This window comes from Zongyangia acetica (genome assembly GCF_038739695.1).
GTDB lineage: Bacteria > Bacillota > Clostridia > Oscillospirales > Ruminococcaceae > Zongyangia > Zongyangia gallinarum.
The window spans coordinates 1-198,051 of the sequence record NZ_JBBEWN010000005.1; the positions used below are offsets into that span (position 1 = coordinate 1).

The 198,051-nt window shown below is 51.3% G+C and carries 187 protein-coding genes, 2 tRNA genes, 1 rRNA gene and 1 pseudogene; 47 read left to right on the forward strand and 144 right to left on the reverse strand.

The window, feature by feature from the left end; all coding sequences use genetic code 11:
* Window positions 1-350, reverse strand: a 16S ribosomal RNA gene (locus tag WGC32_RS05650); the annotation flags it as partial.
* A 539-nt stretch (window positions 351-889) separates the two neighbouring features.
* Here WGC32_RS05650 and metA point away from each other — a divergent pair.
* The 3 genes from metA to WGC32_RS05665 all read left to right on the forward strand — a co-directional run bounded on the left by metA (window position 890) and on the right by WGC32_RS05665 (window position 3,739).
* Complete coding sequence (gene metA / locus WGC32_RS05655; RefSeq protein ID WP_191510562.1) at window positions 890-1,816, forward strand: homoserine O-acetyltransferase MetA; 927 nt, start codon at window positions 890-892, stop codon at window positions 1,814-1,816.
* 73 nt (window positions 1,817-1,889) lie between these two features.
* Window positions 1,890-2,816, forward strand: coding sequence for a radical SAM protein (locus WGC32_RS05660; RefSeq protein ID WP_342680981.1), 927 nt, complete (start codon window positions 1,890-1,892; stop codon window positions 2,814-2,816).
* Between the two features lie 41 nt (window positions 2,817-2,857).
* Window positions 2,858-3,739: a pyridoxamine kinase gene (locus tag WGC32_RS05665; protein WP_462933622.1), complete on the forward strand. Its 882-nt coding sequence runs from the start codon at window positions 2,858-2,860 to the stop codon at window positions 3,737-3,739.
* Window positions 3,740-3,827: 88 nt separating this feature from the next.
* Here the strand turns inward: WGC32_RS05665 and WGC32_RS05670 are convergent, their stop codons facing one another.
* Entirely contained in the window at window positions 3,828-5,063 is a 1,236-nt protein-coding gene (locus tag WGC32_RS05670) for a DNA polymerase Y family protein (RefSeq protein ID WP_342680982.1), read from the reverse strand.
* Between the two features lie 200 nt (window positions 5,064-5,263).
* Here WGC32_RS05670 and WGC32_RS05675 point away from each other — a divergent pair, with 200 nt between their 5' ends.
* Complete coding sequence (locus WGC32_RS05675; protein WP_191483249.1) at window positions 5,264-5,671, forward strand: VOC family protein; 408 nt, start codon at window positions 5,264-5,266, stop codon at window positions 5,669-5,671.
* A 147-nt stretch (window positions 5,672-5,818) separates the two neighbouring features.
* Here WGC32_RS05675 and WGC32_RS05680 read toward each other — a convergent pair whose 3' ends face one another.
* The 17 genes from WGC32_RS05680 to WGC32_RS05760 form a co-directional block, all read right to left on the reverse strand.
* A complete protein-coding gene (locus WGC32_RS05680) occupies window positions 5,819-7,099 on the reverse strand; it encodes a S1C family serine protease (RefSeq protein ID WP_342680983.1) in 1,281 nt (426 codons plus the stop codon).
* 264 nt (window positions 7,100-7,363) lie between these two features.
* Window positions 7,364-7,621 carry a plasmid segregation centromere-binding protein ParR gene (locus WGC32_RS05685; RefSeq protein ID WP_342680984.1) on the reverse strand — a complete coding sequence of 86 codons (258 nt, stop codon included), beginning with the start codon at window positions 7,619-7,621 and terminating at the stop codon, window positions 7,364-7,366.
* 14 nt (window positions 7,622-7,635) lie between these two features.
* On the reverse strand, window positions 7,636-8,556 hold the full coding sequence (locus tag WGC32_RS05690; protein WP_462933623.1) for a ParM/StbA family protein: 921 nt from the start codon (window positions 8,554-8,556) through the stop codon (window positions 7,636-7,638).
* A gap of 622 nt (window positions 8,557-9,178) precedes the next feature.
* Window positions 9,179-9,901 carry a TatD family hydrolase gene (locus WGC32_RS05695; RefSeq protein WP_087255549.1) on the reverse strand — a complete coding sequence of 241 codons (723 nt, stop codon included), beginning with the start codon at window positions 9,899-9,901 and terminating at the stop codon, window positions 9,179-9,181.
* The gene (qatC, locus tag WGC32_RS05700; protein WP_158099359.1) at window positions 9,888-11,270 is read right to left on the reverse strand and encodes a Qat anti-phage system QueC-like protein QatC; all 1,383 of its coding nucleotides are present in this window, start codon (window positions 11,268-11,270) and stop codon (window positions 9,888-9,890) included. Before qatC ends, WGC32_RS05695 begins: the two co-directional genes overlap by 14 nt.
* Window positions 11,254-11,955: a hypothetical protein gene (locus WGC32_RS05705; protein ID WP_143482884.1), complete on the reverse strand. Its 702-nt coding sequence runs from the start codon at window positions 11,953-11,955 to the stop codon at window positions 11,254-11,256. The genes qatC and WGC32_RS05705 overlap by 17 nt, the downstream gene beginning before the upstream one ends.
* 2 nt (window positions 11,956-11,957) lie before the next feature.
* Complete coding sequence (locus tag WGC32_RS05710; RefSeq protein ID WP_087255542.1) at window positions 11,958-13,823, reverse strand: KAP family P-loop NTPase fold protein; 1,866 nt, start codon at window positions 13,821-13,823, stop codon at window positions 11,958-11,960.
* 220 nt (window positions 13,824-14,043) lie between these two features.
* Complete coding sequence (locus tag WGC32_RS05715) at window positions 14,044-15,651, reverse strand: recombinase family protein (protein ID WP_342680986.1); 1,608 nt, start codon at window positions 15,649-15,651, stop codon at window positions 14,044-14,046.
* A gap of 13 nt (window positions 15,652-15,664) precedes the next feature.
* Entirely contained in the window at window positions 15,665-16,495 is an 831-nt protein-coding gene (locus tag WGC32_RS05720) for a recombinase family protein (RefSeq protein ID WP_342680987.1), read from the reverse strand.
* A gap of 2 nt (window positions 16,496-16,497) precedes the next feature.
* Entirely contained in the window at window positions 16,498-18,039 is a 1,542-nt protein-coding gene (locus WGC32_RS05725; RefSeq protein WP_342680988.1) for a recombinase family protein, read from the reverse strand.
* Window positions 18,040-18,125: 86 nt separating this feature from the next.
* Window positions 18,126-18,305 (reverse strand): hypothetical protein, encoded by a 180-nt coding sequence (locus WGC32_RS05730; RefSeq protein WP_342680989.1) that lies wholly within the window; start codon window positions 18,303-18,305, stop codon window positions 18,126-18,128.
* Between the two features lie 7 nt (window positions 18,306-18,312).
* The gene (locus WGC32_RS05735; RefSeq protein ID WP_342680990.1) at window positions 18,313-18,726 is read right to left on the reverse strand and encodes a recombinase family protein; all 414 of its coding nucleotides are present in this window, start codon (window positions 18,724-18,726) and stop codon (window positions 18,313-18,315) included.
* The gene (locus tag WGC32_RS05740) at window positions 18,723-19,160 is read right to left on the reverse strand and encodes a recombinase family protein (protein WP_342680991.1); all 438 of its coding nucleotides are present in this window, start codon (window positions 19,158-19,160) and stop codon (window positions 18,723-18,725) included. Before WGC32_RS05740 ends, WGC32_RS05735 begins: the two co-directional genes overlap by 4 nt.
* 14 nt (window positions 19,161-19,174) lie before the next feature.
* Window positions 19,175-21,127, reverse strand: coding sequence for an ATP-dependent DNA helicase (locus tag WGC32_RS05745; protein WP_342680992.1), 1,953 nt, complete (start codon window positions 21,125-21,127; stop codon window positions 19,175-19,177).
* A gap of 526 nt (window positions 21,128-21,653) precedes the next feature.
* Window positions 21,654-22,085: an RNA polymerase subunit sigma-70 gene (locus tag WGC32_RS05750; protein ID WP_087255516.1), complete on the reverse strand. Its 432-nt coding sequence runs from the start codon at window positions 22,083-22,085 to the stop codon at window positions 21,654-21,656.
* 441 nt (window positions 22,086-22,526) lie between these two features.
* Window positions 22,527-22,961 carry a winged helix-turn-helix domain-containing protein gene (locus tag WGC32_RS05755; protein ID WP_342680993.1) on the reverse strand — a complete coding sequence of 145 codons (435 nt, stop codon included), beginning with the start codon at window positions 22,959-22,961 and terminating at the stop codon, window positions 22,527-22,529.
* Window positions 22,949-23,302, reverse strand: a complete 354-nt coding sequence (locus WGC32_RS05760) for a DUF1273 domain-containing protein (protein WP_342680994.1) — start codon at window positions 23,300-23,302, stop codon at window positions 22,949-22,951. Before WGC32_RS05760 ends, WGC32_RS05755 begins: the two co-directional genes overlap by 13 nt.
* A gap of 283 nt (window positions 23,303-23,585) precedes the next feature.
* On the opposite strand from WGC32_RS05760, the gene WGC32_RS05765 reads away from it, so the two are divergent.
* From WGC32_RS05765 to WGC32_RS05820, 12 genes are all read left to right on the forward strand, one after another.
* On the forward strand, window positions 23,586-23,945 hold the full coding sequence (locus tag WGC32_RS05765; protein ID WP_003531233.1) for a helix-turn-helix domain-containing protein: 360 nt from the start codon (window positions 23,586-23,588) through the stop codon (window positions 23,943-23,945).
* A 420-nt stretch (window positions 23,946-24,365) separates the two neighbouring features.
* Window positions 24,366-24,890, forward strand: a complete 525-nt coding sequence (locus WGC32_RS05770; RefSeq protein ID WP_342680995.1) for a PadR family transcriptional regulator — start codon at window positions 24,366-24,368, stop codon at window positions 24,888-24,890.
* Window positions 24,887-25,318 carry a YjdF family protein gene (locus WGC32_RS05775; protein WP_342680996.1) on the forward strand — a complete coding sequence of 144 codons (432 nt, stop codon included), beginning with the start codon at window positions 24,887-24,889 and terminating at the stop codon, window positions 25,316-25,318. Before WGC32_RS05770 ends, WGC32_RS05775 begins: the two co-directional genes overlap by 4 nt.
* A gap of 172 nt (window positions 25,319-25,490) precedes the next feature.
* The gene (locus WGC32_RS05780; RefSeq protein ID WP_342680997.1) at window positions 25,491-25,796 is read left to right on the forward strand and encodes a winged helix-turn-helix domain-containing protein; all 306 of its coding nucleotides are present in this window, start codon (window positions 25,491-25,493) and stop codon (window positions 25,794-25,796) included.
* Window positions 25,797-25,906: 110 nt separating this feature from the next.
* Window positions 25,907-26,581, forward strand: a complete 675-nt coding sequence (locus WGC32_RS05785; RefSeq protein ID WP_342680998.1) for a response regulator transcription factor — start codon at window positions 25,907-25,909, stop codon at window positions 26,579-26,581.
* On the forward strand, window positions 26,565-27,929 hold the full coding sequence (locus WGC32_RS05790) for a sensor histidine kinase (protein ID WP_342680999.1): 1,365 nt from the start codon (window positions 26,565-26,567) through the stop codon (window positions 27,927-27,929). The genes WGC32_RS05785 and WGC32_RS05790 overlap by 17 nt, the downstream gene beginning before the upstream one ends.
* Before the next feature lie 283 nt (window positions 27,930-28,212).
* Window positions 28,213-29,550 (forward strand): ABC transporter permease, encoded by a 1,338-nt coding sequence (locus WGC32_RS05795; RefSeq protein WP_342681000.1) that lies wholly within the window; start codon window positions 28,213-28,215, stop codon window positions 29,548-29,550.
* Window positions 29,551-29,565: 15 nt separating this feature from the next.
* Window positions 29,566-30,843, forward strand: coding sequence for an ABC transporter permease (locus tag WGC32_RS05800; RefSeq protein WP_342681001.1), 1,278 nt, complete (start codon window positions 29,566-29,568; stop codon window positions 30,841-30,843).
* Window positions 30,844-30,855: 12 nt separating this feature from the next.
* Window positions 30,856-32,121, forward strand: coding sequence for an ABC transporter permease (locus WGC32_RS05805; protein WP_342681002.1), 1,266 nt, complete (start codon window positions 30,856-30,858; stop codon window positions 32,119-32,121).
* 41 nt (window positions 32,122-32,162) lie between these two features.
* Window positions 32,163-32,867, forward strand: a complete 705-nt coding sequence (locus WGC32_RS05810; protein ID WP_342681003.1) for an ABC transporter ATP-binding protein — start codon at window positions 32,163-32,165, stop codon at window positions 32,865-32,867.
* Window positions 32,867-33,286, forward strand: a complete 420-nt coding sequence (locus WGC32_RS05815; protein ID WP_342681004.1) for a hypothetical protein — start codon at window positions 32,867-32,869, stop codon at window positions 33,284-33,286. Before WGC32_RS05810 ends, WGC32_RS05815 begins: the two co-directional genes overlap by 1 nt.
* 54 nt (window positions 33,287-33,340) lie before the next feature.
* Window positions 33,341-33,778: a winged helix-turn-helix domain-containing protein gene (locus tag WGC32_RS05820; RefSeq protein WP_342681005.1), complete on the forward strand. Its 438-nt coding sequence runs from the start codon at window positions 33,341-33,343 to the stop codon at window positions 33,776-33,778.
* Window positions 33,779-33,812: 34 nt separating this feature from the next.
* Here WGC32_RS05820 and WGC32_RS05825 read toward each other — a convergent pair whose 3' ends face one another.
* The 31 genes and pseudogenes from WGC32_RS05825 to WGC32_RS05975 form a co-directional block, all read right to left on the reverse strand.
* On the reverse strand, window positions 33,813-35,561 hold the full coding sequence (locus WGC32_RS05825; RefSeq protein ID WP_342681006.1) for a peptidoglycan DD-metalloendopeptidase family protein: 1,749 nt from the start codon (window positions 35,559-35,561) through the stop codon (window positions 33,813-33,815).
* A 72-nt stretch (window positions 35,562-35,633) separates the two neighbouring features.
* A complete protein-coding gene (locus WGC32_RS05830; protein ID WP_342681007.1) occupies window positions 35,634-37,982 on the reverse strand; it encodes a VirB4-like conjugal transfer ATPase, CD1110 family in 2,349 nt (782 codons plus the stop codon).
* Window positions 37,973-38,734: a hypothetical protein gene (locus tag WGC32_RS05835; RefSeq protein ID WP_342681008.1), complete on the reverse strand. Its 762-nt coding sequence runs from the start codon at window positions 38,732-38,734 to the stop codon at window positions 37,973-37,975. The genes WGC32_RS05830 and WGC32_RS05835 overlap by 10 nt, the downstream gene beginning before the upstream one ends.
* A gap of 3 nt (window positions 38,735-38,737) precedes the next feature.
* Window positions 38,738-39,142 carry a PrgI family protein gene (locus WGC32_RS05840; RefSeq protein WP_342681109.1) on the reverse strand — a complete coding sequence of 135 codons (405 nt, stop codon included), beginning with the start codon at window positions 39,140-39,142 and terminating at the stop codon, window positions 38,738-38,740.
* A 20-nt stretch (window positions 39,143-39,162) separates the two neighbouring features.
* Window positions 39,163-39,984 (reverse strand): hypothetical protein, encoded by an 822-nt coding sequence (locus WGC32_RS05845; protein WP_342681110.1) that lies wholly within the window; start codon window positions 39,982-39,984, stop codon window positions 39,163-39,165.
* A gap of 82 nt (window positions 39,985-40,066) precedes the next feature.
* Window positions 40,067-40,450, reverse strand: coding sequence for a glutamyl-tRNA amidotransferase (locus WGC32_RS05850; RefSeq protein WP_462933624.1), 384 nt, complete (start codon window positions 40,448-40,450; stop codon window positions 40,067-40,069).
* 21 nt (window positions 40,451-40,471) lie between these two features.
* Window positions 40,472-42,205, reverse strand: a complete 1,734-nt coding sequence (locus tag WGC32_RS05855; protein ID WP_342681009.1) for a VirD4-like conjugal transfer protein, CD1115 family — start codon at window positions 42,203-42,205, stop codon at window positions 40,472-40,474.
* Between the two features lie 23 nt (window positions 42,206-42,228).
* Window positions 42,229-43,071 carry a phosphoadenosine phosphosulfate reductase family protein gene (locus tag WGC32_RS05860; RefSeq protein ID WP_342681010.1) on the reverse strand — a complete coding sequence of 281 codons (843 nt, stop codon included), beginning with the start codon at window positions 43,069-43,071 and terminating at the stop codon, window positions 42,229-42,231.
* A 37-nt stretch (window positions 43,072-43,108) separates the two neighbouring features.
* Entirely contained in the window at window positions 43,109-43,411 is a 303-nt protein-coding gene (locus WGC32_RS05865; RefSeq protein ID WP_342681011.1) for a hypothetical protein, read from the reverse strand.
* A 105-nt stretch (window positions 43,412-43,516) separates the two neighbouring features.
* On the reverse strand, window positions 43,517-44,467 hold the full coding sequence (locus WGC32_RS05870; RefSeq protein ID WP_342681012.1) for an ArdC-like ssDNA-binding domain-containing protein: 951 nt from the start codon (window positions 44,465-44,467) through the stop codon (window positions 43,517-43,519).
* A gap of 21 nt (window positions 44,468-44,488) precedes the next feature.
* Complete coding sequence (locus WGC32_RS05875) at window positions 44,489-45,244, reverse strand: PcfB family protein (RefSeq protein ID WP_342681013.1); 756 nt, start codon at window positions 45,242-45,244, stop codon at window positions 44,489-44,491.
* A 76-nt stretch (window positions 45,245-45,320) separates the two neighbouring features.
* Complete coding sequence (locus WGC32_RS05880) at window positions 45,321-45,590, reverse strand: DUF4314 domain-containing protein (RefSeq protein ID WP_342681014.1); 270 nt, start codon at window positions 45,588-45,590, stop codon at window positions 45,321-45,323.
* 4 nt (window positions 45,591-45,594) lie between these two features.
* On the reverse strand, window positions 45,595-46,923 hold the full coding sequence (locus WGC32_RS05885) for a relaxase/mobilization nuclease domain-containing protein (RefSeq protein WP_342681015.1): 1,329 nt from the start codon (window positions 46,921-46,923) through the stop codon (window positions 45,595-45,597).
* Window positions 46,924-47,232 carry a plasmid mobilization protein gene (locus WGC32_RS05890; protein WP_342681016.1) on the reverse strand — a complete coding sequence of 103 codons (309 nt, stop codon included), beginning with the start codon at window positions 47,230-47,232 and terminating at the stop codon, window positions 46,924-46,926.
* A gap of 10 nt (window positions 47,233-47,242) precedes the next feature.
* A complete protein-coding gene (locus WGC32_RS05895; RefSeq protein WP_342681017.1) occupies window positions 47,243-48,043 on the reverse strand; it encodes a DUF6329 domain-containing protein in 801 nt (266 codons plus the stop codon).
* Between the two features lie 141 nt (window positions 48,044-48,184).
* The gene (locus tag WGC32_RS05900) at window positions 48,185-48,523 is read right to left on the reverse strand and encodes a DUF7768 domain-containing protein (RefSeq protein WP_342681018.1); all 339 of its coding nucleotides are present in this window, start codon (window positions 48,521-48,523) and stop codon (window positions 48,185-48,187) included.
* Window positions 48,524-48,627: 104 nt separating this feature from the next.
* On the reverse strand, window positions 48,628-49,437 hold the full coding sequence (locus WGC32_RS05905) for a DNA-methyltransferase (protein ID WP_342681019.1): 810 nt from the start codon (window positions 49,435-49,437) through the stop codon (window positions 48,628-48,630).
* 16 nt (window positions 49,438-49,453) lie between these two features.
* Window positions 49,454-50,089 carry a hypothetical protein gene (locus WGC32_RS05910; protein ID WP_342681020.1) on the reverse strand — a complete coding sequence of 212 codons (636 nt, stop codon included), beginning with the start codon at window positions 50,087-50,089 and terminating at the stop codon, window positions 49,454-49,456.
* Entirely contained in the window at window positions 50,086-50,751 is a 666-nt protein-coding gene (locus WGC32_RS05915) for a hypothetical protein (RefSeq protein WP_342681021.1), read from the reverse strand. The genes WGC32_RS05910 and WGC32_RS05915 overlap by 4 nt, the downstream gene beginning before the upstream one ends.
* Before the next feature lie 102 nt (window positions 50,752-50,853).
* Complete coding sequence (locus WGC32_RS05920) at window positions 50,854-51,819, reverse strand: DUF3991 domain-containing protein (protein WP_342681022.1); 966 nt, start codon at window positions 51,817-51,819, stop codon at window positions 50,854-50,856.
* A gap of 21 nt (window positions 51,820-51,840) precedes the next feature.
* On the reverse strand, window positions 51,841-53,001 hold the full coding sequence (metK, locus tag WGC32_RS05925; protein ID WP_342681023.1) for a methionine adenosyltransferase: 1,161 nt from the start codon (window positions 52,999-53,001) through the stop codon (window positions 51,841-51,843).
* 4 nt (window positions 53,002-53,005) lie between these two features.
* On the reverse strand, window positions 53,006-53,251 hold the full coding sequence (locus WGC32_RS05930) for a hypothetical protein (protein WP_342681024.1): 246 nt from the start codon (window positions 53,249-53,251) through the stop codon (window positions 53,006-53,008).
* 178 nt (window positions 53,252-53,429) lie between these two features.
* Window positions 53,430-54,197, reverse strand: a complete 768-nt coding sequence (locus WGC32_RS05935; protein WP_342681025.1) for a class B sortase — start codon at window positions 54,195-54,197, stop codon at window positions 53,430-53,432.
* The gene (locus WGC32_RS05940) at window positions 54,194-58,414 is read right to left on the reverse strand and encodes a SpaA isopeptide-forming pilin-related protein (RefSeq protein WP_342681026.1); all 4,221 of its coding nucleotides are present in this window, start codon (window positions 58,412-58,414) and stop codon (window positions 54,194-54,196) included. The genes WGC32_RS05935 and WGC32_RS05940 overlap by 4 nt, the downstream gene beginning before the upstream one ends.
* An 81-nt stretch (window positions 58,415-58,495) precedes the next feature.
* Window positions 58,496-58,978 (reverse strand): annotated as a pseudogene (locus tag WGC32_RS05945) (gamma-glutamylcyclotransferase family protein); the annotation flags it as partial.
* A gap of 40 nt (window positions 58,979-59,018) precedes the next feature.
* Window positions 59,019-59,978: an amidoligase family protein gene (locus WGC32_RS05950; RefSeq protein ID WP_462933625.1), complete on the reverse strand. Its 960-nt coding sequence runs from the start codon at window positions 59,976-59,978 to the stop codon at window positions 59,019-59,021.
* Entirely contained in the window at window positions 59,968-61,116 is a 1,149-nt protein-coding gene (gene dcm, locus WGC32_RS05955) for a DNA (cytosine-5-)-methyltransferase (protein ID WP_342681027.1), read from the reverse strand. The genes WGC32_RS05950 and dcm overlap by 11 nt, the downstream gene beginning before the upstream one ends.
* 141 nt (window positions 61,117-61,257) lie before the next feature.
* Window positions 61,258-61,779, reverse strand: coding sequence for a hypothetical protein (locus WGC32_RS05960; protein WP_342681028.1), 522 nt, complete (start codon window positions 61,777-61,779; stop codon window positions 61,258-61,260).
* Between the two features lie 161 nt (window positions 61,780-61,940).
* Window positions 61,941-62,198, reverse strand: coding sequence for a plasmid segregation centromere-binding protein ParR (locus WGC32_RS05965; protein WP_342681029.1), 258 nt, complete (start codon window positions 62,196-62,198; stop codon window positions 61,941-61,943).
* Between the two features lie 14 nt (window positions 62,199-62,212).
* Window positions 62,213-63,145 (reverse strand): ParM/StbA family protein, encoded by a 933-nt coding sequence (locus tag WGC32_RS05970; RefSeq protein WP_342681030.1) that lies wholly within the window; start codon window positions 63,143-63,145, stop codon window positions 62,213-62,215.
* Between the two features lie 458 nt (window positions 63,146-63,603).
* Window positions 63,604-63,690, reverse strand: a tRNA-Leu gene (locus WGC32_RS05975).
* A gap of 531 nt (window positions 63,691-64,221) precedes the next feature.
* Between WGC32_RS05975 and WGC32_RS05980 the strand changes: the two genes are divergently transcribed.
* On the forward strand, window positions 64,222-64,845 hold the full coding sequence (locus WGC32_RS05980; RefSeq protein ID WP_342681031.1) for a stage II sporulation protein M: 624 nt from the start codon (window positions 64,222-64,224) through the stop codon (window positions 64,843-64,845).
* A 54-nt stretch (window positions 64,846-64,899) separates the two neighbouring features.
* On the opposite strand, the gene WGC32_RS05985 is transcribed toward WGC32_RS05980, so the two are convergent.
* The 41 genes from WGC32_RS05985 to WGC32_RS06180 all read right to left on the reverse strand — a co-directional run bounded on the left by WGC32_RS05985 (window position 64,900) and on the right by WGC32_RS06180 (window position 105,209).
* Complete coding sequence (locus WGC32_RS05985; RefSeq protein ID WP_342681032.1) at window positions 64,900-65,976, reverse strand: 6-phosphofructokinase; 1,077 nt, start codon at window positions 65,974-65,976, stop codon at window positions 64,900-64,902.
* 201 nt (window positions 65,977-66,177) lie between these two features.
* Entirely contained in the window at window positions 66,178-66,846 is a 669-nt protein-coding gene (locus tag WGC32_RS05990) for a sigma-70 family RNA polymerase sigma factor (RefSeq protein WP_224771634.1), read from the reverse strand.
* A gap of 36 nt (window positions 66,847-66,882) precedes the next feature.
* The gene (gene spoIIAB / locus WGC32_RS05995) at window positions 66,883-67,320 is read right to left on the reverse strand and encodes an anti-sigma F factor (protein ID WP_342681033.1); all 438 of its coding nucleotides are present in this window, start codon (window positions 67,318-67,320) and stop codon (window positions 66,883-66,885) included.
* 16 nt (window positions 67,321-67,336) lie between these two features.
* On the reverse strand, window positions 67,337-67,648 hold the full coding sequence (locus tag WGC32_RS06000) for an STAS domain-containing protein (RefSeq protein WP_342681034.1): 312 nt from the start codon (window positions 67,646-67,648) through the stop codon (window positions 67,337-67,339).
* Between the two features lie 167 nt (window positions 67,649-67,815).
* Window positions 67,816-69,099 carry a bifunctional folylpolyglutamate synthase/dihydrofolate synthase gene (locus WGC32_RS06005; protein WP_342681035.1) on the reverse strand — a complete coding sequence of 428 codons (1,284 nt, stop codon included), beginning with the start codon at window positions 69,097-69,099 and terminating at the stop codon, window positions 67,816-67,818.
* 62 nt (window positions 69,100-69,161) lie between these two features.
* Window positions 69,162-71,780 (reverse strand): valine--tRNA ligase, encoded by a 2,619-nt coding sequence (locus tag WGC32_RS06010; RefSeq protein WP_342681036.1) that lies wholly within the window; start codon window positions 71,778-71,780, stop codon window positions 69,162-69,164.
* Window positions 71,781-72,079: 299 nt separating this feature from the next.
* Entirely contained in the window at window positions 72,080-72,472 is a 393-nt protein-coding gene (locus WGC32_RS06015; protein ID WP_342681037.1) for a desulfoferrodoxin family protein, read from the reverse strand.
* 19 nt (window positions 72,473-72,491) lie between these two features.
* Window positions 72,492-72,803, reverse strand: a complete 312-nt coding sequence (gene trxA / locus WGC32_RS06020) for a thioredoxin (protein ID WP_342681038.1) — start codon at window positions 72,801-72,803, stop codon at window positions 72,492-72,494.
* A gap of 72 nt (window positions 72,804-72,875) precedes the next feature.
* Window positions 72,876-75,596, reverse strand: a complete 2,721-nt coding sequence (locus tag WGC32_RS06025; RefSeq protein ID WP_342681039.1) for a YfhO family protein — start codon at window positions 75,594-75,596, stop codon at window positions 72,876-72,878.
* Between the two features lie 21 nt (window positions 75,597-75,617).
* On the reverse strand, window positions 75,618-76,583 hold the full coding sequence (locus WGC32_RS06030) for a glycosyltransferase family 2 protein (protein ID WP_342681040.1): 966 nt from the start codon (window positions 76,581-76,583) through the stop codon (window positions 75,618-75,620).
* 15 nt (window positions 76,584-76,598) lie between these two features.
* Complete coding sequence (locus WGC32_RS06035) at window positions 76,599-77,015, reverse strand: GtrA family protein (protein WP_191483054.1); 417 nt, start codon at window positions 77,013-77,015, stop codon at window positions 76,599-76,601.
* Between the two features lie 203 nt (window positions 77,016-77,218).
* A complete protein-coding gene (gene spoIVA / locus WGC32_RS06040; protein ID WP_342681041.1) occupies window positions 77,219-78,697 on the reverse strand; it encodes a stage IV sporulation protein A in 1,479 nt (492 codons plus the stop codon).
* A gap of 36 nt (window positions 78,698-78,733) precedes the next feature.
* Window positions 78,734-80,263, reverse strand: a complete 1,530-nt coding sequence (locus WGC32_RS06045; protein ID WP_342681042.1) for a DUF3794 and LysM peptidoglycan-binding domain-containing protein — start codon at window positions 80,261-80,263, stop codon at window positions 78,734-78,736.
* Window positions 80,264-80,434: 171 nt separating this feature from the next.
* Window positions 80,435-80,518 (reverse strand): stage V sporulation protein SpoVM, encoded by an 84-nt coding sequence (gene spoVM / locus WGC32_RS15110; RefSeq protein WP_224771641.1) that lies wholly within the window; start codon window positions 80,516-80,518, stop codon window positions 80,435-80,437.
* Between the two features lie 270 nt (window positions 80,519-80,788).
* Window positions 80,789-81,424, reverse strand: coding sequence for a thiamine diphosphokinase (locus tag WGC32_RS06050; RefSeq protein ID WP_191483124.1), 636 nt, complete (start codon window positions 81,422-81,424; stop codon window positions 80,789-80,791).
* 19 nt (window positions 81,425-81,443) lie between these two features.
* A complete protein-coding gene (gene rsgA, locus WGC32_RS06055; protein WP_342681043.1) occupies window positions 81,444-82,337 on the reverse strand; it encodes a ribosome small subunit-dependent GTPase A in 894 nt (297 codons plus the stop codon).
* A 20-nt stretch (window positions 82,338-82,357) separates the two neighbouring features.
* Complete coding sequence (pknB, locus tag WGC32_RS06060; RefSeq protein WP_191510043.1) at window positions 82,358-84,322, reverse strand: Stk1 family PASTA domain-containing Ser/Thr kinase; 1,965 nt, start codon at window positions 84,320-84,322, stop codon at window positions 82,358-82,360.
* A gap of 21 nt (window positions 84,323-84,343) precedes the next feature.
* Window positions 84,344-85,075, reverse strand: coding sequence for a Stp1/IreP family PP2C-type Ser/Thr phosphatase (locus WGC32_RS06065; protein WP_342681044.1), 732 nt, complete (start codon window positions 85,073-85,075; stop codon window positions 84,344-84,346).
* Window positions 85,076-85,077: 2 nt separating this feature from the next.
* Window positions 85,078-86,112 (reverse strand): dual-specificity RNA methyltransferase RlmN, encoded by a 1,035-nt coding sequence (gene rlmN / locus WGC32_RS06070; protein WP_342681113.1) that lies wholly within the window; start codon window positions 86,110-86,112, stop codon window positions 85,078-85,080.
* Between the two features lie 22 nt (window positions 86,113-86,134).
* Complete coding sequence (gene rsmB, locus WGC32_RS06075; RefSeq protein ID WP_342681045.1) at window positions 86,135-87,472, reverse strand: 16S rRNA (cytosine(967)-C(5))-methyltransferase RsmB; 1,338 nt, start codon at window positions 87,470-87,472, stop codon at window positions 86,135-86,137.
* Between the two features lie 48 nt (window positions 87,473-87,520).
* On the reverse strand, window positions 87,521-88,216 hold the full coding sequence (locus tag WGC32_RS06080) for a zinc metallopeptidase (RefSeq protein WP_342681046.1): 696 nt from the start codon (window positions 88,214-88,216) through the stop codon (window positions 87,521-87,523).
* Window positions 88,217-88,304: 88 nt separating this feature from the next.
* On the reverse strand, window positions 88,305-89,228 hold the full coding sequence (gene fmt, locus WGC32_RS06085) for a methionyl-tRNA formyltransferase (protein WP_342681047.1): 924 nt from the start codon (window positions 89,226-89,228) through the stop codon (window positions 88,305-88,307).
* A gap of 29 nt (window positions 89,229-89,257) precedes the next feature.
* On the reverse strand, window positions 89,258-89,713 hold the full coding sequence (def, locus tag WGC32_RS06090) for a peptide deformylase (RefSeq protein WP_191483117.1): 456 nt from the start codon (window positions 89,711-89,713) through the stop codon (window positions 89,258-89,260).
* 27 nt (window positions 89,714-89,740) lie between these two features.
* The gene (priA, locus tag WGC32_RS06095) at window positions 89,741-92,182 is read right to left on the reverse strand and encodes a replication restart helicase PriA (protein WP_342681048.1); all 2,442 of its coding nucleotides are present in this window, start codon (window positions 92,180-92,182) and stop codon (window positions 89,741-89,743) included.
* 69 nt (window positions 92,183-92,251) lie between these two features.
* Window positions 92,252-93,445: a bifunctional phosphopantothenoylcysteine decarboxylase/phosphopantothenate--cysteine ligase CoaBC gene (gene coaBC, locus WGC32_RS06100; RefSeq protein ID WP_191483116.1), complete on the reverse strand. Its 1,194-nt coding sequence runs from the start codon at window positions 93,443-93,445 to the stop codon at window positions 92,252-92,254.
* A 17-nt stretch (window positions 93,446-93,462) separates the two neighbouring features.
* The gene (locus tag WGC32_RS06105) at window positions 93,463-93,681 is read right to left on the reverse strand and encodes a DNA-directed RNA polymerase subunit omega (RefSeq protein WP_191483115.1); all 219 of its coding nucleotides are present in this window, start codon (window positions 93,679-93,681) and stop codon (window positions 93,463-93,465) included.
* Window positions 93,674-94,285: a guanylate kinase gene (gene gmk / locus WGC32_RS06110; RefSeq protein ID WP_342681049.1), complete on the reverse strand. Its 612-nt coding sequence runs from the start codon at window positions 94,283-94,285 to the stop codon at window positions 93,674-93,676. The genes WGC32_RS06105 and gmk overlap by 8 nt, the downstream gene beginning before the upstream one ends.
* Window positions 94,278-94,544 carry an extracellular matrix/biofilm regulator RemA gene (gene remA / locus WGC32_RS06115; protein ID WP_191483113.1) on the reverse strand — a complete coding sequence of 89 codons (267 nt, stop codon included), beginning with the start codon at window positions 94,542-94,544 and terminating at the stop codon, window positions 94,278-94,280. The genes gmk and remA overlap by 8 nt, the downstream gene beginning before the upstream one ends.
* A 56-nt stretch (window positions 94,545-94,600) precedes the next feature.
* Complete coding sequence (locus tag WGC32_RS06120) at window positions 94,601-95,479, reverse strand: YicC/YloC family endoribonuclease (RefSeq protein ID WP_191483112.1); 879 nt, start codon at window positions 95,477-95,479, stop codon at window positions 94,601-94,603.
* Window positions 95,480-95,597: 118 nt separating this feature from the next.
* On the reverse strand, window positions 95,598-96,035 hold the full coding sequence (locus WGC32_RS06125; RefSeq protein WP_342681050.1) for an N-acetyltransferase: 438 nt from the start codon (window positions 96,033-96,035) through the stop codon (window positions 95,598-95,600).
* A 77-nt stretch (window positions 96,036-96,112) separates the two neighbouring features.
* Window positions 96,113-97,513 (reverse strand): oxaloacetate decarboxylase subunit alpha, encoded by a 1,401-nt coding sequence (locus tag WGC32_RS06130; protein WP_342681051.1) that lies wholly within the window; start codon window positions 97,511-97,513, stop codon window positions 96,113-96,115.
* 159 nt (window positions 97,514-97,672) lie between these two features.
* On the reverse strand, window positions 97,673-98,110 hold the full coding sequence (locus tag WGC32_RS06135) for a biotin/lipoyl-containing protein (protein WP_191483110.1): 438 nt from the start codon (window positions 98,108-98,110) through the stop codon (window positions 97,673-97,675).
* Window positions 98,111-98,148: 38 nt separating this feature from the next.
* Window positions 98,149-99,561, reverse strand: a complete 1,413-nt coding sequence (locus tag WGC32_RS06140; protein WP_342681052.1) for a carboxyl transferase domain-containing protein — start codon at window positions 99,559-99,561, stop codon at window positions 98,149-98,151.
* A 177-nt stretch (window positions 99,562-99,738) separates the two neighbouring features.
* Window positions 99,739-100,122: a hypothetical protein gene (locus tag WGC32_RS06145; RefSeq protein WP_342681053.1), complete on the reverse strand. Its 384-nt coding sequence runs from the start codon at window positions 100,120-100,122 to the stop codon at window positions 99,739-99,741.
* Window positions 100,119-100,883, reverse strand: a complete 765-nt coding sequence (locus WGC32_RS06150) for a pseudouridine synthase (RefSeq protein WP_191483107.1) — start codon at window positions 100,881-100,883, stop codon at window positions 100,119-100,121. Before WGC32_RS06150 ends, WGC32_RS06145 begins: the two co-directional genes overlap by 4 nt.
* 51 nt (window positions 100,884-100,934) lie before the next feature.
* On the reverse strand, window positions 100,935-102,062 hold the full coding sequence (locus tag WGC32_RS06155; protein ID WP_342681054.1) for a D-alanyl-D-alanine carboxypeptidase family protein: 1,128 nt from the start codon (window positions 102,060-102,062) through the stop codon (window positions 100,935-100,937).
* Window positions 102,063-102,161: 99 nt separating this feature from the next.
* Complete coding sequence (ytfJ, locus tag WGC32_RS06160) at window positions 102,162-102,566, reverse strand: GerW family sporulation protein (protein ID WP_342681055.1); 405 nt, start codon at window positions 102,564-102,566, stop codon at window positions 102,162-102,164.
* Window positions 102,548-103,192, reverse strand: coding sequence for a DUF2953 domain-containing protein (locus WGC32_RS06165; RefSeq protein ID WP_342681056.1), 645 nt, complete (start codon window positions 103,190-103,192; stop codon window positions 102,548-102,550). The genes ytfJ and WGC32_RS06165 overlap by 19 nt, the downstream gene beginning before the upstream one ends.
* An 18-nt stretch (window positions 103,193-103,210) precedes the next feature.
* Window positions 103,211-103,792, reverse strand: coding sequence for an SMC-Scp complex subunit ScpB (scpB, locus tag WGC32_RS06170; RefSeq protein WP_342681057.1), 582 nt, complete (start codon window positions 103,790-103,792; stop codon window positions 103,211-103,213).
* Between the two features lie 8 nt (window positions 103,793-103,800).
* Window positions 103,801-104,514, reverse strand: coding sequence for a segregation and condensation protein A (locus tag WGC32_RS06175; protein WP_342681058.1), 714 nt, complete (start codon window positions 104,512-104,514; stop codon window positions 103,801-103,803).
* A 2-nt stretch (window positions 104,515-104,516) separates the two neighbouring features.
* On the reverse strand, window positions 104,517-105,209 hold the full coding sequence (locus WGC32_RS06180; RefSeq protein WP_224771868.1) for a site-2 protease family protein: 693 nt from the start codon (window positions 105,207-105,209) through the stop codon (window positions 104,517-104,519).
* A 243-nt stretch (window positions 105,210-105,452) separates the two neighbouring features.
* Between WGC32_RS06180 and rpmB the strand changes: the two genes are divergently transcribed.
* The 4 genes from rpmB (at window position 105,453) to WGC32_RS06200 (ending at window position 108,025) form a co-directional block, all read left to right on the forward strand.
* A complete protein-coding gene (gene rpmB / locus WGC32_RS06185; RefSeq protein ID WP_191483301.1) occupies window positions 105,453-105,641 on the forward strand; it encodes a 50S ribosomal protein L28 in 189 nt (62 codons plus the stop codon).
* 192 nt (window positions 105,642-105,833) lie between these two features.
* Entirely contained in the window at window positions 105,834-106,331 is a 498-nt protein-coding gene (locus WGC32_RS06190; RefSeq protein ID WP_342681059.1) for a zinc ribbon domain-containing protein, read from the forward strand.
* A 29-nt stretch (window positions 106,332-106,360) separates the two neighbouring features.
* Window positions 106,361-107,557, forward strand: a complete 1,197-nt coding sequence (locus WGC32_RS06195; RefSeq protein WP_342681060.1) for a zinc ribbon domain-containing protein — start codon at window positions 106,361-106,363, stop codon at window positions 107,555-107,557.
* 132 nt (window positions 107,558-107,689) lie between these two features.
* Window positions 107,690-108,025 (forward strand): lipoprotein, encoded by a 336-nt coding sequence (locus WGC32_RS06200; RefSeq protein ID WP_191510064.1) that lies wholly within the window; start codon window positions 107,690-107,692, stop codon window positions 108,023-108,025.
* A 166-nt stretch (window positions 108,026-108,191) separates the two neighbouring features.
* Here the strand turns inward: WGC32_RS06200 and WGC32_RS06205 are convergent, their stop codons facing one another.
* The gene (locus WGC32_RS06205; RefSeq protein WP_342681061.1) at window positions 108,192-112,601 is read right to left on the reverse strand and encodes a beta strand repeat-containing protein; all 4,410 of its coding nucleotides are present in this window, start codon (window positions 112,599-112,601) and stop codon (window positions 108,192-108,194) included.
* 416 nt (window positions 112,602-113,017) lie between these two features.
* Here WGC32_RS06205 and WGC32_RS06210 point away from each other — a divergent pair, with 416 nt between their 5' ends.
* The 3 genes from WGC32_RS06210 to WGC32_RS06220 are packed head-to-tail and all read left to right on the forward strand — an operon-like array spanning window position 113,018 to window position 116,276.
* A complete protein-coding gene (locus WGC32_RS06210; RefSeq protein WP_191482987.1) occupies window positions 113,018-114,616 on the forward strand; it encodes a substrate-binding domain-containing protein in 1,599 nt (532 codons plus the stop codon).
* Window positions 114,616-115,218, forward strand: coding sequence for a 5-bromo-4-chloroindolyl phosphate hydrolysis family protein (locus WGC32_RS06215; protein WP_191482986.1), 603 nt, complete (start codon window positions 114,616-114,618; stop codon window positions 115,216-115,218). The genes WGC32_RS06210 and WGC32_RS06215 overlap by 1 nt, the downstream gene beginning before the upstream one ends.
* A gap of 2 nt (window positions 115,219-115,220) precedes the next feature.
* Entirely contained in the window at window positions 115,221-116,276 is a 1,056-nt protein-coding gene (locus tag WGC32_RS06220; protein WP_342681062.1) for a hypothetical protein, read from the forward strand.
* A 146-nt stretch (window positions 116,277-116,422) separates the two neighbouring features.
* On the opposite strand, the gene WGC32_RS06225 is transcribed toward WGC32_RS06220, so the two are convergent.
* The 12 genes from WGC32_RS06225 to WGC32_RS06280 all read right to left on the reverse strand — a co-directional run bounded on the left by WGC32_RS06225 (window position 116,423) and on the right by WGC32_RS06280 (window position 127,150).
* Window positions 116,423-116,740, reverse strand: a complete 318-nt coding sequence (locus WGC32_RS06225; RefSeq protein WP_191482990.1) for a heavy metal-binding domain-containing protein — start codon at window positions 116,738-116,740, stop codon at window positions 116,423-116,425.
* 102 nt (window positions 116,741-116,842) lie between these two features.
* Window positions 116,843-117,481 carry a glycerol-3-phosphate 1-O-acyltransferase PlsY gene (gene plsY, locus WGC32_RS06230; RefSeq protein ID WP_342681063.1) on the reverse strand — a complete coding sequence of 213 codons (639 nt, stop codon included), beginning with the start codon at window positions 117,479-117,481 and terminating at the stop codon, window positions 116,843-116,845.
* A gap of 52 nt (window positions 117,482-117,533) precedes the next feature.
* Window positions 117,534-118,856: a ribosome biogenesis GTPase Der gene (gene der, locus WGC32_RS06235; RefSeq protein ID WP_342681064.1), complete on the reverse strand. Its 1,323-nt coding sequence runs from the start codon at window positions 118,854-118,856 to the stop codon at window positions 117,534-117,536.
* Between the two features lie 90 nt (window positions 118,857-118,946).
* Window positions 118,947-120,269: a DUF512 domain-containing protein gene (locus WGC32_RS06240; RefSeq protein ID WP_342681065.1), complete on the reverse strand. Its 1,323-nt coding sequence runs from the start codon at window positions 120,267-120,269 to the stop codon at window positions 118,947-118,949.
* A gap of 164 nt (window positions 120,270-120,433) precedes the next feature.
* On the reverse strand, window positions 120,434-120,616 hold the full coding sequence (gene rpmF / locus WGC32_RS06245) for a 50S ribosomal protein L32 (RefSeq protein WP_191509639.1): 183 nt from the start codon (window positions 120,614-120,616) through the stop codon (window positions 120,434-120,436).
* A gap of 61 nt (window positions 120,617-120,677) precedes the next feature.
* Window positions 120,678-121,172 (reverse strand): YceD family protein, encoded by a 495-nt coding sequence (locus WGC32_RS06250; RefSeq protein ID WP_191482980.1) that lies wholly within the window; start codon window positions 121,170-121,172, stop codon window positions 120,678-120,680.
* Window positions 121,173-121,297: 125 nt separating this feature from the next.
* A complete protein-coding gene (locus tag WGC32_RS06255; RefSeq protein ID WP_342681066.1) occupies window positions 121,298-122,194 on the reverse strand; it encodes a diaminopimelate dehydrogenase in 897 nt (298 codons plus the stop codon).
* Window positions 122,195-122,424: 230 nt separating this feature from the next.
* On the reverse strand, window positions 122,425-122,832 hold the full coding sequence (locus tag WGC32_RS06260; RefSeq protein WP_191482979.1) for a hypothetical protein: 408 nt from the start codon (window positions 122,830-122,832) through the stop codon (window positions 122,425-122,427).
* 144 nt (window positions 122,833-122,976) lie between these two features.
* Entirely contained in the window at window positions 122,977-124,314 is a 1,338-nt protein-coding gene (locus tag WGC32_RS06265; RefSeq protein WP_342681067.1) for a glucose-6-phosphate isomerase, read from the reverse strand.
* A gap of 151 nt (window positions 124,315-124,465) precedes the next feature.
* A complete protein-coding gene (locus tag WGC32_RS06270; protein WP_342681068.1) occupies window positions 124,466-125,743 on the reverse strand; it encodes a D-alanyl-D-alanine carboxypeptidase family protein in 1,278 nt (425 codons plus the stop codon).
* Between the two features lie 378 nt (window positions 125,744-126,121).
* The gene (locus tag WGC32_RS06275) at window positions 126,122-126,781 is read right to left on the reverse strand and encodes a hypothetical protein (protein ID WP_342681069.1); all 660 of its coding nucleotides are present in this window, start codon (window positions 126,779-126,781) and stop codon (window positions 126,122-126,124) included.
* Between the two features lie 141 nt (window positions 126,782-126,922).
* Window positions 126,923-127,150, reverse strand: coding sequence for an HPr family phosphocarrier protein (locus tag WGC32_RS06280; RefSeq protein WP_191482975.1), 228 nt, complete (start codon window positions 127,148-127,150; stop codon window positions 126,923-126,925).
* Between the two features lie 239 nt (window positions 127,151-127,389).
* Here WGC32_RS06280 and mtaB point away from each other — a divergent pair, with 239 nt between their 5' ends.
* The 3 genes from mtaB to WGC32_RS06295 all read left to right on the forward strand — a co-directional run bounded on the left by mtaB (window position 127,390) and on the right by WGC32_RS06295 (window position 133,715).
* A complete protein-coding gene (mtaB, locus tag WGC32_RS06285) occupies window positions 127,390-128,679 on the forward strand; it encodes a tRNA (N(6)-L-threonylcarbamoyladenosine(37)-C(2))-methylthiotransferase MtaB (RefSeq protein ID WP_342681070.1) in 1,290 nt (429 codons plus the stop codon).
* Window positions 128,680-128,783: 104 nt separating this feature from the next.
* Window positions 128,784-132,521 (forward strand): phosphoribosylformylglycinamidine synthase, encoded by a 3,738-nt coding sequence (locus WGC32_RS06290; protein WP_342681071.1) that lies wholly within the window; start codon window positions 128,784-128,786, stop codon window positions 132,519-132,521.
* A gap of 492 nt (window positions 132,522-133,013) precedes the next feature.
* Window positions 133,014-133,715, forward strand: a complete 702-nt coding sequence (locus tag WGC32_RS06295) for a TVP38/TMEM64 family protein (RefSeq protein WP_342681072.1) — start codon at window positions 133,014-133,016, stop codon at window positions 133,713-133,715.
* Between the two features lie 87 nt (window positions 133,716-133,802).
* On the opposite strand, the gene WGC32_RS06300 is transcribed toward WGC32_RS06295, so the two are convergent.
* The 9 genes from WGC32_RS06300 to WGC32_RS06340 form a co-directional block, all read right to left on the reverse strand.
* Window positions 133,803-134,276, reverse strand: a complete 474-nt coding sequence (locus WGC32_RS06300; RefSeq protein ID WP_191483206.1) for a hotdog domain-containing protein — start codon at window positions 134,274-134,276, stop codon at window positions 133,803-133,805.
* A gap of 15 nt (window positions 134,277-134,291) precedes the next feature.
* Complete coding sequence (locus tag WGC32_RS06305) at window positions 134,292-134,894, reverse strand: flavin reductase (protein WP_191483205.1); 603 nt, start codon at window positions 134,892-134,894, stop codon at window positions 134,292-134,294.
* Window positions 134,887-135,120 (reverse strand): DUF3006 family protein, encoded by a 234-nt coding sequence (locus tag WGC32_RS06310; RefSeq protein ID WP_191483204.1) that lies wholly within the window; start codon window positions 135,118-135,120, stop codon window positions 134,887-134,889. Before WGC32_RS06310 ends, WGC32_RS06305 begins: the two co-directional genes overlap by 8 nt.
* Window positions 135,121-135,133: 13 nt before the next feature.
* Window positions 135,134-136,090 (reverse strand): ComEC/Rec2 family competence protein, encoded by a 957-nt coding sequence (locus tag WGC32_RS06315; protein WP_342681073.1) that lies wholly within the window; start codon window positions 136,088-136,090, stop codon window positions 135,134-135,136.
* A 3-nt stretch (window positions 136,091-136,093) separates the two neighbouring features.
* Window positions 136,094-138,025, reverse strand: coding sequence for a YgiQ family radical SAM protein (locus WGC32_RS06320; protein WP_342681074.1), 1,932 nt, complete (start codon window positions 138,023-138,025; stop codon window positions 136,094-136,096).
* 77 nt (window positions 138,026-138,102) lie between these two features.
* Window positions 138,103-140,667: an FtsK/SpoIIIE family DNA translocase gene (locus WGC32_RS06325; RefSeq protein ID WP_342681075.1), complete on the reverse strand. Its 2,565-nt coding sequence runs from the start codon at window positions 140,665-140,667 to the stop codon at window positions 138,103-138,105.
* Between the two features lie 97 nt (window positions 140,668-140,764).
* Window positions 140,765-141,646, reverse strand: coding sequence for an undecaprenyl-diphosphate phosphatase (locus tag WGC32_RS06330; RefSeq protein WP_342681076.1), 882 nt, complete (start codon window positions 141,644-141,646; stop codon window positions 140,765-140,767).
* Between the two features lie 26 nt (window positions 141,647-141,672).
* Complete coding sequence (locus WGC32_RS06335) at window positions 141,673-141,906, reverse strand: YlzJ-like family protein (protein ID WP_342681077.1); 234 nt, start codon at window positions 141,904-141,906, stop codon at window positions 141,673-141,675.
* Window positions 141,903-142,616, reverse strand: a complete 714-nt coding sequence (locus tag WGC32_RS06340) for a ClpP family protease (protein ID WP_342681114.1) — start codon at window positions 142,614-142,616, stop codon at window positions 141,903-141,905. The genes WGC32_RS06335 and WGC32_RS06340 overlap by 4 nt, the downstream gene beginning before the upstream one ends.
* A 473-nt stretch (window positions 142,617-143,089) precedes the next feature.
* On the opposite strand from WGC32_RS06340, the gene WGC32_RS06345 reads away from it, so the two are divergent.
* The 3 genes from WGC32_RS06345 (at window position 143,090) to WGC32_RS06355 (ending at window position 146,992) form a co-directional block, all read left to right on the forward strand.
* On the forward strand, window positions 143,090-145,018 hold the full coding sequence (locus WGC32_RS06345; protein WP_342681115.1) for an aconitate hydratase: 1,929 nt from the start codon (window positions 143,090-143,092) through the stop codon (window positions 145,016-145,018).
* 139 nt (window positions 145,019-145,157) lie between these two features.
* Window positions 145,158-146,318: an isocitrate/isopropylmalate family dehydrogenase gene (locus tag WGC32_RS06350; RefSeq protein WP_342681078.1), complete on the forward strand. Its 1,161-nt coding sequence runs from the start codon at window positions 145,158-145,160 to the stop codon at window positions 146,316-146,318.
* Window positions 146,319-146,332: 14 nt separating this feature from the next.
* Window positions 146,333-146,992 (forward strand): redox-sensing transcriptional repressor Rex, encoded by a 660-nt coding sequence (locus tag WGC32_RS06355; protein ID WP_191482882.1) that lies wholly within the window; start codon window positions 146,333-146,335, stop codon window positions 146,990-146,992.
* A 44-nt stretch (window positions 146,993-147,036) separates the two neighbouring features.
* On the opposite strand, the gene WGC32_RS06360 is transcribed toward WGC32_RS06355, so the two are convergent.
* The 5 genes from WGC32_RS06360 to WGC32_RS06380 all read right to left on the reverse strand — a co-directional run bounded on the left by WGC32_RS06360 (window position 147,037) and on the right by WGC32_RS06380 (window position 151,107).
* A complete protein-coding gene (locus WGC32_RS06360; protein WP_342681079.1) occupies window positions 147,037-147,720 on the reverse strand; it encodes a Crp/Fnr family transcriptional regulator in 684 nt (227 codons plus the stop codon).
* A 126-nt stretch (window positions 147,721-147,846) separates the two neighbouring features.
* On the reverse strand, window positions 147,847-148,161 hold the full coding sequence (trxA, locus tag WGC32_RS06365; protein WP_191482883.1) for a thioredoxin: 315 nt from the start codon (window positions 148,159-148,161) through the stop codon (window positions 147,847-147,849).
* Window positions 148,162-148,265: 104 nt separating this feature from the next.
* Window positions 148,266-149,279, reverse strand: a complete 1,014-nt coding sequence (gene aroF / locus WGC32_RS06370) for a 3-deoxy-7-phosphoheptulonate synthase (RefSeq protein ID WP_342681080.1) — start codon at window positions 149,277-149,279, stop codon at window positions 148,266-148,268.
* Window positions 149,280-149,639: 360 nt separating this feature from the next.
* Window positions 149,640-150,263 (reverse strand): ECF transporter S component, encoded by a 624-nt coding sequence (locus WGC32_RS06375; protein WP_342681081.1) that lies wholly within the window; start codon window positions 150,261-150,263, stop codon window positions 149,640-149,642.
* A 61-nt stretch (window positions 150,264-150,324) separates the two neighbouring features.
* Complete coding sequence (locus WGC32_RS06380) at window positions 150,325-151,107, reverse strand: type III pantothenate kinase (RefSeq protein ID WP_342681082.1); 783 nt, start codon at window positions 151,105-151,107, stop codon at window positions 150,325-150,327.
* Between the two features lie 161 nt (window positions 151,108-151,268).
* Between WGC32_RS06380 and WGC32_RS06385 the strand changes: the two genes are divergently transcribed.
* Both WGC32_RS06385 and WGC32_RS06390 read left to right on the forward strand, forming a co-directional pair.
* Entirely contained in the window at window positions 151,269-151,934 is a 666-nt protein-coding gene (locus WGC32_RS06385; protein WP_191482887.1) for an HD domain-containing protein, read from the forward strand.
* A 54-nt stretch (window positions 151,935-151,988) separates the two neighbouring features.
* Complete coding sequence (locus tag WGC32_RS06390) at window positions 151,989-153,176, forward strand: hypothetical protein (RefSeq protein WP_342681083.1); 1,188 nt, start codon at window positions 151,989-151,991, stop codon at window positions 153,174-153,176.
* A gap of 339 nt (window positions 153,177-153,515) precedes the next feature.
* Here WGC32_RS06390 and WGC32_RS06395 read toward each other — a convergent pair whose 3' ends face one another.
* Together WGC32_RS06395 and rsmA are read right to left on the reverse strand one after the other, a co-directional pair.
* A complete protein-coding gene (locus WGC32_RS06395; RefSeq protein WP_342681084.1) occupies window positions 153,516-153,932 on the reverse strand; it encodes a nuclear transport factor 2 family protein in 417 nt (138 codons plus the stop codon).
* A 28-nt stretch (window positions 153,933-153,960) separates the two neighbouring features.
* Window positions 153,961-154,836: a 16S rRNA (adenine(1518)-N(6)/adenine(1519)-N(6))-dimethyltransferase RsmA gene (rsmA, locus tag WGC32_RS06400; protein WP_191482891.1), complete on the reverse strand. Its 876-nt coding sequence runs from the start codon at window positions 154,834-154,836 to the stop codon at window positions 153,961-153,963.
* 177 nt (window positions 154,837-155,013) lie between these two features.
* On the opposite strand from rsmA, the gene WGC32_RS06405 reads away from it, so the two are divergent.
* Complete coding sequence (locus WGC32_RS06405; protein ID WP_191509620.1) at window positions 155,014-155,505, forward strand: deaminase; 492 nt, start codon at window positions 155,014-155,016, stop codon at window positions 155,503-155,505.
* A 111-nt stretch (window positions 155,506-155,616) separates the two neighbouring features.
* Here WGC32_RS06405 and WGC32_RS06410 read toward each other — a convergent pair whose 3' ends face one another.
* Window positions 155,617-156,534, reverse strand: a complete 918-nt coding sequence (locus WGC32_RS06410) for a polysaccharide deacetylase family protein (protein ID WP_342681085.1) — start codon at window positions 156,532-156,534, stop codon at window positions 155,617-155,619.
* A 166-nt stretch (window positions 156,535-156,700) separates the two neighbouring features.
* A complete protein-coding gene (locus WGC32_RS06415) occupies window positions 156,701-156,913 on the reverse strand; it encodes a helix-turn-helix domain-containing protein (protein ID WP_342681086.1) in 213 nt (70 codons plus the stop codon).
* Window positions 156,914-157,146: 233 nt separating this feature from the next.
* Here WGC32_RS06415 and WGC32_RS06420 point away from each other — a divergent pair, with 233 nt between their 5' ends.
* The 4 genes from WGC32_RS06420 (at window position 157,147) to WGC32_RS06435 (ending at window position 159,768) form a co-directional block, all read left to right on the forward strand.
* Window positions 157,147-157,506 carry a hypothetical protein gene (locus WGC32_RS06420; protein WP_342681087.1) on the forward strand — a complete coding sequence of 120 codons (360 nt, stop codon included), beginning with the start codon at window positions 157,147-157,149 and terminating at the stop codon, window positions 157,504-157,506.
* Between the two features lie 34 nt (window positions 157,507-157,540).
* Entirely contained in the window at window positions 157,541-158,521 is a 981-nt protein-coding gene (locus WGC32_RS06425; RefSeq protein WP_342681088.1) for a lipid II:glycine glycyltransferase FemX, read from the forward strand.
* Between the two features lie 97 nt (window positions 158,522-158,618).
* Window positions 158,619-158,709, forward strand: a tRNA-Ser gene (locus WGC32_RS06430).
* Between the two features lie 423 nt (window positions 158,710-159,132).
* Window positions 159,133-159,768: a GNAT family N-acetyltransferase gene (locus WGC32_RS06435; protein WP_342681089.1), complete on the forward strand. Its 636-nt coding sequence runs from the start codon at window positions 159,133-159,135 to the stop codon at window positions 159,766-159,768.
* A gap of 84 nt (window positions 159,769-159,852) precedes the next feature.
* Here the strand turns inward: WGC32_RS06435 and WGC32_RS06440 are convergent, their stop codons facing one another.
* The 4 genes from WGC32_RS06440 to WGC32_RS06455 form a co-directional block, all read right to left on the reverse strand.
* Window positions 159,853-160,416, reverse strand: a complete 564-nt coding sequence (locus WGC32_RS06440) for a DUF1349 domain-containing protein (protein WP_342681090.1) — start codon at window positions 160,414-160,416, stop codon at window positions 159,853-159,855.
* Between the two features lie 109 nt (window positions 160,417-160,525).
* Window positions 160,526-160,981 carry an RpiB/LacA/LacB family sugar-phosphate isomerase gene (locus WGC32_RS06445; RefSeq protein WP_191482898.1) on the reverse strand — a complete coding sequence of 152 codons (456 nt, stop codon included), beginning with the start codon at window positions 160,979-160,981 and terminating at the stop codon, window positions 160,526-160,528.
* A gap of 12 nt (window positions 160,982-160,993) precedes the next feature.
* Window positions 160,994-161,638, reverse strand: a complete 645-nt coding sequence (dhaL, locus tag WGC32_RS06450; protein ID WP_191482899.1) for a dihydroxyacetone kinase subunit DhaL — start codon at window positions 161,636-161,638, stop codon at window positions 160,994-160,996.
* Between the two features lie 81 nt (window positions 161,639-161,719).
* Window positions 161,720-162,724: a dihydroxyacetone kinase subunit DhaK gene (locus WGC32_RS06455; protein WP_191482900.1), complete on the reverse strand. Its 1,005-nt coding sequence runs from the start codon at window positions 162,722-162,724 to the stop codon at window positions 161,720-161,722.
* A 365-nt stretch (window positions 162,725-163,089) separates the two neighbouring features.
* Here WGC32_RS06455 and WGC32_RS06460 point away from each other — a divergent pair, with 365 nt between their 5' ends.
* Window positions 163,090-164,502, forward strand: coding sequence for an L-fucose/L-arabinose isomerase family protein (locus tag WGC32_RS06460; RefSeq protein ID WP_342681091.1), 1,413 nt, complete (start codon window positions 163,090-163,092; stop codon window positions 164,500-164,502).
* Between the two features lie 52 nt (window positions 164,503-164,554).
* Here WGC32_RS06460 and WGC32_RS06465 read toward each other — a convergent pair whose 3' ends face one another.
* A complete protein-coding gene (locus WGC32_RS06465) occupies window positions 164,555-165,562 on the reverse strand; it encodes a Yip1 family protein (protein WP_191510541.1) in 1,008 nt (335 codons plus the stop codon).
* Window positions 165,563-165,840: 278 nt separating this feature from the next.
* Between WGC32_RS06465 and WGC32_RS06470 the strand changes: the two genes are divergently transcribed.
* Window positions 165,841-167,067, forward strand: coding sequence for an ROK family protein (locus WGC32_RS06470; RefSeq protein WP_342681092.1), 1,227 nt, complete (start codon window positions 165,841-165,843; stop codon window positions 167,065-167,067).
* Window positions 167,068-167,169: 102 nt separating this feature from the next.
* Window positions 167,170-168,600 carry a tetratricopeptide repeat protein gene (locus WGC32_RS06475; RefSeq protein WP_342681093.1) on the forward strand — a complete coding sequence of 477 codons (1,431 nt, stop codon included), beginning with the start codon at window positions 167,170-167,172 and terminating at the stop codon, window positions 168,598-168,600.
* 56 nt (window positions 168,601-168,656) lie between these two features.
* On the opposite strand, the gene WGC32_RS06480 is transcribed toward WGC32_RS06475, so the two are convergent.
* The 5 genes from WGC32_RS06480 to WGC32_RS06500 form a co-directional block, all read right to left on the reverse strand.
* Window positions 168,657-169,400 (reverse strand): putative ABC transporter permease, encoded by a 744-nt coding sequence (locus tag WGC32_RS06480; RefSeq protein WP_342681094.1) that lies wholly within the window; start codon window positions 169,398-169,400, stop codon window positions 168,657-168,659.
* A 236-nt stretch (window positions 169,401-169,636) separates the two neighbouring features.
* Window positions 169,637-171,709, reverse strand: coding sequence for an elongation factor G (locus WGC32_RS06485; RefSeq protein WP_191482830.1), 2,073 nt, complete (start codon window positions 171,707-171,709; stop codon window positions 169,637-169,639).
* Window positions 171,710-172,049: 340 nt separating this feature from the next.
* Entirely contained in the window at window positions 172,050-174,494 is a 2,445-nt protein-coding gene (locus WGC32_RS06490) for a hypothetical protein (protein WP_342681095.1), read from the reverse strand.
* A gap of 39 nt (window positions 174,495-174,533) precedes the next feature.
* Entirely contained in the window at window positions 174,534-175,307 is a 774-nt protein-coding gene (gene rlmB / locus WGC32_RS06495; RefSeq protein ID WP_191482832.1) for a 23S rRNA (guanosine(2251)-2'-O)-methyltransferase RlmB, read from the reverse strand.
* Between the two features lie 193 nt (window positions 175,308-175,500).
* Complete coding sequence (locus tag WGC32_RS06500; protein WP_342681096.1) at window positions 175,501-175,791, reverse strand: hypothetical protein; 291 nt, start codon at window positions 175,789-175,791, stop codon at window positions 175,501-175,503.
* 413 nt (window positions 175,792-176,204) lie between these two features.
* Between WGC32_RS06500 and WGC32_RS06505 the strand changes: the two genes are divergently transcribed.
* Window positions 176,205-177,038 (forward strand): DNA-3-methyladenine glycosylase 2 family protein, encoded by an 834-nt coding sequence (locus WGC32_RS06505; protein ID WP_191482834.1) that lies wholly within the window; start codon window positions 176,205-176,207, stop codon window positions 177,036-177,038.
* A gap of 134 nt (window positions 177,039-177,172) precedes the next feature.
* Window positions 177,173-178,111: a class II fructose-1,6-bisphosphate aldolase gene (gene fba, locus WGC32_RS06510; RefSeq protein WP_191482835.1), complete on the forward strand. Its 939-nt coding sequence runs from the start codon at window positions 177,173-177,175 to the stop codon at window positions 178,109-178,111.
* 185 nt (window positions 178,112-178,296) lie between these two features.
* Here fba and WGC32_RS06515 read toward each other — a convergent pair whose 3' ends face one another.
* On the reverse strand, window positions 178,297-180,624 hold the full coding sequence (locus WGC32_RS06515) for a SpoIIE family protein phosphatase (RefSeq protein ID WP_342681097.1): 2,328 nt from the start codon (window positions 180,622-180,624) through the stop codon (window positions 178,297-178,299).
* A gap of 297 nt (window positions 180,625-180,921) precedes the next feature.
* Here WGC32_RS06515 and WGC32_RS06520 point away from each other — a divergent pair, with 297 nt between their 5' ends.
* Both WGC32_RS06520 and trpS read left to right on the forward strand, forming a co-directional pair.
* Complete coding sequence (locus tag WGC32_RS06520) at window positions 180,922-182,109, forward strand: aminotransferase-like domain-containing protein (protein ID WP_342681098.1); 1,188 nt, start codon at window positions 180,922-180,924, stop codon at window positions 182,107-182,109.
* Between the two features lie 14 nt (window positions 182,110-182,123).
* Window positions 182,124-183,152 (forward strand): tryptophan--tRNA ligase, encoded by a 1,029-nt coding sequence (gene trpS / locus WGC32_RS06525; protein WP_342681099.1) that lies wholly within the window; start codon window positions 182,124-182,126, stop codon window positions 183,150-183,152.
* A 45-nt stretch (window positions 183,153-183,197) separates the two neighbouring features.
* On the opposite strand, the gene WGC32_RS06530 is transcribed toward trpS, so the two are convergent.
* Both WGC32_RS06530 and WGC32_RS06535 read right to left on the reverse strand, forming a co-directional pair.
* Window positions 183,198-183,710 carry a spore maturation protein gene (locus tag WGC32_RS06530; RefSeq protein WP_342681100.1) on the reverse strand — a complete coding sequence of 171 codons (513 nt, stop codon included), beginning with the start codon at window positions 183,708-183,710 and terminating at the stop codon, window positions 183,198-183,200.
* A gap of 11 nt (window positions 183,711-183,721) precedes the next feature.
* Window positions 183,722-184,351, reverse strand: a complete 630-nt coding sequence (locus WGC32_RS06535; protein ID WP_342681101.1) for a nucleoside recognition domain-containing protein — start codon at window positions 184,349-184,351, stop codon at window positions 183,722-183,724.
* Window positions 184,352-184,579: 228 nt separating this feature from the next.
* Between WGC32_RS06535 and WGC32_RS06540 the strand changes: the two genes are divergently transcribed.
* Window positions 184,580-184,819 (forward strand): AbrB/MazE/SpoVT family DNA-binding domain-containing protein, encoded by a 240-nt coding sequence (locus tag WGC32_RS06540; RefSeq protein WP_191482841.1) that lies wholly within the window; start codon window positions 184,580-184,582, stop codon window positions 184,817-184,819.
* Between the two features lie 97 nt (window positions 184,820-184,916).
* On the opposite strand, the gene WGC32_RS06545 is transcribed toward WGC32_RS06540, so the two are convergent.
* The 3 genes from WGC32_RS06545 to WGC32_RS06555 are packed head-to-tail and all read right to left on the reverse strand — an operon-like array spanning window position 184,917 to window position 187,096.
* Complete coding sequence (locus tag WGC32_RS06545) at window positions 184,917-185,816, reverse strand: DUF975 family protein (RefSeq protein WP_342681102.1); 900 nt, start codon at window positions 185,814-185,816, stop codon at window positions 184,917-184,919.
* A gap of 60 nt (window positions 185,817-185,876) precedes the next feature.
* Window positions 185,877-186,422, reverse strand: coding sequence for a cob(I)yrinic acid a,c-diamide adenosyltransferase (locus WGC32_RS06550; RefSeq protein ID WP_342681103.1), 546 nt, complete (start codon window positions 186,420-186,422; stop codon window positions 185,877-185,879).
* Window positions 186,423-186,424: 2 nt separating this feature from the next.
* Complete coding sequence (locus WGC32_RS06555; protein ID WP_342681104.1) at window positions 186,425-187,096, reverse strand: histidine phosphatase family protein; 672 nt, start codon at window positions 187,094-187,096, stop codon at window positions 186,425-186,427.
* Between the two features lie 126 nt (window positions 187,097-187,222).
* On the opposite strand from WGC32_RS06555, the gene WGC32_RS06560 reads away from it, so the two are divergent.
* Window positions 187,223-187,921: a helix-turn-helix domain-containing protein gene (locus WGC32_RS06560; protein WP_342681105.1), complete on the forward strand. Its 699-nt coding sequence runs from the start codon at window positions 187,223-187,225 to the stop codon at window positions 187,919-187,921.
* Window positions 187,922-188,072: 151 nt separating this feature from the next.
* On the opposite strand, the gene glgA is transcribed toward WGC32_RS06560, so the two are convergent.
* The 5 genes from glgA to gap form a co-directional block, all read right to left on the reverse strand.
* Window positions 188,073-189,500 (reverse strand): glycogen synthase GlgA, encoded by a 1,428-nt coding sequence (glgA, locus tag WGC32_RS06565; RefSeq protein WP_342681106.1) that lies wholly within the window; start codon window positions 189,498-189,500, stop codon window positions 188,073-188,075.
* Between the two features lie 73 nt (window positions 189,501-189,573).
* The gene (gene glgD / locus WGC32_RS06570; RefSeq protein ID WP_342681107.1) at window positions 189,574-190,695 is read right to left on the reverse strand and encodes a glucose-1-phosphate adenylyltransferase subunit GlgD; all 1,122 of its coding nucleotides are present in this window, start codon (window positions 190,693-190,695) and stop codon (window positions 189,574-189,576) included.
* Window positions 190,696-190,698: 3 nt separating this feature from the next.
* Complete coding sequence (locus WGC32_RS06575) at window positions 190,699-191,910, reverse strand: glucose-1-phosphate adenylyltransferase (RefSeq protein WP_342681108.1); 1,212 nt, start codon at window positions 191,908-191,910, stop codon at window positions 190,699-190,701.
* A 27-nt stretch (window positions 191,911-191,937) separates the two neighbouring features.
* On the reverse strand, window positions 191,938-193,941 hold the full coding sequence (gene glgB / locus WGC32_RS06580; protein WP_191482849.1) for a 1,4-alpha-glucan branching protein GlgB: 2,004 nt from the start codon (window positions 193,939-193,941) through the stop codon (window positions 191,938-191,940).
* A gap of 334 nt (window positions 193,942-194,275) precedes the next feature.
* Entirely contained in the window at window positions 194,276-195,295 is a 1,020-nt protein-coding gene (gap, locus tag WGC32_RS06585) for a type I glyceraldehyde-3-phosphate dehydrogenase (RefSeq protein ID WP_191482850.1), read from the reverse strand.
* Between the two features lie 481 nt (window positions 195,296-195,776).
* On the opposite strand from gap, the gene WGC32_RS06590 reads away from it, so the two are divergent.
* A complete protein-coding gene (locus WGC32_RS06590) occupies window positions 195,777-196,904 on the forward strand; it encodes an ATP-binding protein (RefSeq protein WP_191482004.1) in 1,128 nt (375 codons plus the stop codon).
* Between the two features lie 202 nt (window positions 196,905-197,106).
* Here the strand turns inward: WGC32_RS06590 and WGC32_RS06595 are convergent, their stop codons facing one another.
* Window positions 197,107-197,712 carry a helix-turn-helix domain-containing protein gene (locus WGC32_RS06595; RefSeq protein ID WP_191482005.1) on the reverse strand — a complete coding sequence of 202 codons (606 nt, stop codon included), beginning with the start codon at window positions 197,710-197,712 and terminating at the stop codon, window positions 197,107-197,109.
* Between the last annotated feature and the right edge of the window lie 339 nt (window positions 197,713-198,051).

Here is a 198,051-nt window from a genome sequence, read left to right on the forward strand (position 1 = left end):
GCCGTGTCTCAGTCCCAATGTGGCCGATCAACCTCTCAGTCCGGCTACCGATCGTCGACTTGGTGGGCTGTTATCCCGCCAACTATCTAATCGGACGCGAGCCCATCTCTCAGCGGATTGCTCCTTTGATCATCTCCCCATGCGGGAAAATGATGTCATGCGGTATTAGCGTTCGTTTCCAAACGTTATCCCCCTCTGAGAGGCAGGTTGCTCACGTGTTACTCACCCGTCCGCCACTAAGCTAAGCCAGAGTCCCCCCGAAGGGTTCTTCCAAAATAGCTCCGTTCGACTTGCATGTGTTAGGCGCGCCGCCAGCGTTCGTCCTGAGCCAGGATCAAACTCTTTATCAAAATGGTATCTAAAGCGCTCTCGCGCTTCAAATCACTTTAACAAAGCTCTTCCAAGCTTCTTTAACGCTACACTAGCTTGCTAATGTTCACGTCCGTAGAATTACTCTACTCAAATTCGTTTCCAAGGGTCTTTGTTCTTGGTTCAAATGTTGTTCAATTTTCAAGGTCCGCCGCTGAGGTTCCCCTCAGCCAGGACTTATATTGTACCACATTTCCTATGCGGTGTCAATATATTTCCCAAATCTTTTTTCGCTATCTCAGCTCTTTTCCGGCCTCCCGGCCCTCTCTCCGAGACAGCTTGTTTATTTTAGCATAGCTTGTTTCGGTAGTCAATACCTTTTTGGCCAAAAATTTGATCTTTTTTTCAAAATCTTATCTTTCTCTCGATTCTTCCTTATTTTTCTCCACTTTTTATCCCATGATTGCATATCTCTTGCTTCTCGTCAAGGATTTTCTCTCTTGTAATCAGGCAAGTGAATGGTTATAATTGAACTAATCCCTATATAATATTAGTAGATTGCCACAAGACGGAGGAAATTATGCCAATCAATATTCCTGACGGATTGCCCGCGCAGGCCGTACTAGAAAGTGAAAATATCTTTGTCATCAATGAGCATCGCGCTACTCATCAGGATATTCGGCCGCTGCGCATCGTGATCCTCAATCTGATGCCTAAAAAAATTGAAACAGAAACACAGCTTCTGCGGCTACTGAGCAATTCCCCGATCCAGGTGGATATTGAGCTCCTGCTCACTGCTTCCCATGTTTCTAAGAATACCCCCAGCGAGCATCTGCTCAAATTCTATAAAACCTTTGACGATATCAAGGACGAGCGTTTTGACGGTATGATTATCACCGGCGCGCCGGTAGAGCAGATGGATTTTGAAGAGGTAGATTATTGGCCGGAACTTTGCCAGATTATGGCTTGGAGTAAAACCAATGTTTATTCTACCTTCCATATCTGCTGGGGTGCCCAGGCTGGACTTTACTATCATTATGGTATTCCCAAGCATCCCCTTCCACATAAAATGTTTGGTATCTTTCCCCACACTACCTTGGTGCCTGACCACCCTCTGCTCCGAGGATTTGATGAGCGGTTTATGGCGCCTCATTCCCGCCACACCACCATTCTGCGGGAAGATATTGAAAAGCATTCTAAGCTGGAGATTCTAGCGGAGTCGGAAGAGGCTGGTATTTATATAGTAGGAAAGAAAAACGGACGTCAGTTTTTTGTCACCGGACATTCTGAATACGACCGGGATACCTTGGCCACCGAGTATTTCCGGGATGTGAATCTGGGGTTGCCGATCCAGGTACCGAAATATTATTTCCCTGGCGATGACCCCCAAAAAACGCCGTTACATATCTGGCGCGGACATGCCAATCTTCTTTTTTCCAACTGGCTCAACTATTTTGTCTATCAGAGCACTCCCTTTGACCTTTCAAAGATTGAAAAAGAGATATAATCCGCAGGAATTTCTATAGGCAGAGGGCAATTCCCCTCTGCTTTTTATATCTATTCTAAATGAGGTGATCATGATGGAGCCGTTGCAACACGCTTTTGGGCCTGTCCCCTCCCGGCGGCTGGGAAATTCTTTGGGACTGAGCCCCATTCCGCCTAAAACCTGCAACTATTCCTGTACCTACTGCCAGCTGGGCCGTACCAATCATATGACCGGCAGCCGCCAGGCGTTTTATCCGGTGGAAGAAATCATCGGAGAATTCGAACTGTATCTTAAGGATGCGGATAAATTTGACGTCGTTACCATTGTCGGGGAGGGAGAACCTACCCTTTACGCTGGGCTGGGGGAATTAATCGATCAGGTAAAACAGCGCACAGATAAGCCGGTGGCCGTCATCACCAACGGCGCTCTGCTCTGGGATCCCCAGGTGCGGAAAGAGCTGGCGCAATGTGATATTGTCCTCCCCTCTCTGGACGCTTGGGATGAAGAAACCTTCCGGGCCGTCGATCGTCCCTTGGGATCCCTGGACTTTCAGAAAATCCAGCAGGGCCTTGTGGATTTCTCCCATGAGTATACCGGACAACTCTGGGTGGAAATTATGCTCTGCGGAGGCGTTAACGACAGTCAGGATTCTATTGATCACTTTGCCCAGATCCTTCAAAAGATCCGCTATGACCGGGTGTATATCAACACCCCAGTCCGTCCCCCGGCTGAACCGGATGTTCGGGTCGCTTCCCCAGACTCTATTCAATACGCAGTGGAAAAGCTGGGTGCCATCTCCATTGATATGCTCAGCGCCGGGTCCTTCTTCAGCGAGATCCCAGATGATTATGAGGCCATCCTTTCTATTATTGCCCGGCACCCTATGAACCAGTTTGAGGTGGCAAGTTTTCTGGAAAGCCGCTGTGTCTCCAACAAGAACAGTATCCTCGACAAGCTGCGGCATGATTCTCGTGTAGAATGTGTCGATTATAAAGGAATTCTTTCTTTCCGACGCAAATAGACTTACTAATTGTATAAATTATATCAAATAATACTAAAAGGATGGTAAATGTGGAAGATTCTATCAAAAAAGTAGCGGCAATCCACGATTTATCGGGATTTGGAAGGGCGTCTCTCTGTTCGATCATCCCCACCCTATCCACAATGGGCGTACAGGTCTGTCCCCTGCCCACAGCGATCCTCTCCAATCATACCGGCGGCTTCGACCACTACAGCTTTGTGGATCTCACCGATTCTATGGAGGAATATATCGATCACTGGAAGCGGCTGGGACTTCATTTCGATTGTGTCTACTCCGGATTTCTGGGCTCCACCCGGCAGATCCATATTGTGGCCGATTTCATAGACTATTTTGGTACTCCGGATAATTTGGTGGTGGTAGATCCTGTCATGGGGGATAATGGCTCACTTTACAGCTCCATGACCGAAGAGATCATCCCTCAGATGAAAGGGCTGATTGCCAAGGCGGATATCATTACCCCTAACTTCACCGAAGCCGCCTTTTTATTGGGAGAATCCTGCAAAGACAGGATCAGCGATGAAGAAATCAAGCAGTGGTTGCTCCGTCTCAGCGAGATGGGGCCGGATGTTGTCATCATCACCAGTGCTCCGGAGGAACAGTCTTCCGGCAACACCAATGTAGTGGCCTATGACAGAAGAAATCACGCCTTTTGGAAGGTGGGATGCCGGTACATTCCCGCCTCCTATCCCGGCACTGGAGATACCTTCGCCAGTGTTGTTATCGGGAGCCTCCTGCAGGGAGACAGTCTGCCCGTCGCCATTGACCGGGCTGTTCAGTTTATCTCCCAGTGCATCAAAGCGAGCTATGGTTTTGATTATCCCAAACGCAACGGTGTTCTTCTGGAAAAGGAGCTAGGTATTCTAAAGATGCCGGTGCTCATCAGCGGGTATGAGATGCTGTAATCATCCATTCCACAATACAAATCTAAAAAGGGACAGGGAGTGCCTTCAGGCACTCCCTGTCCCTTTTATCCTGTATAGGTTTTCGTCTTTACATTATATTTCCCGGAAGTGTCCTGATCTTCCTGTCAAAATCGGCAATTTTGGTCCTTCCCAAGAGGGTGGCCCGCATCACTGATTTTTTCCCATATTTCTCCCGCACATGATCGATGCTTTTTTCCAGCCTTTCGATCTTTTCCTGTGCGTAAGGGTCCTGTCCCAAACAAGTTTGCCCGCAAAATATGTCATCCGTTAGCTTACAAGCCCGGACGCCCACGGCACGGATGTCCCGGTTCCAGCTGTAATGTTCCTCAATGAGCCGGGTGGCCGTCTTGGAAAATTCCGCCACTGTACGCTCTGGTGTAAAGAAGTGGCCGCTGTATTCCCATACCTGTAAACTAGTATCCTTTACATGGGCCGTTACCACAGAGGCCTTGCACTGATGCCTGCGCAACTCTCTGCATACCTCTTCACTAAGGGCCAATACTACCTTTTTTACTTCCTCCATATTTTCCAGATTGGCGGTGCAGGTAGTACTGCGTCCGATGCTTTTAATCGGCGGTTCATATCCTACAGGAGTGACAGGGCTTCGGTCCTCCCCCCTGGCGTATAGCCAAAGCAGCTCCCCATTTTTTCCCAAAAGTCGTTTCATATAACTGCAATCCGCCGCTGCTATATCCCCGATACAGGAAATCCCCACACTCTGTAGACGTTTGTCCGTATGATGGCCCACTCCCAGCAGATCGGCGGCCGGAAGGCCCCATATTTTTTGGCGGAAGTCCTCCCGGGAGATGACGGTAACCGCATCCGGCTTTTTTAAGTCACTTCCCAATTTGGCAAAAATTTTATTGAAGCTGACCCCCACCGAAATGCACAGTCCCGTTTCTTTCTTTACCGTATCTTTGATCTGATAAGCGATTTCCTCCCCGCCTCCAAAAAGCCGCTGGCTTCCTGTCACATCTAGCCAGCATTCGTCAATGCCAAAAGGCTGCACCAAATCGGTATAACGGCTGTAGATTTCCTGTACCATTTTGGAATAGCGCAGGTATTCCCTGGGATGGGGCGGTACAATCACCAATTCCGGACATTTGCGGCGGGCTTGCCATACCGGTTCTCCGGTGCGGATGTCAAACTGCTTGGCCAGTTCGTTTTTTGCTAACACAATACCATGGCGCTCGTCCTCCCTGCCGCAGACCGCCATAGGAATCTGCTTTAAAGATTCATTTTGTACGCATTCTACCGAGGCATAGAAATTGTTTAGATCACAGTGAAGAATGACCCGTTCCATAAGATCACCTCGAAAAAACATTCGTTTTCTTTATTATATATCTGAACGCATGTTCTTGTAAAGTCCCTTTCCTAAAAAATAAAATCTATTTCTAACAATAGATTCTTTAAAGCCTTCCGATGTCATATATCGGGAGGCCTTTTTTCATCAGAGCCAAAACAACTTTTTACTACATACTAAATTAATAACATGTCAATGACCTGGAAAAATCCTTAGATTTTTATTGCAACAAATTGGGAATGCGAAAAGCATTTAATTTTAAAAATGACGATGGTTCAATCTGGATTCAATACCTTGAGGCCGCCCACGAGCAGTTTATCGAGTTATTCCCATCCAAGAATATTTCGCAACAACCCGGCCAGAGTTTTTTCCATATTTCTCTTCAAGTGGATGATCTGGATGCGGTACTGGCTGAACTGAAAACCCGCGGTGTGCTGTGCTATAACGGTCCAGAAGGCGCTCTTGCCAAAGATAAGCCACTTGATACCGCTTTTGTCGCCTGTTGTAACTCAAAATGCGCTTGGCTCCAGGATCCCGATGGAAACTTTATTGAATTTATGGAACTAACCGATAGGAGTGTTCACCGTCATTTTAAGGACAACGATTAAAAAACTCTTCCTTTAAGGGTTTTCCCCAGATATTAAATTTTATCACCTACAGTAAAGGCCGTTGGCTATAGCCAACGGCCTTTACTGTTATTTACACCTTATAAATAATATTTTCACATAGTAACTTCTTCTATTTTTAAGACTGTTTTAATTGCTCTGAGAAGAAAGTGAGGGTTGCGCTTCAAATGTCAACGATAGCTGAAGTATTTGATTATTTCGAATAATTTCGACTTTTACAGTATCGCCTGCACTGTGATGCTTCTTAACAGCAGAGAGCTCTTGCATTGAGGTTATATTTGTCCCATCCATTTTGACAATCGCATCACCACTTTGTAATCCTGCTGTTTCAGCTGCACTACCTTTATCGACCGAATATACATATACCCCTCCATGCAGCCCATTTTGCTGAGCAAAGGCTTGCGGAAGGGTTGCTGCTGTGATGCCAATGCATGCCTTATTGGTCACACTTTTATTAGTCATAAGATCCTTGGCAACCGAAAAGGCATCATTGATGGGAATTGCAAATCCGAGTCCTTCCACAGGATTCGTGGCATAACTGGAATATTTAGCGGAAACCACCCCAATTATTTCGCCATACTCATTTAAAAGAGGGCCACCGGAATCTCCCGCATTAATAGAAGTATCCACTTGAATCATTTGGTAGGGAACTCCCGAAATATTGATCGTACGATTTGCACAGGAGATAATTCCGCTGCTCATTGAAAAGGTAAGTTCTCCCAATGGATTTCCAATGACAAGCGCAAAATCTCCTACGTTCACTCCAGAGGAATCACCTATTGTAACCGCAGATAAACCGTTCGCGTTGATCTTTAATACTGCAATATCGTAATCTGTATCACTGCCTACAACTGTAGCATCATAAGTAGAACCAGAATAAAGGGTGACCTTAATATTGTTTGCTCCATCAACTACATGTGCATTTGTCATGATGTAACCATCATTGGTGATAATAAAGCCAGAACCAGAGGAAGCATATGGAACCGACTGGCCGAAATAGTTTGTAGTAGCTCCGGAACAGTTGATAGATACCACACTGTTGACATTTGCCGCATAGACTTCAGCCGTTGACATCTTCATTGAGCTGTCAACTGCTTTTACGGATACCTGCTGCACGGTACGGCTACTCAGATTAACCTGCGCTGCGGTTCCTGGAATTTTTCCAGCTCCATATAATATTCCCGCACCTAGAATTGCTCCAGCCAAAATATAGCACATAGCGATTTTCATCTCTTTAAATCCAGGCTTCCTTTGGGCTACTTTACCATCTATCCCGCCTTCGGAGGATACCACAGGAATTTCGGGTATTTCTCTCCAATGGGTTAAAGAGGCGTTTTTTCCATCTTGTTCAGGTGCAGTACCCTTGAAATTTTTAAAACGTTCATTCCATTTGTAATCGTTGCCTAACATCTAAAAACACTTGCTCATGGTGCTTTCTGTTTCCCGGATCTCCTCGCTGATCCTGTTGTGCAGGTCCAGCGGGATTTTACAGGTCACGCCCTTGGTTTCCAACGTCCATCGCTCCTTTGCTTGGTTCTTTCCCTTTCGGGCAACACAAGCATATCCGAAGAGCGAAGAGAAAGCTATTACCAAGACCAACAACCTTTCAGCCAAAGCAGGGGCAACAAACGTCACAAGCAATAACGGCTATGTTGGGGGCTGCTTTGGGGGATTTTACTCATCATCCATGAGGGTGTTGAGGAAGCCCAGCATCTCCTGTGGGATGGTTTCCTCCGGCTGCCGTACCGGCTGGGAAGGGACAGCCTGAAGTTCTTCCCGCAGGATGCGGCGCAGGGTGGACTCCAAGGCGTCCTGCCTGGCGCTGTCCAGAATCGCTTTCACCAGAAAGGCGCTTTTCTGGCCTTCCGGCACAGCCTGCAGCAGAGCCCATGCCCGGCGGTGGTCCTCATTCTGGAGGTTTGGGCGGAACATAAAAAGGGGCCTGCTCATCCCTGGCCCACACCGCCCGACAAACGCCCCAAAATCCGCTCGAATCCTTCGGCGTTCACACGGTCGTCTAAAAGGGCAAAAACCCGACACAGGCCGTCCTGGGGGGCGACGTTGCGCTTGACCACCGCTGCGCCGCCGCCCAGCATCACCACCGGGATGGCCTTGAGGTCAAACCCCGCTTCCATAGCCGCTGAGAGAAGGCGCTCGGTGTAGAGGCGGCCCTGCTTTTGGATGATGCCGCGGGCGTCCTCGTCCATGCTGCAGGGCTTTCCCGCCAGCACCCGCTCCACCTGGGCGTCGGTAACGGACAGCCCCACATCCCGGCGAACCTGTTCTTTCACCTCGTCGATGCAGCGGATCATCCCCAGTTCCAGGCTCCGGCAGGTGGCGGCGTTGGGAACATTGTTGTCCAGCCGCATCAGGTCCACCGTCCAGCCGCCGATGTCCATGAGCAGGACGGAGGGTTCGTTCTGGAGGAGTTCCGGATGGATCATCAGGGCGGAATACCCCTGTGGGAACAGCTTCACATCCTCGATGGTCACTTTGTAGGGGATGCCCTCGAACTTGAAGTCTACCGGCTGGGAAGAAGGGCGAAGGTACTCCCGGAAAGACTTCTTCTCCCGGCCAAACCCGGCCAGAGGAAGGCCGGCTGCGATGGTGACGGAACACTCCGTCTTGGCGCCCCGCTGCTGGATTTCTTTGGCGATGGCCGCAAGGGTCAGCAGGTAGTAGTTCTCGTTCTCCATCTTGTTTCGCAGGATCGGCTGCCTGCCGGTCCCGCACACGAAGAACTTTCCACCGTACTCCAGCGTGTTCTGAAGAGTGTAGGGTTCATGGGAATAGGCGGTGATACCGGCTGGGAAAGAAAAATGCCGGGTCTTGATGGCGTAGTAGCCATGGTCGATGCCGATGTTCATGGTTTTGCTCATCCTTTCTTGGCTGTTGCCTAAAACTTGGTTTCCTGCTGGTTAAGAGCGAGGCATATCTTGTTCTTTCCCAGCTGGTAAAGTATTTAGGGGGGAGAGTGTGAGAGGGGGGGAGCGCAAAAAACTCCCCGGCCTGCCAGCCGGAGAGTTCCTGAAAAAGGGCGCACTACCCCCTTGTATTTTGAGGGCTTGATTTTGTGCCGTTTTGGGCTTTCGTCAATCTATCTATGAACCTGCCGGAAACTTCTACACATTTGACAACGGGGAAAAGATCCGCAGAACGCAAAAAAGCGGGGCCTCCGACCTGAAAAATCAGGCGGAAGCCCCGCTTGTGGGGTTTCGCTGCGGATTTTGCCTTGGACATCCACGGTAAAACCGTTTTGCGGATTTTCCGTCCAAAAGCCCGCAAACCCGCATGAATACTAAGAAAAAAGGGTTGACATCTTTTTTGTCAACCCTTCATGGGAAGCGTTGACAAAAAAGATACCAGCTGAAAATGAGACTTCTGGATTCAGAAGAGATTCATCTTCGTTTATATAGTATGATCTTCTGATTTTTTTGGAGGTCTCATTCTTGAGTTCCAAATTCCGAGTTATGTTATTAATTACAGAAATTAGTCCGCAAGTAGTCGTTTAAAATTATGATAAACAATATACGTAATATTTTGTACCCCAAGAGTATCGCTGATTAGGTCATACGTTGATTGTAAGTCTGTGGGAGTATACCTTTTGGTGCCGATTTTTGAAAATGGGCCATCACTTTCAACGAGTAATCTTTCCATTGGAATCTGTGATAATATTTTTTGGCCGTTAGTTGTTGTACACATACTAGAATTAACTGAAAAATAGTATCCTGCATTTAAAAAATGGTGCATTATTCCAACATTGCCGGAATACCAATGGATAATTGCCTTAGAAACTTTGTGTCTCAGCAAAATTCTGAGCGTATCATATTCAGCCATCCTCGAATGAACACTTAAAAGTTTATTTTGTTCTGCAGATTTACGACAAATAAAGTCGAAAATATTAAGCTGCTTTTGCTTTGTACCAATGAACCTCTTAGAAAAGTCAAGACCAACCTCTCCGATATATTGTGTAGTAGACAGCCCATGTAGAAAGGCGCTTTTAGAAAAATTGACTTCAGAGCTTTGTTGAGGATTATATCCCAATGCAAATTTAACAAATTTGGTTTCGGGATACAGTTTTCTGCAAGAATAGTATACTTCAGGAGAATTTGTTACGCATAAAGTGTATTGCTGCAATTTATTAATTTGATCATACCAATATTTATGATTTTTGTAGTAATCCAAATGAAAATGTGTATCAATTAGATGCATATTCTATCCCTATCATTCGCATAAGATCCTTGTCCCTTGAAAAAAGTTCCAAAAGATCGCTAATAGTCGCTTTGTATAGCCTTAGAAAGGCTAATGACTCTTCCTTCGACAACTGTCCTGTTTGTTTAATTCGTTTTAGTAGCGCTTGATCCGTAGATTTTACTGCCGCGCTGATAGAACTCAGAAGGTCGACCAAATCTGAACGTCTTGAATCCGTTGCAGACAAAATATAGTCATATGAAAGAGCATTAAATGTGTAGTGTTCGTTTGGGACTATCACGTCGAGAAGTGAAGATTGCCGAATTAGACATGGATAACAATATCCGCAATTTTCTGGTTGTGATTTTCCGTGCCAACGCGTATTACAAGGGTGTGAGCATGATATTGTTTTAGACACACAATCAAGAAAGCCTTTGGTATCTTTATGCTCTTGAATCATCTCACGTTTAGTCATAAAAGCATAGGGGTTAATTATTTTGTGACTAATCCCCAACTGTAAAAAAAGCTGATTCAGCATTTTCAAAAAATAGGGATGCGTTGTTCGGGTGCTACAGCTTCCTTTTCTCCCTGGAGTTAGAGGAAGATTAAGGCCAATAAATCCGTTTTCAGGTATGTAAACGGGTGTATTAGCTCCTATTGCTTCAGCGACACAAATCGCAGCGGCTAAGAATAAGAACGATCTACTTCTGCTCGTGTTTTCTGCCGGTAATTTCTCAATTCCTAGTGGCTTATATGCTTTTGCGGTAAACGTAAATAGCATTTTTGATGTTTCTGGAAAACTTTCATTAAAGTGATGTACTATTTCGTTTTGTATCTGTTCAAGTTTTCCGAATTCCTTAAACCCGACAAATATAACGTTTTTGCCCTGTGACAACAATTCATATGCGCCACAATATGAGTCCAACCCTCCTGAAAGAAGGGATACTGCGTCATATTCTTCAAGAGATACTAATTTTTGGGGAGGTCGTTTATGATTATCTTGGTAACGATTAGTAGGTTCACATTCTCTGAAATCAATTGTCCAAATATCTCCCGAAAGAAATGAGAGCATTTTTTCTAAGCTGGTACGCACTGAATTCCAATGAGAATATTCTATAACCGGAATAGAAAGATGTAACTTACGCGTCCATCCATCGGACGAAAAAGAACGAGATATTCTTTTATCTGCTGCAAACACAGATAATGCGAGAATATATAAATCTTCGCAGATTGGCGATACACTCTGAATGCCAAGTTTTCTGTACCATCCATCACGTATATTTGACGCAATAAGTCCGCCTTTTCCAGGAACATTTAAATTAAATGTAATTGCGTCATTGAAATAAGTACTTTTTTCTTTTTCGATACATTTGTTAATCCAGATTTTCATATGAATCACCATAATATAGTTCCATCAGTTCAAAACCCTTTTTTAATATATCTTGAACTATGGTTTCATTCGAAAGGTTATGTGGATTGATTGAGGCAAGAATCTCACTAGTTAAAGTAAGTTCCATGGTATAGTAAATATAGTCTTGCATTTCTGCAATACGCTGATTTGCTTGAACAATATTAGGGCATTTATTCCGAATTTGCTTATCAAATAATTGTGCAAATTTTAGCTTTGCAAATTGACATACCATTTCCTTAATAAATCCATTAATTTCTATATTATTTAAATCTTCAATCTTTTGAATATTAAGGACAGAAAGGGTTTCAGAAATGCAATCTAAAGCAATAGCATCGTCAATGGTTTCGCCATTGTTAGCAAAATGAAGAGTCAATTCGTTTATTGCATCCTCTGGATCCATGGCTAGTATATCTTCTCGTCCAATGTCTCGAAGAGCGGTGGCGTAACCATTGGAACTGCTATTTGATGCAAAACTTGCAAATCCAGCGAAGACGTGGGCAACCCGGCTATTGGCATATCCTTCGGTGTTTATAGCCTTGGCATATTTTGATGCAGCAGCGCTCTTTACGGCACTTGATGGATTGTTAATATACATAGATACTCCTCGTTTTGCCTGTGCCCAGTGAGGAGTAGACGGGGCAATATATCCTTTAGATGTTCCCATTTTTATCTCCGATCAACAGCCTTAGCAGCAAAATTTCCACTTGCAATTTGTGATTTAATTACTTGCGAAATCTTTTGGCTTTTTTCCAAATCATCAAGTAGACTACTAATTTGTGTAGCATTCGCACTATACATTCGGGTAATATGTGGTACCGATGACGGGCCAAAAAATGAGTTAGGCTTTGCTTTCAGCGCGTCAACTATATCTGATTGGTAATCTGGGTATTCTTTGTACACTCTGCTAATCATGCTTAGATTTATTGTATCAGACTTAAAATGAACCAACACAGCATCGCATATCTTGCGTTGAGATTCGGGTTCCATATCCTTAAGTTCTTCTAGGCGAGCATCTTCTTGACCTTGTAGACAGTTTTGAATTGCAGCCAACATTTTTCGTTCCGCTTCATTAAACGAAGCGGATATAGTTTCTGTACTAGATAGTGATTCTCTAGATAGATAGAAGTACTTGCTTAGGTCCATTTTATAAAGATTCTTAGGTTCACTTTTGACCCAACGAATAACTCTTGGATTTTTCCAGAGTTTATAATTTTCGTTGAGTTCTTTATCATTATTTATACATGTTTCCACTTCTTTCAGCTGCTTTATTTCACCGTCAAATTCACTATTCCATTCATAGAGTTTTCTAAATGCTTTTATATCAATTGTTTCCAATGCTAAGAGCTTTGCCATAACTGAAAGATCAATTTCTGCTCCGAAATAAAGAGAAGCAAGATTCTTTCGAACAAAAAATGTGTTAAGAAATCTTTTTGCCTGACGTGGGTTTCCTTTTAGACTGCTTGAAACAGCGAAGCTGATTTTTGATATAATGGAGGCATCTTCCTCTAAACTCGTTTGATTGGAATTTGCTTTAAATGATCCACCTGTTTCTTTAATTATTGATTCAATGACAGTGTATGTAAGAGATTTGTCTGCAAGCATAAGTTTTTTATCATATAGTGTCCGAATTAGCTTTTCAAAGCTTTCTGTTTCCAAGTGCAATTGACAGATTAAAAGCAGTAGATAATTCTCAATGTCTTTTGGAGATAGTTCTGGAATTTTAATAGGCAATTGAATTATCTTCTCAATATAATCTGTAGATACAGCATATCCATCGTTTTGTGGATATTTAATGTTTACTGCATATTCAATGATTCTCTGATCTACGGCAACAATAAAAGTGGTTTTCTTTACAGATAAGAATAGCTTTATTGCTTCGAGAGTATCAATTATTCGATCCGGTGTACACCTGTCTAAATCATCTACAATAACAACAAGTGTTTTAACGGAAGTAACCTCCGCTAACATTTTTTCAAATTCAATTCTGAATTTTCTAACATTTTCTGTTTGCGTTTCAGAATCGCCTGCAGCTTTTATATAATCATTTTTAAATGTCTCCAATTTAGAAATTATATCATCTGGATTAGATAACTCGGCAGAAAGATTGACTGCTATTGGAATAGGATTACCAGTCAATGCAGTGACCACATATGGGACTCCTTTAAACAATATGTTTTTGCCAAGTTTCAGAAAGTCAATGCGAGACAATAAACTTTTAATTTTCTCTCCAGCCTTTTCAAAAAATGTCTCATTGCTTTGCAATGATTTTAATAGAGATTCCATGATGGCAACCTTTGCATCTTCGTATCCTTCAAATTGCCATGCATTCAATGAGATACAAACAATATCTTTGGTGTCGTGATCTATATTTTGTTGGATTAGTTGTAGTAGAGAAGACTTTCCCGCACCCCAGCTGCCATATAAGCCTATTGTTAAGGGAGTTAGTTCTGGTTCTTTTATAAAATTAACAATTGTGTTTGCATATGGAGAGTAGAACAACATATCAATATTAGATGCATTATCTAACCACATTTTACGCCCTCCAATAACATTATTCTTTACAAGACCTCGCAGTTATGCCAATTCTTGATATCTTAAAGTTAGCGCGAATCTATCATTTCCCGCAAATGGAATGATTCTTTCAAATATTACTTTTATTATACCACAAATTTCCCCATTTCTCAACGAGAAAAGCAGGCACAGAGAGACACCGGCAACGCCCAAGCTGTCGGCATTTCTCTGTGCCTGCTTCTTAGTGAAGGGGCTGGGTAATTTCAAACCCACCAACGAAGCGGATGCAAATCTCTTCTTTGGAGAGTACGGTTACTCGTTCAATCACCCGGTACACCAGGGTGTCGGAATACTCCGTAAGGTCGAGATCTTCTGCGGAGATGAGTTCCATGATTTCCTTGACTTTGTTTTCTCGGCCCATATCCTGCTGGGCGTCCAGTTCCGCACGTTTTTTCATTTGCCTCAGCTGGAGCATCTCATCGCTGATTTGCTTGATCCGCAGATCCACGATTTCACTCCCATCCATCGCAAGCAGCCGGTCCAAGTCCTTGTCCAGTTCATGGAGCCTGTTTTCTATCACAAGGGGATTGGTTGCCTCGTTTTCTCCATCGATGCAGTGTGCAAGTGCTTCCTGCAGGGTGGCTGCCATTTCTTCCCGGTGGCCTTGAACCAGGGAACGAATGGCTTTCAGAATAGCGGAATAGAGTTCATCCTCCTTGAGGCTGGGGGAGTTCTTACAAACCTTTGGCCCGCATTCCAGCCGGTTGATGCATCGCCAGACGATTTGCTTCCGTCCGTGGATGCTCCATGTCACCCTTCGGAAGTAGCAGCCGCAGTTCCCGCAGACAAGTCTTTCCGAAAGGGCGTATTTGCTGGTAAACCGCCCACGGTTGGTTTTGGCTTTCTTGGCATTGGCGGGCTTTTTACTTTTCCTGCGGGCGATTTCCTCCTGGATTTGGTAAAACATTTCCCTCGGGATGATGGCCGGATGATTGTCCTTGATGTAGTACTGCGGGAGTTCTCCATTGTTCTTCTTGACCTTGCCTTCTATGAAATCTGCCGTGTAGGTTTTCTGCAGTAGGACATCACCCATGTACTTCTCATTCTGCAGGATGCGTTGGATGGCTTCCGTGCTCCAGTTTTGATTGCCAGTGGCGGTTGGAACGCCCATGCTCTCCAAGGTTTCCTTTATGGTACGCAGGCTATCGCCGTTTAAGTAATTCTGAGCGATCAGCCGGATGATCTTCGCTTCTTCAGGCACGATTTCCGGCTCACCATCCGGCCCTTTGCGATAGCCCAGGAAATTTTTATATCGGAAACTGAACCGGCCCTGCCGGTAGCCCATGCGGATGCCCTTGGTCACGTTGCCACTGATAGATTCACTTTCAGCTTGGGCGAAGGAACTCAGGCAGGTGAGGATCATTTCGCTGTTCATATTCGAGGTGTCAATGTTTTCTTTCTCAAAGATGACCGGAATGCCCCAGCTTTTGAGGATTCGCACGTGCTTAATGCAGTCCAGGGTGTTACGGGCAAAGCGGGAAATGGATTTCGTCAGGATGAGGTCAATTTTCTTCTTCCGGCACAGTTCAATCATTTTGTTAAATTGCTCTCTTTTCTTGGTGCTGACGCCTGAGATCCCATCGTCCGCAAAAATTCCGGCCAGCTGCCAGCCCTCATGATGGGTGATCTTATCCGTGTAATAGGCCACCTGCACTTCAAAGCTGTTCTGCTGTTCTTCTTCCTCGGTGCTGACCCGGCAGTAGGCAGCCACCCGTAGTTTCCGTTTTCGCTTTCGCAGGTCACCCAGCAGAGGGTCCGCCGGGATTTCTGTAACTGTTTTTTGTGCCATGGAGATTCTCCTTTCAAACCACGATATCGTTCAGCAGACGAAGCTGTACAGATGCGTCCGGCTGCAGAATCACCTGTTTCACAGCCCTTTCAAAAAGTTCCCGATCCAGGGTCGTGTCATTGCTGTGTGCCTGAAAGAGGGCTTTCAGGGTAATGGTCAGATGGTCTGCTTCCTTGATGGAGCAGGTTTTGTATTTTTCAGCGGCACACTCAAGAATGAGAGGGAGCAGTTCATTCGGATCCACCTCCCGCTGATTCATAGCCTGATTGATTTCGTTGGTTAACCTGGCTGCTTGTATTGATAAACTCTCCGCAGATTCCTTTGCTGGTTCCACCATATGAGGATTTAGGCAAACTGCAAGAAACCTTTCTGCAACGGCTTGAAGCAACGTATCATCAGGGATAGGGCCAAGACGTTGTTGGCAGCATTTGCAGTCCCAAAAAGTCCGATGAGGCTTTTTCCCATTTCGCTTCAGTCTACTTCCGCAGTATGGGCAGGTCATTCTTTTTTGGATAAACGGTGTTTGGGAGCGAGGAGAAGCTTTGCTCTGTTTCAAATCAGCTACCTTCATGGCAATCTCCCTTTCCACAATCGGCGGATACTGTTCTCCGTCCCAATACCTGCTGTTGTCCAAAATTCGGGATACCATATTTTTGTTCCAAGAGGATGCATTCTCTCGGAACTTCAAGCCTGTTTTTTCTGCCATGATTGACAGCTGTTGGAGAGAGGCTCCATCAAGGTAACGAGTAAATATCTGCTCAATAAGGCGCCTTTCTTCAGGCAGCACAGTATAAGTCCCGTTTTCCATCCGATATCCAAAGGGGCAACTCCGTATCTTTTTCATGTCTATCGCCTCATTTCGCAAAGAACCAGCCCATTGGAAAGGACAAAAGAGAACTTTTCAGAATAGACGGTAATCTCTTTTATCATGCTCTTAAATATAGAAGGTTCAAACTCCAGCATGGGTTGGGCATCATCAAGAAGATCCAGCAATAAATTCGTTTGATCGATTGTTTCACTGACACGGTCTGGCTCTTGAAGCTGGCGCAATTCAAACCGTAGTTCTTCAATCAGTTTATTATTGCGGTTGCTACGCTCTATAAAAATGGCAGGGTCAATGCACCCTTTGGCCTGTAACCTGGAGAGTGAATGATTCTGCCTGGCTAAGTCGGAAATTTTTTGATTTAGGTCTACGATTTCTGGCCTTGCAAATGTGGTCTTGCTTTGAAGTTCTATCAGCTGTGCCAGCATTACTCTTAAGATGAGATTTTTATTATCCAGCAGCTTGTTGTACATAAGCAGAAATGTTTGGTACACTTCGCTTTCTGCCACTACCTCCATGACGCAAAGGCTTTTGTCCTTTCGGTGCTGATAACAGCACCATCGAGCCCCCTCTTTTTTAAGATGACGCTGAAATGTGCTGCCGCAAAATCCGCATTTCATCATATGGCTCAAAGGGAAGCCACCGGGTTTAGGCTTTGCTGTATGTGTAGCGGCACGCCTTTTCATCAGGCGTTGAACAGCTTCGAACATTTCTAATGGTATAATCGCCGGATGGGAGTCTTTTACATAAAATTGCGAGAGCTGCCCTCGGTTGCGAATGTTGACCAAGGGCAGCTCATTGGGGGTAAATGTTTTTTGAAGCAACGAATCACCAATATATTTTTCATTCGATAAAATGTAACGAATCGATGTGCGATACCATCTTGTCATTTCCTTTCGGCTGTACTTTACTTCCTGATCATTTAAGAAGGTAGCAATCTCATCCATACTATGTCCGGCAAGATAGCTGGAAAAAATATACTGTACTATAGGAACCTCTTGGGGATCTGGAACCAAGACTCCATCTTTAAGGAAATATCCAAGTGGCGCATTGCAGGTAATAAAATCGCCGGATCTCATCCGGCGCCGGTAACTCCATTTCAAGTTCTTCGATATGGAGAGGGATTCTTCCTGGGCGGCAGAGCCCAAAATACTCAGCAGCATCTCGCTGCCCATATTCCCAGTGTCAATGCCCTCTTTTTCAAATTCCACCGCCACGCCAAGCTGCTTGAGTTCTCGCACGGTCTGAAGGCAGTCGAGGGTATTTCGTGCAAACCGGGAGATGGATTTAACAAGGATACGATCTATTTTCCCAGCACGGCAGTCGGCAAGCAGGCGTTGAAAATCGTCCCGCTTGTCGGCTGTGGTGCCGGAAACCGCTTCGTCAGCATAAAGGCCGGCAAACTCCCATTCGTCTTTGGATTGGATGAAGTCGGTGTAATAAGCTACCTGGGTGGCAAAGGAATTCAGCTGGTCGGCTGAATCGCTGCTGACACGGGCATAAGCGGCAACCCGCAGCTTTTTGGCTTGCTCTGAGATGGGTTGAATCACTCTGACCTGCGGCATCTCTGCCACCCCCTTTCCGGCTGGACATCTTTTTTGTCACACCCAACACTACCACAACCGGCATGGGATAGCTATTACGACAACCACTAAATACTGAGCTCAGAGACTCCGTACTTTTCGGCAATAGCAACATTGGCTTGCTGACAGTATTCTGCTGTGATTTTTCCCTGCTCCATCAACTTTTTCAGCGTGGAAAACAGCACAAAGTATTTAATTTCCTTGATCACCTTTTCGCACGGTAGCGCCGGAGTAAAAACAGGATCCATGGTAGGCTCACCATGGAAGCCGGAGCCCTTTTTGGGCGGCTCTCCTGAGAAAATGTTTTTCCAAGCCTTTGATGTAGAGTTCATACCGCAGGTCGCTTTCGGTGGTGATCAGCACCGCATTGTGGTCCTGCAGGAACTCCAATATCTTCATAAGGATAGCGGGGTCATGGCTTAGGCGGGTGAGGTCCTGCACAAGGACAGCTTGGGCAAGGCCGTCTTTCACGGCCCGCATCATCTGCTTCAGGCCCATTCTGGCCATGCTCTTGCCGGAACCCATATCCTGCGAAGTGCCTGCGACAGTGTATGCTCTGCGCTCCGCTTCATCCAGCAGGTTTTGCATCTGCTGGAACAGCACCTTCAGATGCTTGTCGCTGCTACGGCTGTACAGCCACATGGGGCGGTCTGCATATGGAAAACTCACCGTGCATCGCCCCCTTTCCTCTTTGAGGGCGGCTTTGGAGACAGCGGAAGGGAAAGCGCAGAGGCGTCTTTGGCGTGAACGTGTACCTTCTGTTTTAGAAATTCGGCCAACACAGGGAGGATCGCACCGAGCTCCCTGCTAAGATGACGGAGGCTGGGCATCATCACCGCACCCACCCGTCCTTCATGGACAGCCGCCAGCATTTCCTGAACGCCGGGCCGCTCCATGGGCGGAAGCTGTCTGCTGGAGTCAGTAGAAACCCCGGCAACGACAAGGCCATTTTGCTGGGCCGTATGTTTCATGGCCTCCACGCTCAAATCTCTCCACTCTGCTTGCTCGGAGCTCTTGGAGCTGGCGTAGAGCCAGACTTTTTGCTCTATTGGCACAGTGGCTGTTCGGAAATAAACTGCCACCTTCATATTTTTCTTGTCCATCTATGGCAACTCCTTTATGGCATAAAATAATCCGGGCCTTTCTTTGCCCGGATGAAGTCCTCCACATCTTCTATTTTGCTCGTGATGCGGATCGGTGGCAGGGTTTCCAGCACAGCTTTATGGTATCGCCCTCCGGGGGCGGCACGGTGGTCCAGGATGCTAACCACGCAGGTGTCGGTCTCCGTGCGGATGGCACGGCCAAACCCTTGTCGGAGTTTTACCTGCATATCGGGTATCACCACAGTTTTAATGTAATCCTGCAGGGTGGGGTACTGCTCCCGTTCCGCTTCGCTCAGTGGGTCCGGGACGGGGAAAGGCAGCCGCACAATGATCAGCGACGACACCATATCTCCGGGAAAATCCACCCCTTCCCAGCAGGAGCCCGCTGCGAACAGCACAGCGTTTTGAGCCTGCTTGAAGCGATAGATGATATCCTGGGAATGCCGCCAGACCTCCATCAGCGGGAAGGCCATCCGGCCCTTCACCTGGTTGTAGACAGCGCCCATGAGAGAATAGGAAGTAAACAGCACCAGTGTGTGGCCATGGGTAGCGTCCACCAACCTGCAGATCTGTTCTGCCAGACACTTGGCCTCCATTTCGCTGCCCATTGGCGTTTTCGGCAGGTTCCCCGGAATGTAGAGAATGCAGTTTTCCTGGTAGTTGAAGGGGGACTCCGCAATGAAATCCTCCAGCCGCTGGCTTGAAGGCAGCCCCATGCGCTGCTGGGTCCGGTGAAAGCTGCCCCCGGCCATGAGGGTGCCGGAGGTAAGAATGGCGGGAATGTTGTTATGCCAGAGCGCACGGTTCAGCTGCTCCGGCATCTGCCGGCTGGCGGCGCAGAGGCTGGGACTGCCGGTTCTGTCGTATTGGATGTAAAGGATATAGCGGCGATCTCCCGTGAAGAACAGGTTCAGCGCCTGCTCTGTTGTTCCCAGCCGGTGAAGAATCCACCGTGGCAGGTGGGGCGCCAGCTGTTTTTGGAGCAGCCTGAGAAGGGAGAGGCAATCCCGAAGGGCCGCTTCCCGTTCGGCGGTCAGCACGAAGGCAGTGCGCTGTGCTTCCTCCAGCAGCTCACCCCGGCACAGGGCGCCCATCAGCGCCCGGAACTTTTCCCGCAGGTTCTGCGCCGCAAGGATATATTTCTCCTTTGTGAGCAGAGCGCAGAGTTCATGAAAATCCTCCGCCGACAGGCTCTGCCCGTACATCTGGCGGGCGGCATCCGGCAGCTTGTGGGCCTCGTCGATGACCAAAGCCCGGTAATCGTTCAGAAGGGGCCGCAGTTCCTGAAGCCGATGGGCTGCATCGGCCAGCAAATAGTTGTGGTTGCAGATCTGGACGAAGATCTCTGCACTTCGGGACTCTTTCAAATATTGATGGTAGCGGCAGCTGTTCCGCAGCCGGCAGGTTTTCTCGCAGACCTTCGGAACGCACACCTGGCGGCGGTCAAAACCGCTCAGGCCGGTGACAGCGTCCAGGTCATAATTGCTTTTAAGGGAGAACAACGCTTTCCGCTGTTCCTCGTTTTTGTTCTTCCCCTTGACGGCCTCCAGCCGCTGGGCGAGACGGGCGTCGCAGACGAACCGCTCCTTCCCCTTGCGAACCATGGCCCGAATGGGCTTCGGGATGATATGGTTTTCTAAAAAGATGCGGGATAAGAATGGGATGTACTCTCCGATGATGGCGTCCTGCAGGGCCACACTGGAGGTGGAGACCACCACCGGCTGGGAACCGGCAGGCCCGGATGGATAAAACTTTTTCAAAAGGATGCAGGCGGTCAGGTAGGCGTATGTTTTCCCGATCCCTACCCCTGCATCGCACAAGGCAATTTTATTGTGGAGCAGGGTGTCCAGCATGGCATGGCACAGGGCGATCTGTTCTTCCCGCACCGCCAGCCCGTTTTGAGGCAGAAGGATGCGGAAAATCCGCTCGATTTCCCCATGGGCCTGCTCCTTCAGGTCTATGTTCATATCGGCACATTCTCCTTGGTGCGTTGGCGGCAAACTGATGCGGCGCAGCGAAAACTGCGCCGCACGGATTTACCGTCAACGACGACAATCTGAATTGATGGTTCATTGATGTGATGTGCCGTATTTGCAACTCGCCCCCCGGCAACCTTGGGAACCGTGCGGGCAGGCTTGCAGTTTACAAGCCGTTCACTGGCTCCCCGAGGGTCTTGCTGATTACAACCCAGGGTCGGCCAACCCATCTGACGTGTGGGCAAACGGTATTGCGTATCATAATACTCCGGCCAGGGTCGTGGCAAAAAGGGCAACTGCCCCCTCTTTCCGGTCAAAAGGGATCGCTCGAAGCAACGACACAAGCTGCCATTCCTTTGGGGAGTGGCAGCTGTGCCGCAGCTTGTCATGGCGCTTTTTCCATCGTCGCTCGCCTGGACGGGAACGTACCCGCATGGCTGGTATTGACTTTTCAAGCTACAGGCTGAACGTCTTTTTCCCCGTTCATCCCATAGCCCAGGAAAAAGGGCCGATAGCTTCACGCTTCAAAAAATTTTTTCAGTTTTTTTCTCAGGCGCACCATCCGAAGGTTGACCGCCTTTTGTGTCAGGCCGGTTTTCTCAGCGATTTCATACCCGTTGTAGCCGGACATCTTCAAAAAGGCGATTTGGATGGTGAGCTTGTCCTCCTTGGAGAGGATACGCAGCAGTTCCATATCCTCAATGCTGTCCATGAGGGATTCCACATCCTCGACGGGCAGTTCCAAGTCCTGCGCCGAAATCATATCCACATAGGGCGACCACTCCACCTGCCGCTGCAGGTACCGGCGCTCCCGGTTGAATTCGGCCCAGTCGTATGTATGCAGGCGCTGGATGGTTTCCTCGTCCACACCCAACTCCCGGAGTTTCTTTTCCTCTGCTTCCTTCCATTTGAGCCACTTCTTTTCGGCTCTGGCTTTGTTATAAGCCATGGCTGTTTTCCTCCGATCAATCTGAAATTTGAGAAAATTCAGATTGTCGGGGGCGGCGGCCTGCCGCTATGTGTTCTGAGCCATGACCTCCTTCTGCAAAAGTAAAAAAAGCGCACTCGTCCCTGGACGAATGCGCTTGATAGGGCTACCTCGTTGGAAAATCCACAATATGGATGTTTATGGGAAAGTGATAATACTCGAAAAAGGGCTGCAGCTTCGGGTGAAGCTGCAGCCCAAATCATATGATGCGGTTTCCAACGCCGCATTGCTGGCATCCCCTCTATGCGGGGGAAACCGGCAACCTCCTGTTATACCAGTTTTCCCCAGCCAAATTCAGATGGGGCCAGTATAAAAAGGGGAAACTATTTTCTTACTATCTTTCTCCTTCTAATTACATATTTCGTAATGGCTTATTCTACAAATTACGACAAAGGCCGTTTTCTACTTGGCTGAATAGGTCAATCGGTAGCCATTTCCCCGCTGGGTGGCCTCGTCGACGACTTGGCAGGCGGAGTCCGGCTGGTCCAATTTCAGCTTCTCCCGCAACCTATTGATATAGGCTGCCACTTCTTCTTCGCCGTGTTCCGAGTCGGGGTGGGTCCAGACGGCATTATGGAGGAAGGCGGCTGGCAAAGCACGGTTCGGATGCTCGGCAAGCAGTCCGAGAAGCTCGAACTCCCTGCGGGTCAGATTCACCGCTGTTCCGTCGAGGGTCACCTCCTGTTTGGGCTGGTCGATCCGCAGCGTACCGAATTCATAGAGTTTTCCCGGCCCATGGTATGGGTGGTACTCATATTCAGCAACCATGTTTTTGAGCTGCTCGACCATGCGGTCAGCTTCTTCGTCGCTGCACTCGATAATAATCATTTTAGGCATTGTGGCGCTCCTTTCGTAACATTGATGATTGGGATAGACTTTTTCATCGCATATCGGCAGGTCTGATAGGCCCCACCGTATTGGCGAATGATATAGGAAATCAGGCAATCTGCCTGGTCTACCATCCAGCGGTTCCGCTTTGGAATCGCTGCTTTGTAATGGGCATATTCTACCCCGTCCGGCATTAGAATTTCATCGTATAGAGATTGAAAAAAACTTCTATCTGCATTCAATTTACCTGAGAAATACGGGATAACTAAGCAAAGCTGGATATCCTTCTCCGGATGTTTTTTCTTCAGCCAACGAACGGCGCCGGCACAGAGCGCATCAAACTGGCCCATGCCCCCGCATAGGAACACGAGCCGGTGTCCTCTCCCTATCAGGCTTTCCAGCGTTTCTTTTACTCTTTCCTCGATCTTCGGCTCAAAAACCTGCCTGTGGCCGGCAAATGTGCAGACAAACTCCTGACATACGTCCTGTCCGCCCTCGCAAAACATGAAAATCACCGCCCGTCAACTTAGCAAATCGCTAAATACTTTCATTATATACTTAGCCATACACGAAGGTCAAGCGGGTAAAATATAGCTGTACGCTAAGTTCGAGGATAAAGCGAGGTGAGATGGGATGTTTGATTTTGGGAACCACTTGCGGATGCTGCGGGAACGGTATGGCATTTCTCAGGAGGAGCTTGGACGGAGAGTAGGCCGGGCCGGATCGGTCATCAGCAACTATGAGAACAATATCAAGATCCCTACGCTGGATGTCCTCACGACCATGGCTCGGATTTACAACGTATCGCTGGATTACCTGGTTGGCTTTGATAAGAAAGACCAGGTTGTGCTGGAGGGCATGACCGATGGGCAGCGGGAACTGATTCACCTCTTGGTGAAAGAATTGAAGGAGAGCACCAAGCCGAAAAACGGCGGCTTGTCTGCCGACCAGCAGGAAATCCTAAACCTCATCATGCAGGAGTTTTCGAAGTAAATTATTTCACAAAATGAAAAAAGGGCATCTCACCGGACGTGAGATGCCCTTTTTATCAACGCTTTACGTTTGACTATATTTTTGATGTGCTCCCGTTAAAAGGACGTCAATAGCTGCACATAACTCCCTTCTAACTTTGTCCGGTTCGGAAAATGCATATCGAAGCTGGAGCGTTGTATAGCCATGAAGGAATAGTAGCGTTGAGGATTTTTCCAGAAAGTTTCACTGTCAAATATCTGTTATGAAAGATGGTGAACACTGGTTCCACACAGAACCGCAAGTCATCTTTTTGGAGAAGTGGATTGCTGGTAGCATTCCATCTAAGCAAATTGAACCACAATCTCGATAAGCGATTTCACCTCTTGACTTTTGCTGTTATTGATAGTAATATTATTGATAGTAAAAAACGGAGGTGTAACTATGTCATCCATAGATTTGGTCATACTCGGCATCGTCCTGGAAAAGCCGCAAAGCGCCTATGATATTCAAAAGGATGTGGAATATCATCATCTACCCCGCTGGACAAAGATCAGCACTCCTTCTATCTACCGCAAGGTACTTCAACTGAGTGAAAAAGGGTATCTCCAAAGCGATGTTGTGAAGGGCAGCAAATTTGCAGATAAGGCGGTATATTCTATAACTGATGCCGGACGCACTTATTTTAAGGAACTGATGGCATTATATGCTGCCGGTCCAGTTCCACTCCTGTTTGATTTCAATGTAGTCATCACCAACCTGAACAAAATGGAAAAAGCTGAAGCAGTAAATCTAATTTCGACCCTGCGTCAGAGCATCCAATCCTCTTCTGATGCGAACGAGGATTACGCAAAGGAATTTGCAGACATTCCCCTTGTTGGGAGAACGATTTTTGAGCAGCAGAGACTTCTGTACAATGCGCTCTTGGAATGGCTGAATCAATTTGAAAGGCAATTCTCGCAGAAATGAGTACGGTAGATCCCCAATTTCAAAGCAGCTTAACCATTTTGTTTGAAGCACCTTTTTGGATTGGACTATATGAACGCATAGAAAATGGGAAATATGAAGTCTGCAAGATCACTTTTGGAGCCGAACCCAAGGATTATGAGATATATGAATTTCTGCTGAAAAATTGGGGACGGTTGAGGTTCAGCCCTCCAATCAAGGCCGAGGCAACATTGGAAAAGAAAATCAACCCTAAACGTATGCAGCGTGAAATCAACAGTCAATTGCAGGACAAAGGGATAGGTACGAAGGCACAACAGGCACTTAAACTTCAGCATGAGCAATATAAGCTGGAGCGGAAAACTAAAAGTCGGGAGCAACGAGAGGCAGAGAAAGAGCGTCAGTATGCTTTGCGTCAAGAGAAAAAGAAGGCTAAACATCGTGGCCGGTAGGTATTTATTTTACCTGTTTCCTTCAGACTGCGGCAAATAAGGAGGAGGTGATAGTATCGGACATATCATTATTTTAGATTTGCAAGAACAGGAAAGTAAGGCATTTGAAGAAATTTTATCCGTTCTGAAAACATATCCTGGAATTGAAAAACACGAGATAAAACAGACTTCGATGCTATCGCTTCCGAGCCTCAAAATTGATCCGCAACAGCGCAGGGTATATCGGGATGGAGAGGAAGTTTTCCTTACCAAGACGGAATACGAAATCCTTCTGTACTTATTCCAGAACTCCAACCATGTCTTAACGCACAGCCAAATCTATGAGAGGATCTGGCGGGAACCGGACTATGGGGAGGCCCGTAAGCTGGTCAGCCATCATGTGCAGGCCATCCGGCGCAAGCTGAATTTGAAGCAGGACTCCGGCGTTTACCTGCGGTGCATCCGTGATGTGGGGTACAGTTTTGAAAATAGACTTTAGTTGGCGGCCTGAGAAACCAGGCCGCCTTTTTGCGCTTTTTTTCAAAAGTAACACTTACTCCATCAAAACTCCATCTTCGTATGGTAAACTACTACTTGGAGGTGCAGACCATGGCGAAAACGATTTTAATTATAGAGGATGAAGAGGCCATTCAGAGCGTAGTGAAAGCGTTTCTGGAGGATGAAGGATATCACGTAGTGCTGGCCAGCGACGGATTAGAGGGGATGGAGAAATTCCATGAGCATCGTCCAGACCTCATCCTGCTGGATTTGATGCTTCCCAAAATGAACGGTTTTTCTGTGTGTGAGGCGATCCGGAAAGAGAGTCAAGTCCCTATCATTATGCTCACCGCTTTAGACGATGACGCCAGCCAGATGAAGGGCTTTGACGCTCTGGCAGACGATTACATCACCAAGCCCTTCTCCATGCCCCTTGTGGTAAAGCACATTGAGGCGGTGCTGCGTCGGGCGGAGCAGGGCGCCGGGGTGGAGACGAACATCCTCCGCTATAAGGATCTCACCCTGGATACGGACAGCTTCACGGTCCTTGTCAAAGACGAAAGCGTGTCCCTGACCATCCGGGAATTTGAGATATTGAAACTCCTGGTAGAGAACCAGGGGCGGGTGTTTACACGGGAGAGCCTGCTGGACAGTATTTGGGGCTATGACTACTTTGGCGATGAGAAAATCGTGAACACCCACATCAAGAATATCCGCAAAAAGCTGGGTGTGGATTATATCGAAACCATTCGAGGGGCGGGATATAAAATTGAGAAAGAGAATTAGTGAGAGCATCCAGGCAAAGACCTTCCTCAGTATGCTGGCGTTGCTGGTGGTCTGCTGCATTATCATTTACGGTATGGTGATGATCTTCCTGCCGAGGAATTACCACACACAGCTGGAAGGACAGGTCACGGCGGATTTCTACGACCTGGTGGAGATCTTAGAGCGGAACGGCTGGGAGGCCAGTTCGGACAGCCTGTTGGAATTCTCCATGACGAACAACGCTTCGGTGGAGATCAACGATGATAACGGAAACAACCTGTTCTCCGTGAATTTTGCAGATATGGAGAATCTGGACACCTCGGCTCCCTCTATGAGCTGCTCCGCTACCTTCCGGCAAAATGGGCAAACCTATCATTTGTTTGCCAACGCCGCCCTGGTGGCGGTGGCACAGTCCTACGATATCCTTCTGAAGCTCATCCCACTTATCGCCGCTGTGATTTTGCTGATTTCCATCATCGGAGCGGTGATTTGCTCCCGGTACTATTCCAAGCCGCTGGTGGGCATCAGCAATGTGGCGAAACGGATGACCACCCTTGACATGACCTGGAAGTGCGATGTGCGGCGGAACGATGAGATCGGCGTCCTGGCCTCCAGCCTGAACGAGATGTCCCAGCAGCTGAGTAATGCTCTGGACAGCCTGCAGGCGGCCAATGAGCAGCTGCAGCAGGACATCGAGCGGGAACGGGAGCAGGAAAAGCAGCGGGTGGACTTCTTCACCTCCGTATCCCATGAACTGAAAACCCCCATTGCCATCATCAAAGGGCAGCTGGAGGGGATGATCCATCAGGTGGGCCCCTATAAGGACAGGGACACCTATCTGCGCCGGTGCCTGAAGACCACCAATGACATGGAGGCACTGGTCAAGGAGATCCTATCGGCGGCCCGGATGGGCGGCAGTGACTTCCACCTGGAGCGCACCGACCTGGACATCAGCCAAATGCTGCAAAAGGTCTGCCAGCAGTTCCGTGGCCGGATGGAGGACAAGGAGATGGAACTGCACATGGACATCCAGCCGGCCTTCCACTATGCGGGCGATGGGCGGCTCATGGAGAAGGTGTTCACCAACGTGATCGGGAACGCCGTGGCCTATTCTCCTGTGGGGGCCACTGTTACGGTGTCGCTGCAGAACGGAATTTTCTTTGTGGAGAACTCCGGCATTCACATTGCCGAGGAGGATTTAAAGCAGATTTTCACGCCATTCTACCGGGTGGACAAATCCCGGAACCGGAACAGCGGCGGCAGCGGCCTGGGGCTGTATATCACCAAGACTATCTTGGATCACCATGGGGTCCCGCACAGCATGGTGAATACGGAGGCTGGAGTGCGGTTTACAGCGAAGTTCTCGTAAAATAAGAACGATACAAGCTGGCGTTTTCTCGCCTTAAAGAAAAGTGTTCAGCCGAGAGGTTTTCTTGCGAAAGCCCCTCGGCTTTTTTGCACTCTATCGCCAACTCCATCAAAACTACTCCTCAACTCCACCTCAACTCCACCTTTGTCGTGTACCATAAGGGTGTTCCCAGCAGGCGGGACACCACAGGGAACGCAGTTCTCCGTTCTCGCCGCAAAAATCAAAAAGGAGGTACACAAGTGAACCAACTGGTTTTACGAAAAGGAAATGAGGTGGCTCAGACATGAACCTGTGCAAACGGGCTTGCCTGTATTCCATCCGAAAAAAGGGCAAGACCCTCACACTGCTGGCGTTTCTGCTGGTCATGGCTACGCTGATGCTGACCTGCCTTTCCATCCAATCGGCCACGGAAACAGCCAATGCCAATATCAAAAAAGCCCTGCTGGGCTATTTCACCATCAACGCCAAGACGCTGGAAAACGGTATCCCGGAGGATACAGTGAACCAGATTCTTGATGTGGATGGTTTGAGCGGCAGATACACCCTGCGCTCCTACACCTACGCTGCTTATTTTGACGCAGACGGGAACCTTCTGGAGATCAACACCGAAGGCGCTGCCCAGGTGCCTGAGGGCTACGAGAACGCCGGACGGGTGGTGGCAAACTCCAATTCCCAGGAGGATAGCTATTTCACCGATGGCGGCTTTGAGATGGTGGAGGGAAATCCCATCACCACCGAGGCCGGCAGCCAGGTGCTGATCCATGAGAAATTCGCCCAGCGCAACGGCCTGTCTGTGGGCGACACCATGCTGCTGGGGAATGTGGAGGACAAAGATAAGACCATCCCTGTGACGGTGGCCGGGATCTTCACAAATACCGAGGAACAGGATTCCATCGGCATGGCCCCGTCCTATGACCTTTACGACAATATCGTGTTTACCGATCTCTCCACCGCCTCTTTCCTGCTCTACGGCACCGAGGGAACCACCAATGTCCAATACGGGGATTTTTATGTGAACGACCCGGACGAGCTGGAGCGCATTATGACCGATGTGCAGGAACTGGATGGCGTGGATTGGGAGAACTGCACCCTGACCCGCTACGACAACGACTATCAGAATGCCAAGGAATCCTTGGAGGGCTTACAGAACATCGTCTTTATCGCCATTGCGGTGGTATCGGTGATTTGTTTCCTGGTGCTGGCCCTGTTCCTGACGCTGCGGCTCCGTGGGCGAATCCATGAAACCGGCGTCTATCTGGCCATGGGCATTTCCAAAGGCTCGGTGCTGCTGCAATACCTGCTGGAAGTGATCCTCGTGGCGGCCATCGCCCTGTTCATTTCCTTCGGCACCAGCACAGCCATTTCCCATCAGATCGGGAGCAGTCTGCTCTCCCAGGTGACAAGCGAAACCTATGAGACGGTGGACTTGACCGGGGAAAACGAAGCTGCCCAAGAACCCACCGAGGATTTGGGTCTTGCCGAGATCGAGGTGGCTGTTTCCGCCGAGGATTACGCACTGGTGTGGGCTTTCGGCATGGTGCTGTGTGTGGCCTCTACCGCACTGGCGGCCTACCCGATTATGAAGATGAAGCCCAAGAGTATCTTGTCGCAGATGAGTTAAGGAGGTGCAGGCGATATGAATTTAGGAATACGGGCGATTTTATATAGCGCACGAAAGTGGAAAAAGACGCTGCTGGTGTTCTGTCTGCTCCTGGCCATTACCACCCTGGTGTTGTCCGGGCTGGCGATTGCCGATGCCCAGGAGGAACAGGCTGAGGAAGTCCGGGGAACCACCGGGGCCAGCTTTACCGTGGAGAGAAACTTATCTACTGGTGGTTGGACAAGTGGCGCTCATGGTTCTTATAGTACGCAGGAATTTGTATCTGAGGAAATGCTTCAGGAAATTGCGTCAGTAGACGGGATTGCCGGATATGATGCAGCGGTTGTCTCTATGCCGAGCTATTATAATGAAGCTGGTGAAGAACTTGTTAATGGAAATGTTATCAACAGTTATTATACCTATGGTTCAATAAATACTGAATACAACCAACTTTTTTCATCCGGAAGATTTGAACTGGTAGAAGGTTCGCATATTACAGAAAATGTAAAAAACGGCCTTATCATTAGCAAAGAAAACGCTGAACGGAATGGGATAAAAATTGGTGATAAAGTTACCGGAATCAATGATCCGAATAATGGCGATCCAGAAGTTGATATGGAGATAGTAGGTTTTTTTGATATCGTTGCCGATAAAAATGATGAGGCGACCATGTATGATGCTTCTACACTATGGGATTATGCCGATTATGCTTTTTGCAGCTACAATGCAATGAAAGAAATGGCTGTTAATTATGAAGATGGGAGTAAACTCCAAGAGGCCCACTTTTTCGTAGAGGATGCAGCACAGTTGGATAACGTGATAGCCGAGGTACAGAACATATCCTCGATTAACTGGGATAACTTTATCATCACCGCCAATGACGAGGTATATCAAAATATTTCCAGCGCTCTTTCCGACACCGGCACCCTGATTACCACCCTCATTGTTGTCATTACTGCTGTGAGCATGGTGCTGATTATCCTGATCCTCTCCATGTCTATCCGCAGCCGAAAAAGAGAAACTGGGATTTTGCTGGCCGTTGGAATCGCCAAGCCTGCGGTGATTCTCCAGTATGTGCTGGAAACCCTGCTGATCGCGGCGGTGGCCTTCCCACTGGCGTATCTGTCCAGCAAGCAAGTGGCTGGCACCCTGGGAACGCTGTTCGGCAAGGCAGCGGAGAATGTCATCGTCACGCCGGAGCACTTTATGCTGGTGGCTGTCGTGGGCGGCGTTCTGCTGGTGGCGGCGGTGCTGGTATCCAGTATCTCGACCATGCGGTTGAAGCCCAAGCAAATCTTAGCGCAGATGGAGTAAAGGAGGCGCAATATGAACCACAAAACGAATTTAGGAATACGAGCGGTTTTACATACCGCGAGAAAATGGAAAAAGACCTTGCTGGTGTTCTTCCTGCTCTTGGCTATTACCACCCTGGTAATGTCCGGGCTGGCGATTGCAGACGCACAAGAGGAGCAGTCGGAAGAACTGCGTGGCGTAACAGGGGCCAGTTTTACTGTCAATGCCAACAACGGCTATACCCTGCAGCCTGTCACAGACGAAATGATTGAGGAAATCGCCGCGATTGACGGAGTAGAATCCTATAACACTTCCCATTGGACAATCGTAAATCTCTATCATCAAGATACTTTGATGAAAGGGACAGATGAACGAGAATATGTAGCAGACCTTTTTTATGGAACAGGCTGCTTTGATTCGGAGTATTCTCCACTGTTTCTTAGTGGAGCCTTGCGTTTAACAGAAGGCTGCCATGTAACGGAGGGTAATAGTGGAATTATTTTGTACGAAGGCTTGGCTGAGAAATATGGATTGTCCCTTGGCGATACGCTCGAAATTAAAAACGGGAATCCAGACGACCCGTTGGTTGAGTGTGAGATTGCTGGTCTGTTTGAGGTCATCGCGGATGATGACGACGAGCAGGCAACTATGGCAAAGCCCTCAACCTTATACGATTACGAGAACTATATCTTTACAGATATGGATACCATGTCGGCTGTTTCTGCGCCCTATACGGCCAGCAATGGAAATGGAATTACTTCCGTTGACTTCTTCGTTTCGGACGCTGCTAAGCTGGAAAGCATTGTCCAGGAAGTGCAGAACAGCACCTCTATCGACTGGAACTCCTATTACATCACCGTGAGCAATGAAGTGTACGAGCGCATTTCCAGTTCTATTGCGGATACGACTACTTTGGTTACGACGCTGATCGTGGTGATTACTGTGGTGAGCATGGTGCTGATTGTTCTCATCCTTTCCATGTCCATCCGCAGCCGAAAGAGAGAAACCGGCATTCTTCTGGCGGTGGGAATCGCCAAGCCTGCGGTGATTCTCCAGTATGTGCTGGAAACCCTGCTGATTGCGGTGGTGGCCTTCCCGCTGGCGTATCTATCGAGCAAGCAGGTTGCCGGCGCCCTGGGGACGCTGTTCGGCAAGGCGGCGGAAAACGTCATCGTCACGCCGGAACATTTCATGCTGGTGGCTGTCGTGGGCGGCATTTTGCTGGTGGCGGCGGTGCTGGTTTCCAGCATTTCCACCTTGCGGTTGAAGCCCAAGCAGATTTTGTCGCAGATGGAGTAAGACCATCCACCCCCCTAAAATAACGAAATGAGGTAATCACTATGAGTATCATGGAAATCAAGCAAGTGGGATATTCCTACGATAATAAAAAGAAAGTCTTAAAAGGCGTCAACGCCGAAATGGAACAAGGCAAACTCTACGCCATCCTGGGGCCTTCCGGCTGTGGCAAAACCACCCTGCTTTCCCTGATCGGCGGCTTGGACAGCCCCGGCAGTGGCCAGATTTACTTCGATGGGCAGGACATTGCCAAGACGGGGCTTTCCGACCACCGGAAAAACCATGTGGCGTTTATCTTCCAAGCGTACAACCTCATCGACTACTTGACTCCTACGGAGAACGTGTCCCTGACTTCCAAGCTGCCGCCGCTGCCCATTCTGGAGCGCCTGGGGCTGACGAAAGAGGAATCGAAGCGCAATGTGCTGAAACTCTCCGGCGGCCAGCAGCAGCGGGTGGCCATCGCCCGCGCCCTGGCAAGCGAGGCCCCGGTGATCCTGGCCGATGAGCCTACCGGCAATCTGGACGAGGACACCGCCCAGGACATCACGGAAATTCTTAAAGAGAGCGCCCACAAGATGAACAAGTGTGTGGTAGTCGTTACCCACTCCAATGAGCTGGCGAAGCAGGCCGATGTGGTGTTCCGTCTAAAAAAGGGTGAGCTGCAGGTTCTGGAGCGCGTTCAAGATGGAGCCGCCCAGCCCCAATCTCGCAGAAACAACGCTCCCCGCAGTGAAAGGAGGGCGCATTGATGGAGATGGACAGCAATCCAATCACAAAGCCCTCGAAAAAAGGGACTATCCTTTCCGTCGCATTTTATGTTCTTGCGGTGGTGCTGCTGATTACAGCTTTTGTCTCCCTGGCAGCCTGCCATCAAAACATTTCCCGGCAACTTGAGCAGGGCGTCCCTGTGCAGGGCAATGAACTGGCCATTGTGAATCTCTACCTTACAAGCTGTGTGCAGTATTTCGCCTTTGCCGCCGCCATGGTGTTTTGCGGCAAGGCAGCCCCCAAGGTGCTGGCGCTCAAGAGCGAAGCGCCGGTACAGGTCACGCCCTATATGCTCAACGCCCCGGTAGAGGCCCCTGGCTCCACCTTTACGGAAGAGGTGGAGCCGGAGGAGGACGATGACGATTGGGAAGGCTGGGAATTTCGGGAGCAAGACAAGTAAATCAAGGGTCCTCATGCAGCAGCACGAAGGGCAAACAGAATCTCGTTCATAAGCATGGGGGGTGATAGAATTAGACGAGTCATTATTCTGGAACTGCAGGAAGAGGATGGGGAAGTTTTTGAGGACTTTCTTTCGTTTTTGCAGGATCATCCCGAAATCGAGAACTGCAAACAGAACAAGGACTCCATCATCTCTCTTCCAGGGCTTGAAATCTATCCACGACAACGCAGGGTGTATCGAAATGAGCAGGAGATCCCCCTTACTAAGACGGAATATGAAATCCTTCTGTACTTATTCCAAAACTCTAACCATGTCTTAACGCACAGCCAAATCTACGAGAGGATTTGGCAGGAGCCAGACTATGGGGAGGCCCGGAAGCTGGTCAGTCACCATGTGCAGGCCATCCGGCGCAAGCTGAATTTGAAGCCGGATTCCGGTGTTTACCTGCGGTGCATCCGTGATGTGGGATACAGTTTCGAGAGAAAGAAATGAGGGGCAGCAGCCTGGTTCAGGCTGCTGCTTCCTTTTACTCTTTGGCTCTGAAGAAGCTGAGAGCGTCGGTGCGCTGCCCGTTTTGCCACACCTCGAAGTGGAGATGGTTTCCGGTAGAGTTCCCGGTGGTGCCTACATAGCCAATCACCTCGCCCTGCTTGACCTCCTGGCCTGCCACCACACAGATGGAGGAACAGTGGGCATACAGGGTTTCGTAGGTGTCGTTGTGGCGCACTTTGATGTAGTACCCGTACCCGCCGCCCCAGGAGTCTATCCCGTTGGCGATGGTGACGGTGCCATCCGCAGCCGCAAGGATGGGGGTGCCGCCCGGAGCGCCGATGTCGGTGCCGCTGTGGTAGTCGATCTCCCCGGTAAAGGGATCCGCCCGGTAGCCGAACCAAGAGGTGATGGTGTAGCTCTGAGGCAGCGGCCATTGGAAGATGCCCGTTCCTTCCCAGTTGGTATTGGGGTCTATGATTTGCCCGCCGCTGACGTAACCGCCCAGCAATTCCGCCCACAGGTTTTCATTTTCCGGCTCTGTCATCAAGGCCAGGTATTCGTTCTGCCGGTCATTGAAGCTGTATTGCTGGGCCATTTCCTCCGGTGTTTTGTGGGTGATGGTAATTTCCAGAATGGTTTCCGTCACCGTCTCCGTGCTGGTAACCTCATTTCCGTTCTCATCTGTGGAAGTCACCTCCACAGAACTGCTCTCTGTGCGGGTGGTGTAGCTGATGGCGTTCATCTCCCACATGATACTCCGCAGTTCATCCACCTGGGCATCGTCCAGCGAGGCCACCTGGGAGCCATCTTCTGCGCCCGTCACTTTTGCGGAGAATACCGCAAGGACATCTTCCCAATTAACAGACAGTATCCCGTCGTTGGAGGTGACCTCTTGCCTGTCGTGGGGGTTGGCGGCTTCGATCTCCTGAATGTGCGCCTGGTATTCTCCGTTGAGGTCAGCCACCGCCTGGGTCACGCTGGTCCCGGTCCCAGTGGACTCTGAACCGAAGAACAGGCCGAAGCAGGAGCCGACAATCAAAGCAATCAGGCATATCAGCAGGATGATCACCACAGCGACCCAGCCACCGGCAGCGATGGCGGCAATCAACCCCTTCACCGCCGCGATGGTCGCTTTTATAGCTGTGGCAGTCACCTTAACAGCCGCCTTGACCCCAGTGACCGTCGCTTTCGCTGCGGCTCTGGCGGCATGGGCGGCTGCCTTTGCCGCCTTTGCGGTGGCCTGGGCTGTTCTCTGCGCTACCTTAGCGGATCTCTGTGCGGTCTTGATGCTTTTGGCGCCCTGCTTGACTCCCTTCAGGGTCCTGTTGGCTGTCTTTACCGCTTTTGCCGGCTTCCCCTTGACACCCTTCACCACAGCGTTCTTGGTCTTGATTTTGGAGGCCGCACTCTTGGCGGCGTTTCCCGTTTGGGATGCGGCTTTTGAGGCGGGACCCTCGGCCCGCTTGCGTATGCGGGCCACCTCACGTTTCTCCCGCACTTTTTTGGCGGTGGTCTGCGCCAGCTTTTTGCCGCCCCGATAGGTCAAATCCGCTCCCTTCTTGGCAGTGCTCTCCATGCCGGACAGCATCTGCTCCCCGGCAGTGTTGGCCGGGGCATTGGAGGACTCCCCCTGCTGGCTGGCGAAGGGCGTTTCCTTTATCTCGGAAACGGATTTCTCCTTGGACTTCAGCCACAAATCCTTCATAGCTGTTTTCGGGGCTTTGGCTGCGCTCTCCAGCAGTTTGGGGTTGCCGCCCTCCGGTTTGGTCTTTATTTCTTTCAAAGGCATACCTCCTGCAAAAAAGAATACAGGGGGCCGAAGGAGGCCCCCTGGGGAATGGCAGATTCATGGATGTTACACCCCTCTCAGGGCTTCATCCGGCTTGGTGGTCATCAGCTGGTACAGGCGGGTGTTGCGGGGGAAGCTGTTCTCGAAGGGGACGATGTTCCCGGCGCAGCGGATGAGGCCGCAGCCCGCCGACACATTGGTGATGTACCCCAGCTGGGTGTCGGAGATGTGCAGGAGGCCCGCCAACTCATCACGGTCTGTGGCGGATTGATTCAGCAGGATGAGGAATTCGCTGTTCGCCAGCATAAGGCGGGCGGTATCGGAACGGAGCAGTTCCTCCACATTCTGCGTGAGCCCTGTCACGAGGCCGTTGTACTTGCGGATGCGCTTCCACAGCTTGTAGAAAAAGTCGGCGCTGTACTGATAGCGAAACAGCAGATAGAACTCGTCCGCAAACACCCAGGTGGTCTTGCCCTTCTTCCAGTTCTGAATCACCCGGTTGAAGATGGCGTCCAGCGTGACCAGCATTCCAATGGGCATGAGTTGCTCCCCAAGTTCCCGGATATCGTAGGCGATAATCCTCGCCTTGGTATCCACATTGGTGGGCTGGGCAAAGGTGTTGAGGCTGCCGGTGATGAAGAGCTCGGAGGAAAGGGCAAGCCCCCTGGCCTCCGGCTCCGGCTGCTTCAGGAGGGAATGGTACAGATCCTTCAGGGTGGGTACCTCGCCCTGATAGTTGTTGGCCATGTACTCCCGGTACACGTCGTAGGTGCAGCGATCCAGGATGGATTTCTCCTTGGCGGAAACACCTCCGGCGCCCACCAGCTGTTCGAACAGGGAGAGGATAAACTCGGATTTCTCAATCAGCGGGTTGCGCTCATCCCCATAGGCTTTGTCCATGTCCAGCGCATTGATGTGGGTATCGGAAGAGGCCGACACCCGGATCACCTCGCCGCCCAACGCTTCCGTCAGGAAGCCGAATTCGGATTCGGGGTCCAGAATGAGGATATCGTCATCGGTGGACAGGGCGATGCTGACGATCTCCTCCTTGGCGGAGAAGGATTTGCCGGATCCGCTGACACCCAAACGAAAGCTGTTCCCGTTGAGAAGTCTGCGGCGATCCGCCACAATCATGTTCTTGGAAACAGCGTTCTGTCCGTAGTAGATGCCGCCGCCCTGGAGGATCTCCTGGGCACGGAAGGGAATCAGCACCGCAGTGCTCTCTGTGGTCAGGGTACGCAGGGCATGGATCTTCCGCAGGCCGTAAGGCAGAACGGTGTCCAGACCATCCTTCTGCTGCCAGCGCAGCGTGCTCATCTGGCACAGATGCTTTCTGGCCACGGTGAGGATGGTTTCGGTATCCGAGTCCAGCTGCTCCTTGGTGTCGGCCAGATGCACCAGCGTCACCAGGCCGAACATCATCCTTTGGTCTCTGTTGGTGAGGTCGTCCAGCATCTCCTTGGTTTCCTTCCTCTGCTGCTCCATGTCATAGGGCAGCACGGCGGAGAAGTTATTGGCGGCGTTCTGTTTCCGCTGCCAGTTGGCCGCATTGGTCTCCACACCCAGCAGCTTGTTCTGAATCTCCCTCACCGCCTCATCGGTGGGAACCGGCAGGACGTCGATGGACAGCATAAGGCTGCGGTCCATGTCGCAGAGTTCGGCAATCATGGAATCTTTGATATAGGTGGCGTAATCCTGCAGGTAGAGCACCCGGCCCCATCGCTCATCGATGCGGAAGTGGTCCTTCTGAAATTCCATGGAGTCAGGGCAGAGCCAATCTTTGAAGCTGTGGCCCTTTTTCATGTGCTCTCGCAGGTCGAAGGCAAAGACCGCAGGCTCCGAGCCCTTGAAGAAATCCCGGAACAGCTGCAGCCTGGCGGCGGCGTCCAGTTCCCGTCCCACCGAGGATAGCTGAGACAGGTGATTGATGAGGTCCGTACCCACACGGGAGAAATAGGTGCGGGCTTCGTCGATATTCCGCTTGGCTACCGTGATGGTAATGTAGCGGTCCTGCACGACGCTGTTGTTGGTGCCGGTAACCTTGGAGAGCAGCATTTCATTGTACTCCCTGCGGAAATGGTCCAGGCCATCCTCCCGCATGGGGAGCAGCAGGGATTTCTCGAACTGCGCCTTGTCGATTCGCCGGTTGTGGATGGTGATTTTGGCGCTGGCCCCGGAATCCAGAGCATTGAGGAGCTCTGAATAGTCCAGGAACATGGCGGTCTTATCATCCTTGCTGGCAATGCTGTAATTGATGTCGGTAAAGGAGAAGGTCTTGGAGAATCGGCTCCCCACCTGAAAAATCCCATCCGGCCAGATGCGCTGGATGGGGATGGCGTCCTGTACGGATTTGGGAATTTTGAACTTCTCTTTTTCCAACTTTGTTGCTTTGGTAAGCGTTTTGATTATAGGCATCCGTCCTTTTCTAAGAGATTTTTGTGTTGGGCATTATCGCTCCTGCCCTTTGCGGTGCGGCTTGTGGCTGGCCCGCATGGGCGGATCCAGCGGCAGCAGATGAAGTCTGTTTTTGCCGCCCACTCCGGCAGCTCCTGAACAGCGTGGATGGAGCTTTGGCGCAGTTCATCGAACAGCACCGCCTGCTCCGTGTCCAAATAGCGGATGGTCCAGAAGCTGGAACGCCCGCTGGGAGACACGGCTTTCAGTTTTCCTCCATTCGGCATCCGGAACCGCTCATGGCCCTGCAAATCCAAAATGGGGATGCCGTTTCTGGCCTCCCTCATGTAGTGATCCAGCGAAAGGAACGAAAAGGCGTTTATCCACAACCGGCAGTCTGTGGAGAGGAACGAGCAGACCATCCAGTAGGAGTACCTTCCGGTATTGATGCGAAACCCATGCCGTGTATCGGCGCTGGGGTTGTCTTGCAGAAGGCTGTCCGGGTGAGCGGCACAATAAGCACGCAGTTCTGCGGGGGTTTTCAGGATCCCTTGGCGCAGGGTATCCATCATGTCGTTGAAATCGTCGGTGAATTCCGGGGTGTTGAGCCGGGGCGTGCGGTCATGCCAGGAGCTTTCAAACTCCGGGGCGCTGGCATTGAGGTTGGCTGTCAGATAGCCGATGCAGCCGGTTTTTTCATTCAGCACACGGTTGCTATGCCCGCCCATGGCGGCGATTTCCTCCGGGAGGATGGAGTGGATGTTCATCTCCATGCCTTATTCCCCCTGTTCTTTCCCAGCTGGTGGCTGGGGCCTGCGGCTTTTGCGCTTGCGGGGAGGCTTCTCTCCCTCCGCAAAGGCTTCCTCCATTGCCTCATAGTAGAGGCTGTCGGATTGAAACACCAGCTTCTTCGGGTACAGGAATTCCGACTTAAACCAGGCCCAGGCCAGCTTTTCCGCAGTCATGCCATGGTACTTGAAAAAGCCGCAGGCGGCAAAGGGCGCAGCCCCAAGGATGCACATCCAGTCAACTTCCTCGCTCCCCACAAAGGGGCGCAGGCCGAAGTAGATGCCCACCGCTACGCCCACCGCCAGAAGGGAGCAGAGGAACTGCCTGGTGGAGAGGCCGAAAAAGATGGACTCCTGGTAATCCCGGATTTCCTTTGGCACTTTTACTTCTATAATGCTTCACTCCTTCCGGCTCACAGGCCCAAGATTTCTTTGACGATGCGGTCACTCATCCGCACGGCGCCTACGAGGACAAGCAGATTGAAAATGAGCTCGCCCACATAACTCCACACGGCGGTCACCGCCGAGACATTGGGATCCACCGCAGGCGGGGAGGTTGCCATGACGGAGAAAATGATGCAGGCCAATGCGATGATGGCCCCTTCCAAACACACTCCGGCGTAGGAGCGAAGGAAGTTTTTCCCCACATTGCTGGTGGGTTCCCCCGCAAAGCTGGAGAGCGGAACCGGGGCGATGGCGGTGTACATATAGAGTTTAAACATCCGGCTATACACCGTCAGAATCATGATGAACGACAAAACTGTGATGAACAGGCCACCTAAGAGGGTCACCGCCCACAAGGGGATGGAATCCCAAAAGCCAACATCGTTGATCTTGTCGATAATCTCCTGGGGCAGGGTCGTGCCGGTGCTCCCCGACAGGCCCGATTGGGTGATGATGGTGGAAACCATGCCCTGGACAATGCGGAACACCGCCAGCATCAGATCCAGGCCATAGGTCACCGCCGCCTTTGCCAGGGCAAAGCGGACAAACAGTTTGAGGGCGTGTTCCGGGCGCTTCAGATCGGCCACGCTCGAACAGGTCTTGACTACACCAACTGCAAAGAACAGTACCAGCAAGCCAAGGCCAATGGCTTTCAGCGCATCGTTGATGTTGAGCATGACGCCCCAAATCCCACCGCCTTTGAAGGTGGCGGGGTCCTGGGTGAGCAAGGTCCAGATTTCAGCCAGCTTGTCGTTCCATGTTTCCAGCGCCGAATTCAGGTTATCTATGATCCAGTTTCCGGCTGGTCACCTCCTTTAGAAAAAATAGGCGGGAGCGCCCCTGCGGACGCCCCCGCTGCCGGAACACAGAAACTCAGGCCGTAATGAGGTCGAGGATCTCCTTGGCAAAGGTCACGACCAGGCCGCCCGCCAGGGTGAGAAAGCCCTGGGAACGCTGGGAGGGGTCATGGCTCTGGAAGGAGAGGCCCACCTGCACCACGCCCCAGCCCAGCAGAATCAGGCCGATGGCGCGGATCAGGGAAAAGATGAAGGTGGAGAGATTGTTCACTACCGTCAGCGGATCGCTGGCGGCGAAAGCAGTGGTAGACAGGCAGCCAACACACAGCACGGTGGCTACGTAGGCGGAAAAACCATAGCGGCCCTTTCTGCCAAGGGGCAGGGCGCCCTGGGGCCTGTCGTTCTTCTTGCTGCGATTTTTCTTGGAAATCCAATGATGCAGAATATTCTTCAGAAGCATTCCTCCAATTCAATGTGTAGTTTAAGGCTTCAAAAAGTCCTCCGGATCCAGCAGTTCGAAATCCTCGTACTGCTCCGGAGAATAATCGAGATCGTTTGCGGCGTCTTTCGCCTGGGTATAGTCGTAGGGCGCAGCGCCCCCATCTTCGGTAAGCCGGATATTGGGGTGGCGCATCAGGTCGTACTTATCGTCCAGCATGGGGCGCTCCCCACGGACGAACAAAATCGCCTTGCGGTTGTCCAGCATCCGCACTTCATCGGGGGTGAGCAGTTCCCGGCCCGTCTGTTGGTCGTTGACGCTGAAGCTGCCGCTTCGCCCACGGCTGTGGCCGTAGGTGTTTGTATCCAGCGTTTCCTTGCCCATGAGCTCGGAGACGTACTTGTGGGTTTCCTTTTCGTTGCCGCCCAAGTAGAGGAATTCGTCGCACAACCCCACCAGGGACTCCCACTGCTCCTTGAACAGCGCCTTGATCTGCGCCATATTCTGAGCGATGTAGCTGCAGAATATGGCACGGCTTCTCATGGTGGACAGCCAAGGCAGGAAGTTGTCCGTAGGCAGGGCAATGTTGGGCGCTTCATCGATGAGGAGATGCACCGGAACCGGCAGGCGGCCCTTGTATTTCCGGTCTGCCACATAGTACAGCGTCTGGATGAGCTGCCCGTAGATCATGCCCACCAGGTAGTTGAGGCTTCGGTCAGAGTCCGGGATGCAGCAGAACAGGGCCACCTTCTTTTCACCCAGTTCCTCCAGATGGAGGTCGTCGGTATAGGTGAGCCGGGCGATCTGCGGCAGGTTGAAGGCGGACAGCCGGACGCCAACACTAATCAAAATGGATTTTAGAGTTTTTCCCGCCCCCATTTTGAACACATGGTATTGCTTCACGGCAATGCTCTCCGGGTCCCGCATCTCCAGACGGGCGAACAGGATGTCCAAGGGCGACTCGTATTCCTCATCTTCCTCCCGCACCTCGGCGGCGGCCAGCATCTCCATCACCATGGCGAAGTTCTGTTCTTCTTTTGGGGCTTCGTGCATGAGATAGAGGACGAGGGCTTGCAGCAGCGCCGTTTCCGACTTGGTCCAGAACGGGTCGCTGCTCTGTGCCCCAGGCGGGGTGGTGCTCTGGATGAGGGTTTCGATGAGGCGAAGCACGTCTTTGTCATCCCGCACATAGGCTAAAGGGTTGTAGCAGAAGGAGGTGTCGGGGCTGAGAAGGTCGAACACCCGCACCTCATAGCCATTGGCTTTCAGAGCTCCTCCGGTTTTCCGCAGGATCTCGGATTTCGGGTCGCAGATGACCATGGAGCAGTTCCCGCAGTTCAGGGCGTTGGGAATGGCATAGGAGCGGCTTTTGCCGGCGCCGCTGCCCCCAATCACCAGCACGTTGGTATTGCGCTTGTGCCGGTACGCATCCAGCCCCATCTGAAAGTGCTGGGTCAGGATGAGGTTTTCCTTCGGGTGTTTCTTATCCCGGTACCGCTTGGCGATTTGGAACACATCGCCCCACTGGGCGGAGCCGTGTTCCGCCCCACGGCGGCGGTTCTTCCGGCTGGAGGTCACCGTCAGCGCCACGATCCCATACCCCATGGTAAAGAACAGCAGGCACCGGGCGGAATACTCCGTCCAGTGGATGGCAAAAGGATTGTTCATGGCTGCGGAGAGCTTCCCCAGCAGGTCCACGAGGTTCATCCCGGCGCTCCAGCTTCCGGCCACCAAAAGGGCAGCCCACCAAACGATGGGCAGCGGCAGCAGCCACACCCACCATGGATTCTTCCGTGCAGCTATACCGTCGAAGGAACACCCACCCCTTCCTGCTTTTGAAGATGCTCTTTCAGCAGGCGGAAGAACTCACGGCTTGTGAGAGAGATGCCGGCTTGTTGGCACTGCTGTTCGAACTGAAAGCGTAGTTCCAGTTGCCGCACAGAGTAATCCGCCCGAAACTGCCGCCAGGTATGGTCGTCCATGGCTCGGAGTTTTTTCCACAGTTCTGGAAAAAGGGCGTAGAGTTTCCGCAGTCCACTGAGCGGCTGCAAGGGGCAGCACCAGCAGGACACACGCCGGAAAACATCATACAGGCCACCCCAATCGAACCCTCTCTCCCGGCAGTAGCGCAGGCAGTCGGCTTCGGTCATGCCCCAATCCACCAAGGGGTAGTGGTATTCCCGCACCCGATGGGCTTCGTCGGCGGCAATGCCTACATATTGGGCGATGTGGTATTCCTGCTTCAGTTCTTTCAAGTAAGCGCCAATGACCCGCTGCTTCAACCGTCCGGTACACCAGCGTTGCTTGGGGCCGGGCCAGCTGAAACCACGGTATTTAGACAGGGCCGGGTTTTTACGCTCCGGCGAATACTCATAGAAAAAGTATTCGAAGCTGTGGGGCGGTTTCAGCCGGGTGATGGCCCTGCCGGTGTACTGCTCCACCTTGTCCAGGTGCTCGTACATCTGAGGAAACTCCAATCCGGTGTCACAGAAAAGGATCACGTCCACCGGCATCTTTTCCTCCAGCATACGCAGCAGCAGAGCGGTGCTGTCTTTCCCGCCGGAGAATGAAATTACGTGTTTTGTGCTTTTCTTATAGATCCCTTCTTTCTGCAGAAAACAAAAAAGCCCCCCGAAGCCCATGGGGAGAACCCACAGGCTTCGGGGGGAGTGAATGGATTTATCTGACCGGCGTGTGCCGATACTTGCTGTTCAACAGCTTGAGGAGAATGCGGTCAAACCCCACGCTGCTCCGTCCTGCCGACAGATAGGCGTTGCGCTTCCGGTTTAGGGCCTGTACCGCCCGCCCGAATTCCTCATCGCTCAGGTACAGCCTGCGGCGGGGAGCACGGACGGTTTTCGCAGCAAGGGAACGCATTTCCTCGGCCTGTTCAGGCTGCACATCATTCTGTGTATCGCAAAGGGCCTTGACCAGCATATCCTGTTCCAGCTGGCTCATCTTGAGCATCCTTTGCTTTTCCATAGGTACCCCTGCCTTTCTGTAGCTTTTCATCATCACCATATCACAACGCCTTGTAGAAAGCTACCGCACAGAAGAAAACAAACGGAAAACTCTCGGCGGGAGCCGTTATCTGGCCGCTTCCTTTTCCTTGTCCTCTTTGGCCTTGGGCGTTTTGGCGGGCTTGGGAGACTCTACGGAGAATTCATCCGGCTGGATGGCCTGCTCCATCTCTCGAAAACTCCGCTGCATATCCCGGTTGATGGCATAGGCCGCCCGCTTGACGTCGCTGATGAATCCCTTCTTCTCCTGGACTTCCATCCCGGCGCAGGTCTGGCACACCTTATCAAAGTGGAAAGCGGAGGTGTCCAGCCCAAGTTTCTGCGCCACCACATAGGCCGCACAATAGGCCTGGGGCGCATACGCCTGCCGGTAGTAGCCGCTGCCTACGGTGTCAAAACCGGCATGAGCCTGCTCACGGGCAATGGCGCAGATCGTAGCGGTTTCATCCATCCCGTTTCTCACATAGATGGTGCGCTGCTTGGGGACATACTGCGCCTGCACCCCTTGGGGCAGCTGATCGGAAATGGCCAGCGGAACAGGGCTCTGCTCCACCAGGGCGGCGATGATCTCCTCCGGCAGCCGCTGCTGGGAGGGCAGGGGCTGCTGGCCCCTGGTCTGAGAGATGTCAAAGGCTTTGGTGATGGTGAAGCCGCTGCCCTTGGTGCCATCTTCCCGTTCATACTCCTGGTCGGCGTAGAACGCATACCCCGTCACACCGCTTCGCAGGGAACGCCCGGCTTCTTTCCACTTGTCGAAGGTACGGGGGTGGGTGATGGTGGGATCCTGTTCATAGAGGATGAGAAGGTTCCGGGTGCTCTGCGGGGTGCACTGTGCCATGAAATTGAGAAACCCTTTCATGGAGGCGTCATCCCGGAACACCTCCTGGGCCTGGGCGTCCACCCGTGCCTGAAGTTCTTCCCGTTCCGCCTTTCGCATGGCAGCGTATTCCTCTTTGGAAAGGCGGGGCGTCTCCTGCTGGGGCTGCTGGGGCTGCTGCTCCTGCTGCCTGCCAATCAATGTACTTAAATCGATACTGCATTACCTTCCTTTCTGCTTTTTCTTTTTCCTGCTGCGGCTGGGCGCAGCGTGCTCACGCTGGGGCTGCCTGGCCCGTTCCTCCTTCTTCTGGGCCTGCTCCTGCCGGATCTCCTGCAGCTGTTTTCTCACGGAGGGCTTTTGCTCAGGTGCCGGCTCACTGCCGGTTGGACCGGGCGAAGAACTTCTGTCGGGCGAGGAATTCTCTGACGGACTCTTTGCCGCCTCCCCCTGCACAGGGTCCTTCTCCCGGCCAGGAGTAAAATTTGCCCCTTCCTCCTGGTCCGGTACGGAGGAGAGTTCAATCTCATCCTCGAAGCCGCCCACCTCAAATTCCACTGCGCCATGCTCGGTCTGGACGGTTTCCGTTCTGCTGGGGGCAGCGGCGGCGGGAGGCTGTTTCTCCTGCACAGGCGCTTTCTCCACAGTGGCGTCACCAGCCTGGGCCGCAACGTAATCCAGGCCGAGGTTGTCATAGATGCGCTGGATCTTGGAGGCGTCATCGGCAAACACGACTACCTCGATGCGGTCAGACTTCTGCCGGTTCCGAATGGGGACGTACAGCAGCCCGTGCTCCTTGGCTTCCCTGGCAAATTCCTTCATATAACTTACCGGCACCTTAAAGAATTTGAAAGGGCGCTGTTCTTTGAGCATCCGTACCAGCCGCGTTTTACCACGGGTTTTCTTCTGATCCTTTAATACCGCATAGACGAACAGCGCAAAATTCTTTGCCGCCAACCCCGACAGCTTGAGGGCCACCTCGGTACCCTCAAGGGTAAATCGGACGATTTGGTCGGCGGGATCGCTTCCGTAGTTCAGTCAAATCACCTCGCTTTCACCGCTCCAAATCACGGGAGCGTTTCTGTTTTTCCTTTTCCGGTGCGAAGACCTTGGAGAAGGAATCTTCACCGGGGATAAGAGACAGGGCGGAACCGTTGTCCCATTCGACTCCGAGCTGCCCCATACCGTCTACATAGACAACCGTACCCATGGTGCCAGGCGGCGGGGCCTGGGCGTCATCCATGGAGTGCAGGACGATACGGGTTCCGGCAGGATATCGCTGCCGGAGGCGTTCCACCTGTTCTCTACTGGGGATCCTGTTCAATCGATCACCTCCTGGGTCCGTCTTTCGTTTTACGTTCTTGCTGTTTTTCTTCCCGTTCCTGACGCTGGCGATCTTCCTCTTGGGCCGCCAGCAGGCGCTGTTCCATCTCCACAGAGTGGGTTTCGATGTTCCGGCACAGCTTGGCGGTGTGGCGAAGCTGCCGGAGTTTCTCGGTGAGGGCGCTGATCTGGGGGGAGTCCGGCTCATAGCGGTAGAGTTTCTGGCGCTGCTTTAACAGCACGGCGATTTCATCCTCCGCTTGCTGCCGGAGGCTGGCCAGCTGGCCACGGTCCTCTACATGATGCTGAAAAATGAACTCAGCCTGCTCGATCCGCTGGTCCAACTTGCGGATATCCTCCCGCACGGCATAGTTGGGGTAAGGTGGTTTCTTGCGAAGCACTCCCACCCTATATAAATAGGAATAATAGAGCGCCCGCAGGCCGGTGAGCTTGCGGGGCTGCGCTTCCCCAAGGAGAAGAAGCAGCCCATGGGCGGGAGGTGTTCTTTTCCCAGCCGGTACGGAGCGCCTGGGATACAGGATGCGGCGCTGGATGGCTTCGGGCGTGTAGTTTTTGCCCAGGGTCTTAAACCGGACAGGCCGCTCCTTGCCCGGCGGCTTCAACGTCATGTACTTGCGGTCAAAGCGGAAGGTGTACCCCTGCTGTTCCAGCACCCGCAGAAACTGCTTCCACGTGAGAGAGGCGGCAATGGCGGCGTCTACATCCTGCTGGATGACGGTTTTCCAAGTGGGCTTTCCCTCTTGCTCGGCCAGCCATTGGGCATAGGGGCGGGCCACCCGTTCCGATTTCTCGGTGTCGATGACCGAGAGCTGGTATTTCCGGCACAATTCATCGGAGATCCGGCGCACCCCGGTGACGTAGCTTTTTTCATTGCTCCGGTACTTTTTCCCCGTTTGGATGGAAACGGAATTCCAAACCAAATGGTTGTGGATATGCCCGGTGTTCAAGTGGGTGCTGATGACCACTTGAAATCTGCCGTCCAGCAGACGGTCCGCAAGTTCCCGGCCAATCTGATGAGCCAATTCCGGCGTTACCTCCCCAGCGGCGAAACTCTGCACCAGGTGGAATCCCTGCACCCCTTTTTCCTTGTGCCACATCCTTTTAATCTGGCACATATCCTCAAAGGCGGAATCCAGCGTACAGACAATGGCGGAGCAGAACAGATCCTGCTCGGTTTTATCCTTGTTGAGGGCATAGTCCACCGCCGCCTGCAGGGAGTCTGCGTTTTGGGAACGGGAGGCTTTTTTCTCATCCAGAACGTAGTCCACGCTATTGTCCAGGCGGTGCACGGGGATAATGCTGGTGTACGCCATTTACCAGTTCTCCTTCACTTCCTTCCAGACCGCACGGGCGATGCTGGTCATTTCCTCCACGCTCTGCCGGCTGGCCTCGCCATAGGTGTTTGCGACCTTGGCAAGCTGGTTGGCGTTGTTGCAAAGGCCCGCCACCTTGTGAAGCAGGTCGGCATGGTGGGTGCAGGGCCTCGCCTGCAGCTGCGCCCCCATGATGAGGGAGCGCAGAAATTCTTCACGGGCGAGGCCGCTGAGTTTCACCTGGGCCTCCAGATGAGCCAGTTCCTTTTTGTTTAGATGGAGGGGAATGATATGGTTTCGTTTTCTCATGTGGACTCCTTTAGCGTTCCGGCTCATTCCTTTTTCGGGTTTTCACTTGCTCCGGCGCTTTTGCTGGGTATTCATAGTGGACGGGGGCATCCCGCAGCCGAAGCCTGCTGCAATCCGGGGCAAAGGCGGCGTACCGGGCATAGGAATACCCCTCCGCTTCCACCAGGATGCCATCCCTGCTGGTTTCACCTTTGACGAGCACACAGTGCCAGCACAGGTCGCCGGGGTCAAACCACATCTTGTCGTTGTACTCGAACAGGAAAATCTGATCTTCCACAAGGCCGATTTCCTGAAACTGACGGTACTGCTCGTCGGAGAGAACGACGATCTGCTCCACCCGAAACCCCGTTTTGCGCTCTGGAGTAGAGGTTCCGGGATGCTCTCCCATGATATCCTCCATGCAGCGGGGCCGATGATGGAACGCAGCCCGTTCCTGGTACACCTTCGGATCTTCTAAAACGATGCGTTCAACCGGAACACCTTTTAAGTCCACCTTGCGGTAGTCCTTCCCATAGCCCAGGTACAGGGTATTTCTTCGCTGTGAGATGAGCAGATGCTCTGCTTGCCCTTCTGCCCGTACCATCAGGCAGCGGAACAACCCGCCCGGGTCGGCGCTGAGGAGGTGCCGGTTGTCTTGCAGGAAAGGATAATCCGGGGAGATATCCTCCGAGAGTTTGTCAAAATCCGATTTGCTCAGAAGGATGACCTTCTCAACCCTGAGAACGCCCGGAACAAAGTTTGTTTTCTTCTGGCGCAGGGCATCCCATGATTTTATATTTGCCGCAAATGCGGCGTACTGCTTTTGGCTCATTTTTCACCTCGTATTTCACAAAATCAGCCGATGGCGGGCAGCCGGGGGTTTGGGGTGCTCCCCAAGAATGCCTTTGGATATCCAAAGGCTATGCTTGCAAAACCAGTCACCGGCTGGGAAAGAAGCGACCTGCGCCGCAGGTCAGATAGCATTGTCCTCGCCAGCTTCCTTGATCCTGGCCAGACCATCCAGTGTGGTGCAGATGATGTTCCTCTTTTCGGCCATTCCGATTTCTGCGGACATGGAGTTGCTGATCTCCTTGCCGCATACCACCAGCATCCGGCACCGGCCCAGCTTCTGGCGGGCAATATTGTGAAAATCCCTCTTTTCATCGGCGTTGTCCAGCGAAAGGTACTGTCCATCGTTCAATTTAGGGCAGATGGGGACGTATCCCAACTCGTAAACTTTCCGGCAGTACCGCTTCAGAAGACGGGGAGCCGTATCCGCAGCCGTGCAGATATAAGCAAAGGCTTTTTCCATAGCGATGTTTCCTTTCTATTTAGGTAATCAGGCAGGCTATCCATGTGGATAGCCTGCCTGGGTTTGGGTTCGTTGGTGGCTATCCACATGGATAGCCAGGGAGATCATTCAGCGGTTTCCGGCTGGGCTTCCAACGCAAAACGCACCCGGTCCGAGCCCAGTTTGTAGTAGGCGTCGGTCACCTCGATACCCACGGCCTCGTACCCCTCCAGCCTGGCTGCCAGCACGGTGGTTCCGGCCCCGCAGAAGGGGTCGAGAATTCTTCCTCCCGGTACACAGATTTTCGCAAGGTCCCGCATGAGCTGCAGGGGCTTCTCGGTGACATGGGTGCGGTTTTGCGGATTGGCGTAACGGAACACCCCCGGCAGGCACCCCACTGGGCGGCTCACCGGCATGGGGCCGTTGGAGCCCCACACCACATATTCGCTCTGCTGGCGGAAACGCCCTTTCTGCGGGCGGCTGGTCATCTTATCCCACACCACGCAGCCCCGCCAGATCCATCCTGCCCATTGCAAAGCGTCGGTGATGGAGGGGTACTGCCGCCAATCGATGAACAGGCAGACGGGCGCACCCGGCTTGCAGGCTTTGCGGGCATCGTACAACCACTCGGCCATCCAGCGGGTCCAGCTTCTCTGATCCCGATTGTCCCCGTCGAAGTCGGGCGGGGCGTTCTTGGGATCCATGCTGCTGTACTTCTGTGTGGTCGTGCGGTTTTTCTCTGCGGGTTTCCAGCCGCCCGAAGCATAGGGCGGGTCGGTGATGAGGGCGTCAAACACCTGGGGCTTGAACGCACGAATGATCTGCAGGGTGTCCCCATGCAGAATGGTCCATCCATCCCCGCCGTTGTGTTCGATGGGCAAAGTGGATTCTTCTACAACTTGAGCAAGTTCGTTCTTTTGGTTCAGAGGCATCATCCTTCCTGTTTTGTTTTTATCGTTCCTCACCCCGATGGCGCTTTTTGGCGGTGGTGTGCTGCTTGGGCAGGAAACCGGGCGGCGGGGTGAGAGTAGGCGATTCACGCTTGAATTTGCGCTCGATGGCGATATCGTCCGGCCCGATGTGGATCACGTCGCTGGTGGGATTGTCTATGGTGACCCCAGGCAAAATCACAGCGGTTTCACGCACTTCAATCTCCCCGCCAAGTTCACCATAGACAGTCGCTCCCTCCATGACCACGGGGATGCCGCCGGTCACGGAATTGGCAAAGAGCTTGGCGTTCCCGGAAATATGGACATTACCGTGAACGTACCCGGCAGTGATGATGGCGTAATCCTCTATGATGGCGTTTCCTCCGATCCTGCTTGGGCCGGAGATGGCCGCACAGCCACGGGCGCAGGCGTGATCCCACAGGATGGCGTCTCCGTACACATAGGCTTCTTCAGCCACGACAGCGTTTCCCGCAATCCAGCACTGGCCCTCCTGACTCAGATTTTCCTCCGATTGTACAAAGCCGCCCAGGTCACCGGCATGGACGTCCTCCCGCACATCCCGCAGAGCCCGGATGCGGTGCAGCCACGGATAATGGGGATGGGCGATGTTGGTGATTTCATACTTTTTCTCATTCATCTGGCGTCGCCCCATTCCTTCTTGGATCTCGCAGGCGGTTTTACCGACAGTTCGGTTTCCACATACTCGCTGATAATGGAGAGCGCCTGGTGGTAATCCCCCGATTGGTAGACCCGGTCCGCCATCTCCTTGGCCTGCTCCGGCTGCCCGTTTTCCCGCAGCAGGCGGGCAGCTTTGCCGAGGATGGAGAAGATGTTTCCGTCCATGCCGGCCAGCTTCATTTTGGGGCGCTTGGGAACAGGCGGCGCCTTTGCCGGTTCTGCGGGCTGCACCGGCACCACCTCGAAGGAGAAGGGTTCCGCTTCCCAAAAATGGACGTAGAGCGCACCATCCGCAGTCTGGATCTCCCGCTGCTCGAAGCCCTCGCCCCAGCCATCGGAAAACTGGCCCAGCAGATACTCCTGGAGGGCGCTCATTTCCGCCTTGTCCAGAGGCTCCTTCAGCCGAACCGTGGTGCAGCCCATCAGTTCCCCGTCCCGGAGTTCCACCGAGGGGATGGCGCTGAGCACCTTTGCTTTGACGCCGGGGTTGCGTTTCTCTGAAAAGTAGGGCATGAGATCCCCGTCCGTGCTCCTAAAAGAGTCTATTATGGCGGATTGGATGGATTCCTCATAATCCGCCAGGTCAAATCCAGAGAACTCGTCCGGCCCCACTCGATCCATCCAATCGATATCGTCGTAGACCTCCTGGGGAAAGAAATCCCCTTTCAGCGGGGAGTAAAGTTTCAGTGTGATTTCCTGCTTGTCGATTGCATGACCTTCTTTCTATCGGGAACCGTCCGAAAGGCTCCGGGCGGTTCGCCGTTCATAGTTTTCTTTTGCCAGGTCGCCATAGTCGCAGCCCTCTCGCCTGGGCAGGTTCTTCACCATGCGGTACCGGCCCTGATAGGCTCTCTCGATGTGGGCTGCGGCCCAGCGCCCGGCAAAATCGTTGTTGGTGCAGATCTCGATTTCCTCGATCTCCGGGTGGCGCTCCAGAAAAGTGTCCAGCGCAAGGGGGTTCTTGGCCTCCCGTTCCTGCCGCTGTCCTTCGTCCGGCGCGTAGATCCCGCCGAGGGACAGCCGCCATTTGTCTGTGGTCCCTTCCAGCGTCAGATGGGCCATGGGTTCAATGGCGGCTTCGTACACAGCCACCCGGTTGGTTTTTCCCTTCGGCGGCAGAAGGAAGCAGAACCGCTTATCGCTGCCCGGCACCTCTGCCTTGAAGGGTTCTCCCCGTGTGTAGGTGCCGCGCAGGAAGGCGTACCGGGCGGTGCCGGTTTCATCCCTGCCGACGAAAACAGCGTTGTGGTAGTCTGCGCTTTCATAGAGGATCCCTGCCCGGACGCAGGCTTCGATGACCCCACGGCTGATCCCCCGCTTCAGCAGATAGGCGAACACCCTGCGGTTGTTCACGGCTGCCGGTGGAAGGATGAATTCCGGCCTCTTTTTTGGTTGAGGCGGAGGCGGGATGTAGCCGGGGCATTCGTCGCACAAGGCCAGCACCGCATCTACAAACTTCATCCCTTCCACTTTGATAAGGTAATCCAGAGCGGATTTCCCTCCAATATCCCGGCTTTTCCAATGCCAGATGGAGGACTCCCCGTTGATTTTGAAGCTGTCGTGCTCCCTCAGCTGGAATTCACCACGGCTGCCGCTTCTGACCAGTTCATTGGGGCGAAACCGGCGCAGAAACTCGATGGCAGTCATCTGCTTGGCGGCGGCGATCTGCTCTTTGCTCACTCCGGGCATGGGAATACTCCTTCCTTTGTGTTAGATTACCGTTGCCCGGAGGATTTTGGCCTGGTCGGTGCGCTCCCAGGGGAGTTCCGGCTTGCCAAAATGCCCGTAGGCTGCGGTTTGGGTATAGCGGGGCGTCAACAGGTCCAGCTGGGCGATGACCTCCGAAGGGGTCAGCCCGAACACAAGGCGCACCGCATCCGCCAGGCAATCGTCGGCGCAGATGGCGCCGGTGCCGAAGGTATCCACCTCCACCATCACCGGCTCGGCTTTTCCGATGGCATAGGCCAGCGTCACCTGGCACCGGCTGCACAGCCCGGCGGCCACGAGGTTTTTGGCGATGTAGCGGGCCATATATGCCCCGGAACGGTCCACCTTGGTGGGGTCCTTCCCGGAAAAGGCGCCGCCACCATGGGGCGCGAACACACCGTAGCTGTCCACCATGAGTTTCCTTCCGGTGAGGCCGGTGTCGGCCTCCGGGCCTCCAAGCACAAACCGCCCGGAGGGGTTCAGCAGGATCTTGGTATCTTCGTCCGGGGGAAGCGCCTGCAGCGCCGGGGTCAGCACCTTGTCGGTGAGTTCCCAAAACAGTTCATCAGCGGGCTTCTCCGGGCTGTGCTGGGCGGAGAGGATAACCGTGTCCAGCCGCAGGGGGCGTCCATCCTCGTCGTACTCCACGGTGACCTGGGCTTTCCCATCCGGGCGCAGGCCCCGCACCAGACCGGATTTCCGTGCTGTGGTGAGGCAGCCGGCCAGCCGGTGGGCCAGCACAACTGGAAGAGGCATCATCTGCGGGGTTTCCGAACAGGCGTACCCAACCATGACCCCCTGGTCACCGGCGCCCAATCGGAGGACAGGATCTTGGAGCGATCCCCTTCGCTGCTCTAACGAACAGTCCACCCCTGCGGCGATGTCCGGGCTTTGCTTATGGATGAGGCATTGGACGGCGTACCGGGCGGGGTCGTAGCCCACCTTCCGCAGCACGGAACGGACAATGGCCGGGATTTGGGGTTCGTGCAGGCTGGTGATCTCACCAGCTACGATGACCTGCCCCTTGGTGGCCAGCACTTCGCAGGCCACACGGGAGAGGGCGTCATGGGAAAGGCAGTCATCCAGAACACTGTCGGCTATGAGGTCGCACAGCTTATCCGGATGGCCTTCCGTGACGGATTCGGCGGTGTAAAATTGATTCATGGCGTCACCTCACTTTCAGGGAAAAGGGCTTGAGGCTTTTCCCGATGTCCTCATAATTGGCAAACCGCACCTCGCAGCCCAGCAGGTAGGACACAGCTTCTTCCCATTCCTTCAGCGGGTACTGCTCTTTGTTCTCCAGCTGGTACAAGTCTCCAAGGGCATCCCATTTGAGGGTGGGCTGCAGGCGCAGATTGGAGATGAAGGTGCGGCGTTGCTCTGCCAGCCGGTCTAAAAGTCCAAGTTTCTTCAATCAATCCCTCCAGTGCATTCAAATACAAAAAGCGGGGCGCTTTTCAGCGCCCCATCCAATCAAATCTCTGCTACTTCTTCCTGCGATTGCGAATGTGCAGGAAAACAAGGCCGCCTAAAATGACAGCGCACAGGACAATGACTATAATTGCTTTCGGTTCCATAGAGTCAAGTTCACCTCACTTTTGTACGGCGACAACCACCGTGCGGGCGTTATCCCATTCATAGGAACAGGTAACAAGGGTCAGCAGGCGGTGGCCTGCGCCGGGGATAAATGCTGGGTCGTGATACAGCGGCTGTGCAAGCAGCTCCTTCTGAAAGGAGAGGAAATCTTCATCGTCCGCGAATACGGTGCGGTTAAAGGAGAGTTTTTGGATATCCGTTTTCAGCACAGCCACAATGGTGTACTCCTGCAGCCCGGTTTCCGTCTGCAGGAGGATTTCGGAATGTTCTTCCCGGAATGCTGCATCGGCAATCTTCTGAAGCACAGCGAACATGGTCCCATCGTTCATGTTGTGTCCGTAGACCACGGTGTTCCGGCTTTCCGGTGTGCAGTCCCACTGAAAGAAAATGCTGCCGGCTGTGCGCCATTCCCCTTTATAGGTGCGCCGCAAGTAGTATTCGGGGTCTTGGGCGCCGCTTTGCAGAACAGGGTAGTCCACGCAGGTTCCGGGGATGGTGATCCACCCCTTGATATCCGGGTATTCCGCCTGCAGGGCCGGGAGGTCTACAATGGATTCCGGTTCCTGTTCCTGGGCACTTTGTTCATTCCCAGCCGGTTCCTCCCCGGAGCTTTCGGCTCCGGGGAGGGATTGTACTGTGTATTCCTCTTTTAGGGCCTGCGCTTCCCCATTGGTCAGCCCCGGCTGGAGCACCAAAAACCACGCAAGCCCCAACAGGCTCAGGCACAGCAGGCCGATGCAGAAACCTTTCAGGAAGGTTTTCATCGGATATCCTGGTCCCTGTCATCGCCGCCTGCGGATCTCTTCTTTTTGCCCACAAGGTGCATGGCGAGGAGTCCGCCGCCTGCCAGCAGCGCCAGAGCGGAAAGGCCAATCAAAACTGCGGGCATCCAGGGGCTGTCACCCGTCTGAGGAACGGTGGGAACTTCCGGCACCAGCTTGTTGTGCATCGCCACGGTGACGGTTTCGCCAGCCAGGATCTCCACGGTCTGGTCATCCGGCAGGATATACTGTTCGGCATCCTCACCGGCCACCTCGGAAACGGTGTACTCGCCCACCTGGAGGGTGACGTTGATCTCACCGTTCTCATCGGTCTGGAACTCCTGCTCATAGGCGTTGCCCATGAAGTCGGTGCCGGTGATCTTGAAGGTGCGGCCTTCGATTTGGTCGTCATCGGCTGTCTTTACCACCTTCAGGGAGCCGGTCTGCGCATGGTTGAGGAAGCCCACGCCAGCTTCGGTTTCCACCCGCACGATGGCGCCGTTTTCCGTGATGGAAAAGGGATAGTACCCCTCGTCACGCTGGAAAAATTCGGGGGCTTCCTTCTCATGCAGGAAGTAATCCCCGTACTGCAAGTCCTTCAACTGATAGATGCCGCCCTCGGACTCAGCCATTTCACCCACCAGCTTGTCGATGTCAGGGTCGAACTCCCCGTTGTGGTCCACATCGGCATACACCTCGAAGATGGCTCCGGACAGCTTGTTCTCCGGGAAGTCGGCGTCTACCTTGGTGGTTTCCACAGTACCCCGGATGATTTGGTTTTCCATGGTGATCTCAATGGTCTGCCCATCGTCGGTGATCTCCACAGGGAAGGTTTCCTCGCTCAGTACGAAGGCTTCCGGCGCTGCGATCTCACGAATGACCCAATTGCCAACGGGTACCCGGTCAAATTCAAAGTACCCGATGGGATTGCTCTCGGTGACCCTGAGGGCGGTTTCTTCCGTGAACTCGGTTTCGTCAAAGCGGAACAGGCCAATCGCGGCGCCGCCCAACTCGAATCCATCCTGGTCCACCTTCCAGCCGGATACCTTGCCATACTTCAGCGTGTTTTCGATGGCTTCTCCGTCATTGACCTCCAGCTGCACGGTGGCGACGTCCTGCCCGGCGTACTCAAACACCACAGGGTATTTCTCGTCGCTCAACAGGTAGTGCTCATCCGTACCGATCTCTTTTACATACAGCGAGGCCCCGCAGGGGAGATCGGTTTTGAAGGAGGCGTTCCCGTTTTCATCGATGCCGGTGGTCTCAATGAGGCCATCGGCGGGGATGGAACTGCCATCGGCGGCGACGATTTCCTCTGCGGCGAACAGGCCGAAGGTGATGTTTTTCCATTCCTCATTCATCCCGATGGAGAAGGTCTCATCATGTTCCAGCAGCTTTTTGAGGCTGATCTCTACCTTCTGCCGTTCATTGACGAAGCCAACATCGGCGGTGGTGACAGACACCTCCTGACCAGCGTAGGCGAGGGTGACTTCCTTCGGCTCGGAATCCAGCACCATGCCTGCGGGCGCTGTCCGTTCAGAAACTTGGTAGCGGCCCAGGTACAAGGGCTCCGATGTGGCGGTCCCATCGCTACCAGTGGTCAGGGTAGCCACCAGTTCTCCGGCCTTTGCGTGAACGACGCCATCCGGGGTGACGATATCCTCCAGAGCGGTGATGTCGTAAACAGCGCCCGGCTGGCCCTGCACCTCATACTGCGGCTGGTAGAGGCCACCGGCTTCTACTACATGGCTGAACACCTCGCCCTCCTTGTGGACGGTGATGGTGCCTTTCTGAACCGTGTTGTACTTGGTCACGGTGACAACGTCCTGGGTGCCATCCACCACAAAGGGTACAGGCTCATCATCCAAAACGTAACCCCAGGGACTCTGTTGTTCATACAACTCGTAATTTCCAAAGCCAAGGGCCTCCGGCAGCATGAGGGTCCCTGTGGAATCCGTCACGAAGGTGTCGATGTCCATGGGGCTGGGATAGTTGATGTGCTGCACCACCCATTCGCCGGTATCTGCATTGCGGATCTTCACGGAGGTACCGGCCAGCGGGATGATCTCGCCGGATTCGGCGTCCCTCTTTTCAAAGCGGATGAGGGAGGTAAAGGTGGGGTTGTTCAGGATGAAGTAATAGGTTTTGCCATGCTCGGAAATGAACACGGAGAAATCCGGGACGAATTTTTGCCCCTCGGCGCCAGCGGTTTGATGCACCACATACAGGCCGTATGGGAGGGACTTCGATTGGGCGAAACCATAGGAATCTGTCAGCAGGATATCCCGTTCAGACTCTTTGGCGTTCTCGTAGCTGCCAGCACTGGCCAGGTAGACCTGAAACTCAGCCCCGGCCTCCGGCTGCTCGATCTGCACCTCATCGTTGGTAACGGCCAGCGGCACAGCTTCTGCTTCCGCATCGGATGCATCAGGCTGGTCAATATTGGCTGCCGGCTCGGAGCTGTCGGCTGGTTCCTGCACAGTGTCGTTTTCCGGGGCGGCGCTGCTTTCCACAGCCTGGTTCTCGATAGCTGCTTCGTTTTCCTCCGGCTGGCTGGAAGTCTCGGAGCTGTTTTCGGGAACAGCGCCATTTTCAGGTGTGCTGGGGGCGGGAGTTTCCTCTGCGCTTTCAGTCTGCTGTTCTTCCGGGACGGTAGCTTCTTCCTCAGTGGGGGACTCCGTCTCAGGTGCCGGAGCGTCCTGCTCTGGAATGGCGGGCTGGTCGGTGTGCTTGGTGATGGCAATGGAGCCGAGCACCACATCCTCTGTTGCGGTCATTGGGATGCTGTTGTGCTCCAGCGTGAAGTTCCCCGGCTCTGCGCCCACAGGATAGACGGTTTCATCCAGCAGGTATCCCTCGCTGGGCGAGATCTCACAAATGGTGTAATCCGTGCCGCAGGGGTACTCCTTGGTGGTGAATTTTCCCCCGCCCGAAGTGGTGTAGGTATCCAGCAGGGTTTCACCTTTGAACATTCCGTACACCGCGCCATCCAGGGAGGCGTCGCCCTGGGCTTCCCCAGTGACGGAATCCACCTTTTCCATGGTGACGGTGAACTTCTTCAGCACATTGGAAAAGCTGACGCTGGAGGTCTGGCCGGGGTAAATGGTCACCTGCTGGGAAGCCGGCTGGACGTATCGGTCCGGTGACCGCTCGGTGATGGTGTAAGTGCCAGCCTGGAGATTGTCCACCCCGATGGAGCCATCCGGGCCTGTCACCACATCCCGTTCCACTCCATTGCCGGAGATGTGGAAGGGGATGCCGGAAACCTCGCCATCCTCGGAGGTTTTCACGATCTGCAGGGTTCCGGATTTGATTTCGAGGGAGAAGTAGCAATTCACCGGCTGGGCCTCGCCCTCCACATCGAAGGTAACGACATTCTGATAGGTATCCCGCAGCCAGTATTTCGTGCCGCCGGTGACCACACCGGGGATGGAAGAGGGCAGGCTCTTTTCGGCGGTGATGGTCCCGAATTCCGTCTCACTGGTGGAAACGTGCAGCTGGTTTCCGTCCACGGAAAAATCCACGCCGGGGTAGCTGAAGGTGAAATCACTCAGCACGTTGTTCTCATCTACCAGCGTCGTTTCATTTTTCCCGGTGCTCTCATTATACTGCAGGGCATGGGTATAGGCCCCAACCGCACCGGGGTCGTCTGTGGCAAAGGACGGGATCGTGCGGTAGTTCATCACGTTTTCCCGTAGGGTATAGAAGATGGTCTTCGCCGCAGGGCTGTTGGCGGTGATCTCGTTTACGATCTGGCTCTCATACCCTGTGCCAAGCTGGTTATGGGCAATGAGCCAGATGAGGATTTGGGTGGCGATGTACTCATCGATGGCGCTGCCCCCGTGCTTTGTGCCGGTTTCCACATTGTAGCCCAGGGTGAGGGCGGTGTTGATCAGCGCCTTTTGTTCTTCTGTGAAAGAGGCGTAATCATCCGAGGACTCATAGCCGATGCCGCTGTTGGCCCGTACTCCTAACTGGATGCAATAGGCGGTGCGGTATGTGGTCAGATCGTTGATCCGCAGTTCGAAGAACTTCTCCGTAGAGTGCCCGCCAAAGGGGGCCGGAAGGTTTTCACTGAGGGAATACCCTCTGCCGTTGTATTCAATCATGGCGAGGTATCCGTCGTAATCGTTCTCGGCGGCAAAGGCGCTGCCAGGGAAGATCCCAAAGCAGAGCAGCACCGCCATCATCAAGGACAGTACTCTTTTTAGATTTTTCATAACAGTCTCCTTTTAGGCAAAATAAAAAAAGCCCCCGCAGATTTGAGGGAAACCCTCAAACCCACGGGGGCTAAAGCAGATTTATCGTTCCTCTCCATTTTTCTGGCGGGGCTTTTTTCGGGGGATCACCTTGTGGTGCGTATCCCGCTGAGTGAGCCAGACCGCTTCCAAAATAGAAGCGGTTTCAATCCCATTCTGTCGGTAGCCATTGAGGATGCCCTCCAGATAGGATTTAGAGGGCAGTGCGGGGACGTCCTTGTAGGGGCTGTTCATGGTATAGGCCATGACCTCCCGCTTCAGGCCATCCGGGTCTACCACAGTGACAGGCTCCTTCCCGTACAGCCGGGGGAACCCCTCATAAAGGTCCAGGCTCTGCTCATCCCGTTCCGAAATACGCCAGAGGACGCCATCCACAAAGTTGTCCGGCTCCGGCAAAATGGTGGCAACGCCATGCCCGCCGCCATTCATGCAGAAAGCAAGGCGGTATCCCTCCAGACGGACGGTATCCACCACCTGGGCGTCCGGGCAGCGGAAGGCCATCTGGTTCAGGTTCATGTTGGAGCCGTAGGCAAAGTAAAGTTTCCCTTTGGTTTTTCATCATCTCCTATCGTTCTTGATTGCTGCGGTTCTGCAGGCTGGGGTACTGGGATTTGTCATAGCGCCAGGCTCTGTCGCCGGGAAGATTGGAGAGCAGGTGTTCCCGCACATTTTTGTACTCCGGCCCAATCAGGCCGAGGCGGAGCAAAAAGGTGCGGAAGGTGAAGGCGGGATTCTCGCTGATCTCGGTTTTCCGCATCACCGTCCGCTTCTGATTGATGGCCTGGGCGGAGATAGCCAGCGCCAGCGTAATATTGGCGCGCACCTTACCGGCATGGAGGGTGCTCTCAAAACAGCGCCACTCCAATGTGCCGCGATAGAACACCGAATGAAGGTTCAAGGCGTAGTACCGGGTCCAGTTGTAGTGCTCGTAGCTGCCATCGGCCCCTCCATACCATTCCCGCTTGAGGCGCTCCATGGTGGTGTTGGTGGGCAGCTTGCGGATCCTTTCCAACATGGGTTCCCGTACCTTCTGGCACCAGCGTTCCACCCGGCGCTCGTCCACTTTGAGGGCTTTGAACAGGATATCCTCCTTGGAGTACATGATGGACAGGGCGTTCTTCAGGCTCTGCGGGGTATGCTTGGAGGCATCCACATGGACGTGCATCCCGCAGGATGAATTGACCACAGCCCCCGCATGGCGGAGGACCCGCACCACTTCCTGAAGCTTGCCCATCTCGCTGTACTCCAGCTTGGGGGAATTCATCTCCACTTTGTAGGTGTCATCGCCTGTGGAAAGCTGCCTGCGCCCACTCCGATGGGTGGCGCGGATGCTGGCGTCAAAGACAAAGCGCCATATTTTCCCCTCGTTATCGGTGACCTCCCATGGGTCGTAGGTGCGGGAGGAACGGGAATGGGAGGCGGTGGTGCCGAACAGGGCGGCCACCGCTTCCGCAGCCTGCTGGCGGGTCAGCCCCGTCATCTCGATCTCGCAGCCGAAATACTGGTCTTTCAGGTCAATCGACAGCGTTCACCTCCCGATGGGCGGCGGCCAGCCGCTTTCCGATGGCCTCCACCACATTGACGGTGACGCCGTTTCCGGCCTGCTTGTAAAGCTGGGCGTCGGATTGGAGCGGCAGGACAAGGTCGATGCGCTCATCCGTCCATCCCTGGAGCCGCAGGCATTCCCGTGGCGTGAGGCGGCGGATGCGGCATCCGTCCCACACACCGGAGGCTTCCCGCTTATGGCTGTGAATCCCGCCGTTCTGCTTGGCGGTGAGGCAGCGGGCATAGTCCGTCAGCTCCGGTTCCTCGTTCATATCCACACAGCAAAGGGTGCCTTGGCTGCTCCCGGTGGTGATGGTGTGGGCGATTTTCCTGCCCACCCTGCCGCGGCGGGTATTGAGGGTGGGATAGGCCAAATCCACACTGTCGCCGGGATATGCCATTTTATATCCCTTTTTCGTGTTTTCCTTGATGGGGACGCCTGTGCAGTACAGCCCAGTCCTGCCGCCAAAGCCTCCAGCCTGCGCCGCAAGGGTGCAGCTTACCCCTTCTGTGGAGTAGATGCGTTCCCCCTGAGCGCCGGGGAGGATTTGCACAAGAGGCGTTCCTGCTGTTTCGGTGAAAGGAAGTATTTTTCCTCTGCATTTTTCATCAAGATATCCGACAAGGTACACCCTCTTGCGGGATTGAGGGACGCCGAAATCTTTGCTGTTAAGCACCTGCCATTCCACACCATACCCCAATCCATCCAGCGTATGGAGGATGGCCGCAAACGTCCGGCCTCTGTCATGGTTAAGCAGGCCGGGTACGTTTTCAAGGAGCAGATACGCAGGTCTTTTTGCCGCAGTCAGCCGGGCAATTTCAAAGAACAGCGTACCTCTTGGGTCGGCAAACCCTCCACGGTGTCCAGCAATAGAAAAAGATTGGCAGGGAAATCCCCCGCACAGCAGGTCGAAGTCGGGCATTTCATCGGGGTCGGCTTCTCGGACGTCCTCACGGAACCACTCTCCTTTCGTATCGAACAGCGCCCGGTAGCTTTGGTCGGCATATTTGTCGATCTCACAATGGCCTACGCAGACAAAACCTCCGGCCCGGCTGAGTCCTTCCCGGAACCCGCCGATGCCGGAAAACAGGTCAATATACGTTATGGCTTTGGGCATCACGCTCCTTTTTATGGATTTGGTGAAACGCTACTACACAATCAACCGGCATCACCCCTTTCATGGTGCAGTGTCACACTATATGGAAACAACCCGCAGGGGCTGGGGTGAACCCAATCCTGCGGGCTGCTGTTGTTCCTCTTATGCGTAGATTTCTTCTTCAGCTTCCTCGGCTTCATCGGCATCCTCGGCCTCAGCCGCTTCCTGTCCGTCCTCCTGTGGGGCGCTCCAGGCGGCGTATTCGCTGGGAAGGCCCGTGCTGGTGTCATCCTCGTCCTCGCCGGTTTCCCTGCCTTGGGCGGCGTCCCAGGCGCTTTCTTCCTGTTCCTCCCGCCCGGCGGCCTCGGCGTCCTCGAACTCTTCCTCCGCTTCCTCCAGCGCCTGCTCAATGAGCCCGATGATGAACTCCTTTTGCGTCAGGCGGCGGTGGTGGACTTTTTCAAAGCGTTCCAGGTATTCCTTGACCCGCTGGAACAATTCCTCGCTCACCTGAAATGCCAGTGTTCTGCCTTTTGCCATGATTTTGCCAGCCCCTTTCTCATAATGCTCTTGGATGATCATTTCAATAAACTTGCTCATGGTGCTCTCCGTTTCCCGGATCTCCTCGCTGATCCTGTTGTGCAGGTCCAGCGGGATTTTACAGGTCACGCCCTTGGTTTCCACGTCCATCGCTCCTTTGCTTGGTTCTTTCCCTTTCGGGCAACACAAGCATATCCGAAAAGCGAAGAGAAAGCTATTACCAAGACCAACAACCTTTCAGCCAAAGCAGGGGCAACAAACGTCACAAGCAATAACGGCTATGTTGGGGGCTGCTTTGGGGGATTTTACTCATCATCCATGAGGGTGTTGAGAAAGCCGAGCATCTCCGGTGGGATGGCTTCCTCCGGCTGCCGCACTGGCTGGGAAGGGACAGCCTGAAGTTCTTCCCGCAGGATGCGGCGCAGGGTGGACTCCAAGGCGTCCTGCCTGGTACTGTCCAGAATCGCTTTCACCAGGAAGGCGCTTTTCTGGCCTTCCGGCACAGCCTGCAGCAGAGCCCATGCCCGGCGGTGGTCCTCATTCTGGAGGTTTGGGCGGAACATAAAAAGGGGCCTGCTCATCCTTTGCCCACACCGCCCGACAAACGCCCCAAAATCCGCTCGAATCCTTCGGCGTTTACCCGGTCGTCCAGCAGGGCAAAAACCCGGCACAGGCCGTCCTGGGGGGAGACGTTGCGCTTGACCACCGCTGCGCCGCCGCCCAGCATCACCACCGGGATGGCCTTGAGGTCAAACCCCGCTTCCATGGCCGCTGAGAGAAGGCGCTCGGTGTAGAGGCGGCCCTGCTTTTGGATGATGCCGCGGGCGTCCTCATCCATACTGCAGGACTTGCCTGCCAGCACTCGCTCCACCTGGGCGTCGGTAACGGACAGCCCCACATCCCGGCGAACCTGTTCTTTTACCTCGTCGATGCAGCGGATCATCCCCAGTTCCAGGCTCCGGCAGGTGGCGGCGTTGGGAACATTGTTGTCCAGCCGCATCAGGTCCACCGTCCAGCCGCCGATGTCCATGAGCAGGACGGAGGGTTCGTTCTGGAGGAGTTCCGGATGGATCATCAGGGCGGAATACCCCTGTGGGAACAGCTTCACATCCTCGATGGCCACTTTGTAGGGGATGCCCTCGAACTGGAAGCTTACCGGCTGGGAAGAAGGACGAAGGTACTCCCGGAAGGACTTCTTCTCCCTGCCAAACCCGGCCAGAGGAAGGCCGGCTGCGATGGTGACGGAGCACTCCGTCTTGGCGCCCCGCTGCTGGATTTCTTTGGCGATGGCCGCAAGGGTCAGCAGGTAGTAGTTCTCGTTCTCCATCTTGTTTCGCAGGATCGGCTGCCTGCCGGTCCCGCACACGAAGAACTTTCCACCGTACTCCAGCGTGTTCTGCAGGGTGTAGGGTTCATGGGAATAGGCGGTGATACCGGCTGGAAAAGAAAAATGCCGGGTCTTGATGGCGTAGTAGCCATGGTCGATGCCGATGTTCATGGTTTTGCTCATCCTTTCTTGGCTGCTGCCTAAAACTTGGTTTCCTGCTGGTTAAGAGCGAAGCGTATCTTGTTCTTTCCCAGCTGGTAAAGTATTTAGGGGGGAGAGTGTGAGAGGGGGGAAGCGCAAAAACTCCCCAGCCTGCCAGCCGGGGAGTTCCTGAAAAAGGGCGCACTACCCCCTTGGATTTTGAGGGTTTGATTTTGGGCCGTTTTGGGCTTTCTTCAATCTATCTATGAACCTGCCGGAAACTTCTACACTTCCGACAACGGGGAAAAGGGTCGCAGAACGCAAAAAAGCGGGGCCTCCGGCCTGAAAAATCAGGCGGAAGCCCCGCTTGTGGGGTTTCGCTGCGGATTTTGCCTTGGACATCCACGGTAAAACCGTTTTCCGGATTTTCCGTCCAAAAGCCCGCAAACCCGCATGAATACTAAGAAAAAAGGGTTGACATCTTTTTTGTCAACCCTTCATGGTGCCGGTGGCGGGGGTCGAACCCGCACCCTGTTGCCAGGACTGGATTTTGAGTCCAGCACGTCTGCCAATTCCATCACACCGGCCTATTCATGATAGCCTTTATATTATACAAAAATTACAGTCCAGAATCAAGAGGCAATTGAAAAAAAGTAAAATCTCCGAAGAAGATTCTTCGGAGATTTTACCGTTCATTTTCGCCTGTACTATAATTTAACCATTTTATCTGGTTTCATTCCACAGATAGAGCATCAGTCTCCTCGGCCTGTTGACACCTGATAATCTGATAAGCCTCACCTATTTTCCCAAACCCAGCTGTATGTAGGAAACCCCTGCCAGATCTCGCTCGATCTCAAATTTAATATCAGTAATTGTTATTAATATAATAACCGTTCCTTTCTGCTTTGTCAACTATTTTCGAAATAATAAATTGAGCCTGTTGTTTGAAAGATGCGCAGGTTATCCTTATCCCTTTTCCCGCTAATTTTCTCTGTCATCTTCTTTTTTCTTTTTACGAGAGTCCTTTCTATCTTTCACAGAATTTGACTTGATTTTCCTGTGTGCTGCCTCCATAATAATAGATAAGCTTTCATCTAATTTGAAAAGGAGGAATCAATATGGATAGTTCCACAAGTCGTTCTCTCCGCCCCGGATTATTTTTCCGAAGGGAGCTCTTCAAAATCTTTTGGATCTCCCTCGTGATTTTTTTCCTGTGCTGGGCTGTCTCCTATTTTGTCTTTTACAGCAATCAGGATCTGACCGCAGGGTTGTTCAATACCATCTCCCAGATGTTTCAGGAAAACGGTGTCTATACCGAAAGCGGTGGTATTTCTTTTTTTGCATTGCTTTTTAACAATATTCGGGCATCAGCACTGATGGCCATTTTGGGAATTATTCCCTTTTTGTTCCTTCCGGCTATCATTCTTGGTTATAATGCGGTAATTATCGGCATTGCCTGTGCCTTTTCTATGGCAATGGGAACCGGGGTATCCTTCTTGGTTCTGGCGCTGCTGCCCCATGGTATCTTTGAAATCCCGGCTTTGATTCTCTCTGCCGCCCTGGGCATTTATCTGTGTAAGGAACTGGTTAAAAAATTGGTGGGAAGAAGCAGGCTGGCCTCCTTCAGCGGCGTTTTTCTCTCTATGCTTCGCTTTTATCTCTGCGTTATTCTGCCTCTCCTTGTCGTGGCAGCTCTGGTGGAAACTTATATCACCCCCTGGTTGCTGACAACATTGCTGTAAAACATATAAAAGAGCCTGCTTTTAGCAGGCTCTTTTTATATGACACGGATCTTTTTAGTCTCCCATGCTGATGCCCAAATCCCGGGCGGACTGAATAAGCTCACAGTCCACCGGCACTTTTTTCAACTTGCCTGCCACCTCGCTGAGAGGAACAGGTACAATGCATCCGTTTTGCAGTGCCACCATATTGCCAAACTTTTCTTCTTTGATGAGCTGGGCCGCCGCTGTTCCCAAACGGGTGGAAAGCACACGGTCGTAGGCGCAGGGGCTGCCGCCTCTCTGGAAATGTCCTGGAATGGTGACCCGGATCTCCTGGCCGGTTCTCTCTCCTAGTTCACGGGCAAGCCGGTAAGAAATGGATGGTTCCACCATCTGGGCGCGGGAGGCTTTGAATTCTTTCTTGGACATTTTTGCTTCCTCTTTAGAGAGAGCTCCCTCCGCAACTGCCAGAATAGAAAATCCTTTTCCGGCCTTGTTGCGGTCTTTGATCACCTTGGCTACCTTGTCCGCATCATAGGGGATTTCGGGGAGAAGAATGACATCTGCCCCTCCGGCAATGCCGGCATGAAGGGTCAGCCAGCCCACCTTGTGACCCATAATTTCTACGATGAACACCCTGCCGTGGGAGGTAGCTGTGGTGTGGATACAGTCGAGAACATTGGTCGCGATGTCCACCGCGCTTTGGAATCCAAAGGTAGCGTCTGTTCCCCACAGGTCATTGTCAATGGTCTTAGGCAACGTCACCACATTGATCCCCTCTTGGCTCAGGAGATTGGCTGTTTTATGGGTCCCGTTGCCTCCCAGAATGACCAAACAGTCAAATTTCATCTTTTTGCAGGTTTCCTTCATGCGGGCCAATTTGTGTACATTGTTTTCATCCGGCACCTGCATCAGTTTAAAGGGCTGCCGGGAGGTGCCCAAAATTGTACCGCCCCGGGTCAGAATCCCTGAAAACTCCGACTCTTTCATGGGATGGCAGTCTCCCTCAATCAGTCCACGGTATCCGTCCCGAATGCCGTAGATCTCCACATCCTTCCCCATCTCATGATATAAGGCTTTTGCCACGCCTCGCAGTGCCGCATTGAGTCCCTGGCAGTCTCCGCCGCTTGTGAGCATACCAATTCTTTTCATAGGATTCATCCTTTCTTTTTCATACGCTCTGATCTCGTAGAATATTAAATCCTTGTCTACTTCAAGTATAAGATATAAATATAGGAATATCAACTAAAAATTTCTTTTTTACCTTCTTTATTCTGTCCATTTCTCTGTGCCCTCAATGAAATAAATACCAAATCTCTCATGAAAAAGCGTCCGGATTCCCACCGGACGCCTTTATCCTGTCAGCTGCTGGCGCAGGCTGCCCAATATTTTCTTTTCCCTTCGGGAAACCTGAACCTGGGTCATTCCCAACACTTTTGCCACCTCAGTCTGGGTTTTCCCGCCAAAATAGCGCATGACAATCAGCTTCCGATCCCGTGCATCCAGAGTGGTGATCACCTCCCGCAAAGATAAAAGATCTGACACATTCTCTTCATGGGAGGCAACGGGGATATCAAATTGTCCTCCACCCTCCTCCTCGTTTTCCGTCAAGGAGACCGGCGGCTGGGCAGCGCCTACCGCCTCCACCACAGCAGCCACATCGACCTGCAGCTGCTGGGCCAATTCGGATACGGTAGGCTCTCGGCCTAATTTCACCGCCATCTGCTCCCGGGTCCTGACACATTTGAGGGAGAGCTCTTTGAGGGTACGTCCCACCTTAACACTGCCTCCATCCCGAAACAGCCGTTTCATCTCTCCCAGGATGACTGGTACTGCATAGGTGGAAAATTTGACCCCCCGCTGGGTGTCAAAGGCATCTGTCGCTTTGATGAGCCCCATGCAGCCTGCTTGGAACAGATCGTCGTATTCAATGCCACGCCCCTTAAATCGATGGGCGCAGGAGTGAACCAGCCCCAGGTTGTTTTCAATCACCTGTTCCCGGGAACTTTCCTGTGTTTTCAAAGCCATGCCCCCTGTCCAAAGTTATGTAGAGGCATCTTATTTTCCCTTTTCCCCTATTTTTTTGGTTAGGGTAACTACTGTTCCTTTGCCCAAGGTGGAACGGACAGTGACTTTATCCATAAAGGATTCCATAACAGAAAACCCCAGTCCAGCCCTCTCTTCTCCTGGTGCGGTGGTAAAAAGAGGCTCCATGGCCTGCTTGACATCCTCAATACCGCAACCCCGATCCTTGATCTTGATCATGAATACCCGATTCTCTAATACCCGGGTCTCGATATAGATGGTGCCTATGGTGTCCCGGTAGGCGTGGACAATACAGTTGGTCACCGCCTCGCTGACCGCCGTCTTAATATCGGCGATCTCCGCCACTGTCGGATCCAGCTGGGCTGCAAACGCAGCTACAGCAGAGCGTGCGAATCCTTCGTTGACAGATTTTCCGGGTATCTTCAGTTTCATTTCATTGATGATATTCATCCCTTGCTGTCCTCCTCTATTTTTCGTCGTCCATCTGCGCCACACGGTGCAATCCCGCAATCTGCATTACCTTGCGGATGTTTCCATGGGCACCTTGTATTCTTACCTCTCCGCCAAAGGACTTCATCAGCCGTACCCGGCCCATGACCAGCCCAATGCCGGAGCTATCCATAAACCCTACATCAGAAAAGTCTAAAATCATGGTTTTCGGCCGTACCCGTTCGGCCACTCTATCGATCTCCTCCCGCAGTTCCCCGGCACAATGATGGTCAATTTCGCCAATGAGAAATACCATCATCAGCTCCTGGGATGTCTCTATTCTCAGCATTTTGCTTCCCCTCCTTATTGCCACACATTATTGTACTGCTTGTCCTCATTTACCATGTTATCCGGCGTCCCAATGACGGCAAACACAAAAATCCGATACCATATCTCTATGGTATCGGATTTCCCATAAAATATTGGTCGAAGCAGGTTCGCCCTTTTGCTCTTCTTTTATCGATTTTGGAGGATTGCCGTCATCTTTTCCCGCATGGAGGTGGCAAGATAGAGAGAACCGCAGATAAAAAGGGCATCCTCTGGCAAAAGCCCCTCCATAGCAAAGGAAATCGCTGCGTCATAGCTTTCAAAGGCTTCTGTCTCCTGACAATAGGGTCGAACCAAATCCGCCAGCACCTTGGGGTCTAAAGCTCGGGGATTTTCCGGCCGGATGGCGGCGAATTTCTTCACGTGGGGCGCCATGAGGGCAGCGCAGGCTTGGTAATCCTTATCAGAAAGCATACCCATGATAACGGTAACCTTTTTATCCAAAGACGCCACCACCCTCTCCATGGCCTCCATGCCAGACAGGTTATGCGCCCCATCCAGGACAATAAGGGGCGAGCGGCTGAGCACCTCCATCCGGGCCGGAAAGCGGACTGAGGCCAATCCTTCTTTGATGGCGGTATCAGAAAGAGCATATCCCTTACTCCGAAGGGCCAAAAGGGTCTCCACAGCGGTGATGGCGTTGGCGATTTGGTGCTGCCCCGCCATCGAAAGCTCCAGCTCCATGTCCCGGTACACAAACCGGGAGCCCAGCATATTCTCTTCCAATATCTCCGCAGAGGCAAAGTTGCCCATCACGAGGAGGTTCTCGCTTTCGGCGGCATGCTCCATAATCACCGCCAACGCCTCCGGCTCCTGAAGAGGATAACAGACGGTAATGCCGTGGGGCTTGATGATCCCGCATTTTTCCATAGCGATTTGGGAAAGGGTATGGCCCAATATCTCCACATGGTCCAGGCTGATGGAACAGATCACCGACGCTTCCGGTGTACCAATAACGTTGGTGGCATCGAATCTTCCTCCCAATCCCACCTCCAGGCAGACAATGTCGCAGCCCCGCTCGTAAAACCAAAGAAAGGCTGCCGCCGTAATAGCCTCAAACTCCGTGATAATCTCATCCTTGGCCGCCATGGCTTCGATCTCCGGCCGCACCCGGTCCATAAGGGCGGAGAGCTCATCTTTGCCGATCATTTCCCCGTCAATCTGCATCCGCTCCCGAAACTCCACCACATAAGGGGAGATATACTGCCCGGTCCGGTATCCCGCTTTGGACAGGGCGGCCGCGATCATCGAGGTGGTAGATCCTTTCCCATTGGTCCCTGCCACATGGATAAACTTGAGCTTATCCTGGGGATTTCCCAGCCGCTCTAACAGGATGCGGATTCTCTCCAATCCCGGCCGTGAGCCAAACCGGAGCAGTGAATGGATATACTGCAGTGTTTCTTTATAGTTCATGGCTTCTCCTCACCAAAAGAGGCCAGCCCATCCGGCCGGCCTCTCTTTTGTTCTGTTATTTTTTAGAGCGCTTTGAGGCTTTCCTCAATCTTGGCAAGACGCTCTTTGGATTTGGCCAGCTTATCCCTAATTTGATTCACCACATGTTCCGGCGCTTTGGAGACGAAATTTTCATTCTGCAGCTTCTGCTCGTTCATGGCAATGTCTTTCTCGCAGGAAGCCTTTTCCTTCTGGAGCCTTGCCCGCTCCTTCTCCTTATCCACCAGCTCGTCCATGGGGATCAGGGCACGGGCGGCGTCGGTGATGACCTGTACAGCCCCTTCTACCTGGAAGGATTCCGCTACCTCCACGTCAGAGGCGGAGGCTAGGCGCTCTATAAACATCTTGCACTGGGTGAAAACATCCACAAACTTTGTCTCAATAAAGACACGGGCTTTTTTCTTGGGAGGTACGTTCATCTGGGCCCGGCAGTTACGGATGGCACGGATCATCTCCATAATCTTGGTAAAGTCCTTTTCCTCCGTCTCAAAGCAGAGAGCAGGATCAAATACCGGCCAGGGGGAAACCATAATGCTCTCGCCCTCATGGGGCAGGGCCTGCCAAATCTCCTCAGTGATAAACGGCATAAAGGGATGCAGCAGTTTCAGGATGCCGTTCATCACATAGACCAGCACCTGCTGAGCTGCCAGAGCAGTCTCCCCTCCAGCCTGCAGGCGGGTTTTGGTCAGCTCAATATACCAGTCGCAGAAGATATCCCAGACAAAATCATATAGCTTCTGGACCGCGATGCCCAGCTCAAATTTATCCAGGTTATCGGTGACCTCTTTGACCAGGTTGTTATAGATGGAAAGGACCCATTTGTCCTCAATGCAAAGCTCGCCCGGGAGCTCCGGCTTTGTCAGCTCGTCGGAAAGGTTCATCAAAATAAACCGGGAAGCATTCCACAATTTATTGGCAAAGTTACGGCTGGCATTGACCTTATCCTCCGAAAAACGCATATCATTGCCGGGGCTGTTGCCGGTGGCCAGCGTAAAGCGCAGGGCGTCGGCGCCGTACTGGTCGATGATTTGCAGCGGATCAATACCATTGCCCAAGGATTTGCTCATCTTGCGGCCCTGGGCATCCCGTACCAGACCGTGGATCAGTACCGTCTTAAAGGGCACTTCTCCCATGTGCTCCAGTCCCGAGAAGATCATCCGAGCCACCCAGAAGAAGATGATGTCATAACCGGTGACCAGGGTGTCAGTGGGATAGAAATATTTCAGTTCCTCCGTCTGTTTCGGCCACCCCAAGGTAGAGAAGGGCCACAGGGCAGAGGAGAACCAGGTATCCAGGGTATCCGGATCCTGGGTCAGATGGGTACTGCCGCATTTGGGACAGGTCTTAGGCTCATCCATGGCGACTACAGTCTCTCCGCAGTCGTCACAATACCAAGCCGGGATTCTGTGTCCCCACCAAAGCTGACGGGAGATACACCAATCCTTGATGTTCTCCATCCAGTGGTAATAAATCTTGTCAAAGCGTTCGGGGACAAACTTGGTCTTGCCCTCCTTCACCGCTTCCACAGCAGGCTTTGCCAGAGGCTCCATCTTGACAAACCACTGCTTGGAAACTCTCGGTTCCACTGTGGTATGGCAGCGATAGCAGGAACCTACATTGTGGGCATGATCTTCCACCCGGACCAGATATCCCTGTTTGTCCAGTTCCTCAACAATCCGTTTTCTAGCCTCATAGCGGTCCAAGCCTGCATACTCGCCGGCATTTTCATTCATGGTAGCGTCATCGTTCATAATGTTGATGACAGGCAGATGGTGCCGCAGTCCCACCTCAAAGTCGTTGGGATCGTGGGCTGGGGTGATCTTAACTACGCCGGTTCCAAAATCCATCTCCACGTAGCTGTCCGCCACGATGGGGATTTCCCTGTCGGTCAGGGGGAGTTTCACCATCTTGCCCACCAGATGTTTATACCGCTCGTCGTCGGGATGGACGGCCACCGCAGTATCGCCTAACATGGTTTCCGGACGGGTGGTAGCAAGTTCAACAAACTGGTCAGTGCCCACAATGGGATAGCGCAGATGCCAGAAGTGGCCCGCCTGCTCCTCATATTCTACCTCGGCATCCGAGATGGAGGTTAAGCAGTGGGGGCACCAGTTAATGATTCTTTCACCCCGATAGATGAGGCCTTTGTTATAAAGGTTGACAAATACGGTTTTGACCGCTTCGGAACAGCCTTCATCCAACGTAAAACGTTCCCTCTCCCAGTCGCAGGAGGAGCCCAGTTTTTTCAGCTGTTCGATAATGGTGCCGCCGTACTGTTCTTTCCATTTCCAGGCCCGCTCTAAAAAGCCTTCCCGGCCCAAGTCCTCCTTGGTCAGGCCCTCTTTCTTCATGGCCTCTACAATCTTGGCCTCAGTTGCAATGGAGGCATGGTCGGTACCCGGCATCCACAGGGTAGAATATCCCTGCATCCTCCGGTAGCGGATCAGGATATCCTGCAGTGTTTCATCCAGGGCATGCCCCATATGAAGGACGCCGGTGATGTTTGGCGGCGGAATGACGATGGTATATGGTTTTTTGTTATGATCCACCTCAGCGTGAAAATATCCGCCGGCAAGCCAGAAGTCGTAGGTCTTGTCCTCCACCTGCTTGGGATCATACACCTTGCCTAATTCTTTTGCCATGTTGATGATTCCCTCCCATTTTTATCCGCCGGAATGGCCCGGCTTCCCTTATCAAAATACGAGCCTCACCGGCGCGCAGGGATTTGCAAATCTTTGCGCTTTGGCTTTCGCCCGTCTTTCTCATTCCGCGAGACAAAACAAAAGCCATTCTTATGCGCAAAATACTAAATTATATTATCCCTTAGGAAGCCCCTGGTGTCAAGTGGAATTTCTGGACTTTCCCCCATCAGAGCACTCCAATATTCCGCGATTTCAAAAGCGGGCAGGAATTGTTCTCCTGCCCGCTTTTGAAAGATGACTTATTTTTCGATCATAGTCCGCCACAGACCGTGGAGATTGCAGTATGCATAAGCTGAAACCGGCTCGTCGTCTGTCAGGGCAAACTCTGCTTTTGGCGCCTCGTCAGGACACAGCCCCTTTCTCTGGCCGCCGTGTTTTGTCTCCAGGTAGATCCACTGGATAGAGTGCTCTTCGGTCATGGGATGATGGGTGCTGCCTACCTCTACAGAAACCTTGTCGCCTTCTACCTTGACCACCGGCAGGTGTTTTTCCCCTGCTGCCTCGGTGGAGTTAGCTACCAGTTCCTGCATAGGCTCACCACAACAGATGATGGGAACCCCCGCGTTGTGGATCATTCCCACCAGGTTGCCACAATGCTTACAGATGAAAAATCTTTGATCGTGCTGTGCCATAGGTATATCTCCTTTCTCTTTAGGACAACATGTCCAAAATTTCCTGTTTGCTTTTCGTCCCCACCGCATTTTTCACAATTTGGCCGTCTTTCACCACCAGCAGGGTAGGAATACTCATGACGCCATAGCGGGCAGCAAGCTCCGGCTCATCGTCTACGTTAACCTTGCCCACCTTGACCCTTTCCGCCGTTTCCTCTGCTACCTGGTCAATGATAGGAGCCACCGCCCGGCAGGGTCCGCACCAAGGCGCCCAGAAATCCACCAGCACCGTCTTTTTCGCGTGAAGGACTTCTTTCTCAAAGTTTTCTTTGGTAAAGTTTTGAATTTTCATTGCCTTTCTCCTTTGGATCTATTTTCTCTCTGGTAGTGTGCCCATTCCAAGGAGATTTAGCAAAATGGATGCCTATTCTTTCGTTTCTCTTGACTGTTGGGGAATCGATTCCTGGGAGGTGTTTTCTTCCTGCAGCGCATCCTGCAAAAGCTTGCGCATAGGTGAAGATGTAGGGACATCTCCGTCATTCTTCGGCGTTTCCGGCTTCTGGAGCTCCGGATGTCTCTTTTCCCAGATCAGCAGTAACACTAGCGCCGCGATTCCCACTCCAGAGATAATGCTTCCGACTACCACCTCGGCCGGAAGGAAGGTCAGGGTAATTTCATGCTCGCCCGCCGGCAGATCGCAGGCCAGCAGAGCATCCATAACCCGATAGGTCTCTACCTTTTCGCCATCAATCTTGATGGTCCAGCCATCCTCATAGGGGATGGAGGTATACAGCACCATATCTTCCGGGGCGTTCACGGTGGCGGTCAATTTGGTTTCGTTGACCTTTTCAAGGTTTACCTCATTTTCTTTGAGCTGCGCAATGGCCTCCTCAAACAGCTCCCGGTCAAAGGTATAGAAATAGGCGTCCTTGATGTAGACTTCGCTTTCGGTCAGGGTCATGGTCAGCTCGAGAGTTTCCCCTGCGGAAAAATCTCCCATATTCATGATGTGATAGGTCTCATTGTCAAAGAAGGTATCCAGCCAGCCATCGTTGACCCAAAGGTTGACCTTCCGCTCATAATTGGAGGGGAAATAGCAGTAAACCGGGCCATCAATATTGTTCTGGATGGTATAGTCCACCTGGGCGGTCACCCCTTCGGTGACCGGCGAATATTTGATATGGTCTTCCGCTTGTTCCTCCTTGAGGTTGACAAGGTCGGTATTTATAATTGTTGCCGGCCGGAAAAACTCCTGATATTCGGTGCCCAGCATGGCGCTGAGCAGCTGATTTTGCAGTTCAAAGGGGTTATCGTTGTCGATAGCCACCTCTTTGACCTCCGAAGCCGCTGGGAACACAATGGGCAGCACATTGGGATTCTCATAAACGCCAATGCCGTTTTCCTCAAAGGCCAATTGATAGGGCTTGTCCATCGTCCCCTTGTCTAGGACATACTTGATACCGAAAACAGAATCTACAATTTCGGTGGCGCCTAGGTACTTGGTCCAGTGTCCTCGGGCACTCATTCCCAGCTTGAGCATCATGTTAATGGCTTTTTCGTTGAGGGAAGAACTGGAATGGGACAGTCCATAAAGGCCTAAGGTCATATTGTCGTTGACCATGCGGGTAAAATTCTTCTCGCTCCGATAGAAACTGCCATCCCGCTCATACATCTCATCCACCACCGGCTGGGTGGGGTCCATAAACTCCCGGTAGGAAGTCCGGGTAGAGTAGACGATGTCCTCGTCCTGGGCCTGGATGGTATTCCAGGCAGAGGCGCCCATCTCCAAAAACACAGTAAAGACAAGTACTGCGGGAACCACAGCCTCTGCCTTATCCTTGTGCTGAAGCAAAAGCATCCCCACATAGATGGTAGCGGTGATTACGGCCAGCCAGATAGAGTTTTCTGGAGAAATATATTCAAAGGCAAAGTGATCGGTCAGTGCGATGAGGAAAAGCAGTCCTGCATAGCACTTGATAATAGAGGCAAAGGGTACCTCTTTGATCCGCTCAAATGCCTCTCTGGCAAAGATGAGCAGCAGGAAACAGAACATGAAAGCGTAGCGGTAATTCAGCCAGTTAGGCACTGCAAAACCGTGCCACATAAGATCAATGGTGCGCACGTTCATGGAGATAAACATGATCCCCAAAATCCCTGCGGAAAGAAACTTTCTGCGCAGGGAAATGTTCTTGTTGAGGAAATACAGCGGCAGAAGCACCAGGGTGAGCACACCGCAGTAGATCATGGGCAATCCTTCCGGCCGCAGGGTATCGTAGGAAGAGGGAAGGAGCTTGGAGAAGAACTGGAAAAAGTCAAACTGGGAAACAGGGCTAAAGTCAGGCGTGGAAAATCCCAGCTTGCCCAGGCGCAGGGAATACATGGTGGGCAGCAGAATAATCGCCGCAATGGCCACCGCGATGGCGGCGCAAAGCATGAACCAGCCGAATTTCCGAAGGAATCGGCGGAATGTGCCCACTTCCTCCCGGCTGAAGTAGTAGTAAAGGAAATAAAGGAAACAGAAAATCCCCACCATGTAACCGATGTAATAGTTGGCTAAAAAGCAAAGGGCCAAGGGGATGATAAACAGAGCAAACTTTCGCTTGTCCACCAAGCGTTCGATGCCCCAGATAATCAGCGGCAGGGCAATGAGACCATCCAGCCACATGATGTTATTGGCCTCCGCCACCACATAGGCCATGGTAGCGTACATGAAAGAAAAAATCAGGGTGGATATTCTGGAAGAACGCTTTTGATAATTGAGATAAATGGCCATGGTCAATCCGCAGGAGCCGATCTTGAGCAGGGTCATGGCCAGGATGGCCTCGGTAATCATGGTGTCGGGAAAAAGCAGGGTTAAAAAGCTAAACGGGCTTGCCAGATAGTAGGCATACAGCCCCAGCATCTCTCCGCCCAGAGCCCGGGTCCAGGAATAAAGCAGGCCATCGCCGCCTAAAATGGCGTCCCGCATCCGCTCAAAGTAGTAAACGTACTGGCCGTTTAAATCTAATACCAAGAGAGAATTTTCCCCAAAGGGAAAGACAGAAAACAGCGCATAGACTGTCCACATAACGAGAATAGGGATAAAAAATGCGGCCACCAAATGGCCCTTATCCTGCAAAGGATTTTTTATTCGATGATGCTGCACGGGTAGCGCCTCCTGACATTTTTAAGAATGATGGTGTGGTTGGATGTCTTCTGAAGATCTCGTCTTATCATCCGTGGTCTCACTGACGATATATCTTGGGCGGAACTTGACCTCATCATAGATGCGGGCAATATAGTAACCGATAACCCCCAAGCTAAACATAATGATGCTGCCGATGATGAGCAATAACAGGATGACGGTAGGAAAACCTGCCTCCGAATGTCCCAGCAGCTTGCTGATCAGCGTTTGCAGTCCTAAAACGACGGCAAAGACGAAAAATACAAAGCCACAGATGGTCACCGCCTGCATCGGCGCTGTGGAAAAGGCGGAAATAGAGCGGATTGCGTAGCGGAATAACTGTCCCACCGACCATTTGGAGGTACCGGCATGCCGAGGCGGCACCTGGAAATAGACAACGGTGGTCTTATAACCCACCCAGCTGGAAAGCGCTCTGAAAAAGGTTTGTCGCTCCGGCATGGCATTGAGGGAATCCACCACCGGCCGGCCCATCAGCTTAAAATCAGAACAGTTTTCCAAATCGATCTTGCCCACGGCCTTAAGCAGTCCGTAAAACAGCTTGGAAAAACCTTTGTAAAAGATATTCTCTTTTCCCCGGGAAGATTTTCTCGCTTCCACCACATCCACATCATTATGCTCCCAGATGCGGTACATCTCCACAATGGTTTCCGGCGGATGCTGCAGGTCACAGTCCATGACCACCATGCAATCGCCCCTTGCCGCCTTCAGGCCGGCGAAGATGGCCCCCTCCTTGCCGAAATTGCGGGAAAACCGCAATCCACGAATTTGTGAATTTTGTTCGGCTTGCTCTGCAATGGATTGCCAGGTGCCATCGGAGGAGCCGTCATCCACAAAGATCATCTCATAGGGGATGGAGGCCTGCTGCATATGTTTTTTGACTTCTGCGGCGGCGGCCGCTATATTCTCCTGCTCATTATAAGCAGGAACCACAATGGATAATAGTGGCACTACAAACTTCCTCCTCTACTTCTTCTTGAAAATCCACAGTTTGGAAAACACATAGTTGAGGACTATGACCACCACCTGGGCCATAATCTTGACCACCAGATCGTTCATGTGGCAGTAGTCCACCAGAATCACCAGCATTCCCGTGTCCACCACACCGGAAAAAATCCGGGCAGCCACAAAGGAGAAAAGCTCCCGAAAGATGGCACGGGGAGATGTATCTTTGCTTTCAAAAACATAGATCTTATTGGTCACATAGGCGAAGAGGACAGATACTGCCCATGCAATAATGTTGGAGGCCACCATAGGCACTCCAAATAGATTTTTCAGTCCCAAATATACGACAAAGTTCACCAGCGTGGTCAACCCGCCGAAAAATACATACAGGACGATCTCTTTGTATTGGATGAGAAGTCCTTTGATCTTATCTATCATTTCCTATGTCCCCTGTTCCTCAGCTTGTCCACACCATAAGAGTGCCAAAATCATGTTTCATTTATCCCAGCCCCCAAAAAATTGAGAACCGGGAGGATGCTCTTCTCATTTTAGCATGACCGAGGGGGATGTCAAGGCAAAACCTGTTAAAACACAGGAAAGGCCAGGGATCTGTGTCCCTGGCCTTTCCTCGGTTCTGAAGGCTATAGAATAATGCAGATCAGCCCCGAGCAGCCCTCGTTAATAATCCGCTCGATGGTTTCCTGTAAGCGAATGCGGGCTTCTCCCGGCATGCGGTAGAGTTTGTTGTGAAGCCCCTCATTGACAAGCTCATGGAGAGATTTGCCAAAAATGTTGGACTCCCAGATCTTTTGGGGGTTTTCCTCAAATTCCTGAAGCAGATATCTAACCAGCTCTTCCGACTGTCTTTCACTGCCCACAATAGGATTGACCTCGGTGGTAATATCCGCCTTCATCATATGGATAGAGGGCGCCGATGCCTTGAGGCGGACGCCATACCGGCCCCCCTGTTTGACAATTTCCGGCTCTTCCAGGGAAAGCTCCTCTAGTGACGGCATAACAATGCCGTATCCGGTGGCTTCCACCTCTTCCAGGGCGCCTTTGATCTTGTCATATTCTTTCTTCACCCGGGCCAGCTCAATCATGCAGGGCATGAGCCCCGCTTCACCGTCGATCTGCAAACCGGTGGCCTCTCCCAGCACCTGATAGAACAGAGAGGCCTGTAGATGAATCCGCAGGCGGGCCCTGCCTACGCCGTAATCCAGGGAGGTCACATCCGCACCGGTGATGTACTCACATTCGCTGACGGAAGCAAAAGCGGTCTTGACCGCGCTCATATGGGTAATTCTCGCCGCGCAGCCCTGGATGGCCCCATAGGTTGCGGATTTCAGCCAGTGATCCTTCGGAAGTGTAACCAGCCATTTGGGAATCTCCACCGAGATTTCCTTGACGGGAAATTCCTGCAAAATGGTGGAGAGGATGTCTTTGATATCACTTTCCTCAATATCCAGACAGTTGACCGCCACCACTGGCACACAGTATTTTTCCTCCATCTGATCCCGCAGCTGTCTGGCTTGAGGCGTATTGGGGTACATGCAGTTTAAAAGGATAATAAAAGGTTTGTCGATCTCTTTGAGCTCCTTGATAACCCTTTCCTCTGCTTCTTCATACTCGGCTCTTGGTATATCGGAGATGCTGCCGTCGGTGGTCACCACAAGCCCGATGGTAGAGTGATCGCTGATGACCTTCTGGGTGCCGATCTCCGCTGCCATGTTAAAGGGGATTTCCTGCTCAAACCAGGGGGTCTTGACCATCCGGGGCATTTCGTTTTCTATGTATCCCAGGGAACTGGGGACAATGAAGCCCACACAGTCGATCAGCCGGACACTGAGTTCACTGCTTCCGTCCAGGCTGATAGAAACAGCTTCCTCCGGAATAAATTTGGGTTCGGTGGTCATAATGGTCTTCCCTGCAGCGGACTGAGGCAGCTCATCTACCGCCCGCTCCCGCCGGAAATCGCTGTCGATATTCGGGATGACCAACGTTTCCATAAAGCGTTTGATGAAGGTCGATTTTCCGCTGCGTACCGGGCCTACGACACCAACGTAGATGTTGCCATCGGTGCGCCGGGCAATGTCTGTATATATGTTACGGCTTTCCATGCCTCCAGTTCCCCCTTTGATCTTCAGTGTATGTTGTTAATCTAAAATCGGAATCAGGATCATGCCTCGTCTTCTCACCCTTTCATCCTCCAAGCCGTTTTCCTCCATGACCGCCTGGACAGAAGTATTAAAGCGTTTGGCAATATCCCATATATCCTCCGATTCATCTGCGTAGTAGATGGTCAATGCGCTGTCGTCGCCGTTTTTCTCTTTTTCTCCCGCCACCTCAATGTCGGTGAGAAGCTGCTGCTTCATCATGTCATAGACGCAGCCCATAAATTTTACGTCACAGCGCACTTCCAGATTCCGGGAACTGAGGGTGAAGGCATTGGAAATCACCGAAGCGTCCAGCTCACACACCGGGCTTTCTGGTACATTTTGCTGGCTGATGTTTTCGCTGATGTCGGAGGAACGCTCCAAATAGACCGGTTCATTCTGGGCATTCATGGCAAAAAGGCTGACAGAAAGCCGGGCGGATACCACTACACAACCTTCTCCGGGTTTGCATGAGATAATCTCCAGCCGACTCCAGAGATCAACAATAACGCTGAGCTCTTCATCCAGGTCCAGCGTTGCTTTGACCATACTCTTTTCGCTGATAACCCCGGAAAGCTGCATCATAGTGATAGGGCTCAAGGAAGGCTTTATCTCGTGGGTGGTAGAGTAAGCGTCGCAGATAGCCGCCACTGTATTTTTCCGATATGCCTTGGCTGTTGCGCAGAGGGTTATATCGCCATCGATGACCCGAGTTTCCCCATCAATATCCGGTTGGGGCTGCATATCCCAGGAGATAGGCTCAAACCGCACGTCACATTGGCAATCCTCATCCACACCGGGCATATCCAGGATCTGGCTGATAGGGATGGTGTTCTCCATAACCTGGGGCCTGGGATCCTCCTCCGCCGCATACAGGGTGTGGATCATCAGCTCCCCTTTGGCCACGATTTTGCCGGTGATCACCTTGCAGTCGGTGGTATTGGCACAGAGTTCGCAGCGTATGATAGAAGAGATAGGAGGTTTTCCTGGGCTCAGTTCCAGTTCCTCCTGAATGGAAAACTGGCGGCTGACATAGCCCACCAGATCGGTGGCGTCAAAAGTCCGCCGGCGCAGCTGAACACCTCCACCCTCTGCATTTTCCATAAACTGCTCTTCTCTCGGTGCTGTTACCTTAACAAAGAGGGAGATGGCCCCCCGCACATCCAGACGGCGCTGGTTTACTGCCCGGCAGTTGGCATAATCCACCCGCGGGCGCACGATAATTACCGGATTTTCTGCCGATGTCTTGAGGTCACAGGATTTATTCAGGGTAATTTTGTGCTCACAGCACCGAATTTGGGAGTTGTCAGATAGATAATACACCATTACATTGACAAAGCCATCGATGAACAGCCGGTCCCCGTTCACACTGGTTTGGATGATTTTAGGGCAGATTTCGCATTTGAGGATGCGCAGAATATCCGGATAGTAGTCTGCCAGCACGATGTCGCATTCCAGAGATTGTTCCAGCGTTGTCTCTAAAACCACTTCATTTATGGTAACCGCCTGCTTTGTAACCTTCAAATCCATAAGGAAGCTCTCTCCTTCTTACTAGTCTTTTGTAACCTACCACATCTATATTCCCCCCCTGTCCCGAATATGCACCGTGTTCGTCCAAATCAGCACAGAAAAAGAGGATGCTTTCCCGCATCCTCTTCTCTCCCTTATGTAAAAAAGGAACGCCTTCGCGTCCCTTTTTCTTTAGGCTGGTTCCTTTTTAATTTTAAAGATCATCCTCAGAATTCCCGCGATAAACTTAGGGCTTTTGATCACTACGATTTTCATACCAAAACCTCCATCAAGACCGTCATATCCGCCCCTTGCTAACACCGCAGCGACCCGATCCCCACAATCAAAAGGCAGATCAGAGATACCACGGCAATAAACTTAAAGGAAAAGCAAAGCGCGATGATGATTCCCGCTCCAAAGGCTATGGTCAAGCACGTCAGTGCCCTGCGGTCCCTCCGACGTCTTGCGGACAATCGACCCACCACCCCTTAGAGTTTGTATAAAACCCGTTAAGCAACCGGTTCTGCTCCATTATACGCCGGCAGATTAGATTGTGTTCGAATCTCTTGCTAAAATGATGAGCAGAGCGCCATTTTTGACCGTAATCCGGGCCTTTGCCTCTAAAATTTCATTGCGGGCGCCCAGAGGGAAACCCTGGGTCAAAACCGCATCGGTCAAAGGGTATTTAACTCCCCGGAGGGTCACGCCCTCGCAGGTATCCGAATAAGAAAACAAGGAAAGTTTGAAGCCTTCTTTCCTTTCCACCTCCACCGTGGTGTTTTCCACAATGGTGGCAATGTTATCCGCATTCATCAGGTAGCCCTGACAGCCATGGCGGCATAGGTAACACAGCGCCTGTATGTTGGCATAGGTGTGATCCAGCGCGCCGCCCAGGCCGCCCAGTAATAAAAAGTAGTCACAGCCTTCCGCAATACCCTGCTTAATCGCAAGCATGGTATCAGTGTCGTCTTTTTCCCTCTCGTAGGTGAAAACCGGCGCAATATCGGGCACCTGATCCAAAGAGTCAAAATCCCCCAAAATAAGGTTAGGAGTAATCCCCAGCCTCTGGGCCAATTTGACTCCTCCATCGGCGCAGATAATATAATCCCCTTCCTCCACCAGCTGCCGCAGGCCGCGGGTATTCATCACAGGGGCGGCTGACAGAATGACACAGCGTTTCATCAGCATTTCCCTCCTTGGATCATTTCAGCTCCCACTCCTTGATATTTTTTGCATCCTCATAAAGTGCCCGGTAATTCTCATGACGGGAAATGGGGATCTTTCCTTCCTCAACAGCTTGGATGACTGCGCATCCTTTTTCACAGGTGTGGGAACAACCGGTAAATTTACACTGAGGAATATACTCCTCAAACTCTCGGAAGCAGTATTGGAGCTGATCTTTGAGGATAACCTCGCACCGTTCTAAATCCACCGAGGAAAATCCCGGTGTATCCGCAATGTAGCCGCCTTCAGGAAGTTCATAAAGCTCCACATGGCGGGTGGTATGCCGGCCACGGCCCAGTTTTTGGCTGATATGGGCGGTTTCCAACTGCAGCCGCTCATCAATGCGGTTGAGCAGGCTGGATTTCCCCACACCGGAGTTACCGCAAAAAGCACTAAGCTTCCCTTGCAGATACGCTCGGACCTGGTCCACTCCCTCCCCTGTCTCATTGGAAACCACAAACACATCAAAGCCGCAACCGCGGTAAATATCCGCAAAAGCCACAGCCTGATCCTTCTGTAAATCCGCTTTGGTTATCACCACCGCTGGATCAATCTCCTTGTGCTCAGCAATCGCAATCAGCTTATCCAGTACCAGGGTATTGGGTGCCGGTTCATCAATGGAGGTTACAAGTATCAACCTGTCGATATTGGCTAATGGCGGACGAACCAGGAAATTTCTCCGGGGCAGGATCCGAGTTACATACCCTTTCCCCTCCTCTGTGGGAGAAATTTCTACCTCATCCCCTACTAGGGGGGTCTGTTCAATTTTTCTAAACTTTCCTCTTGCCCTGCATTCAAACAAGGCTTGGGTGGTTTTTACATAGTAAAAACCACCCAATGCTTTGACAATCAGTCCTTGAATATTCTTCATGTTCATCTTTCTTGTTACTACTAACCGATGGAAGGTGTGGGATCGAATCCGGAAGAATTGTCCACAATGGTTTCGGCCGAGTTTTCGTCGAAGTTGACCGACCACTCCATATAGAGCTTCCCGTTGAGATAAATTTTCACATCTCCAACACCGGTGCCCACAAAGTATCCCTGCCACGACTGATCCTCACTGGGGATCACCGTCTCATCATAGACAATCTCGTCATTGAGGGTTGCCGTCAAATTGGTCTCGTATTGATAGCTCATGGGCAATGGCACAAAGACCCTTGCCTCATTCCCCTCCTGGGTTTGCGTCGATTCACTTTCACTAGAGCCGGAAATGGTCAATGTGACGGCGCTGCCCGACGCAATCTGTGTACCTGCCGCAGGATCCTGCTGGATGACAGTTCCCGCAGGCCGATCGCTGCTGGGATCGGTATTGACCTTGTTGACCTTTAAGCCGCTTTGCTGTAAAAGGGTACGGGCAGTTTCCAGCTGGATGCCCGTGACATTGGGCATGTCAATGAGCTTTTCCTCCGGGCCCAAGCTTACATACAGGATAACAGATGTTCCCGCATCCACTTCCGATCCTTCCACCGGATCGGTTCGGATGACATTCCCCTCTGCCACGCTGTCATTGTATTCCGTCTTCTGGCTGACCTCCAGCCCCATATCCGTCAGCTGTCCGGAAGCCAGTGTCGACTCTACGTTGGCCAATGTAGGAATGGTGATGACCGTCTTGCCGCTGGAGACCTTTACCTTGACCTCCGAACCCACCCGGACGGTTCTTCCCGCCTTTGGGTTCTGTTCGAAGATGATGCCCTTATCATAGGTATCATTAGGCTCCTCAATCTCCACTACAATATCAAAATCTTCATAGAGCTCATCATTGACAATCATATCATAGGTCAGCCCTACAAAATTCGGCAGTACCACTTCTTCTACGCTGGCAAAGGGATTGGCGATCCAGATCATACCCGCCACAAACAGGATGGCAATGACCACAAACGCCAAGGTGATGCCGCCCATAATGGGAATGGCCGGCGATTTCTTTTTCACCGCATCCTCCGTTTTCTGTTTGCGGGCGCTGGCAATAGCCTTTTGGTACTCCGGCTGCTGCTGCATATATTTATACTCAAACTGAATGGAGGGATTTTTCTTAAATTCATCAATGTCCCTGAGCATCTCCGCTGCGCTCTGATAACGACGGCTGCGGTCCTTCTGCATGGCCCGGACGGTAATCTCCTCCAATCCCTCAGGGATATTGGGATTAATCTGCCGCGGGCGCTTAGGCTGGGCCTGAATCTGCTGAATGGCCACCGTCACCGGGCGGTCTGCATCAAAAGGCAGTTCTCCTGTCAGCATCTCAAAGAGCATAACGCCTACGGAATAAATGTCCGTCTTTTCATCGGTGACCTCACCGCAAGCCTGCTCCGGGCTGATATAGTGAACGGAGCCAATGGCCCGGTCGGTGATGGTTTTGGTCTCGCTCCGGGCAAAACGGGCGATGCCGAAGTCCATCATCTTGATGGTGCCATCTTCTAACAGCATAATGTTCTGGGGTTTAATATCCCGGTGAACAATGCCTTTATCATGGGCATGCTGAAGGGCGCGGAGAATCTGCACTGTGAAGTGGACCGCTTCCTTCCATTTGAGCACATGCTGCTGCTCAATATATTCTTTCAGGGTGATGCCATCGATGTACTCCATAACGATCGCATAAACTTTGTCGGCAAAGATCACGTCATAGACCTTGACAATATTGGGATGGCTGAGCACAGCAATGGCCTTGGACTCATTCTTAAAACGGCGAAGCAATTCCTCGTTGGACAGATATTCGTCCCGCAGGATCTTTACCGCTACTGTCCGGTTGGCAGCCCTGTCATGGGCTTTATAGACATTGGCCATGCCGCCGACGCCGATGAGTTCCTGGATCTCATAGCGTCCATCCAGTTTTTTGCCGATGTACTTATCGTTTCTATCCATCAAAGCAAAATCCTCCTGCCCTTACTGTGTGATGACGACAACGGAGATATTGTCCTGTCCGCCATGTTGGTTTGCCTTTTCCACTAAACGCCGGGCGCTCAACTGGGCATCTTCGCTCATCAAGGTCGCGTGAATTTCCTCATCGGTGACGCAGTTGGTGAGCCCGTCGGTACAAATCAGTATTTTGTCATCATCTGCAAGGGTAATCTCATTGTAGTCGATCTCAATATCACTTTGCACTCCCACCGCTCGGGTGATGAAGTTTTTGTTGGGATGGCTTCTCGCCTCTTCTTGGGTGATTTCTCCCTGCTCCACCAAAAACTGAACAATGGAATGGTCCTTGGTGATCTGTTCCAATGTTTCCTTCCCTACTTTATAGGCCCGGGAATCCCCAGCATGGGCAATACACGCCGTATCCCCGCTGATAATCATCGCTACTACGGTGGTTCCCATTCCCTTGAGGTCCTCATCGTTTTGCGCCATGTCATAGATCATTGCGTTGGCAGCGCTGACCGCGGTAAACAGCACAGAACGGATGGAATTTAGCCCCATCTCCTCTTTGTAATGGCTGACAATATTTTTAGATATAATCTGTACCGCAGTCTCACTGGCAATCTTGCCGCCGCTGGCTCCACCCATGCCGTCACAGACCACAGCCCACAGGGTATGTTCCCCGATGGTCCCAGCCTGTAGGCAGTCCTGGTTATTATCCCGGATCAGCCCGGCATCGGTTTCGCTGATTATCCTATACAAAACTACGATTCCCCCTCTAATGCCTGCTGCCGCCGCAGCTGGCCACAGGCAGCATTGATATCGGAACCAAGTTCCCGTCGGACCGTGGTTGTCACACCATAGCCCTCCAAAATATTGGCAAATTTTCGAATACTTTCTTTTGAACCCTTCTTAAAGCCCCGCTCTTTGACCTCGTTGACGGGGATTAAGTTGACATGGCAGTTCTTCCCATGCATCCGCCGGCCCAATTCCCTAGCTGCATCCACACTGTCATTGACACCGCCCACTAGGGCATATTCATAGGAAATACGCCGTCCTGTTTTTTCAAAATAACGGTCGCAAGCTGTGAGGAGCTCATCCATATTCCATCTTTTATTGACCGGCATCATCTGATCCCGGATGGCGTTATTGGGCGCGTGAAGGGAAATAGAAAGGGTCATCTGCAGATTTTCCTCTGCCAGCCGGTCAATCATAGGTACAATCCCGCAGGTGGAAAGGGATACATGCCGCAGGCTCATATTCATTCCCTCCTTGCTGGAGAGGATCCGCAGAAAACGGAGGACATTGTCATAATTGTCCAGCGGCTCGCCGATCCCCATGAGCACCACGCTGTTCACCTTTTCCCCCGAATCCCTCTGGGCGGTATAGATTTCATCGAGCATCTCCGAAGGGGTCAGATTCCTGGCCAGTCCCGCCAGGGTAGACGCGCAGAATTTGCATCCCATCCGGCAGCCTGCCTGGGTAGAAATGCACAGGCTGTTGCCATGCTGATAATGCATAAGAACGCTTTCTACCATCTGTCCGTCCCGGAGCTCATAAAGATATTTTATCGTACCATCTAGGGAAGATACAAGCTTTTTTGTGATTTTTAAGAAATTTATGTAAAACTTCTTGTCAAGGGCTTCCCTTCCCGCCTTAGAAATATTGGTCATTTCATCAAAAGATTCGACCTGTTTTTGGTGTAACCAGGAAAATACTTCCTTTACCTGGAACTTTTTTAACCCCAATTCCATCAGCAGAGGTTCCATCTCCTCCAGAGACAGGGATTTGATATCCATTTGTCCATTTTCCACGATGAAATCACCTCAGCTTTGTAAATACAGCGATAAAGAATCCGTCAGAACCCATATCCTCCGGAAAGATGGTTACCTGGTGGGCCGATTCCCTTGGAGGGAAAAGCCGGTCAAAACATGCAGGCAGGGCACATGGGCCAAATTCCGGATGCTCCTGCAAAAAACGCTCTGTATTCTTTTCGTTTTCCTCCCGGCACAACGTACAGGTGGAGTAGAGCAGTCTGCCTCCCACCTTTACGTATTTTGCGGCGTTTTCCAAGATTTTATACTGGATAGACGGCAGCCCCAAGAGGGATTGCTCCTCCTTGTACTTGATCTCCGGTTTTCTCCGGATGATGCCTAGCCCTGAGCAGGGCACGTCGCACAGCACCCGGTCAGCTGCGGGAAGATCTTCACGGAACCAGGAGGCATCGCCTAATGCGGATTTTATGCAGTCAAGCCCCAGCCGCTGGGCCCCCTCCGCAATGAGACTAATCTTATGCTTGTGAATATCAAAGGCCAACAGTTCCCCTCTGTTTTCCATCAGCTGGGCCATGGTAAAGGCCTTTCCGCCGGGGGCGGAGCACAGGTCATAAACCCGCTCTCCCGGCGCAGGGGCCATGGCCCTGGCGCACAGCTGGGAGGACAGATCCTGGACATGGAAAAGCCCCTCCTGAAAAGCGGATAGGCTCCCCATCTCTCCCGTTCCCGCAAGGGCAAGGGCATTTTCAACGCCCGGCACCGGCTGTGCCTGCACCCCCTCCGCTTCCAAACGTGAAATAAGGGAAGGCATGTCCGTCTTGACTGTATTGACCCGGATATAGAGAGGCGGGCGGCCCAGGGAAGCTTCCAAAATCCCCCTGCACCGGGAGGGGCCGTAGCTTTTCAGCCACCGCTCTACCAGCCATCGGGGACAGGAATAGCGCAGGGACAGATGTCCCGGCAGGTCGCTCTCCTCGTCGGGGAGAGGCAGCTTCTTTTCAGCCCGCAGCACGCTCCGCAGCACCCCGTTGACAAAACCGGAGGCTTTGGACAGGCCCAAGGCCTTGATAAGATTGACACTTTCGTTGACGGCGGCGCTGTCAGGAACGCTGTCCATATAAAGCATTTGATACAGCCCCATCTGCAATGCTACCCGCACCTGTACCGTCAACTTCTCCAGCGGCGTTTTGGAGTGGGCACCGATCACCCCGTCCAATGTCAGCAACCGCTCCAAAGCGCCGTAAAAAAGGGCCGCCGCAAAGGCCCTGTCCCGACGGGGAAGCCCGCTTTGGGAAAGCAAACTGTCTAGGGAAAGGTTGGAATAGCCGCCTTTTTGTTCTACTTTGATGAGAGCCTTTGCCGCGGCCATCCTTGCTTTATCCATCCAGTCCCCGCCTTCCTGTCATTCTTTCAAATGCCTGTATATTGTCTTCTAATCTCTGTTTCTCCGGTTTGCCAAGAGCACCAGACGCAACAGCTGCGCCAAAGAGACCAGCAGTGCTGCCACATAGGTCATGGCCGCGGCGCTAAGCACCCGTTTGGCCCCCTGAAGCTCTCCTTCATCTAACATGCCGCTTTCTCCCAACACGGCAATGGCCCGGCGGCTTGCATTAAACTCCACCGGAAGGGTGACAAACTGAAAGACCGCCACCGCCGCAAAAAGAAGGATACCAGCAATAACCAGAGGCCGGGCGCTCATAATAAACCCAATAATAACGAGAGGAATTGAAAGAGAAGAGCAGATGTTGGTTATCGGGACCAGGCCATTGCGTATTTTGATGGGGAGGTAATTCACCCCATACTGAACCGCGTGGCCTGCTTCATGAGCCGCCACTCCCAGCGCCGCCACCGAAGGGGAATTGTACACACTCTGGGACAACCGGATCACATTGGTCCGGGGATCATAGTGATCGGTAAGCTTTCCTCCGGTCATTTCAATCCGCACCCCATACAGCCCATTCTGATCCAGAATGCGGCGGGCTGCCTGGGCCGCCGTAATCCCCTGCCGGGCATACACCTGCTCATACCGGTTGAAGGTGGATTTCACCTTCAACTGCGCCCACAGGGAAATGAACAGAGCCGGCACCACCAGAATCAAATAATAGTAATCATAGGGATAAAAGAACATGCCCTACCTCCTCACGCAGTACTGCTGTATGGCATTGTACGCCCCAGTTTTGGATAGTATGTGAATAAGGATGAAAAAAATGCGAAAATTATTCTCCCAGTTTCTCGCCTTTTTTGAGGTGATATCCCCGAAGGAAGTCCGCTGACGCCATTCTTTTCTTTCCTTCCAAGGCGATTTCCAGAAATTCCACGGCCCCGTCTCCACAGCCGACGATAAAGCGCTTTTCATCCAACACTTCTCCCGGCTGCCCGGTATACCCCGGGATTTCCTTGGCGGCATAGACCTTGAGCACCTTGCCCCGAAGCTTTGTGAAGGCCACAGGCCAAGGATTGAGTCCCCGGACCAGGTTGTGGATTTCTCTTCCTGTCTTTTGAAAGTCTAGAAGCGCCAGCTTTTTATCCAGCATGGGCGCATAGGAGGAGGCTTCATCCTTTTGAGGTTCTCTGGGTACATCACCCTTTTCAAAAAGGGTGATGGTCTCCATCAGACATTGGGCGCCCAGTTTTTCCATCCGCTCATAGAGTTCTCCGGAGGTTTCATCCTCCCCGATAGGGATGGATCTTTTGAGAATCATGTCCCCAGTGTCCAGCCCTTCCCCCATAAACATGGTGGTAATGCCGGTCTCCTGTTCTCCGTTGATAACGCTCCACTGGATGGGGCCTGCTCCCCGATACTTGGGCAGCAGGGAACCATGTACATTGACACAGCCAAGCTCCGGAATCTCCAGCACCGATTTGGGCAGGATCTTGCCATAGGCGACTACCACAATAAGCTGCGGGGCAAGCTGGCGCAGCTGGGCTACAACCTCCTCATCCTTGAAGGTCTTAGGCTGAAATACAGGCAGCTGATGCTCCATGGCCAGCTCCTTCACCGGCGAAAAGGACATCTGGTAGCCTCTTCCTTTCGGCTTATCCGGCTGGGTATAGACTCCCAGGATCTCATGTCCCCCGTCGATTAGGGCCTGCAAACAGGGCACCGCAAAATCCGGCGTCCCCATAAAAACAATCTTCATCTTTGCTCCTCCCCCGTTTTTCAAGGAGGCTAATCCTCCTGCATCATCCGGACGGCAATGTCCTTAAACAGACGGCCGTTGAGATGGTCAATTTCATGGCACATAGCGCGGGCGGTTAATTCACTGCCCTTGAGGACGATTTTTTCTCCATATCTATTTTGAGCCGCCACCTTTACATGCATGGGGCGCACCACGATGCCCGCTTCCCCAGGGCAGGACAGGCAGCCTTCCGGGCCCTCTTGTTTCCCCTTTTCCTCGATGATCTGGGGATTGATCAGCTCAATGAGGCCGTCTCCAGTGTCAATGACCACTGCCTGGCGGAGCACGCCAATCTGGGGAGCGGCAAGGCCGGCTCCGTCAGAGGCGTACATAGTTTCCGCCATATCGTCCAGCATGGTCCAGAGCCTCTGGTTAAAATCGGTGACAGGACGGCATTTCTTCCGGAGGACGTCGTCCCCTTCCAGTACAATTTGTCTGATTGCCATGGTTTTTATCTCCTTTTTCTTTTTTATCTATTGATTGGAGTCAAAATATAGATCGGCAAAGACGGACACATCGGAAACTTCCTTTTCCTTGCCCATTTCTATGAGAAGCTCGCTGATCATCCTTCGAAACTTCTCATCATTTCTGCATTTGATGATCACACGGTAACGGTATTTGTTGCTCACCTTTAGGACACCAAAACCGGTGGGGCCCAACAGTTTGATGGGCAGATTCTCATAGCCGTGGCCGACCTTGTATTTTAGCCTTTCCACAAAATCCCCGGCCGCCCGAATCACCTGGCTTTCCCGCTCTCCCGAAAATCCCACCGAACAGATGGAGCAAAAGGGCGGGTAGAGCATCACCTTCCGGCTGAGGATCTCCTCGTCAAAAAAGCGGTCGTAATCCTGGGCCGCCGCCATCTCAATCACCGGATTTTCCGGCGTATAGGTCTGGATGTAAGCGGTGCCCGGCAGCTCGTTTCTCCCGCATCGGCCCACCACCTGGGTCATTAAGCCAAAGGCCCGTTCATAGGCTCGAAAATCGGTGGAATAAAGGGCCTGGTCAATGGAGAGGACCGCTACCATGGTCACCTTAGGGAAATTGAGCCCTTTGGCCACCATTTGGGTGCCAATCATAATATCATACTGCCCCTCCCGGAAGGCGTCAAAATTTTTCTGGTAGGAAAACTTTGACATGGTGGTATCCATATCCATCCGCAGAACGCGGGCTTCCGGAAGAAGCTCCCCCAGCTGTTCCTCTGCCTGCTGGGTGCCAGCTCCCCGAAAGCTCAGGTGATCATATCCACACTGGGGGCAGGTGCTGGGGAGTTCTTCACTATAGCCACAGTAGTGGCACATCAGCCGGGAGTTGGCCCGGTGATAGGTCAGGGAAATGCTGCAATGGGGGCATTTCCACACGCGGCCACAGCTGGGGCACCGTACGCTGGTATGATAGCCCCGGCGGTTGAGCAGCAAAATCGCCTGCTCGCCCCGCTGGAGAGTCTTTTTCAGGGCGTCGAGGACAGTGGAGCTGTAAACAGAAGTATTGCCCTCCATCGCCTCCCCCCGCATGTCCACAATATAGGTATTGGGAAGCTTTGCCGACGCGTATCGCTTGCGGAGGGTCACCAGATGGTATCTCCCCATCTTGGCAAAGTAATAGCTCTCCACCGAAGGGGTGGCGGAACACAATAATAACATGGCCTCATGGAAAGCACACCGGACCTTGGCTACATCCCGGGCGTGAAACCGCGGGGAGGATTCGGATTTATAGGTGTGCTCCTGCTCCTCATCCATGACGATCAGACCGATATTTTCCAGGGGGGCAAACACCGCGCTACGGGTGCCTACCACCACCTGAACCTCTCCCCGGCGGATGCGTTTCCATTCATCCAGCCGCTGCCCCATAGAAAGGGCACTGTGAAGGACGGCCACATTATTGCCAAAGCATCGGTGGAAATGTTCCACCGTCTGGGGGGTCAGGGAGATTTCCGGCACCATGACGATGACTGTCTTTCCGTCGGCAATGACCTGCCGGGTCAGCTTGAGGAAAACAGAGGTTTTTCCGCTTCCCGTTACCCCATACAGCAGGGTGGTGCTGTATTTCCCTTCTCTATAAAATCCAGAAAGCTGGTCATAGGCTTTTTGCTGGTGTTCTGAAAGCTGTATTTCCTCATCGGAGGGAGGTGTTATCACTTCATAGGGGCTGCGGTAGACCTCCCAGTCCAGGTATTCCACCACACCCTGATCCCGCAGGCGATCGGTGACCGCCCGGGTCACCGCGCAGAAATAGCCGATTTCCTTGATGGAAGCGGTTTCCACCTCCAAGAGGAAATCCACCACCGCACGTTGTTTCGTGGTCAGCTTTTTCTCGCTCAGTTCCTCCGGTCCCATCGAGAGGCGGACCATCACCACCGTCTCGTCCAGAACCTTCCGTCGCACATCTTCTATCTGGGCGATCAGTCCCGTGGATTTTAACCTGGCAATGATGGGGCCGACATTCCTATAGCCCAGATCCCCCTTGATCTTCTGCTCACCGACGCCCTGCTTATGATTTTTGATATAGGTGTAAATCTGGGTTTCCTCCGCAGATAGGCCGGCTGCTTCCTCTGCTAAGGGATCCCGCACCGCCGTGTAGCGAGGCCGTATCTCATAGCCTAGCCCACCGGGGATGACACAGCGCAGAGCGTCAAACCAGGTACAAAAGGTGCTCTCTTTGAGCATCCGCATAAGCTTTTGCATTTCCTCGGTGAGTACCGGTTCTCTATCGATTACCGCGCTCACCGGTTTGAGAAATTTCTCCCGTTCCCGCTTTTCCCAGCCCAGGACGACCCCCTGGCGTTTTCGGTTGCCCTTGCCAAAGGGCACCAGCACCCGGCAGCCTACCAGGTTCTGGGATGTCTGATCCTCCGGCGGGAGATAATCGTATAATTTATCAAAATGAAAAGCAGCTTTGTCCACTGCAACTTTCACAACGTCCACCACAGCGATGACAAGCCACCTCCGTTTATGCTATTGAATTGGAACAAAATCCCCGCTGCACTATAAAGAGAGAAGCCGGTCCAAAATTACGTCGGCTAAGGCCTCCTTGCTCATCATAGGCAGCTGTTCTGCCCCCTGCTCTGTCAACAGGGTGGCAACGTTGGTATCCACCCCAAATCCAGCGCCCTGCTCTGTCAGGGAATTGGCCACAATCATATCCGCGTGCTTGGCCCTCAGCTTCTTGCCGGAATTCTCGATCAGATCCCGGGTTTCCATCGAAAAGCCGCAGACCACCTGGCCCGGCCTTTTATGACTTCCTACATACTGTAGGATATCCGGGTTTTTCACAAGGCGGACGGTCATAACGTCCTCTCCGGTCTTCTTGATTTTGTCCTGCGCCTGGGTCTCGGGACGAAAATCCCCCACAGCGGCAGTTTTGATGATGATGTCGCTTTCCATATGGGATTTAACTGCCTCAAACATATCCAGGGCACTTTTGACATCTATCCGCTCCACTCCCGCAGGTGTGGGCAGGGATACAGGCCCCGCCACCAAGGTAACCTTGGCGCCCCGCTGGGCGGCCCGGCGGGCCACGGCGAACCCCATCTTTCCGCTGGAATGGTTGGTGATATAACGGACTGGATCCAATGCCTCCTGGGTGGGGCCGGCAGTGACAAGTACCCGCTTACCCGCAAGATCCTGCTTTGCGCAGAGAAGCTCGCAGATCCTCTCGAAGATTTCCTCCGGCTCGGCCAGCCGGCCCCGGCCCGTATCTGCACAGGCAAGACGGCCGACGCCCGGCTCCACCATCTCCACCCCAAGGTCGCGCAGGGTCTCTATATTCCGCTGGGTCACCGGGTTTTCATACATTCCCGTGTTCATAGCCGGGCAAACCAACTTTTTGCAGGAGGCCGCCAGCCATGTGGTGGAGAGCATATCGTCAGCAATTCCACAGGCAAACTTTGCGATGATATTGGCAGTAGCGGGCGCTACCACAAACAGTTCCGCCCGTTTGGCCAGAGCCACATGCTCTACATTCCACTGAAAATTCCGGTCAAAGGTATCGGTAACACACTTTTGTCCAGAAAGGGTTTCAAAGGTCAGGGGGGCCACAAATTCCATCGCGTTGCGGGTCATGATCACATGGACCTGCGCCCCCGCTTTCGCCAAGGCACTGCAAAGATAGGCGGCCTTATACGCGGCAATCCCGCCGGTCACCCCCAAAACAATGGTCCTACCCTCCAGCTGTTTCATGGCCGTCCTCCTCTGAATTATTCAATATCCTTGCCGATATCCGGCGGCTCTACCATCTTGTACTTGTTGTTGGTAAATTCCTCTACCGCCAACTGTACCGGTTTTTCCACCAGGATCTCATGATTTTCCTCCGCCTCCTCGGCAATCTGCCGGGCACGTTTGGCCACAGCCACTACCAGAGAGTAATAGCTTTGCCCCGGTTTTAAAATATGGGCTGTCAACGATGGTTTAAGCATCCTCCAACACCTCTTCCACAAATTCTTTCATATGGCTCATGCTGCACTTTTGAGCGCAGACGATGGCTTCCAGTTTTTCCAATGCATTGTCGATGGTGTCGTTGATGACCACATAGTCATACTCGTGCGCCATGGCAATCTCCGCATGGGAGCGCTCCAGACGGCGGCGGATCGTCTCGTCATCCTCGGTCTTGCGGTCCACCAAACGGTGGGTCAGCTCTGCCATGTTCGGAGGCATGATGAAAATAAAGATAGCGTCAGGACAGCTTTTCTTGATTTGCATAGCGCCCTGGACCTCTATCTCCAGGATGACATCATGTCCATCCTCCAGCATCTCTTTCACCGGTCCACCCGGGGTCCCGTAGCGGTTGCCGCTGTAGGTAGCGTATTCTAACATTTCATTTTGTTCTACCTTTTTCTCAAATTCCTTTTCTGTCAGAAAATAATAATGAACTCCATTGACCTCTCCCATTCTGGGCTGACGGGTAGTTGCCGAAACGGACAGTCGGGTATTGGGGTTCTTTTCTAAATAACTGCGCAATACCGTTCCCTTGCCCACGCCGGAAGGCCCGGAGAGTACAATCAACAAGCCTCTTTTATTCATCTTCATCCATCTCCTCATCGTCGTCATCGTCAATCAAGCGGTTGGCCACCGTCTCCGGCTGCACCGCAGAAAGAATTACATGGTCACTGTCGGTAATAATAACAGCCCGGGTTCTTCTTCCGTAAGTGGCGTCGATTAAAGAGCCGCGATCCCGAGCGTCCTGAATAATCCGCTTGATGGGAGCGGATTCGGGACTGACGATGGCCACCAAACGATTGGCGGACACCATATTGCCAAAACCAATATTGATTAATTTCATTTTATCCTCACTTTCTTTTAACAGAACACGCCGTCTTCCCAGATCACAGGTAAATCCTACTCGATATTTTGGATCTGCTCCCTGATCTTTTCAATTTCCGCTTTGACATCCACTACAATCCGGGCAATATCGGTATCCTGTGCCTTGGACCCAATGGTGTTAACTTCCCGGTTGACTTCTTGAACCAAAAAGTCCAGCTTCCGCCCCATGGGGCCTCCGGCATTCAGAATCTCCCGGAACTGGTCCAAATGGCTGTGCAGACGCACCGTCTCCTCATTGACGGCCACCTTATCGGCAAAGATAGCGGCTTCTGTAATGATCCGCTGTTCGTCAAAGCGGTTGTCCCCCAACACCTCTGTCATCTTCTGGTACAAACGATTGTAATATTCCTTCACCGTTTCCGGGGACCGCTCCTCCACCCGGCAGACCTGGGTTTCAATATAATCCAGCCGTCCTAAAATATCTTCCTTCAGCCGCTGCCCCTCTGTTTCCCGCATAGCGAGAAAGGCGGCGACGGCCTCATCCGCTACCTGCCGCACGCAGTCCCAGATAACGTTTTCGTCCTCCACACTTTTGCGTACGGTAAAGATATCGGAAAAGCGGGAGATGGAAGAGAGGCTCAAATCGTCTTTCAGGTCAAATTTATCGGTGAGCTCCCGAAGTGCCTCCACATAGGAACGGGTCAGATCATGATTGATCTCTACCTCGGCATTGGTCCCCTCCAAAGTCAGGATGGTGACCCCCACATCCACCTTGCCGCGCGATATTTTCTGTTGCAGATAACTTTTGATCTTTTCCTCCAGGTAGCCGTATACCCTGGGCACCCGGGCAGAAAACTCGAAGAAGCGATGGTTGACGGATTTGATCTCAAAAAGGATATCCCGTCCGTCAATAATCTGCTCGCTGCGGCCGTAGCCAGTCATGCTTTTTATCATTGTCCTTTGCCGCCTTACTTTATAAATTTGAGACAAATTTTTATTCAGAATAAACTATACCAATCTATATTTTACTATTTTTAAGCCTATTTTGTCAACGAAATGGGCTTTTTTCCATCTACTCTTTCTCCCGATGCCAAACCATCGTCCATTCTCTTTCTCCTGTCTGGGGATCGGCGGAGCATCGTTGCTTCTGAAAACCATTGGCCTCATAAAAGGCGATCGCAGCCCCATTTTTCTCGTAGACATGCAAAGACAGCTGCGGAAAACGTTCTTTGCAGTAGCGGATAAGCTTGGTGCCGATTCCCTTGGATCGATGCTGTGCCGCCACAAAAATCCCGGCAATATAGCCCTCCTCTGCAACTCCAACAAACCCTTGAATCTCCCCGGCCTCTTCCCAGAGCAGCACGGTAGCTTGTTCCAGCGCGTCTCCTACCTCTTCCCGATGCTCCCTCCAATAGTCCGGCGGGATAAAAGGATGGGCCTGTAGATTCCCCGCAAGCCAGATATCCAACACCTGGCTGCGGTAAGATTTGTCATAGGCTATCATGGACATGGCTTTTTCCTCCCATTCATTTCCCCTGTGGATAACAAAAGCGCTCCGGCAAAACCGGAGCGCGTCTTTGCAAAATCTTACACGGGATGTACATTGTTTGCTCTGTCGGCATGAGCAGCATCCACACCATACTTTTTGTCGCGGCGTTTCTCGAAGAACTTGGTTGCAACCTGTCCGAACTGAGCATAGCTGAGGATATCCTCTTCCTGTTCGTAAAGTTCCTGAGGAAACTCTGCCTTGATCTTGTCCAGTTCCGGCTCCAACAGATCGGCGGGACGGCAGTCGATGGGCTCCGCATCGCCGATGATCTTCTTGCGGAAGGCAGGATCGATGGCAACCGGAGTTTTTCCGTATTCGCCACGAACCAAGGCTTTAAACTCTTTGGTGACCATCTTGTAGCGTTCACCCATGATGACGTTAAAGACAGCCTGGGTTCCTACAATCTGAGAGGTCGGAGTAACCAGAGGCGGATATCCAGAATCTTCACGAACTCTTGGTACCTCCTGGAGCACCGCATCCAGCTGATCCTCTTTGCCCGCCTGTTTCAGCTGAGAAATCAGGTTGGAGAGCATGCCGCCTGGCACCTGATACAGCAGGGTGTTGGCGTCGACGCCCAGCACCTTCGGATTGAGCAGTCCATTTGCCAGATATTTCTCCCGGAGCTTGACGCAATGCTCACGGACCACATTGAGTTTTTTCAGATCCAGGCCGGTGTCATATTCCGTACCCTGGAGAGCTGCCACCATAGTTTCGGTGGGAGCGTGGGAAGTTCCCAGCGCCATGGGAGACATAGCGGTATCGATAATATCGACACCTGCCTCAATCCCTTTGAGCAGGGCCATGGAAGCCAGGCCGGAGGTGTAGTGGGTATGCAGCTGTACGGGGATCTTCACCGTCTCCTTGAGGGCTTTCACCAGATCATAGGCCATCTTGGGGGTAATCAGGGCCGCCATATCCTTGATGCAGATAGAGTCAGCGCCCATATTCTCCAATTCCTTGGCATAGTTTACATAGTATTCAATATCAAACACAGGGCCCAGCGTATAGGAAAGAGCCGCCTGCAGGTGGGCGCCTTCCTTCTTGGTTGCCCGTACGGAAGCTTCCAGATTTCTCTTATCGTTGAGAGCATCGAAAACACGGAGAATGTCAATGCCGTTGGCAACGGATTTCTGTACAAAGTACTCCACCACATCGTCAGCATAGTGACGGTAGCCCAGCATATTCTGTCCACGATAGAGCATCTGTATCTTGGTATTCTTCATGTAGCTTCTGATCACCCGAAGCCGCTCCCAAGGATCCTCGTCCAGGAAGCGCAGGCAAGCATCAAAGGTAGCGCCGCCCCAGGCTTCTACCGAATAAAAGCCCACATCGTCAATGGCTTTGAGCATCGGCTTCATATCTTCAAGGGGCATACGGGTGGCAATCAGGGATTGATGAGCATCACGAAGAATGGTCTCGGTAATTTTTACTTTTGCCATAATGTCAACCTTCCATTCTGCCGCTGCGTGCCGGCTGGTTTCAGATTGCCCCGCTCCCGTTCCACGCAGACGACCACAGGAGCCTGTCCTCTCCGGAGTACGCCCCGGAGACAGGGGCAAAAGGGGAAAACGGCCCAGTTCCGTTCCCCTGGTGGAATCTTAGTCCAGTGTAGCGATGGGATCGTTGGAGTTGACCGTATCGCCTTTCTTGACGCTCAGGCTTGCAACGGTGGCGTCACAGGGAGCCATAATCTCATTTTCCATCTTCATTGCCTCCAGAATGACAATAACATCACCTTTGGCAATCTTCTGACCCACAGAAACTCTTACATCCAGGATGGTACCAGGCATAGGTGCATTGATCTTGATGCTGCCTTCGGTACCAGGAGCCGCAGCGGGAGCCGGGGCTGCTTCAGGTGCCGGTGCAGGGGCAGGTGCTGCCGCAGGGGCGGGAGCGGGAGCCGGAGCCGCCGCAGGAGCAGGTGCTGCAGCGGGAGCTGGAGCCGGGGCAGCAGCAGGCATAGGAGCGCCCGCCGCAATCTCTTCAACAGCAACATCATAAGCCTGTCCATTTACAGTTATATTAAATCTTTTCACAATAAGTCCTCCCTTTTCTGTACGCAATCCAGCCGCAATTACATGGGCATATTGCTGTGTTTTCTCGGCAAATGGGTCACTCTCTTACCAGCCAGCATATCCAGGGTGGAAAGAAGTACGTCCCTGGTTGCCGCAGGATCAATGACATCTTCTATATAACCGTCTGCCGCCGCGGTAAAGGCGGAAGCGGTTGTCTCCATATATTCTTTTTCTACCGCCGCTCTGTCATGGTCGGCAGTAATTTCATCACCATGAGCAAACGCCACAGCGGTCTTAGGCTCCAAAGCGCTGATAACAGCGGAAGGCCATGCCAGGGTGACATCGGCGCCCGCATTGGTTCCAGCCAGCGCTATGTAAGCGCTTCCGTAAGCTGCACCGGTGATGACACTCACCTTTACACAGGTGGCCTGGGCATAAACATGGGCCAGCTTTGCACTCTCCCGAATCGCACCGGCAAGCTCTGTCTCGCCATTGGCCTCAAAGCCCTCGGTATTAACAAAAGTAACTACCGGTATCTGATAAGCGTCACAGATGCTGACTAGACGAGCCATCTTGGCACAGTCAGCAGCGGAAAGCTTGCCGCCCTTGGTAGCGACAACACCGCAGGTAAAACCGCCCAAGGTTGCCAGAGCCGCAATAGAACCAGCGCCGAAATCCTTCTGGATCTCTACAACGCTGCCTGCATCAAAGACCCCTTCCACAATGGCCATGGTATCTGCTTCGGCCATATTCTCACATGCAGCGCTCAAAGCAGCGGCAGCATCATTGGCGGAAAAATCACAAACGGGAGAAGCAGACAGATTGTTCAGCGGCAGGAGAGAGATCAGATTTCTCGCTGCACCGATGGCCTCCTCCTCTGTGGGGAGTACAAGGTGAGCTGCACCGGATTTTGCAGCATTAGCCGCGCTGCCGGCTCCCTCGGTGCCATCAATGCCGGCGGCACTCAGGAAAAACTCCGCCTTTTCACTCATGACAACGAAATCTGCATTGCAGGCAATCATGGCCGCAGTTCCCGCACAGGTGCCCAAGATCAAGGAGATCTGGGGGACAACGCCGGAAATGTTGCTGGAGCTCTGGAGCATATCTCCATATGCGGCCAGTGCATCATTGCCTTCAGAAAGGCGTGCACCGTTGGAGTCGAAAATGCCGACTACCGGAGCTCCGGTTTTCTCAGCCAAATCATATACTTTTTTCACTTTAGCGGCATGGATTTTACCCACTGCACCGCCAGTTGCCTGGATGTCCTGCGCAAAGGCAAACACCGGGTTGCCGTCGATGGCGCCATAACCGGTGACAACACCTGCGCCTTCTTCTCCCACTTTGGCAAAGGTATCCAGCTCCACAAAGCTGTCCCCGTCAAAAAGAAGGGCCAGTCTTTCACGGGCCGGAGTCGGCTTCACCGCCGCGGCGCGAGCATCCGCAAGAACTTTGGATCTGCTTTCGGTACTCATCTGTGTTCCTCCGTTTCTCTTACCATGAATCTAAGATGAATTTAAAAATCAATGGTCGAAATCAAAGTTACGTTTTTCGCTGCGCGCTGCCCTATTTCGGCAGTTTCTGCGCAATTTCCTCGAAAAACCGTAATCAATAATATTATATACTCTTGTTAGATAAATAACAAGGGATTTCTATCGGGTTTGTCCACATTTTTTGCGCTCTGAAAAGAATTTTTCAATGTCGATATCCTCATGGGAAAAGTCCCGGAAGAACTCCAGCGGCTGAAGGGACTCCATGGGAAAATTATCGCTAAACCGGGCCGTTTTGATTCCATGAGATGAACAGTGATTCCACGCAGCGCGGATGAGCCCGTCCCCCAGCATAGCGCCCAGACCAGGCTGGGTAAAAAGTCCTAACATGACAGCTCGTCCATCGCGGATGGCAAAAGCTGTGCCTCCCAGAATCTCCTCTTTATCAGCAGCACCGTAGCAGATGGCATCCGATGCCTGTATCCCCATTTTTTCCAGCAGCTGCGCTTTTATGCCATTGTCTTGTATCAGCTTCAGCTCGATCATCTTTCCTGCCTCCTGACATGGACCGTCTTGGCGCCAGAAGCCGCATTGCGCAGCATGATGATTTCGTTGAGCTGTAGGTAACGCCATTTTCCAGGCTGCAACATGCCCAGCTTGAGCGGCCCCACCGAAATTCTCTTGAGCCTGGCCACCTCCAGCCCCACTGCCTCGCACATTTTGCGGATCTGCCGGTTGCGTCCTTCTTTGATGGTGATGACCATCACCACCCGGCCCGGTTCCTTGGTCACCACTCTCACCTGGGCCGGCAGGGTCATCCGTCCGTCGATCTCCACCCCTTCGGCCAATTTGGCCGCCTGCTCATCGCTGAGATCAGGCCGCACGGTAACCCGATAGCTTTTAGAGACGTTGTGGCGGGGATGCATCATCATATTGGCAAATTCTCCGTCATTGGTCATTAATAACAAGCCTTCCGAATTCATATCCAGCCGCCCGACAGGATACACCCGGGTCCCAACATCCTTGACCAGCTCTGCTACGCACTTGCGTCCCTGTTCGTCCTCCATGGTTGTGACATAGCCCCGCGGCTTATGGAGCATGATATAGATGCTTTGGCGGTTCCGGTCAAATTCCACCTTTTCCCCGTCCACCGCAACAACATCCTTGCGGACGTCGACCTTATCACCGATTTTGGCTCTTCTCCCATTGACCGTCACCCGTCCGTCGGCAATGAATTCTTCTGACTTTCTCCGGCTGGCAATCCCTGCCTCGGACAAAAATTTTTGCAGTCTTGTATCTCTCGCCATTGTTTTCCCCTTCCTTTATGCTTCGCACATAAAAGTGCTCTTCCGTCATTTTCATCTGCCCGTCAGCCAATTCCAAAGCGTTTGGAAAAATCCCGGCTTCTTCTCCGGCTGTACCGCGGCCACCGCATTTTTCGCCGCTATGGGTACACGACACACCTGGGCTCCGTCTAAGGTATAGATCATACTCCCCACCATATCTCCCGCCTCCACCGGAGCGTAGAGAAAGGGAGAAAGCTCCACCCGCCGTTCTACTCGGGAAAGTTCGCTTTCGGTAAGCCCGGCCTTCGGTGTCTCTGTCAACGCGATGGATACGGCATCCCTTTCTCCGCCCACCACAGGCAATGCGGTGCAGCTCAAAGATCCGTCTAGTTGCCGCGACTGTACACGCTCAAAAAACTGGTTGTATAGGTTTTTATGGACATTCCAGTCATCGGATGCCCCCAGCGTCACACAGATAAGGCCTACTCCATCCCGCTGGACTGCCGACACCAGGCATCGTCCGGCCTCCTTGGTAAAGCCCGTCTTGACCCCGATGGTCCCTTCGTATTCGTCTAAAAGCCTGTTGTGGTTTTTCATCCACCGGGTATAGGGGGGATTGCCAAATTCCACCTGGGCCCGATAGGTCCCGCAGATTTCGGCAAAATCGGGATTTTCTAGGGCATTCTTGGCCAGGATGGCCATGTCATAAGCCGAGGAGTAATGCCCCTCGCCGTCCAGGCCAGAGGGGGTGGCAAAATGGGTGTGGGAAAGCCCCATCTCCTGTGCCCGGTCATTCATCATCTGGACAAAGGCCTCCTCGCTGCCGGCAATCCGCACAGCGGCTGCCCCAGCCGCATCGTTGCCAGAGGCAAGGAGCATACCGTAGGCTAGGGCGCGCAAGGTCACCTGACCCCCTTCCTGGAGCCCCATAGAGGACCCCTCCACCTGGATTGCTTTGGAATCCACCGTGAAATACTCGTCCAGCCCTGGCTGCTCCAGGGTGATGAGAGCCGTCATAATTTTGGTTGTGCTGGCCATGGGGAGCTCCCTTTCTCCATGCTGGTCAAAGAGGATCCGCCCCGTTTTCATTTCAATGACCACCACGCCTTTAGCGTCAGGGGTATAACCCGCCGCCGTAACTGGGAGAGAAACCATCCAAAGAATTGCCGCCAAAAAGACGGCGCATAGTTTTCTTAACATAGCAAAACCACCTGCCTGTGTTTCAGTGTATGCGCAGGGGGACTCTGCCATGCGTAAAGCCAGTGCCAGCGGAAAGTTACCGCCGGCACTGGCGCCTTTCTATTGTTCTGTTTTCTGCCCCGGCTCCTGTTGCTTTTTCTCCTCTTTGGAAAAGAGCGAAGCTACTTTGTCCACTAGATCCGGCACCATGTTGATCAACCGGTCGCCAGTGTTGCCCTGGGCCGCCAACTGCAAAAGCTTCACCTCTCCCCCCGAAACGATGAGAAAACCAATGGGGGTAATGGACACACCGCCGCCGCTGCCGCCGCCGAAGGTCTCCTTGGGGTTCTGGGTCGGCCAGTCTGAGCCGCCGGAGCCAAAACCAAACGCCACCCTCGATATGGGAATAATCAAAATCCCGTCCGGTGTAGTGATGGGGTCGCCGATAATAGTGTTGACGTCCACCAGCTCCCGCAGTTTCTGCATAGCCGAATTCATCAGCCCTTCTATTGGATGTTCTGCCATTGTAGTGCACCACCTTGTCTTGATGATTGTTTCGCCTGTTGTTGCTTAAAAATAAACCGGAGAATCTCGACGCCGAACCCCAGCCCAATCCAGAGGGCGGCATAAGGCCGGATCTTCGCCTTGAAATGCAGCTTATAAATGTCTCCGCCCTCATACCGTGTAAAATCGGGGGCAATAGAGATGCTGCGGATTTTCAGCGTAAAAAAGTTGCGCAGGGATGCTGCTATCCCAGAGACAATACAGCAGATCCTGCTATAGCCCATGGCGGTTTCGTAGGCGTCCTCTCTGATAATTGTGGCACGAAACTGCACGTCGTAAACAGTAATTTTTCGCAGCGCTTTCTTCAGCGCCGTACCGGAGGCCTTGATCACCTCCATAATGATAGGAAAAAGGTCCTTCTTTTTCTCCTCTGGTTTCTTTGCTCCTTCCCCGCTCTTTTCCTCCTGGGGAGCTGTTTTTGCCGCCTTCTGTTTCTTGGGCTTGCGGGGCAATAACTGAAACCGCAGGAACAGATAGCCTAACTTTATGGATAAACTCTCTTCATAGGTAAAATGGAGGGTCACCGGCATCCACAACAGAAACGCCAAACATGCCAGAATTCCCAGGGTAATCCAAAGCCCTGTCATGGCATCGCCTCCTTTTACTCAGAGAGCCGGTGATTCATCGGTTCCTTGCTCCCTTGTTTCTTCCACTGTCCCGTCCTGGGCCTCTTCCTCTCTAGGCCTGGGCCGAGGCAGTTCCTCCAGGCTGGACACGCCAAAACACCGCAGAAAATTGGCAGTGGTCCGATAGGAGATGGGCCTTCCCGGAAGTTCCAGCCGTCCCGCTTCTTCCACCAGCCCTTTTTCTACCAGAGAGTTCACCACCGAGGAGCTGTCGATTCCCCGGATTTGCTCAATAAAGCTTTTGGTCACCGGCTCGTTGTAGGCCACGATGGAAAGCACCTCCATGGCCGCCTGGGACAAAGGCACATTCCGCCGGATATCCAACGCCTTTTTCACAAAGGGAGCATATTCCTCCCGGGTGGAAAGCTGATAGCTGTCAGCCAGCCGAAGGATTTGCAGGGCGCTTCCCGCCTGCTCATACTTATCCTGCAGCCGGGAAACCAGCCGGTCAACCAACTCCGTTTCCACCTCCAGTGCCTGGGAAAGCCTGTCCACGGAAATACTCTCCCCGCTGGCAAATAAAATTGCTTCCAGGGCACCTTCTAATTTACTGATTTCCAATTTAATTTTCACCGCCGTTTGTGGGTCGTATTCAGGGTAATTTCCCTGTTGTCGTCGCTGATGGTGACCCGGCCCGATTTGGCCAGCTCCAACACTCCCAAAAATGTGGCCACCAATTCCGACCGATCCTCCCCCCGCCGGAACAGGGAGGTCAAGGCCATGGTGCTCCTCTGATAGAGGTTGCGCAGGATAAAGAGAATCCGAGACGAAACGGATACCACCCGGCGGTGGACAATGCCGGAAAAGGCCGTCACCGGCGGAGGAAGCTTTCGTCCCGCTTTGCCCTGCACAGAATCATAAGCACGGAGCAGTTCTTCCGGCTGATGGGACCTGGTGTACAGAGTATCGACAGGAAGCTTGGCCGTCTCTCGGACAAACAGGTCAAATCCACAGAATTGGCCGGAAAGCTTCCCGGCAATTTCCTTTACTGCCTGGTATTCCAACAGCTCGCCGCTCAGCTCTCTCTTGAGCTCCTCCTGTTCCTCCTCATGGCGGGGCAGGAGGGAAACCGTCTTAATATGCACTAGCCTTGCCGCCATCTCTAAAAATTCGCTGGCCACTTCCATATCCTGCCGCTGCATCTGCTCAATATAGGCCAGATACTGCTCTAACAGGGCGGAAATTTCAATATCATAAATGTTGAGCTTGTGTTTAGCTATCAGATGCAGCAGCAGGTCTAAAGGGCCTTCAAACTCCTGCACCTTAAACGAAAGTTTCTCCATCGTTAAAGAAACATCCTCCCGATCACATCCACAAAGGAGGAGAGCAAGTTGATAAAATCCATCACCTTGTCGGCCAAAAATCCCAACACGCCATCCAGGGCACCTACAAAGATCAGTGCAAAGAGCACCAGCACAATATAGCGCTCATATTCCATAATTTTAAAATAGATGCGTTCCGGCAAGAACAGGGTGGCGATCCGGGAGCCGTCCAACGGCGGCACGGGGATCAGGTTGAAAACCGCCAGAGATACGTTGACCCAGGCCATGGAGGATATGATGGCGAGCAGCACCTGCAAAAACCATACATTGGCCAGACCTGTGATAATAAAGGTATATGCCAAAATCTTATACAGGATGGTGAGCAATAGCGCCACCACAATATTGGAGGCTGGGCCAGCCAACGCGGAAAGAGCCATGCCATATTTTCGGTTTTTAAAATTATAGGGATTGATGGGAACGGGTTTTGCCCAGCCGAAACCGGTCAGTACGAGCAGCACCGTACCAATGGGGTCCAGATGCGCCATAGGGTTCAGGGTCATCCTTCCCTGCCAGCGGGCTGTGGAATCTCCCAATTTGTTGGCTGCCCAAGCATGGGCGAATTCATGAACCGGTAGGATGAAAAAGGCGACCAGCGCTCGAGATAAGATCTGCAATAACATCTGCTGGACACTTGCACCGCTGAAAAAAAGAGGCACTTTAACAACTCCTTATCGTCAACCGTTTTTTAGGACGGAAATCTTCCATAATTCAGTAATCTCAATATTCATTATTATACAGAAGGGGCCTTGAAAATACAAGGGAAAGCCCCTCCCTAGCGGAAACTTTACGATTTTTTAAAAAAACGTCCAGATTTTCCTCGGAAAAGGCTTGCTTTTGTCAGGGAAATCTGATAAGATACAAATGTTGACTTTCTGTTAGCACAAAGGAGGTGCAGACACATGGCTAAATGCGACATCTGCGGAAAAGGTGTCACTTTTGGAATTAAGGTTTCCCATTCTCACAGACGTTCCAACAGAGCTTGGAAGCCCAATATTAAGCGCGTTAAGGCGATTGTCGACGGTTCCCCTCGCCACATCTACGCCTGCACCCGCTGCTTACGTTCCAACAAGGTGACCCGCGCTATCTAACCATAGTCAAGCAGAAATTGAAAGGCCGATCCACTGGATCGGCCTTTTTGATTTGTTATATTTGTTATTAAGTTTCTTCTGAAATATTTTTTAATCTATTCCCATATTTTTCTCTATTTGTTCTGATTTTCTATCTTTTTTCTTTATGAAATGTTATAATTAGTTAAATATTCATTAAGTGAGGGGATTGTTATGAAAAAACAAATCATATCCACCATTGGTATTTTTATCGCAATAGCGCTTCTGTGTATGGGGTTATTTACTAAAGTACCTCAAAAAGAAATTGATTTCACTAACTTTAACGGAAATGGTTATGAGGAATATGTTGGAGGGGATGCTTACAATATCCAGATTGAAGCCTCTTTACGTGGTGGGATAATTGCTGGAGCCAAAACATCGCGTGCAATTTATTTTTCAGGAGCTGCAATTGTCTTTTTGCTCTCGCTTTATGGCTTTATTGGCGATAACAAACATTTGGCAGATAGTGCTGAGACAGAAAACAAAACGGAATCTCGTAGTAAATTACTTGTTCCCGGTTTAAACAATTCTGAAAATGTTTCAAAGACTGATATTGTTATGCAGTCTGATGGAACTATTTTATGTCCCATGTGCAAAAAGAAAATCGACTTGGGCAGCACATTCTGTAGTCATTGTGGAACTCCCATAAATCTTCCAAAGGTGGACGACTAAAAATTAAAAAGGAATCGAGAGGATATAAAATGAGATGTAAGCAATGTGGAGAAAAAATTTCAATAACAGCAAAATACTGTAAACGTTGTGGAAATCCTGTAGAGAAACAAACCCGAAAACTGTTTGCTATTATTTTTCCCATAATTTTTTGTTTCATTTTAATCGCTATAGCTTTGGGCATTTATGTCCAATATGGCATCAATCAATATCATCAAATAAAGCAGTTGATCGAAGCCGAGAGCTTTAATGCAATTCAATTGCCAAACAACAATTATTTTATTGATACAAAACATAAAGTTTTAGAGGATTTCACCAACAAGGTAAATGAGTATGCAATTACTTCTTTGCAAGACGTTACTGAACAAAGAATCAATAAATTCACAGATTTTCGTGAATTCTATAATAAAATATCTATGACTTATAATATTACTGATAGCAATGTTGAAGCCTATATTAATGCTGTCTTAGATTTAGAAAAATATATAGATTATGTTCCCATGCAGGTGTTTTTCGAACTTGATTTTTTAGGGGATATCGAGGAAGTTACGAAAGACATTACTAAAGCCATGAATAGCCTACCATCTGAATATAGTATTAGTCTATTAAAAAATTGTGAAGGCGATCTAAAATTTATAGGTGGAGAGATAAATAATTATGTATACGACGAAGATCGGAACACAAATCCATATTTATACGATATAAGGATGGCTGTTTCATCTATAGAATATCGAGTATATCATATTTATACCCGTTCATTAGCAGATCCTAATTATTTACCATCAACAGAATTATCCGACATATTGGAAAATTTAAAAGAGATTATTGCAATTTCTGAAGAAGCAGCAGAACAAATCTCAAACGCAGGACAAGATATAGTTGCCTTACAAAAAATCGATATGGGTGATATTAACCCGAAAGGCAGTGGCTCTTTGGACACTTCTGAAAATATGGAAGTTTCTACCAAAAATAACTACATGAACTGGACCCTGTCTGACTGGTCCAGCGCCAGCCTGACAGAGCAGTCCTCCATCCTCATGGAAATCCTGGCAGAAGTAGATACAGACGCTTCCGCTCAGGACATCGGCGCTTCTTTAGGCTACTATCTGGGTATGGGCAAAACCATCGGCGACTTTGTCAACGACGCTAAAGCGGATCCCAGTGTGGTACAGAGCATGGATGACATTATGGCTGACCTAGAAGAGGATCTCAGTGGTCTCACTGAATAGACAACAGAATAAACAAATAAGAGCCCCCAAAATTAGGGGGCTTTTTTTATATAGTTCTCTATTTTCCTCTATATCTTTACCTAAGAATATGATACAATTTATTCAGATTCCAAATATTTAGGAGGGTGGAATATGAAAAAAATTTTGGTCATTTTGATGGCAATGTTGCTGGTGGTTAGCCTAGTAGCTTGTGGGAACAAGGCTCCAGACGGTTATGAAGACTGGACCTTATCCGACTGGTCCAACGCGTCCACCGACGATCAAAATGCCGTCGCAGAAGCAGTAATTAAAGCGGTTGATTCCGAAGCGGATCCAGAAGACGTTGGCGCGACCCTGGGGATGTACCTGGGCCTAGGCAGTACCGTCGGCGACTTTATTGAAGCCGCTCAAGAGGATCCCAGCATTATCCAAAGTGTAGATGATATTTTATCTAATCTACAAGAAAATCTCAGCAGCCTCACTGAATAAACAATAGGATAAAAAAACAAAGCTCCCTTGAGGGGGCTTTGTTTTTTATCCTATGAAAGCTGCCAAAGCACAGTACAATCGCTAAACGGCTTTGGAGGGATGCTCCTCCCGCCGCGGAAAAAGGGGGCCTGTCCGTCGGACAGGCCCCCTTTCTATGGACTATTTGTTATCTTTTCTTTTTGCCATGAATGGCTGTCGCACCAATTCCTACTCCTGCCAGGGCTAGAATCGCTACTCCAAGGGCAACTCCGCTGGTATCTCCAGTGTTCGGCGGCAGTTTGCCATCATCAGTAGAGTCTCCTGTTCCTCCAGCATTGCCAGAACCTGTGCTGCCACTTCCTTCCGGCCAATCCCAGTCGCCTCCGCCTACCTGGCCCTGGTTGGATCCAGGTATGCTGGTCATCGGAATCTCTACCGGCCCTTTCGCATAGCCGCACACTGTGCACTCTTCATGCTTCAGGCCCGTCTCATAGTTGGTCGCTTCTTTGTCAATCACCCATACAAAGCTGTGCTCCGCTTCCTCGTTCTTTGCTTGGCAGATCCCACACTCATGCCAATGGGTGTTCTCGTCATACTTCCACTCATCATCAAATATATGACCCTCTATGGTAATCACGATCGGCTCACTCTCTGTCTCTGCCGATACCAATGTTCCATCGCTTGCTTTTACCTTCACGGTATATCTGCCTGCTTCGGACACGTTCAGTGTATCTGCAGTGGCATCGGCAATAGCTACGCCATCCTTGTACCACTGGTAGGTATAGGTCATGCCGTCCAGCTCATGGCCCGCCGTAGCGGTGAGGACAGCCTCCGTCCCCACATGGGGGGTCAGTGGCTCCGCTTCCACATTAACGGTGGGCGCGTTGAGGCTCCAGACCACATCAAGTCTTGTAAGGGAACTGCTCACCGTATCGTTTTCAAAATCCCACATCTCGCCGGTAGAACGATTTCTCCAGCCCGCCAGGGTATATCCCGTCTTGGTAGGCGTCGGCGCATCTGCCGGATCGATCTTGCCGTCCATGATGACCCCATGCCGGTTATCCTTATACTCGTCGCCATTTTCATCGTAGAAGTAGACGATGCTCGCATCAGCCCATTTGAGAGTCTGACCGTCAATTCTAAATGTCTCGAATATAGCTCCGGAAACAAAGTCCTCCAAACTTGGCGTTAACCCAGCTGCATACTCTACAGCAACAATATCAAATATGTTGTTGCTGCGTGTGACCTCAATGGGATTCACCGGATCGAACTCTCCCACGACTTTAATAACGTAGCCATCTTCATAGTCGTTTTGGAAGAATACATCACCTGCAATTTCCGGACTGCCACTTAATTGGAGCGAAGGATACGCAGCGCTCCCATTATATCCATAAAGAGTGATCGCACTGCCCATTTTCTCATTTGTAGCCACATTTTCTTTAATAGTGCCGCCAGAAATCCGGAGAGTTGTGTCTGCGTCATAATAATATCCGAAGATTCCAGCACCTGTTCCATCGATAGCGGTGTTGCCGATAATCGAACCGCTCCTCATCTCAAACTGCGCGGGGGCCGTTATGCCTTGTACATAGACACCACCGCCGTAATAATCTGACTCGTTCTCGGTAATAACAGCACCATCTAAAACTGCCGATGCGGCAATTACGGCCACACCTGCTCCTTGCTCCGCAAAGTTGTTTTTAATCTCGCCACCGTTTAATGTCAAAGTACCTCTATCGGCGTCAATGCCGCCGCCCCATGTAGAAGCGGTATTGTTGGAAATCTCGCCGCCATTAATCACAGTGGTGCCGCAGGTATAAATTCCGCCGCCGCCAAAGCCATCAGTGGTAGAGTTGTCCTTGATCGTGCCGCCATTCATGGTAAGGTAACTGTTGTTATTCACATAGACAGCCGATGTTTTGTTATTCAAAATCTCAGTACCATTTTCAATGGTCAGGGTTCCGCCATTTGTGACAAACAGGAGATAGCTGTTAAAAGAAACCACAGCGTTTCCGCCGTCGATTGTGGTATTTCTCAGGGTGAGATTTGCTCCGTTTCCATCAACAGAAATCAGCTTTTCGTTAAAACCATCGGCGCGTTTGATGGTTACACCGTCCAAAGTAAGGGTAGAATCCACCGTCACCGTGCCGCAAACATAAATGATGCCGTCTTCGGATACCAAATTTATCGCATGTTCCAGGGTCTTGACCGCATGCTCAGCGTCTGCGCCTGTGTTGGCATCATCGCCGTTAATACCATCAACATAGACATTTTCCAACTTCTCTATGACAAAGTTGCCGCTGCCGTCTTCTACGGTGCCAAGACCTGGAGCAATGAAGCTGTCATCCGGTTTCTGGGAGTAGGTACCACCGGTAATGACAATTTCCTTCTCACCAGTTGCAGACAGGTCTTCTAGCATCTGCACCGCAGTGCCCTGTTCACTGGTAAAGGTTCCGCCTGTAATTTTAACCGAAACTTCTCTATTGTAGTTACCTTCTACATAGACCGCCGCGCCGGTATCATTGACGCCACTGTCTGCTCCCTGATCGGGATCACTGGCTACACCGGTACCGGTAATCTCAGCATTTCCAGAGATAGTAACTTCTCCGCCTTTCACGGCGACGCCTGTTGTTCCCGTAATTTTGGTCCCGTCAATTGTCAGAGTACTGTCTGCCGGCGGAAAATAAATGCCGATTGAGTTGGTCGCAATAACCGAGCCGCCCTTTAAATTGATGTGAATTCCTGTGCTTGTACCATTTGTAACAATGCCATAATCATCCGCATCGCTTCCGTTTGCTGTTAAATCCACATTTTCTAAATTAAGCGTTACATTGTTATAAACAATGGGATCTCCTATGCCGACATTGCTTGGTATGCCTACCTCTGCACCGGTTCCATTTGCCGACACCATCGTTCCATTTTTGACGGTGAGAGTAGCATTATTTGTATTGGCACGAATCACAGCAGTACTATTGCTGGTGACAGTGTGTCCATTTAGATCCAGTGTAAGGCTTTCTTCCGAATTGATAGAGATTGTGCCCTCATAATCGTTGAGCAAAACCGCCGTCTTGTTCGTATCATTCCTGGCTGCCTGGACAAAGCTTCCATGGACATACTGTTTGCCATCGTCATGGGTTGCCAAAAATCCACCGGAAGTAATATATGCTGCGATCTCATCGGTGTATTCGATATACGCGCTTGTGCCTAATTCAATACACGTACCGTTCTGCTCTCTAGATACCAGTTCAATCTTCTCGCCCAATGTCAACGGCATTGCTTTCATGCTATTACCAGAATGAGCATGCAGCGGGATGGCTGCTGTAATCGTAGCAGTATTGGCCCCACTGTTGCGTACTGTCACACCCAGCTCGCCTTCCGCAAATCCGGAATCAGATGTAATTTCCAATCCATATCCATTTTCTGCGGTATTGGTAATGCTGTAGCCATTGAGATCCACAACAGCATTATCTACCTTAATTGTAACATCTTGATTCCCCTCATAATTTTTGAGGAGTATCAGAGTCTGATTGTCCTTCAAATCTTGTGCTGCCTTGACCAAAGAAGCATAATAAACGCCATCTATCTCAGCCGCCGCGTTCTCTTCAGTCAGCCTAGCTACCTGCCAATGACCATCCACCTCAGTGCACATCATGCCTGCCGGTAAATAACTGGAAACATCCTGCTCAAACCAGCAGTTGAGAACAAAGCCTGTTCCCACGGTTCCAAAGACTTTTCCTACAGTGCCGCTGTTAAGAGCAATTTGTGCGTTAGCACTGCTTGCATAAACAGCCGAAACATAAACTTTTCCGGCTTCCTCTTCTGTTTGTGTAGAGCCTGTGGGTACAGCACCGACATTAACAACCGATGAAGCGGCGGAAGCGGAAATACCCCTGATGCTTCCCTCGATCCGTCCACCGGTTACATTCGCTGTGCCGCTTATATTGACAAGCAGCACATAAGTGGCATTGTTTTGTGTCTGACGGGCAATTCCGCCTGTCATTACAAAGGTATTGCCTTTTCCGATTCTTGCAACCGCGCTCCATCCTGTTCCTTCTAGCGTTCCGCTTTCCAGGGTGACAGTGTTGCTTCCAGCTGTATTCATGTCGACAATGTAATCGGTACCGGTGATTTTTCCGGTCGTATCAGCACTATTATCTTGGATCGTAAGATTGCCGCCTGAAATTTTCAGGCTATAACTCCCAGTCGTTAATGTCTGGCCATTCAGATCCAATGTGACATCTTTCGCAATCGTTACATCAGAAGTAAGCGCAAAGCTTTCCTCCAGCGTGACTTCGCCTCCAGCTGTCACTGCTTCTAGAAAACTCGCCTCGTCAGTTACGGGAGCAGCCGCCAGTGGCGTCATATTTCCCTGATTGGCAGAGGAACCGTTTTCTGAGAGGTCTTGATCAGGCTCTTCCTCCACCACACAATCCCCCTCATGGCCATCTGCCAGGATACACCCCTCTGTGATCTGGCAAGGGGCGGTTTCGCCTGCCTGCGGATCAATCTCGATTGCCAGCGCAGTACCCGGCAACATCGTCAGTACCATCACCAGCACTAGGAATGCCGCAAGCATTCTGCTCAATTTTGACTTTTTCATGCTCCTTTTTTCCTTTCTTTTTATTTTTATGAAAAAAACATAAAAGGCGCTTCTTACCCCTACTTAAACGGGCAGAACACACCTTCAGAAATTTCAATGCTTTTGTTTTTAAAAAGGGATGGGACTATGTCAAACTTGTTAGAACACATATCTTCCGCCACCTTTTCAAACGAAACAAATATCTTCTCAGTCTCATATATTCTTTGCTTAATTCTACCATGGAGATTCTCATTTTTCAAGTGAAATCACGCTGGCTACGGTGTGATTCTCTCTTTGGATATATGATAAATAAATTTTACATTAACTTTATCTTGATTTACGGACATCTTGACAAAGCAACAGTAGAATAAATATAACATATTGCATAATGGGACAGATATTGTTTTTAAGAAGACGGTAACAGGAGAGTGTTTTGTATGAAACGGATTATCGCTTTGCTGCTCTTAGTTTCTGCTTTGCTCATGTCATGTACAGGCTGTTATTTTGAAGGCAGCGACGACGGAGGGGCAGATACAGTTTTGGGCAACGGCCGTTCTGTATTGCGAATTGTTTCTGGTTCTGAAAACGCAGAATTAGAGCCTATTCTTGAAAAATTTGCACAAAAAGAAAATATTCGCATTGAGATGACCTATCTGGGTTCTTTAGACATTATGCGTCTTTTAAGCGAAGACAATATCCCTTATGACGCTGTGTGGCCTGCCAGTAGTTTATGGTTAACGGTCGGCGACACAAACCACCGGGTCAAACATACAGAGTCGATATCAATTACCCCTGTGGTATTTGGCATCCGTAAAAATCTGGCAGAAAATCTGGGGTTTATAAATCAAGAGGTATCAGTAAATGATCTATTGAAAGCTATTCAAAATGGATCGCTCAGTTTCTGTATGACTAGTGCGACCCAGTCTAATTCTGGTGCTAGCGCTTACATTGGATTTCTATATGCACTTTTAGGAAATCCAGAGGTCATCAATTCAGAGGATTTACAAAGTGAAAGCTTAAAAAATCAAATGCGTGACCTACTCTCCGGTGTCGATCGTTCTTCTGGAAGTTCAGATTGGCTAAAAAATATGTTTTTGGAAGGCAATTATGATGCTATGGTCAATTATGAATGCTTGATTATCCAGGCCAACGAGGAGTTAGAGGCCCGCGGTGAGGAACCGTTGTATGTGGTCTATCCCTATGATGGGCTTTCCTTGGCGGATTCTCCACTGGGATATGTGGATCACAACGATGATAAGAAAGAAACTGCGTTTTTAAAGCTCCAAGAATATCTTCTCTCTACAGATGTGCAGAATGAAATTCAGCGTACTGGACGTCGTTCGAGTTACACCGGGGTATCTGAGGAAAACAAAGACATATTTCGGTCGGATTGGGGACTACAACCTGATCGCGTGCTTTCGCCTATCAAAATGCCGGCAGCAGATGTATTGTTTGAGTGCTTAAATCTGTATCAGACCGATTTTAAAAAGCCTTCTCTTAACATCTACTGCTTGGATTATTCAGGCAGTATGAGCGGTGACGGCAACGAACAGTTGGTAAAAGCTATGGAACAATTGCTCATTCAAGAAAACGCCGCTAAAAACTTTCTCCAAGCCTCTAAAAATGAGGTTAATATCCTAATACCTTTTAATAGTGGTGTTATTACTACTTATACAGCTACCGGTGCCGGAGACGAATTAGAAGCGCTTTATGAAAAAGTAAAAAATCAGCCTGTAGGGGGTGGCACCAATATGTATGCGGCAGCAGTTCAGGGGCTGAAAATGCTACAGGATTTCGACTTATCTCAATATACCCCCGCCATCATTCTACTCACCGATGGGCAATCAGGCGGCTCCATCTACGATTTCGAATCTGTATATACACAGTTGGGGAAAGAGATTCCCGTCTTTTCCATTATGTTTGGAGACGCCGATGAAGATCAACTAGAAGAATTGGCGCAATATACCAATGCCCGGGTATTTGATGGACGCGACAACCTGACTGAGGCATTCCAAACCGTAAAGGGGTATAACTGATGAAAGATACCTCAAGGATGCTGATTTCCACTATAATTGCGGCAGCACTTTTTCTTCTGATGTTTTTGTTGCTAAAATGGAATTTGATCTTCTGTATTCTGTTATGTATCGGCGTATATTTTGGCTTGTTCCTTCTTTTGAAGCCTAAGCAAAAAATTGCTGGTATCTCCATTGAGTTTATACCCGAAGAAGAGGAAATTCGAAAATTATTAGAAGACGCTCAAGCTGATTTTATTGAGATTGACAGCGCAATTAAATCCATCTCTGACTCTTCTGTTAAAGTAGATGCTCAGACATTGTATGATACTGGCAAAAGGATTCTTTTATATCTTAAAGAAAATCCTACGAAGATCAATTTGGCACGTCGTTTCTTTACCTATTACTTGGACACAGCAGCTAAACTTCTCCGCCGGTATGTAGATTTGCAAAATACAAAACTACATGCAGAGAAGGTAACAACAATTCTCCAAAAGACGGCAGAAGCGCTTCCAGTGCTTAATAGTGCTTTTGAAAAACAGTTCACCCATCTGATGGAGGGAGAGCTTCTCGATGTGGAAGTCGACATTGAACTTCTGAAAAACGCCTTGGAAATGGAGGATTGAAAATGAAAACAAAGTTACTCGGATTGGGCATCCTAGCCATCGTTGTAATATCCGCCATTGTTTATGTACGGTACAGCAGCGGTCAAACAATTACAGAGATCCATGGCTATGTGGGTGGTGAAAAAATTGGCTTGCTAGAAGATGAAGAAATTCAGAATCTTTTGAAAGATAGGTATAAATTAGCCATTGATTACACAAAACTGGGTTCCATTGACATGATCACCGCCGATGTTGAAGGAAAGAACTTTTTGTTCCCCTCCAACCAGACGGCATTGGAACTTTATGAACAGGCAAACGGTGAGCCAGTGAAAAGTGAAATTATTCTAAATACTCCTATTGTATTATATACTCGCAGCGCAGTAGCCCAGGCGATGATTGCTGAAGGAATTGTTAGTATATCAGACGGCGTCTATTCAGTAGATATGAAAAAACTGGTAGAAGCCATTGAGTCCGGAACAACTTGGGAAGAAATTGGGCTTTCGCAACTTTATGGTAGTATTTCGGTAGGGACCACCGACCCTACCAAATCAAATTCCGGTAATATGTTTGCCGGGCTTTTAGCTAACACCCTTTGCAATGGTGTAGCTGATGAGAATAACCTTAATGAAATTCTCCCCAGGTTGCAAAATATCTTTCAGAAACTTGGATATATGGAAAGCTCTTCATCAGATCTATTTGATCAATTTTTAAAAACAGGCATGGGCGCTAAACCCTTGATTGCTGGATACGAGAACCAGCTCCTAGAGTTTGCCGTAAACAATGCCGAAGTATGGGAACAGGTAAAAAAAGATATTGTTATGCTCTACCCAACGCCTACCGTCTGGTCATCTCATGTGTATATCTCTTTGGATGAAAGCGGGAATGTCGGAATCGATGCCTTACTGGACGAGGACATTCAACGTATCGCTTGGGAAAAACACGGATTTCGTACCGGGGTATATGATGTCCCCACTAGAGCCGAAAATTTCGGTGTGTCCGGACTGGCTGAAGAAATCACCCAGGTAGCGCCAATGCCGGATGCCAATACAATGGAGCAGATCATTCAGGCTCTTCAGTAAAAGTAAAACATATTAATTACCTAAAAAATTGCTCATGTCATTTTTTAAGTATTACACCCATTTCAAAAAATATCATTCTTGATGGTTTCGAAATTATAGACAAAAGCCGCGGAAAACCCGCGGCTTTTTGTAATTTTTAATATATCTCAGCCCTTTAGTTTTACAGCCGTCCCATAGGCCATGACCTCGGAACAGCCCTGCATAATAGAAGAGGTAGAAATGAGCAATCCCACAATGGCGTCGGCGCCCAAGGCCTGGGCCTGCTGCACCATGCGGCTGATGGAGATTTCCCTTGCCTGGTCCATCATTTCGGTATAGTCCCTGATCTCACCGCCTACCATGCTTTTAAACCCCGCCATGAAGTCTTTTCCGATATTCTTCGACTGCACGACGCTGCCTCGAACCAGGCCTACCACCCGTTCAATTTCCATTCCCGGAACCGTGTGTGTTGTCACAATAATCATTTCTTCACCCCTTCGATCATGATTGCGGCCATCTTCTACAGCCACAGCCCTATTGTAACAATGACAAAGGCCGCTGTCCATTGGACTTTGATCACAATTTGGTTACTTTTCTTTTTTCTGTCCAAACTTGTATTCTGTGCCCGCAATAATCCGCTTGATGTTCTCCCGATGGAGATACAGCACGATCAGTCCAATGAGGGCGGCGAACAGGGTATTAATCAGGGCAGGTTCTCCCGTTACCCGCAACACAATATAGGTGACAATGGGGTAGGAAATGGCATCCACAATGGAGCCCAGGGACACCATCTTGGAAATGCCAAACGCGATGAGAAACTCTGCCAACAAAATCAGCAGGGTGATTGGATTAATCACCAGGATAATGCCAGCGGAGGTCAGCACGCCCTTTCCGCCTTTAAATCCAAAATAGATAGGATACATATGGCCGAGAAGGGCAAACAGGCCCGCTACATAGGCCCCGTCAAAAGAGGTAACCCCAAATAAAGAGAAGAAAAGCCTGCCCAGCAGCACCGCCACAATTCCCTTGCCAAAGTCACCTAGGAGGGTCAGCGCTGCCGGTACCTTGCCGAAGTTGCGAAGCACATTGGTCATCCCAGCGTTGCCGCTGCCATAATCCCGCACATCTTTTTTGGAGTACAGCTTGCTGACAATCACCGCAAAGCTTATGCTCCCGATTAGATAAGCACAGACAGCCGAGGCCAAAATCGCCCAGAAAGTATTCATCAAATCGCCCTTCCTTCTTTGGACATATCCGTCCGTTGCATTGGTTTCCGGTCTATTTATCTCCCCTCTCCCGCACAATCATGCGGATGGGGGTACCGTCCAGCTGGAACGTCTCCCGGATCTGATTTTCCAGATAACGCTGGTAGGAAAAGTGGAACAGCTCCGCCCGGTTGACAAAACAGACAAAGGTGGGCGGCTTGGTGGAAGCCTGGGTCATGTAGTAAATCTTCAGCCGCTTTCCTTTGTCCGACGGCGGCTGTACCCGGGCGGTGGCATAGGCCAGCATATCATTGAGCATGCCGGTGGTAATACGCATGGAATTCTTTTCATGGACGTGCCGGATGAGATCATATAGTTTCTCCACCCGCTGTCCTCTCAGCGCGGAAATGAAGAGGAACGGTACATAGGACATAAAGCTGAAATCGTTCTCCAGCTTCTTTTTAAATTCGTTCATGGTGTTTCCGTCTTTTTCCACCGCATCCCATTTGTTGACAGCTACAACACAGCCCTTGCCCTGTTCATGGGCATAGCCTGCCACCTTGGAATCCTGCTCGGTAAAGCCAACGGTGGCGTCGATGACGATCACCGCCACATCAGCCCGATCCACCGCCATATAAGCCCGCAGAACGCTGTAACGCTCCACCGCCTCTTCCACCTTGCTCTTGCGGCGGATGCCGGCGGTATCGATAAATACATATTTGCCGTGCTCGTTTTCTATGACTGTATCTGTGGCGTCTCGGGTGGTTCCCGCAATATTAGAAACAATGACCCGTTCCTCCCCTGCAATCCGGTTGATGAGGGAGGATTTTCCCACGTTGGGCTTTCCGATCACCGCCACCTTGATATAATCATCCCCATATTCCTCTTCCTTATCAAAATCCAAATGCTCAAACACCGCGTCCAACAGATCACCGGTGCCGTGACCATGGACAGAGGAAACAGGATAGGGATCGCCCAAGCCCAGATTGTAAAACTCGTAAAAATCCGGGGGAACTTCTCCCAGAGAATCGCATTTGTTGACGCACAACACCACAGGCTTGCCGCTTTTTTGCAGCATCATGGCGATGTCCGCGTCGTTGGCGGTCACACCGGATTTCAGATCCACCACCAAGATGATAACATCTGCCTTTTCAATGGCAAGCTGCGCCTGCCGCCGCATCTGCGAAAGGATCACATCATCGGTTCTGGGCTCGATGCCTCCGGTGTCCACCAGCATAAACTGCTGGCCCCTCCATTCGCACTCGGAATAAATCCGGTCCCGGGTGACACCTGGGGTGTCCTCCACAATGGATAGACGCTTTCCGATCAGTTTATTAAAAAGGGTGGATTTGCCCACATTAGGCCGGCCCACCACTGCTACCACTGGTTTTGCCATAAATGCCTCCTTACTGCCTGGAAAGGCACTTTGTTTTCCCCCATACCGCAAAATTTCACAGTATGAGAGTTTGTTCACTCACCATATTTTCTATTCATATGCCGACTTTTCCCCCAAAAGGGCATCGACAAAATCATGGCCGTCATTTTCCACCAGGCGGACGGTAACGCCCAAAGCCTGCTCCACCTCTTCCACCGTCTGATCATCCAGAAAGCGGTCCTTCTCATGGCGGAGCATCACCGCCGGGATGAGGAGGGTATCGCCCAGTTGTTTTCCCCGGAGCTGGTCGACAAGATCGGTAGCTGTCACCAAACCTGCCACCGTGATACTTTCCCCAAAATAACGATTGACAATGGGGACAACCTGCACCCTTACATCCGGGAACACCCCAGCCACCTTATCCACCATCTGCTGGATAAAAGGGCCGGCTCCCGTGCCGGTAGCTAGGGTGCAAAGCTTCCCGCTTCCCCGGCGTCCATCAGGATTTTGAAGCTCAAAGTCGATTTCGTTTTCCAGAGAGGCAAAAAGGCCTACCCCGTTTTCCAGCTGGTCAAATTCTCCATAATAGTCGGCGTCCGGCATGGGCCACTGGGCTTTGAGATAAAATTCATCGGCAGGATAGCACAGCCGGCTGCCAAGACGCCTCTCGTATTGATCGCCAAAGGCATTGACCGTCTCGATGACCTGTCGCGCCCCCTCTTTTGTATATCCCTCCAAGGGGTAAAGCCCTTCCCGGAAACGGGTCAGTCCCACAGGGACACAGGCAATACTCTGCACCCCCGGATACATTTCTCCCAAATCCCGCAGACTTTTTTCCAGATAAGGGCCGTCGTTGATGCCGGGACAGAGAACCAGCTGGGTGTTGACCTTGATTCCTGCCTCGCATAAGAGACGAATATATTCCAGGGAATCCGCGGCCTTGGGATTTTTCATCATCTGCACCCGCAGCTGCGGATCGGTGGTGTGGACGGAGATGTTGATGGGACTAATCCGCATCTTGATAATCCGATCAATTTCCTGGCGGCTGAGGTTGGTCATGGTGATATAATTGCCGAAAAAGAAGGAGAGCCGGTCATCGTCATCCTTAAAATACAGGGACTCCCGCATCCCCGGGGGCATCTGATCCACAAAGCAGAAGATGCACTTATTCTTGCAGCTGTGCTGCCGGTCCATCAGGTAGGTTTCAAATTCCAACCCTAGGTCTTCATATTCATCCTTGCGAAGGCGCACCATCCGCTCTTTGCCATCAGCCTGCTGCAGCAGGATCCGCAGCCGCCGTTCCGTCATATAAAAGCGGTAGTCCAGCACATCAGCGATGGGATGCCCATTAATTTCCAGCAATTTCTCCCCCGCTTCAATCCCATGCCTCTGGGCGGGAGAGCCTGACTCCACCTGTTTAATCCATACTCCCATACAAAAAGCCTGTCCTCATTCCCTTTTTGCCCGGATTCGTTACTTTTAGTATACACAATCTCTGGGCCGATGAAAATAGATATCTTACATGATCTTTTTATTTTTGCCCGAAAATCAAAAGAACAGGGAAGGAATCCTCCTCCCCTGTTCTTTGAGGAAACTCACTACGCTTCCTTTTTGATAACCTCTCTGCCCTTATAGAATCCGCAGTTGCCGCAAACTCTGTGGGCCAGTTTCAGCTCACCGCACTGTGTGCATTTGGAAAAAGCGGGAGCATCCATCTTCCATACATTGGAGCGTCTCTTATCGCGTCTTGCTTTGGAAACCTTTCTCTTTGGTACCGCCATGCTCAGCACCTCCTTAACCTGCGAAATCACGACGAAACATCGTCACTGTCAAATGAAATAATTATTGAAGTAGCTCTTTTAAAGCTGCAAGGCGAGGATCAGACTCGGCCTGATCACAGCCGCAGTCTTTTGTGTTTCGATTTGTTCCGCATTGGGGGCACAGCCCCTTACAGTCCTCCCTGCAAAGAATCTTAGTGGGAAATTCCAGCAGGATATCCGACTGCACCAGCTCGTCCATGGCAAGTGTTCTGTCTTCCACCAGGAGAAACTCATCGGAGTATTCTCCCTCCACATGGCTGACCAGAACATGTTCAAATTCCATTGCAAAGGGACGGATCACCGGTTCCAGACATCTGTCGCATACGCCGTCATACACAAACTCAGCAGTATAGCGAAGCGTTACCACACCCGCGCGGTTTCGAATCTCCCCGCGGACAGCGACAGGTGTTTTCAGCGGACACATTTGTCCCAGCTCCCACCCGGAAAGGTCTAGCTCATAGTCCACTTTTAGAGCTTCGCCCTCCACATCAAAGAGCTGTTTTAGATCAATTAACATAGTTCACCTCTTGTGCCACGGAATCTATTATAATATTCTGCCGAGGGTTTGTCAACGGAAACTTGGGCTTTTTTCCGATTTCTTTGCCCTTTTCTCCTTCTCCGGCCTCTGCACAGATCTATCTTTTAAACCAGGCGCTTGATCAGGTCCTCTTTTTCGCCATAGAGCATGTCGATGACCGGAATCTCGATCATGGTATAGCAGCCAGGAGTCTGTTTCATACCGGCACGGGCGACGGCCACCAGGATCTGGGCGGTGAGGGCAGGATTGTTAATCTTCATATCAAACTCGAACAGCTGATTCTGGGTGGTGCCGGACACGCCTTTGCGGGTCATATGGACACCGTGTCCCTTATCCAGGAGGGCATCCACACTGTCAACCGCGATAACATGGGTCTCATCGTTGACAAAATAAGGATCCGCTTTGATCCGGGCTGCCACATCCTCATAAGCATACCCATCCTTCAGTTCAATATACACCATCCGGCGATGGATGCCAGTGCCCAGGGGGATGGTCATAGACAGCGCCGCTTTCACTCCCTCAATGGCCTTGACGGCGACAGTATGGCCCATACTCATACCAGGGCCAAAGTTGGTGTAGGTGATGCCTTTGGGAGCCGCTGCTTCTAACAGTGCCCGCACCATGGAATCAGAACCCGGATCCCAACCGGCAGAGATAATGGAGGTTTTTCCGTGCTCCTTTGCCACGGGATCAAGCTGGCACTTTAAGTCCCAAATGTTGGTGTGGATATCGAAGCTATCCACCGTATTCATGCCCAGCGCCAGATATTTTTTTGCCTCCTCCGGCACCGAGCGGGTAGGTGTGCACAGAAATGCCACATCCGGCTTTTCAGGCAGCTTGTTGACGTCGTCCACCACAGGGATATCTCTCAATTCTGCCGGCTGCTCTCCGGCGGCGTTTCTGCGCACAATCCCCACCAGCTGAAAATCGGGAGCCGCATACAAGGCCTCCAACACCGACTTACCAATATTACCGTAGCCTACAATGACTGCTTTGAACATGATCAGTTCCTTCCTTTCGCCACACCATCCGGTGCAAAATTTCAGGTATCCATCTTTCCCCTTTGTCTCTTTAAGGGTAAAGATCCGGATACCACTCCCCAAGGGATTCCGGTTTTCAATATACCCCATCCCCTCTGGCCCGTCAAGAGAATTTCGCGGTGAAACTGCAAAAAAGGAGCGAAACCTATGGGTTTCGCTCCTTTTCCTCAGAGTAACAGGACGGTCCATCCTTAGATGATGAACTTTGTAATGGAATCGGGAATTTCTGATTTGTCGCAGGAAACGGTAAAGATCAGGTTCACATTCTGGCCATGGAGGCTTTCCAGCTTCTCCACCATAGCGGCGAAAGCAGCAAGATCCCGGCCTACAATTTTGAGGGTTGCATCGATGCACAGATCGGTAATGTCATAGTTGCCGGCCAAAAGCCCGCACAGGAAGCCATAAAAGGCATCGCTGCCGCTGACATTGTAGTCGTCAATATCAATAAGACGAACCTTCATATCCAGGTCGTAGGTAAGTTTCAGTCCTTTTTCAATGCATACCACATTGCCATTGGAGGTCTGCGCAGCTTCATTGACCATATGAATCAATGTCTTTGTTTTTCCGGAACCCTTATTTCCAACGATTAGCTTTATCATGTGAAATTCCTCCCTTTAAAATGGACGAGGACGCCCATTTTTCTACAGTGTCATTTTTTACTTCTTAGCCCAGATTTTACCTTAACTTAATGAAAATCAAAGCTTCTTTTCATAACCATACAATATTGGGCCCATCTTGTCAAATTATTTCAGCTTTTCAAGGAGCTCTCCCTGCAAATCCTCGTAACCGGGCTTGCCAAGCAGGGCAAACATGTTCTTTTTATAGGCCTCCACGCCCGGCTGGTTGAAGGGATTGACCCCCAGCAGATAGCCGGAAATAGCGCATGCTTTCTCAAAGAAGTAGATCAGATAGCCAAGCTCATGTTCATCCATACCGCCCACTTCCAGCACCATGTTGGGAGCGCCGCCCTCTGTGTGGGCCAGGATGGTGCCTTCAAAAGCCTTCTGATTGACCACCGACATGTTCTGCTCCGACAGGAAGTTGAGCCCGTCAAAGTTGGCCGCATCCGGCTGGATGTACAGATCAGACTGTGGCTTTGCAAAATGGACCACTGTCTCAAACAGGATCCGGGAGCCATCCTGAACAAATTGACCCATAGAGTGCAGATCGGTAGAGAAGGTAACCGATGCGGGGAACAAACCCTTGTGGTCCTTGCCTTCACTTTCGCCAAAGAGTTGCTTAAACCATTCGTTCATCATGGTAAAGCAGGGCTCATAGGTGACCAGAAGCTCCACAGATTTGCCTTTGCGGTACAGGCAGTTGCGCAACGCCGCGTATTTGTAGCAGTCATTCTTTGCAAGATCGGTGTCGCACAGGGCGTCCTGGGCCTCCTTGGCGCCGGCCATCAGCGCGTCAATGTCGCATCCAGCTACGGCGATGGGGAGAAGTCCCACTGCCGTCAGCACCGAGAAACGGCCTCCCACGTCATCGGGGATGACGAAGGTCTCATAGCCCTCTTTGTCAGAAAGCTCTTTCAGCGTTCCCCGAGCCTTGTCGGTGGTAGCATAAATCCGGCTCTTTGCACCTTCCTTACCATATTTTTTCTCCAGGAAGTCCCGGAAAATCCGGAACGCCAGAGCAGGTTCGGTGGTGGTACCGGATTTGGAGATGATATTGACGGATACGTCTTTGTCTTTACAGATGGAAAGCAGGTCATTAAGATAAGAAGGACTGATGCTGTTGCCAGCAAAATAGATGTCCGGCGTATCCTTCTTTAAGTTGTTGTAAAGTGGGGATTTGAGAAACTCGATGGCTGCCCGGGCCCCCAGATAGGAACCGCCGATGCCGATGACAATGAGGATGTCGCTATCCTTTTTAATCTTTTCCGCCGCGGCTTTAATGCGGGCAAATTCCTCTTTGTCATAGTCTGTGGGCAGGGTAAGCCATCCCAAGAAATCATTGCCAAGTCCTGTCTTTTCGTGGAGTGTGCGGTGGGCCGTTTCTACCTGAGCCTGCATGCCGCACAGCTCATGATCCATGATAAAACCCTTCAGATGTTTCGTATTTAAAGTGACAGCCATTTGACTTCCCCTTTCTGCTTTTCCGTCGATTTTTATACCGATACCATCCTTTAGATGGTATACTTTATTTTACTCTATCAGGTCATATTTTTCAAGTATTGGATTTCACTTCGATATATTTTTGTTGAGTTTTCACATATTTCTAGAGCGATTATCCAACCATGGCTTTAAAAAGGATGCACAGTGCTCTCGGAAGGGTCATTTTTTCCACACTTTGGCTCGCCACCATAGGGTAAGTGAGGATTTTCTCTTCCCCCAGCTTGACAATCACCCTCCCTACCGTCTGCCCCTTTTCCACAGGAGCGCTGACCTGTGGCATCAATTCGATCTCCTGGGTGATCTCCTGGGATCTCCCTTTCGGCAGCACCAGTGGTTCGGGAGGCTGTGGTTCCACCGTTACCTCGTTCTCCACGCCTCCTGTCACCTTCACCGGGGTTTCCGCACTCATAGGCTGGATATTTGCCAGCTCATAGTTGGCAAAGCCGTAGTCCAACAGCTTTTTTGCCGTATAAAAACGTTCATCACTGGTAGCGCTGCCCAAAGTCACTGCAATGAGGGTCATCCCATTTCGGGTGGCGGAAGCAGACAGGCAGCTGCCGGCTCCATCGGTGGTACCGGTTTTCAGCCCTGTGGCCCCATCATAGTAGCGGATCATTTTATTGGTGTTGACAAGCTGGGTTTCTCCGCCCCGGAGAGAGTCCATCCAGATGGTAGTATACTCCAAGATTTTTGGGTGCTTGAGTAGTTCCATGGACATAATGGCAATATCCCTTGCCGTGGACAGATGCCCCTCGGCATCCAGACCATTGGTGTTCTTAAACACCGTATTTTTCATGCCAAGTTCCTGCGCCCGCTGATTCATCATCGCCACAAATGCTTCCTCGCTGCCAGCCACATATTCAGCCAGGCAGGTGGCGGCGTCATTGGCGGAGGAAACCGCCGTTGCTTTGAGTAGGTCGTGTACACTCATCTGTTCATTGGGCTCCAGCCATATCTGACTCCCCCCCATATCCGCCGCATGTTGGGAGCAGGTGACCATATCGTCTACCGTGATCTTTCCCGCGTCAATGGCTTCCATGACCAGAAGCAGGGTCATAATTTTGGTAATAGAGGCGGGGGGATATTGCTCATCCGGGTTATAGGAATACAGAACCTCTCCGGTAGACTGCTCCAGCAAGATCACCGACTTGGACCGGATATCCACTGTACCCTGGTTTGGATTGTCCTCCTGGCCGGACTGGGCACCGCCCTGCGGCGTCTGATCCCCCTGGGTGGTTTCGGGGGTACTCCCTCCACCCGGCGCCACCGTCGTGGTCGTGGGGGCCATTGTTTCCTCATCCTCTCCGGCGGCATAAGCCGCTGGGGAAAACACACCGATACAAAGAGAGCATAGCAAAAGACAAGCCGCTATACGAGATTTCACCTTCATCACCGCACCTCCGCTGCATAGGACAAACCGGGCACTGGATTCATAACCGCTGTGCCCTGGCTGAAAGCCGTCGCCATCTGTCTCTATAAGGATGGCCCGCTTTTCTTCATTTAGTACATGTTTATGCGGAGAATGTCACGATATGCGGCCTTCGGAAAAACAAAAAACCATACCTTTGGAAGACGCTTCGTAAAGAAGTTATCACCCAAATTTCTTGACTTGTTTGGATTTGGATATCAAAATCCGATGCTCGCTATTCTTATGGATTTGCTGAAATAATCGGTATACAATTTTTTTAAAAGGAAATAACCGAATGATTTTTAAAAAATCATTCGGTTATTTATTAATATCTTCAGTTGTTAATAGATAAAGGCAAATTTATGAAATCCACCAAACTCCCTCTACCGATTTATTTAAGCAACCAATCTCTTCTGAGAGAGTATTGCCTGCAAAATCTTTTATAATGATGCGATTGTAGTATTTATATGCATCCGTTGCACGATCATTTTTATCATCCCAACCTTCTTCTACCCATGTCTCTAAATAAACCTTGCCATTTTCTATTAAAATTACCGATTCATGCTCATTAAGTGGAAATGAAATTTTATCCGGATAGTAGCAGTGAAAGCCTTCTTCTGAATCTTGGCTGATAATATAGAGCGGATTACCAATGATCATTAGATTATATAAGTTCACTTCCCCCATGTTTAATTCCGTGACCTTTTCCAGAACTTTTTCCGGGATATATCTGTATAAGGTTACTTTCTTATTGTCGTAATCACCTTGCAAAAAGTATAGAAACCCTTCTATATATACGGGATCGCCATAAATAATATTTCTTTTTTTATCAAAAGGTTTATATACATTCCCACTATGAAAATCATAAATTAGTAATTCCGAACCTTGATATCCTCCTCGTTCAGCCCACTTAATCAAGTCATACAAATCTTCAAAATCAGATTGAGAATATCCAAATCTATCTTGCCCATAGATTTTTTCTATGTATCTACCTTCAATCCTATTGAATTTCTTTATCACTTTATGCCCTCCTGAAATTGAAATTCATATGTCGAATATACAAGTAAAGTAAAAATATCGGCAAGCGTATTATGTAAAACCAAAGGGAGAAGCTACTTCCCTATGTAGCCTCTCCCTTGCAGGTCTATTTTTCTTCGTGATTTATGCCGCAAATTTTTTAATCTCATCCAGGAACTTGTCGCAGTCGGTAGCATGAATGTTGAGTTTGATGGACTTGGACAAATCCAAGCTGAAGATACCCATGATGGATTTAGCGTCAACAATGTGCCGGCCGCTAACCATGTCCACATCAAAGTCATACATGTTCACGATTTTCACGAATTCCTTTACATCGTCAATGGATTTGAGCGCGATTGTGATCTCTTTCATACTGTCTGCCTCCTTATTTTACCTCTGTCATGCCAACGGAGTTGTCCGTTGGTTTTTGGAAAATAGCTATAATTACAATATATCAGCAGTCCAGTTTTTAGTCAACTGCTAATTGCAAAAGCTTATGGTATTGTTTATAATAATAGTATCCAAAATAGGTGCAAATTTGATAAATTTTTTGAAAATAATTTTTAAAGATATTTTTTCAGCTTTTGAAGCAATTTTGATCAGGGGGTATTATGAGAGTACACTTTACCACCCTTGGATGCAAGGTCAATCAATATGAAACTCAAATTCTTGCCCAGTTATTTTCCCACAATGGCTTCGATGTGACGGATTCTCCCGACGGTGCCGACGTCTATGTAGTCAATTCCTGTACCGTCACGGCTACCGGGGACAAAAAGACCCGGCAGTCCATCCGGAAGATGAAGCGGGAGCATCCCGGTGCTTTAGTAGTCCTCACCGGCTGTTATCCCCAGGCTTTTCCCGAGGAAGCCGCCAAGATCACCGAGGCGGATGTCATCACCGGCTCCTATAACCGCAAAAGTATTTTTCCCGCCCTGCAAAAGGCAATGGCTACCGGAGAGCGGGTGGTGGACATCACCCCTCATGCCAAGGGAGAGGCTTTCGAACCCATGTCCGCCTCCTCCTTTATGGAACGAACCCGGGCCTTTGTCAAAATCGAGGATGGCTGCGACCGGTATTGTTCCTATTGCATTATTCCCACTGCCCGGGGACCTATCCGCTCCAAGCCTTTGCAGGAGCTAAAGACAGAGCTTTCCGCCCTTGCCCAAAACGGCTACAAAGAAGTCGTGTTGGTGGGCATCAACCTTTCCTCTTATGGCCGGGATCTGGGATGCCGGCTTATCGACGCGGTGGAACTGGCCTGTTCCATTGACGGTGTCAAGCGGGTGCGGCTGGGATCTTTGGAGCCGGAGCTTTTAACCGGCGACGACATCCGGCGGATGGCCGCACAGCCTAAGTTCTGCCCTCAGTTTCACCTGTCTCTGCAAAGCGGCTGCGATGAAACCCTCCGGCGGATGAACCGGCACTATGACAGCGCCGAATATCTGCGGATTGTCGGCGATCTGCGCGCCCACTTTCTCAACTGTGCCATTACCACCGATGTCATGGTGGGCTTTCCCGGCGAAACGGAGGAAGAATTTGCCGCTTCTCTGGATTTTGTCCAGCGGGTGGAGCTTGCAAAAGCCCATGTCTTCGCCTATTCTATCCGTCCTGGTACCCGGGCGGCCTCCATGGACGGGCAGATACCCGCCAAGGTCAAGGAGGAACGTTCCCATCAGATGATGGCCGCCGCTGCTAAAACCCGCAAAGCCTTTCTGGACCGGCAAAATGGGCTGATCGAACAGGTCCTCTTTGAGACAGGCCATCACGGTGTCTATGAAGGCTATACCAAAAACTACACCCCTGTGCGGGTATCCTCCCCCATCAGTCTGCAGGGTTCTCTTCATCTTGTAGAGATCGGCGACAACGACGGGGAAACCTGCGAGGGAAAATTATTGGAGTAAAGGCAGGCGCCTTTTCATACAAAACGCTAAGTCTCCCTATCCTTCCCCTAGGCGGGAGGCTTTTTCATCCCAAATGAAAACACGATAATAGGAGAGTAACAAAAATGGCTGTTTATCGCATCTATGTAGAGAAAAAGCCCAAATTCGCCGTCGAGGCAGATTCGGTACTCCAGGATCTGAAAACCTCCCTGCTCATGGACAGTGTAAAAAGTGTCCGCATTCTCAATCGGTACGATGTAGAAAACATCGATGAAACCGACTTTGAAAACGCTAAGCACACCATTTTTTCCGAGCCGCAGGTGGACACCATCTCCGCCGGATTGCCTGTCATTTCCCAAAACGACAGGATTTTTGCGGTGGAATATCTGCCGGGACAGTACGACCAGCGAGCCGACTCCTGTGCCCAGTGTATCCAGATTTCCACCCAGAAGGACCGTCCTCTGGTCCGTACCGCTCGGGTCTATATCCTCTCCGGCCCCATTTCCGACCGGGAGTTTGCCCAGATTAAACACCACCTCATCAACCCGGTAGAAAGCCGGGAGGCCAGCTTGGATCTGCCGGACACCCTCCAGATCCCCTATGACATTCCCACCACAGTGGAAACCCTGGAAGGCTTTATCCACCTGAACAAGCAGGAGCTTGCCGATTTTGTGAAAAATTACGGCCTGGCCATGGATGAAGATGACATCAAATTCTGCCAGGATTACTTTAAAAATACCGAACATCGGGATCCCACCATCACTGAGATTCGGATGATTGACACCTACTGGTCCGACCACTGCCGCCACACCACCTTCCTCACCAACATTGACGACGTGGAAATCCAGCCGGCTTATATTAAAGAGACCTACGATACCTACCTTCACTATCGGGATGAGCTTTACACCAAACAGGGCAAGAATAAGCCACAGACCCTCATGGATCTGGCGGTCATCGGCGCCAAAATCCTGAAGGCCCAAGGAAAACTACAGGATCTGGATGAGTCGGAGGAGATCAACGCCTGCTCTGTCAAGATTAAGGTGGACGTGGACGGAAAGCTGGAGGACTGGCTCCTCATGTTCAAAAACGAGACCCACAACCATCCCACCGAAATTGAGCCCTTTGGTGGCGCGGCCACCTGCTTGGGCGGCGCTATCCGTGACCCCCTCTCCGGCCGCAGCTATGTCTATCAGGCCATGCGGGTCACCGGCGCCGCGGACCCTCTGGTCCCTGTCTCCGAAACCATGGAGGGCAAACTTCCCCAGAAAAAGCTGGTGGTGACAGCCGCCAATGGCTACAGCTCTTACGGTAACCAGATCGGCCTTGCCACCGGGCATGTAGCCGAGGTCTATCATCCGGGCTATGCGGCCAAACGGTTGGAGATCGGCGCAGTCATCGGCGCTGCTCCGGAAGAAAATGTGGTGCGGGAACGTCCCGCCCCTGGCGATATCATCATCCTGCTGGGTGGCCGCACCGGCCGGGACGGCTGCGGTGGCGCCACCGGCTCCTCCAAGTCCCACACCCTCCAGTCTCTGGAAACCTGCGGCGCAGAGGTCCAGAAGGGCAATCCTCCGGAGGAGAGAAAGCTGCAGCGGCTCTTCCGGGATCCCAAGGTCACCCGGATGATCAAGCGGTGCAACGACTTTGGCGCCGGCGGCGTTTCAGTAGCCATCGGAGAATTGGCGGACGGCCTGCGGATCAACCTGGACGCCGTACCTAAAAAATATGACGGATTAGACGGTACAGAACTTGCCATCAGTGAAAGCCAGGAGCGGATGGCCGTGGTCGTCGATAAGATGGATGTAGACGAATTTATCGCCGCCGCTTCCAAAGAAAACCTGGAGGCCACCGTTGTTGCCGTGGTAGAGGAACAGCCCCGGCTGACCATGGAATGGAACGGCAACGTCATCGTTGATCTTTCCAGAGAATTTTTAAATTCCAACGGCGCTTCTAAACATACCACCATGAAGATTCCGGCCCCAGAAGTTATTGCTGGAGCAAAAGCATATATCGGCGACACCACCGGCAAGTGGTGCGCGCACTTAAGCCAGCTCAACGTCTGCCAGCAGAAAGGCTTGGTGGAACGCTTTGACTCCACCATCGGCGCCGGCACCGTACTTATGCCCTATGGCGGCAAACGGCAGCTTTCCCCGTCCCAGGCCATGGCCGCCAAGCTGCCTGTCCTTTCTGGGGAAACAGCCACCTGCTCCATCATGGGCTGGGGCTTCAACCCTGACCTAAGTGCCTTAAGTCCCTACCATGGAGCCATGGCGGCGGTCGTAGAATCCATCGCCAAGGTCATCGCCGCCGGCGGCAGCTATAAACAGTGCTGGCTGACCTTCCAGGAATACTTCGAGCGGACCAAAAACGATCCAGAGCGCTGGGGTAAGCCGATGTCCGCCTTGCTGGGAGCTTTGAAGGCCCAGCTGGAGTTGGGCTGTGCCGCCATCGGAGGCAAAGACTCCATGTCCGGCACCTTTGAAGATCTGGATGTCCCCCCCACCCTGACCTCTTTTGCTGTATCTGTGACCAACACCAGCCATATCGTTTCCACCGACTTTAAGGAGGCTGGACACAACGTCTGCCTGATCGCTCCCCGCTATGACGACAACCACCTGGTGGACTTTGACGATCTGAAATCCATCTGGAACCAGGTAGAAGCCGCCATCAGCGCCGGACAGGTCAAAGCGGCCTGGGCCCTTTCTTACGGCGGCGTGCCTGAGGCTGTCGCCAAAATGTGCTTTGGCAACGGCCTTGGCTTCCGCTTTACCGACGGCAAAGCCGCCAGCCTGGATATTTCTGAGTATTGGGATGGCCTCTACGGCGGTTTCCTCCTGGAAATGGCCGAAAGCGCTCCGGCTGTGGGCAAAGTTATCGGCCAGACCATCTCTGAGTACCGCATCGAAACCCCGGATGGCGTCGTGGATCTGCAGCAGGTGCAGGATGCCTGGCAGCAGAAGCTCAACCCTGTCTTCCCCTGGACCATTACACCTCGGACAGAAGCTGTAAAGCGTTTCTCCTTTACCGCTTCCTCCTGGCCTGCACCGGCCCAAAAGGTCGCCAAACCTCAGGTGCTGATTCCTGTATTCCCCGGTACCAACTGTGAATACGATATGGCCCGGGCCTTTGAGCGGGCAGGCGCCAAGCCGGAGATCTTTGTCATCCGCAACCTGACCCCCTCGCAAATTGAGGATAGTGTGGCCCAGATGGCCAAACTCATCGGCGAAAGCCAGATCATTGCCATCCCCGGCGGTTTCTCCGGCGGCGACGAGCCGGATGGCTCCGGCAAGTTCATTACCGCTTTCTTCCGCAATCCCTCCATCAAAGAGGCGGTTCACACCCTGCTGGGACAGCGGGACGGCCTGATGTGCGGCATCTGCAACGGCTTCCAGGCACTGGTCAAACTGGGGCTGATTCCCTTTGGTGAAATCAGGGATATGGACGAAAGCTGCCCGACCCTTACCTATAACAAAATCGGCCGACACCAGTCCATGCTGGTTCGCACCCGCATCGCTTCCAACAAATCTCCCTGGCTGATGCACACCAAGGTGGATGATATCCACACCATCGCCATCTCCCACGGCGAAGGCAGGTTTATCGCCTCTGAGGAGCTTTTGAGCACTATGGAGACCAACGGACAGATCGCTACCCAGTATGTGGATTTTGACGGCAATCCCACCCTGGATATCCGCTTTAATCCCAACACCTCTGTCCACGCCATCGAAGGCGCTACCTCTCCTGACGGCAGGGTCTTCGGTAAAATGGGCCATTCAGAGAGATACAGCCTAGGTGTATTCCAGAATGTCCCCGGCGATTTTGATCAAAAAATGTTCCAGGGCGCCGTGGATTATTTCGCAAAATAGGCGTTTTTGTGACAACATTATGTATCATTAGACAAAATAAAAACCCAGCGTATAAAATACGCTGGGTTTTTTGTTTGTCTCACCGGAATCGCGTAAAAGATTTCAAAAAAGATAAGGACTTCTTAAATAATTTTGAAATTTTTACCTGAGCCATTCACAGGACCTCAAAAAACAAGTATACTGTTTGACATACCTTATTTTCGTCCTATCGGCATCAGAAAGAGTCGGAGGAAAACAATAAAAACTTGGCAACATCGAGGCCCGCGGGCTGGACGGTACAGAAAAAGTCCCTCGGTTGGGGGCAATATCCCGCATTGTGAGCGTTTGCACCGCTTGACCCAGCGCAGAGGGCTCTCTCACTTTGTTTTCAAAGAAATTGTCCCGGCGGGACATTCATAGTGTATGCGCAAAATCGCAAAAATTGCAAAGAAAATGATGGTGTAATATCTGTATTTTTTGAACAGATATTACAACAGAGAAAGGCCGTTTTATATGTCATCTGAAAAAAAGCAACACCGGCTTACGCCTTGGCAGATTGTGGCCCTTGTTCTTGTCATCGTCATCCTCATCGGTGCCACAGTGGCTGCATTTCCCTTTGTTTCTTCCCTGGCAAAGCCGGAAAATTTGGAAAATTTTAAAAACACCCTGCGTTCCTTCGGGATTGGCGGTTTCTTTATCATTTTAGGTCTGCAAATCCTGCAGGTAATTCTCGCTGTCATCCCAGGCGAACCCATTGAATTATTGGCAGGCGCCATGTTTGGCACCTGGGGTGGGCTTCTGACCTGTTATCTGGGCTTGCTTCTAGGATCCGGAGGGATTTTTTTGGCCGTTCGCAAGTTTGGTTATCCCTTATTGACCAAGTTTGTCAGCGAAGAAAAATTGCAAAGCTACAAATTTTTGCATAACACCACCCGGCTGGAAACCCTGATTTTCCTCTTGTTCTTTATCCCCGGCACCCCCAAGGATGTGCTGACCTATGTGGCGGGGATTACCCCCATCTCTATGGGACGTTTTCTCCTTCTTTCCCTTTTCGCCCGGATCCCTTCGGTGATTTCCTCCACCTTTATCGGTTCTTCTTTCATCGAGGGGAATATCCTGACTTCCGTCCTGGTCTTTGCCGGGGTGGGAATAATCGGTATTGCCGGTATCTTCATCCACAAAAAAATCATGGCTAAACTGCAAAAGGAAAAGTAAATGATATTTTTCTCCGAAAAAGGAGGGACATGATGTCCCTCCTTTTTTATCGCTTTCATATCTCTGTCATTCACAAAGCCGATCTAATCAATAATTTTCCAACCGGCGCTGTTTTCGCAGGGCATGACGTTTAGCTCCCGCCTCCCATTCCTGCCGCTCCTCCTCCGTCTCTAAAATAAGCCGAGGTACCGGCACCGGATGTTCATTTTCATCCAAGGCTACAAAGACCAGGTAAGCGCGGTTGACCATCTTTCGATTGCCGTCCAGACTCTCCACAAAGGTGTCTACCCGTACCTCCATGGAGGTGCGGCCCACATAGGTAATCCGTCCCGACATGAAGATGGTGGAGTTGACATGGGCAGCCGCCTTAAACTGGAGATTGTCCACCGACGCCGTAGTCACATTGCAGTTTGCATGCCTTCTCGCCACCACGGCGGCTAATACGTCGATCCACTCCATCAGCACACCACCAAAAAGCCGCTTATAACCGTTGATATGCTGGGGCATAAGAATATGGATTTGTTCTGTATAAGAATCGGAAACTCTTTTTTCTGCTTGCATTCTGATCTCCTTCCTTTATTTTGATCGCCGGCCCGGCCTGTGTCTGCGTCCTTTTGGGGGGCGTTTGCGCACCGAATAGCCAAAGGTCCCCAAACGCTCTCCCAGGCCGTAGTAGGTACCATGCGCGTATCCCACAAGCCCGGCACGTTCCAAATGGAGCTTTCCCTCTTTGTCAATCAGGCTTTCCTCCACGTCCATGGCCAAAATCTCCGCTAGGAACATGTGATGGGTGCCAAGCTCTATGATTTCTTTGACCTGGCATTCCAAGCTTAGGGGGCTTTCCCCCAAAACCGGCGCCGACACCTTCCCGGCCGGAAGAGCCGTTAGACCGCAGGCGGCCAGTTTATCCATATCCCGTCCGCTTTTAACCCCGCAAAAGTCGGCGGCGCGAACCAAAGCGGCTGTCGTCAGATTGATGACAAATTCCCCTGACTCTTTGATCAGGCCATAGGAGTATCGCTGGGGGCGGATGGATACATAGGTCATGGGAGGCTTTGTATTGACAATACCGGTCCAGGCCACGGTGAGGACATTGGGCTGTTCCACACTGCCGCAGGTGACAAGGGCCGGCGGCACCGGTCCCAGAAGGGTTCCCGGATTCCAAAGGACCTTACCCATGGCTTCTCCCCCCCTTTTTTAATCTATGAAATAGGTTCACAGCTGCTTCCCGCTTTCTTTTGGTCTGCTGGGGATCTGGAAAGTAATCCTTTCCGTCAAAAAGGAGCCAGTCCCCTTCCTTGGCGCCCTGCGGGAGAAGGTCCACCGGGATTTCCCGCCGTGTACCGTCCTCCTCCTGGCAGACTGCAATGGTTTCTTCTATGCGGTCGATACCTATAGATTGCACCAAAAATTCCTCCTTACGCAGCTTTTTGAGTTTCCACCGCTATATTTTCCCCGTCGGTTAGAAAGGCAATGGAACCCTCCCAGTCCGTGCGGTGGACTTCAACCCCCATGGCCGCGAAACGGGCAAGGGTCTCCTCATGGGGATGTCCGTAATCATTGCCCTCCCCACAGGAGATGGCCGCGAAACTGGGGTTTACCTGATTGAGGAACTCCTGGCTGGAGGATGTGCTGCTGCCGTGATGTCCCGCCACCAGCACGTCGGCGGAAAGGTCTTCCCCGGAGGCCACCATATCATCCTCTGCTTTCTTCTCAGCATCCCCGGTGAAGAGGAAAGACCGCTCTCCGTAAGTCATCTTGAGCACTGCGGAAATATTGTTGAGATCATCATATTCCTGCAGCGGGCCCAATACCAGAAAGTGGGCGCCACCCACATCGAAGGAATCCCCAGGCTCTATGATCGTAATCTCCAACCCCTGATCCTCGACAGCAGTGAGCACATCCTGGAAAGTCTTGGTGGTGGGCATGATACTGTCCGGGATGTCAGGCATCATGACCTGTTTGACCTGCATGTTTTCGATTATGTCATCCGCACCGCCAATGTGGTCGGAATGTGGGTGCGTCCCCACCAATACATCAATGGTATCCACGCCCTGGCTTTGGAGATAATCCATCACTACAGAGCCCTGATCGTTTTCTCCCGCGTCGATGAGCACATTGCCGCCATCGGTTTTGATCAGGATGCTCTCCCCCTGGCCCACATCGATAATGTGGACGGAGATGCCGTCCTCCATATCGCCGCCGATGACCGACTGGCTTTCGCTCAGCCCAGCCTTTTGGAAAATGTCGTCCCAGGTGGGCATGGGAAAGGGCGGCTGTGTATGGGACGCCACCGTCACCAGGATACAAAGGAGGGCCAAAATCCCCCCAATGAATCCAAGAAGGGTCCGCCGCTTTCTTCTGTATCGGCCCACCTGCTATCCTCTCCCCCTCTTCTGCCGGTTCTTTTCTCTCCGTTGGTTCCCTCTTTGAGAAGTATTGCCCTGCCGTCCTCTGCCATTTTTCCCTTTGGCCGTCGTCTTCTGGGCGGCCTGCGCCTTATACTTGGCATTGGGATCATAGGGGGCGCTGACCAGACAGCCCGGCCCTTTTCCAATGAGATCCTCCCGGCCGGCGGCTTTTAAGGCTTTGATGACAAGATGGCGGTTTTGCGGCTTAAAGTATTGCAACAGTACACGCTGCATCATCTTTTCTTCCGGCGTACGGGGGACATACACCGGTTTCATGGTGTTGGGGTCCAATCCGGTATAGAACATGCATGTGGAGACGGTACCGGGCGTGGGATAAAAATCCTGCACCTGCTCAGGATGGATGTTGTTTTTCTTGAGAAAGAGGGCCAGCTGAACCGCGTCTTTCAGGGTGGAACCAGGGTGGGAGGACATGAGATAGGGCACCAGATACTGTTCCTTCCCCGCCCGTTTGGTTGCGCGGTAAAACTTTTTTTGAAACTCCTCGTAGGCGGAGATATGAGGCTTGCCCATCATGTCCAGCACCCGGGCGCTGCAATGCTCCGGAGCCACTTTGAGCTGGCCGGAGACATGGTGCTCCACCAGTTCCTCCAAAAAGCGGTCGTCTTTATCCCGGATGACATAGTCATACCGGATACCGGAACGGATGAACACCTTTTTGACCTTGGGCAGCACCCGGACCTTCCGCAATAGCTCCAGGTACTCGGTATGATCCACCTGCAGGGCAGGACATGGTTGTGGCGCCAGGCATTTTTTGCCCTTGCAAAGCCCCGCCTTCTCCTGTTTTTTGCAGGAGGGATGGCGGAAGTTGGCGGTGGGGCCGCCAATATCGTGGATATATCCTTTAAATCCGGGAAGCTGGGTCAAAAGTTTCGCCTCCCGCAATACCGACTCCTCACTGCGGGTGGTAATATACCGCCCTTGATGGAAGGCGATGGAGCAGAAATTGCAGGCGCCGAAGCAGCCCCGGTTGTGCGCAATGGAAAACTCCACCTCTTTGATGCCGGGGACACCGCCTAATTTCTCATACTCCGGGTGATAGGTGCGGCAGAAATCCATGGCATAGACCCGGTCCAGCTCCGGTGTGGTTAGGGGCAGGCTGGGCGGGTTCTGCACCAGGTAAAGTTCCCCATGCTTTTGGATGACAGCCCGGCCTGTTACATGGTCTTGCTCGTCGATCTGGATCTTGCAGGCTCTGGCATAGGTTTGCTTATCCGCCCGCACCTTGTCAAAAGAAGCGCAGGAGACCGCATCGGTAGGCAGTTCAAACTGGCGGCAAAGATAGCAGGTGCCTCGGATGTCCCGAAGGGTGGAAACATCCTCCCCGGCGGAAAGCCTCCGGGCGATTTCCTCCGTCTGATGCTCCCCCATGCCAAAGGAAAGCAGATCGGCACCGGAATCCACCAGAATAGAGGGGCGGACCTCATCATCCCAATAGTCATAGTGGGCAAACCGGCGCAGCGACGCCTCTAGGCCCCCCAGAATGACAGGAACATCCGGATAGGCCTCTTTGATTAGCTTTGTATAGACGATAACCGCCCGATCAGGACGGCGTCCCGCTTTGCCACCGGCGGTGTACTGATCGTCGCTGCGCTTTCTCTTGGCGGCAGTGTAATGGGCTACCATGGAGTCAATATTCCCCGAAGTGACAAAAAATCCGTACCGAGGGCGGCCTAAACGGGTAATATCGGTGAGGTTTTTCCATCCCGGCTGTGGAATGACCCCTACCTTGTACCCCAGGCTCTCCAAAAGACGGGAGATGATGGCGATGCCAAAACTAGGGTGGTCAACATAGGCGTCACCGGTGACACAGATAAAGTCTAGTTCATCCCAGCCACGGGCCGCCATATCCCGTTTGAAAATGGGTAGAAATTCAGCCATAAAACGCTCCTATTCCTGGTCGCAAAGAGCGGCGAAGTTGCTCCGCCGCTCTGCTATTGTTTTCGTCCATGTTTCATTTATTCATCCCGCTGCAGGTTCATTTCAATCCACTGCTGCCGTGTCATCAAAACCTGCCGGGGCTTGCTGCCCTCAAAGGGGCCTACCACACCCCGCTGCTCCATCTCATCGATGAGCCGGGCCGCCCGGGCATAGCCCAGCTTCAGCCTTCTCTGCAGCAGGGAGGTAGAGGCCTGTCCGGCCTCGATCACACATTCGATGGCTTTGGGTAGCATCTCGTCCTCCTCAGAGAAGCCGCCTCCATCGCCGCCGCTGTTCTTTTCTGCCACTGCCTGCTTTTCGATTTCCTCCATGACATTCTCGTCATAGTCGGCGTCCTGTGCCTCCTTAACAAAGGCCACCACCCGTTCCACCTCGCTGTCCGAAACATAACAGCCCTGGACACGAAGTGGCTTGGACATACCCACGGGATAAAACAGCATATCGCCCCGTCCCAAAAGCTTTTCCGCGCCGCCCATATCCAGAATGGTGCGGGAATCCACCTGGGAGGAGACGGCAAAGGCGATACGGCTGGGGATGTTGGCCTTGATGACGCCGGTGATGACGTCTACTGAAGGCCGCTGGGTGGCGATGACCAGATGCATTCCCGCCGCACGGGCCATCTGGGCCAGACGGCAGATCGCGTCCTCCACCTCGTTGGGAGCGGCCATCATCAGGTCTGCCAGCTCGTCGATAATGATGACGATTTCCGGCAGGGGTTTAAAGTCCTCTTCTTCCTTGGAATTTGCCAGCTTATTAAATCCCTTGAGATCCCGGACACCGTTGTCGGCAAAAAGCTTGTACCGGTTTAGCATCTCATTGACCGCCCAGTTAAGGGCGCCGGCGGCTTTCCGGGGATCGGTGACCACCGGGACCAGCAGATTGGGGATGCCATTATAGACGCCCAATTCTACCACCTTGGGGTCCACCATCAAAAGTTTGACCTCGTCCGGGGTCGCCTTATAGAGCAAGCTGATAATAATGGAGTTAATACACACCGATTTACCGGAACCGGTGGCGCCGGCGATGAGCATATGAGGCATCTTTCCTATATCCGCTACGGCAATATTGCCGGAAACATCCTTGCCCAACGCAACCGTCAGCTTACTTTTGCTGTTTTCAAACTCTGGGGAATCAATAATTTCCCGAATGCCCACAATCCCCACATGCTTGTTGGGCACCTCGATGCCCACCGCAGGCTTTCCGGGGATGGGGGCCTCAATGCGCACCCCGGCGGCGGCCAGGTTCAGCGCAATATCGTCGGCCAGGTTGGTAATCTTGCTGATCTTGACCCCGGGGGCGGGCTGCAATTCATAACGGGTCACCGCCGGGCCCCTGGCTATATCGATAATACTGGCCCGGACACCGAAGCTTTTCAGGGTCTCGATGAGGATTTCCCCGTTTTGCTGCTCATTTTCATCCCCAACCCGGGCAGGTCCCGGCTCCTTGAGCAGGGTGATGGGAGGCTTGGGGTGAACAGGGGCAACCGCTTCTGTTACAGCCCCGCCTAGGTCGAACTGGAAGCCATCGTCCTTTGCCCCCTCCTTCTTCACCTCCACCGGCGTATCCTCCACCTCAAAGGGCGGGATCGAAGGCTCCTGGGATTCCGGCTGCCGCTCCTCCGGCGCGTCTAAAAGCTCCATCGGGTCCGGCGCCTTGATGGGAGGCAGCTCTTCCACCATCTCCATCGGCTTTTTGGCCGCTTCCTCCCGGGCTTTTTCGTTTTCCCGGCGTTTTCTGCCACTTTCCTGCGCCTGACGTTTGAGCAGCTCCGCCTCTGCCCAGGCCTGTTCCTCTTCCACCGTCATGGCGGCAGCTCCAGTGCCTTTAGGCGCTTCCACCGGATGGGCCGGCATATATTTGGACTCCTTATCCAAAGGTACGTCGATGTTAAAAGAGGCTTGCGCTGCCCGCTCCTCCTTTTCCTGGGCCTTTTCAATATAGGCTTGCTCCATCTTCTTCACCGGCTTTGCCGCTGTCTTAAACAGATCAAACAGGGTAAACCCGGTCAGCACCATGAGAAAGACAAAGATGAGCAGTACAATGACAACGCCCGCGCCTACACTGCCCAAAAGGGAGGTCAAAGGCAGGGCGAATAGAGCGGAGGCAAGCCCTCCGCCCGACAGGGTCTTGCCCTGTTCGAACAGAAAGCCCAGCTTATCCCACAAGTTTTCGCCTTGGACCACATTGTCCCCAAAGACCTGGGTAGCGGCACAGATGAGCAGGAGAAGTACCCCTGCCTGCCACACCTTATGGCTGAGAAGCATGTCCTTTTTATCCATGGTCACCGCAATTGCAATGACAATGCAAATAGGGCCGATGAGCCAAGCGCACCAGCCAAAGAGGCCGAACATCCCGTTATGTATCCATTCCCAAACGTTCTGTCCCTCGATAAATGACAGGCATATGAACAGCAGCCCCAGGGCAAACAGGATGATGGCGCCAATCTGCTGCCGGGCCCGGCGCTCCTGCTCCATCTTGGCCCGCTTTTGTGCCGCAGTCATCCGCTTGGCAGGCGGCTTTTTCTTCCCAGTAGCAGAGGAACGGCTCTGGGTTTTTCTTTTTCCAGTTGAACTTGCAGGCATGTGTGAATCCCTTTCCTTTATGGACTTCATAAAGACAACCATAGCGCCGCAGGATGCTCCGGCGGCGCTGTGTGTCTTTTTCTATCACGTCAATCAATTAAATCCAGCCAAAAAAGGCGGCGATATTCTGTCCCAACGCCATTTCGATGAGAGCCACAATAATTACTATGGCCCCTAGAATCAGGGTATAATAAGCAAAAATCTTAAACTTATTCTCTTTCAGCAGCCACTGGACCATCTTAATGGCCAGAAAGCCCACCACAGCGGAGACAACCACGCCAATGATTAAGGTGCCGATCCCAATGCCTTGGGTTCCCTCTTTCACCGCGTCGCCCAGCTCTACCAAATTGGCGGCCAGTACAGCAGGGATGCCCATGATAAAGGAAAACTTGACCGCATATTCTTTTTTCAGCCCGCACATCAGCCCCGTGGAAATGGTGGAGCCGGACCGGGAGACGCCGGGCAGCGGCGCAATGGCCTGTGCGATACCGATGGCTACCGCATCGGCATAGCGCATGTTTTTCGCAGTTTTACGGCCATCCATCCGCCGGTCTGCAAGGAAGAGAAGGGCCGCTGTAATCAAAAAGCAGATACCCTCCGCCAAGATGCTGTTATCCGCGGCAAGGCCCGCATAGAAGTCGTTGAGAAGCAGATAGGCCGGAATCAACGGAATCAGGGAGACGATGAGCAGAAGAATCATTCTCCGGTAAGGGTTGAGCTCCTTCAGCTTAAACCGGCCCCGGAAGATATCCCCCAGCATGAGGAAAAACTCCACAATCAACCGCTTGATGGTAGGCCAGAAGGCGATAAAAACGGCAATGAGGGTGCCAAGATGAAGCATGATGGAGAAAAACAGGCCAGATTCCCCGCTCACACCGGTAAAATGCTGAACCAGGGACAGGTGCCCCGAACTGGACACCGGTAAAAACTCGGTCAGGCCCTGGACAATGGCCTGAAAGATGGCGTTAAGAATGGACAAAGCTGTTACCTCCTATGTAGCGGCCCTCAAAGAGCCGTGTGTTGGGGATCAATGTTATCAATGAGCACCTGCTGTCCCGGCGCGAATCTGGGATTTAAATAAGCGGCCGGATCGGTAGAAACCAAACGGGAGATGGTCATACTCCTGCCCTGGAGCACCCCCAGGACCAAATGGCCCTCGACTCGGGCGGCAGTACAGCAATAAGCGCTCATTTCGGTGGGAAAAATCAGTTCCGCAGGCTGGGTCGTATGAAGGATCATGCTTGACCGCCTCCCCTGCTTTCCTGAGAAGACGGCTTTTCTCCCGCGGAATTTTCTTCTTCCTGGGACTCAATTAACTCATACAGGCAGGAGATTGCGTCGGAAAGGCCTCCCAGATGGTCGATAAGCCCTTCTTCCACAGCGGTCTCACCGTCGAGGACGGTGCCTACATCCATGACAAGCTCCCCTGTGTTCATCATCAGCTCCCGAAAACGTTCTGGAGAGATGTGGGAATTGTCGGTGACAAAACTTACAATCCGCTCCTGCATCTTGTCAAAATAAGAGAGGGTCTGAGGCACACCCAGCACCAGCCCGCTCATCCGCACCGGATGAACTGTCATGGTAGCAGAAGGCGCAATAAAGGACTGTTTGGCGCTGCAGGCCAAAGGTACGCCGATAGAATGTCCCCCTCCCAGCACCAGGGACACGGTGGGCTTTTTCATCCCGGCGATGAGTTCCGCAATGGCAAGGCCCGCCTCCACATCGCCGCCAACGGTGTTGAGGATGATCATGAGTCCCTCGATCTGGGGATCCTGTTCAATGGCCACCAGCTGAGGAATCACATGCTCGTATTTGGTGGTTTTATTCTGAGGCGGCAGGATATAGTGCCCCTCGATCTGCCCCACAATGGTGAGACAGTGGATGACATGTTTGCCGCCCACCGGGGTCACCGAACTGGTCTCAATGATCTGGGACTGCTGGGCCGACATCTTATCGTCCCGGCTCTCCTGTTCGTCCTGCTGTTCCTCCCCATCCTCGCTGTCGGCACCGCTGCTCTCTGCTTTCTTCTCTTCCTCTTTGAATGTTTCTTCCTGTGGCATTCTTCCACCTCCGCTTTTACAGTCTTACCTTGCTAGTATTGGCTGCAGCGGGCGGATTATCCCATCTTTTATAAAAGAGAAGCCGGTGCCTTTCCTCCGCAAAATTTGCTGATATGTTTTCATTATAGACTACCTTTTATCTATATGTCAATTTGCGTCTTCTTAATATTCTTTTTCATTTTTCCGAATCTATTTTTCTTTGTGGCAAAATTACCGCCTATTTTCTATGAACCCCCGTTTTCCCCTGATTTTATGCCAAATTCACAGTACTTTAACATGTTAAAACATTGACAATGTATAGGATATATTATAAAATGAAGTGTATCACTGTTGAGTTCATTCTCTGGAAAGGAGCGGTCAGTATGGGTTACACCATCGCTCAAAAAATTATAAAAAACCATCTGGTCGACGGACAGATGAAGGTGGGCGAAGAAATCGGCCTTCGCATCGATCAGACACTGACACAGGACGCCACCGGCACCATGGCTTATCTGGAATTTGAAGCCATGGGGGTAGAACGGGTCAAAACCGAACGGTCTGTGGCTTACATCGATCACAACACCCTTCAGTCCGGCTTTGAAAATGCGGACGACCACCGCTTTATCGGCTCCATCGCCAAAAAACACGGCATCTACTTCTCCCGGCCGGGTAACGGTATCTGCCACCAGGTCCATCTGGAGCGCTTCGGCATCCCTGGCAAGACCTTGATCGGCTCGGACAGCCACACCCCCACCGGCGGCGGCATCGGCATGCTGGCCTTTGGCGCGGGAGGTCTGGACGTAGCAGTGGCTATGGGCGGCGGCGCCTACTACATCACTATGCCCAAGATGGTCCGGGTCAATCTGACCGGAAAGCTGCAGCCCTTTGTTGCGGCCAAAGACGTCATTTTGGAGGTACTGCGCCGTATGTCCGTCAAAGGCGGCGTCTCCAAAATCATCGAATACGGCGGCGAAGGGGTCAAAACCCTGACCGTTCCTGAGCGCGCCACCATCACCAACATGGGCGCAGAGCTGGGTGCTACCACCTCTGTCTTCCCCTCCGACGAGGTCACCAAATCCTTCCTAAAGGCACAGGGCCGGGAGGAGCAATGGGTTCCTGTCTTCGCCGATGAGGATGCCCAGTATGATGAGGTCATCGACATCAACCTGTCCGATCTGGTGCCCATGGCCGCATGTCCCCACAGCCCCGACAATGTCAAAACCATCGATGAAATCGGGCCCATCAAGGTGGACCAGGTCTGCATCGGCTCCTGCACCAACTCTTCTTATCTGGATCTCATGCGGGTGGCCGCTATGCTCAAAGGCAAAACCGTCCATCCCGATGTATCCCTGGCCATCGCGCCGGGCTCCAAACAGGTCTTTAACATGATCGCCCAAAACGGCGCTCTGGCGGATATGATCGCCGCCGGCGCCCGTATTTTGGAAAGTGCCTGTGGCCCCTGCATCGGCATGGGACAATCCCCCAATTCCGGCGGTGTTTCCCTGCGGACCTTTAACCGCAACTTTGAGGGCCGTTCCGGTACCAAGGATGCCCAGGTCTATCTGGTCAGCCCGGAGGTTGCCGCTGCCTCTGCCCTCACCGGCGTTCTCACCGATCCCCGCACCTTTGGAGAGGAGATCAAAATCGATCTGCCGGAGCACTTTCTCATCAACGATAACATGGTGGAGCCTCCCGCTTCTCCTGAAGAAGCCAAGGACGTGAAGATCCTTCGCGGCCCCAACATTAAGGAATTCCCCAACGCTGAACCCATCGCTGCGGATATCTGCGCCGATGTGCTTCTCAAGGTGGGGGACAATATCACTACCGACCACATTATGCCGGCAGGAGCCAAAATCCTGCCCTACCGTTCCAACATCCCCTATCTGTCCAACTTCTGCTTCGCCGTCTGCGACGAGCAATTCCCCGAGCGCGCCAGAAAGGCTGGGAAGGGCATCATTGTCGGTGGTCAGAACTATGGCCAGGGTTCTTCCCGTGAGCACGCCGCTCTCGTTCCTCTCTATCTGGGAATCAAAGCCGTCATCGCCAAGAGCTTTGCCCGTATCCACCGGGCCAACCTCATCAATGCCGGCATCCTGCCTCTGACCTTCAAAAATGAGGCCGATTATGACAAGGTAAGCCTTGGGGATAAGGTGGAGCTTTCTGGTATCCGGGACTGCATCGTGAATGATAAGCCCGTGATCGCCAAGATGGGCGGCCAGGAGGTCGAGCTTGTTTGTGAGCTTTCCGGCCGTCAGAAAGATATTCTCTTGGCAGGCGGACTGCTCAATTACACCAAAGAGTCTGTGAAATAATCCTTGAAAACAAGGTGACACCAATCCCGTTTTGTTTGTGTCATAGCTGCACATATAAAAAAGCCATACACGCGCGGCAGCGCGATCAGGCGGCAGCAGAATGCCGCCGTAAATTTGGAAATAGAAAGCAGGGAATCACATGGATAAGAAAATTGAAGCGGCCTTGGAAAAATACAAAGCCCTCATTGAAAACCAGCTGGCCCGTGTGGCCCGGATGAAGGCGGACACCGGCGCCGTAGATTACACCAAGCTCGACAAAATTGTCATCGGCGTCTGCGGCGGCGATGGCATCGGACCTGTCATCACAAACGAGGCACATCGGGTTCTGGAGTACCTGCTCCAGGACGAGGTCAAAAAAGGGCGGATTGAATTTAAGGTTATTGACGGCCTGACCATTGAAAACCGGGTCAAAGCCAACAAAGCCATTCCCGACGATGTGCTGGCCGAACTGAAAAAGTGCGACGTCATCCTCAAAGGCCCGACCACCACGCCCAGAGCCGGCGATCCCTGGCCCAACATTGAAAGCGCCAACGTAGCCATGAGAAAAGAACTGGATCTGTTCGCCAACGTCCGCCCTGTTAAGGTGCCGGACAAGGGGATCGACTGGACCTTCTTCCGTGAAAATACCGAGGGTGCTTACACTCTGGGTTCCTGCGGCCTCAATGTAGACGATGACCTGGCTTTTGACTTCACTGTCACCACCACCCAGGGCACCGAGCGCATTGCCAGACTTGCCTATGAATACGCCCGAAATAACAACAAGGGCAAAGTTTCCATCATCACCAAGGCCAACGTGGTCAAGACTACCGACGGCAAATTCCTGAAGATTTGCCAAGAGATCGGCAAAGAGTATCCTGATATCGTCACTGACGACTGGTATATCGACATCACCACCGCCAAGCTCATCGATGAAAAGCGCCGGAGAGACTTTAAGGTGTTCATCCTCCCCAACCTCTACGGCGATATCATCACCGACGAGGCGGCGGAGTTCCAGGGCGGCGTCGGCACTGCCGGCAGCGCAAACCTGGGCAACCACTACGCCATGTTTGAGGCCATCCACGGCTCCGCTCCCCGGATGGTCGCAGAGGGCCGTGACAAATACGCCGATCCCTGTTCCATGCTCCGGGCCGCTGTTATGCTTCTCTCCCACATCGGCTATCAGAAAGAGGCTGACAAGCTGGAGAAAGCTCTGGATATCTGCATGTATGAAGAAAAGAAATATGTGATTACCGGCCGTGACAACGGCGCCACCTGTAAGGAATTCGGCGACTATGTCATGGAAACCACCCAGAAACTTTAAAAGGCGGCGCAACCATGGCTAAGCATGAAAATGTCTCGCTGTCTGTCATCCGCAGGCTGCCCCGGTATTACCGCTTTCTAGGTGATCTTCTCAAAAATGGCGTCCACCGCATTTCTTCCAGAGAGCTCTCCCAAAAGATGGGGGTCACTGCTTCTCAGATTCGTCAGGATCTTAACTGTTTCGGCGGATTTGGCCAGCAGGGCTATGGCTACAATGTGGAGGCGCTGCATAAGGAAATCGGCTCTATCCTGGGAATTGACAGAGGTCTGGACATCATTCTGCTGGGCGCTGGTAACTTGGGGCGGGCTATCGCCTCCCATATGTCTTTTGATACCCGAGGCTTCAACCTCATCGGTATCTTTGACGTAAGCCCGGGGATTATTGGCCAGACTATCCGGGGTATCCGGGTTTCTCATGCCGATACCCTTCCGGATTTCTGCCGACAGCGGCACCCTAAGGTCGCTATGCTCTGTATTCCCAAAAATTCCGCCCAGGAGATTGCCGACAACCTGGTGGAGCTGGGAATCCGCGGTTTCTGGAATTTCTCCCACTATGATCTCGCCCTGGATTATGACAATATCGTTGTAGAAAATGTCCATTTGGGCGACAGCCTTATGACCCTATGTTATCGGGTGAACGAGGTATTGGATCAGGATAAAAAAGAAACGAAATAAAAAGAACAGCCGCCAGTGGCGGCTGTTCTTTTTATTAAATGAAACTATCTATTTGCCAACTCTTCCAGCCGGCGGCGGGAAAGGATCTGAATACCGCCCCGGGAAAGCTTTACTATCTCTTCGCTCTGAAACACCTTGAGCATCCGGGTGACCACCTCCCGGGCGGAACCCAGATGCCGGGCGATCTCTTCATGGGTAATGTGCAGAAGCTCACTTTCCTCGATGTTGGACTGCTCCAGCAAAAAAGCCGCCAGCCGCTTGTCAAAGCTGGAAAATAAAGCTTGCTCCAGAATCCACATGACGTCGGAAAACCGGCTGGCCACAAGCTGTGCCGTGTACTCCTTCACCACTGGGGAGGCTTCCGATAATGTCCGATAAATCCCGGTAGGGATAAGCAGCGCATCCGTATCCCGCTCGGCGTCAATATAGACCTCAAAATTGATATTGGGCATCATGCAGGAAGCTGAGAAAACACAGATATCCCGCTGAAACAGACGAAACAGGGTGATTTCCCGGCCGGTTTCTGAGATGATAAAGGTGCGCACCTGCCCGCTCTGGAGCAGATAGACGCCGGAACAGTCTGCATTCCCCGCATGGAGGCGGTCCCCCTTATGAAAGTGCTGGGGCCGGGTTTCCCGCAAAAGGATATCCTGTTGCTGCCGGGTCAGTTTTTTCCAAAAGGGCAGGGCTTCCTCCATAAATAGGGAATCTTTTTCTTCGGTTATCACCTGCGCCACCTCCGCTGTGAAACAATGGAAGCTCTGCACCCGAATGGGTGCAGAGCTTTTGTTTTGGCGGTTATCTTTTCACCGCTTTTCTTCTATTGTATGATTTCACCGGGAAACTGTCAACGTTTATTCCGAAACCATATTCAGAATTGCATTTTTGCTTTTCACACCCACAGAGGTGGATACGACCTTTCCCTTTTTCATCACCACCAGGGTGGGGATGCTCATAACCTGAAAACGCTGTGCAAGCTCCGGCTGTTCATCCACATTTACCTTGGCCACCTTGACCCTGCCTTCTACTTCTTCGGCCACCTCATCTACAATGGGGGAAACCATGCGGCAGGGACCACACCAGGGAGCCCAGAAGTCGATGAGCACAGTTTCAGGGGCGCTTACTGCCTCTCTTTCAAAATTTTCTTTGGTTAAAGTATGTACTGCCATTATAAAAAGCCTCCTTATCCTATTTGTGTATGGGGTGCTGTTGTTCTTACGGCCTTATTATATACAATGGCAGTATTTTATTCTGTAACTTGATCACATTTTCTTTATTCCATAGTTTTCCCGAAGAAAACCGCCGTCTTTTTGATTTTGTCCATGATTGGAATAAACTGCTCAGGGCGCAGGGATTGGGCGCCATCAGAAAGGGCCTTTTCCGGACAGTTGTGGACCTCGATGATAAGGCCATCAGCTCCCGCCGCAATGGCCGCCATAGAAAGGGGCTCCACCATCCAGACAATGCCGGAGGCATGGCTGGGATCCACCACCACCGGGAGATGGGATTTTTTCTTGAGCATAGGAATCGCGGAAATATCCAGGGTGTTGCGGGTGGAAGTTTCAAAGGTACGGATGCCCCGCTCGCAGAGGATCACCTTTTCATTGCCGCCGGACATGATGTATTCGGCGCTCATGAGCAGTTCCTCCAGGGTGTTCGCCAACCCCCGTTTGAGAAGGATGGGCTTGTCGATATGTCCCAGCTCTTTAAGCAGCTCAAAGTTTTGCATATTCCGGGCCCCCACCTGAATCACATCTACATCCTCAAACAAAGGAAGATGTCCAATGTTCATGATCTCGGTGACAATGGGCATCCCTGTGCGCTCCCTTGCCTCCTTGAGCAGCTCGATTCCCTGGGCTCCGAGCCCCTGAAAGGCATAGGGGGAGGTGCGTGGTTTGAAAGCACCGCCTCTGAGGATTCCAGCGCCCGCGTCTTTGACCTGGTCGGCGATGGTCATCAGCTGTTCCCTGCTTTCCACCGAACAGGGGCCTGCCGCCACCTGAAAATGTCCTCCGCCAATTTTCTTTCCCCGGATGTCAATGACAGTATCCTGGGGGTGGAATTTCCGGTTGGCGCTTTTGTAGGGCTCCTGGATGCGTTTGACCTGGGCTACCACATCCAGGGCCTGAATTTTCTCGATATCCACCTTACTGGTATCTCCGACAATACCAAGCAGGGTGGTGTTCACGCCCTGAGACTGGTGGATACTCAGGCCCTGGGCCTCCATATCCTGGATGAGCTGCTGTACTTTTTGAGGGGCCGCCTTTTCTTTGAGGATGATAATCATAACAAATGTCCTTTCTGCCGTATCTTGGGCTGAAGCTATTTCTAACTCTGGAAAAATAACAAAAGGCCGGTACTCTCTGCGAAAGTACCGGCCTTTTTATCGGGTGTCCCGATATTACCTCTGTTGGAGGGGGAACTGGTTATCTTCGCAGCACAACAAACCCGCGCCAAAAAAATAGCTCAGGTAATACCAGTAGGTATACGCGCTTGTGCTGCAAAGGGTGTATCTCATGGTGTTCCTCCTGTTTCTTTTGCTTTTATAGTATACCACTTTAAAGCGTTTGTCAAGTTCTATCTTCCAATTATTAATTCCACTTGTTATTTTGTCCCATTCTTTTTATAATAGGACTAGAAAATCGTGTCATTTTGCCCCGCCAAACGCCTTGCGCAGGGGTTTAATAATAGCTGTGACAATGATGACGGCGATGATAGCCTCCGGCACACCGTTGATGCCCACTACACCCATAATCACGCTAAACAGGGTGTCAAAGGGGATCTCCTTGGCCGCGGCGTAGCTTTCGCCGAAAAACACATAGATGCCTCCCATAACCAGACCTGTGTTGATGATAGAGGCTACAGCGGCGCTGACCGCCGTTCCCACCAGCTGGTGCTTTCCCTTTCCCGCAATGGCACGGTAAAGGTATCCCGCCACCACGCCGATAAGGATACGGGGCACAAAACAAATGACCAGGCTCCAGAAATTGCCGTTCATGTCTCCGAGGCTAAAAAACGGGGTGAAGACAAAGGATGTAGGTGTTGGGGAAAAGGTGTTGGTGAGCAGGCTGCACAGTCCGAAGACACCGCCTAAAATACCGCCCTGCATGGGACCCATTAAAATTGCCCCGATAATTACCGGGATGTGCATGGTGGTTGCTCTGGTAAAGCCCAAGGGAACAAAGCCCAAGGGGGTCAGCGCCAGCACCACTTCCAGCGCTATGAGCAGGGAAAGCTGCACCATTTTTCTCGTTCTTTCATTAGCTTGCATCGCCATTCCTCCTTGCTGCCGCTCCGCCTTGTCACGGATACGGCGCTATTGTTTGGGAAACTTACTCCCTGACAGAATGAGGGGCGTTTTTACAGTAAATGTGGTATAATCCATCCAGAGCCAGGTGCTCATCCAGGGTGATCTTCGCCCGGCAATAGGGCACGATAGCTTTGGAAAGGGCGCCGGTAGCCACCAGGGTGGTTCCTTCTCCCAGCTGCTCACAGAACCTAGCGGACATCCCATCTACCATGCTGGCATAACCATAGATAAGGCCGGAGCGCATGGCATCCATGGTGCCGGTGGCAATCAGTTCCCCCGGCTCCCCCATGGCAGCCGCCGGAAGGAGGGCCGCTCGTTGGGAAAGAGCTTCCAGGGAGATTTCCGCTCCTGGGAAGATGGCCTTTCCGATGAGGGCTCCATGGGCATCAATGGCTGAAAAGGTGGTAGCTGTCCCCATGTCGATGACCACGCAGGGTGCTGGATACTTCCGGACAGCCGCCGCGCAGGTGCACACAATGTCACTGCCAAACATGGATGGGTCTTGGGACTTGATAGAAAGCCCCGTTTTCAGCCCTGGGGAAACCAGATACACCTTCCCCTTACAAAGGCGGGAGAGGGCACCCCGGAGCACTTCTGTAAGCTTTGGCACCACCGATGATAAAATCCCGCCTTCCCACTTTCTTCCGGTCGGACCGTAAAAACCCAGCATCTGGCCAATGGCCGCTGTATACTGATCTTCTGTCAGATGTGTGTCTGCGGCCAGGGACAGGGCAAACTGCCGGATTCCCTTCTCGTATCCGCCGATGGAAATCACAGTGTTTTCCGCGCAAAGTGCGAGTATCATCGGGCTGCCTCCCTTCTTTCTTCTGTCAAGCCCAGTATAACCTGTTTTCTTCCCTGTGGCAACTGGTTTTCCGCCCAAAAAAGTGGAAGAAACACGCAATATCTTGTTTTATTTTGCTTTCTATCGTGTATAATAAAAATGAACCGCTACCAGGAGGATTTATGAAACAGATTACCTTCCAAGACATCAAAAACAATGAAGAAATCAAAACCTACATCGCCAAAGCAGACGAGGTACTCTCTCAACTTGGCTACACCGAGCACAGCTTTGCTCATGTAACCCGCTGTGCCGTTTATGCCAGGGATATCCTTCTGGCTCTGGGTTACGAAAAACGCATGGCAGAGCTTGCGGAAATCGCCGGCTATATGCACGATATTGGGAATCTCATCAATCGGGTGGATCATGCCCAGAGCGGCGCCGTTATGGCCTTCCGGATCCTGGATCACATGGAGATGCCCCCGGAAGAAATCGCCACCATCATCACCGCCATCGGCAACCACGACGAGGGAACGGCGGTTCCGGTGAACGCCGTTGCCGCGGCGTTGATCCTGGCCGACAAGACCGATGTGCGCCGCTCCCGGGTCCGCAACCGGGATATGCTGACCTTTGATATCCACGACAGGGTCAACTACGCGGTAGAGGATTCCAGCTTTACCATTGACGGCGCCCAAAAGACTGTCAGCCTGGATATTAGCATTGACACCTCTATCTGCGCGGTGATGGACTATTTTGAGATTTTCCTGAATCGGATGCTTTTATGCAAAAAGGCGGCGGAATTTCTGAAGGTAACCTTTGAGCTTTCCATCAACGGCGTGCGGCTGCTCTGACCGAAGTAAAAAGAGCGGGGATCCCCCGCGCAGGACAACATGGATGGATGACAGATGAAGAAAAGATTGGGAACACTCGCCGCCGCGGCGTTGCTCGCCCTGGCGACGAGTATTTTTGCAGCGGCATCTTCGACATTTTTCGACGATTGTGTAAGCGCCGAAAACACAGAATTTATCACCTACCAAAATTGGAGCATTACAAATCCCGACTTTGGGGAGGAAGTTGGATGGCCTGATGCGCCGGACAAAACTGTGCTCACTGCCGATTTTACCGGTGGCGCGCCCAGCGCAGTCTATCACATTTCCGGCGTGGACCGGCTGACCGTCTCTTTTTATACCCCTACCTGTCCGCTGGCTGTGAAAAATGAAGACGGCAATTATGTGCTGGCCTCCTCCGCCTCCGACGAGGAGGGACATATCGACTTGGACGGTACCCTCCCCGTTTCCTACAGCCCTGTGGATGGAAACCTCTACCTCAACACGCCGGATCAGGGGTATCTGCTCTATATGGCGGTGGATGGAGCCGGGGTGTTTTGTCCTCTGCCCGATGAGGACGCCTTTCTCTCCCAGATCAAAGACACCTTAACCAACAGCTTTCTGGAGGTTTTAGTCTCTGATGACGACGAGAGTTATCATCCCATCGATTACGACTTTACCTCCTGCCAGATGTCCTTAAACGCTGAATCTGCCCTGACCTATTACTACTGCACCCTTTATCTGCCCATCCCCACCGGTACCCGGTACATCGGGCTGCAGATGAACTACGCCGAGGAAATTCCTACCGGTGACGGCGGCAGCATTGCCAACCGGCACAAGAACCGGCTGCGGCTGGCCCGGGTAGATTTCGAAGGGGAATACCTCAACTGGGGCGATCCTCTCCCTGAAGAAGAAGAGAGAAAGGATCCCATCTATAATGTGGAAGGCATTTATCTGACCAATCAGTCCTCCGCCTCCAGCCGGACCACCTCCGGCGACAGGGTGACCCAGTATTTCACCATCACCAACAATTACTATAATGGCAGCGGCTCCCAAAGCTCTTCCTCCCAGGTCCTGACCAGCGGCAGCGGTGAAAACCAGATGAAGCTCATCCTCTCCGACGAGGCGGCACTGCCTGCGGCCCAGGCGGAGGGAGAACAAAAGGCCAACAACTTCCTGTTTATCCTGTGCAGCATCATCTATCTCGTCCTTGCCTCGGTGGCCGTGGTGGTGCTGATTTTCAAATACCGCTCCTCTGCGTCATAACACATTCGATAACTATGAGGGCGCAAGTCTTCTCCGTTATCAAATCACTTCCTATACATATTAAACTATTATATATGGGGTGAGACTAGCAAGAAAATCGAAGAGATGATCTGGCAAATCGGATGAAATGTTGCGTATTATCGTAAATTGGAGGGGTTCATGGGGAAAATCAGCTAAAGGGTTCCCATGGACAGGATCTATTTAATCCATATCGAAGCTTATGACATGGGGATAAAATTTTCTCTGCACACCCTGTCGGCCATTGCCAAAGCTTTGGAACATGGCCCAAACGTTTATTGGAATTTCATTAAAAAAGCCACCGCTTAAGCGGCGGCTTTTTTATGTCCACATATCCTCATTTTGCAGCTGGGCCTTTTCTCCCGTTTCATAGGGGTCGTAGTGGGGGAGTTTACAGCCAAATTCCTTCAACGCCCCAATCTTTCCGTCCTTCTCCCAGCGGATGAGGGAAACTCCGTCAAAATTCTCAGCCCGTCCGTCCTTCATCTGGTCCTGAAAGTACCATTCCACCACCGTCTGATCCCCTTGGTGGAAAAACTGCCGGATCTCCCAGGTCACAACCTTGCCCCGGGTATTCCACTCGGAAAACCAGTGCTCCACCGCCTGCACACCGCGGTAGATAGGGCCCCAGCTCTCCACATAGACGCAGTCCTCCGCGAAAATCTCCCGAATTCCCTGATCTTTTCCCTCCAGCCACATGGCAAACCAGCGCCGGATGATCTCTTCCCGTCCTTCCATCTGTTTTCCCCTTCGCCTGAATAAAGTATTATCGTTCCTTTTCGGAAAGCTCAGCCCGCAGGCAGTCCGCCAGCCGGCCAAACTCCTCCAGCGTCAGCTTTTCCGCCCGGGCCTGGGGGCTGACTTTGGCTTCTTCCAAGGCCTGAGCCGCTTTCTCCTTGGATATCCCCAGCCCCGAAGCCAAGCAGTTGCAGATGGTTTTTCTCCGCTGGGAAAACCCGGCCCGGATGACCCGGAACAGAACATCCTCACTCTTCACCTGGATGGGAGGCTCCTTCCGCACATCCAGCCGGATGACAGCGGAGTCCACTTCCGGGGCGGGCATAAAGCTGCCTCGGGAGACAGAAAACAGCTGCTTCGGCTCACTGTAATAGGACACCGCCAGGCTCAGCGCCCCACATTCCCGGCTGCCGGGTTTGGCGCAGATGCGCACCGCCGCCTCCTTCTGTACCATAACGGTGATCGAGGAGATGGGCAGGCGCTGCTCCAGCAGGGACATAATGATGGGGGAGGTGATGTAATAGGGGAGGTTGGCGCAGACAGCCACCTCCATACCGGCAAATTCGTCGGCGATAAGCTTTTGAAGATCCACCTTGAGGACATCTTCATTGATGATCTTGATATTGTGATACCCGGCCAGGGTCTCATCCAGCACCGGCATCAACCGGCTATCCAGCTCGATGCAGACCACCTTATCCGCCCGCTGTGCCAACTCTTCGGTGAGCACCCCAATGCCGGAGCCAATCTCAATGACGCCGGCGCCTGGCCTAGCTCCCCCCAGCTCGGCAATCCTAGGGCAGACAGAGGGATTGATGAGGAAGTTCTGCCCCAGGGCCTTGGAAAAGGTAAAACCATAACGGTTGAGAATGTCCTTGATGGTGCCGATATTGGAAAGCTTGCTCATAAAGTGCGGTCCCCCATAGTCGCCGGGCTGATGCCCTGATTTCATAGAGCTATTATAGCATAGTTTCGTAGATTATGACAAAACTCTCCCGGATTTCATGAAATTCTGGAAAATCCATTGCAACGCCCCGGCAAATCAACTACAATAAAAGAAAAAGCCCAGGGGAGGCGCAAACCTATGAATCGACGCGATAAGATCAACTATTATCTGGACATTGCCCAAACGGTGCTGGAACGGGGTACCTGCCTCAGAAGGAATTTCGGCGCCATCATTGTAAAAAACGACGAGATTATCTCCACCGGCTATGTGGGAGCCCCTCGGGGCCGGAAAAACTGTTGTGACCTGGGCTATTGTACCCGAGAAAAGCTAGGAATCCCCCGGGGGGAGCGGTATGAGCTATGCCGGTCGGTCCACGCAGAGGCAAACGCCATTATCTCCGCCTCCCGGGCGGATATGATCGGTAGCACCCTCTATCTGGTGGGCCGGGACTACGCCACCAAGGAGCTGGTCAAGGAGGCCAATCCCTGTGCCATGTGCAAGCGGATGATTATCAATGCCGGTATCAGCACCGTGGTGGTCCGGGATACTCCAGAGGATTTCCGGGTCATCTATGTTTATGACGAGTGGGTCATGAACGACGAATCCCTCGAGGGGAAACGGGGCTATTAATGCTGAGGGACGTCTCTTTTGGGGCGTCCCTTTTTTGCGCAAAAATCCTAATTGTCCTTTGTCTGCACAATATTGTATAGGAGCCACCGGCAAAATGCCGGCGGCTCCTTTTTAGGCGGATTTGGAATCCTTTTTCCGGTGTTTCTCTACCTTTTCGAAAAAATCCTCGCTGGTCAGGTCGTGGGGACGGTTGTTGCGCTTAAGGTGAAACAGCTGGTCTGGTTCCCGTGTCAGATAATTGATCCCCTCCTCTGAAGAAAAGGTGCCAAGAAAGCCCATCTCCTTGAGAGCCTCATCTGTTTCTTCGCAATAAAAACCGAAGGGATAGGCAAAAAAGGTGGCCTCTTTGCCCAGCATCTCCCGAATCCGGTCGGACAGCTTTCCCACATCCGCTCGGAGCATGGCCTTGTATTCCTCAGCCCCTTCCCCCCAGTTTTTCTTGCACCCCTTACGGCCCTGGTCGGTAGTGTGCAAATCATAGGTGTGGTTTTGGATATCGGCCGTTCCTGTGTTCTCCATAGAGAGCAGCTGATCCCAGTTGAGATGGGAATAATTTACATGCAGGTCTCCCCGCTCGCTGTAAAGATCGGTGTATTTACCGATAATGGAGATCACCGCCTTCATGTTGTATTTCTTGAGCAGCGGATAGGCATAAAAATAGTTGGAGTAGTAGCCGTCGTCAAAGGTAATCATAATGGGCTTTTCCGGAAGAGATTTCCCATGATAGACATATCCGATGAGGTCATCGGTGTCAATGGTGGTATAACCATGGCTTTGGATATACTGCAGGTCCTTTTCAAACTCCGTCGGGGTAATGGTGTAAGCGCCCAACTGCTGGCCGTATTTCAGGACATGATGGTACATCAAAATGGGCAGTTCTACCGGGGCTTCTCCCCCCTCCGCCGAAGAGGATACTGCCGCCGGAGTATGCAGCAGCGCCGCAACTCCCGCCAAAAAAATGCCGCCCGTGACCACCAGAGCCGCTACCAGCGCCCGGCGTCGGAGCCGGATGACTTTGGGGAAGATCATCTTGCCCGCCTCCCTTTTCGTCTGCTCCGCGAAAAACATCCAGATGCAGACGGGTCTGCTTCTAATATATTGCAGGGAAGCTGCAATCATTACTGCCGGACAAGGCAAAAAGAGCCTTCCCCTCAAGAAACAACGGCATCCTCCGAGATCAATCGGTGAATGCCGTTTATTTTTCATCAATGTCAGGCTGATAGAGAAGAATATCCTCCACCCGGCAGTCGAGAATCCTGCATAGGTCGTTAATCAGCTGGGTGGATATTCCCATATTATGTCGCAGACGGTGAACGGTATGGCTGCTCATGCCGAATTTCGAGATCAGGGTATAAGTGGTGACATTTTTCTCCTTCATGGTTTTCCACAACGGTGTATATACAATCATTGCACCACCAGCCTCCCGGTGACAGTCATTATAATATCAGTATAAAATATGCTCCATCTATTGAATATTATCCAAATATGGACTATAATATCCATGGGGAAAGTATTGACTTTCCAGGACGACGGGTGTAGACTAAATAGGACGACAAGTGTAGACCCAATAATTAAAAATTCAAAGCAAGCGACGTCCTTCCCCTATCACTGACAGATGATCTATCAAAAGGAGGGGCGAATATGGAAACACAGAAAAACTTGAGAGAAAATCGTCCTTTCTCCCATAACCCAGAATTTCTGAACAAGCGAAAGCTCCGCCGGATATTGGCTGTCTCCTTTACTGTTGTGTCCCTATTCATCGCTCTTTGCTGTCTGGCCGCAGCGAGTATGGCTGCCGTCCGTTTATTTTTTCTAATGTCACGGAACGATCTCCATGGTATTCCATCTTTTTTCCAAAACAGCCAAACCTTGTCCTTTCCCCAGCAGAGCATTAGTTTTGGGATAGATCGGATGAACATACCTACTTCTTTCCATTTACATCAACCGAAAGGGGATGCACACCTTGGAATTTCTCGATCCCAGAAATCTCATGGAATATGAAGATTTTGTCATACATCATCCTATGGGTACTTTTATGCAATCTTACAAATGGGCTAAAGTCAAGTCCAACTGGGGCTGTTCCATCATTGTGAGCCGTGATCGGGATACCCAGAAGATTGTGGGCTCTGTCATGCTCTTATCCAAGCGGATTCCACTGCTGGGTGCCAGCATTCTCTATGCGCCGAGAGGACCTTTATGCTCCCCTGATGCACCGGAGGTTTTAGAAGATCTCATGACAGGGGTCCAGATGGTGGCCAAAAAGCACAATGCCTTTTTGCTGAAAATCGATCCCTATGCAGAAGAGACCGATGAAGCGTTGATTGCCCTTTTTACCAATTTAGGATTTCGCTACCAGCCCGATCAGAAGGATCTGACCACTGTACAGACTCGGATTAACTATGTCTTGGATTTAACTGGGAAAACTGCGGAAGAAATCTTTAGTAGCTTCCACAGCAAATGCCGGTATAATATCCGGTTGGCCATGCGTCACGGTGTCCAATGCTTGGTCCAGGACAAATCTCATATTGGGGAGTTTTATCGTCTCTATGAAATTACCGCCCAACGGGATGGCTTTGTCCCTCGGCCTCAGGCGTACTTTGAGCGTATTTTGGATAGCATGCAACTGAATGGACGGCTGTATCTCTGTTACTACGATGGCCAGGCGATCTCGGGAGCCATTGCTATCAATTATGGCGGAAAAACCTGTTATCTCTACGGTGCCTCCTCTAACGAGCATCGCAATGTAATGCCCAATTATTTGATGCAGTGGGAAATGATCCAATGGGCCATAGAAACAAGATGCCATACCTACGATTTCCAGGGGATCCCCTTTCATGATGATCCCCAAAGCAGCTATTACGGCATCTATCAGTTCAAGAAATCTTTTAATGGCCGGATTGAAAAGCTGGTTGGGGATTTTGATTATGTGCTTCGGCCCAGCGTGCATCGAGCCTTTACATTGTTGGGCGGTCTTCATCGGAAGATGGCCAGTCAGCTCCACGCATTACATAAATAATATTAGTGTCGCCCTGCCTTTAAGTTAATAGGCAGGGCGATTTCTGGTTGAATTTTATTCGTACATTTGGTATAATATAAACCACTTCCATTACCATGGAGACGTATCGAAGTGGTCGTAACGAGAACGACTCGAAATCGTTTTGTCTAGAGATAGGCACGTGGGTTCGAATCCCACCGTCTCCGCCATCGAAAAATCCAGTAACCATGCGGGTTTCTGGATTTTTCTTTTTTTGCGCCCGCTCCCTTGCTCCTCCTTTTCCGCAAAAGGGCACGCTCGACTCGCCTGTTCGGCTGTAAGAGCCCTTACATCGAAAATGTCTTTTTCATATGGCTCAGGTTTTTTGCCTTTTCGCTCGAGTTTGTAGCGGTTATCGATTTCGCAACAGCCAGACAGACCTGCGGTCAGCAATTCGCGACCGCAGGTCTTTATTTTCACATCTATGAATATTACCCATAGATTTTCTTCTTTACTTTCCCCCTTTTTTATGATATAGATTAAGAAAATAATAAAGATACTCCATGCAAATTCAACGTCTCAGGCCCTGCTCCCAAGACGAATGATCTGAAGAAAAACAGAAATGATCACATACAGGAGGTATTAGCCGAAATATGATTACCATAAGAAATGAAACACAGGCAGACTATAAACAGGTGGAAGACATGACACGAAAAGCATTCTGGAACCTTTATGTTCCAGGATGTATGGAGCACTATTTGGTGCACATCATGCGAGACCACCAAGATTTTCTTCCAGAATTAGATCTGGTCATGGAATTAGACCAGCAGATCATTGGCAATATGATGTATACCAAAGCAAAACTCATCGATGAAGACGGGAACGAAAAGAGTATCCTTACCTTTGGGCCTATCAGCATTCTGCCAGAATATCAGCGAAAGGGCTACGGAAAAAAACTGATGGAATATTCCTTCGAGAAAGCGTCTGCTCTCGGATACGACGCCATCGTCATCTTTGGGAATCCAGCCAATTATGTAAGCCGAGGCTTTAAAAGCTGTAAAAAGTATAATATTTGCCTTGAGGACGGAACCTTCCCGGCAGCTATGTTGGTAAAAGAACTCCGTCCAGGGGCTTTGGATGGGAGGAAATGGGGCTATCATCAAAGCCCTGTTTTTGATATCGATGAGAAAGAAGCCCAGCGCTATGATGAAGGACTAGAACAACTTGAAAAGAAATATCAGCCCAGCCAGGAAGAATTTTATATCCATAGCCACTCTCTAATCTTCTAGTTCTCAATCAAGTATAGAAAAAGAGGCCGTTTTTTTAACGGCCTCTTTTTCTACCTATCTACGGGATCTTTTTCCCCGGGTGGCTTATTCCCCTGTCCGCAGATTTTCTACGGTACGCTCCTCCACCTGTACCTCCGAAAAGTCCCGGCTGCCTCCTTCACCCAGCGGGGCCTGAGCAACCAGACCCGCTTTGATCTTCTGCCCCATTGGGACATGGCAAAAGCGGATGAGGTCAAAGCTTTCCCCATCCAGAGAGAAAAATACCGCAAAATCATTCCCTTTTCGGGCTATTTTCAACCAAATGGATTCTCTATCTACATAAGGGCCGATGGCATCATCCGAAACGCCATTGGTCACTACACTGATGGCTGCTGTCCTGCCATTGTCCACCACTTCCAGGCAGCCTTTGACCCAATGGCGCTCATCCCCATACAAAATAAGCCCCGCACCATCATATTTGTTATGAGGCGACATGGCTGCCTTCGCCTGAATGACGCAATCACCCTCTACCTCCTGGTAATAGATAGAAGCACTGTGTACCACCTCTCCGCCATCCAGCGGCGCAAAAAGATCTGTCTTATCCCGCGCTGTGATAGAGACGCCCCCTTGGACAGCCTCTGCCCTGCTTTCGTTGATCCACTGATCCATTTGATCTCTCCTTCTTTCTCAGCAACACGGATATTCTCACATATAGAGTCAAAAACATCCGGCGGAAGTAAACCCACCGGATGTTTTCATCTCTGATCCGCCGTGATTTTTATTTTTTCCCGAAGCTTTCCGCTTCCAACTCACGCATGCGGTCTACCTTGCGCTGACTCTTTGTCTGGAACTCTTTGGCGTCCAGGAAAGCCTCCAGCACCTTCTTGGCATGCTCTACACCAATGACTCTCTCGCCCATGGTGATGATGTTGGCATCGTTGCTCTTTTTCAGTCTTTCCGCAGAAAACACATCGTGGCAGGTCCCTGCATAGGCGCCCTGGACCTTGTTGGCGCACATGGCCACTCCCAAGCCGGTACCGCAGACCAGAATTCCCCGGTCATACTCTCCAGCTGCCACCTTCCGGGCCAGATTAAAGGCCACATCGGGATAGTCGCAGTCATGGGTCTTCTGGTAAGCCAAATCATCGATTTCGTAACCTAATGCTTTGGCGTGCTCATACAGTGCCTGTTTCAGGTTTTCAGCCGCATCGTCGCAATCTATGACCAGTCTCATGCTCGTTACCTCCTATTGCAACAGGGAAATGATGGAATCTGCAATGGTGCACAGCAGCAGGCAGCAGGATGTAGCGCCTGCGTCCAGCACCCCGCGGGAACGCTCGCCCAGACGGCTGGCCCGGCCCTTCTTGGCCACCAAATCCTTGGTGGAATCCCGGCCTGCTTCTGCCGCCGCCTTCATCTTGGTCAGCGCTGTGGCAAAATCGTCGCCGCCGTCCACCGCCGCGCAGTAAGCAGCCGCAGCCGGAGCCACAGTATCCAGCAGGGTCTTGTCCCCCACCTCGGCACCGCCAATATTGCGGATTCCTTCTTCCGCTTTTGTAATCATCTCTTTGAAAACATCTTTGTCAATGTCTTCCTTGCCCTTGCTGGCACGGAACATGGCACGGAAAATACAGCCATACAGAGGGCCCATAGAACCGCCGATATCCTCCATCAACACATTGGAAAGGGTTTTCAGGCTGGCGGACATATTGCCCGGCTCCTGATCCAGGGCCTCTTTGCACATGGTGAAACCCTTGTTCATGTTAATACCGTGGTCTCCATCGCCAATAAGGCCGTCAATATCGCTAAGGTATTGTTTATTGTCCTGAATCGCCTGGATCATGTCGTAGACGATCTTTGCGCCGTCTTCGTTTTTAAAACTGCTTGCCATGGTAGCATTCCTCCTTGATCGGTTGTGACATAAGTCTTACCCATGTGGGATCACATGGGTAAGACTTCAACATGTATTCCTTTATTTGGGAAGCTGGGTCAGTCCCATGCAGCTGCATTCCATATCGATGCACTCTTTCAGCTCATCGTCCAATTTCATCAGGGAAAGGGTAATGCCATTCATCTCCAGGGAGGTGAAGTAATTTCCTACATAGGATTTATAGATCTTGATTCCCCGGGCGGTAAGCTCTTCCTCCACATTGTTAAAGAAAATATACTGCTCCAACAACGGTGTAGAACCCAAACCGGAAACCAGAACTACCACCTCATCGCCGCTGGCAAAAGGAAGATCGGGAACGATGGTATCCACCATCTCCTTGGCCATTTCCTTGGCGGTGGCCAGAGGCTTCACCGCGATGCCCGGCTCACCGTGATGGCCGATGCCCACTTCCATGGTGCCTGGCTCGATGGTGAAGTTGGGATGTCCCACCTCAGGAATGGTGCAGGGAGCAAGGCCAATGCCCATGCTGCGGGTGTTATCAATAGCCTTCTGAGCAGCGGCAATGACGCCGTCCAGATCGGCGCCCATAGCAGCTTTGGCTCCGCCTACCTTCCACATGAGGATTTCACCGGCAACTCCACGGCGGGTTTCTCTCCTGTCTTTGGGAGCAGAAGGAACGTCGTCGTTGGCCACCACGGTTTTTACAACGATGTCGTCGTCTTCCGCCATCTCAATGGCCATCTTGACATTCATGTTGTCGCCGGCATAGTTGCCATATAAACAGGCAACGCCAGCACCACCGTCGGCTGCCACAAAGGCGTCGTAGAACATCTTTGCGGGCGGGGAGGAAAAAAGCTCACCCATAGCCACAGCATCCACCATATTTTTGCCCACATAGCCCACAAAGGCGGGTTTATGTCCGCTACCGCCGCCGGTCACGATACCGACACGGCCCTTTTGGGGTGCATTTTTATATTTGAGAACCCTCTTGTTTTTGGTGGTGGCAAGGGTGTCCGGCATCGCCTTGGCAACGCCCTCGATCATTTCATCCACCACGGTCTGCGGATTGTTGATGATCTTTTGCACGATGAAAAACCTCCATTCGATTTTAATTCCAAGGGGCGGGAAGCTTCAAACAGCTCCGTTTTTTCATATTTCCGCAGTCTGGTCAAGCTGTCCGCTATTTCTGGACAATTCGCCAAATAGTGCGGATTTTTTTCAGATATTCCATGAAATTATTATAGTTTATCAGATAACAATTGTCAATTTCGATTTAATGTTTTATAATAAGTTTTGGGAGTAGACAGTGTATGTAAGTACAAGTTTACAAATTCTTGACAATCTTTTTTAGCGGGAAGCACCAAATCCACTTTGTTCTTTCCGTGAAATTGCCAAGGCCCATTCCCTCGATTATAGGCAACCAAAACCAAATTACATAAGGAGGTAACACAATGATTTCCAAACCCAAAATTGGTGTTCTCGCGTTTTCCGACGGTGATCCCGATGCCTTTGAGCTGCTCAAGCCCATTGTAGAACGGGAGTACAACTATGTGGTAGATGCCCTGCGGGATTCCGGAGAGGTAGAGCTTGTCCTGGGCGAGCGGATTGTCAATTCCGTAGAGGTGGCCAAGGAAGAGGCACAGAAGATGGTGGCCCAGAATGTGGATGGCATGATCTTTTCCTATGGCGTTTTCGCCTTCCCCAATTTCTCCGCGATTGCCGCCAAATTTGGCAAGGGCCCTTATATGCTGGTGGCCGGCTTTAAACCCGACTGGCCGGGCATGGTTGCCATGCTGGCTGCGGGAGGCGCCCTCCATCACCTGGGTATTGAGCACTTCCGCACCGCTGGGGACGTCAAGGATCCTGCCATCCTCCAAAAGCTCATCACCTTTGCCAAGTGCGCCCGGGTGGTTAACCGCTTGAAGGGTTCCACCTACGGCCTTATCGGCGGACGGAGCCTGGGGATGTATTCCGCCACCGTCAGCATGCAGCAGTGGCAGGATAAGTTCGGCATCGACATCGAGCACGTGGATCAGTCCGAAATCATCCGGCTGGCCGAGGAGGTCCCTGAGGAGACAGTGGAAAAGGCCTTCCAGTGGCTCACTGACAATGTGGCAGAGATCAAATATGACGGCAATCGTCTGACCCCTGAAAAACTCAAGACGCAGATCCGCCATTATGAAGCCACCAAGATGATCCGCGACCACTATAACTTTGATTTTATCGGCGTGAAATGTCATTATGAAATGAGCAAGCATGTCTGCACCCAATGTCTCACCGCCGCTTTCATGAACGACCCCTATGACTGGAATGGACCCAAAGAGCCCACCGTTATGGCCTGTGAGGCCGATTCCGATGCGGCGCTGACCATGCAGATTCTCAAACTGCTCACCGAGGATCCCGTCCTCTTTATGGATGTCCGTCATTACGACGCAGATTATGACGTCATGGTCTTCTGCAACTGCGGTTCCGAGTCCACCTACTATGCAGGACGTTCCGATGACTACAAGGAAAATCTGAAAAACGTCACCCTGTATCCATGCCTGGATCTGTATCCCGGCGGCGGTTGCCATGTCAACTGCATGACCGCTCCTGGACAGGCCACCATTGCCCGCCTCAACCGGTATAAGGATCGCTATCGCATGACCATCATTCCCGCAGAGTTTGTCACCCTGCCCCGGGAAAAGATGAAGGAGACCACCGAAGAGTGGCCCCATGTCTTCGCGAAGCTGCCTTTCGACCATGAAATCTTTATTCAGAAGTTTGACGCCAACCACTGCCATGCCGTTTATGGCGACCATGTGGAAGAGCTAAAAACCATCTGCAAGATGCTGGACATCGACGTCGAAGTCCTGGGAGAATAACTGATACCATATAAAAAGCCCGGCAACCGTAGTTGCCGGGCTTTTGCTTTGATTACCAAAGGCCAGAGCTTGTAAAGGAAATTTGCAGAATGGCCCAACCTAACAGTTGGAAGGTGATGTAGGAGGTAATAATAAACATAATGATGAACGCCAACGGGTAGAGGAAATAGGTCTTGTTGTCATCCGCCTGGGTGGCAATCCGGGCGGCGTGGTAGGAGTTCATCATCCAAAATGCCAACGCCGCAATGGAGATATACAGGGACCAATCAGGGATGAGCAGCGCCAGAATGGTGGCCAGCAGGATACAGATGGTAGCCGGGAAGGTGGACACGCCCATGGCTGCCAGGACACCTTTAAAGTTAACCTGTGATTTGCAAATTTTCCCCATAAGGAAGGTCAAACCGCATAGCAGGAAATAACCGATCACTGCCATCACCAGCCCACACAGGAAGAAGGGGAAGAAAGGCAGGCTCATACCAATCCCCATAAAGGAGCCCAGACCAGCTCCCATGAGATCCGCCATGATCGCTCCCAATCGGCTGACAAATACCCCCAAAAACAGGGCGACAAACAGGGCGTTGACACCAGCAAAGAAAAAGCCCATCCCCACGTCCTGATGCTCAGTGGCAGCCTTAACCATATCACTGGGTTTTTTAAAGAATGCGCTAATCAGATTGCCCACATTGCGGAAGAAAATTCCTACCTTACCCGGTTGATGGGGTTGATAGGTTTGTTGGGGCGGCATCTGTCCAGGATACAACGGCTGCCCAGCAGGCTGGCCATTGCCGCCGCTATAGCCATATCCTTCTCCCTGCGGTCCGCCATAGGAAGGCCCTTGCTGAGACTGTTGGCCGTCTGAAGGTGTTCCATAGTATTCCTCATAAGGCGTTTGCTCAGGTGCATCATATTGGTTCTGGGGGGCTTGCCCCATTTCATCTGCCGACGGAGAAGAAACCGGTTCTTCCTTTTGGGCTGTCATCACCGGCGGCTGTGCTGGCTGCTGGCAGCTACAGATCTCTCCCTCCATCAGAGGTTTCCCACAATTCGTACAATAGGGCATCTGTCGTCTCCTCCTCACAAACCGGGTACAGAACCCGGTGTTCTCTTTGTCTTTACTTTACCATAATCGCCTCCATCTTTCAAGAATCGGCAGATAAATTTCTCTTGGAAAAAGTGACTGATTTTGCTTTTTATCTTTATAACATGATACAAATATCGTCAGAAATAGATATAAACTTAAAATTTACATCAAAAATATTGTATTTTATGCCGGTATATGCTATGATTTTAACGGTAACTCTGTTCTAACTTATTGCTATAGAGAAAAGAGAGAGGGAAATGACAAAGGTTGTAAAACACAACTCCATGCGCAGCACCAATACACTGGCGTTATTCGAATGTATCCGAAAACATGGGCCCATTACAAAAAAGGAAATCCAGCAGCACACAGGGCTGAGTTGGGGCAGTATTTCCACCATCGCCCTGGAGCTGATTTCTAAAAAGCTGATTGTGGAAATCAAGAGCAATGAGTCAATGGTAGGCCGTACGCCCTGCCTGTTGGATATCAGTAACACCGACAATTTTATCATCGGTGTAGATGTCAACCTTTCCGGACTGACCGCCGCTCTCATCGATTTGAAATGCCGGGTCATCAAACAGGTGCGGGAGGAAATGTTTTCCCCCAATAGAACCAATATCCTTACCAAAATCAAACTGATGATCTCACAGCTTATCGCATCGGTAGACGACAAAAAGAAAATCAAGGGGATTGGGCTGGCTATGCCGGGGGATATTGATATTCAAAATGGTATTTCTGTCTTTGTCCCTCACTTTGAAGACTTCTCTCAAGTTCCTGTCAAGCAGATTTTGGAGGAGGAATTCGGTATTGAGGTCATGATTGAACACGACCCCAACTGCATGGCCTTGACAGAGCGCTACATGGGCCTTGCCCAGAACGTAAACAACTTTATGTTTATCCGTCTCTCCATGGGAATTGGTATGAGCATTATTTTCGATGGCAAAATTTATCGTGGGCTCAACGGCAGTGCCGGTCAATTCGGGCATATTACCATGAATCCCGACGGTCCCCGTTGTTCCTGCGGCAACTACGGCTGTTTAGAGACCTATGCTTCCTGTGAGACAATCCTGCGCAAATCCCGGGAAGGGCTGAAGATGGGCCGCGCTCCTGTGCTGGAAACCCTCCTTGCTCAGGGAGACCGTCTCAATCTCGCCACCATTGCCAAAGCTGCCCGGGGAGCCGACGAATTCATCCTAGGTATCTTTGACGATGCCGCCACCTATTTGGGGATTGCCATTGCCAATGTGGTCAATATCTTCAATCCCGAACTCATTATCCTCGGCGGCGATCTGATGAATTATCAGGATGTTTTTTTATCCAAGATGAAGCGTTTTGTGGACTTCAAATGCTGGAAAAACGCCAAGCATCCCATTGAGGTTTCCACCTTTGGCTCAGAGGCTGCCGCTATCGGTGCCGCTCTTCTGTTCAGCGATAAAATCTATCAAAACGCTGTGGAAAGCGAATCATCTCTCCCTATTCGGCAGTGACACCAAGATAAGACGAACGATCCACGTTGTTATCGGGAACGGGAAGCTATGTCCCGTTTCCCCTTTGAATATAATTGATATGATTGAAATGGAGGAATCCACATGCCATATTGCAGTAACTGCGGCGCCAAGCTTCCTGATTCGGCGTCATTTTGCAGTGAATGCGGCGCCAAGGTTGTCCGTGCATCCCGGGAAGGAGCTGCTCCCGCTGGGAATACAGCTTCCCGCCCTGATCCCAGTACTACATCCCGAAAGCCGGTGGACGGCTTCTCTTTTGATCCTGGCAACCGCCAGACCAATGCCCAGGACGGCTTTCATTTTCAGCCGGAGGAACCATCAGAGCCGGCGTCTGATGGCGAAACATTCTCTTTCCATTCCAACGCCAGTTCCCGGCAAGGCCCTGACTTTGGGGATTTCCCGCAGGCGTCTTCCAAACCATACCAATCTTTTTTAGACGATGAAGACGATTTTTCTTTTCAGCCTCCTAGGTCTTCTTCCTCGAGCCAAGGATTTTCTTCCTTTGACGATACGGACGACTTTAGCGGCTTTCAAAAGCCATATGTCAGCTATGACTCCGACGGAATAGGGGGCACCTCCAATCGGTCCAGGAGTTCTTCATCCGGCAGTGCCCGCCGGTCTACTCCCCCAAAAGCTTCTCAAGCCAGAGGCAAAGGGACTTCCAAAAAAGGCGGAAAGAAAAAACGGGGCTGGATTGTCCTGCTATGTATCATTCTGGTGGCTGCTGTAGGGCTGGGTATCTTTTTCTTGACCCGGTCCAATGTGGATACGTCGGAACTCTATACCCAAGCGATCCTTTTGATGGACCAAGGGGATTACGAGGGAGCCTCCGAGCTGCTCCTCGATATCCTAGACGAGGAACCGGACAATGTGGACGCCATGCTCCGGCTGGCTGACTGCTATGTCAATATGGGGGATTCGGCGCGAGCGGCAGAACTTCTCCAGGCAGGTTATGAGCAAACTCAGGATGAGCGGCTACAGACGGCTTTAGCAGAGTTGGATACTACTGGGGAGGCTGATACCACTACACCGGCGGAAACCACAACAACCCCGCCTCCCGAGACCACCACCACTCCACCCCCTGTTTCAGAGCCTCCCTTTGATCTGTCCGATGCTTTTCTCGGGAATTATGACGACTACAGCGAGCAATTTGGCCAGCTTTATAACCAAGAGAACACCTCCGACACCTACACGGATGCCGATGGCAACGAGGTTGAGCTGCAAAGCGCTACCTACACCTACAACGGCCTGATCGTCTCCACCCAAAACGGAAGGATCACCAACATGACCGTCTATTTCGATCAGGATGTCAACTATACCGTACTGGGGATTGGAAAAGGCGCCACCTATAACGAGACCTTAAACGCGCTAGGCACTCCTGAAACAGCCGCTGCGGAAAATGAATACGACACCCTGGTTTATCTCCCAGAAAACGGTGAAGCCGTCAAGTATTACTTCCTAGACGATGAACTTTCCTTTGCCACCATCTTTTTAGGATATTCCCAAAATGGCTAAGGAAAAACGGAAACCAAAAATAAAAAACCGGCAGGATTTAAATCCTGCCGGTTTTTTTATTCGTTTTCTGTGGTTTCGTGGGAGTTCTCCTGCCGGTGCTCTTCCGGCAGCTTCATGTTGGGATAGATCTCCTCCATCCGCTCATCGGGAAAGTGGGTGTTGAGGAAGGTGGTCACCACGTTACTTTGGGATTCCACCTCTAGCTGCCGGTTAGACCACTGCTTGACCGCCGCCGCAGAGATGATAATATCCACCGCCATAAGCACAATGAGTACGTTGGTCAGCGGCACGCCAACCTTCTTCGGTATTTTTTCAATCATACGGCTAATCCAGGGAAGGGTATGCCGGATAAAGACAAAGCCCAAAATACCCCAATAAACCGCATACTTTAAATTGGTCCTTCCCGCTAGGTTAAAGGGGGAATTGCTGTATTCCCAAGAAAGGGTACCAAAAACATTCTCCTGAAAAAAAGAACAGAAAAACTCAAAAAACGCCCCGCTGATCGCGCTGATGGTAAAAATCAGAATGCCACTGGCCTTGCGCAGCCAGCACATCAACAAGGTGAAAAGAACGGCGCCAAAGCCGTATACAGGGCTAAATGGTCCGTAAACCAAGCCCTGGCGGCTTTCAAAATACCCCATTTTGATATAGCACCAAAGCATTTCCACCACATAGCCGACAACACAGCCAATGAGGAAAATCCAAAACAATTTATAGAAGTGAAGGCCCGCGGCAAAAGGCCTATCCTCTTGCAAGAGGGCCCTTTCCGCCGGTTCCTGTTTTTTCTCTTGTTTTTCCATAATCCCCTCTACAACTCCCCATCCATCTAGTTTCTATTCGAAGTTCTTCTGGAACGTGCCTCATTATATCATACTCCCAGCCGAAAAAAAATTAAGTTTTTTCTACGATTTTCGAATGTATTCGAAAAACTTTGAAAATATGAATAGAAAACTAGCCTCGGCATACCTCTTTGGCCATAATAAAAGGGCGGGGTGTTGAATCGTCCCCGCCCTTTTATGTAAAGGATTACTAAAGACTATTCTTCTTCCTCGTTGGCCTTTGCTTCCTCGATAACCGCAGCTTCCAGCTGATTTGGCAGCTGCTCATACCGGGCAAAGGTCAGGCTAAAGCTTCCTCTTCCCTGTGTCATGGAGCGAAGCACTGTGGTGAAATCGAACATCTCGGACATGGGGACCTCTGCCTCCACTTCCTGCATGCCGTCGCCCAGCGGGTTCATGCCCAGTACACGGCCCCGGCGCTTATTGAGTTCGCCGATGATATCGCCGGTATTGGTATCCGGCACCTGGGCCTTCAGTGTGCCAATAGGCTCCAGAATGACAGGGCTTGCCTGAGGAATACCTGCTTTATAGGCCAGGGTAGCCGCCATCTTAAAGGCCATTTCGGAGGAATCTACCGGGTGATAGGAACCGTCTAACAAGGTAGCTTTCAGCCCTACCATGGGATATCCAGCCAAAGTACCCTTCTTGATGCAGTCCCGCAGCCCCTTTTCTACTGCCGGGAAGAAGCCCTTAGGTACAGATCCACCAAATACCTTTTCTTCAAAGAGAAGATCATCGCCATCATACGGCTCAAATCCGATCCAGACATGGCCGTACTGTCCATGACCACCGGTCTGTTTCTTGTGTTTGCCTTCCACCTTGACCTTCTTGCGGATGGTCTCCCGGTAAGCAACCCGAGGACGTGTCAAGCTGGCATCCACGCCAAACTTGGATTTCAGCTTGGAAATGATAACATCCAGATGCTGCTCTCCTAAGCCGGTGAGCACCTGCTGATGGGTTTCGTTGTTCTGCTCAAAGGCAATGGTCATATCTTCCTCCATCAGCCTTGCAATGCCTTGGGCAATCTTGCCCTCATCTCCCTTAGCCTTTGCTTTGATGGCCATGGATAAGGTAGGCGCCGGGAAATTGGTTTTTTCAAAGGAAACCACCCGTTTGGGATCACAGAGGGTATCCCCTGTCTTGGTCTCGCTCAGTTTGGTCACTGCGCCGATGTCGCCGGCGCCGATATACTTGACTTCCTCCTGTTTTTTGCCGCGGACGCAGAGCATCTTGCCCAGGCGTTCCGGTTGTCCGGTACGGGCATTGACAGGAGCCACCTCGGGAGATAGTTTGCCCGAAACAACTTTAAAATAAGACAGTTTGCCCACGAAGGGGTCTGCCACTGTTTTAAACACATAGGCCGCCAAAGGAGCGTTTTCGTCGCATTCAATTTCCACAGGCTCCTCGTTTGCATCCACTGCGATCTCCCCAGCCTTGTCTTTGGCGGAGGGCAGCAGTTTCGCCATGCCGTCAAGCATTAAATCGATGCCCTCCAGGGTCAGGCTGGAACCGCAGTAAACCGGCGCGATGGTGCCAGATTTGATACCGTTGGCAATGCCCCGATGCATCTCCTCTGGGGTAAATTGTTCGCCGGAAAAATATTTATCGAAAAGGGCCTCATCCGTCTCGGCAACCGCCTCAGAAATAGCCGCAACCAAGCCTTCCAGCCGATGTCCAATTTCCGGCATGGGGATTTCTTTTGCCTTTCCGTTTTCATATTCATATGCCTTCATGTCCACCAGGTCCACATAGCACAGAACCTTTTGGTTGCGCACATAGGGAACTACCAGCGGGCAAACGGCAGGTCCAAAACTCGCCTTGAGCTCCTCCAGCACCTTATAAAAATCGGCGCTTTCCCGATCCAGTTTTCCCACAAAGAACATGGCGGATTTGCCCTGTTCCACAGCCAGCTTGTAGGCTTTTTCAGAGCCAACCGCCACGCCGGATTTTCCGGAAATGGCGATGACTACGCTTTCAGCCGCCCGTACGCCTTCATAGAAACCGCCGGCAAAATCAAACAGTCCCGGAGTATCGATGATATTGATTTTATATCCATCGTGCTCAATGGGCAGAATGGAGGTGGATACGGAAGCTTTTCTCTTGATCTCCTCAGGATCAAAGTCGGAAACAGTGTTTCCATCCTCAATCTTGCCCAAGCGGTCTGTTGCACCTGCCTGATACAGCAGTGCCTCTGCCAGCGAAGTTTTTCCTGCGCTACCATGGCCTGCCAAGGCTATGTTTTTGATCCTGTCAGCAGTATACTGTTTCAATATAAGTCTCTCCTTTCCACTTTTGCTCTGTTTTACCGACAAAGCTCTCCGAAAAAAAGCTATACGTACAAGAGCGGCGAAGATTTATTGTCTAAATTCGATAAAATTACTCCGCATAATTCAGACTTATCGTGTATATTATACACAAGGTTGACCGATTAATCAATCGAAATTTTGCAAAAAAGCTGTTCTGTCCTGCCAAAAACGTTTCCACACCCTTGTGCATAATGTAGAAATTCCCGCTGTTGAGATTACTAAAACCAATTTTATGGGAATAAGGGTGTCTCAGCCCACGTATTAAAGAGGCCTCCGCAAGCGTCTTTGCGGAGGCCTCTGCACCTTATACTTTTTTGACAATGTTGAGGATGAATACAGCAATAAGCCAGAACACCTGATAAACTAGGACGGACAGTACGCTGAGTTGGGCCATGCCGCCAAAGTAGGCGAAGAATACCGAAAGGCCATAGCCGATAACCACCGCCACTGTTTGGATAATGAGCCCCATATTGATGGAACTGCGGATGGCAAACAGGGATGACAGCGTATCGGTCAACACAGAAAACTTGCCGGCAAAAGCAATGGAGGCCGGCGTCTTTGCCTTCACCTTCTGCATATCCCGTAAATCCTCCCGCAGGCGGGTGGAAAGAATGCTCACATATTCGATGCCAACACCAAAAAGGGAGGATATCTTTTGAGCCGTTATGTTCGGATCATTGGTGGTCACCAAAAGCACCATATTGCTTTCTACCAGCTCATCCACCGCATCCCGGATATGCTCTAAAGGATTATAGCTGAGGATAAACATGGCCGTCAGCTCCCCGGAATTGGAGAGATACAGGATTTCTCGGCCGTCCTTGGCATAGCGCTCCTCATAATCTTTGGAAGGGATATCCACACCGTGGTTGAGCATCAACTCCCGGTTGCCGATGAGCACCCGTTTGGAATCCACCCAGGCAGAAAGTCCCATCCCATCCTCATAGACCACAGAGTCCACCGGCTTAAGGATATCCTGTTTTCCCTCAATGACCTGCAAAAAGATGTCCGCCAATGTAGTCTCACAGGAGCACACCACGCTGGCCGCGTCCAGGATAGCTTCGTCAATGCGGCGCTGGCCAAAGGTCTTGATCCCATGGAGCATGACAGAGCCTTTGGGGAATAGGTCGCTGGCGGAAACCACTACAGCGTTGATATCAGAAAACTCCTCGATGGCCCGGTACCCCGAGACCATACCGCCCTCTTTTGAGAGCCGTTTCGCCGCTTTATAAAGAGGCAGATTCGCAATAAGCATGGCGGTAAATGGGGCACAGATGCAAAGGATAGAGCTAAAGATGGTGATGCACTCAAACACGCTCTTATCCAAGAAATAGCAGGAGATGGAAACCACCAGGGCGCCGATCAGGCTGATGGGTGCCAAAATGCGGCTGACATTGTCGGTGACATCCTCACAATAGGAATACTCCAGGAAGTTGGAGAGGAAATGGGTTTTCACCGAAACAGCGGCATCGGGCTTGGTAATCCCCATACCTCGGGTCAGCTCAAAGGCGACGTTTTCATCCTCCACCCGGGAAAGGGTGAACTTTTCCCCGTCGGCAGAGACAATATGGAAGTTGACCGCCACCCTTCGGACAATCAGCAGCTTGCCCAAGGTGTTAAAGAATAGTCCCAACAGGGCGACGATGGGATAAAGGTGTACCGTGGACGAGCCGAAACTTTCAGGGGCAATGACGGTGGCTACACATCCGATGATCACCGACAGGGTGGCCAGGGCCGTCAAACTGTCACTGTCCGCCCGCAGTTTCAGCAGGGAGATCATACCTCCCCCTACCGTTTGGTGACAGATCACAGCGCCGATCAGCACCAGGGCCAGTTGGCAGATTACGTAAATCTGCGGCGCCGTAGCCGGACTGATGGCCGCCGGTATGGGCAGGGACAAAGACTCTGCCGCTGTAAGATAGCCGCTGAAAAGGCACATCAGCCCTACCACACAGATGCGGATGAAAAGCGAGGTGTGCAGGTTGCTCAGATCATGGATGATCGACGGCTTGTCCTCTTTGGAATAATAGTCGTCGATCTCCTCCTGTGGTTCCGGATCCCGGTATTCCTCCTCCGGATCGTTCTCCGGCTCCTCATCGGAAAACAAGACGAAATCCTGGATTTTTTTCTCCCGGCTTTTCTGCACCGCCTGATGCTGCTCAATGACCTTTTCGTCGATGGTGTGGACCTTTTCTCCATCCACCACCCGGGTAAAGCCAATCTGGGCCTGTTGGTTCTGAGCCTCATCCTCTGTAAAGAAAGAGGTAAATGCCGGTTTCTCCGGGGTCTCAAAGTGAAATCCGTCCGCAGTCTCCGCCGATGATTCCCGCTTCCCTTCTGGCGACGAAACCTCCTTTTTCTCTTCCCCGGCGGTATGTATCGCTGGGGAAGCCGACTCCTGAGGGGCAGCTGGTTCCGTGTTTTCTACCTTCACATGGGCCTGTGGTTTTGGTGGCACAAACTCCTGGGAAAAACGGGAGGTAAAATCCTCCATAGCAGCTTGTCGAGGGGATTTCTCCCTCACCGGCGTTTTTTTTACATCTTCTGGTTCTTTGGGAGGCTGATGTAAAGGCTCCGGCCCTTCTTGAGGAACGGGTTCCTCTTTGGCGGACTCGAAAGCCTCCCCGTCAAAATGAAACGCCTCTTCCTCCGTCATCTTTTCTGCCGGTCTTGTGGGCGTCGCCACCGCTTCCCGCTCTCGTTTTCTTTTGACCTCATTGAGGATATCGTCTACGCTGTATTTTTTGTCCATTTTATTCCCTTTCACTTCCCATCACAACTTCATCGCCGCTTATTTCGCCGGAATATGCCGGCGCTGCCGCGTCACCTCGTACATCAAAATTCCTGCCGCCACCGATGCGTTGAGGGAAGAAATCTTCCCACACATAGGAAGGCTGACAATAAAATCGCATTTTTCCTTGATCAAGCGGCTGATGCCGAAACCTTCCGCACCGATGACCAATCCCACGCCGCCGGTATAGTCCTGGCTGCACCAGTTCTCGCCGTCCATATCGGCGCCATAAATCCACAGGCCCCGCTGCTTCATCTCGTCGATGGCAGAGGCCAGGTTGGATACCCGGGCCACCGGCAGATACTCACAGGCGCCGGCCGCCGTTTTGTACACCGTGGAGGTCAGCCCCACGCTGCGCCGTTTCGGGATCACGATCCCGTGGGCACCGCAGGCCTCCGCCGTCCGGATGATGGCGCCCAAGTTATGGGGATCCTCCAGCTCGTCGGCAATGAGGAGGAAAGGCGCTTCCCCCTGGGCCTGGGCCCTTGCAAAAATATCGTCCAAGGTGGCATAATCATGGGCAGCTACAAAAGCTACCACCCCTTGGTGGTTAACCCCGGGACAGAGCTTATCCAGCTTCTGGGCGCTGGTCTCCCGAATCGGGATGCCTGCCTGTCTTGCCATAGCAGCAATCTTTCCGATACTGCCTTTGCCCTCGCCTGCCAATATATCTATTTTGTCAATCGTCCTCCCTGACCGAAGGGCCTCCAAAACTGCGTTCCTTCCGGCCACTATGTCAGGATGCTGTCTCTGTTTTTTCTCTGCTGTTTCCATTATGTCCTCCCACCGCCTGCATACCGCCGAAAACGGCGGGACAGTTTCATTTTCCGCCCCTACAGGCCGGGTTTAGGCCAGCCTCTGCCCTGCTTGGGTAAAACTGTCCATATGGGGATATTATACCATAGGTTGCCTCAAATAAAAACCGAAAATTCCCCATATTCTCCCCTTTGTTGCAAAAAATACATGTCTACAGCAGAAGCAGGGTCAATAGAATTCCGGCTATAACCAGAATCATCGCGGCGAGGAGGAGCAGTTTTTTCCGGGAAAACCGGCGCGCCTTTGGAAGGACCGGCAATGTACAGGCCATGGCTGCTGGCGCCTCTTTTTTCACCAAATCGATGTATTTTGCCGCTTTTTGGGCTAAATGGGCTTCACTTTCCCGAGACGCGCTGTCCTTTAAGATAAAAATCACCCGCTCAAAACATTCATTTTCTGGGTTGACCACCTCAACCACCTTTTTGTTGACTCCTTTGAGCATTTCTACCACCCTCTCCCCGGACCTACCGGATAAAATCTACCTCTATTTTGCTCCAGTTCTTTCCTGCCTATGCAGTTTCCCATTCAGGATTTTATCATCCTCTGTGCCCCTCTTTTTATCCTTCTTCCCACAATCCACAAAAAACAGTGGAAAACCATGTGGAAAATGTGGAAAAGCTAGGTAAGCGACTGAAAAGATGCTGGTATTTTCAAAAAAATCCCCTTGTGGAACTTGTGGAAAGCGGATGGTGGAAAGAAAATTTACATCGCATTTTCATTCCCAACATCTTCTTTCGACATTCCTGTCATTCCCTATCCAAATGGGGCAATTGCTGGAAGGGACATGGTGATCCTGTCGTTTTCATGCTATAATTGAAAAATCAACATCGAAAGAAAAAGAAAGGGATCGAATTCATGCCCCTATGTTTGGCCGAACCTGTTGTAAAAATCCATTGTCCTGATTTTGACCTCGCTCAAACCCTAGACTGCGGTCAATGCTTCCGTTGGGAGATGCTAGAAGATGGCAGTTTCTCCGGCATTGCCTTTGGAAAATATTGCCGGGTTTCGCAAGAGGGCGACACTATATCCTTTTTTGACATCACACCAGAGGACTTCAATGCCTTATGGCGGTCCTACTTCGACCTAGATCGTGACTATGGCGCTTTAAAAGAGCGGCTCTCCCAGAACCCCATTTTGGCCGAAGCCGCCCGCTTTGCACCCGGTATCCGCATTCTTCACCAGGATCACTGGGAAGCCCTGTGCTCCTTTATCCTCAGCCAGAACAACAACATTAAGCGGATCAAAGGATTGGTCCGCCGGCTATGCGAGCAATTTGGAGAACCGGTTGAAGGGGGATACGCCTTTCCCAGCGCCCATCGGCTGGCGGAGCTTTCCCCCGATGACCTTGGGCCGGTGCGGTGCGGATTTCGCGCTAAATACCTGGTGGATGCGGCCCGGAAGGTGGCCAGCGGACAGATTAACCTTACCCAGGTGGAAACCATGGATGTGGAAACGGCCCGGGAAACACTGATGCAGATTCATGGTGTGGGGCCCAAAGTGGCTGAATGCGCGCTGCTTTACGGTTTTGGCCGGATGGAGTGCTGCCCCATGGACGTTTGGATGAAAAAATGCGTCACCACCCTGTATCCCCAGGGGCTGCCTGCCTGTACCCAGGGCATCGAGGGCATCGCTCAGCAGTATCTGTTCCACTACAGCCGCTGCCACCCCCAGCTCTTCGGTCAAAAATAAACTTTAAGCAGAAGTGACAGATAAATTCCTGACATTTTTATGTCAAAAGTCTAAATAAAGCTACGATTTTCCTTGGTTCTTTTCCTAAACTATGGTATAATAAAATTACATCAACATGTAGGAGAGTGATTCCAATGGCATTAGTAAATACAAGGGAAATGTTCAAGAAAGCCTACGACGGCGGTTACGCAATCGGCGCATTCAATGTCAACAACATGGAAATCGTCCAGGGCATTACCGAAGCCTGTCAGGAGCTAAACGCTCCGGTTATCCTTCAGGTTTCCGCTGGTGCCCGTAAATATGCCAACCACACCTATCTGGTCAAATTGGTAGAGGCCGCAGTGCAGGAAAACCCCAACATCCCCATCGCCCTGCACCTGGATCATGGCTCTTCCTTTGAGCTGTGCAAAGACTGCATCGACGGCGGTTTTACCTCCGTTATGATCGACGGTTCTCACCTTCCCTTTGAGGAGAACGTTGAGTTGGCACACAAGGTAGCAGAATATGCCCATAAATATAACGTTACTGTAGAGGCGGAGCTCGGCCGTCTGGCTGGCATCGAGGATGCAGTTAACGTTAGCGCAGAAGATGCTTCTTATACAAATCCCGCAGAGGTTCAGGCTTTTGTTGAGCAGACTGGCGTTGATTCCCTGGCTATTGCTATCGGGACAAGCCATGGTGCCTACAAATTTAAACCCGGCCAGAAACCTCAGCTGCGCTTTGATATTCTCGAAGAGGTCGGCAAACGTCTGCCCGGCTTCCCCATTGTTCTGCACGGTGCTTCCTCCGTCATTCCTGAATTTGTCGAAATGATCAACAAATACGGCGGCCAGATGCCCGACGCCATCGGTATCCCCGAGGATATGCTCCGCCAGGCCGCAACCATGGCGGTATGCAAAATCAACGTGGACTCCGACCTGCGTCTGGCAATGACCGGCACCATCCGCAAATACTTCGCTGAGAATCCCAGCCACTTTGACCCGCGTCAGTACCTGGCCCCGGCCCGTACCGCTATCAAAGATATGGTAGCCCACAAGATTAATACTGTACTGGGCTGCGCTGGCAAAGCGTAAGAATATTTCCTGATCCAATAAAACCGGCGGACAATCGTCCGCCGGTTTTTCTTATTGTCTTTTCCAGATACAGAAAGAAGGCTGCTTGAGGGCAGCCTTCTTTCTGTATAGAGGGGATGGGAAGGGATCATGAACTTGGCGTTCATGGGGAACTATACGATAAATAAGAGGATCGCAAAAATCATCTAGGAAACCCGGGAAATTCTAGCGGCAATGACGGTAATATCGTCATCATGTCCATCAGGCTGCCGCTTTTGGGCCTGGGTAATCAGCCTCTGGGTCAGCTCCTCCGCATCCTTTTTTCCATAAGTTTCAATTTCCGCCTGAATCCACTCTTCGTCAGGAGCCAGGCATCCGTCGGAGACCATGACCACCAGGTCGTTGTCTCCCAAAGTCATACTCTTCTTCTCAAAACCGACGCCCATGAGTATCCCCGCCGGCAGGGAGGAGCTTTCTATCCTGACCACCTTATTTCCGTGCCGCACAAAGGTGGGGGCGGCCCCTGCCTTCATAAATTGGGCAATGCCGGTAAATAGGTCGATGGAAACAATGTCCAGAGTGGCCAGAGATTCTTCTCCGGATTTGATGAGCAGGGAGGAATTGACCATCTTGAGCGCCGCGTCGTAGTCAACGCCTGCCTTCAGAAGTTCAGAGATCAGCCTTGCCGCCATAGCGCCGTCCACCGCAGCCCGCTTCCCGCTGCCCATGCCGTCGCTGATGATCAGATTGGCCCGGCCCTTGCTGTCCACAAAGCAGTCATAGGCGTCCCCGCAGAGCTTAGCCCCTCCCGCGTTGTGCTGGGCGATGGACCATCTGGCCACAAAGTTGGGGCTTTCCATAAAGGTGAGCTTGATCATGTCATCGGCGTTCTGGATAATCGGATAGTCAAACTCCCGCTCACAGATTTCCGACAGATCCATGGTCAGATTCTTTTTTGAAATCCTATGCCGCTGCCGGTCCCGGATGGTCACCTCCGCCGTCACTCGGGAAAAGCGGTCCTCATAGCAATTGACATAGAGCGGCTCCAGTTCATTTTTCTTCATGACCTCTGTCACATTTTTGACCATCTCCCCATCAATGCTGCGGATATCCGCCATCTCCGCCGACATGGCGTCCAGCATCATGGAGATGCCCTCAAACTGGTCGGTGACCACCCCGCGGATCTGGGTCACCTTTCTGCCCATGGCTGCCTCGGTCAGATAGTGGCTGTAGTTATGATTAATTTCCTCCAAAAGCTCCTCCAGCTTACAGCAGCGTTTGACCAGATGCTCTGGCACATCCTCCTTGGAAACACTGCCCTGTTCCTTGAGCCCTGCTACCATGTTGTTAAAGGCATCGATGGTGTTGGTATAATTGGTTTCATAGCAGAAAGCGTTCATCCCGCACCGGGCGCAGACCTTATCCGCCGCCCGATTGTAGACGGTGCTGATGTCGCTGGCGCTCAGTTTGGTCAGCTTGTCCGACACCGCCCGGGTCGTCTTGGCAATATCCGTCATGGCAGTGGAAGCAAAGTGCAGCCTGCCTGCCACAATATTTTTAATGTCCAGCAGCCGGTTAGGATCCACATGGGGCTGGGCAAGCTCCCGGACCGAGGTAAAAACAGACGCCGGAAGGAACATAAAAACAACCGTGGCGCCAAAGACCTCATAAAGGGTGGAATAGACATCCAGGCCTGCGCCGGAGACCAAGGCACTGACCGCGTTGACCACAATGAAGATGCCGCAGGAGGCCACCCTCCCAAAGGAGGAAAAGACCCCCGCCAGAAGGCCGCCTAAACCATAGGACATGACCAGATGTCCGTACTGCTGACTAATGAGCCCCATGGCAACACCGGTAGAGATACCAGTAACCGCTCCGCCGGGCCCACCCAGAGAAAAGGCGGCAATCAGGGTCACCAGGACGCATATCATCCGACCGATGGAAAATCCGCCAATCTGCATAGATCCCAGAGCCATGAGCAGGATCCCCAGGGAGATGATGAGGCAGGGCGCGCTGGCACTGTAAAATTCCCCCAGGCTCTTGGTGGTATCCATCAATTCCAGGGCCTTGGCGAGGAAATAGGTGCTGCCGGCAGCCAGAGCTCCTTCGGCGAAGGCCATGATGACAGAGAAAATCTCGATCTGGGGCATGGCCAGGATGTTGGTGGCAAACAGAGCGGCAAAAGCTACCGCACAGGAAAACGCCACGTTGCGGCGCAAGGGCCGAATCTTATTGAGGGTCCAGCGGACGCCGATGACAATGAGTACTGCCACCACATATTTCATGCTGGAATCGCTGGTGATTGGTACCAAGTAACCGATGAGGGTTCCCGCAAAAGCTGCGATGGCGTAATCATAGCTCATGGCGGCGGCAAATGCCACCCCAAAAGGAGCGATGGATTCAATCATCACCGCATTGGCAAAAATATATCCCAGCAGCGCCGTCAGCAGAAACAGGAAAACCATCCGATGTTCCCGTAGAAAATCAGAAATCTTCTCTGAAATTCCCGAAGCGGTAGCTGGCATGTTCTTCATCTGTTCTCCCTCCCTTTCTGGAATAAATGTGAAATCAAAAGCATAGGATGATTATTTGGAAATTATTTCCTTTTGATGTAATTATAGCCTGTCCCAGCGGAAAACCTTGTCACAATCCCACCGATTTTTTTGTCTGTTTGACGGTGATCGCCCTAAAAGGCGGGAAAATTTTGTCTTTTCGATCAAGAAGGGACGCTATGAAAATCAAATTGTGAAAGATTCCCTTTTCACCAGTTCTGGATTGTGATAAAATAAATGTAATAATATTCTGTTAAATTATCAGAAAGGATGACCCCTATGAATTATACATTTTCCGATAAAATGGAGGCGCTGCAGCCTTCTGCCATCCGGGAAATTTTGAAAGCTACGGCTGACCCCAATATCATCTCCTTTGCCGCTGGCAATCCGGCGCCTGAGGCCTTCCCCTGTGAGGCGGTAGAAAAAATTACCGCTGAAATTATGGGACAAAATCCCATCGGCGCCCTTCAGTATTCCATCTCCGAAGGGTATCCTCCCCTGCGGGACATGATGAAGGAAATGTGCCGCAGCCGGTACGGCGTCATGGGGGAAGACGACGATCTCATCATCGTTTCCGGCGCCCAACAGGGCATCGATCTGGTCTGCAAATGCCTTTGCAACGAAGGGGATACCATCATTGTGGAAAACCCCAGCTTTGTAGGAGCACTCAATACCCTTCGCTCCTATAACGCCAACCTGGTGGGCGTTGCGATGGACCAAGACGGTATCAACATCGAAAAACTGGAAGAGGCGCTGAAGGCAAATTCCAATACCAAGCTCATGTATCTCATCCCCAACTTCCAGAATCCCTCCGGCATTACCATGAGCTATGAGAAGAGAAAGGCCGTCTATGCTCTGGCCAAAAAATACGGCGTCATCATCTTAGAAGACAATCCCTATGGCGAACTGCGTTTCCGCGGCGAGGATGTCCCCTCCATCAAAACCTTGGATGAGGATGGGCTGGTCGTCTACTGCGGCAGTTTCTCCAAGGTCCTCTCCCCCGGCCTGCGGGTGGGATACTTGGTCGCCAATAAAAATCTTATGGGCAAGATTGTGGTGGCCAAACAGTGCACCGACGTACATACGACCATCCTTAGCCAGATGATCTGTGAGCGGTTCTTGGCGGAGTATGATTTTGATCAGCACATTGCGAATCTGCGGGAGATTTACCGTAAAAAATGCGGACTGATGATCTCTGAAATGGACAAGCATTTCAGCCCCAATGTGGCCCATACCAACCCGGAGGGAGGACTTTTCCTCTGGTGCACCCTGCCTCGGGGCAGCGATATGCTCGGCTTCTGCCAGAAGGCTGTAGAAAACGGCGTGGCCATGGTGCCGGGTAATGCCTTTATGGCACAGGCCACCGATCCGACCACCTCTTTCCGCATGAATTTCTCCACTCCCACCGATGAGAAGATCATTGAGGGCTGTGAGATTTTAGGCCGGCTGACCAAAGAAATGTTCTAAAGGAGCTTTTTGCTATGAGCGAAACTGTCAAACAACCGGAAAGCGGTACTCCCGCCCGCAAAAAAGTAATCTTTTCCGGCATTCAGCCCACCGGCATCATGACCCTGGGCAATTACCTGGGTGCCATCAAAAACTGGGTTACCCTGCAGGAGGATTACAACTGCATCTATTCCATTGTCAATATGCATGCCATCACCGTCCGTCAGGATCCTCAGAAGCTGCGGCAAAATACCCTGGAGGCCTATGCGCTCATCCTAGCCTGTGGCATCGATCCGGAAAAGTCTATCACCTTTATCCAGAGCCATGTAAAAACCCACGCAGAACTCACCTGGGTTCTTAACTGTTTTACCCAGTTCGGTGAGCTTTCCCGGATGACCCAGTTTAAGGACAAATCCGCCCGGTATGCCGATAACATCAACGCCGGACTCTTTGATTATCCTGTGCTGATGGCCGCCGACATCCTGCTTTACAAGGCGGATTTGGTGCCGGTGGGAATCGATCAAAAACAGCATCTGGAACTTTGCCGGGATGTGGCGCAGCGCTTTAACGGGGTCTATGGCAACGTATTCACCATTCCCGACGCCTATATTCCCAAGGCGGGGGCCAAAATCATGTCCCTGGCCGACCCCACCAAAAAGATGTCCAAATCCGACGCCAATCCCAACGCCTTTATTTCTATTCTGGATCGGCCCGAAACCATTGTGAAAAAGTTCAAACGGGCGGTGACCGACTCCGAAATGGAGGTAGCCTACCGGGAGGGCAAAGACGGCATCAACAATCTGATGACCATTTACAGTGTGGTCACCGGAAAGACGTTGGAAGAAATTCAAAACGAGTTTTCCGGCAAGGGTTATGGGGACTTTAAGGTTGCCGTTGGCGAAGCGGTAGCCGAACACCTCCGCCCTGTCCGGGAGCGTTTTGACGCGCTGATGAAGGACAAAGCCTATCTAGAAGACTGCTACCAGAAGGGGGCCCAGCAGGCTCTGGCCATCTCCCAGCGGGTACTGGACAAGGTCTATAAAAAGGTCGGATTCATCAAATAAACAAATAAAAGAGCACCGGGCCATGGCCCGGTGCTCTTTTTATCCCTATCGAAGGATCAGCTGGACGGTGAGAGCGCTCATAAAAAATCCGGTCACGTCTCCTACCAAAGAGCTTGCCAGGGTATGGCGGGTGCGCTGTACCTTGGTGACTCCGTAATAGACAGCAATGGTGTAAAAGGTGGTTTCGGTAGAGCCCTGCATGACGCTGGCTACCTGGCCGATGAGGCTGTCCGGCCCATAGCTTTTGAGGATATCCTGAAACACAGCCAGCGCCCCTGATCCAGAAATAGGCCGGACGATGGCCAGCGGCACCACCTCCGGTGGAATGTGGACCATCTGGGCCAAGGGCCTTATAGCGGCGGTCAGCATATCCAGGGCTCCGGAGGCTTTAAACATACCGATGGCAGTCATCAGACCGATCAGCGCCGGCAACACCGATGTCGCCGTTCCAAAGCCTTCCTTTGCCCCTGAAATAAAAACATCAAAAACCGGGACGCCCTTGATGAGGGCGTAAACCACAATGAAAACAATGATGGCCGGTATGATGTAATCCGTCATACTCCTTCCCCCTAAGCCGCTGGTTTCAGCCTGCTTCTTTTTTCCTTTTTCTCCTTTTTACCGCCTCCGGTCAGCATGCCGAAGATCCGGCTTGCAAAAAGGGCTGCCGCAATGGAGCACAAGGAGGTAACCCATACGGCCGGCAGAATATCCAAGGGGGCTTGAGAGCCCATCTCCAGGCGCAGAGCGGCAATGGTGGTGGGAATCAGCTGGAGAGAAGCCGTGTTGAGGACCACAAATGTCACCATATGGTTGCTGGCCACTCCAGGCTGGGGAGAAATTTTTTCCAGTTCCCTCATCGCTGTCAGCCCTAAAGGGGTGGCGGCGTTCCCAAGGCCCAGCAGATTGGCTGCCATATTCATGCAGATGGCCTTAGCTGCTTTGGATTTTTGATCCAATCCTTTAAAGATACGCTTGTTGAGAGGCGAAAAGAGCCGTGCCAGTCCGTCGGTAATCCGGCATTGGTCCGCCACCTTCATAAGTCCGCTCCAGAGGCACATGGTTCCCAGGAGGGTAATGACCAGCTGTACCGCCTCCGAGCAGGAGCTGATTGCTGCCTGGGATACCTGGGGCATCCGCCCCGTCAAGGCCCCAAATAAAAATGACAGCCCTACCAGGATACAAAAGATCCAGCTCATCATAGTAATCCCCCCAAAATGTGGTTTTTTAGATAATTTCTGTCTATCTTTTACAAAAATAGCCGGTCAATATTTTGCATTCAGACAGGGTTCCATTGATAAAAAATGAATTTTTTCAAAAAAATCGTTGTAATTATTTGACAAATTTACAAAAATCCGCTATATTTAAGGGGCAGGCAAATGCAAAAACATCAGAATCGGTGTAAGAAACGTCAAAAGGAGGAAAAAACTATGAAATCAACCGGAATCGTGCGGAAGGTTGACGAATTAGGTCGTATTGTTCTGCCTATTGAATTGCGCAGAACCCTGGATATTAACGAGAGAGATGCACTTGAAATTTATGTGGATACCAACCAGATTATTCTGAAAAAATACGAACCCGCTTGCATTTTCTGCAACAACGCAAGCGATGTCGTCTCTTTCAAAGGGAAAAATATCTGCAAAAATTGTTTGGAAGAACTGAAAAAATAGGCTTTGCAGGAAAATTCCCCTAGGATGTGAAGTCTATGCTCATCCTCAATGTAAATGCAAAAAGGCAGCCGAAAACGGCTGCCTTCATTTTTTATCCCTATTCATTTTCTTCATCGAAGTCATGGACATCCACTACCGGCGCCTCTGTATAAATCGGCGCCTCATATGCCTTGGTGGCCTCCATCTCTCGGTTGCGCCCCAACTGGATCAGATATCTGGAATAAAGGGCCATAGAACAACTTAGATATGGAACCACATACAGCAGGGGAACAAGAATAATACACAGCAAATACCAAGGCAGGAAAGACACAAAAAATGCAAACAGCTCCAGCCGATGCCCTCGAGTGTAATGGCGGGAGGCACGGATGGCGGCGCTAATTTTTACATCGGGACTTTCCACATAGAGGAACAAGGCCAATAGGTATTTTGTGGATAAAATTAACAGAAAGATGATTCCTAGTACAAGAAGGACAAGACCAGAAAACATGCCCGTGACGGCAAGTGCTTTGCCCATATCGTTTGTAACCCGTCCCAAAGTGCGCAATCCCCACCAGAAGACCAGCGCACCAGGCCCGGTTAACAATACCGTCCAACATAAGACGCGCACTGTCAAATTCAGATGAAGCCAGAGGGTCTTAAAATATATTTTTGCTGTGGAGAACATGGAGAAAATGGTAGAGATCTCCTCACTTTCTCCCTCTGTCAACCGATAATACCACTGGATCATTCCTGTGGTCAGGGGCGCCAGCACCAAAAAAGAAAGTACCAGCATCGCTACCGATAGAAGCATCTGCGTTGTATTCAGATGCTCCGGAGGAAGCCCCTCTAAAGCAAACATCTGCTGGAAACTCTGCAAGCCCAGTGCAACGGAAATCACCGACTCCAACAGGGCAAACAGTACCCACACCGCCAGAAATACCAGCATGATGCAGATGGCTTTTCCCCAGTTATTACACAGCGCCGTTTTTGCGTCTGTTTTGATTTTTCTTCTCAGCATAGTCCTCATCATCCCATGGTCTTGACCTATGGGTCCCCTTTCCTAGCGTCATTCCTTTGCTTAGTATTCCACGCCTTTGCGGGCCGTAATCCCCTTTTGGTAGGGATGGCGGATGCATTTGATCTCAGAAATATAGTCACAGAGCTCTTCCACTTCTTGGGAAGGGTTCCGCCCAGTAAGGACCACCTCGGTAGCAGGGGCCTTTTCACGTAAAAGGGCTTGGAGCCAATCATCCTCCAACATGCCACAGCCTACGGCGTCCAAAATCTCATCAAGGACCACCAAGCCGTAAGTGCCATCGCAGGCCGCCTCCTTTACGCGGGCGAAACACTCCTGCACCCCTTTTTGACAGTGAGCCAGTTCCTCCGGCGTCATCTGCCAGGTAAACTTTCCCACCTTGGGGGTATGGCCGGTTTCTATGCCCAGCCGGCGCAGGGAAGCTATCTCGCTGCTATCTCCGCTTTTTAAAAACTGAAAGAACAGGACTTTCTTCCCGGCTCCCGCCATTCGGACCGCAAGGCCTACCGCTGCGGTGGTCTTTCCTTTTCCATCCCCGATATAGAGATGAACCAGACCCTCCGGCACTTCTTTCTTCAGATCTGGCATCGTCACTTCTCCTCCAATGTGATAAACTGGTCAAAAGCCCCAACATTGGAGCCAATTCTCTCCCCTTTGGGTACTACGTCAAACACCTCAAAGCAGCGGTCCCGCATCCACATTTGAGGGGTCATTACAATAGTAAAACCGCGGCCATTGTCAACTGCGTAGTCCATGGCCTCCCTCTTGGGAACCCCCGCTCCTGCGAGCAGGCTGGAGATCACGCCTCCATGGGTCACCACGGCAACGGAGGTCAGCTTGTTTTTCATCATATCCTCAAACACGTCGCTTAGCCCCAAAACGATCCGGCGAAGGAAACCCTCTCCGTTTTCCCCACCGGGCAATGTGGTCTTTAATCCGCTGGTCAGCCACTTTTTAAAGTTCTCGTCGTCTTTGAGATCCGCCAGTGTTTTTCCCTCAAATTCGCCGAAATCGTATTCCATAAACCCTTCTACAACCTGGGTCCAATGATCGGGATAGAGGATCTCCGCCGTCTGACGGCACCGGAGAAGTGGACTTGTATATACCTTCTGCACTTTCGGATACGCATAGGTTTCCTTGAGGGACCGCAGCTCATCCATCCCCTCTGTACAAAGGGGAGTATTGGTCCTGCCGATGTAACGGCCGTCCTTATTGGCCTGGGTAAGACCATGGCGGATAAAATGGATCTTGTAAGTTATCATAATTTTCTCTCCCTGGACTTATTTATTCTTACAAAACGACATTTTCCTTGCAAAAACGTCTTTACAAAAGGTATCTCCTGTAATATAATTTACTACATGTATTGATGGTGTTGAGGGGGGATTTAGGTGAATGCCGACTTTCCGCGAATATTGACGCTTCTTCGCAAAGAACGGGGAATCAGCCAGAAAATGGCCGCTGGTGATCTGGGAATTTCCCAGGCGCTTTTGTCCCACTATGAGAAGGGCATCCGGGAATGCGGACTGGATTTTGTCATCCGGTGCGCTGATTATTATCATGTCTCCTGCGACTATCTGCTGGGCCGCTCCCCTGACCGCAACGGCGCCACCCTCTCGGTAGAGGATATTCCTGATCCCGACGCGCTGGGGAAGGAAAATCAGATCAAAGGAAGCATTCTACCTACTCTCAATAAAAAACTGCTGTCCAATTCTCTCAACATCCTCTTTGACATGGTATCCCTGACCAAAAATAAAACTGTGGTCAGTGAGGTGTCTTCTTATCTGATGCTTGCGGTTTATAAGATGTTCCGCTCTCTTTACAGCGCCAATCCGAGAAACCAGGCAGGGCTTTTTACCGTACCCAAATCCATGGCGCGGGATATTACCGACGCGGCCATGAAATCTTGCGAAGCAAGGCTCCAGGCTAGCATTGACAACGAGAATGTCCCTGATGTGGCGCCGCTGGAAAATATTGAAGCTCTATCCCTTACCACTGAGGAAATTTCACGGCGTTATCCTATGTTTGCGTCATCTCTGCTCAACCTGATTCAAAATTCAGAATCCAAGATTCAGGGCGGAAAGAAATAGCCTCCTGTTTATTCTACCATCTTCTTCCGGGAAAATAAAGTTTTCCCGTCCCATTTAACGTTTTGGTCACAAATCTTTGATAAAAAAGTCCCCGCTTGAAGCGGGGACTTTTTTGATTGATGTTAAACTTTCAGACGCCGGCCAACCTGCATTAGTCGTTGATACCCAGCACCCGTTTATAAACTTTGATATACTCTCCGGCAGAGCGTGCCCAGCTAAAGTCGCATTTCATGGCATTCACCACAGCGTCTTTCCACTTGTCATGGTAGTGGTAAAGCCCAACCGCCCGCTGAATCGCGCCCAGCATATCATGGGCATTATAGGTCTTAAAGGTGTAGCCGTTGCCACCTTCCCCACCTAGGTCTTTGATGGAATCCTTCAGGCCTCCGGTCTCCCGGACAATGGGGATGGTGCCGTAACGAAGGGCGATCATCTGCGCCAGACCGCAGGGCTCGCTCTTAGAGGGCATAAGGAACATATCCGCTCCCGCATAAATCTTTCGGGCCAGAGAAGGAATGAAGCCAACCTTTACTCCCACCTGCTGGGGATGGCGGGCCTGCATTTCATTAAAGAAATTCTCAAAGATATAGTCGCCAGAGCCCAGGATGATAAACTGCACCCCAATACGGAGCATATCTTCAAAGATATATTTGACCAGATCCAACCCTTTGTGGGCTACCATCCGGCCGACCATGCCGATGACCGGGATCTCTTCCTTGTATTCCAGGCCAAAGCTTTCTACCAAATCCTTTTTGTCCACTTTTTTCTTGCTCACCGTCTTGACGGAGTAGTTTTGGACAATGTTGGGATCCGTCTCAGGATTATAAACATCCCCATCAATGCCATTGAGGATACCGGTCAGCTTGTAGTTGTACCGGCGGAGCAGCTCATCCAAACCATGGGAAAACCAGGGATCGGTAATCTCCCAGGCGTAGGTGGGGCTGACGGTGGTGACCATATCGCTTTGCTCAATGGCACCCTTCATCATATTGGAGCAGCCCTCCAACTCCACCATGCTGCCCGCGTATTTGGGAATTCCCATGACATCCTCCACAATCTCCATGCCATACCGGCCCTGGTACTGGATGTTGTGGATGGTAAAGACGGTACGGATGTTTTGGAATTTGGGATTATGCCGGAAATAAAGGTTGAGATACACCGGTGTCAATGCCGTCTGCCAGTCATTGCAGTGGATAATCTCCGGCGCAAAGTCGATGTAGTTGAGCATCTCCAAAATGGCCTTGGCGAAGAAGGAAAAACGCTCCGCATCGTCATAAAAACCGTAGATTCCCTTTCTCTTAAAGTAGTACTCATTGTCCAGGAAGTAATAGGTGACACCGTCTACCTGGGCCTCAAAGACGCCGCAGTACTGCCGCCTCCAGGCGAGGGGAACTGTGAAGTTGGTAATATACTTCATTTTTTCTTTCAGCTCACTGCGGATATCTCCATACAGCGGCATGACAATCCGGCAGTCCTGGCCGTCCTTATACAGCGCCTTGGGCAAAGAACCCGCTACATCTGCCAGACCTCCCGACGCCATGAATGGGAATGCTTCACTTGCTGCAAACAATATTTTCATTTTCCGCGCCCCTCTCACGATGATACAGCGACGGGTAAACCGCATCATTGCGGTTTACCCTGCTAGCTCTGTCTTATACAATGCTTCCCTTGGAAATAAAGATGGGATAGGTGCTAAAGCCCATTAGCATCCGGCTGTCGCTGACTGTAACGTCCTTGTCGATAATTACATAGTCCAGGTTTGCCTTCTCTCCAATGGTGGTACCCTGCATGACAATGGAGTTTTTCACCTTGGCATCCTTTCCAATCTGGACGCCACGGAAAATAATCGAATTCTCCACCTCTCCATCGATAACGCAACCGTCGGCCACCAAGGAGTTGGAAACTTTGGCGCTAAGGCCATAGGTGGTGGGCACCTCATCCCGGACCTTAGTATAAATGGGGCGGTCTTTAAGGAACAGGGAATTTCTCAGGTCCTCATCGAACATGGCCATATTGGCCTCATAGTAGCTCTTCATGCAGTTGATCTTCCGAGCTTCCTCCTTCACTTCATACCCCTGGAACCAGAGCTTGCCCACACTGGCCTGTAAAAAGTCCTTGCGGAAACTGTAGAGGTTACGGCTGGAAGTCTCTGTAATCACCTTCTCCAAAAGGTCTTTGGAGATGATGTACATATTCAGGTTGATATTACACTCTCCAGAGGTCTGGGGATTGATAAATACATCGGTTACCCGTCCGGTATCGTCGATTTCAAATACAGTGGACTCCTGTACCGTCTCCGGCATATTCAGCCCCTTCTTATACAGGATTGTCACATCCGCCCCTGTATCCACATGCTGGTCAACAGCCTTTTTCAGATCGATGTTGGCGATGACGTCACAGTCCGCCAGGACAAAATATTTGGCCTGGGAATGACGTATGTAACCGAGAATTCCGTGAAGGGCTTCCAGTTTGCCCCGATAGATACCCGAGCCTGCATGTCCAAAGGGGGGCAGGATACAAAGGCCGCCCTTTTTGCGGGCCAGATCCCATTCTCTGCCGGAGCCCAGATGATCCATGAGGGATTGGTAGTTGCTTTTAGTCACCACGCCGATGTCGGAAATACCGGAATTGACCATGTTGGACAGGATAAAGTCAATCAGCCGGTATCTGCCGCCGATGGGAATAGAACCCATGGTCCTTTTTTCTGTCAGTTCACTGAGGGCGTGATCGTGCATATTGGAAAAGATTATACCGTGTACTCTGTTGTCCCTCATCGCTTACACCTCCAAAATATCCCGTTCAACCATCGCTTTGGGGCCAACCTGCACGCCAGCGCCAATTCTTACTCCAGCGCCGATGACCGCTACACCCCAAGCGTCCTTGTCTTCCGTTTCTTCTGGCCGTCTGCCTACATGGGCGCCTTCTCCGACGACACAGTCTTCCGCTACAATAGCGTATTCCACCACTGCGCCCGCCTTAATCACAGATCCTGGCATGACGATGCTGTCCCGAACGACAGCGCCCTGCTCTACCGTGACACCGGCAAAGAGGACGGAAAAGTCCACCGTTCCCTCAATCTTGCAGCCTTCGGTCACCATGGAATCCTGTACGACCGCGCCTTTGGCTATGTAATGGGGAGGCATGATGGGGTTTCTTGCATAGATTCTCCAGCTGGGATCCCGCAGATCCAGAGGAACATTGGGATCGAGCAGGTCCATATTGGCTTCCCACAGGCTATCAATGGTTCCTACATCCTTCCAGTACCCGTCAAAGGGCCAAGCGAACATCCGTTGGCCATCCGCCAGCATCTTGGGCAGAATGTTTTTCCCGAAGTCCTTGGAGGAATTGGGATCCTGTTCATCCTCCTCCAGATATTTTTTCATCTTGGACCAGGTGAAGATGTAAATACCCATGGACGCCAAATTGCTCTTTGGCACCGGTGGTTTTTCCTCAAATTCGTAGATGCTCATATCCTCATTGCAGTTCATGATGCCGAAGCGGGATGCCTCTTCTATGGGGACCTCCAGTACTGCAATGGTGCAGTCAGCATTGTTTTGCTTGTGGTAAGCGAGCATCTTGGAATAATCCATCTTGTAAATATGGTCGCCGGAGAGAACAACCACATACTCCGGATCATACCGCTCAATAAAGGGAATATTCTGATAGATAGCATTCGCTGTTCCCGTATACCAGTCGGAGCCTTTGCTCTTCTGGTACGGGGGCAGCACATAGACGCCGCCGTTGATCCGGTCCAGGTCCCAGGGCTGTCCATTTCCGATGTACTCATTCAGGACCAAGGGCTGATACTGGGTCAGTACGCCAACTGTATCAATTCCTGAATTGACACAGTTGGACAGCGGGAAATCAATAATCCGATATTTTCCACCGTAAGGTACGGCAGGCTTGGCCAGGTTTCTGGTCAGCGCATAGAGCCGGCTGCCCTGTCCGCCCGCCAAAAGCATTGCGATCATTTCCTTTTTGCGAAACATATGATGGCCTCCAATCTTTCCTAACATCTATTGGGCTTGCGGGTCTTCCTGTTTTGCAGATTCCTTTTTCTTTTTCCTGGCCGGCTTTTTCTCATCCTTCACCTGTACCGCCGACACCTTTACCTTAGACCGTTTTCTCTTGCGCAGGCCTTTAAAGTAAACGGTGGACATCGGAGGAATCGTGATTTCCATTGAGGTTTCATAGCCGTGCAGAGGAATGTCCTCCACCTTGACAGGTTCTTTATTTGAAACTCCGGTACCGCCAAAACGGACATCATCGGAGTTTAACAGCTCCTTAAAGCTGCAATAATCAGGAACACCAATACGGTAATGCTCCCGCTTGACAGGGGCGAAATTACAGACGACGACAATCTCGTCCCCCTTCTCATCTATGCGCCTGAAGGCAATAATATTCTGGGTGTTGTCATCATGAGAAATCCAGGTGAAACCATCCCAGCTGTCGTCCACCTGCCACAGTGGTTTTGTTTTCAGATAGAAGTGGTTGAGCTCCTTGACATAATCCCGCAGTTTTTGATGCATGGGATAGTCCAGCAGCATCCAGTCCAAACCCTTCTTGTAATCCCATTCAATAAATTGGCCGAATTCCTGCCCCATGAAGAGGAGTTTCTTTCCTGGATGAGAGTACATATAGCCCAGGAAAGCCCTGACGCCGGCAAACTTCTGCTCATATTCCCCCGGCATCTTATTAATGAGGGAACATTTGCCATGGACCACCTCATCATGGGAGATGGGGAGGATAAAGTTTTCCGCAAAGGCATAGCAGAGGCTGAAGGTGATCTTGTCGTGGTTATAACAACGGAACAAGGGATCCAAGGACATATAGGCAATCATGTCGTTCATCCAGCCCATGTTCCATTTGAAATTGAATCCCAATCCCCCTACAAAGGTTGGTTTGGTGACCAAAGGCCACGCCGTAGATTCCTCGGCGATCATCATCACTTCCGGATGCTCTGTAAGAACAGCTTTGTTGAGGGTACGCAGAAATTCCACGGCTTCCAGGTTCTCCCGACCGCCGTTGACATTGGGCGTCCACTCCCAGTCCTCCTTGCCATAATCCAGGTAGAGCATGGACGCTACCGCATCTACACGGATGCCGTCAACATGGTACTTTTCTACCCAGAACATAGCGTTGGAAACCAAAAAGCTGATAACCTCATTGCGCCCAAAGTCAAAAATGCGGGTACCCCAATGGCTGTGCTCCCGCTTCTGAATATCGCTGTATTCATAACAGTAACCGCCGTCAAATTCATAGAGGCCGTGCTCGTCCTTGGGGAAGTGGGCCGGGACCCAATCCATAATGACGCCGATTTTGTTTTTATGCAGAGTGTTGATAAAAGACATCAAACCCTTGGGCTCCCCATAACGGGAGGTAGGGGCATAGTATCCTGTCACCTGGTATCCCCAGGAGCCATCAAAGGGATATTCCGCCAAGGGCATCAGTTCCACATGGGTATAGCCCATTTCCTTAAGATAGGGCACCAGCTGCTCCGCCAGCTCATCATAGGCGTATGGATCTCCGTTCTCCTTCTGCCTCCAGGAGCCAAAATGCATCTCATAGATATTGATGGGCTGCTGATAGTGGTTTGCCTCTTTTTGGGCTTGGATCCATTTTTCATCCCCCCATACAAAGCCGGAAATATCATAAAATTTGGAACCGGTGTAGGGGCGGGTTTCGCTGTGGAAGGCGTAAGGATCCGCCTTGAGGATTTGTTTGCCCTGGGGGGTGATAATACAGTATTTATAGGTATCAAACTGTTTGACCCGGGGGACAAAACCCTCCCATGTGCCCGCATCGTTAAGTTTTTTCATCGGGTGCTTCTCAGGATTCCAGTCATTAAAGTCCCCGACAATAGAAACGCTCTGGGCATTGGGGGCCCAGGTGCGGAAAACCGCGCCCTCAGAACGCCCCCGTTTGGCCGGATGGGCACCCAAATACTCGTAGGCTTTGAAGTTGGTGCCCTGATGGAAGAAATAGAGCGGCACATTGTTCTTTTTAGATGTATTGGCCATCGTTCTCTCCCCCTTTGCTATTATCTTTATTCTAACAGCATTCTAAAGTGATTTCAATTGGTCATTGTGTAAAATTTCTTAATAATCTATATGACAAAATAACAAAATTGTTGATTTTCGCCAAATAAGAAAGCCCATTTTCGAGCATCTCACCGGTTTACTTTTCCACTATTGGACCCCCAATTTTATCTAAACACAAAAATTAAAAAAGCCTATTTATTATATAACGATTCCTATGTCGAAATCAGTTGGATATAATTACTTTAAATGTAATTTATTTCCATTTCACTGCATAAAAAAGGAGCGCCGCAGCGCTCCTTTTTAAAAAACGAAGTTATTTTGCGTCAACTTCAGCCATCCGTGCAATCAGCATCAGGACCTTGTTAGAATAACCCCACTCATTGTCATACCAGGAAACCAGCTTGACAAAGTTCGGGTTGAGCATGATACCTGCTTTTGCATCAAAGATGGAGGTGCGGGGATCGGTGAGGAAGTCGGAAGAAACGACATCTTCATCGGTGTAGCCCAGGATACCCTTCATGGAGCCTTCGGAAGCCTCTTTGACAGCAGCGCAGATCTCCTCGTAAGTGGTGGATTTCTCCAGGCGGACAGTCAGGTCAACAACGGAAACGTCCAGAGTGGGAACACGGAAGGACATACCGGTCAGTTTGCCCTTAACTTCGGGGATAACCAGAGCGCAAGCTTTTGCAGCGCCGGTGGAGGAAGGAATGATGTTGCCAGCTGCAGCACGGCCACCGCGCCAATCCTTCTTGGAAGGACCGTCAACAGTCTTCTGGGTAGCAGTAGTGGAGTGAACAGTAGTCATCAGGCCTTCAACAATGCCGAATTTATCGTTGATTACTTTGGCCAGAGGAGCCAGGCAGTTGGTTGTGCAGGAAGCATTGGAGACAACCAGCATATCTTTGGTATATTTGTCATCGTTAACGCCCATAACGAAGGTCGGGGTGTCTTTGTCCTTTGCGGGAGCAGAAATGACAACTTTCTTAGCGCCAGCTTTGATGTGCGCAGAAGCCTTCTCGGTGGTGGTGAACACGCCGGTGGACTCAACAACATACTCTGCGCCTACCTGGCCCCAAGGAATCTCTTCAGGATTCATGCAGCCGAAAACTTCGATTGCTTTGCCGTTGACGGTGAATTTGTCATTCTCAACGCCAACAGTGCCGTCAAATTTGCCGTGCATGGTGTCATATTTGGTCATGTAAACCATGTAATCCTTGTCGATGAAAGGATCGTTGATGCCCACAACCTCAAATTTCTCAGGCTGAGCCATTGCTGCACGGAAAACCAGTCTTCCAATACGGCCAAAACCATTGATACCAATTTTAATTGCCATAGGTAAGTTCCTCCTAAGTATTTTAGTGTCCATGTCATATTTTATACCAAATCAAAAAAAGATACAAGCCTTTCTCCCCGAAAAGATGCAAAAACTTCATACAATTTTTGTCGCTTTTTCCCGGACTTTTCCGGCAGTTTGTGAAAATGACGACAAATTCTCAGGTCAGATATTTCCACCGGTTTTTTCCCTTTTTGGGGAGATACTAAGTTTTGCGGCACTTTAATATACAGCGTAAAAAATGCTAAGAGATGAAACCTGTCGGTTTGGTCGTCTAACCGTTCTTTTTAGCGGGAACTGTCGATTACCTTCCTACATTTACAGTTTTTCCCATTCCTCCGAATTTCGATGTTTTTCTACATAATTCGACAAATCTAGTTTACATCTGATAAGGGACAAGTATATAATAGAAATTGGGTAAAAGGAGGTGATCTTTCTGTATACAACATCCACCGATGTGTCAGATTCCCTGCAAAGAAGTATGGACACAGTGACACGGCTTTATCAGCACTCCACCCTGCCTGCGGTTTTGGTTGACAATGGTCTCAATATCCTATGGACCAACGATGTGGCGGATCAGGTACATCCCTGCCTGAAAGTCCCCGGAGGCCTTCACCAATGGATCCCCAGCGGCAGCGAAGAACTGGCCAAAAATATTTTAGAAGGAAAAGCCGTAGACTTCTCTGTTCCTTCCATTGCTGGCCCTCAAACGGTCCTGCGCTTTCTTCCTTATATGGAAGAGGAACATTTTCTGTTTGCTCTTTGCGTGTTCGACCATCCTCCTACCATCCCAGTCGCTAAAGATACCGTTTTTGCTCAATCGACGACAGATATTCTCATCAACACACTTAACACGCAGATCCGGGATCCTGTCCACATCATTTTTTCTATCGTATCCATGCTTTCCCAGAGTCCTCCCTTTCTGGAAGATCCTAAATCGAGTCAGATGCTGGGCCGCATCCGCAAAATGTGCTACAAATTGCTGCGGGCTTGTTCTAATATAACAGAGCTCACCCGCTATACCAATGGGCTGAGTTCTTTAAGCCTTAAACGGGCTGATCTGGCGGGATTTATCAAAAATATCTGCGAAGCCTGTGCCATGATGATCAAAACTTTGGATATCCCCTTTTTCTTTGAAGTTCCCAAATGTCCGATCATCACCCTGATCGATCCTGAAAAGTTGTCTGTTGCTCTTCTCAATATTTTGCTTAATGCCTGTCGCTTTACCAAAGAAGACAACAAAATTTCCCTCACCTGTACGGTAAGCGGGAAACAAGCCATCATATCTGTGAAAGATCAAGGATATGGAATCCCCGCCGATTATATCCCTCGGGTATTCGATCCTTACTTTTCTTTCGACCCGGCTGGTGAGCTCTATGCCGACGCAGGCATTGGTCTTTCCCTGGTCAGGTTCATCATTACAGAACACGGTGGCACCGTCGCCCTCGATTCCAAGGAGCACGTCGGCACCACCGTAATCTTCACCATTCCCATCCGGGATACCGGTGAATACCCTGAATATGTCCAGGCTTCCTCCCTGGATTATCTTCAGGACAAATTCTCTCCTGTCAATGTGATTTTTTCCGACCTCATTGACTTCAGAAATTAGTAAGGCCCAATTCCCGCATTCTATGATATGCGATATCTTCCGGTCTTTCTGACGAAAAATGTCGCATCTTATCATACTCGATATAAAAAAGCAGCCGTCTAAAAACGGCGCCTATAAAACAATTAATCCTCCGCATGATCGCACTCATACGGAGGATTTTTGTATCTATGATGCAACATTTGCCGGTGGAAAAATTGTTGGTTTATCTTATAATCCGGTGTTTACACATACCTGTTTTCCCACACTCATGGCATTTCAATTTACGTCTTGTCAAGGTGTGATACCCCTTAACATATTCACCCATGGTCGGAACAAAAAGCGCTTTACAATGTGGGCACTCATAATAGCCGGCCTTGACTTCGAGCACTGCCGCCGCACCTATGCCTGCCGCTGCTGTTACAATAGCAAACACAATCAATGCTATTCTTGCAACTGCAGGCATTTCAATATAAGATGCGATTACTATAAGCGAACAGACAGCGATAATCGTAATTACCCCACAAACGATTGACAATGCCATTCGTTTTTTATTTTCTTGGTTTTCTATTATCAAATTCATCATGTTTTCCTCCGCTTTCTTTCGATAATCGGCTTCTGAGACCCTCCCTCCTGAAAGCAAATCATTGACGGTGATATTCAATGCACCGCATAGCGGCAGCATAAGGGATACCTCTGGAAGCCCTTTTCCGCACTCCCATTTAGAAACAGTTTTGTCGCTGATAGACAGCACGTCGGCAAGCTGCCGTTGTGTAAGGCCTTGCGATTTTCTTGTTTCGGCTATAAATTTACCGACTTTTATTTGATCCATCGCTTTTCCTCCTTTCTACCCTCATTGTATATGATAGCGGCGGGTTTAACACATATGGAGCGTAGAATTTTTCATATCTGCGGAGCGTAGATATCACTCTAGATGGCCGCTGTCAGGTTTTCTGGCAGCAAACCGTTATGAAAGCCCATTACAGACGGAAAATTCACTCCTATTACAATAAATTTGGACAGGAAAGCCGGACAGCCAGTCCGGCTTTCCCTCCATCTCGTGCCTAAGCTACAATGAGAGGAGCAACTGGCTGACCAATCACTCCTTGGGCTTGTATGTCCGTGTGAAAGACTGTTAGCCATCCTCTCGTTGCAGCGTTCGATTTAAGCA

What these genes read in the sequence shown, in the direction of transcription:
- WGC32_RS06035 (WP_191483054.1), bottom strand. Translation starts at nt 77,015, where the DNA reads ATGATAGATAAGATCAAAGGACTTCTCATCCAATACAAAGAGATCGTC.
- WGC32_RS06250 (WP_191482980.1), bottom strand. Translation starts at nt 121,172, where the DNA reads ATGTTAATTGATCTAAAACAGCTCTTTGATGTGGAGGGCGAAGCTCTA.
- pknB (WP_191510043.1), bottom strand. Translation starts at nt 84,322, where the DNA reads ATGGATAGAAACGATAAGTACATCGGCAAAAAACTGGATGGACGCTAT.
- WGC32_RS05835 (WP_342681008.1), bottom strand. Translation starts at nt 38,734, where the DNA reads ATGGAGATGAACATCCACTCCATCCTCCCGGAGGAAATCGCCGCCATG.
- WGC32_RS05885 (WP_342681015.1), bottom strand. Translation starts at nt 46,923, where the DNA reads ATGGCGTACACCAGCATTATCCCCGTGCACCGCCTGGACAATAGCGTG.
- WGC32_RS05965 (WP_342681029.1), bottom strand. Translation starts at nt 62,198, where the DNA reads ATGTTCCGCCCAAACCTCCAGAATGAGGACCACCGCCGGGCATGGGCT.
- spoVM (WP_224771641.1), bottom strand. Translation starts at nt 80,518, where the DNA reads ATGAAAATCGTAGTGATCAAAAGCCCTAAGTTTATCGCGGGAATTCTG.
- WGC32_RS06270 (WP_342681068.1), bottom strand. Translation starts at nt 125,743, where the DNA reads ATGAAGGTGAAATCTCGTATAGCGGCTTGTCTTTTGCTATGCTCTCTT.
- WGC32_RS06540 (WP_191482841.1), top strand. Translation starts at nt 184,580, where the DNA reads ATGAAATCAACCGGAATCGTGCGGAAGGTTGACGAATTAGGTCGTATT.
- WGC32_RS05895 (WP_342681017.1), bottom strand. Translation starts at nt 48,043, where the DNA reads ATGAGCCAAAAGCAGTACGCCGCATTTGCGGCAAATATAAAATCATGG.
- WGC32_RS05660 (WP_342680981.1), top strand. Translation starts at nt 1,890, where the DNA reads ATGGAGCCGTTGCAACACGCTTTTGGGCCTGTCCCCTCCCGGCGGCTG.
- WGC32_RS05785 (WP_342680998.1), top strand. Translation starts at nt 25,907, where the DNA reads ATGGCGAAAACGATTTTAATTATAGAGGATGAAGAGGCCATTCAGAGC.
- mtaB (WP_342681070.1), top strand. Translation starts at nt 127,390, where the DNA reads ATGAGAGTACACTTTACCACCCTTGGATGCAAGGTCAATCAATATGAA.
- trpS (WP_342681099.1), top strand. Translation starts at nt 182,124, where the DNA reads ATGAGCGAAACTGTCAAACAACCGGAAAGCGGTACTCCCGCCCGCAAA.
- WGC32_RS06350 (WP_342681078.1), top strand. Translation starts at nt 145,158, where the DNA reads ATGGATAAGAAAATTGAAGCGGCCTTGGAAAAATACAAAGCCCTCATT.
- WGC32_RS06260 (WP_191482979.1), bottom strand. Translation starts at nt 122,832, where the DNA reads ATGATAAAGCTAATCGTTGGAAATAAGGGTTCCGGAAAAACAAAGACA.
- WGC32_RS06595 (WP_191482005.1), bottom strand. Translation starts at nt 197,712, where the DNA reads ATGGATCAAATAAAAGTCGGTAAATTTATAGCCGAAACAAGAAAATCG.
- WGC32_RS06555 (WP_342681104.1), bottom strand. Translation starts at nt 187,096, where the DNA reads ATGATAACTTACAAGATCCATTTTATCCGCCATGGTCTTACCCAGGCC.
- WGC32_RS05860 (WP_342681010.1), bottom strand. Translation starts at nt 43,071, where the DNA reads ATGGGCTTCGGGGGGCTTTTTTGTTTTCTGCAGAAAGAAGGGATCTAT.
- rlmB (WP_191482832.1), bottom strand. Translation starts at nt 175,307, where the DNA reads ATGGAAACAGCAGAGAAAAAACAGAGACAGCATCCTGACATAGTGGCC.
- WGC32_RS06385 (WP_191482887.1), top strand. Translation starts at nt 151,269, where the DNA reads ATGAAACAGATTACCTTCCAAGACATCAAAAACAATGAAGAAATCAAA.
- WGC32_RS06200 (WP_191510064.1), top strand. Translation starts at nt 107,690, where the DNA reads ATGAAAAAAATTTTGGTCATTTTGATGGCAATGTTGCTGGTGGTTAGC.
- WGC32_RS06505 (WP_191482834.1), top strand. Translation starts at nt 176,205, where the DNA reads ATGCCCCTATGTTTGGCCGAACCTGTTGTAAAAATCCATTGTCCTGAT.
- WGC32_RS05910 (WP_342681020.1), bottom strand. Translation starts at nt 50,089, where the DNA reads ATGAATGAGAAAAAGTATGAAATCACCAACATCGCCCATCCCCATTAT.
- WGC32_RS05760 (WP_342680994.1), bottom strand. Translation starts at nt 23,302, where the DNA reads ATGGGCCAGTTTGATGCGCTCTGTGCCGGCGCCGTTCGTTGGCTGAAG.
- WGC32_RS05865 (WP_342681011.1), bottom strand. Translation starts at nt 43,411, where the DNA reads ATGGAAAAGCAAAGGATGCTCAAGATGAGCCAGCTGGAACAGGATATG.
- WGC32_RS06475 (WP_342681093.1), top strand. Translation starts at nt 167,170, where the DNA reads ATGCCATATTGCAGTAACTGCGGCGCCAAGCTTCCTGATTCGGCGTCA.
- WGC32_RS06300 (WP_191483206.1), bottom strand. Translation starts at nt 134,276, where the DNA reads ATGCAAGCAGAAAAAAGAGTTTCCGATTCTTATACAGAACAAATCCAT.
- WGC32_RS05805 (WP_342681002.1), top strand. Translation starts at nt 30,856, where the DNA reads ATGAACCACAAAACGAATTTAGGAATACGAGCGGTTTTACATACCGCG.
- WGC32_RS05720 (WP_342680987.1), bottom strand. Translation starts at nt 16,495, where the DNA reads ATGAAAAAGATACGGAGTTGCCCCTTTGGATATCGGATGGAAAACGGG.
- WGC32_RS06150 (WP_191483107.1), bottom strand. Translation starts at nt 100,883, where the DNA reads ATGGCGAGAGATACAAGACTGCAAAAATTTTTGTCCGAGGCAGGGATT.
- WGC32_RS06010 (WP_342681036.1), bottom strand. Translation starts at nt 71,780, where the DNA reads ATGGCAAAAGAATTAGGCAAGGTGTATGATCCCAAGCAGGTGGAGGAC.
- WGC32_RS05750 (WP_087255516.1), bottom strand. Translation starts at nt 22,085, where the DNA reads ATGGCTTATAACAAAGCCAGAGCCGAAAAGAAGTGGCTCAAATGGAAG.
- WGC32_RS05815 (WP_342681004.1), top strand. Translation starts at nt 32,867, where the DNA reads ATGGAGATGGACAGCAATCCAATCACAAAGCCCTCGAAAAAAGGGACT.
- WGC32_RS06140 (WP_342681052.1), bottom strand. Translation starts at nt 99,561, where the DNA reads ATGAGTACCGAAAGCAGATCCAAAGTTCTTGCGGATGCTCGCGCCGCG.
- WGC32_RS05680 (WP_342680983.1), bottom strand. Translation starts at nt 7,099, where the DNA reads ATGTTAGGCAACGATTACAAATGGAATGAACGTTTTAAAAATTTCAAG.
- WGC32_RS06470 (WP_342681092.1), top strand. Translation starts at nt 165,841, where the DNA reads ATGACAAAGGTTGTAAAACACAACTCCATGCGCAGCACCAATACACTG.
- WGC32_RS05705 (WP_143482884.1), bottom strand. Translation starts at nt 11,955, where the DNA reads ATGGGAACATCTAAAGGATATATTGCCCCGTCTACTCCTCACTGGGCA.
- WGC32_RS06175 (WP_342681058.1), bottom strand. Translation starts at nt 104,514, where the DNA reads ATGGAGAAACTTTCGTTTAAGGTGCAGGAGTTTGAAGGCCCTTTAGAC.
- WGC32_RS06205 (WP_342681061.1), bottom strand. Translation starts at nt 112,601, where the DNA reads ATGAAAAAGTCAAAATTGAGCAGAATGCTTGCGGCATTCCTAGTGCTG.
- WGC32_RS06130 (WP_342681051.1), bottom strand. Translation starts at nt 97,513, where the DNA reads ATGGCAAAAGTAAAAATTACCGAGACCATTCTTCGTGATGCTCATCAA.
- remA (WP_191483113.1), bottom strand. Translation starts at nt 94,544, where the DNA reads ATGAAATTAATCAATATTGGTTTTGGCAATATGGTGTCCGCCAATCGT.
- dhaL (WP_191482899.1), bottom strand. Translation starts at nt 161,638, where the DNA reads ATGGCAAGCAGTTTTAAAAACGAAGACGGCGCAAAGATCGTCTACGAC.
- WGC32_RS06530 (WP_342681100.1), bottom strand. Translation starts at nt 183,710, where the DNA reads ATGACGGATTACATCATACCGGCCATCATTGTTTTCATTGTGGTTTAC.
- WGC32_RS05780 (WP_342680997.1), top strand. Translation starts at nt 25,491, where the DNA reads ATGCTATCGCTTCCGAGCCTCAAAATTGATCCGCAACAGCGCAGGGTA.
- WGC32_RS06190 (WP_342681059.1), top strand. Translation starts at nt 105,834, where the DNA reads ATGAAAAAACAAATCATATCCACCATTGGTATTTTTATCGCAATAGCG.
- WGC32_RS05970 (WP_342681030.1), bottom strand. Translation starts at nt 63,145, where the DNA reads ATGAGCAAAACCATGAACATCGGCATCGACCATGGCTACTACGCCATC.
- WGC32_RS06420 (WP_342681087.1), top strand. Translation starts at nt 157,147, where the DNA reads ATGGAAACACAGAAAAACTTGAGAGAAAATCGTCCTTTCTCCCATAAC.
- WGC32_RS06590 (WP_191482004.1), top strand. Translation starts at nt 195,777, where the DNA reads ATGGACACAGTGACACGGCTTTATCAGCACTCCACCCTGCCTGCGGTT.
- WGC32_RS05800 (WP_342681001.1), top strand. Translation starts at nt 29,566, where the DNA reads ATGAATTTAGGAATACGGGCGATTTTATATAGCGCACGAAAGTGGAAA.
- WGC32_RS06335 (WP_342681077.1), bottom strand. Translation starts at nt 141,906, where the DNA reads ATGATCCTTCATACGACCCAGCCTGCGGAACTGATTTTTCCCACCGAA.
- WGC32_RS05670 (WP_342680982.1), bottom strand. Translation starts at nt 5,063, where the DNA reads ATGGAACGGGTCATTCTTCACTGTGATCTAAACAATTTCTATGCCTCG.
- WGC32_RS06405 (WP_191509620.1), top strand. Translation starts at nt 155,014, where the DNA reads ATGAATCGACGCGATAAGATCAACTATTATCTGGACATTGCCCAAACG.
- WGC32_RS06240 (WP_342681065.1), bottom strand. Translation starts at nt 120,269, where the DNA reads ATGGGAGTATGGATTAAACAGGTGGAGTCAGGCTCTCCCGCCCAGAGG.
- WGC32_RS06015 (WP_342681037.1), bottom strand. Translation starts at nt 72,472, where the DNA reads ATGGCACAGCACGATCAAAGATTTTTCATCTGTAAGCATTGTGGCAAC.
- WGC32_RS06165 (WP_342681056.1), bottom strand. Translation starts at nt 103,192, where the DNA reads ATGACAGGGCTTTGGATTACCCTGGGAATTCTGGCATGTTTGGCGTTT.
- WGC32_RS06120 (WP_191483112.1), bottom strand. Translation starts at nt 95,479, where the DNA reads ATGATAAAAAGCATGACTGGCTACGGCCGCAGCGAGCAGATTATTGAC.
- metK (WP_342681023.1), bottom strand. Translation starts at nt 53,001, where the DNA reads ATGAATCAATTTTACACCGCCGAATCCGTCACGGAAGGCCATCCGGAT.
- WGC32_RS05665 (WP_462933622.1), top strand. Translation starts at nt 2,858, where the DNA reads ATGGTAAATGTGGAAGATTCTATCAAAAAAGTAGCGGCAATCCACGAT.
- WGC32_RS06210 (WP_191482987.1), top strand. Translation starts at nt 113,018, where the DNA reads ATGAAACGGATTATCGCTTTGCTGCTCTTAGTTTCTGCTTTGCTCATG.
- WGC32_RS05770 (WP_342680995.1), top strand. Translation starts at nt 24,366, where the DNA reads ATGTCATCCATAGATTTGGTCATACTCGGCATCGTCCTGGAAAAGCCG.
- glgD (WP_342681107.1), bottom strand. Translation starts at nt 190,695, where the DNA reads ATGAGGGACAACAGAGTACACGGTATAATCTTTTCCAATATGCACGAT.
- WGC32_RS05695 (WP_087255549.1), bottom strand. Translation starts at nt 9,901, where the DNA reads ATGCATCTAATTGATACACATTTTCATTTGGATTACTACAAAAATCAT.
- qatC (WP_158099359.1), bottom strand. Translation starts at nt 11,270, where the DNA reads ATGAAAATCTGGATTAACAAATGTATCGAAAAAGAAAAAAGTACTTAT.
- coaBC (WP_191483116.1), bottom strand. Translation starts at nt 93,445, where the DNA reads ATGAAACAGCTGGAGGGTAGGACCATTGTTTTGGGGGTGACCGGCGGG.
- WGC32_RS05900 (WP_342681018.1), bottom strand. Translation starts at nt 48,523, where the DNA reads ATGGAAAAAGCCTTTGCTTATATCTGCACGGCTGCGGATACGGCTCCC.
- trxA (WP_191482883.1), bottom strand. Translation starts at nt 148,161, where the DNA reads ATGGCAGTACATACTTTAACCAAAGAAAATTTTGAAAGAGAGGCAGTA.
- WGC32_RS06575 (WP_342681108.1), bottom strand. Translation starts at nt 191,910, where the DNA reads ATGTTTCGCAAAAAGGAAATGATCGCAATGCTTTTGGCGGGCGGACAG.
- WGC32_RS06225 (WP_191482990.1), bottom strand. Translation starts at nt 116,740, where the DNA reads ATGATTATTGTGACAACACACACGGTTCCGGGAATGGAAATTGAACGG.
- WGC32_RS06380 (WP_342681082.1), bottom strand. Translation starts at nt 151,107, where the DNA reads ATGATACTCGCACTTTGCGCGGAAAACACTGTGATTTCCATCGGCGGA.
- WGC32_RS06415 (WP_342681086.1), bottom strand. Translation starts at nt 156,913, where the DNA reads ATGATTGTATATACACCGTTGTGGAAAACCATGAAGGAGAAAAATGTC.
- WGC32_RS06045 (WP_342681042.1), bottom strand. Translation starts at nt 80,263, where the DNA reads ATGGATTTGAAGGTTACAAAGCAGGCGGTTACCATAAATGAAGTGGTT.
- WGC32_RS06425 (WP_342681088.1), top strand. Translation starts at nt 157,541, where the DNA reads ATGCAATCTTACAAATGGGCTAAAGTCAAGTCCAACTGGGGCTGTTCC.
- WGC32_RS05850 (WP_462933624.1), bottom strand. Translation starts at nt 40,450, where the DNA reads ATGCTTCTGAAGAATATTCTGCATCATTGGATTTCCAAGAAAAATCGC.
- fba (WP_191482835.1), top strand. Translation starts at nt 177,173, where the DNA reads ATGGCATTAGTAAATACAAGGGAAATGTTCAAGAAAGCCTACGACGGC.
- metA (WP_191510562.1), top strand. Translation starts at nt 890, where the DNA reads ATGCCAATCAATATTCCTGACGGATTGCCCGCGCAGGCCGTACTAGAA.
- WGC32_RS06550 (WP_342681103.1), bottom strand. Translation starts at nt 186,422, where the DNA reads ATGCCAGATCTGAAGAAAGAAGTGCCGGAGGGTCTGGTTCATCTCTAT.
- WGC32_RS06445 (WP_191482898.1), bottom strand. Translation starts at nt 160,981, where the DNA reads ATGAGACTGGTCATAGATTGCGACGATGCGGCTGAAAACCTGAAACAG.
- plsY (WP_342681063.1), bottom strand. Translation starts at nt 117,481, where the DNA reads ATGAATACTTTCTGGGCGATTTTGGCCTCGGCTGTCTGTGCTTATCTA.
- glgA (WP_342681106.1), bottom strand. Translation starts at nt 189,500, where the DNA reads ATGAAAATATTGTTTGCAGCAAGTGAAGCATTCCCATTCATGGCGTCG.
- WGC32_RS05935 (WP_342681025.1), bottom strand. Translation starts at nt 54,197, where the DNA reads ATGAAAACCTTCCTGAAAGGTTTCTGCATCGGCCTGCTGTGCCTGAGC.
- WGC32_RS06435 (WP_342681089.1), top strand. Translation starts at nt 159,133, where the DNA reads ATGATTACCATAAGAAATGAAACACAGGCAGACTATAAACAGGTGGAA.
- WGC32_RS05685 (WP_342680984.1), bottom strand. Translation starts at nt 7,621, where the DNA reads ATGTTCCGCCCAAACCTCCAGAATGAGGACCACCGCCGGGCATGGGCT.
- WGC32_RS06215 (WP_191482986.1), top strand. Translation starts at nt 114,616, where the DNA reads ATGAAAGATACCTCAAGGATGCTGATTTCCACTATAATTGCGGCAGCA.
- WGC32_RS05755 (WP_342680993.1), bottom strand. Translation starts at nt 22,961, where the DNA reads ATGCCTAAAATGATTATTATCGAGTGCAGCGACGAAGAAGCTGACCGC.
- ytfJ (WP_342681055.1), bottom strand. Translation starts at nt 102,566, where the DNA reads ATGGCAGAACATCCAATAGAAGGGCTGATGAATTCGGCTATGCAGAAA.
- WGC32_RS06395 (WP_342681084.1), bottom strand. Translation starts at nt 153,932, where the DNA reads ATGGAAGGACGGGAAGAGATCATCCGGCGCTGGTTTGCCATGTGGCTG.
- WGC32_RS06255 (WP_342681066.1), bottom strand. Translation starts at nt 122,194, where the DNA reads ATGTTCAAAGCAGTCATTGTAGGCTACGGTAATATTGGTAAGTCGGTG.
- WGC32_RS06340 (WP_342681114.1), bottom strand. Translation starts at nt 142,616, where the DNA reads ATGTCGGCCCAGCAGTCCCAGATCATTGAGACCAGTTCGGTGACCCCG.
- gmk (WP_342681049.1), bottom strand. Translation starts at nt 94,285, where the DNA reads ATGAATAAAAGAGGCTTGTTGATTGTACTCTCCGGGCCTTCCGGCGTG.
- gap (WP_191482850.1), bottom strand. Translation starts at nt 195,295, where the DNA reads ATGGCAATTAAAATTGGTATCAATGGTTTTGGCCGTATTGGAAGACTG.
- WGC32_RS06325 (WP_342681075.1), bottom strand. Translation starts at nt 140,667, where the DNA reads ATGCCTGCAAGTTCAACTGGAAAAAGAAAAACCCAGAGCCGTTCCTCT.
- WGC32_RS05775 (WP_342680996.1), top strand. Translation starts at nt 24,887, where the DNA reads ATGAGTACGGTAGATCCCCAATTTCAAAGCAGCTTAACCATTTTGTTT.
- fmt (WP_342681047.1), bottom strand. Translation starts at nt 89,228, where the DNA reads ATGAAGATTGTTTTTATGGGGACGCCGGATTTTGCGGTGCCCTGTTTG.
- WGC32_RS05730 (WP_342680989.1), bottom strand. Translation starts at nt 18,305, where the DNA reads ATGGATCCTGTTTTTACTCCGGCGCTACCGTGCGAAAAGGTGATCAAG.
- WGC32_RS06105 (WP_191483115.1), bottom strand. Translation starts at nt 93,681, where the DNA reads ATGCTTAAACCATCGTTGACAGCCCATATTTTAAAACCGGGGCAAAGC.
- WGC32_RS06390 (WP_342681083.1), top strand. Translation starts at nt 151,989, where the DNA reads ATGAAGAAAAGATTGGGAACACTCGCCGCCGCGGCGTTGCTCGCCCTG.
- WGC32_RS06345 (WP_342681115.1), top strand. Translation starts at nt 143,090, where the DNA reads ATGGGTTACACCATCGCTCAAAAAATTATAAAAAACCATCTGGTCGAC.
- WGC32_RS06080 (WP_342681046.1), bottom strand. Translation starts at nt 88,216, where the DNA reads ATGTTCTTTTATCCCTATGATTACTATTATTTGATTCTGGTGGTGCCG.
- rlmN (WP_342681113.1), bottom strand. Translation starts at nt 86,112, where the DNA reads ATGGATATCAAATCCCTGTCTCTGGAGGAGATGGAACCTCTGCTGATG.
- WGC32_RS05740 (WP_342680991.1), bottom strand. Translation starts at nt 19,160, where the DNA reads ATGGACAAGAAAAATATGAAGGTGGCAGTTTATTTCCGAACAGCCACT.
- WGC32_RS06520 (WP_342681098.1), top strand. Translation starts at nt 180,922, where the DNA reads ATGAATTATACATTTTCCGATAAAATGGAGGCGCTGCAGCCTTCTGCC.
- WGC32_RS06290 (WP_342681071.1), top strand. Translation starts at nt 128,784, where the DNA reads ATGGCTGTTTATCGCATCTATGTAGAGAAAAAGCCCAAATTCGCCGTC.
- rsgA (WP_342681043.1), bottom strand. Translation starts at nt 82,337, where the DNA reads ATGAAGAATATTCAAGGACTGATTGTCAAAGCATTGGGTGGTTTTTAC.
- WGC32_RS06000 (WP_342681034.1), bottom strand. Translation starts at nt 67,648, where the DNA reads ATGCTGAGAATAGAGACATCCCAGGAGCTGATGATGGTATTTCTCATT.
- WGC32_RS06440 (WP_342681090.1), bottom strand. Translation starts at nt 160,416, where the DNA reads ATGGATCAGTGGATCAACGAAAGCAGGGCAGAGGCTGTCCAAGGGGGC.
- WGC32_RS06125 (WP_342681050.1), bottom strand. Translation starts at nt 96,035, where the DNA reads ATGTCCATGATAGCCTATGACAAATCTTACCGCAGCCAGGTGTTGGAT.
- WGC32_RS05820 (WP_342681005.1), top strand. Translation starts at nt 33,341, where the DNA reads ATGGGGGGTGATAGAATTAGACGAGTCATTATTCTGGAACTGCAGGAA.
- WGC32_RS06480 (WP_342681094.1), bottom strand. Translation starts at nt 169,400, where the DNA reads ATGGAAAAACAAGAGAAAAAACAGGAACCGGCGGAAAGGGCCCTCTTG.
- def (WP_191483117.1), bottom strand. Translation starts at nt 89,713, where the DNA reads ATGGCAATCAGACAAATTGTACTGGAAGGGGACGACGTCCTCCGGAAG.
- WGC32_RS06465 (WP_191510541.1), bottom strand. Translation starts at nt 165,562, where the DNA reads ATGCCCTATTGTACGAATTGTGGGAAACCTCTGATGGAGGGAGAGATC.
- WGC32_RS05710 (WP_087255542.1), bottom strand. Translation starts at nt 13,823, where the DNA reads ATGTGGTTAGATAATGCATCTAATATTGATATGTTGTTCTACTCTCCA.
- WGC32_RS06265 (WP_342681067.1), bottom strand. Translation starts at nt 124,314, where the DNA reads ATGGCTGTCACTTTAAATACGAAACATCTGAAGGGTTTTATCATGGAT.
- WGC32_RS05890 (WP_342681016.1), bottom strand. Translation starts at nt 47,232, where the DNA reads ATGAGAAAACGAAACCATATCATTCCCCTCCATCTAAACAAAAAGGAA.
- trxA (WP_342681038.1), bottom strand. Translation starts at nt 72,803, where the DNA reads ATGAAAATTCAAAACTTTACCAAAGAAAACTTTGAGAAAGAAGTCCTT.
- WGC32_RS06050 (WP_191483124.1), bottom strand. Translation starts at nt 81,424, where the DNA reads ATGAAACGCTGTGTCATTCTGTCAGCCGCCCCTGTGATGAATACCCGC.
- glgB (WP_191482849.1), bottom strand. Translation starts at nt 193,941, where the DNA reads ATGGCCAATACATCTAAAAAGAACAATGTGCCGCTCTATTTCTTCCAT.
- WGC32_RS05905 (WP_342681019.1), bottom strand. Translation starts at nt 49,437, where the DNA reads ATGATGCCTCTGAACCAAAAGAACGAACTTGCTCAAGTTGTAGAAGAA.
- WGC32_RS06460 (WP_342681091.1), top strand. Translation starts at nt 163,090, where the DNA reads ATGATTTCCAAACCCAAAATTGGTGTTCTCGCGTTTTCCGACGGTGAT.
- WGC32_RS06320 (WP_342681074.1), bottom strand. Translation starts at nt 138,025, where the DNA reads ATGGCTGAATTTCTACCCATTTTCAAACGGGATATGGCGGCCCGTGGC.
- spoIVA (WP_342681041.1), bottom strand. Translation starts at nt 78,697, where the DNA reads ATGGAAAGCCGTAACATATATACAGACATTGCCCGGCGCACCGATGGC.
- WGC32_RS06145 (WP_342681053.1), bottom strand. Translation starts at nt 100,122, where the DNA reads ATGATCGAGCTGAAGCTGATACAAGACAATGGCATAAAAGCGCAGCTG.
- WGC32_RS06535 (WP_342681101.1), bottom strand. Translation starts at nt 184,351, where the DNA reads ATGATGAGCTGGATCTTTTGTATCCTGGTAGGGCTGTCATTTTTATTT.
- WGC32_RS05715 (WP_342680986.1), bottom strand. Translation starts at nt 15,651, where the DNA reads ATGGCACAAAAAACAGTTACAGAAATCCCGGCGGACCCTCTGCTGGGT.
- WGC32_RS05915 (WP_342681021.1), bottom strand. Translation starts at nt 50,751, where the DNA reads ATGGATCGAGTGGGGCCGGACGAGTTCTCTGGATTTGACCTGGCGGAT.
- WGC32_RS05920 (WP_342681022.1), bottom strand. Translation starts at nt 51,819, where the DNA reads ATGCCCGGAGTGAGCAAAGAGCAGATCGCCGCCGCCAAGCAGATGACT.
- WGC32_RS05795 (WP_342681000.1), top strand. Translation starts at nt 28,213, where the DNA reads ATGAACCTGTGCAAACGGGCTTGCCTGTATTCCATCCGAAAAAAGGGC.
- WGC32_RS05765 (WP_003531233.1), top strand. Translation starts at nt 23,586, where the DNA reads ATGTTTGATTTTGGGAACCACTTGCGGATGCTGCGGGAACGGTATGGC.
- der (WP_342681064.1), bottom strand. Translation starts at nt 118,856, where the DNA reads ATGGCAAAACCAGTGGTAGCAGTGGTGGGCCGGCCTAATGTGGGCAAA.
- WGC32_RS06305 (WP_191483205.1), bottom strand. Translation starts at nt 134,894, where the DNA reads ATGGGTAAGGTCCTTTGGAATCCGGGAACCCTTCTGGGACCGGTGCCG.
- rsmA (WP_191482891.1), bottom strand. Translation starts at nt 154,836, where the DNA reads ATGAGCAAGCTTTCCAATATCGGCACCATCAAGGACATTCTCAACCGT.
- WGC32_RS06545 (WP_342681102.1), bottom strand. Translation starts at nt 185,816, where the DNA reads ATGCTGAGAAGAAAAATCAAAACAGACGCAAAAACGGCGCTGTGTAAT.
- WGC32_RS05830 (WP_342681007.1), bottom strand. Translation starts at nt 37,982, where the DNA reads ATGCCTATAATCAAAACGCTTACCAAAGCAACAAAGTTGGAAAAAGAG.
- WGC32_RS05980 (WP_342681031.1), top strand. Translation starts at nt 64,222, where the DNA reads ATGGATAGTTCCACAAGTCGTTCTCTCCGCCCCGGATTATTTTTCCGA.
- WGC32_RS06155 (WP_342681054.1), bottom strand. Translation starts at nt 102,062, where the DNA reads ATGTTAAGAAAACTATGCGCCGTCTTTTTGGCGGCAATTCTTTGGATG.
- WGC32_RS05810 (WP_342681003.1), top strand. Translation starts at nt 32,163, where the DNA reads ATGAGTATCATGGAAATCAAGCAAGTGGGATATTCCTACGATAATAAA.
- WGC32_RS06355 (WP_191482882.1), top strand. Translation starts at nt 146,333, where the DNA reads ATGGCTAAGCATGAAAATGTCTCGCTGTCTGTCATCCGCAGGCTGCCC.
- WGC32_RS06005 (WP_342681035.1), bottom strand. Translation starts at nt 69,099, where the DNA reads ATGAACTATAAAGAAACACTGCAGTATATCCATTCACTGCTCCGGTTT.
- WGC32_RS05940 (WP_342681026.1), bottom strand. Translation starts at nt 58,414, where the DNA reads ATGAAAAATCTAAAAAGAGTACTGTCCTTGATGATGGCGGTGCTGCTC.
- WGC32_RS06375 (WP_342681081.1), bottom strand. Translation starts at nt 150,263, where the DNA reads ATGCAAGCTAATGAAAGAACGAGAAAAATGGTGCAGCTTTCCCTGCTC.
- rsmB (WP_342681045.1), bottom strand. Translation starts at nt 87,472, where the DNA reads ATGGATAAAGCAAGGATGGCCGCGGCAAAGGCTCTCATCAAAGTAGAA.
- WGC32_RS06195 (WP_342681060.1), top strand. Translation starts at nt 106,361, where the DNA reads ATGAGATGTAAGCAATGTGGAGAAAAAATTTCAATAACAGCAAAATAC.
- aroF (WP_342681080.1), bottom strand. Translation starts at nt 149,279, where the DNA reads ATGATTATCATCCTCAAAGAAAAGGCGGCCCCTCAAAAAGTACAGCAG.
- WGC32_RS05985 (WP_342681032.1), bottom strand. Translation starts at nt 65,976, where the DNA reads ATGAAAAGAATTGGTATGCTCACAAGCGGCGGAGACTGCCAGGGACTC.
- WGC32_RS06515 (WP_342681097.1), bottom strand. Translation starts at nt 180,624, where the DNA reads ATGAAGAACATGCCAGCTACCGCTTCGGGAATTTCAGAGAAGATTTCT.
- WGC32_RS05725 (WP_342680988.1), bottom strand. Translation starts at nt 18,039, where the DNA reads ATGCCGCAGGTCAGAGTGATTCAACCCATCTCAGAGCAAGCCAAAAAG.
- WGC32_RS06490 (WP_342681095.1), bottom strand. Translation starts at nt 174,494, where the DNA reads ATGGACAAAAAATACAGCGTAGACGATATCCTCAATGAGGTCAAAAGA.
- WGC32_RS06500 (WP_342681096.1), bottom strand. Translation starts at nt 175,791, where the DNA reads ATGCTCAAAGGAGTCAACAAAAAGGTGGTTGAGGTGGTCAACCCAGAA.
- rpmB (WP_191483301.1), top strand. Translation starts at nt 105,453, where the DNA reads ATGGCTAAATGCGACATCTGCGGAAAAGGTGTCACTTTTGGAATTAAG.
- WGC32_RS05745 (WP_342680992.1), bottom strand. Translation starts at nt 21,127, where the DNA reads ATGAACATAGACCTGAAGGAGCAGGCCCATGGGGAAATCGAGCGGATT.
- rpmF (WP_191509639.1), bottom strand. Translation starts at nt 120,616, where the DNA reads ATGGCGGTACCAAAGAGAAAGGTTTCCAAAGCAAGACGCGATAAGAGA.
- WGC32_RS06295 (WP_342681072.1), top strand. Translation starts at nt 133,014, where the DNA reads ATGTCATCTGAAAAAAAGCAACACCGGCTTACGCCTTGGCAGATTGTG.
- dcm (WP_342681027.1), bottom strand. Translation starts at nt 61,116, where the DNA reads ATGCCCAAAGCCATAACGTATATTGACCTGTTTTCCGGCATCGGCGGG.
- WGC32_RS05690 (WP_462933623.1), bottom strand. Translation starts at nt 8,556, where the DNA reads ATGAACATCGGCATCGACCATGGCTACTACGCCATCAAGACCCGGCAT.
- spoIIAB (WP_342681033.1), bottom strand. Translation starts at nt 67,320, where the DNA reads ATGAATATCATCAATGAAATGAAACTGAAGATACCCGGAAAATCTGTC.
- WGC32_RS06410 (WP_342681085.1), bottom strand. Translation starts at nt 156,534, where the DNA reads ATGATCTTCCCCAAAGTCATCCGGCTCCGACGCCGGGCGCTGGTAGCG.
- WGC32_RS06280 (WP_191482975.1), bottom strand. Translation starts at nt 127,150, where the DNA reads ATGAAAGAGATCACAATCGCGCTCAAATCCATTGACGATGTAAAGGAA.
- WGC32_RS06220 (WP_342681062.1), top strand. Translation starts at nt 115,221, where the DNA reads ATGAAAACAAAGTTACTCGGATTGGGCATCCTAGCCATCGTTGTAATA.